This is a genomic window from Shimazuella sp. NTD247, from assembly GCF_059510415.1.
In genome coordinates, this window is the sequence record NZ_JCAJZU010000005.1 from 57,169 (window position 1) to 285,628 (window position 228,460).

253 protein-coding genes, 1 other RNA gene, 2 pseudogenes and 2 other annotated features (2 of these 258 running past the window's edge) are annotated in these 228,460 nt (G+C 39.0%); of the genes and pseudogenes, 141 read left to right on the top strand and 115 right to left on the bottom strand.

Features of this window, described 5'->3' with window-relative positions; genetic code table 11:
• The 5 genes from AC5WOC_RS13390 to AC5WOC_RS13410 form a co-directional block, all read left to right on the top strand.
• On the top strand, positions 1–1,093 hold the 3' portion of the coding sequence (locus AC5WOC_RS13390) for an MFS transporter (RefSeq protein ID WP_496055905.1). Its footprint begins 104 nt before the window's first position; only the last 1,093 of its 1,197 coding nucleotides appear in the window; its start codon lies off the left edge, out of view; the stop codon is at positions 1,091–1,093.
• A gap of 139 nt (positions 1,094–1,232) precedes the next feature.
• Positions 1,233–1,655: a cell wall hydrolase gene (locus AC5WOC_RS13395; protein ID WP_496055906.1), complete on the top strand. Its 423-nt coding sequence runs from the start codon at positions 1,233–1,235 to the stop codon at positions 1,653–1,655.
• A 25-nt stretch (positions 1,656–1,680) separates the two neighbouring features.
• Positions 1,681–1,995 (top strand): spore coat protein GerQ, encoded by a 315-nt coding sequence (locus tag AC5WOC_RS13400; protein ID WP_496055907.1) that lies wholly within the window; start codon positions 1,681–1,683, stop codon positions 1,993–1,995.
• A 168-nt stretch (positions 1,996–2,163) separates the two neighbouring features.
• Positions 2,164–3,639 (top strand): MATE family efflux transporter, encoded by a 1,476-nt coding sequence (locus AC5WOC_RS13405; RefSeq protein WP_496055908.1) that lies wholly within the window; start codon positions 2,164–2,166, stop codon positions 3,637–3,639.
• 478 nt (positions 3,640–4,117) lie between these two features.
• A complete protein-coding gene (locus tag AC5WOC_RS13410; protein ID WP_496055909.1) occupies positions 4,118–4,504 on the top strand; it encodes a hypothetical protein in 387 nt (128 codons plus the stop codon).
• Positions 4,505–4,799: 295 nt separating this feature from the next.
• Here AC5WOC_RS13410 and argF read toward each other — a convergent pair whose 3' ends face one another.
• On the bottom strand, positions 4,800–5,780 hold the full coding sequence (argF, locus tag AC5WOC_RS13415; RefSeq protein ID WP_496055910.1) for an ornithine carbamoyltransferase: 981 nt from the start codon (positions 5,778–5,780) through the stop codon (positions 4,800–4,802).
• A gap of 273 nt (positions 5,781–6,053) precedes the next feature.
• Here argF and AC5WOC_RS13420 point away from each other — a divergent pair, with 273 nt between their 5' ends.
• Together AC5WOC_RS13420 and AC5WOC_RS13425 are read left to right on the top strand one after the other, a co-directional pair.
• The gene (locus AC5WOC_RS13420) at positions 6,054–6,443 is read left to right on the top strand and encodes a hypothetical protein (protein ID WP_496055911.1); all 390 of its coding nucleotides are present in this window, start codon (positions 6,054–6,056) and stop codon (positions 6,441–6,443) included.
• Between the two features lie 98 nt (positions 6,444–6,541).
• Positions 6,542–6,961, top strand: a complete 420-nt coding sequence (locus AC5WOC_RS13425; protein ID WP_496055912.1) for an endonuclease domain-containing protein — start codon at positions 6,542–6,544, stop codon at positions 6,959–6,961.
• A 26-nt stretch (positions 6,962–6,987) separates the two neighbouring features.
• On the opposite strand, the gene AC5WOC_RS13430 is transcribed toward AC5WOC_RS13425, so the two are convergent.
• Positions 6,988–7,824, bottom strand: coding sequence for an undecaprenyl-diphosphate phosphatase (locus AC5WOC_RS13430; protein WP_496055913.1), 837 nt, complete (start codon positions 7,822–7,824; stop codon positions 6,988–6,990).
• 347 nt (positions 7,825–8,171) lie between these two features.
• Between AC5WOC_RS13430 and AC5WOC_RS13435 the strand changes: the two genes are divergently transcribed.
• The 12 genes from AC5WOC_RS13435 (at position 8,172) to AC5WOC_RS13490 (ending at position 17,937) form a co-directional block, all read left to right on the top strand.
• Entirely contained in the window at positions 8,172–9,089 is a 918-nt protein-coding gene (locus tag AC5WOC_RS13435; protein WP_496055914.1) for an EamA family transporter, read from the top strand.
• A gap of 513 nt (positions 9,090–9,602) precedes the next feature.
• The gene (locus AC5WOC_RS13440) at positions 9,603–9,935 is read left to right on the top strand and encodes a PadR family transcriptional regulator (RefSeq protein ID WP_496055915.1); all 333 of its coding nucleotides are present in this window, start codon (positions 9,603–9,605) and stop codon (positions 9,933–9,935) included.
• Positions 9,925–10,290 carry a DUF1048 domain-containing protein gene (locus AC5WOC_RS13445; protein WP_496055916.1) on the top strand — a complete coding sequence of 122 codons (366 nt, stop codon included), beginning with the start codon at positions 9,925–9,927 and terminating at the stop codon, positions 10,288–10,290. The genes AC5WOC_RS13440 and AC5WOC_RS13445 overlap by 11 nt, the downstream gene beginning before the upstream one ends.
• Positions 10,291–10,524: 234 nt before the next feature.
• Complete coding sequence (locus tag AC5WOC_RS13450; RefSeq protein ID WP_496055917.1) at positions 10,525–10,908, top strand: DUF1048 domain-containing protein; 384 nt, start codon at positions 10,525–10,527, stop codon at positions 10,906–10,908.
• Between the two features lie 507 nt (positions 10,909–11,415).
• On the top strand, positions 11,416–11,664 hold the full coding sequence (locus AC5WOC_RS13455) for a cysteine-rich KTR domain-containing protein (protein WP_496055918.1): 249 nt from the start codon (positions 11,416–11,418) through the stop codon (positions 11,662–11,664).
• A 96-nt stretch (positions 11,665–11,760) separates the two neighbouring features.
• The gene (locus tag AC5WOC_RS13460; protein ID WP_496055919.1) at positions 11,761–12,456 is read left to right on the top strand and encodes an ABC transporter ATP-binding protein; all 696 of its coding nucleotides are present in this window, start codon (positions 11,761–11,763) and stop codon (positions 12,454–12,456) included.
• A complete protein-coding gene (locus tag AC5WOC_RS13465; protein ID WP_496055920.1) occupies positions 12,456–14,693 on the top strand; it encodes an ABC transporter permease in 2,238 nt (745 codons plus the stop codon). The genes AC5WOC_RS13460 and AC5WOC_RS13465 overlap by 1 nt, the downstream gene beginning before the upstream one ends.
• A gap of 251 nt (positions 14,694–14,944) precedes the next feature.
• The gene (locus tag AC5WOC_RS13470) at positions 14,945–15,538 is read left to right on the top strand and encodes a biotin transporter BioY (protein WP_496055921.1); all 594 of its coding nucleotides are present in this window, start codon (positions 14,945–14,947) and stop codon (positions 15,536–15,538) included.
• A gap of 41 nt (positions 15,539–15,579) precedes the next feature.
• A complete protein-coding gene (locus tag AC5WOC_RS13475) occupies positions 15,580–15,840 on the top strand; it encodes a hypothetical protein (protein ID WP_496055922.1) in 261 nt (86 codons plus the stop codon).
• 648 nt (positions 15,841–16,488) lie between these two features.
• Complete coding sequence (locus tag AC5WOC_RS13480) at positions 16,489–16,716, top strand: hypothetical protein (protein ID WP_496055923.1); 228 nt, start codon at positions 16,489–16,491, stop codon at positions 16,714–16,716.
• Between the two features lie 256 nt (positions 16,717–16,972).
• Complete coding sequence (locus tag AC5WOC_RS13485; RefSeq protein WP_496055924.1) at positions 16,973–17,149, top strand: hypothetical protein; 177 nt, start codon at positions 16,973–16,975, stop codon at positions 17,147–17,149.
• A 215-nt stretch (positions 17,150–17,364) separates the two neighbouring features.
• Positions 17,365–17,937: a biotin transporter BioY gene (locus tag AC5WOC_RS13490; RefSeq protein WP_496055925.1), complete on the top strand. Its 573-nt coding sequence runs from the start codon at positions 17,365–17,367 to the stop codon at positions 17,935–17,937.
• A gap of 41 nt (positions 17,938–17,978) precedes the next feature.
• Here the strand turns inward: AC5WOC_RS13490 and leuD are convergent, their stop codons facing one another.
• Positions 17,979–18,578: a 3-isopropylmalate dehydratase small subunit gene (gene leuD, locus AC5WOC_RS13495; RefSeq protein WP_496055926.1), complete on the bottom strand. Its 600-nt coding sequence runs from the start codon at positions 18,576–18,578 to the stop codon at positions 17,979–17,981.
• Entirely contained in the window at positions 18,562–20,004 is a 1,443-nt protein-coding gene (leuC, locus tag AC5WOC_RS13500) for a 3-isopropylmalate dehydratase large subunit (RefSeq protein WP_496055927.1), read from the bottom strand. Before leuC ends, leuD begins: the two co-directional genes overlap by 17 nt.
• Before the next feature lie 146 nt (positions 20,005–20,150).
• On the opposite strand from leuC, the gene AC5WOC_RS13505 reads away from it, so the two are divergent.
• Positions 20,151–20,549 (top strand): GtrA family protein, encoded by a 399-nt coding sequence (locus tag AC5WOC_RS13505; protein ID WP_496055928.1) that lies wholly within the window; start codon positions 20,151–20,153, stop codon positions 20,547–20,549.
• 16 nt (positions 20,550–20,565) lie between these two features.
• Here the strand turns inward: AC5WOC_RS13505 and AC5WOC_RS13510 are convergent, their stop codons facing one another.
• Positions 20,566–21,426 (bottom strand): helix-turn-helix transcriptional regulator, encoded by an 861-nt coding sequence (locus tag AC5WOC_RS13510; RefSeq protein WP_496055929.1) that lies wholly within the window; start codon positions 21,424–21,426, stop codon positions 20,566–20,568.
• A 116-nt stretch (positions 21,427–21,542) separates the two neighbouring features.
• On the opposite strand from AC5WOC_RS13510, the gene AC5WOC_RS13515 reads away from it, so the two are divergent.
• From AC5WOC_RS13515 to AC5WOC_RS13525, 3 genes are all read left to right on the top strand, one after another.
• Positions 21,543–22,523, top strand: a complete 981-nt coding sequence (locus AC5WOC_RS13515) for a quinone oxidoreductase family protein (protein WP_496055930.1) — start codon at positions 21,543–21,545, stop codon at positions 22,521–22,523.
• 223 nt (positions 22,524–22,746) lie between these two features.
• A complete protein-coding gene (locus AC5WOC_RS13520; protein WP_496055931.1) occupies positions 22,747–23,139 on the top strand; it encodes a hypothetical protein in 393 nt (130 codons plus the stop codon).
• A gap of 284 nt (positions 23,140–23,423) precedes the next feature.
• A complete protein-coding gene (locus AC5WOC_RS13525; protein ID WP_496055932.1) occupies positions 23,424–23,996 on the top strand; it encodes a beta-class carbonic anhydrase in 573 nt (190 codons plus the stop codon).
• 44 nt (positions 23,997–24,040) lie between these two features.
• On the opposite strand, the gene AC5WOC_RS13530 is transcribed toward AC5WOC_RS13525, so the two are convergent.
• The 3 genes from AC5WOC_RS13530 to AC5WOC_RS13540 all read right to left on the bottom strand — a co-directional run bounded on the left by AC5WOC_RS13530 (position 24,041) and on the right by AC5WOC_RS13540 (position 27,568).
• Positions 24,041–25,006: a glycosyltransferase family 2 protein gene (locus tag AC5WOC_RS13530; RefSeq protein WP_496055933.1), complete on the bottom strand. Its 966-nt coding sequence runs from the start codon at positions 25,004–25,006 to the stop codon at positions 24,041–24,043.
• Positions 25,007–25,379: 373 nt separating this feature from the next.
• Positions 25,380–25,847: a hypothetical protein gene (locus tag AC5WOC_RS13535; RefSeq protein WP_496055934.1), complete on the bottom strand. Its 468-nt coding sequence runs from the start codon at positions 25,845–25,847 to the stop codon at positions 25,380–25,382.
• 338 nt (positions 25,848–26,185) lie between these two features.
• On the bottom strand, positions 26,186–27,568 hold the full coding sequence (locus AC5WOC_RS13540) for a helix-turn-helix domain-containing protein (RefSeq protein WP_496055935.1): 1,383 nt from the start codon (positions 27,566–27,568) through the stop codon (positions 26,186–26,188).
• Between the two features lie 308 nt (positions 27,569–27,876).
• Here AC5WOC_RS13540 and AC5WOC_RS13545 point away from each other — a divergent pair, with 308 nt between their 5' ends.
• From AC5WOC_RS13545 to AC5WOC_RS13565, 5 genes are all read left to right on the top strand, one after another.
• Positions 27,877–28,239, top strand: coding sequence for a hypothetical protein (locus AC5WOC_RS13545; RefSeq protein ID WP_496055936.1), 363 nt, complete (start codon positions 27,877–27,879; stop codon positions 28,237–28,239).
• Positions 28,236–28,400, top strand: a complete 165-nt coding sequence (locus tag AC5WOC_RS13550) for a hypothetical protein (protein WP_496055937.1) — start codon at positions 28,236–28,238, stop codon at positions 28,398–28,400. Before AC5WOC_RS13545 ends, AC5WOC_RS13550 begins: the two co-directional genes overlap by 4 nt.
• 258 nt (positions 28,401–28,658) lie before the next feature.
• On the top strand, positions 28,659–29,426 hold the full coding sequence (locus AC5WOC_RS13555) for a dimethylarginine dimethylaminohydrolase family protein (RefSeq protein ID WP_496055938.1): 768 nt from the start codon (positions 28,659–28,661) through the stop codon (positions 29,424–29,426).
• A gap of 26 nt (positions 29,427–29,452) precedes the next feature.
• On the top strand, positions 29,453–30,328 hold the full coding sequence (locus AC5WOC_RS13560) for a dimethylarginine dimethylaminohydrolase family protein (RefSeq protein ID WP_496055939.1): 876 nt from the start codon (positions 29,453–29,455) through the stop codon (positions 30,326–30,328).
• 54 nt (positions 30,329–30,382) lie between these two features.
• On the top strand, positions 30,383–31,765 hold the full coding sequence (locus AC5WOC_RS13565; protein WP_496055940.1) for an amino acid permease: 1,383 nt from the start codon (positions 30,383–30,385) through the stop codon (positions 31,763–31,765).
• A gap of 42 nt (positions 31,766–31,807) precedes the next feature.
• On the opposite strand, the gene AC5WOC_RS13570 is transcribed toward AC5WOC_RS13565, so the two are convergent.
• Positions 31,808–35,407 (bottom strand): dynamin family protein, encoded by a 3,600-nt coding sequence (locus AC5WOC_RS13570; protein ID WP_496055941.1) that lies wholly within the window; start codon positions 35,405–35,407, stop codon positions 31,808–31,810.
• A gap of 141 nt (positions 35,408–35,548) precedes the next feature.
• On the opposite strand from AC5WOC_RS13570, the gene AC5WOC_RS13575 reads away from it, so the two are divergent.
• The 5 genes from AC5WOC_RS13575 to AC5WOC_RS13595 all read left to right on the top strand — a co-directional run bounded on the left by AC5WOC_RS13575 (position 35,549) and on the right by AC5WOC_RS13595 (position 39,054).
• Positions 35,549–35,968 (top strand): CoA-binding protein, encoded by a 420-nt coding sequence (locus tag AC5WOC_RS13575; RefSeq protein WP_496055942.1) that lies wholly within the window; start codon positions 35,549–35,551, stop codon positions 35,966–35,968.
• A gap of 237 nt (positions 35,969–36,205) precedes the next feature.
• Positions 36,206–36,583 (top strand): DUF309 domain-containing protein, encoded by a 378-nt coding sequence (locus AC5WOC_RS13580; RefSeq protein ID WP_496055943.1) that lies wholly within the window; start codon positions 36,206–36,208, stop codon positions 36,581–36,583.
• A 131-nt stretch (positions 36,584–36,714) separates the two neighbouring features.
• Positions 36,715–37,269 carry a Myb-like DNA-binding domain-containing protein gene (locus tag AC5WOC_RS13585; RefSeq protein ID WP_496055944.1) on the top strand — a complete coding sequence of 185 codons (555 nt, stop codon included), beginning with the start codon at positions 36,715–36,717 and terminating at the stop codon, positions 37,267–37,269.
• A 26-nt stretch (positions 37,270–37,295) separates the two neighbouring features.
• Positions 37,296–37,520 (top strand): hypothetical protein, encoded by a 225-nt coding sequence (locus AC5WOC_RS13590; RefSeq protein ID WP_496055945.1) that lies wholly within the window; start codon positions 37,296–37,298, stop codon positions 37,518–37,520.
• 1,249 nt (positions 37,521–38,769) lie between these two features.
• Positions 38,770–39,054, top strand: a complete 285-nt coding sequence (locus AC5WOC_RS13595; RefSeq protein ID WP_496055946.1) for a hypothetical protein — start codon at positions 38,770–38,772, stop codon at positions 39,052–39,054.
• A 351-nt stretch (positions 39,055–39,405) separates the two neighbouring features.
• Here the strand turns inward: AC5WOC_RS13595 and AC5WOC_RS13600 are convergent, their stop codons facing one another.
• Positions 39,406–40,485 carry an isocitrate/isopropylmalate family dehydrogenase gene (locus AC5WOC_RS13600; RefSeq protein ID WP_496055947.1) on the bottom strand — a complete coding sequence of 360 codons (1,080 nt, stop codon included), beginning with the start codon at positions 40,483–40,485 and terminating at the stop codon, positions 39,406–39,408.
• Positions 40,486–40,605: 120 nt separating this feature from the next.
• On the opposite strand from AC5WOC_RS13600, the gene AC5WOC_RS13605 reads away from it, so the two are divergent.
• From AC5WOC_RS13605 to AC5WOC_RS13620, 4 genes are all read left to right on the top strand, one after another.
• Positions 40,606–41,019, top strand: a complete 414-nt coding sequence (locus tag AC5WOC_RS13605; RefSeq protein ID WP_496055948.1) for a DUF948 domain-containing protein — start codon at positions 40,606–40,608, stop codon at positions 41,017–41,019.
• A complete protein-coding gene (locus tag AC5WOC_RS13610) occupies positions 41,006–41,347 on the top strand; it encodes a YtxH domain-containing protein (RefSeq protein ID WP_496055949.1) in 342 nt (113 codons plus the stop codon). The genes AC5WOC_RS13605 and AC5WOC_RS13610 overlap by 14 nt, the downstream gene beginning before the upstream one ends.
• Positions 41,348–41,459: 112 nt before the next feature.
• A complete protein-coding gene (locus AC5WOC_RS13615; RefSeq protein WP_496055950.1) occupies positions 41,460–42,551 on the top strand; it encodes a bifunctional 3-deoxy-7-phosphoheptulonate synthase/chorismate mutase in 1,092 nt (363 codons plus the stop codon).
• A 142-nt stretch (positions 42,552–42,693) separates the two neighbouring features.
• Positions 42,694–43,020 carry a hypothetical protein gene (locus AC5WOC_RS13620; protein ID WP_496055951.1) on the top strand — a complete coding sequence of 109 codons (327 nt, stop codon included), beginning with the start codon at positions 42,694–42,696 and terminating at the stop codon, positions 43,018–43,020.
• A gap of 73 nt (positions 43,021–43,093) precedes the next feature.
• Here AC5WOC_RS13620 and AC5WOC_RS13625 read toward each other — a convergent pair whose 3' ends face one another.
• Complete coding sequence (locus AC5WOC_RS13625) at positions 43,094–43,411, bottom strand: type II toxin-antitoxin system PemK/MazF family toxin (RefSeq protein WP_496055952.1); 318 nt, start codon at positions 43,409–43,411, stop codon at positions 43,094–43,096.
• Between the two features lie 28 nt (positions 43,412–43,439).
• Positions 43,440–43,715: an AbrB/MazE/SpoVT family DNA-binding domain-containing protein gene (locus tag AC5WOC_RS13630; RefSeq protein WP_496055953.1), complete on the bottom strand. Its 276-nt coding sequence runs from the start codon at positions 43,713–43,715 to the stop codon at positions 43,440–43,442.
• Positions 43,716–43,911: 196 nt separating this feature from the next.
• Between AC5WOC_RS13630 and AC5WOC_RS13635 the strand changes: the two genes are divergently transcribed.
• The 5 genes from AC5WOC_RS13635 to acsA all read left to right on the top strand — a co-directional run bounded on the left by AC5WOC_RS13635 (position 43,912) and on the right by acsA (position 49,781).
• A complete protein-coding gene (locus AC5WOC_RS13635; protein ID WP_496055954.1) occupies positions 43,912–45,843 on the top strand; it encodes a hypothetical protein in 1,932 nt (643 codons plus the stop codon).
• A gap of 145 nt (positions 45,844–45,988) precedes the next feature.
• The gene (gene ccpA, locus AC5WOC_RS13640) at positions 45,989–47,032 is read left to right on the top strand and encodes a catabolite control protein A (RefSeq protein ID WP_496055955.1); all 1,044 of its coding nucleotides are present in this window, start codon (positions 45,989–45,991) and stop codon (positions 47,030–47,032) included.
• Positions 47,029–47,736, top strand: coding sequence for a 5'-methylthioadenosine/adenosylhomocysteine nucleosidase (locus AC5WOC_RS13645; protein ID WP_496055956.1), 708 nt, complete (start codon positions 47,029–47,031; stop codon positions 47,734–47,736). Before ccpA ends, AC5WOC_RS13645 begins: the two co-directional genes overlap by 4 nt.
• 84 nt (positions 47,737–47,820) lie before the next feature.
• On the top strand, positions 47,821–47,982 hold the full coding sequence (locus AC5WOC_RS13650; RefSeq protein ID WP_496055957.1) for a DUF1540 domain-containing protein: 162 nt from the start codon (positions 47,821–47,823) through the stop codon (positions 47,980–47,982).
• 80 nt (positions 47,983–48,062) lie between these two features.
• Positions 48,063–49,781, top strand: a complete 1,719-nt coding sequence (acsA, locus tag AC5WOC_RS13655; RefSeq protein ID WP_496055958.1) for an acetate--CoA ligase — start codon at positions 48,063–48,065, stop codon at positions 49,779–49,781.
• 133 nt (positions 49,782–49,914) lie between these two features.
• Here the strand turns inward: acsA and AC5WOC_RS13660 are convergent, their stop codons facing one another.
• From AC5WOC_RS13660 to AC5WOC_RS13675, 4 genes are all read right to left on the bottom strand, one after another.
• Entirely contained in the window at positions 49,915–50,601 is a 687-nt protein-coding gene (locus tag AC5WOC_RS13660) for a hypothetical protein (RefSeq protein WP_496055959.1), read from the bottom strand.
• A 167-nt stretch (positions 50,602–50,768) separates the two neighbouring features.
• On the bottom strand, positions 50,769–52,967 hold the full coding sequence (locus tag AC5WOC_RS13665) for a transglycosylase domain-containing protein (protein WP_496055960.1): 2,199 nt from the start codon (positions 52,965–52,967) through the stop codon (positions 50,769–50,771).
• Between the two features lie 144 nt (positions 52,968–53,111).
• Positions 53,112–55,445, bottom strand: a complete 2,334-nt coding sequence (locus tag AC5WOC_RS13670; protein ID WP_496055961.1) for a transglycosylase domain-containing protein — start codon at positions 55,443–55,445, stop codon at positions 53,112–53,114.
• A gap of 133 nt (positions 55,446–55,578) precedes the next feature.
• Entirely contained in the window at positions 55,579–58,017 is a 2,439-nt protein-coding gene (locus AC5WOC_RS13675) for a transglycosylase domain-containing protein (RefSeq protein ID WP_496055962.1), read from the bottom strand.
• A 48-nt stretch (positions 58,018–58,065) separates the two neighbouring features.
• Positions 58,066–58,300, top strand: a binding site (T-box leader).
• Positions 58,301–58,388: 88 nt separating this feature from the next.
• On the opposite strand from AC5WOC_RS13675, the gene AC5WOC_RS13680 reads away from it, so the two are divergent.
• Complete coding sequence (locus AC5WOC_RS13680; protein WP_496055963.1) at positions 58,389–58,538, top strand: hypothetical protein; 150 nt, start codon at positions 58,389–58,391, stop codon at positions 58,536–58,538.
• A gap of 30 nt (positions 58,539–58,568) precedes the next feature.
• Positions 58,569–59,831, top strand: coding sequence for a tyrosine--tRNA ligase (gene tyrS, locus AC5WOC_RS13685; RefSeq protein ID WP_496055964.1), 1,263 nt, complete (start codon positions 58,569–58,571; stop codon positions 59,829–59,831).
• Positions 59,832–59,971: 140 nt separating this feature from the next.
• On the opposite strand, the gene AC5WOC_RS13690 is transcribed toward tyrS, so the two are convergent.
• The 16 genes from AC5WOC_RS13690 to AC5WOC_RS13765 all read right to left on the bottom strand — a co-directional run bounded on the left by AC5WOC_RS13690 (position 59,972) and on the right by AC5WOC_RS13765 (position 71,987).
• Positions 59,972–60,469 (bottom strand): hypothetical protein, encoded by a 498-nt coding sequence (locus AC5WOC_RS13690; RefSeq protein WP_496055965.1) that lies wholly within the window; start codon positions 60,467–60,469, stop codon positions 59,972–59,974.
• A gap of 372 nt (positions 60,470–60,841) precedes the next feature.
• Complete coding sequence (locus tag AC5WOC_RS13695; RefSeq protein WP_496055966.1) at positions 60,842–61,990, bottom strand: epoxide hydrolase family protein; 1,149 nt, start codon at positions 61,988–61,990, stop codon at positions 60,842–60,844.
• 198 nt (positions 61,991–62,188) lie between these two features.
• Positions 62,189–62,593, bottom strand: a complete 405-nt coding sequence (locus AC5WOC_RS13700; RefSeq protein ID WP_496055967.1) for a hypothetical protein — start codon at positions 62,591–62,593, stop codon at positions 62,189–62,191.
• A 233-nt stretch (positions 62,594–62,826) separates the two neighbouring features.
• On the bottom strand, positions 62,827–63,228 hold the full coding sequence (locus tag AC5WOC_RS13705) for a hypothetical protein (RefSeq protein ID WP_496055968.1): 402 nt from the start codon (positions 63,226–63,228) through the stop codon (positions 62,827–62,829).
• 418 nt (positions 63,229–63,646) lie between these two features.
• On the bottom strand, positions 63,647–64,048 hold the full coding sequence (locus AC5WOC_RS13710; RefSeq protein WP_496055969.1) for a hypothetical protein: 402 nt from the start codon (positions 64,046–64,048) through the stop codon (positions 63,647–63,649).
• Positions 64,049–64,099: 51 nt separating this feature from the next.
• The gene (locus AC5WOC_RS13715) at positions 64,100–65,833 is read right to left on the bottom strand and encodes an ABC transporter ATP-binding protein (RefSeq protein WP_496056227.1); all 1,734 of its coding nucleotides are present in this window, start codon (positions 65,831–65,833) and stop codon (positions 64,100–64,102) included.
• 240 nt (positions 65,834–66,073) lie between these two features.
• Entirely contained in the window at positions 66,074–66,835 is a 762-nt protein-coding gene (locus AC5WOC_RS13720) for an HAD family hydrolase (RefSeq protein ID WP_496055970.1), read from the bottom strand.
• 180 nt (positions 66,836–67,015) lie between these two features.
• Complete coding sequence (rpsD, locus tag AC5WOC_RS13725) at positions 67,016–67,618, bottom strand: 30S ribosomal protein S4 (protein ID WP_496055971.1); 603 nt, start codon at positions 67,616–67,618, stop codon at positions 67,016–67,018.
• 569 nt (positions 67,619–68,187) lie between these two features.
• Positions 68,188–68,484: a hypothetical protein gene (locus AC5WOC_RS13730; RefSeq protein WP_496055972.1), complete on the bottom strand. Its 297-nt coding sequence runs from the start codon at positions 68,482–68,484 to the stop codon at positions 68,188–68,190.
• 215 nt (positions 68,485–68,699) lie between these two features.
• On the bottom strand, positions 68,700–69,347 hold the full coding sequence (gene trmB / locus AC5WOC_RS13735) for a tRNA (guanosine(46)-N7)-methyltransferase TrmB (protein ID WP_496055973.1): 648 nt from the start codon (positions 69,345–69,347) through the stop codon (positions 68,700–68,702).
• 164 nt (positions 69,348–69,511) lie between these two features.
• A complete protein-coding gene (locus AC5WOC_RS13740) occupies positions 69,512–69,712 on the bottom strand; it encodes a hypothetical protein (RefSeq protein ID WP_496055974.1) in 201 nt (66 codons plus the stop codon).
• Positions 69,713–70,043: 331 nt separating this feature from the next.
• Positions 70,044–70,274: a hypothetical protein gene (locus AC5WOC_RS13745; protein WP_496055975.1), complete on the bottom strand. Its 231-nt coding sequence runs from the start codon at positions 70,272–70,274 to the stop codon at positions 70,044–70,046.
• A gap of 130 nt (positions 70,275–70,404) precedes the next feature.
• On the bottom strand, positions 70,405–70,779 hold the full coding sequence (locus tag AC5WOC_RS13750) for a hypothetical protein (RefSeq protein ID WP_496055976.1): 375 nt from the start codon (positions 70,777–70,779) through the stop codon (positions 70,405–70,407).
• A gap of 375 nt (positions 70,780–71,154) precedes the next feature.
• Positions 71,155–71,358, bottom strand: coding sequence for a hypothetical protein (locus AC5WOC_RS13755; protein ID WP_496055977.1), 204 nt, complete (start codon positions 71,356–71,358; stop codon positions 71,155–71,157).
• Between the two features lie 142 nt (positions 71,359–71,500).
• Positions 71,501–71,722 carry a hypothetical protein gene (locus tag AC5WOC_RS13760; RefSeq protein WP_496055978.1) on the bottom strand — a complete coding sequence of 74 codons (222 nt, stop codon included), beginning with the start codon at positions 71,720–71,722 and terminating at the stop codon, positions 71,501–71,503.
• A 115-nt stretch (positions 71,723–71,837) separates the two neighbouring features.
• The gene (locus tag AC5WOC_RS13765; RefSeq protein ID WP_496055979.1) at positions 71,838–71,987 is read right to left on the bottom strand and encodes a hypothetical protein; all 150 of its coding nucleotides are present in this window, start codon (positions 71,985–71,987) and stop codon (positions 71,838–71,840) included.
• Between the two features lie 170 nt (positions 71,988–72,157).
• On the opposite strand from AC5WOC_RS13765, the gene AC5WOC_RS13770 reads away from it, so the two are divergent.
• Entirely contained in the window at positions 72,158–72,634 is a 477-nt protein-coding gene (locus AC5WOC_RS13770) for a PaaI family thioesterase (RefSeq protein WP_496055980.1), read from the top strand.
• A 13-nt stretch (positions 72,635–72,647) separates the two neighbouring features.
• Positions 72,648–73,097, top strand: a complete 450-nt coding sequence (locus AC5WOC_RS13775) for an NUDIX hydrolase (protein WP_496055981.1) — start codon at positions 72,648–72,650, stop codon at positions 73,095–73,097.
• A gap of 351 nt (positions 73,098–73,448) precedes the next feature.
• Here the strand turns inward: AC5WOC_RS13775 and AC5WOC_RS13780 are convergent, their stop codons facing one another.
• Both AC5WOC_RS13780 and AC5WOC_RS13785 read right to left on the bottom strand, forming a co-directional pair.
• The gene (locus AC5WOC_RS13780) at positions 73,449–74,714 is read right to left on the bottom strand and encodes a cation:dicarboxylate symporter family transporter (RefSeq protein ID WP_496055982.1); all 1,266 of its coding nucleotides are present in this window, start codon (positions 74,712–74,714) and stop codon (positions 73,449–73,451) included.
• A gap of 36 nt (positions 74,715–74,750) precedes the next feature.
• Complete coding sequence (locus AC5WOC_RS13785) at positions 74,751–75,248, bottom strand: GAF domain-containing protein (protein ID WP_496055983.1); 498 nt, start codon at positions 75,246–75,248, stop codon at positions 74,751–74,753.
• Between the two features lie 122 nt (positions 75,249–75,370).
• Here AC5WOC_RS13785 and AC5WOC_RS13790 point away from each other — a divergent pair, with 122 nt between their 5' ends.
• The 9 genes from AC5WOC_RS13790 to AC5WOC_RS13830 all read left to right on the top strand — a co-directional run bounded on the left by AC5WOC_RS13790 (position 75,371) and on the right by AC5WOC_RS13830 (position 82,697).
• Positions 75,371–76,486: an aminopeptidase gene (locus AC5WOC_RS13790; RefSeq protein WP_496055984.1), complete on the top strand. Its 1,116-nt coding sequence runs from the start codon at positions 75,371–75,373 to the stop codon at positions 76,484–76,486.
• A 136-nt stretch (positions 76,487–76,622) separates the two neighbouring features.
• Positions 76,623–77,000, top strand: coding sequence for a type II toxin-antitoxin system RelE/ParE family toxin (locus AC5WOC_RS13795; RefSeq protein ID WP_496055985.1), 378 nt, complete (start codon positions 76,623–76,625; stop codon positions 76,998–77,000).
• Positions 76,997–77,302 (top strand): helix-turn-helix domain-containing protein, encoded by a 306-nt coding sequence (locus AC5WOC_RS13800; protein WP_496055986.1) that lies wholly within the window; start codon positions 76,997–76,999, stop codon positions 77,300–77,302. Before AC5WOC_RS13795 ends, AC5WOC_RS13800 begins: the two co-directional genes overlap by 4 nt.
• Positions 77,303–77,545: 243 nt before the next feature.
• Positions 77,546–78,028, top strand: a complete 483-nt coding sequence (locus AC5WOC_RS13805; RefSeq protein ID WP_496055987.1) for a DUF2975 domain-containing protein — start codon at positions 77,546–77,548, stop codon at positions 78,026–78,028.
• Positions 78,029–78,043: 15 nt separating this feature from the next.
• Positions 78,044–78,259, top strand: a complete 216-nt coding sequence (locus tag AC5WOC_RS13810) for a helix-turn-helix domain-containing protein (RefSeq protein WP_496055988.1) — start codon at positions 78,044–78,046, stop codon at positions 78,257–78,259.
• A gap of 84 nt (positions 78,260–78,343) precedes the next feature.
• Positions 78,344–79,138, top strand: a complete 795-nt coding sequence (locus AC5WOC_RS13815) for a DUF817 domain-containing protein (protein WP_496055989.1) — start codon at positions 78,344–78,346, stop codon at positions 79,136–79,138.
• Positions 79,139–79,394: 256 nt separating this feature from the next.
• On the top strand, positions 79,395–80,021 hold the full coding sequence (locus AC5WOC_RS13820; RefSeq protein ID WP_496055990.1) for a TetR/AcrR family transcriptional regulator: 627 nt from the start codon (positions 79,395–79,397) through the stop codon (positions 80,019–80,021).
• Between the two features lie 69 nt (positions 80,022–80,090).
• The gene (locus AC5WOC_RS13825; protein ID WP_496055991.1) at positions 80,091–81,488 is read left to right on the top strand and encodes a DHA2 family efflux MFS transporter permease subunit; all 1,398 of its coding nucleotides are present in this window, start codon (positions 80,091–80,093) and stop codon (positions 81,486–81,488) included.
• Between the two features lie 27 nt (positions 81,489–81,515).
• A complete protein-coding gene (locus AC5WOC_RS13830; protein ID WP_496055992.1) occupies positions 81,516–82,697 on the top strand; it encodes a cytochrome P450 in 1,182 nt (393 codons plus the stop codon).
• A gap of 293 nt (positions 82,698–82,990) precedes the next feature.
• Here AC5WOC_RS13830 and AC5WOC_RS13835 read toward each other — a convergent pair whose 3' ends face one another.
• Positions 82,991–84,121 carry a DUF475 domain-containing protein gene (locus AC5WOC_RS13835; RefSeq protein WP_496055993.1) on the bottom strand — a complete coding sequence of 377 codons (1,131 nt, stop codon included), beginning with the start codon at positions 84,119–84,121 and terminating at the stop codon, positions 82,991–82,993.
• Between the two features lie 352 nt (positions 84,122–84,473).
• Positions 84,474–84,911: a hypothetical protein gene (locus AC5WOC_RS13840; RefSeq protein ID WP_496055994.1), complete on the bottom strand. Its 438-nt coding sequence runs from the start codon at positions 84,909–84,911 to the stop codon at positions 84,474–84,476.
• A 419-nt stretch (positions 84,912–85,330) separates the two neighbouring features.
• On the opposite strand from AC5WOC_RS13840, the gene AC5WOC_RS13845 reads away from it, so the two are divergent.
• On the top strand, positions 85,331–85,594 hold the full coding sequence (locus AC5WOC_RS13845; protein WP_496055995.1) for a CD3324 family protein: 264 nt from the start codon (positions 85,331–85,333) through the stop codon (positions 85,592–85,594).
• Positions 85,595–85,689: 95 nt separating this feature from the next.
• Here AC5WOC_RS13845 and AC5WOC_RS13850 read toward each other — a convergent pair whose 3' ends face one another.
• Entirely contained in the window at positions 85,690–86,304 is a 615-nt protein-coding gene (locus AC5WOC_RS13850) for a VC0807 family protein (protein WP_496055996.1), read from the bottom strand.
• Between the two features lie 192 nt (positions 86,305–86,496).
• Here AC5WOC_RS13850 and AC5WOC_RS13855 point away from each other — a divergent pair, with 192 nt between their 5' ends.
• Positions 86,497–87,321, top strand: coding sequence for an alpha/beta fold hydrolase (locus tag AC5WOC_RS13855; protein WP_496055997.1), 825 nt, complete (start codon positions 86,497–86,499; stop codon positions 87,319–87,321).
• Between the two features lie 67 nt (positions 87,322–87,388).
• Here AC5WOC_RS13855 and AC5WOC_RS13860 read toward each other — a convergent pair whose 3' ends face one another.
• A complete protein-coding gene (locus AC5WOC_RS13860; protein ID WP_496055998.1) occupies positions 87,389–87,730 on the bottom strand; it encodes a hypothetical protein in 342 nt (113 codons plus the stop codon).
• A gap of 6 nt (positions 87,731–87,736) precedes the next feature.
• The gene (locus AC5WOC_RS13865) at positions 87,737–88,033 is read right to left on the bottom strand and encodes a hypothetical protein (protein ID WP_496055999.1); all 297 of its coding nucleotides are present in this window, start codon (positions 88,031–88,033) and stop codon (positions 87,737–87,739) included.
• A gap of 371 nt (positions 88,034–88,404) precedes the next feature.
• On the opposite strand from AC5WOC_RS13865, the gene AC5WOC_RS13870 reads away from it, so the two are divergent.
• Positions 88,405–89,745: a hypothetical protein gene (locus AC5WOC_RS13870; protein WP_496056000.1), complete on the top strand. Its 1,341-nt coding sequence runs from the start codon at positions 88,405–88,407 to the stop codon at positions 89,743–89,745.
• Between the two features lie 110 nt (positions 89,746–89,855).
• Here AC5WOC_RS13870 and AC5WOC_RS13875 read toward each other — a convergent pair whose 3' ends face one another.
• Positions 89,856–90,461, bottom strand: a complete 606-nt coding sequence (locus AC5WOC_RS13875; protein WP_496056001.1) for a hypothetical protein — start codon at positions 90,459–90,461, stop codon at positions 89,856–89,858.
• Positions 90,462–91,028: 567 nt separating this feature from the next.
• On the opposite strand from AC5WOC_RS13875, the gene AC5WOC_RS13880 reads away from it, so the two are divergent.
• A complete protein-coding gene (locus AC5WOC_RS13880; protein WP_496056002.1) occupies positions 91,029–91,553 on the top strand; it encodes a hypothetical protein in 525 nt (174 codons plus the stop codon).
• A 789-nt stretch (positions 91,554–92,342) separates the two neighbouring features.
• Here AC5WOC_RS13880 and AC5WOC_RS13885 read toward each other — a convergent pair.
• From AC5WOC_RS13885 to AC5WOC_RS13895, 3 genes are all read right to left on the bottom strand, one after another.
• Complete coding sequence (locus AC5WOC_RS13885) at positions 92,343–93,116, bottom strand: alpha/beta hydrolase (protein ID WP_496056003.1); 774 nt, start codon at positions 93,114–93,116, stop codon at positions 92,343–92,345.
• Positions 93,117–93,488: 372 nt separating this feature from the next.
• Positions 93,489–94,235, bottom strand: coding sequence for a glucose 1-dehydrogenase (locus tag AC5WOC_RS13890; RefSeq protein WP_496056004.1), 747 nt, complete (start codon positions 94,233–94,235; stop codon positions 93,489–93,491).
• A 33-nt stretch (positions 94,236–94,268) separates the two neighbouring features.
• Entirely contained in the window at positions 94,269–95,027 is a 759-nt protein-coding gene (locus AC5WOC_RS13895; RefSeq protein WP_496056005.1) for an SDR family NAD(P)-dependent oxidoreductase, read from the bottom strand.
• A 314-nt stretch (positions 95,028–95,341) separates the two neighbouring features.
• Between AC5WOC_RS13895 and AC5WOC_RS13900 the strand changes: the two genes are divergently transcribed.
• Positions 95,342–95,941 (top strand): TetR/AcrR family transcriptional regulator, encoded by a 600-nt coding sequence (locus tag AC5WOC_RS13900; RefSeq protein WP_496056006.1) that lies wholly within the window; start codon positions 95,342–95,344, stop codon positions 95,939–95,941.
• Positions 95,942–96,043: 102 nt separating this feature from the next.
• Here AC5WOC_RS13900 and AC5WOC_RS13905 read toward each other — a convergent pair whose 3' ends face one another.
• Together AC5WOC_RS13905 and AC5WOC_RS13910 are read right to left on the bottom strand one after the other, a co-directional pair.
• Positions 96,044–96,676 (bottom strand): LysE family translocator, encoded by a 633-nt coding sequence (locus AC5WOC_RS13905; protein WP_496056007.1) that lies wholly within the window; start codon positions 96,674–96,676, stop codon positions 96,044–96,046.
• 263 nt (positions 96,677–96,939) lie between these two features.
• Positions 96,940–97,479: a DUF4309 domain-containing protein gene (locus AC5WOC_RS13910; protein ID WP_496056008.1), complete on the bottom strand. Its 540-nt coding sequence runs from the start codon at positions 97,477–97,479 to the stop codon at positions 96,940–96,942.
• A gap of 1,072 nt (positions 97,480–98,551) precedes the next feature.
• On the opposite strand from AC5WOC_RS13910, the gene AC5WOC_RS13915 reads away from it, so the two are divergent.
• Together AC5WOC_RS13915 and AC5WOC_RS13920 are read left to right on the top strand one after the other, a co-directional pair.
• A complete protein-coding gene (locus AC5WOC_RS13915) occupies positions 98,552–98,938 on the top strand; it encodes a DUF1048 domain-containing protein (RefSeq protein WP_496056009.1) in 387 nt (128 codons plus the stop codon).
• A gap of 497 nt (positions 98,939–99,435) precedes the next feature.
• Positions 99,436–100,695, top strand: a complete 1,260-nt coding sequence (locus AC5WOC_RS13920; RefSeq protein ID WP_496056010.1) for an MFS transporter — start codon at positions 99,436–99,438, stop codon at positions 100,693–100,695.
• A 318-nt stretch (positions 100,696–101,013) separates the two neighbouring features.
• Here AC5WOC_RS13920 and AC5WOC_RS13925 read toward each other — a convergent pair whose 3' ends face one another.
• The gene (locus tag AC5WOC_RS13925; RefSeq protein ID WP_496056011.1) at positions 101,014–101,379 is read right to left on the bottom strand and encodes a hypothetical protein; all 366 of its coding nucleotides are present in this window, start codon (positions 101,377–101,379) and stop codon (positions 101,014–101,016) included.
• A gap of 144 nt (positions 101,380–101,523) precedes the next feature.
• Between AC5WOC_RS13925 and AC5WOC_RS13930 the strand changes: the two genes are divergently transcribed.
• Positions 101,524–101,805, top strand: coding sequence for an Fpa/YlaN family protein (locus tag AC5WOC_RS13930; protein WP_496056012.1), 282 nt, complete (start codon positions 101,524–101,526; stop codon positions 101,803–101,805).
• On the opposite strand, the gene AC5WOC_RS13935 is transcribed toward AC5WOC_RS13930, so the two are convergent.
• Together AC5WOC_RS13935 and cax are read right to left on the bottom strand one after the other, a co-directional pair.
• Positions 101,794–102,075, bottom strand: a complete 282-nt coding sequence (locus tag AC5WOC_RS13935) for a hypothetical protein (RefSeq protein WP_496056013.1) — start codon at positions 102,073–102,075, stop codon at positions 101,794–101,796. The genes AC5WOC_RS13930 and AC5WOC_RS13935 overlap by 12 nt on opposite strands.
• Before the next feature lie 94 nt (positions 102,076–102,169).
• Positions 102,170–103,228, bottom strand: coding sequence for a calcium/proton exchanger (gene cax / locus AC5WOC_RS13940; protein WP_496056014.1), 1,059 nt, complete (start codon positions 103,226–103,228; stop codon positions 102,170–102,172).
• Between the two features lie 175 nt (positions 103,229–103,403).
• Here cax and AC5WOC_RS13945 point away from each other — a divergent pair, with 175 nt between their 5' ends.
• Together AC5WOC_RS13945 and AC5WOC_RS13950 are read left to right on the top strand one after the other, a co-directional pair.
• Entirely contained in the window at positions 103,404–104,219 is an 816-nt protein-coding gene (locus tag AC5WOC_RS13945) for an NYN domain-containing protein (protein ID WP_496056015.1), read from the top strand.
• A 143-nt stretch (positions 104,220–104,362) separates the two neighbouring features.
• Complete coding sequence (locus AC5WOC_RS13950; RefSeq protein ID WP_496056016.1) at positions 104,363–104,755, top strand: Asp23/Gls24 family envelope stress response protein; 393 nt, start codon at positions 104,363–104,365, stop codon at positions 104,753–104,755.
• A gap of 119 nt (positions 104,756–104,874) precedes the next feature.
• Here AC5WOC_RS13950 and AC5WOC_RS13955 read toward each other — a convergent pair whose 3' ends face one another.
• Positions 104,875–105,222, bottom strand: a complete 348-nt coding sequence (locus tag AC5WOC_RS13955) for a YugN family protein (RefSeq protein ID WP_496056017.1) — start codon at positions 105,220–105,222, stop codon at positions 104,875–104,877.
• Positions 105,223–105,583: 361 nt separating this feature from the next.
• On the opposite strand from AC5WOC_RS13955, the gene AC5WOC_RS13960 reads away from it, so the two are divergent.
• The 4 genes from AC5WOC_RS13960 to spoVAD all read left to right on the top strand — a co-directional run bounded on the left by AC5WOC_RS13960 (position 105,584) and on the right by spoVAD (position 109,747).
• Positions 105,584–106,786, top strand: coding sequence for a M20 metallopeptidase family protein (locus AC5WOC_RS13960; RefSeq protein WP_496056018.1), 1,203 nt, complete (start codon positions 105,584–105,586; stop codon positions 106,784–106,786).
• 62 nt (positions 106,787–106,848) lie between these two features.
• Entirely contained in the window at positions 106,849–107,289 is a 441-nt protein-coding gene (locus AC5WOC_RS13965) for a CBS domain-containing protein (protein ID WP_496056019.1), read from the top strand.
• A 975-nt stretch (positions 107,290–108,264) separates the two neighbouring features.
• The gene (spoVAC, locus tag AC5WOC_RS13970) at positions 108,265–108,735 is read left to right on the top strand and encodes a stage V sporulation protein AC (protein ID WP_496056020.1); all 471 of its coding nucleotides are present in this window, start codon (positions 108,265–108,267) and stop codon (positions 108,733–108,735) included.
• 4 nt (positions 108,736–108,739) lie between these two features.
• The gene (spoVAD, locus tag AC5WOC_RS13975) at positions 108,740–109,747 is read left to right on the top strand and encodes a stage V sporulation protein AD (RefSeq protein ID WP_496056021.1); all 1,008 of its coding nucleotides are present in this window, start codon (positions 108,740–108,742) and stop codon (positions 109,745–109,747) included.
• A 209-nt stretch (positions 109,748–109,956) separates the two neighbouring features.
• On the opposite strand, the gene AC5WOC_RS13980 is transcribed toward spoVAD, so the two are convergent.
• The 9 genes and pseudogenes from AC5WOC_RS13980 to AC5WOC_RS14020 all read right to left on the bottom strand — a co-directional run.
• Complete coding sequence (locus tag AC5WOC_RS13980; RefSeq protein ID WP_496056022.1) at positions 109,957–111,300, bottom strand: alpha/beta hydrolase; 1,344 nt, start codon at positions 111,298–111,300, stop codon at positions 109,957–109,959.
• 243 nt (positions 111,301–111,543) lie between these two features.
• Positions 111,544–112,320 carry a TraX family protein gene (locus AC5WOC_RS13985; RefSeq protein WP_496056023.1) on the bottom strand — a complete coding sequence of 259 codons (777 nt, stop codon included), beginning with the start codon at positions 112,318–112,320 and terminating at the stop codon, positions 111,544–111,546.
• Positions 112,321–112,341: 21 nt separating this feature from the next.
• Positions 112,342–113,106: an ABC transporter permease gene (locus tag AC5WOC_RS13990; RefSeq protein ID WP_496056024.1), complete on the bottom strand. Its 765-nt coding sequence runs from the start codon at positions 113,104–113,106 to the stop codon at positions 112,342–112,344.
• Between the two features lie 2 nt (positions 113,107–113,108).
• Positions 113,109–114,026, bottom strand: coding sequence for an ABC transporter ATP-binding protein (locus tag AC5WOC_RS13995; protein ID WP_496056025.1), 918 nt, complete (start codon positions 114,024–114,026; stop codon positions 113,109–113,111).
• Positions 114,027–114,119: 93 nt separating this feature from the next.
• A complete protein-coding gene (locus AC5WOC_RS14000; protein ID WP_496056026.1) occupies positions 114,120–115,037 on the bottom strand; it encodes a sensor histidine kinase in 918 nt (305 codons plus the stop codon).
• Position 115,038: 1 nt separating this feature from the next.
• On the bottom strand, positions 115,039–115,740 hold the full coding sequence (locus AC5WOC_RS14005) for a response regulator transcription factor (protein ID WP_496056027.1): 702 nt from the start codon (positions 115,738–115,740) through the stop codon (positions 115,039–115,041).
• A 195-nt stretch (positions 115,741–115,935) separates the two neighbouring features.
• On the bottom strand, positions 115,936–116,874 hold the full coding sequence (locus AC5WOC_RS14010) for an alpha/beta hydrolase (RefSeq protein WP_496056028.1): 939 nt from the start codon (positions 116,872–116,874) through the stop codon (positions 115,936–115,938).
• Positions 116,875–116,941: 67 nt separating this feature from the next.
• On the bottom strand, positions 116,942–117,355 hold the full coding sequence (locus AC5WOC_RS14015) for a TetR family transcriptional regulator C-terminal domain-containing protein (protein ID WP_496056228.1): 414 nt from the start codon (positions 117,353–117,355) through the stop codon (positions 116,942–116,944).
• Between the two features lie 3 nt (positions 117,356–117,358).
• Positions 117,359–117,514 (bottom strand): annotated as a pseudogene (locus AC5WOC_RS14020) (TetR/AcrR family transcriptional regulator); the annotation flags it as partial.
• Between the two features lie 213 nt (positions 117,515–117,727).
• Here AC5WOC_RS14020 and AC5WOC_RS14025 point away from each other — a divergent pair.
• Together AC5WOC_RS14025 and AC5WOC_RS14030 are read left to right on the top strand one after the other, a co-directional pair.
• Entirely contained in the window at positions 117,728–118,168 is a 441-nt protein-coding gene (locus tag AC5WOC_RS14025; protein ID WP_496056029.1) for a MarR family winged helix-turn-helix transcriptional regulator, read from the top strand.
• 1 nt (position 118,169) lies between these two features.
• The gene (locus AC5WOC_RS14030) at positions 118,170–119,786 is read left to right on the top strand and encodes a DHA2 family efflux MFS transporter permease subunit (protein WP_496056030.1); all 1,617 of its coding nucleotides are present in this window, start codon (positions 118,170–118,172) and stop codon (positions 119,784–119,786) included.
• A gap of 134 nt (positions 119,787–119,920) precedes the next feature.
• On the opposite strand, the gene AC5WOC_RS14035 is transcribed toward AC5WOC_RS14030, so the two are convergent.
• The 11 genes from AC5WOC_RS14035 to AC5WOC_RS14085 all read right to left on the bottom strand — a co-directional run bounded on the left by AC5WOC_RS14035 (position 119,921) and on the right by AC5WOC_RS14085 (position 129,794).
• Positions 119,921–120,382 (bottom strand): DoxX family protein, encoded by a 462-nt coding sequence (locus AC5WOC_RS14035; RefSeq protein ID WP_496056031.1) that lies wholly within the window; start codon positions 120,380–120,382, stop codon positions 119,921–119,923.
• A 110-nt stretch (positions 120,383–120,492) separates the two neighbouring features.
• Positions 120,493–120,957 (bottom strand): DUF8821 family protein, encoded by a 465-nt coding sequence (locus AC5WOC_RS14040; RefSeq protein WP_496056032.1) that lies wholly within the window; start codon positions 120,955–120,957, stop codon positions 120,493–120,495.
• A 23-nt stretch (positions 120,958–120,980) separates the two neighbouring features.
• Complete coding sequence (locus tag AC5WOC_RS14045) at positions 120,981–121,460, bottom strand: GyrI-like domain-containing protein (protein WP_496056033.1); 480 nt, start codon at positions 121,458–121,460, stop codon at positions 120,981–120,983.
• Between the two features lie 259 nt (positions 121,461–121,719).
• Positions 121,720–122,235 carry a DinB family protein gene (locus tag AC5WOC_RS14050; protein ID WP_496056034.1) on the bottom strand — a complete coding sequence of 172 codons (516 nt, stop codon included), beginning with the start codon at positions 122,233–122,235 and terminating at the stop codon, positions 121,720–121,722.
• A 270-nt stretch (positions 122,236–122,505) separates the two neighbouring features.
• The gene (locus AC5WOC_RS14055) at positions 122,506–124,257 is read right to left on the bottom strand and encodes an ABC transporter ATP-binding protein (protein ID WP_496056035.1); all 1,752 of its coding nucleotides are present in this window, start codon (positions 124,255–124,257) and stop codon (positions 122,506–122,508) included.
• A 211-nt stretch (positions 124,258–124,468) separates the two neighbouring features.
• The gene (locus tag AC5WOC_RS14060; protein WP_496056036.1) at positions 124,469–124,762 is read right to left on the bottom strand and encodes a hypothetical protein; all 294 of its coding nucleotides are present in this window, start codon (positions 124,760–124,762) and stop codon (positions 124,469–124,471) included.
• Between the two features lie 277 nt (positions 124,763–125,039).
• Positions 125,040–125,390, bottom strand: coding sequence for a hypothetical protein (locus AC5WOC_RS14065; RefSeq protein WP_496056037.1), 351 nt, complete (start codon positions 125,388–125,390; stop codon positions 125,040–125,042).
• 201 nt (positions 125,391–125,591) lie between these two features.
• The gene (locus tag AC5WOC_RS14070) at positions 125,592–126,845 is read right to left on the bottom strand and encodes a hypothetical protein (protein ID WP_496056038.1); all 1,254 of its coding nucleotides are present in this window, start codon (positions 126,843–126,845) and stop codon (positions 125,592–125,594) included.
• Positions 126,846–127,100: 255 nt separating this feature from the next.
• On the bottom strand, positions 127,101–127,961 hold the full coding sequence (locus AC5WOC_RS14075) for a hypothetical protein (protein WP_496056039.1): 861 nt from the start codon (positions 127,959–127,961) through the stop codon (positions 127,101–127,103).
• Between the two features lie 172 nt (positions 127,962–128,133).
• On the bottom strand, positions 128,134–128,706 hold the full coding sequence (locus AC5WOC_RS14080; RefSeq protein ID WP_496056040.1) for a TetR/AcrR family transcriptional regulator: 573 nt from the start codon (positions 128,704–128,706) through the stop codon (positions 128,134–128,136).
• Positions 128,707–128,798: 92 nt separating this feature from the next.
• On the bottom strand, positions 128,799–129,794 hold the full coding sequence (locus AC5WOC_RS14085) for a quinone oxidoreductase family protein (RefSeq protein ID WP_496056041.1): 996 nt from the start codon (positions 129,792–129,794) through the stop codon (positions 128,799–128,801).
• A 197-nt stretch (positions 129,795–129,991) separates the two neighbouring features.
• On the opposite strand from AC5WOC_RS14085, the gene AC5WOC_RS14090 reads away from it, so the two are divergent.
• Positions 129,992–130,309, top strand: coding sequence for a hypothetical protein (locus AC5WOC_RS14090; protein ID WP_496056042.1), 318 nt, complete (start codon positions 129,992–129,994; stop codon positions 130,307–130,309).
• Between the two features lie 278 nt (positions 130,310–130,587).
• On the opposite strand, the gene AC5WOC_RS14095 is transcribed toward AC5WOC_RS14090, so the two are convergent.
• Positions 130,588–131,289, bottom strand: a complete 702-nt coding sequence (locus tag AC5WOC_RS14095) for a hypothetical protein (protein ID WP_496056043.1) — start codon at positions 131,287–131,289, stop codon at positions 130,588–130,590.
• A 118-nt stretch (positions 131,290–131,407) separates the two neighbouring features.
• Between AC5WOC_RS14095 and AC5WOC_RS14100 the strand changes: the two genes are divergently transcribed.
• A complete protein-coding gene (locus AC5WOC_RS14100; protein WP_496056044.1) occupies positions 131,408–131,770 on the top strand; it encodes a DUF4180 domain-containing protein in 363 nt (120 codons plus the stop codon).
• 303 nt (positions 131,771–132,073) lie between these two features.
• Here AC5WOC_RS14100 and AC5WOC_RS14105 read toward each other — a convergent pair whose 3' ends face one another.
• Positions 132,074–132,346, bottom strand: a complete 273-nt coding sequence (locus AC5WOC_RS14105; protein WP_496056045.1) for a hypothetical protein — start codon at positions 132,344–132,346, stop codon at positions 132,074–132,076.
• 175 nt (positions 132,347–132,521) lie between these two features.
• Positions 132,522–133,823 (bottom strand): helix-turn-helix domain-containing protein, encoded by a 1,302-nt coding sequence (locus AC5WOC_RS14110; RefSeq protein ID WP_496056046.1) that lies wholly within the window; start codon positions 133,821–133,823, stop codon positions 132,522–132,524.
• 242 nt (positions 133,824–134,065) lie between these two features.
• On the opposite strand from AC5WOC_RS14110, the gene AC5WOC_RS14115 reads away from it, so the two are divergent.
• From AC5WOC_RS14115 to AC5WOC_RS14130, 4 genes are all read left to right on the top strand, one after another.
• A complete protein-coding gene (locus tag AC5WOC_RS14115) occupies positions 134,066–134,404 on the top strand; it encodes a hypothetical protein (RefSeq protein WP_496056047.1) in 339 nt (112 codons plus the stop codon).
• Positions 134,394–135,512, top strand: coding sequence for a radical SAM protein (locus AC5WOC_RS14120; protein ID WP_496056048.1), 1,119 nt, complete (start codon positions 134,394–134,396; stop codon positions 135,510–135,512). The genes AC5WOC_RS14115 and AC5WOC_RS14120 overlap by 11 nt, the downstream gene beginning before the upstream one ends.
• On the top strand, positions 135,485–136,015 hold the full coding sequence (locus AC5WOC_RS14125) for a class IV adenylate cyclase (protein WP_496056049.1): 531 nt from the start codon (positions 135,485–135,487) through the stop codon (positions 136,013–136,015). Before AC5WOC_RS14120 ends, AC5WOC_RS14125 begins: the two co-directional genes overlap by 28 nt.
• 162 nt (positions 136,016–136,177) lie before the next feature.
• Positions 136,178–136,483, top strand: coding sequence for a hypothetical protein (locus AC5WOC_RS14130; RefSeq protein ID WP_496056050.1), 306 nt, complete (start codon positions 136,178–136,180; stop codon positions 136,481–136,483).
• A 109-nt stretch (positions 136,484–136,592) separates the two neighbouring features.
• Here AC5WOC_RS14130 and AC5WOC_RS14135 read toward each other — a convergent pair whose 3' ends face one another.
• Positions 136,593–138,488, bottom strand: a complete 1,896-nt coding sequence (locus tag AC5WOC_RS14135; protein ID WP_496056051.1) for an ankyrin repeat domain-containing protein — start codon at positions 138,486–138,488, stop codon at positions 136,593–136,595.
• A gap of 149 nt (positions 138,489–138,637) precedes the next feature.
• Between AC5WOC_RS14135 and AC5WOC_RS14140 the strand changes: the two genes are divergently transcribed.
• The 4 genes and pseudogenes from AC5WOC_RS14140 to AC5WOC_RS14155 form a co-directional block, all read left to right on the top strand.
• Positions 138,638–138,901, top strand: coding sequence for a hypothetical protein (locus AC5WOC_RS14140; RefSeq protein WP_496056052.1), 264 nt, complete (start codon positions 138,638–138,640; stop codon positions 138,899–138,901).
• 144 nt (positions 138,902–139,045) lie between these two features.
• Positions 139,046–139,858, top strand: a complete 813-nt coding sequence (locus AC5WOC_RS14145) for a TetR/AcrR family transcriptional regulator (protein WP_496056053.1) — start codon at positions 139,046–139,048, stop codon at positions 139,856–139,858.
• Complete coding sequence (locus AC5WOC_RS14150) at positions 139,851–140,837, top strand: glycerophosphodiester phosphodiesterase family protein (protein WP_496056054.1); 987 nt, start codon at positions 139,851–139,853, stop codon at positions 140,835–140,837. Before AC5WOC_RS14145 ends, AC5WOC_RS14150 begins: the two co-directional genes overlap by 8 nt.
• A 19-nt stretch (positions 140,838–140,856) precedes the next feature.
• Positions 140,857–141,177 (top strand): annotated as a pseudogene (locus AC5WOC_RS14155) (LbetaH domain-containing protein); the annotation flags it as partial.
• Between the two features lie 115 nt (positions 141,178–141,292).
• On the opposite strand, the gene AC5WOC_RS14160 reads toward AC5WOC_RS14155, so the two are convergent.
• The 3 genes from AC5WOC_RS14160 to AC5WOC_RS14170 all read right to left on the bottom strand — a co-directional run bounded on the left by AC5WOC_RS14160 (position 141,293) and on the right by AC5WOC_RS14170 (position 144,758).
• Positions 141,293–142,690, bottom strand: a complete 1,398-nt coding sequence (locus AC5WOC_RS14160) for an MFS transporter (RefSeq protein ID WP_496056055.1) — start codon at positions 142,688–142,690, stop codon at positions 141,293–141,295.
• A gap of 165 nt (positions 142,691–142,855) precedes the next feature.
• Positions 142,856–143,173 (bottom strand): ribosomal protein L7/L12, encoded by a 318-nt coding sequence (locus tag AC5WOC_RS14165; protein WP_496056056.1) that lies wholly within the window; start codon positions 143,171–143,173, stop codon positions 142,856–142,858.
• A gap of 226 nt (positions 143,174–143,399) precedes the next feature.
• On the bottom strand, positions 143,400–144,758 hold the full coding sequence (locus AC5WOC_RS14170; protein WP_496056057.1) for a hemolysin family protein: 1,359 nt from the start codon (positions 144,756–144,758) through the stop codon (positions 143,400–143,402).
• Between the two features lie 390 nt (positions 144,759–145,148).
• Here AC5WOC_RS14170 and AC5WOC_RS14175 point away from each other — a divergent pair, with 390 nt between their 5' ends.
• From AC5WOC_RS14175 to AC5WOC_RS14195, 5 genes are all read left to right on the top strand, one after another.
• The gene (locus AC5WOC_RS14175; RefSeq protein ID WP_496056058.1) at positions 145,149–145,541 is read left to right on the top strand and encodes a YlbF/YmcA family competence regulator; all 393 of its coding nucleotides are present in this window, start codon (positions 145,149–145,151) and stop codon (positions 145,539–145,541) included.
• A gap of 315 nt (positions 145,542–145,856) precedes the next feature.
• Positions 145,857–146,291 (top strand): hypothetical protein, encoded by a 435-nt coding sequence (locus AC5WOC_RS14180; RefSeq protein ID WP_496056059.1) that lies wholly within the window; start codon positions 145,857–145,859, stop codon positions 146,289–146,291.
• 148 nt (positions 146,292–146,439) lie between these two features.
• Complete coding sequence (minD, locus tag AC5WOC_RS14185; protein WP_496056060.1) at positions 146,440–147,240, top strand: septum site-determining protein MinD; 801 nt, start codon at positions 146,440–146,442, stop codon at positions 147,238–147,240.
• 23 nt (positions 147,241–147,263) lie between these two features.
• Positions 147,264–147,530 carry a cell division topological specificity factor MinE gene (locus tag AC5WOC_RS14190; RefSeq protein WP_496056061.1) on the top strand — a complete coding sequence of 89 codons (267 nt, stop codon included), beginning with the start codon at positions 147,264–147,266 and terminating at the stop codon, positions 147,528–147,530.
• Between the two features lie 239 nt (positions 147,531–147,769).
• Positions 147,770–148,054, top strand: coding sequence for a hypothetical protein (locus AC5WOC_RS14195; RefSeq protein ID WP_496056062.1), 285 nt, complete (start codon positions 147,770–147,772; stop codon positions 148,052–148,054).
• Between the two features lie 153 nt (positions 148,055–148,207).
• Here the strand turns inward: AC5WOC_RS14195 and AC5WOC_RS14200 are convergent, their stop codons facing one another.
• The 8 genes from AC5WOC_RS14200 to AC5WOC_RS14235 form a co-directional block, all read right to left on the bottom strand.
• Positions 148,208–149,962, bottom strand: coding sequence for a type IV secretory system conjugative DNA transfer family protein (locus AC5WOC_RS14200; RefSeq protein ID WP_496056063.1), 1,755 nt, complete (start codon positions 149,960–149,962; stop codon positions 148,208–148,210).
• A gap of 42 nt (positions 149,963–150,004) precedes the next feature.
• The gene (locus AC5WOC_RS14205; RefSeq protein ID WP_496056229.1) at positions 150,005–151,951 is read right to left on the bottom strand and encodes a chitosanase; all 1,947 of its coding nucleotides are present in this window, start codon (positions 151,949–151,951) and stop codon (positions 150,005–150,007) included.
• A 34-nt stretch (positions 151,952–151,985) separates the two neighbouring features.
• The gene (locus AC5WOC_RS14210; protein ID WP_496056064.1) at positions 151,986–154,382 is read right to left on the bottom strand and encodes a VirB4 family type IV secretion system protein; all 2,397 of its coding nucleotides are present in this window, start codon (positions 154,380–154,382) and stop codon (positions 151,986–151,988) included.
• Entirely contained in the window at positions 154,330–154,680 is a 351-nt protein-coding gene (locus tag AC5WOC_RS14215) for a hypothetical protein (RefSeq protein ID WP_496056065.1), read from the bottom strand. The genes AC5WOC_RS14210 and AC5WOC_RS14215 overlap by 53 nt, the downstream gene beginning before the upstream one ends.
• Positions 154,681–154,700: 20 nt before the next feature.
• Complete coding sequence (locus tag AC5WOC_RS14220; RefSeq protein ID WP_496056066.1) at positions 154,701–155,636, bottom strand: conjugal transfer protein TrbL family protein; 936 nt, start codon at positions 155,634–155,636, stop codon at positions 154,701–154,703.
• A 35-nt stretch (positions 155,637–155,671) separates the two neighbouring features.
• Positions 155,672–155,950 carry a hypothetical protein gene (locus AC5WOC_RS14225; RefSeq protein WP_496056067.1) on the bottom strand — a complete coding sequence of 93 codons (279 nt, stop codon included), beginning with the start codon at positions 155,948–155,950 and terminating at the stop codon, positions 155,672–155,674.
• 183 nt (positions 155,951–156,133) lie between these two features.
• Positions 156,134–157,114: a hypothetical protein gene (locus AC5WOC_RS14230; RefSeq protein WP_496056068.1), complete on the bottom strand. Its 981-nt coding sequence runs from the start codon at positions 157,112–157,114 to the stop codon at positions 156,134–156,136.
• 17 nt (positions 157,115–157,131) lie between these two features.
• Positions 157,132–158,511 carry an RtcB family protein gene (locus AC5WOC_RS14235; RefSeq protein WP_496056069.1) on the bottom strand — a complete coding sequence of 460 codons (1,380 nt, stop codon included), beginning with the start codon at positions 158,509–158,511 and terminating at the stop codon, positions 157,132–157,134.
• A 138-nt stretch (positions 158,512–158,649) separates the two neighbouring features.
• On the opposite strand from AC5WOC_RS14235, the gene AC5WOC_RS14240 reads away from it, so the two are divergent.
• Together AC5WOC_RS14240 and trmB (AC5WOC_RS14245) are read left to right on the top strand one after the other, a co-directional pair.
• Positions 158,650–159,399: a hypothetical protein gene (locus AC5WOC_RS14240; protein ID WP_496056070.1), complete on the top strand. Its 750-nt coding sequence runs from the start codon at positions 158,650–158,652 to the stop codon at positions 159,397–159,399.
• Positions 159,400–159,715: 316 nt separating this feature from the next.
• The gene (trmB, locus tag AC5WOC_RS14245; protein WP_496056071.1) at positions 159,716–160,345 is read left to right on the top strand and encodes a tRNA (guanine(46)-N(7))-methyltransferase TrmB; all 630 of its coding nucleotides are present in this window, start codon (positions 159,716–159,718) and stop codon (positions 160,343–160,345) included.
• Positions 160,346–160,355: 10 nt separating this feature from the next.
• Here the strand turns inward: trmB (AC5WOC_RS14245) and AC5WOC_RS14250 are convergent, their stop codons facing one another.
• Positions 160,356–161,129 (bottom strand): hypothetical protein, encoded by a 774-nt coding sequence (locus AC5WOC_RS14250; RefSeq protein ID WP_496056072.1) that lies wholly within the window; start codon positions 161,127–161,129, stop codon positions 160,356–160,358.
• 238 nt (positions 161,130–161,367) lie between these two features.
• Here AC5WOC_RS14250 and AC5WOC_RS14255 point away from each other — a divergent pair, with 238 nt between their 5' ends.
• Complete coding sequence (locus AC5WOC_RS14255; RefSeq protein ID WP_496056073.1) at positions 161,368–161,778, top strand: hypothetical protein; 411 nt, start codon at positions 161,368–161,370, stop codon at positions 161,776–161,778.
• 7 nt (positions 161,779–161,785) lie between these two features.
• On the opposite strand, the gene AC5WOC_RS14260 is transcribed toward AC5WOC_RS14255, so the two are convergent.
• Complete coding sequence (locus AC5WOC_RS14260) at positions 161,786–161,938, bottom strand: hypothetical protein (RefSeq protein WP_496056074.1); 153 nt, start codon at positions 161,936–161,938, stop codon at positions 161,786–161,788.
• A 197-nt stretch (positions 161,939–162,135) separates the two neighbouring features.
• Here AC5WOC_RS14260 and AC5WOC_RS14265 point away from each other — a divergent pair, with 197 nt between their 5' ends.
• The 3 genes from AC5WOC_RS14265 to AC5WOC_RS14275 all read left to right on the top strand — a co-directional run bounded on the left by AC5WOC_RS14265 (position 162,136) and on the right by AC5WOC_RS14275 (position 163,429).
• Positions 162,136–162,300: a hypothetical protein gene (locus AC5WOC_RS14265; RefSeq protein ID WP_496056075.1), complete on the top strand. Its 165-nt coding sequence runs from the start codon at positions 162,136–162,138 to the stop codon at positions 162,298–162,300.
• A gap of 133 nt (positions 162,301–162,433) precedes the next feature.
• Positions 162,434–162,643, top strand: coding sequence for an alpha/beta-type small acid-soluble spore protein (locus AC5WOC_RS14270; RefSeq protein WP_496056076.1), 210 nt, complete (start codon positions 162,434–162,436; stop codon positions 162,641–162,643).
• 291 nt (positions 162,644–162,934) lie between these two features.
• Positions 162,935–163,429 (top strand): hypothetical protein, encoded by a 495-nt coding sequence (locus tag AC5WOC_RS14275; protein ID WP_496056077.1) that lies wholly within the window; start codon positions 162,935–162,937, stop codon positions 163,427–163,429.
• Positions 163,430–163,538: 109 nt separating this feature from the next.
• Here AC5WOC_RS14275 and AC5WOC_RS14280 read toward each other — a convergent pair whose 3' ends face one another.
• Positions 163,539–163,934 (bottom strand): hypothetical protein, encoded by a 396-nt coding sequence (locus AC5WOC_RS14280; protein ID WP_496056078.1) that lies wholly within the window; start codon positions 163,932–163,934, stop codon positions 163,539–163,541.
• A 76-nt stretch (positions 163,935–164,010) separates the two neighbouring features.
• Between AC5WOC_RS14280 and AC5WOC_RS14285 the strand changes: the two genes are divergently transcribed.
• Positions 164,011–165,111, top strand: a complete 1,101-nt coding sequence (locus AC5WOC_RS14285; protein WP_496056079.1) for a S8 family peptidase — start codon at positions 164,011–164,013, stop codon at positions 165,109–165,111.
• 121 nt (positions 165,112–165,232) lie between these two features.
• Here the strand turns inward: AC5WOC_RS14285 and AC5WOC_RS14290 are convergent, their stop codons facing one another.
• Complete coding sequence (locus AC5WOC_RS14290; RefSeq protein ID WP_496056080.1) at positions 165,233–165,616, bottom strand: gamma-type small acid-soluble spore protein; 384 nt, start codon at positions 165,614–165,616, stop codon at positions 165,233–165,235.
• Between the two features lie 91 nt (positions 165,617–165,707).
• Between AC5WOC_RS14290 and asd the strand changes: the two genes are divergently transcribed.
• The 6 genes from asd (at position 165,708) to greA (ending at position 172,895) form a co-directional block, all read left to right on the top strand.
• Positions 165,708–166,556, top strand: a complete 849-nt coding sequence (gene asd, locus AC5WOC_RS14295) for an archaetidylserine decarboxylase (RefSeq protein WP_496056081.1) — start codon at positions 165,708–165,710, stop codon at positions 166,554–166,556.
• A 2-nt stretch (positions 166,557–166,558) separates the two neighbouring features.
• The gene (locus AC5WOC_RS14300; protein ID WP_496056082.1) at positions 166,559–167,149 is read left to right on the top strand and encodes a rhomboid family intramembrane serine protease; all 591 of its coding nucleotides are present in this window, start codon (positions 166,559–166,561) and stop codon (positions 167,147–167,149) included.
• Between the two features lie 47 nt (positions 167,150–167,196).
• A complete protein-coding gene (locus tag AC5WOC_RS14305) occupies positions 167,197–168,402 on the top strand; it encodes an MFS transporter (protein ID WP_496056083.1) in 1,206 nt (401 codons plus the stop codon).
• A gap of 1 nt (position 168,403) precedes the next feature.
• Positions 168,404–168,727 carry a hypothetical protein gene (locus tag AC5WOC_RS14310; RefSeq protein ID WP_496056084.1) on the top strand — a complete coding sequence of 108 codons (324 nt, stop codon included), beginning with the start codon at positions 168,404–168,406 and terminating at the stop codon, positions 168,725–168,727.
• Positions 168,728–168,906: 179 nt separating this feature from the next.
• Positions 168,907–171,663, top strand: a complete 2,757-nt coding sequence (locus tag AC5WOC_RS14315) for a DUF2339 domain-containing protein (protein ID WP_496056085.1) — start codon at positions 168,907–168,909, stop codon at positions 171,661–171,663.
• Positions 171,664–172,418: 755 nt separating this feature from the next.
• Positions 172,419–172,895, top strand: coding sequence for a transcription elongation factor GreA (gene greA, locus AC5WOC_RS14320; protein WP_496056086.1), 477 nt, complete (start codon positions 172,419–172,421; stop codon positions 172,893–172,895).
• On the opposite strand, the gene AC5WOC_RS14325 is transcribed toward greA, so the two are convergent.
• On the bottom strand, positions 172,892–173,377 hold the full coding sequence (locus AC5WOC_RS14325; protein WP_496056087.1) for a hypothetical protein: 486 nt from the start codon (positions 173,375–173,377) through the stop codon (positions 172,892–172,894). The genes greA and AC5WOC_RS14325 overlap by 4 nt on opposite strands.
• Before the next feature lie 66 nt (positions 173,378–173,443).
• On the opposite strand from AC5WOC_RS14325, the gene AC5WOC_RS14330 reads away from it, so the two are divergent.
• Both AC5WOC_RS14330 and AC5WOC_RS14335 read left to right on the top strand, forming a co-directional pair.
• Positions 173,444–174,574, top strand: a complete 1,131-nt coding sequence (locus tag AC5WOC_RS14330) for a metallophosphoesterase family protein (RefSeq protein ID WP_496056088.1) — start codon at positions 173,444–173,446, stop codon at positions 174,572–174,574.
• On the top strand, positions 174,571–176,763 hold the full coding sequence (locus AC5WOC_RS14335) for an ATP-binding protein (protein ID WP_496056089.1): 2,193 nt from the start codon (positions 174,571–174,573) through the stop codon (positions 176,761–176,763). The genes AC5WOC_RS14330 and AC5WOC_RS14335 overlap by 4 nt, the downstream gene beginning before the upstream one ends.
• Here the strand turns inward: AC5WOC_RS14335 and AC5WOC_RS14340 are convergent.
• Both AC5WOC_RS14340 and AC5WOC_RS14345 read right to left on the bottom strand, forming a co-directional pair.
• A complete protein-coding gene (locus AC5WOC_RS14340) occupies positions 176,753–177,118 on the bottom strand; it encodes a group I truncated hemoglobin (protein ID WP_496056090.1) in 366 nt (121 codons plus the stop codon). The two genes, AC5WOC_RS14335 and AC5WOC_RS14340, sit on opposite strands and share 11 nt — an antisense overlap.
• A gap of 98 nt (positions 177,119–177,216) precedes the next feature.
• Positions 177,217–177,381 (bottom strand): hypothetical protein, encoded by a 165-nt coding sequence (locus AC5WOC_RS14345; RefSeq protein WP_496056091.1) that lies wholly within the window; start codon positions 177,379–177,381, stop codon positions 177,217–177,219.
• A gap of 121 nt (positions 177,382–177,502) precedes the next feature.
• On the opposite strand from AC5WOC_RS14345, the gene AC5WOC_RS14350 reads away from it, so the two are divergent.
• From AC5WOC_RS14350 to tkt, 4 genes are all read left to right on the top strand, one after another.
• Complete coding sequence (locus tag AC5WOC_RS14350; RefSeq protein WP_496056092.1) at positions 177,503–177,868, top strand: hypothetical protein; 366 nt, start codon at positions 177,503–177,505, stop codon at positions 177,866–177,868.
• 72 nt (positions 177,869–177,940) lie between these two features.
• The gene (locus AC5WOC_RS14355; protein WP_496056093.1) at positions 177,941–180,103 is read left to right on the top strand and encodes a RelA/SpoT family protein; all 2,163 of its coding nucleotides are present in this window, start codon (positions 177,941–177,943) and stop codon (positions 180,101–180,103) included.
• Positions 180,104–180,107: 4 nt separating this feature from the next.
• Complete coding sequence (dtd, locus tag AC5WOC_RS14360; protein ID WP_496056094.1) at positions 180,108–180,563, top strand: D-aminoacyl-tRNA deacylase; 456 nt, start codon at positions 180,108–180,110, stop codon at positions 180,561–180,563.
• A 29-nt stretch (positions 180,564–180,592) separates the two neighbouring features.
• Positions 180,593–182,584: a transketolase gene (tkt, locus tag AC5WOC_RS14365; protein WP_496056095.1), complete on the top strand. Its 1,992-nt coding sequence runs from the start codon at positions 180,593–180,595 to the stop codon at positions 182,582–182,584.
• A 93-nt stretch (positions 182,585–182,677) separates the two neighbouring features.
• Here tkt and AC5WOC_RS14370 read toward each other — a convergent pair whose 3' ends face one another.
• The 9 genes from AC5WOC_RS14370 to AC5WOC_RS14410 form a co-directional block, all read right to left on the bottom strand.
• Positions 182,678–182,884, bottom strand: coding sequence for a hypothetical protein (locus AC5WOC_RS14370; protein WP_496056096.1), 207 nt, complete (start codon positions 182,882–182,884; stop codon positions 182,678–182,680).
• A 202-nt stretch (positions 182,885–183,086) separates the two neighbouring features.
• The gene (locus AC5WOC_RS14375; RefSeq protein WP_496056097.1) at positions 183,087–183,389 is read right to left on the bottom strand and encodes a hypothetical protein; all 303 of its coding nucleotides are present in this window, start codon (positions 183,387–183,389) and stop codon (positions 183,087–183,089) included.
• 165 nt (positions 183,390–183,554) lie between these two features.
• On the bottom strand, positions 183,555–183,848 hold the full coding sequence (locus tag AC5WOC_RS14380; protein WP_496056098.1) for a hypothetical protein: 294 nt from the start codon (positions 183,846–183,848) through the stop codon (positions 183,555–183,557).
• Between the two features lie 91 nt (positions 183,849–183,939).
• Positions 183,940–184,206, bottom strand: a complete 267-nt coding sequence (locus AC5WOC_RS14385) for a hypothetical protein (RefSeq protein ID WP_496056099.1) — start codon at positions 184,204–184,206, stop codon at positions 183,940–183,942.
• Between the two features lie 117 nt (positions 184,207–184,323).
• Positions 184,324–184,695 carry a hypothetical protein gene (locus AC5WOC_RS14390; protein WP_496056100.1) on the bottom strand — a complete coding sequence of 124 codons (372 nt, stop codon included), beginning with the start codon at positions 184,693–184,695 and terminating at the stop codon, positions 184,324–184,326.
• A gap of 87 nt (positions 184,696–184,782) precedes the next feature.
• On the bottom strand, positions 184,783–185,181 hold the full coding sequence (locus AC5WOC_RS14395; protein ID WP_496056101.1) for a hypothetical protein: 399 nt from the start codon (positions 185,179–185,181) through the stop codon (positions 184,783–184,785).
• A gap of 175 nt (positions 185,182–185,356) precedes the next feature.
• Positions 185,357–185,695 (bottom strand): hypothetical protein, encoded by a 339-nt coding sequence (locus tag AC5WOC_RS14400; protein WP_496056102.1) that lies wholly within the window; start codon positions 185,693–185,695, stop codon positions 185,357–185,359.
• A 187-nt stretch (positions 185,696–185,882) separates the two neighbouring features.
• Positions 185,883–186,272 (bottom strand): hypothetical protein, encoded by a 390-nt coding sequence (locus AC5WOC_RS14405; protein ID WP_496056103.1) that lies wholly within the window; start codon positions 186,270–186,272, stop codon positions 185,883–185,885.
• Positions 186,273–186,348: 76 nt separating this feature from the next.
• On the bottom strand, positions 186,349–186,723 hold the full coding sequence (locus tag AC5WOC_RS14410) for a DUF423 domain-containing protein (RefSeq protein ID WP_496056104.1): 375 nt from the start codon (positions 186,721–186,723) through the stop codon (positions 186,349–186,351).
• A gap of 251 nt (positions 186,724–186,974) precedes the next feature.
• Positions 186,975–187,220 (top strand) — a binding site (T-box leader).
• A 57-nt stretch (positions 187,221–187,277) separates the two neighbouring features.
• Between AC5WOC_RS14410 and hisS the strand changes: the two genes are divergently transcribed.
• The 7 genes from hisS (at position 187,278) to AC5WOC_RS14445 (ending at position 193,035) form a co-directional block, all read left to right on the top strand.
• Complete coding sequence (gene hisS, locus AC5WOC_RS14415) at positions 187,278–188,534, top strand: histidine--tRNA ligase (RefSeq protein ID WP_496056105.1); 1,257 nt, start codon at positions 187,278–187,280, stop codon at positions 188,532–188,534.
• Between the two features lie 3 nt (positions 188,535–188,537).
• Entirely contained in the window at positions 188,538–190,307 is a 1,770-nt protein-coding gene (gene aspS, locus AC5WOC_RS14420; RefSeq protein WP_496056106.1) for an aspartate--tRNA ligase, read from the top strand.
• Positions 190,308–190,488: 181 nt separating this feature from the next.
• Positions 190,489–190,671, top strand: a non-coding RNA gene (ssrS, locus tag AC5WOC_RS14425) — 6S RNA.
• Between the two features lie 150 nt (positions 190,672–190,821).
• Positions 190,822–191,235 (top strand): hypothetical protein, encoded by a 414-nt coding sequence (locus AC5WOC_RS14430; protein ID WP_496056107.1) that lies wholly within the window; start codon positions 190,822–190,824, stop codon positions 191,233–191,235.
• Positions 191,236–191,478: 243 nt separating this feature from the next.
• Positions 191,479–192,057, top strand: a complete 579-nt coding sequence (locus tag AC5WOC_RS14435) for a 5' nucleotidase, NT5C type (RefSeq protein WP_496056108.1) — start codon at positions 191,479–191,481, stop codon at positions 192,055–192,057.
• Positions 192,058–192,119: 62 nt separating this feature from the next.
• A complete protein-coding gene (locus AC5WOC_RS14440) occupies positions 192,120–192,515 on the top strand; it encodes a hypothetical protein (RefSeq protein WP_496056109.1) in 396 nt (131 codons plus the stop codon).
• Positions 192,516–192,687: 172 nt separating this feature from the next.
• Positions 192,688–193,035, top strand: coding sequence for a hypothetical protein (locus AC5WOC_RS14445; RefSeq protein ID WP_496056110.1), 348 nt, complete (start codon positions 192,688–192,690; stop codon positions 193,033–193,035).
• 170 nt (positions 193,036–193,205) lie between these two features.
• On the opposite strand, the gene AC5WOC_RS14450 is transcribed toward AC5WOC_RS14445, so the two are convergent.
• Positions 193,206–193,742 (bottom strand): NADPH-dependent FMN reductase, encoded by a 537-nt coding sequence (locus AC5WOC_RS14450; protein ID WP_496056111.1) that lies wholly within the window; start codon positions 193,740–193,742, stop codon positions 193,206–193,208.
• Positions 193,742–195,046: a replication-associated recombination protein A gene (locus AC5WOC_RS14455; RefSeq protein ID WP_496056112.1), complete on the bottom strand. Its 1,305-nt coding sequence runs from the start codon at positions 195,044–195,046 to the stop codon at positions 193,742–193,744. The genes AC5WOC_RS14450 and AC5WOC_RS14455 overlap by 1 nt, the downstream gene beginning before the upstream one ends.
• Before the next feature lie 182 nt (positions 195,047–195,228).
• On the opposite strand from AC5WOC_RS14455, the gene cymR reads away from it, so the two are divergent.
• From cymR to AC5WOC_RS14510, 11 genes are all read left to right on the top strand, one after another.
• Complete coding sequence (gene cymR / locus AC5WOC_RS14460) at positions 195,229–195,648, top strand: cysteine metabolism transcriptional regulator CymR (protein WP_496056113.1); 420 nt, start codon at positions 195,229–195,231, stop codon at positions 195,646–195,648.
• Between the two features lie 150 nt (positions 195,649–195,798).
• Positions 195,799–196,935 carry a cysteine desulfurase family protein gene (locus AC5WOC_RS14465; RefSeq protein WP_496056114.1) on the top strand — a complete coding sequence of 379 codons (1,137 nt, stop codon included), beginning with the start codon at positions 195,799–195,801 and terminating at the stop codon, positions 196,933–196,935.
• Between the two features lie 11 nt (positions 196,936–196,946).
• Entirely contained in the window at positions 196,947–197,414 is a 468-nt protein-coding gene (locus tag AC5WOC_RS14470; protein WP_496056115.1) for a hypothetical protein, read from the top strand.
• Positions 197,407–199,611, top strand: a complete 2,205-nt coding sequence (gene recD2, locus AC5WOC_RS14475; RefSeq protein ID WP_496056116.1) for an SF1B family DNA helicase RecD2 — start codon at positions 197,407–197,409, stop codon at positions 199,609–199,611. Before AC5WOC_RS14470 ends, recD2 begins: the two co-directional genes overlap by 8 nt.
• A 72-nt stretch (positions 199,612–199,683) precedes the next feature.
• Positions 199,684–200,187, top strand: a complete 504-nt coding sequence (locus tag AC5WOC_RS14480; RefSeq protein WP_496056117.1) for a PRC-barrel domain-containing protein — start codon at positions 199,684–199,686, stop codon at positions 200,185–200,187.
• A 12-nt stretch (positions 200,188–200,199) separates the two neighbouring features.
• Positions 200,200–200,409, top strand: coding sequence for a YrzR-like zinc ribbon domain (locus tag AC5WOC_RS14485; protein ID WP_496056118.1), 210 nt, complete (start codon positions 200,200–200,202; stop codon positions 200,407–200,409).
• A gap of 13 nt (positions 200,410–200,422) precedes the next feature.
• The gene (locus tag AC5WOC_RS14490) at positions 200,423–200,593 is read left to right on the top strand and encodes a hypothetical protein (protein WP_496056119.1); all 171 of its coding nucleotides are present in this window, start codon (positions 200,423–200,425) and stop codon (positions 200,591–200,593) included.
• 114 nt (positions 200,594–200,707) lie between these two features.
• The gene (locus AC5WOC_RS14495; protein WP_496056120.1) at positions 200,708–200,980 is read left to right on the top strand and encodes a hypothetical protein; all 273 of its coding nucleotides are present in this window, start codon (positions 200,708–200,710) and stop codon (positions 200,978–200,980) included.
• A 95-nt stretch (positions 200,981–201,075) separates the two neighbouring features.
• Positions 201,076–201,807 (top strand): hypothetical protein, encoded by a 732-nt coding sequence (locus tag AC5WOC_RS14500; RefSeq protein WP_496056121.1) that lies wholly within the window; start codon positions 201,076–201,078, stop codon positions 201,805–201,807.
• A gap of 82 nt (positions 201,808–201,889) precedes the next feature.
• Positions 201,890–202,249: a hypothetical protein gene (locus AC5WOC_RS14505; protein WP_496056122.1), complete on the top strand. Its 360-nt coding sequence runs from the start codon at positions 201,890–201,892 to the stop codon at positions 202,247–202,249.
• Between the two features lie 137 nt (positions 202,250–202,386).
• Entirely contained in the window at positions 202,387–203,463 is a 1,077-nt protein-coding gene (locus tag AC5WOC_RS14510; RefSeq protein WP_496056123.1) for an AI-2E family transporter, read from the top strand.
• 34 nt (positions 203,464–203,497) lie between these two features.
• Here AC5WOC_RS14510 and AC5WOC_RS14515 read toward each other — a convergent pair whose 3' ends face one another.
• From AC5WOC_RS14515 to AC5WOC_RS14535, 5 genes are all read right to left on the bottom strand, one after another.
• Positions 203,498–203,722 carry a hypothetical protein gene (locus AC5WOC_RS14515; protein ID WP_496056124.1) on the bottom strand — a complete coding sequence of 75 codons (225 nt, stop codon included), beginning with the start codon at positions 203,720–203,722 and terminating at the stop codon, positions 203,498–203,500.
• A gap of 402 nt (positions 203,723–204,124) precedes the next feature.
• Positions 204,125–204,352 (bottom strand): hypothetical protein, encoded by a 228-nt coding sequence (locus AC5WOC_RS14520; protein ID WP_496056125.1) that lies wholly within the window; start codon positions 204,350–204,352, stop codon positions 204,125–204,127.
• Between the two features lie 117 nt (positions 204,353–204,469).
• Positions 204,470–204,697, bottom strand: coding sequence for a hypothetical protein (locus tag AC5WOC_RS14525; RefSeq protein ID WP_496056126.1), 228 nt, complete (start codon positions 204,695–204,697; stop codon positions 204,470–204,472).
• A gap of 120 nt (positions 204,698–204,817) precedes the next feature.
• Positions 204,818–205,048, bottom strand: coding sequence for a hypothetical protein (locus tag AC5WOC_RS14530; protein WP_496056127.1), 231 nt, complete (start codon positions 205,046–205,048; stop codon positions 204,818–204,820).
• A gap of 245 nt (positions 205,049–205,293) precedes the next feature.
• Positions 205,294–205,521 (bottom strand): hypothetical protein, encoded by a 228-nt coding sequence (locus AC5WOC_RS14535; protein ID WP_496056128.1) that lies wholly within the window; start codon positions 205,519–205,521, stop codon positions 205,294–205,296.
• Positions 205,522–206,046: 525 nt separating this feature from the next.
• Between AC5WOC_RS14535 and AC5WOC_RS14540 the strand changes: the two genes are divergently transcribed.
• Positions 206,047–206,544 carry a GNAT family N-acetyltransferase gene (locus AC5WOC_RS14540; protein ID WP_496056129.1) on the top strand — a complete coding sequence of 166 codons (498 nt, stop codon included), beginning with the start codon at positions 206,047–206,049 and terminating at the stop codon, positions 206,542–206,544.
• A 117-nt stretch (positions 206,545–206,661) separates the two neighbouring features.
• Here the strand turns inward: AC5WOC_RS14540 and AC5WOC_RS14545 are convergent, their stop codons facing one another.
• The 3 genes from AC5WOC_RS14545 to AC5WOC_RS14555 form a co-directional block, all read right to left on the bottom strand.
• The gene (locus tag AC5WOC_RS14545) at positions 206,662–207,030 is read right to left on the bottom strand and encodes a DUF3592 domain-containing protein (RefSeq protein ID WP_496056130.1); all 369 of its coding nucleotides are present in this window, start codon (positions 207,028–207,030) and stop codon (positions 206,662–206,664) included.
• 222 nt (positions 207,031–207,252) lie between these two features.
• On the bottom strand, positions 207,253–208,350 hold the full coding sequence (locus tag AC5WOC_RS14550) for an acyltransferase family protein (RefSeq protein WP_496056131.1): 1,098 nt from the start codon (positions 208,348–208,350) through the stop codon (positions 207,253–207,255).
• A gap of 102 nt (positions 208,351–208,452) precedes the next feature.
• Positions 208,453–209,046, bottom strand: coding sequence for a TetR/AcrR family transcriptional regulator (locus tag AC5WOC_RS14555; protein WP_496056132.1), 594 nt, complete (start codon positions 209,044–209,046; stop codon positions 208,453–208,455).
• Between the two features lie 407 nt (positions 209,047–209,453).
• Here AC5WOC_RS14555 and alaS point away from each other — a divergent pair, with 407 nt between their 5' ends.
• The 8 genes from alaS (at position 209,454) to AC5WOC_RS14595 (ending at position 216,930) form a co-directional block, all read left to right on the top strand.
• Complete coding sequence (gene alaS, locus AC5WOC_RS14560) at positions 209,454–212,087, top strand: alanine--tRNA ligase (protein WP_496056133.1); 2,634 nt, start codon at positions 209,454–209,456, stop codon at positions 212,085–212,087.
• 59 nt (positions 212,088–212,146) lie between these two features.
• Complete coding sequence (locus tag AC5WOC_RS14565) at positions 212,147–212,395, top strand: IreB family regulatory phosphoprotein (protein WP_496056134.1); 249 nt, start codon at positions 212,147–212,149, stop codon at positions 212,393–212,395.
• Positions 212,396–212,459: 64 nt separating this feature from the next.
• Positions 212,460–212,885, top strand: a complete 426-nt coding sequence (gene ruvX / locus AC5WOC_RS14570) for a Holliday junction resolvase RuvX (protein ID WP_496056135.1) — start codon at positions 212,460–212,462, stop codon at positions 212,883–212,885.
• Positions 212,885–213,166 carry a DUF1292 domain-containing protein gene (locus tag AC5WOC_RS14575; protein ID WP_496056136.1) on the top strand — a complete coding sequence of 94 codons (282 nt, stop codon included), beginning with the start codon at positions 212,885–212,887 and terminating at the stop codon, positions 213,164–213,166. Before ruvX ends, AC5WOC_RS14575 begins: the two co-directional genes overlap by 1 nt.
• Before the next feature lie 11 nt (positions 213,167–213,177).
• The gene (locus AC5WOC_RS14580) at positions 213,178–213,450 is read left to right on the top strand and encodes a DUF1292 domain-containing protein (RefSeq protein ID WP_496056137.1); all 273 of its coding nucleotides are present in this window, start codon (positions 213,178–213,180) and stop codon (positions 213,448–213,450) included.
• 125 nt (positions 213,451–213,575) lie between these two features.
• Positions 213,576–214,628, top strand: coding sequence for an endolytic transglycosylase MltG (gene mltG / locus AC5WOC_RS14585; protein WP_496056138.1), 1,053 nt, complete (start codon positions 213,576–213,578; stop codon positions 214,626–214,628).
• Between the two features lie 154 nt (positions 214,629–214,782).
• Entirely contained in the window at positions 214,783–216,561 is a 1,779-nt protein-coding gene (locus AC5WOC_RS14590) for a peptidoglycan D,D-transpeptidase FtsI family protein (protein ID WP_496056139.1), read from the top strand.
• Between the two features lie 135 nt (positions 216,562–216,696).
• On the top strand, positions 216,697–216,930 hold the full coding sequence (locus tag AC5WOC_RS14595) for a hypothetical protein (RefSeq protein WP_496056140.1): 234 nt from the start codon (positions 216,697–216,699) through the stop codon (positions 216,928–216,930).
• A gap of 148 nt (positions 216,931–217,078) precedes the next feature.
• On the opposite strand, the gene AC5WOC_RS14600 is transcribed toward AC5WOC_RS14595, so the two are convergent.
• Both AC5WOC_RS14600 and AC5WOC_RS14605 read right to left on the bottom strand, forming a co-directional pair.
• A complete protein-coding gene (locus AC5WOC_RS14600; protein WP_496056141.1) occupies positions 217,079–217,543 on the bottom strand; it encodes a VOC family protein in 465 nt (154 codons plus the stop codon).
• A 62-nt stretch (positions 217,544–217,605) separates the two neighbouring features.
• Entirely contained in the window at positions 217,606–218,871 is a 1,266-nt protein-coding gene (locus AC5WOC_RS14605; protein ID WP_496056142.1) for a BaiN/RdsA family NAD(P)/FAD-dependent oxidoreductase, read from the bottom strand.
• A gap of 207 nt (positions 218,872–219,078) precedes the next feature.
• Between AC5WOC_RS14605 and AC5WOC_RS14610 the strand changes: the two genes are divergently transcribed.
• Together AC5WOC_RS14610 and AC5WOC_RS14615 are read left to right on the top strand one after the other, a co-directional pair.
• Entirely contained in the window at positions 219,079–219,360 is a 282-nt protein-coding gene (locus tag AC5WOC_RS14610) for a hypothetical protein (protein WP_496056143.1), read from the top strand.
• Positions 219,361–219,497: 137 nt separating this feature from the next.
• Positions 219,498–219,794 (top strand): hypothetical protein, encoded by a 297-nt coding sequence (locus tag AC5WOC_RS14615; RefSeq protein WP_496056144.1) that lies wholly within the window; start codon positions 219,498–219,500, stop codon positions 219,792–219,794.
• Positions 219,795–220,044: 250 nt separating this feature from the next.
• On the opposite strand, the gene AC5WOC_RS14620 is transcribed toward AC5WOC_RS14615, so the two are convergent.
• The 3 genes from AC5WOC_RS14620 to AC5WOC_RS14630 all read right to left on the bottom strand — a co-directional run bounded on the left by AC5WOC_RS14620 (position 220,045) and on the right by AC5WOC_RS14630 (position 221,709).
• On the bottom strand, positions 220,045–220,356 hold the full coding sequence (locus tag AC5WOC_RS14620; RefSeq protein ID WP_496056145.1) for a hypothetical protein: 312 nt from the start codon (positions 220,354–220,356) through the stop codon (positions 220,045–220,047).
• Positions 220,357–220,589: 233 nt separating this feature from the next.
• Positions 220,590–220,895 (bottom strand): hypothetical protein, encoded by a 306-nt coding sequence (locus AC5WOC_RS14625; protein ID WP_496056146.1) that lies wholly within the window; start codon positions 220,893–220,895, stop codon positions 220,590–220,592.
• A 463-nt stretch (positions 220,896–221,358) separates the two neighbouring features.
• A complete protein-coding gene (locus tag AC5WOC_RS14630; RefSeq protein ID WP_496056147.1) occupies positions 221,359–221,709 on the bottom strand; it encodes a hypothetical protein in 351 nt (116 codons plus the stop codon).
• Between the two features lie 184 nt (positions 221,710–221,893).
• On the opposite strand from AC5WOC_RS14630, the gene speG reads away from it, so the two are divergent.
• From speG to AC5WOC_RS14665, 7 genes are all read left to right on the top strand, one after another.
• Positions 221,894–222,412, top strand: a complete 519-nt coding sequence (gene speG, locus AC5WOC_RS14635) for a spermidine N1-acetyltransferase (RefSeq protein WP_496056148.1) — start codon at positions 221,894–221,896, stop codon at positions 222,410–222,412.
• Between the two features lie 262 nt (positions 222,413–222,674).
• Complete coding sequence (locus tag AC5WOC_RS14640) at positions 222,675–224,063, top strand: helix-turn-helix domain-containing protein (protein ID WP_496056149.1); 1,389 nt, start codon at positions 222,675–222,677, stop codon at positions 224,061–224,063.
• Between the two features lie 451 nt (positions 224,064–224,514).
• Positions 224,515–224,643 (top strand): hypothetical protein, encoded by a 129-nt coding sequence (locus AC5WOC_RS14645; RefSeq protein WP_496056150.1) that lies wholly within the window; start codon positions 224,515–224,517, stop codon positions 224,641–224,643.
• A 59-nt stretch (positions 224,644–224,702) separates the two neighbouring features.
• The gene (locus tag AC5WOC_RS14650) at positions 224,703–225,179 is read left to right on the top strand and encodes a lasso peptide biosynthesis B2 protein (protein ID WP_496056151.1); all 477 of its coding nucleotides are present in this window, start codon (positions 224,703–224,705) and stop codon (positions 225,177–225,179) included.
• A 13-nt stretch (positions 225,180–225,192) separates the two neighbouring features.
• The gene (locus AC5WOC_RS14655) at positions 225,193–226,869 is read left to right on the top strand and encodes an asparagine synthase-related protein (protein WP_496056152.1); all 1,677 of its coding nucleotides are present in this window, start codon (positions 225,193–225,195) and stop codon (positions 226,867–226,869) included.
• Positions 226,841–227,110: a hypothetical protein gene (locus AC5WOC_RS14660; RefSeq protein ID WP_496056153.1), complete on the top strand. Its 270-nt coding sequence runs from the start codon at positions 226,841–226,843 to the stop codon at positions 227,108–227,110. Before AC5WOC_RS14655 ends, AC5WOC_RS14660 begins: the two co-directional genes overlap by 29 nt.
• Before the next feature lie 19 nt (positions 227,111–227,129).
• Positions 227,130–228,460 carry the 5' portion of an ABC transporter ATP-binding protein gene (locus AC5WOC_RS14665; protein WP_496056154.1) on the top strand. 394 nt of this gene lie beyond the right edge of the window, so the window shows 1,331 of its 1,725 coding nt (coding positions 1–1,331); it begins with the start codon at positions 227,130–227,132; its stop codon lies off the right edge, out of view.

The following is a 228,460-nucleotide window of genomic DNA, read 5'->3' on the forward strand; positions in this document are numbered from 1 at the left end:
ATCGATCTCCGATATTGGATATCTCATTTCTGCTTATGCTGCTGGGATGGTGATAGGCGGACCTTTGGTGACGATTGGATTAATGAAAGTACCACGGAAACAAGCACTCTTGTGGATTGCGATTTCTTTTTTAGTCGGGCAAATAATTGGGGCAGTGGCGGTCAGCTATGAGATGATGCTGGCAGCACGAATTATTACAGGGATCGCTTCAGCAGCAGGGTTTGCTGTTTCCCTTGCTATTTGCGTTCATTTGGTGGAACCAGATGTGCGAGGAAGAGCTTCCTCTATTGTGTTAGGCGGTTTAATGATCGCTACTGTGATTGGTTTACCAATGTCAACGTTTATTAGTCAACACTTCGGTTGGCGCATTAGTTTTTGGGTGGTTGTCGGTCTGGTGTTGATAGCAGCATTGGTTGTTCAATGGATGGTTCCCAATCTGCCAAAAGCAGAGTCAGTAAGTCTCCGCGGTGAATTCGGTGCTTTTAAATATCCTAGATTATGGGCAGCTTTTGCAACAAGCGGGCTGATTATTGCCGCAACTTTTGCAGCATTCAGCTATTTTACACCCATTTTTACGGAACTAACCGGTTTCTCCTCTGCGAGTGTTCCTATTATCACTGCTATCTATGGGGCAGCAACTGTAATAGGAAATATGATAACTGGAAGACTTGCTGACAAATATACAATGCAGACGCTATTTGTCGGACTAATTTTAATAAGTATATCTCTACTTGTCTTTTCCATTTTTGTTCAACATTCCGCTATCATCATCGTATGTGTTATCGTTCTTGGTCTAGCAGGAGTTCCGATGAATCCCGCCATGGCAACGAGGGTAATGAGGACAGCCAATAATACAGGAACACTTGTGAATGCAATTCATGGTTCGATAATCAGCCTTGGCGTGGGAGTTGGTTCTTCGATAGGTGGACTCACTATTGATGCTGGATATGGTTTGATTTCTACATTGTGGGTGGGTTTTTTTCTGGCTGTTTTAGGTTTGATCTCGCTTCTTCCATTTTTAAGAGGAATAATATTGCAAAAGAAGATGTTTGGATTAAAGAAAAAACCGGATAAAAAAGAATGTACAGTCTAACTTAAGAAATGAAGTGTATTCTCAAGAGAGAGTACGCTTTTTTTAAATAAAAATATGTTATGACTATCGCTAGCTCTGAAATCACTAAGGGATAAAAGTGTGATGGATCGCATATGTTTTGCTAAGAGGTGATGACATCGTGGCGGTTATACGGTATAAGCCAGAAGAGGTGCAGCTTTTGGCTCGATTGATGCGGGCGGAAGCGGAAGAAGATGGCAATACAGGAATGCTTTTAGTGGGAAATGTCGGAGTCAATCGTGTGAAAGTAAGATGTTTGGATTTTAAAGATATCAGCACGATTACAAAGATGGTATTCCAGTCACCAGGAGGGTTTGAGTCAACCCAAAAACCGTATTTTTATCAGCGGGCAAGAGATCGAGATGTGCGTTTGGCACAGCAGGTAATAAATGGGAGACGACTTGATCCAGCGACAAATTCCCTCTGGTTTTTCCGTCCTCCAGGAAATTGCCCGGCTAAGTGGTTTGGGCAAGCGAATAGTGGAAGGTACAAAGCACATTGTTTCTTTATTCCAACACCAGCACAGTGTCCAGATGTATATTAAATGGTGAAAAGTGGAGGTCAAGAGAATGTATTGGTATGATCCATATGGTGCATATTTGGCTAACCAGCCGCAGGAACCGAATGTAGCACAGCGAACCGCTAGGAAATATTCCGAAGATCTACTGGCCACAAACGTTGGCAAACCAGTTACCGTATATCTTACCTATGAAAAAAATACTGAACGAAATAACCGTGTGGTATATGGTGTGCTACGCCAAGTCGGGCGTGATTTTATTTTAGTAACCGACCAATCTACAGGCAGAGATAATATGTTGCTCAATATCAATATTGATTATGTTGAATTTCATGACCGCGCAAACCTCGCTAGTAAAAATTTATAAATATGTTGAAAAAATATCAAAATACCGATAAGATAGTTGAGGGAAAAGAGCCAATATGGCTCCTTTTTTAGCGAGAAAGGAAACAAAATTTTTATTTTCCGCCTGAAAAAGGCTTGCCAAATTGGCAAGTTTTCTTTTTGTGAGAACAGGAAAAAAGGGTGTGAGATAATGGCAGAAAATAAAGACACTTCTACTTCAGTTGAGGTGATAGAAGCACCTACTCCGTTAGTGGAACCAATTGCAGTAGAAACACCAAAAGATGTACAATCAAACATTCACCCTGATTTACTAGATCCGAACAAACCGATGTGGAGACCAATTATCGTGTTTTTGATTCCGATGATGCTCAGCAATATCTTGCAATCATTAGGAGGAGTAGTCAGCTCAATAATCATCGGTCGTGGATTAGGAGAGACTTCTTTGGCAGCAGCCAGCACGATTTTACCTGTCAATTTTTTTCTTATCTCTCTTGTGATCGGCCTAGGTTCAGGGAGTCTTGTCTTGATTGGACAGGCATTTGGAGCTGGCAAAACGAATGAACTTCGCAAAACAGTAGACACGACCATCAAGTTTTCCTTTTTGCTTGGAATTGCAATGGCGATTATCGGTGTTGTTTTTATAGAAGGAATTTTACAATTGATTGGTGCTCCAATGAGTATCCAACCAGAGGCAATGAAATTTGGCAAGATTATTTTTGCTAGTCTTCCACTCACTTTTGTCTATGTAAGTTATACTACGATTTTAAGAGGGACTGGGGATTCCAAAACACCATTTCTATTTTTGGTGATTAGTACAATACTAAATATTTTACTTACACCATTTTTCACTTTTGGATGGCTTGGCTTACCGAAAATGGGCGTCTCTGGTGCAGGATTGGCTTATGTAGTATCCACTTTGATCACTTTTGTGTTTCTGTTATTTTATTTGCAGTGGAAGGATCATGCCTTGCGATTAGACATGACATTTTGGAAACAGTGGAAACTCAATATTCCTATCTTAAAACTGTTAATTAAAATCGGTCTGCCATCTGGTATTCAAATGATAGCAATCTCTTTGTCTGAAGTAGCCGTAATTTTTTTAGTAAACCAACATGGGGAACAAGCTACAGCAGCATATGGCGCAGTGATTCAAGTCGTTAATTTTGTGCAAATGCCGATGCTCAGTCTTGGTATGGCAGCAGGAGTTTTTGCTTCTCAATTTATTGGCGCTGGAGCAAGAAATCGATTGGAATCGTTGCGGCGGCATTCACTCGTTCTCAACTATGTCATTGGTGTAGTGATTGTTGGGGTCGTTTATTTGTTTAGCGAAGCTATATTGCATTGGTTCCTGACTGACAATAGCACCATTCAAATGGCAAAAGATGTATTGTTCGCAGTGCTGTGGGCTTTGATTCTCTTTGGTCATGGGATGATCTTATCGAGTATTATGAGAGGATCCGGTACAGTAGTAATTCCTACGATTATTACCATTGCTTGTATTTGGGTACTAATGGTTCCAGTAGCTGCTATTTTATCTGCACCGCTCGGTTTGCTGGGAATCTGGCTCGCATATCCCATTTCAGACGGTGTTATGCTGCTTGTATTGTATTTGTACTATCAATTTGGTTGGAAGCGAAAACAACATGATAGTTTGTTTGTGTCATAAATAGGGAGTGAAATAAAAACTCAGTTATAGAGAATAACTGAGTTTTTATTTTCCGTTTTTTACCGAATGTTTTGATATAATTTTCCTTAGATTAGAGGTGATACAAAAGTGAAAAGATTAACCCTTCTATTTTGAGTTTTATTTATTTATTAATGGGCTGTGTACAGACTGGAGCGGATAAGACTGGTTCAGAATCAATGCCGCAATTTAAAACACCATTTCAAGGTAACGAGGTTTTTGTTGATCGTAGCAGGTTTACATCGTTCTAAAAGATATCGCCTGTATTCTGCGACATATACGCATCAAATTATATCGCAGAATGTAGTTTCTACGATATAATTTAGCATTGCTTTTATTTGAACTTTGACGACTTCAAGTTTATATAAATCAACACACTTTATATATTGTTCAGTGATATTTAAAGTATTACAATAGATGTAACTGACCTCAAACAACCTGAGAACACTAGGGAGCCATCATGCAGTTTTTCTTCAACCTCGACGGGGACAAGAAGTCGATCAGCTTCAAGGATCACGACGGGAAGGTAGTTCTGAAGGTCGAGCTCAATGAAATCGCCGACTTCGATCTAGGGCAGGATCCCACCAACTTCGAAGAAGAGTGGCTTTTGCTGGAGCTGGAAGCTGGGGCTACTCTCAACTTGGGTTCCTTCAGGCTTGAGGGAAAGGTCGTTCTTGAGAACGATTACCTCATTCCCGAGAACGGCTACCGTGTCCTCGTATGGGAGGTACCGGAAGGAATCAATCCCTTCTATCGAAGGATCAACGGCATCGGACAACACGAACTTGTGTTCAATTCTTGCCTTCTCGGTGTTGAGAGCAAGGTATTCGCCATGCCAATCAACTGACTTTTGAGGTCGCGGGCGCACGAAGACTCTTCGTGCGTCCGGCTGATTTTACATAAGCAATTTTAAAAAGATATGAAATTCAAAAGCCGATTTTCTTAGTATAAAAGTAAAAGGAAATCGGCTTTTTTTACGGATATTTCTTAGCGTAGGATTTTCACAAAATGTTGGCGAGCCCCCTTTTTGGGATTTATCTAGTGGACTAGAATGGAATTCTGTCACTATGCCTTATTAAAATAATGCAGGATACCTTGGCGAGAGAAATATTAGTATCACTAATAATTTAAGGAAAAGAACGCTAAAATCCTTTTGTTGTATCATCACCAAGTAATGCAGCAAGTAAAGCTTTCTGTGTATGAAGACGATTTTCTGCTTGATTAAATACGACGGACTGAGGACCTTCCAGTACTTCTGTGGATACTTCCCATTCGCGATAAGCTGGAAGGCAGTGAAGGAAGATCGCATCCGCTTTGGCTTGGTTTATCATCGTCTGATTTACTTGATAGCCGGTGAAGTCCCGCAGGCGTTTTTCTTTCTCTTCCTCTTGGCCCATGCTTGCCCAGACATCCGTATAAATCGCATCTGCATCTTGTGCTGCTTGTAATGGATCAGAATAAAAAGTAAGGCTGGCACCTGTTGTTTTGGCGATCAATTCAGCTTCTTTCCAAACTGATTTCTGCGGTTCATACCCTCGCGGAGTAGAAACAGCAAGATGTATTCCAGTAGCTGCGGCACCATGCATCAAAGAATGCAGGACATTATTTCCATCGCCGACATAGGCGACTTTTAGCCCCATCAAATAGCCTTTTTCTTCTTGTAGAGTAAGCAAATCAGCGAGTGCTTGGCAAGGATGGTAATCGTCTGTTAATCCATTGATGACAGGAATAGTTGTAGCTTCCGCTAATTTTTCCACCAAAGAATGTTCAAAAGTACGGATCAAAATTCCATCTACGTAGCGAGAAAGTACCTGTGCAGTATCTTCCACGGTTTCTCCTCTGCCTAACTGAATTTCTTGGCGATTGAGGTTTACAACAAAACCTCCTAATTGCAGCATTCCCACTTCGAAAGATACACGAGTCCGTGTAGATGGTTTATCAAAAATCATTGCTAGTGTCTTCCCTGACAAAGAATGATAGGCGTTTCCAGATTTTTTTATTTTTTTAAGTTCATGAGAAAATAAAAGCAATGCATTGATTTCCTCTGGTGAGAAATCAGGTAAAGTCAGTAAATTTCTTCCTTTACAAGCTGACAAAGCATGGGGGATGATAGATGTATTCATGAAAGCGGACCTCCAATGGTAGTTTTCCATACGGATTTATGAATTTATATGCGCCATAATGGATTATTATACATTTTATTTGTTATTTATTCAAATTGCATTTTTGTTTGTTCATTGATTTTTTTGCTTTTTTGGTGCTGTGTATAATGGAATAAAAATGAATTAAAATGCATAAATAAACATTTTGCCAGCGAGGGAGTGACGCAGACAAATAAAGAAAAATTTATATTATAATAAAATTAAATCATCCATATATCGCCTAAGGAAGAAACAATGGCAAAAACATGGGTTGCAGTCCTTCGTCAACTGGAAACAGATGTCTTTGAGCCAATTGAAAAAATTAAAACTGGTCTAAGTAACAAGGACAGAGATGTAAATCAATTGAAACGAAACCTGAGACACATGCGAAATGTACTTCAGTCCATGCCTGCTGATACTTTCCCCACCAGTACTTTTCATGCAGACCGTTATCATGAGTCGTTTCGTGAGTATCAAGAATCGTTGGTAGAGCTGAAAGCAGATTTGGTTTGGAAGGAAAGGATTTGTTTGGTGGAGTTGGCGATGCAAATGTATCGTTGTTTGTGGGTTTTTTATTCCTCAAGAGAAAGAAAAGAAAAAAGTAAAGAAGTGTTGATTATTACGATCGAAAAATATCTTTCATAGGGAATAAGGAATAATACTCTGGTGCGAAATATTCAAAAAAATCTTGCGCCAGAGTCCAAAATTATATAGATTAACATTTACAACTAGGAGTGTCGTCCTTGCCACCACTATATATCCAGTGGATTCGATTTCGAGATGATATTGGCACGATTGGCTTATTTTTTTATCAATGGCTAAAAACTTCCAAAATTCCTGATCTTCACTATATACGTACACGAAAGAGCCCGATTGAACGAAGTCTTTATGTAGCTTTAAAGCAGGCAGGATATCGAGTGAAAGCACAATATACGATGGGTGCTTATCGGTGTGATTTAGCAATACCGAAGTATAAATTGGTGATTGAGTGTGATGGAGAAGCATTTCATAGCAGCAAAAAACAGAAAGTGCGTGACCGCAAAAAGGCATATTATATTCGCAAAAAACATCACTGGAAATTGCTTAGATTCAAAGGTTCCCAAATAAATCGAGATGTCAGCAAGTGTGTGGAGAAAGTTCAAACAGTGATTCAATCAAAGTGATCCCCCTTGTATAAGGGGGATCACGATCAAAGGTATATAACAAGTGAGAAAATAATGGCAACAACAAAGCGATAATAAGCAAAAGGCGTTAATTTGACTTTCGCGATCAAATTCAAGAAAAAACGAATTGCGAAAAGGGCAAAGCCAAATGCGCTGAGTAATCCTACAATAAACAAAGGAAGATCACTCATGTTCAGAGCTCCCATATTATCCAGCAAGTCTTTTCCTGTTGCAGCTACCATCATGGGAATTGCTAAGATAAATGTATACTCTGAAGCAGCTTTGTGGTTCATTCCACCGAGCAGCCCACCGGAAATAGTGGATCCGGAGCGTGAAAATCCAGGCCAGAGAGCCAAACATTGAAACAGGCCTACAATAAATGCCTGTTTATAAGTTATTTGATCGACATGTGTAGTAACCGGTCGAGCCATCCGAAAAGCTTCTGCTATGATCATCAATACTCCACCAGCAACAAGTCCGATAATAACCGTTGTGGTAGAAAAGAGATATGTTTTAATGACATGAGACAGCGTAGCACCCAAAATAACTGCCGGAATCATACCAACGAAAATATGCAAAAGATTGAGGCGAGGTTCTCGATCCCGCTTGACTCCATGCCACTGATCTTTCATTAGTTTCCATTGTTCTGGTAAATTCAATATATTTAGGATTCGCTTTCGAAAAACAAAAATAACCGCAGTAATCGAGCCCAACTGCACTACTACTTCAAAAGTAGAAGCAATTTGTCCTTTGAAACCTAATAGTTCGCCGACCAAAATCATATGTCCAGTTGATGAAACAGGGGCAAACTCGGTTAATCCTTCTACCATACCGAGTATAAACCCGCAAAACATTTCCCACATCCGTTCGTTTCCCCCTTCTGACTTATCCAATGGTACAACAGAAAGTTAGATAAGGAAAGAAAGAAAACCAAGCCAAATATGTGAAACTTTTATGTGATTGTTTACGAATTCACAGATCGATCGTTAGCGAACTAGTGCATCAACCGATACGCTATTAGTATATATTGCAGAACAAATATAGAAAATGTGCGTGATTCTCCTATTTCTCAAAATCTACTGTCGGTTTATATGGATTCTTTGACTCTGATTTCCCTATAATAATATTCGAAATTCATGGTAAACTATCATATAGGAGTTAACTAAAGACCCATAATCTTTCAAACCCAAACATCAGGAGAGGACATAACATGACTCGCTGGCATGCAGCCCTGTATGTTCTAGTGGCCGGTGCTTGTTATGGCACCATTTCCACTATCACCAAGTTGGCTTATCGAGATGAGATCACTCCTGCTGAGATCACTCTCCAAGTGGTTGTTGGATGTATTTTGTTGTGGCTGGGCTCGTATCCCCACTGGAATCAACTCGCGAACACATCCAGAAAGACACTGGGGAAAGTGCTGCTCTCAGGGATTCCATTTGGGATCACGGAAGTGTCCTACACTCTCTGCCTCAGCAAGATCCCGGCATCCATTGCTGTTATTCTATTGTTTCAATCTGCTTGGATGACACAGATTGTCGAGATGGCAGAGACAAGGACATGGCTGAAATCTCGTCGTTGGTTTGCCTTGATGGCTATCATCGGTGGTACCTGCTTGTCCGCTGGCGTTCAGCAAAGTGACTTCACTGATCTGGATTTGACGGGTGTATTCCTAGGCCTAGCCAGCGCGGTGTCCTTTACGATTTCTCAATTGGTCAGCAAGAAGGTTGCCCCGAAGATGCAGCCTACGCTCAAGAGTGCGATCCAAGTCAGCGGTGTGGTGCTATTTGTCCTTCTGTGTATCTCGCTGTTTCTCCGTTCGGAAATTCGAATGACAGATGGAATGGATCCGAAGCTTTGGTGTTGGCTTACTTTGTTGGCGCTGGTCGGTGTCGTCTGCACTCATTTTTGCCTCAACAAGGGTGCGCCGCATATCTCCTCAGGTTGGACTGGGATGCTGACTTCGGTTGAGCTGCCCATGGTGCTGCTTTGTGCTTTCGTAGTTTTGAACGAGAAGGTTTCCTTTGTTCAGACATTTGGTGCAGTAGCGATTCTGTTTGGTATCGCCCTCTCATCCTTTGAAGAAGCAAAAAAGGCTGCGAATTCTATGCCCTTCAGTAATTCGTGATTAAACCTTCTCCTAAAAGGAAAGCGAAGAAGGTCATCAAAGTCCCCTATGCTTCCTAGCACGGGGGACCAGTATTTAAAGTGAAATTTTCATTATGTGTTATATTCGATAACAGAAAACAGCTTATAATCTAAAATGACCCTTCTCTCTCCCCAATCCTTTCTTTAACAACACCCTTTCCAGTGTTTTTTCATATGTCATTCCTCTCTAGAAGTTCCTATAAATACGGAAGTCGTAATTTCCCATGTTTTTTAACAAATAGATATTAGTTTTTCGAACAAGTAAAAGAGAAATATCCGAAGTTCAAAATTCAAAATAAAATACAAACGAAAACAATGCTGGGTTAAATGGAAAATGAATATAAGTATTTACCTTATTACCTCTCATTGATGCAAGGATGACCCTCTTCTCGACATTTCAAGAAGAGAAATAAATCGAACTATTGACACGATCATCTACTTAGTATTATTATGTAGTAGTACTAAGTCTCACGAAGTAGAAAGGGTGCTTGTTGTGGAAAATTTGACCGAGATGCTAAAGGGGGTTCTGGAAGGGTGTGTTCTGGAAATCATCAGTCGCAAAGAAACGTATGGTTATGAGATTGTCAGAAACCTGAATTTGCTCGGCTTTGAAGATGTTGTTGAAGGAACAGTATATACGATTTTACTGCGGCTAGAGAAGAAAAATTTAGTCGACATTCAGAAAAAGCCTTCGGAAATCGGACCACCCCGAAAGTTTTACACACTCAACAGTGCAGGACGGAATCAACTCCAAATCTTTTGGCGTAACTGGGATTTTATCGCATCAAAAATGGATGAATTAAAGGAGAATCAAGATGGAAAATAATATTTTTTCGACCTTAGACAGATGGAAACAAGGAAAAGCCGAATATAAAAGTTGCAAAAAACGGATGAATGCTTTACCAAGCGATTATCAGATGGTGATGAAAGAGATAGAGCGTTATCTATGGAATTTTGAGTCTGGCGATGACGGTGGCAGGGGTATGATTAAGATCTTGACGGATGTGGTAGAACTATTTGATTCAAGTGCTCAAAAGGGAAAAGATGTACTGGATGTTGTGGGGCAGGATGTCAGTGACTTTTGCGATGATCTTCTGAAAGAAGTTCAGATTGTAACATGGGAAGATCAAAAAAAGAAACAACTAAACCAAATAGTACACAAAAAACTAAGACAAGGATAATAACAATATCATATACTGCGACTCTTTTAGAAAAAATAAATCAAACTATTGACATGGCTATCTACTTTGTATTACTATATAGAAGTACTCGGTGTTACGGAGTAGATAAATTTTTGGAAAATCGGATTACGTAAATTCTACACCATGAACACTGTGGGATGAAATGATTTTAAGCCTTTTGGGGTAAATAGGATTTTATTACATCAAAAATAAATGAATGACAGGAGAATCAAGATGGAGAAAAATATTTTTTCGAATTTAATCGATTTGGCTATTGGAGCGAAATGGAAACAAGAAAAAGAGGAATATAAAAGATACAAAAAACAGATTAATGATCTGCCAAGGGATTATCAGATCGTGATAAAAGAGATGGAGAATTACCTATTGTCCTTTGCATCCGATACAGACTCTACTATGGTCATATATAAAGCACTACAAGATGTACTAGAACTATTTGAATCAAGCGCACAAGAGGGAAAGGATGTATTTGATGTAGTGGGTCAGGATGTTGGCGGTTTCTGTGATGACCTGTTACGTGAGCTTCAAGTACAGACATGGACCGAAAAAAATAAAGCACAATGGAGCGAAAACATTCGTAAAAAGCTCGAAAAAGAATAATAACGATGACATAAAATCATACTGCTATTTCGGTTCGTGAGCTAAAAAAACCCTATAAAAATGTGAAGGTGTTGGATGATGTTCATTTCCATGTGAAAAAGGGCACCACCTTCGCTCTGCTCGATGTCGTACCTTTTTAGAGTTTAGAAATCCAAAAAGTTGGTATTCGCTAAGCCATTGAGTATACAGATTATTATTTTTCAAATAATTTTGAAAAAAACCACAGTTTCAAGTCCAAAATAAAAACAGGAATGAAGACAATGTTTGGCTGAATGGAAAATGAACATAAGTATTCCTCACTTAATCTGGCTATCTGTCTAAGGAATACTCCCAAACTATGACTCGTTTTAACAAAAACAACGAGAGTAAAGTAATTATATTGTTGCTGAGGAGGTGACGCATTGAGCACTTCGGAAGTGATATTTGGATTGCACTTGCATTGTGCCTTGGTATCCCTATCGTCGCATATCTATTTACAATGAGGGTTTATAAACGCAAAGCAGCTTAATGTTGGCAGGCATTAAAGGTGATGGTGGTCAACAAAAACATCAAGTAAAGGATGATAGAGTGAGTAAATACGAATGGATATTATGTCCAGTCTGCGGCAACAAAACACGAATCAAGATACGTGATGATACGGTGCTTGAAAACTTTCCACTATATTGTCCCAAATGTAAACAGGAAACAATAATCAATGTAAAGCAATTGAATATGTCAGTTATCAAAGAGCCAGACGCTAAGACGCAGAGCCGATAACATGTGAGATTATTCACAGTTACCGGCTCTTTCTTTTATGGTGCACTGGATGCTGACATTTCACAGCGAATATAAAAAACAGAATGGGGTGTCAGGATGTTTTTATCAGTATCAAACCTTACGAAAAGCTATAACACAGGGATTATTACCCATGTACTTAAAGGTGTAGGCCTGAAAATGGAAAGAGGACAAATCGGAGTAATATTAGGCCCCTCTGGTTCGGGTAAATCTACGCTGATGAACATTATTGGCGGCGTAGACTGGGCGGACGGCGGCACGGTCGAAGTGGACGGCGAGCGTATTACGAATTTAAATGACAAACAACTGGTTGAATACCGTCGGGAGAGCGTGGGCTTTGTTTTCCAGTTCTACAATCTTGTGCCGAACCTCACAGTAGCCGAAAACATCGAGGTTGTGTCGAACATTAGTAAAAATCCGTTTCAAACAGACGAAGTGCTTTCTGCCGTCGGACTTTCCGACAAAAAGAATCGTTTCCCCCGGGAACTCTCTGGCGGCGAGCAGCAGCGCGTGTCGATCGCACGAGCCATCGTCAAAAATCCAAAGCTCCTGCTCTGCGATGAGCCCACTGGAGCGCTGGATCTCGAGACCTCGAGGGGCGTGCTGTCGTTGCTCCAAAAAGTAAACGCGCAGTTTGGCACGACCATCCTGATGATCACCCACAACATCGCCATCGCTGGTATGGCGCACGCCGTGTTCCGAATGAGAAGCGGCGAGATTGTGGAAGTTGGGCAAAATTCCGAGCTTATCCCGGCGGAAAGGATTGAATGGTAATGGCGCTGCGAAAACGTGTATGGCGTATCATAAAGGAAAACAAAGGTCGGTATATCGGAATCTTTCTTTTGATATTTTTGGGGAGCTTTTATTTTATCGGAGCTGCGGGAGTGGGCAGCAGCATGGGGAAATTGGTCAGCGACTTTACCGAAAAAAACAAGCAGGAAGACATTACGTTTAAGTCAAATAAACCACTGAAAAATATTGCGGCACTGGAAAGAGAATCCGGTGCGCTGATCGACGCTTACCGGCTATACGACGTAAAAGTGCCTAACGGAGAACTGCGTCTTCTCAGCCCTAGCACGAAGGTCAATATCCCGGCGGTAACATCAGGACATGGCCTTAAAAATCCGGGGGACATTTTGATCGACCCGAAATTTGGCCAGATGCATGGGTTGAAGATAGGTGATCAAATAAAGCTGAACGGCAAAACTTTCCATATTGTTGGCACGGTAGCTATACCCAATTACATTTATATACTAAAGAACGTTTATGACGCCTATCCTCCGAGCGGTTTTGGTATCGGTCTTATTTCCGATGAGGACTTTAAGACGTTTCCGGAGGCGACCACGGTATACTCAGCATACGTGAAGAACAGGGAGAATGTAAAAGCAAATGCTGCCAATCTGAATGGACTCTTAACCAAAAAAGGATATTCCCTTTCCGAATGGTTGAACGCTGAAACCAATGCACGCATCGCGATGGTGCAAGGGAACATTGAAGGTGCGAAGACCATGGGCGCTCCTGTGGCAGCGTCAGTTTTCCTGCTGTGCTGTCTTATTCTTGGTGTGATGATCCAACGTATGGTCAAGTCAGATGGCGTAGTCATTGGTACGCTGTACGCGCAGGGATATCGCCGGGGTGAACTGATCCAGCACTATATGGCGATCCCGGTTCTGCTTTCTATTGCAGGCGGTCTTGCGGGCACACTGCTTGCTTTGCCGGTTGTAGGACCCGTCATCGATCTGCTGACGTCTGCTTACAATGTGCCTGTAACTGGCTTATCCTTCCCGCCATTGAGCATGGCACTGGGAGTGCTGATGCCTCTGGCTCTGCTGAGTCTCTCGAGCTATTTCGTTCTACGCAGAGTGCTAAAGAAATCTGCGGCTGAGTTGATGAAAGGCGATGAACAAAAAACGAAGGTGAATTTCCTTGAACGCAGACTCCGGCTGGAGCGGTTTAAATTCACCACTAAATTCAAACTGCGTGAACAGATACGCAGCATACCACGTTTGTTGTTTTTGCTGTTGGGCGTTAGCGCCGCGTCGATGCTGCTGCTGCTTGGCTTTACTGTCCACAACTCGATGCAAGTCTTAATGGACAGCGCCGGAACCGACAGGTATTTTCCTATAGAAACTACATTCAAAGAAATACAGCATGGAGCTGTTCCAAAAGGAGCTGAGCCGTTCAACGCAATTCGCAGTTATCCCAAGGGAAACGAAAAGGCGGAGTTTTATGTTGTGGGCTTGGAACCGGATTCCATCGGAATTACGATGCGTGACTCGAACGGCAACAATTTGCCAAAGAATCAGGTAAATATCACGTATCTCTTAGCGAACAGGCTGGGGCTAAAGGTGGGCGATACCATTAACATCGTTAGCAAAGTGGACGGAAAATCGTTCAGTCTAAAGATAGAAGGGATCGTCCAAACTTACGCCGGGCAATATCTCTATATGCCCCTTGATGAGTTCAACCGCATGACCGGTAACACGCTGGGAAGTTATCTTGGGATGCTAAGCAAAAATAAGCTTGATATGGACGAAAATATGCTTACTGGAGTACATGACTTTAGTAAACTCGATGAAATGGATGATACATCATCCATGACAATGACGGCATCGGTAGCGCTTATCACCATCGTTGCAAGTCTTGCTGGGGCAATCATTATCTTTCTTGTAACATCGATGATGATTGAGGAAAGCCGCAGCACGATATCGCTCATGAAGGTATTCGGCTATCGTGGAAAAGAGGTTGCGAGGTTGATTCTCAATAGTTCCACGCCGGTAGTATTTATTGGTTTTTGGCTTGGACTGCCCTTGATGCTGGCTGTCGGGAACACCCTGTACGGTTATCTCGGGGAACAGATCAATATGGTGATGCCCATGATTGTGAACCCATGGTATGTTCTGATAAGTTTTGTAGTGATTTTCACCGTGTACGAAGTAACCAAGTGGCTGTGCGGGAGGAAGCTCGCGAAAATATCCATGAGCGAGGCACTGAAAGCGAGCACGGAATGAGTTGTTGGTCGCAACCCAATACATGCCGGCAAATCCAAAAAAGCGTTGCCGTTTAGTTGCGGATACGTTAATAGCAAGCGAATTCCGGTATATCCGGGATTCGCTTGTTTTAATGGGAACAAGCATTTTATTTTGGGGAAAAGTATTTTATCTAAACCACTTATTGTAAACTTTATAAATAAAAATAGTTGACATAATATATTCAAAAAATTATTCTAATATTGATGCTAAGAAAGAAAGGAATTATGTTTATGTCATCTTCATCTATTCTTATTCGAAATATGGTTCTAGCGGCTTTATTTGCTGCATTACTTGCAGTCAGTGGACAAATTGCGATTCCGATCGGCCCAGTTCCGATTACATTGCAAACTATGATGGTGTTGTTAGCTGGATCAATCTTAGGTTCTCGCTGGGGAACAATTAGTGTATTGGTATGGATATTGCTGGCAGCAGTCGGCGCACCTGTACTGAGTGGTGCTACTGGAGGAATAGGCGTTTTATTCGGTCCGACAGGCGGTTATATTTTTGGGTTTCTTCTAGCTGCATTTTTAGTGGGGTGGACGATTGAACTGCTGGGAAAAAATAGACCGGCAGCTTGGTGGCAGCTGCTGCTTGTTTTCTTAATAGGAGCAGTTGGAGTTATTAACGCAATTGGTTTTCCTTGGTTTTTGTTTGTTTCTCATCTTCCTTTTAGTATGGATATTTTTAATAAAGTATTTGTAGTATTTTTGCCAGGAGATATTGCTAAAGCGATTTTAGCAACGATTTTGACCTTTGCTCTCTATCGGGCAATGCCTTCTTTTGCACCACAAGAGAGGAAAAAAATCCGTCGGACGGAAAAATAATTGTATAATAAAGTAACGCATTGATTCTACAGGAGGTCTCTGTGTCGAATCCATCGATTTTCCATCCGGTACCCGGCAATCCTGCTTTCTACCTAGGTAAGACTCATTTTCACTTCGTCGATTCAGGAGGGAATGAGCAAAAGTTCGAATTTGCTGCAGCTGGACCGGCTGACGACGGCAACGGCAAGCTTTATGTGGATCGATTGGGAAACATGTACGTCGTTTTTCCAGACGGGAAGGTGAAGAAAATTCCCCGCCGCAGATGGAATGATCAATCAGAGCCCGCAGGATACTTCCTGTAGAAAAATACTTCATCATGAAGTACCCTGAGCAACTGTTTCTATGAAGCGGTTGTTCGGGCTCGATAATTAAGCTGTGTTGATATAAAGAAAACCGTATGGAAACAAATCCATACGGTTTTTGTTTAATAGGTAAATTTCAAATTTATCATCTCATTGTTTTATACCTTCTTTTTGACAACTCCATACGGCTAAAGCCGTTGGATTCTTGGGTCGATAGCCTCATGACTATTTCATTACCAAGCTAACCCCGTGTGCCCCACGGTTTATGTTTGTTGATTTCTTCTTTGCTGCGAGCAAACTTGGTTTTCTTCTGCCACAACTATACATATATTACCATGGGAATATATGTTTGTAAACTTGCTTTTTCCAAAGGTTGAACAAGTGAAGGAAAATTCCTTACCCTCGTTCAACGCTCGCTTTCATCCCACGATTTAAACCGTGGGTATTCTCGCTCGCAATGTTATAAGTCTATTAGTGTTATTTTTGCTAAAGTACATGAGAAGCTTTTTTATGAAACCATACCGGAATTAGCTAGATTTGCCCTCTCTATTGCTTAGAATCCCTTTTTGCGAATAGAGAAAACATTTCTTGTTTTTCAGGGAGGGGAATATTATAATTTAAGTTGAATTCAATCTACTGGAGGTTCCAGTGTCCATCGCGACGCTTTCCGCTCCTGTTCCTGGCAACACTGCGTTCTCGTACGAGAACCGGCAGCTCCACTTCGTGGACGCGAAGGGTGAGCACCGGGTGGCTGACATCGTCGACGCCGTCTCCGACCTGACCGGCCGCTCGTTCCACTACTGGAGCGAGTCGGGCATCGAGTACACCATCTTCCCGAACGGGAAGGTGACCGAGACCCCCGCCCAGAAGAGCTAGTCGAGCAGAGCCCGCAGGACTTCCTGTAGATGCGCTCCATATGGAACGCACCTGAACACCTGCTTCTAAGAAGCGGCTGTTCGGGCTCGATAATTAATTTATGTTGATATAAAGAAAAACGTATGGGAGACAAAGCCATACGTTTTTTGTTTTAGTATCTATTTACATATGAAAGAAAACATTTTAAGAGTCTTGTAAAAACGTGAACATTAGCAGTAACATAAAGAGGAGTTACTTACCTTACCAAGAGGTTGCTGTGTCAAATTCTGAGCTCATAAAGGGTGTTATCATCGATGGTAAGACCATCCGTTACAAGGAGAATGGTCAGTCCAAAGAATTCAAGTTTGATTTCTTTGTCGATGCACCAGGCTCCGAGGCTCTCCTTTTTTATGGGGACGATGGTGTGTTGAAGATTCACCCGAAAGAAAATTAAGATGTGAAGGCACAGGATCTTCTGCGTAATGTACCACATTGGGTACACCTGAACAACTGCGTTTCAAAAAGCAGCTGTTCAGGATCGATAATCATCTCTTGTTTATATAAAGAAAGTGCATGGATACTGTATCCATGCACTTTTGCTCTTCTCTTTATTTATTATATATTTTAAAATATCATAATATTAAATATTAATAGAAAGGAATTTTACTTTTGAGTATTCTTTTCGTTCGAAATATAGTTATTTCACTAGTATTTATTATATTTTTGAGTATTAGTTCACAGATTGTGATTCCTATTGGTGGATTACCAATTAATTTTAATGGTGTAATTGTTATGCTCGCAGCCAGCATTTTGGGTGCGCGGCGGGGAGCGGTTAGCATTTTGTTTTGGATCATACTAGGTATCAGTGGAGTGCCCGTATTCGGAAAGCTTGCGAGCAGCATAGGAGGAGAAACGTTACTCTCCAGTCCTGTAGGAGGCATTTTTATAGGCTATTTGATTTCGATTTTTGTAATTGGAAGCCTCACTAAAATCGCAGGTAGAACGCAAATCGGATGGTTACGTCTGTTTTTCTTTTATGTGATTGGGTGGGTTGTGGTGATGAATATTGTTTCGCTTTTTTGGGTGATGTATGTGCTGAAACTAGCGATTGATCCTGCGTATTATTTTCAGTATTATGACTCTTTTTTGATAATTGAATTGATCATAGCAGCATTCGCTGCCGGTATCTGTCTTTTACTTTATCGGGCCTTTCCTGCTTTTTCCCCTCATAAAAATGGATAAGATGAAAACCGTACAGACAATCTCTGTACGGTTTTTTATTTTTAGCTGGACTGCAGTTGTTTGTTTTTCTCATATGCTGTGATTTTATCTTCATGCTGGAGCGTTAGACCAATAAAATCCAATCCATTGACTAAGCAGTATTGGCGGTAAGGATCGAGCTCAAAGGAATACTGCAATCCGTAGTTATCCGAAACGACTAAATTTTCCACATCGACAGTTAATTGATAGCGTTCGTATTTTGCAGTTCGTTCAAATAACTCTTGTACTTGGTTTTCGGACAAGATCAACGGCAGCATGCCATTTTGAAAACAATTATTGTAAAAGATATCTGCAAAGGAAGGAGCAATGACTACTCGGAAACCATAATCAGATAAGGACCAAGGTGCGTGTTCCCGAGAAGAACCACAACCAAAGTTTTCTCTCGTGAGCAGGATGGAGGCACCTTTGTATTCCGGTTTATTTAGCACAAAAGAGGGATTCGGGTTTTCCTTTTCATCAAACCGCCATTCATAAAATAAAAATTGGCCAAACCCTGAACGTTCGATTCGTTTTAAAAATTGTTTTGGGATGATAGCATCAGTATCGACGTGTGCACGATCCAAAGGAACTGTAATTCCTGTATGTTTACGAAGGGACTCCATTTTTCTGCTCCTTTCGATTGAACTTCCATTTGCGAATGTCTACAAAATGTCCTTCGATGGCGGCAGCTGCTGCCATGACAGGGCTGACCAAGTGGGTTCTGCCCCCTCTTCCTTGCCTTCCTTCAAAGTTGCGATTGGAGGTGGAGGCACAGCGTTCACCAGGCTGAATAATATCTGGATTCATACCTAGACACATACTGCATCCAGCTTCTCTCCATTCAAATCCTGCATCCAAAAAGATTTGATGAAGTCCTTCTTGTTCTGCTTGCTCTTTGACCTGCTGCGAGCCAGGAACGACCATTGCTTGCACCGTGGCTGCGACTTGGTAGCCTGCAACTACTTCTGCTGCAGCACGTAAGTCTTCGATTCGAGAGTTCGTACAGGAGCCGATGAAAACACGATCAATAGCGATTTCTGACATTGGAGTTCCTGCAGTAAGCCCCATATATTGCAGGGCTAGTTCCGCAGCTTTTTTCTCTGTACTCGTTGAAAAAGAAGCTGGCTCTGGAACCGATTTGGTAATATCTGCTCCCATCCCCGGGCTTGTTCCCCATGTTACTTGAGGGGCGATTTCTGTGAGATCGATTTCAACTTTTGTGTCATACTCTGCCCCTTCATCTGTAACAAGCTGCTTCCACGCTGCAACTGCTTGTTCCCAAGCTTCTCCTTTTGGAGCATGTTTTCTTCCTCTCAAATAGGAGAAAGTAGTCTCATCAGGTGCGATCATACCAGCTCTTGCTCCTGCTTCAATCGACATATTGCAAATGGTCATGCGCTCTTCCATGGACATTTGTTGGATTGCTTCTCCCGTATATTCGATGACATGTCCAGTAGCACCAGCAGTACCAATTTTATGGATCAGGTGAAGGATAACGTCTTTGGCAGTTACACCATAGGGGAGTTTCCCTTTAAAATGCACTTCCATTGTTTTTGCTTTTGCTTGTGGAAGACATTGGGTTGCCATGACATGTTCCACTTCACTTGTACCAATTCCAAAAGCTAAAGCACCAAAAGCACCATGAGTAGAAGTATGGCTGTCACCGCAAACAATCGTTTTTCCGGGTAGAGTAAGCCCCAGTTCTGGACCGATGACATGAACAATGCCTTGATTTCTACTGTCCAAGTCATATAAAGTAATTTTATGATTTTGACAATTTTCTCTTAACGTTTCAATTTGTTGTTTCGATATAGGATCTGCGATTGGTAATGACCGATCCGTAGTTGGAATATTATGGTCTACTGTAGCGACAGTGAGATCTGGTCTGCGAATGGATCGTCCGGCTAAGCGCAAGCCTTCAAAAGCTTGAGGAGATGTTACTTCATGAATGAGATGCAAATCTATGTAGAGGAGAGATGGTTTCCCGCTTTCCTGATAAACAACATGCGAATCCCAAATTTTGTCAAACATCGTGCGTTTGGTTGTCATTTTGTCTCTCTCCCATTTCTAAATAATTGATAAAAATTATATAATTTATAAAGAAGGACTTCAAGAACAAAATAACAAAGATAGTCATCTTTCTTCGTTTTTGCGCTATAATAAGGCCTGATAATTTGTTTTGAGGAGTATCAACCATGAACTTACAAAAGTTATATCCATTGATTCGTTTTTGTATTGTCGGTGTTGTAAATACAGGTACCTACTATGCACTCTATCTCTTATTTTTACATGTATTCGGCTGGATTTATCTCGTTTCTCATGTCACTGCATTCGTACTCAGCATGATCGGTTCTTACTTTTTAAATACGTATTTTACTTATAAGACAAAACCGAGTTTAAAAAAGTTTTTTCAATTTCCTTTGACATATGTAGTAAATGTTACCATAACGACTAGCAGTGTATATTTGCTAGTAGATAAACTCGGAATGGATGAAAATATTTCTCCATTGCTTGCATCTTTGATCGCGATTCCTTTTACGTATTTGGTATCGAAAAAAATATTGGTAACCAAGCCGAGCAGATCCTCTTCCTAGGCTGTTCCCCCCAAGTTTAATTGTCACTTGGGGGATTATTCTGGGCGGTATAGTGGTATGCTGCCATATTATCTTCCGTTACAACCGGTGTATAAATACAGCAGTGTACATTTTCTTCTCCATTGATTTGGAAGAAGGATACAATCCGGTATTCGACCATATGTTTTCCATCCGCACTGCGAATCGATAATCTGACTTCTGATTTCTGTTTAACAGGGTGATCTTCCCACCAACAAGCAAATTCCGGCGATTTTTCTAACAGTTCTTCAGCAAATGAGCGAAACCAAGGATCATCTTGGTTTTGATCGTAGTATCCGCGAAATACACCCACAGTATATTGAGCAAACTCCTCCCAATTGACGATTCGCTCCCGCAATTGTTTGTTCATAAAAATCAACCATGTCATATTGCGAAGCTTGTCGTCCGTTGATGTGAAATCTACTGGAAAAATCAATGGATACCATCTATTCCATGCAACCACATCCGTATGAAACCCTACAATAAATGTTGGATAAGGAATATGATCGATAACCAATTGCAATTCCTTATTGATGACTTTTTCTATTGGTTGGGCAGGTGAATAAGATGGATATCCTGCCAATCGGAAAATATGCTGTTGTTCTTCTTGGTTTAACTGGAGCGTATTAGCAATACTTGCTAACACTTCTTTGGATACATTTACATCTCTGCCTTGTTCCAGCCATGTGTACCAAGTGTTGCTTACTCCAGATAAATAGGCTACTTCTTCTCTTCGCAGTCCAGATATTCTTCGTTTCCTGCTTCCCGTTGCGACTTGTAAACCTTCAGGCGAAATCTTTGCTCTTCTAGATTTCAAAAATTCCCCTAGTATTTTGATGTTCTTTTTTTCGTTCAACAAGGTTATCTCTCCTAAAAGGTATTACTGATACTACTAGTATAACGAAAACCTCGTAAACATTTTCAATCGAAATAGAATGGAATTATAAAGAAATCAAATAAAAGGAGAAATGAAACATGAAAGCAGTAGCGATACCCCAATTTGGAGATGCATCCGTATTATCAGAAGTCGAGGCAGCTGTACCTAAAGCTGATTTAGGAGAAGTAACGATTGATGTAGCATATGCGGGGGTAAATTATGCGGAAGTGTTGTTTCGCAAAGGAATCGTAGCAGACTTGCCATTGCCGTTTGTACCAGGTATCGAAGTTTCAGGAACAATTCGAGAGATAGGGGAAGGAGTTTCTGGATTTTCCATTGGCCAAGCCGTAGCAGCTTTGACTATTGTAAACGGAGGCGGCTATGCAGAAATAGTAAAAGTGAGTGCTGATTTGGTTATTCCGCTGAATACCTACGCCAATGAGATTGATATGAAAGTAGCGGCAGCCTATCCGTCCAATGTAACTACGGCAATGATGGTCCTAAATGATGTTGCAAACATGAAAAAAGGAGAAACAGTGCTGGTACATGCAGCAGCAGGCGGAGTTGGCAGTGCGATTGGTCAGATGGCTCGTGCTCTTGGAGCAGGAAGAGTTATCGGTGTAGTTGGTAGTACAGCAAAGGTTGAATATGCAAAAACACTCGGTTATGACGAAGTATACCTAAGAGAAGAGTATGAAGAAGCAGTGAAAGGCAGCCGGGTCGATATTATCGTTGATCAAGTAGGAGGGAAAACGAGAAATGTCAGCTTATCTTTATTGTCTCCTCTTGGCAGACTTATTGCGATGGGGAACGCGAGTGAAGCTGATGATGTTTCTATCTCTGCAAATGAGCTTTGGTTCAGCAGTAAGTCAGTGCGAGGATTTAATTTGCAGTTATTGAGTGTCTATCACCCAAAAGCAGTAGCCGAAGCTGCTGCCAAAGCACTTCCATATGTGGCAAGCGGGGAAGTAAAAGTAGATGTTACAGATGTATTATCCTTATCGGAAGCTGCCAAAGCACACGAAAGTATTGAAAATCGAACATCCAAAGGGAAAATGGTTTTGCACGTGAAAGGATAGTACTTTGTACAAAAGAAGCTGGGAAACTAGTTTCTTTTTTTATATGGATTAATTTTTTCTGAAATTTAATTTGTATAGAAAGAACACTAATTACGAAATTTCTTTATCATTTTCGATTTTATTCGAGGAAAGATGATAATCTCTACGCTCCTTAAACTTGCTGAGATTATAGAAAAGAGATATAATTTTTATAATTTACAAGTAACTGAGACTTGGAGTCCCAATGGAAACACTGAATAAGTGGCTTTGGCGCATCGGTTTTTTGATGAATATCGGACTGGGTATCCCTTTCTATGGAGGGACAGTCATCGCAGGAATCATCGATATTACCGGCTACGGCGCGATGTCGGCGCGAATTTTGCTGCTGTATATCCCCTTCCTCTGTGTGCAGTTTGGTTTGAGCGAAAAACTTCTCACCTCACGTGGGGCACTTGGAGTGAGCGCCGGTTTCACTGCTTTTTGGTGGATGACCATCTTGGTATCGGAGTGGACCGTAGAACTGCTGATCTTCTACTTTTTCTTGGTTGTCTGCTATTTTTATTTTGTGGATATCAAGAAAAAAGGCTGGAGAACAGAAGGATCTACTGCCAAGACCAACACCGTTGCTGCCAAGTGAGTGACGACATGGGACTTACGGGTCTCAGTTGATGCTGAATGATAGATGTACTTGTCATTCGGCACAACGATACTGGGTGTTTTATTATTATATATTCGTAAGATAAGAGAGACCACTGAGCAAAATGAGTTCAGTGGTTTTTATGAATAATTGGCTAATTTAAAAAGAAATGTGGAAAAATGGATGAGTGAATCTCCTATGTATCGAAACACTATTCGAATGATGGTAAACTAAGAGCAAGGTCTTTTATTAATTCAATGAAAAATATAGAGGAGGAATAATCATTGTCATTATTAAATGATATTTTAGTACATAATCATGAATTTGTAGAAAGAAAACAATACCGCCCATTCAAGACAGATAAATTTCCACAGAAGAAGCTGGTCATTGTCTCTTGTATGGATACTAGGTTAGTTGAATTACTGCCAAAAGCAATGGATATACATAATGGGGACGTAAAAATAATTAAAACAGCAGGAGCGATCGTTGCACATCCCTTTGGGAGTATCATGAGAAGTATTTTGGTTGCGATCTATGAGCTTGGCGCAGAAGAAGTGTGTATCGTTGGTCATCATGACTGTGGAATGGCGAGTTTAAATGCTGATAACATGCTTAATAAAATGAAAGATCGTGGAGTAAGTCAAGAAAATCTGGATTTGCTTACTTATGCTGGAGTCAATTTTGATGAATTTTTGCGTGGATTTGACTGTGTAGAAGACAGCGTCAAACACAGTGTGTCTATGGTGGGTAACCATCCTTTGCTTCCAAAAGACATTGCTGTACATGGACTGGTGATTGATCCAAAAACAGGAAAATTAGATGTAGTTGTCAATGGCTATGAGACAGTAAAAATGTAAAACAAAAAGACTTGCGGTTGTTTTCCGTAAGTCTTTTTGTTTGTTTATTTATTCAAGACGAGTTTATTTTCTGCCGGAGTTTCATCTGTTTGGGGATCTACTTGTTTTTCTGCAATGATATAATGCGGTCGTTTCTTTGATTCATAATAGATACGGCCGATGTATTCTCCGATGACTCCAATGGAAATCAATTGAATCCCGCCGAGGAAACCAACAGAAGAAATAATTGTAAAGTAACCAGGGACAACTACACCATTTAGTAATATTTGAATAAAAGTATAGAGAATATAAAAGATATCAGTACTCGTAACAAACATTCCCATATAAATCGCTAAACGAAGTGGTTTGTTATTAAAAGAGATGAGCCCATCAATCGCGTAGTTTAATAACTTACCAAATGTCCACTTGCTTGTGCCATAATCACGGACGACATTCTCATATTCAATGATATGTTCCTTAAAGCCGATCCAAGAGAAGAGTCCTTTGGAAAATCGATTGTACTCTTGCAAGGATAGTAAGGCATCGACAGCCCGTCTGCTGAGCAATCGAAAATCGCCTACTCCATCGGTGAGCATGACATCGATCATGCCATTCATCAAACGATAGTACAATTTGGCGAAAAGGGTACGAATCCCGCCTTCCCCTTTGCGGCTGCGTTTGGCGACTACTTGGTCATATCCATCACGATAAAATTGGACCATTTCCGGAATCAAGTGTGGAGGATGTTGCAAATCAGCATCCATAATCATCACAGCTTCACCAGATGAGAAGTTCAATCCAGCGAGCATCGCAGATTCCTTCCCAAAATTTCGGCTAAAAGATACAAAATGAGCACGAGAGTCATGCTGGCAAATTTCTTTTAAGATCTCTGATGTTCGGTCTTTGCTGCCGTCATTCACAAAGATTAGTTCATATGGCAAGTTGCTTTCTTGTAAAATAGTCGTTATTTCTTTATGAAACCGATGTAAAATCGGTTCCTCATTGTAACATGGGATAACAAACGAAAACATATCAAATGCCCTTCCTTGAGGTAGTTTTTGCAAAATTAAGTAAAATAAGTTCAATTGTTAAAATGATTACTATTAGTATAGTTATGATTCTAGAGTATTGTTTTATACAAAGCAACTAAGGAAATGGTGTTTTTGTGGTTTTTGAGGGAATTCGGCTGGAATAAAAAGGTGTTGCTGTTATTTGGTGTGGAGTAAGAGGTCGTTTTGGATTGTAGAGGAAGAGTAAGGAAAGTGAAACATTAGCAGGCTAACGATCATTGTTGATAAAAGTCAGCCCCCTCCAGTAGAATGAGTGAGGTTAGTTTAACACTATCATGCAAAAGTAATGCCCCCCTATCCGTAAGGATAGAGGGGTCACAGTGGTTCAGGCTACTTACACATCAAGACCATACCGCTTAATTACGTACCTCTTCATGTCACTCCACAGAACACTGGCTTCTGTGCCATGGGGATCAATCAACTTGCCGATCTTCTTCAGGTTTGTATTAACACCCTTAGTCCTACCGTAAGCGATTGACTTCTGTTCCTCCCTCGTCTTCAACGTTGCCAGACGAGTCTGCATGTCCTTCAGCTTCTTCGGATTAAAACCAGAGGTAGCTTCAGCTTTATATACTTCTCGCTCAAAAGTCTCATAGACCCTCTTGGCTTCCTGCCACTCGATGAATCCATGAGCATCGATGAGTGACGCCTTAATGATGTCACTAATCACCTTTTCGTCGCTCAGACCCAGAGTCTTGAACCTCTTGTCGAAATGCTTGCGGAGGTCGTTGGCGCTGGTGTGCTGCTTGCCTGCCACTGTCCGTCTCTTTTCTCTATAGATATTGCCAGCAAGTGCTGACATGGACAAATCCATTATAGCAAATATGATTAGAAAAGGGAGAAGATTCTTATTGAGGAGCAATTCTATTTTCATAGACAGGATTTTAGTAAATATTCGATTCCAGCGATGAAGAAATAGAGAGTTAAGCAGATAAAACTTTTACTATTGCTAGTTAGCCTTTTTAAAATAATCTAGGGAGCAGGATACAAAAAAGAACTACATTTGAACATGAATTATGCGACAAGAGAACCGTCCCCTTGTCGCGCGATGAAATGAAAAACGGACGAAAGCTCGTCCGTAGTATGTAAAAAATATGCAAATAATTTCTTTTTATTCTTCTGGATATCCGAAAAAGCGTTTCATCTACTTCTCTCCTTTAGCCGTTTTTTGGACTTGCTGCGAATGCGATATGCTTCCTCAATACAGGAAAGAAACTTTTCCCGTTTGCCCTGTTGATCATAAATATTGCCTAGATCAAACAGCAGATTCAATTCCAGTTCAGCGATCTTATGCTGCTGTGCTAAATGATATCCTTTTTCAAACTCTTGAATTGCTTGATCAAGGTGTTTTTCAGCAAGGTAACAATGTCCAAGAATTTGCTGTGCATGGACCTGCCCTTGTATGTCATTATGTTTCTTGCTGATGACCAAAGCTTTTTTTAGATGTTTTTTTGCAGTAGTGGAATCATTTTGCTTTAAATATAATTGTCCAAGGTGGGTGTGAACTGGAATCAATAAAACTTTGCGTTTTACCTTATGTTGGAGATGAAGAGCTTGTTGAAAATATTCTTTTGCTAATTTTGGATTATCTTTATTAGCAAAGATGATACCTATTGTCGTCCAAAGCGTCAATAGTGCATCATATTCTTGATTCAACCAAGCTATTTTTTCTCCTTTTTTTGCATATTCTAAAGCCTTTTCCGTCATTCCCATTTCGGTTAAAACATTTGCATAGGAATCATAGTATTGGATAATGACAGATAATCTTATATTTTCTAAAAGGTTACCTTCTCTTTCGAAAGTGGTGATTTTTTTTTGCAGCATTTCCAATGACTCGGTTGTTTTTTCTAGATTATTTATATTTTGATGAAAAAGTGCTCTGTTAAATAAAAGAAAGTAAAACAAATATTCTCTTTCCCCATTCGAAAGGAAGGAAGCGAGCCCTTTTTCTGCATATGTTAAAGCTTGATTAAAGTTATTTTCATAGAAATAAAGACTACCCAAACTATTGTAGCAAGCAGCTAGTAAGTTAGAGTTTTTTAGTTCTTCATTTTGGTCAATTTGTTGTTCGATTAGGCGGACTGCTTCGTGGAAAAATTTCATTGCCTGCTGCCATTTGCGTTTTTCATAATAACAGCGTCCCCATAGGTAGTTAGCAAAAGGATATAATGTTTTGTTATTTTCAAAAGTGAACGTTTCATTTAAATGGATTAGTTGATCTAGTGCTTCCTCTGGATTTGCCTTGGTGATTTCCTCGATTTTCTCTAGTTCTCTTCTGGCCCACTGTTCTTTTTGCTCTGCTTCGGATAATAGACCAAAAATATCATCTGCGACTTCCAGTACTTGTGCACAGGCCAGAATACTCTCTTCCTTCACTGTATGATTTCCAAGTTCCAAATTGCTTACTGTCGAAATGGAAACTCCAGCTTGTTCTGCTACATCCTGCTGCCGTAAGCCTCTTTCTTTCCTGCGCAGGCGAAAAATTTCTCCCATTTTTTCTTTGCTTACTTTTAGATTAATCAAAATTTCCTCCTCCTTTGCGATTTTTTTAACGATAGAATGTTTTATTCTTAAAATTAGAGACACTGGTAGAATAATCCTTCTTATTTAACAAAAGAGTGTAAGAAGAAGGAAGAAAACAATTAAAATTGACTTTATTTTATAAATATTCTAAAATTATAAAAACGGATTTTGTAACAATCGTTTATATAGTGTATTTGGAGAGAGGATGATACGTAACGATTTGAATTTCTCCGATCTGTTCTATATACAAAAAACATTATTCATCATTTGATATTCGGTCGTTTCTCTACTAACGGAGGGGGACGTTGATGGAAAAAATAATAATGATTTGCAAAAAAATCGCTTCGTTTATTGTTTATGATTGTGATGGATTGCAATATACTCATTTGATGGAATATTTTCGAGATGCTAGAACGAGAAAAGAATGCTCGTATTCTCTACGCTTATTTTTAAAATATGGACTTTCTCTGAATGGCAAAACTTTACCAGTTACGCAGCAGGAATGGAACGAGATTTGTGACTTTATTTATCAAGAAGATATGATAAAAGTGCATGAATTACATGCGAAAATGCTGGGTTTTATCAGTGAAATGGAGCTAAATAAAATACATGAGATGGATAAGATGGTCTCAAGTATTTTAGTGGAATTGGAAACGGAGGAAAATATATGAGTGAAATATCTCATATTTATTTGGAAACGGTTGATGGGAAGCGGATTTGTATTGAATTGTTAGATATTGAGTATAAGCGGTTGAATGAAAAGATGGTACAGGTCGTGGGTAATAGCTATGATGTGTTTGCTGTACCAGTGCATGTAAAACAATTTCTGTAAACGATACGTGAAAATGCAAAGAATATAATCGGAATTTTCATTATGTAACAACCAAGCTTTATTGCATTGGTTGTTTTTTTTATTCTTGTAGCAAATTCCCTGTTTTATCTAATTAAAATTATTTTATATCCATTTTATTTTTTATTGTGTATTGACATGACCTATAAATATCATTTAAATAAGGGTAAGATTTCTTTTAGAAAGCGTTTTCATAATGCGGAAACAGTAAAAATAATTGGACTAATAGGGGGATTTTGCATGTTTCGAAGAGCAATTGTGAAAAAAATAAGTAAAAGTTATGTCAATGGATTAACCACTTCCGATCTAGGAACACCAAACTATGAAAAAGCTCTTGAGCAGCATAAACAATATGTAGAAGCATTAAAACAAAGTGGATTGGAAGTCACTGTTCTCGAAGCAGATGAAACCTTCCCTGATTCGACTTTTGTAGAAGATACTGCTGTATTGACAGATGAATGTGCGATTGTAACAAATCCCGGAGCAGAAAGTCGCAATGGAGAAATAGTAGAAATAAGTGAAGTTCTAAAAAGTTTTTATGAGGAAAATAATATAGAGCGTATTCAAGCACCAGGTTTTTTAGATGGTGGGGATGTACTGCAAGTAGACAAGCACTTTTACGTAGGTTTATCAGCACGTACGAATCAAACTGGTGCAGAACAATTTGCTGAAATTCAAAAAAAATATGGTTATGAAACAACGATTGTTCCATTAGAGAAATTTTTCCATCTTAAAACAGGAATTGCTTACTTGGGCAATAACGATCTTGTTGTCGCAGGAGAATTTATTAACCATCCAGTATTTGAAGGATTTCATAAAATTGTGGTGGATGCAAACGAAGAATATTGTGCCAACTGTATCCGCATTAATGATTATGTGATCATTCCAAAAGGATATGAAAAAAGCAAACAGAAAATTGAAGATGCTGGGTATACAGTGATCGAATTAGATATGACCGAGATACAAAAGCAAGATGGCGGATTAAGCTGTTTATCACTCCGATTTTAAATCTGTAGGAAGAAAGAGGCCATTTTATGCGATATGGAAGCCAGAGTATGGTGGGAAGTCTGGAAGCTGTGATGATTAAACATCCTAAAGATGCCTTTATCAGCCAAGAACATCTACTAGAAAATTGGAAAAAATTTAACTATATTCGTTGCCCAAATTACAAAGAAGCAGTAAATGAATATGAACAATTCTTATCTATTTTAGAAAAACATGTTCCAGATCTATTTTTTCTTCCGCAATCTGATGAAGTTGGATTGGATTCCATCTACGCTCATGACCCTGTGAAAATAACGAAAAATGGAGCAATCCTTCTTAGATCAGGAAAGAAACTACGCCGACCAGAAGCCAAAGCGGTGAAAAATATATTTGCTGGATTGGAAATTCCCATTCTGGGTGAAATCACAGGTGATGGCAGAGTAGATGGAGGAGACGTGGTCTGGTTAGATGAATCTACATTAGTTGTTGGCAGAGGGTATCGAACCAATGACGAAGGCATCCGGCAATTAAGGGATATAACAAAAGATATAGTAGATCAATTTATAGTTGTACATCTTCCGCATGGCAATGGACCTGATGAATGTTTACATCTCATGTCATTTATTAGTCTGCTTGATAATGATTTAGCTGTAGTTTATTCACCGCTTATGCCTGTTGTACTGCGAGAAATGCTGATTGACCGCGGCATAAAGCTGATTGAAGTCAATGAAACCGAGTATGAGAATCTTGGTTGCAATGTGTTAGCACTAGCTCCACGAAAATGTTTAATTATGGCTGGTAATCCTAAAATAAAAGAAGCGATACAGACAGCAGGAGTGGAAGTCTTGGAGTATAAAGGAGAAGAAATATCCTTATTGGGTACAGGAGGTCCAACTTGCTTAACTGCACCTGTTTTTAGAAATTAGCAAACACGTATATATCAAATGAGCCCATGATACAGGGAGAGGAGCCAGTACTCCATGAAACAACAAGAACACACGCAATTGCAACGTTCGATGAAGAGTCGTCATCTTTATATGCTATCGCTAGGTGGAGTAATTGGGACAGGTTTGTTTCTTAACACAGGTTATATTATCAATCAGTCAGGTTATGGCGGTGCGCTTTTATCTTTTATATTTGGTGGATTACTTCTATACCTCGTCATGACATGTTTAGGTGAATTATCTGTTCATATGCCGGAAACAGGTGCTTTTCAGGCCTATGCAACAAAGTATATCGGTCCAGCTACAGGATTTACAATCGGGTGGGTTTACTGGTTGGGATCAGCGACAACGGCAGGCGTTGAGTTCACAGCAGCAGGAATTTTGATGAAACGATGGTTTCCACATGTATCTGTTTGGATATGGTGTGCTGTATTTATCGTTCTGTTATTTATTTTAAACGTTTTAACGACAAGAGGTTTTGCTGAATCGGAGTATTGGTTTGCAGGGATTAAAGTGGTAGCAGTCATACTGTTTATCATTATCGGAGTCGGCGCTATATTTGGATTGGTTCATATGGATAATCGAGCAGCTCCTTTTTTATCACATTTTACGAGTGGTAATTTGTTCCCAGCTGGTATTTCGATCGTGTTTATTACGATGATGAATGTTGTTTTTTCCTATCAAGGATCGGAATTAATCGGGATTGCAGCAGGAGAAAGTGAGAATCCAGCAAAACACATTCCTCGAGCGATAAAAAATGTACTAGTGCGAATCTTTGTATTCTACATTTCCTCTGTAGTGATTTTATCTGCTATTTTTCCAGCAAAGGAGTTAGGTGTTCTAGAGAGCCCCTTTGTATCACTATTTGATTCTGTAGGAATTCCTTTTGCAGCAGACATCATGAATTTTGTAATTTTAACGGCAGTATTATCAGTTGGTAATTCATGCTTATACGCATCTACGCGGCTCTTGTGGTCATTGTCACACTCCAATATGGCCCCAAAGGTTTTTGGCAAACTATCTTCTCGCGGTGTTCCCATTGCTGCTTTAATTTTAACAATGTCTTTCTCCCTGCTCTCCTTATTGACCAGCATATATGCGGCAGATACCGTTTACGTTGGTTTGACTGCTATCTCGGGCATTGCGGTGACAATTGCTTGGATGAGCATAGCATTATCTCAATACAATTTCCGTAAGCAATTTATACGCGATGGCGGGAAACTCAGTGATTTAAAATATGTCACACCACTATATCCCTTTCTTCCTATTTTATGTTTAATCATGTGTACTATTTTCTTGGTTTTTCCGATTTACGATGCAACACAGCGGAATAGTTTGTTTTACGGCTTAGGATTCGTCTTACTTTGTTATATCTATTATTATTTTCGATATGGAAAACAAAAAAATAGCCATCAATAGAGTAAAAAAACAAGCAGATCTATTGTCTGCTTGTTTTTTTTGTTAATAGATATCTTCTAGCAGTATTTCTAGTTTTTCTTTTGCTTCAGAAAGAGGTTTTTCTTCAATTATGCCTTGCAAACTGGCGTGCAGTCGGCTGAAATGGTCAGAGACTTGATTTTTCCAGCTCATTACGCAATTTTCAAGTGTATGCTGCCAAGTTTGTATATAGAATTCAACCATTTTCGCACATGTATTATCGATTTCCGCAGTAATCACTGGATCAATATAAGACTTCAATTGATCTTTCATGTGATCTCGTCCGTTTTGCTCAAAGAAAGCAGCATTGTTTTTGTATATGGATATAACTTTTTGGAAAACAGGATCATTTTCATTCCAAATCGGATACGACCATGTTAATTCTTCCCACTGGGTTTGTTCAACCCCAGCGAGAGATAATCCGAATAATTTGGACTCATGTTGTACATTTAGTTGTTTCGTATAAGTGGATAGTGCATGATTTAACCATTTTTCGACTCGTAAAGAAGTTGCCCGATATTCTTGAACTAAATCATTACCAAGGAAAGAAAGTAATTCTTTTGATGCCGTAATCAATTGTTTTCGTCCCATTTTGCCTGATTCTCTTATCGTTGATGGATTGATATAGACAGCAAATTCATCATAATACCGTAAACGAATTCGCTCACCAACATAATAGAGAAGTGTTTTTATCTCTTGGGCAAGACCACGCTCTTCTGTCGCGCTTGACAAATTAGAAAAGTCACGGCAGAGTTTCTCTTTTGCCTGATCCCATTTCAGCTGTTGCATATGTTTCTCTTCTTCGCTTTTCTGTAGAGCTGTGATCATTTCATTTAACCATTGAATGGATTGCTCCACTGTTGTGGTCATTTTTGCAATCGTTGTTGCTCGAGAATCTTCTTGAATAAAACTGAAAAATGCGTTCTCGAAGTTAGAGAACTGCTGATTGAGATTTCGTTTTTCTTGCTTTTCTTCTAAAGACAACAGGCTTGACACAGGAAACAAGCGAGGATGTCGGATTCCATATTGGTTTAGCTGTGATGACACATAAGAAACGACATCCTGTAATTCTTCAGAGGATGCAGCTAAATCTGCTGCATTGACAATAAAATACATTTTATCAAGGGCAAATGAATCTTGTACCCTTCCCAATTGGATCAATAGTTCACGATCTGCTCGTGAAAAAGCATGATTGTAATAGGTGACAAATAAAAGGGCATCAGCGTTTTTCATATAGCGAAAAGCAACATCAGTATGACGGGCATGTAATGAATCTGCTCCGGGTGTATCGACCAAAGTAATGCCTAATTTTGCTAATGGAGAATCAAGATATAAGGAAACTTCCTCCACAAACGCAGATTTATTTTCGTTTGCCATATAAATAAGCGCGTCAGATTGCTGCATATTGATGCACTTACCTAGAAGATCAGCATGTTCTTGATAGCCAGCAGAAATCGCACGTAAAAATGGTATTGCTAATTTCTGCCGGCTTGTTTCCAACGGCCGCTGTAGAAGGATGGGAATTTCATCGATGAAAGTCTCTAAATGGAAATCATTCGGTTTCCAATCAAACAGTTGGAAAAGTTGATTCAATTCATCTTGCAGTGTCTCTTTTGATTTAAATGCTACAACAGCTGATTGATGCAAATGTTCATCGGTTGGCGGGCAAATGCGGCAGACAGTTGCTGTAGTTGGATTTGGCGATACGGTTAACAATGCTTCACCTAATAGTGCATTAGCAAAAGATGATTTTCCAGCGCTAAAGGCTCCGAATAAAGCGACAGTGAATTGCTGCTCTTGCATCTGATTGCGTTTCTGCTGTAACTGTTCATAAAAAGGTTGCAGCGATGGAATCATACCAATTACCTTTTCTGCTTCCAAAAGTGTTTCCTGAGTTCCTTTATTATTTTCTTGCTTTGGAGCTGTTTCTGTTTCTACTGATAGAGATTTTATAGAAGTTGAAGAAACATTTTCTAATTCTAGTGTAGTTTGTTGAATCGTTTGCTCGCTATGTAACCATTTTTGAATAGACTCTTCTGGAACGATGTGGGCTTCTTCTCGCAAAAGATCCATCAAATACTTTTTCTCAGATATGATTTTGTCATGAAGTCGCAAAGATTGCTGAATTTCCTCCAGATGTGATTGCCATTGCTGTAGCTTGACTGTTCCCTCATTTATTTTCATTTGCAGATTTGCTTCTAGTTTTGTTAAGTTATTTGTTAAATATTGCCGTACTACTCCGCGATAAAGGGATTTAATTACTTCTACTAGATCGCTGGTATATGTGAGCACATAATTGCCACTGACCCCTGCACCTTTTTTGATGGTTTTTCTCAGTAAAAGTGTTGTGACTGCTGGGATGTTCTGATGAATATCATCAGCTAGCGATGCTTGATAAATCTGATGTTTTTTTGCATGTTCAATTACAAGTTCCTCTAAATGACCTGTTAGTTGGGTAGTGATCGTTTCTTGTAAGGAATGCAAAAATATATTTTCACGACGTGATCGTTCTTCTTCTGTTTTTTGTTTTGTGAAAAACATCCCAACTTTAAAATTATCTTGCATCGATTCTAGGTAATTCTTTGCTTGCTCACGCAAATTAGCGGGCATTAAATATGCATTTTTTAAAATATGATCGGTGTCTTTTTGTAGTTGTCCGCTGATCTGGTTTTTCTCGGTCTCCCATTGGTGCAACTGCATTTGGAGATCGTCATATTTGCTTTGTGTTGTTTCTCGCTCTTCTAATAGGGATGTTGATTGGGGAAGAGCATCCATTTTCGTCTGTATATATTGCTCAATCAAATAACGGACTTCATTTGCAATATTTTGTTCGATCCATTTTTCTTTTTGCGTGTATAAGCTTTGGAGCAGATGTTTTACTTGATCAAGTTCGTTGTATGGGTGTTTCTTTTGTTTCAAACTGGTATAAAAAATCCCGGATAAACTGATGTTCCATGCATGAAAAGCAGCAGAAACTCCTTGTTGAAATGATTCAAAGGGAAGTTCTGTATCTCGGTGTTTATCAATTTGATTGATGATCAAATAAACTTGTTTTCCCCGTTTGGTCAGTTCCTTTACAAATTGCAAGTTCCCTTCTGCTTGTACATGGTTGTAATCCATCATATAAAAAATAACATCAGCAATATGAAGATTTGCTTCCGTAGCCAAACGGTGTGCTTCATCGGTAGAATCAACCCCGGGAGTATCGATGATCTCGATTCCTGGAGATAATGGTATATCGCTGCGCTCAATCATAATCTCGACAGCACGATCACCATCTTTACATAAAGCTTGAAATGCTTCTTCTGTATAACTGCCTGAAACTTGTTTGATACTGCCATCCAGGTAGCGAAATTGAATGTTATCTGGTCCGTTTTTTACTTTCACTACATTAGCACTTGTAGGAATGGGACTCGTTGGCAAAAGAGACATGCCGAACAGATCATTCATCAACGAAGATTTTCCTGCTGAGAAATGACCAGTGAAAGCGATGGATAGCTCTTTTTTATTTATTTTTTGCATGAAGTCGATGCATTTGTTTTTAATTTCATGGTTATTGTCAGAAACGGCTTCGATTAGCAAAGTTAATCGGTCTAGCCATATGTTTATCGATGTCTGTATCATCCGTCTACCCCTTATTTGCACCCATAGTAATCGAAACTATCGTACCACAAAGCAGAATGTTACTCACAACCCTTTTGCAAAATTTAATAAGCTAGTGGGAGTAATCTAAATTGGATATAATGGAAAGCGTAAAAGAAAGGGATGACGAAAATGAATCCAACTGATCAAGAACGAGCAAAATTGCTCAGAGAAGCTAAAAATATTGCGGTTGTTGGTCTTTCCAATAAGCCTGAACGGACAAGCTATATGATAGCTGAAGCCTTACAACAGGCTGGTTATCGCATTTTTCCAGTTAATCCAATGTTAACTGAACCTGTTTTGGGAGAGAGACCATATGCCAGTCTGCTCGAAATTAAAGAGGACATTGATATTGTCGATGTATTTCGAAGAAGTGAGACCGTGTACCCTGTCGCTGAAGAAGCGGTTAAAATAAAAGCAAAAGCGATTTGGATGCAATTAGGTGTGGAAAATGAAGAAGCTGCAGATTTAGCGAGGGAAAATGGATTAATGGTCATCATGAACCGATGCATCAAAGTAGACCATGCTTTGTTGCTGAAATAGAAACAAAAATTTTTATAAATTTTATAGTTTATTACCAAAAAAAAGATAAATAAACAGTCACAATATCGACAAAAAAAGTTCGGTATGATACAATAACGCTTGTGAGTAAGGCTGACCTCCTTACTTACAAAAGGAAACTGCTTTTTTAGCAGTGAAAGCTACCACGCTTCTATTTTCTTTTTTTGACCCTCTTTCATGTGACCAGAAAATCTGGTCTTTTTCTTTTGGAGGAATACAATGGCATATCATCCTTTATACATTCAATTTTTTCGGCATTACCATCAAGGTGAGTATTGGGAAGCACACGAAGTTTTAGAAGAGCTTTGGCAACAAGATCGTTCCAATGATTTTTATCATGGATTGATTCAAGTAGCTGCTATTATGCATCAACTCAATCGTGGAAAAGTTCTTGGAGCACGAAAGCTGTCACAATCAGCTATTGGTTATCTAGCTCCTTATGAACCAAATAACGAAGGAGTTTCGGTAGCAGAGGTTTTAGAGTGGCTAAGATTTTGTTTGAAACAATTACCAGAAAAAGTAAAAATTTTAGAGTTAGATGAAATGCAAAAATTAGGTATTCCCATCTGCAAACTACCAGTGATTAATGAAGATTAGTCCTTATTTTTTGTGAATAGAATATAAAATATTAAACCCATGTTTCTTCTGTGAACATGGGCATTTTTTATAAAACAAAACATATTCAATTTAATAGGAGAACATATTTGTGAAACGAGGAGGATGGTGCGATGAAAGGAAGACGTTGGACTCCAGAGGAAGATCAATTATTAAGTGATTTAGTTTTACAGACTATTAGTCATGGTGGGACGCAATTAACTGCATTTTCGGAAGTTGGCAAAAAAATAGGCAGAACTGCTGGAGCATGTGGTTTTCGCTGGAATGCAGTGCTGAGAAATCAAAATCCTACATCTTATACGGAAGCAAAAAAGAAAAGAGTATTTACGCAGCTAGAGAAAAAACGTAAATCTAAAGTCGATACATTTTCTGAGGCGGTTGAATTATTAAAACAAACAGAACAGGCATGGATTAAGCAGCAGAAAGAAATTACTAGACTAACGCAATTGATCGCAAAAACAAAACAAAAAGTGAAACAGATGAAAGAGAATAACCAAAAATTTCATCAGAACAACAACTCTGTAGAATGGGTACAGAAGGAAGTGAAAATAAGATATGAAGAACTTTTACAGTTGATTGAGAAAGTAAAACAAGAAACAAATGTAGCGCAATTTACTTCTTTGCAAAACGATATAGTTGGGAAAACAGATTTGCGCCCCTCTACATAAGATAAGAGAGCAGATGAGGAAAAGAGGTGGAAGCAATTCCAAACAAACAAGAACAACTACAGAAAAGATTAACGGAAATTGAGGAGAAACTTGCTTTTTGTGAGCAAGAGTTAGATTTGTATAAAAATGAGCAAATAAAACTAAAAAAAGAAATGCGTTTTTTTGAATCGATGTTATTGGAAGAGTATCATTTGCTTTTACAAATATTAGAAAAAGACAAAACAGGAATTCGTCTGCATCATCTCCCATAGTGTCAAACCCCTTCATTTATGGAGGGGTTTTATAATTTTTGCGAGGGAAAAACCACAGATTAAATCGTGGGATTCTATGGAATAAGCTTTAATGACCCAAAAAACTACTGTCCTAAAAATTTTACGTTTAGTCAGATAAGAGATATCAAATTGCAGATAAAAAACAGCCTAGCGACTGCTAGACTGTTTTAGCATCTATTTAGAAGCATCCAGCAAAGACAAAGATGGTAGCGATAACAAGTAAGAAGATTAGCAAACGGTGCCATCCAAAGAAACCTCCAGAAAAACCGCCCATTTTTTGCACCTCCTTTTTGATCTACTAGGCGAGGTGAACTAACATCCTCTGAAGCCAACTCCACCAGCAAAGACAAAGATAGTAGCGATAACGAGTAAGAATATTAGCAAACGGTGCCAACCGAAGAAACCACCAAATCCACTCATATTGACACCTCCTTACCTCTGAAAATGTAATTTATTAGCAACATCCACCGCTAAATCCAATACCGCCGGCAAAAACAAAGATGGTAGCGATAACAAGTAAGAAGATTAGCAAACGGTGCCAACCGAAGAAACCACCAAATCCACTCATATTGACACCTCCTTACCTTTGAAAATGTAATTTATTAGCAACATCCACCGCCAAATCCAATACCACCAGCAAAAACGAAGATAGTGGCGATAACGAGTAAGAAGATTAGCAAACGGTGCCAACCGAAGAATCCTCCAGCAAAACCACCCATTTTAACACCTCCTTTCAAAAGAAGACTAATGATTACAAGATAGTTTTTATTATCAATCCTGACTTCTTCTGAGAGCTAGCAGACTCTTCCGAAACCAAAACCTCCAGCGAAGACGAAGATAGTGGCAATTACCATTAAAAAGATTAAGAGACGATGCCAGCCAAAGAAACCTCCTCCAAATCGACTCATAGGAAAAACCTCCTTGGTTGTTCGTTAGCTCCGAAGTGTATCGGCTGCTGGTTTACCTTATGCTGAAATATCCCGTTTTGTACAGGTATTTGCCCTATAATAAAAATTTAGGTAATTGTTCGGGAGACTTAACTAGACTTCAGGTAGGATACAAGATTGAATTTAGAATAAAGTTTATTATTTGATTAACTTCACTGTATTCTGTTTTTTTTCACTCTGATCAAACGCATACCTATGTTGCTGTAGATTTAGGCAAAAAACCGTACCCACTTTTTCGGTATGGGCATAAGATAGCCAAGAGATCAGATGGAGGTGTAAGTATGGCTAATGAACCAGATTTGAAGCAATTGACGCAAATGATCAATAGTGTCATGGGGCAAAGGGTTTTGAGTGAACAACAATTAGCGCAGATAATGAGTGGAGCAAAACGTGCATTTGATAAAGGCGGAATGCCATTTGTTATTGAATACTTGATGAAGGTAACTCAAGCAGATGTGGATAAAGAAGAAGTTACACAGTTTGCTGAGACGATTCGCTCAAATCCCCAATTGGGAAGAGATATTTTAGAGGGAAAAAAAAGCATCAAGCAGGGGAAGAAAAAATAAATAGAAAAACAGCTTTTGTGAAGATACAAAGGCTGTTTTTTTTATCCAAATTTTGAATTGAGGGACGAATTTGTTTAAAAATGTATTCGAAATGTTTGCACGGAATACTTTCAATTGTTATAATAAGCATTAAACATGCTAATACATCTTGTAAGGACGTACTCTATAATTACAATAGAGCTACTTTCCAACCAAGCAAAAAATTAGCTGAAGGCTGGTTGATATGTTGCAATCTTTATCAGATTGGTTTTATATCTGACAAGCAAATTTTATGTAATCAGATAAGAATCAATGGATATCTTTAATGAAAAAGCAAATGAGAAAGCGACGGAATATACCCGTCGCTTTTGTTTAAAATCCTTGCAATGTATTCCATACTTCTAGTTTGGTTTGGATTTTGGCAATGATTTCATTTGTGAATTCAGTAGTTGTTGCACTACCAGATAGGTCAGCAGTCCGAATACCTTCCCGCACAGTCTCAATGGTTGATTCATAAATAGCACGGGAAGCAGTGAGTGCTTTTGGATCATCCATATAAGTCAGTAGAGACGCACCAGCCAATATCATAGCCATGGGGTTTGCTATATTTTTCCCAAATAAGGAAGGAGCAGTCCCATGGGGAGCTTCAGCCATGACGGTTTTAGGTTCAAAATTATCATCGAAACTGAGGAGGATCGATTCTGCACCTGCTAAAGAACCAAATAATTGCAATACCATGTCACTTAAACAATCTCCATCACGGTTCAATGCAGGAATAACCAAGGGATCACCTGAATGGTTGAGAAGCAATGCATACGTAGCATCAATAAGTTGTGGTTCATAACGAACTTCAGGGAAACGAAGGCTTGTTGCATCCATCTCTTCTTTCAACATTCCTTCGTATATTGGACTTACTGTGTATTTTGGACCGCCAAACACTTTTGCCTTCATTTTTTTAGCATGGCGAAAAGAATACTCGGCAACTGCACGGCAGGTTTTGCGATCAATGGTTTCTGTGCGGTAAGCTATTTCATCGATTCCATCACCTTCGCGCCATTCTTTGGCTCCATAAGCATCGCCTACAGCCATGCGAATGACAGAAATTGGAGCATATGTACCACCGATTGGTCGAACACCAGGAATACGTCTTCCAGTACGAATAATTACTTTACCATCGATTTCTTTACGCAAAATAGCATTTGGGCTGCCAATATCTCCTTTTTCTTCAGGAGTAATAGTCGCAGCTTTTAACCCAAAACCGGCACGTTTCATTGCTTTGGCTGCATCATGCACCACTTGATTTTTGGTAGCACGTCTATTTTCTAAACTAAGATCGTATGTCTCAAATTGTAAATCAAATTGAATGACACTTGGATCTAAGATTCGAAGCGCTTCATCTAATAATTCTTGACCAGTTTGGTCGCCTTTCATTACAACGATTTTATGTTCCATGTGTTTTGTCACCTCATGTTAATATATTGTGCTCACTTACTATAATACATGTGTGAGACTAGAAATGAAAAGTAATCCAAATTTATGCAGTATTGCAAATGAGATAAAGGAGAGTTTTAGTTGATTATCGAAGTAAGTGTAGGAGTTATTGCTGTAGCTGTAGTGTTCTTAGTGATTTACTTGATCAGCACTTTGCGAAAGCTGCAAAAAACGCTGACACAAGTAAATCAAACTGCTTCTATTTTGGAAAAAGATGCACATGATTTGCTTACCAATACCAATGGCTTGATTACGGAAACGAGAACAGTCGTAGAAACAGTAAAAAGTAAAGCGGATAATACACAGACATTATTTCAAGCAATAGACAAGATGGGAAAGCAAATTAATGAAGTCTCAACCTTTGTTTCTAAAGCAGCTGCTGATAATAAGGAGAAGTTAGGAGGAGTTCTCGCGATTGTAGGTGCTGCGATGAATCTCGTCCAAGAGTGGCGACAAAATAATGAGAAGAGGAGAATGCAAGATGGCAAACAATGATTCCCAAATTAATTTAAAAGATTTTATGATCGGTGCAGCAGTAGGTGTCGCTTTAGGAGCAACACTAGCATATTTAACTGCTCCAAAAGCGGGTAAAGAGGTAAGAAAAGATATTAATAAAAGCATCGACTTTGTAAGAGATAAAGGCCAAAAAATAGTACTCGATGTGAAAACACAGAGTACAGATATGATTGGAAAAATGGCAGAAGTAAAAGATAAAGTGCAAAATAAAATTAGTTCGATCAAAGATAATTTTGGTGAAAGTGTTGCCGAAATTAAGTTGGACGAAGATGCGGAAAAAGAAGAAGATATATATACATTGAAGTAACAAAAAAAGGCAACTATATTAGTTGCCTTTTTTTCTGAATGTGGATGACATAATGCCATATTTCAGTTAAAATGAATGGATATTTTAGTAGAGTTGAGAGGAGCGAGTAAGTTTGAGTGATTCAAATGTGAAACAATTACGCGAGGAGTTAGATTCTATTAATTTGGAACTACTCTCCCTTTTAAGCAAGAGAGCGAGTATTGTTCAAGAAATTGCTGATATAAAGACAAAACAAGGTATAACAAAGTTTGATCCTGAACGGGAGAAAGAAATGCTCGACCGTTTGGTTGAACATAATGAAGGGCCTTTTGAAAATGAAGCAGTAAGGCATCTTTTTAAGCAAATCTTTAAGGCGTCACTGCAACTGCAAAAAGATGATTCCAAAAAGCATTTGCTTGTCAGCCGTAAAAAACAAGCAGAAGATACAGTAGTTACTCTTGGTTCTACAAAAGTAGGAAATGGACGCCCTACCATCGTTGCAGGTCCATGCTCAGTAGAATCCGAAGAGCAAGTGAGAGAAGTTGCAAAGGCCCTGAAGAAAAACGGTGTTACCTTGATGCGTGGAGGTGCATTTAAACCACGTACGTCTCCTTATGACTTCCAAGGACTTGGGGTAGAAGGATTGGAAATTCTCCGCCGTGTTGCGGATGAATTTGATCTCCAAGTGATTAGTGAAATCGTAAATCCAAGCGATATTGAACTTGCTACCAAATACGTAGATGTTATTCAAATCGGCGCGCGGAACATGCAGAACTTTGAACTGTTAAAAGCCGCAGGAAATGTGAATACTCCTGTTCTTTTGAAACGCGGTCTATCTGCTACCATGGAAGAGTTTCTACATGCAGCAGAATACATTGTCCATCGTGGAAATAAAAATGTGATTCTCTGTGAACGAGGAATTCGTACGTATGAAAAATGGACTCGCAATACACTCGATATTTCCGCTGTGCCATTACTGAAAAATGAAAGCCACCTGCCAGTTGTTGTCGATGTGACACACTCTGCAGGTCGTCGAGATATTTTGGTGCCACTTGCGAAAGCAGCACTTGCAGCAGGTGCTGATGCAGTGATGGTCGAAGTCCACCCAAACCCAGCAGTAGCGCTATCTGATGCACAACAGCAAATTGATATTCCTACTTTTGATCAATTTATGCGTGATTTGCATGAATCGAAGTTGTTACCATCATTAGTAGAAGCAAAGTAATATAGGAATTTGAGGTAAACATGACTCAGACCAAAATGGTCTGGGTTTTTTTATTTATGAAATACTAATACAACGATAGAACTAATTAATATATAATGATATAAATTGGAGCACCATTTGAATCGTTCAAACAGGAGGAACGATGGCTGTTTACAAGGATTATCTGGGACAGGGCGGTCGTATCACCTTCACCCGAAACAGGGTCAAGGGTGACTACTTCCCCCATTCGGCGCACACTGAGGAGACCACGAGCTCCGCTTCCGAGCGTGAGCCGGTCGGTTCAACGGATTCCGTCGACGCGAGCCGATTCGCTGAGCCCGACTCTGTCGCGGCAAGCACGAATCCCTGCGCGCCGGAGCCGTCAAGCCAGTCGCCGATCAAGGTGGCCGGCATCAGCGCCGCTCTGATCGGTGAGGTGACCATCCACGACGGACCTGTCACGTTCGAGGGTGGCTTCCACACCAACTGACAGCACACATGTTGCTGTCGCTGGGGCTCGCTCATGCTACAACGAGTGAGCCCCGCTGATTTTAAGATGAAAATTATAAAAGTAATTCATCGGGGTCGATAACAACAAGTAATTTAGACAATACCTCTGTCAATGTAGCAGTTGGGCATTCATCAATAAAAACAGCCTCTCTCGCTCCCCAGTCAACACTTTTTGCTTGATCTGCTAACACCACTCCCGTAATTTTTACATTTTCCGGAAGTAAAACTTCAAAGGGATAATCTTTCACTTTACTTGTAATTGGACAAACTTGGGCTAAACCCAGAAACCCATTATATTCCCGAGAAGATAAAACAAGTGCAGGTCGTCTTCCTGCTTGTTCATGGCCGGATTGTGGATTAAAATTAACCAAATATCATCGCCTTGTTGCGGAATGTACTTCACCAAGTTTCTCTCCCCATTGGCTTACCCCAGTCAAATTTATTCATATTTTCTTTCGTTACCTTAGACATAAGTTCTTCGAATTTATATTTCCTTGTTTTTGTTGCAGGCTCTGCTTCTTCGATGACAATGTTTCCGTTTTTATCTTCATACATATAAAACAAATCACCTGGTTTTGAATCTTTCGCTAGTTCGGGAGGAATATTAAACGCCATGCTGTTGCCGTTTTTTGTTAGTCGTCGTGGATATTTTTTTGGATTTTCTTGACCCGTCATTATCACCTCTTAATGTCAATATATCAGACATACATACATGCTCATAGTATTTATTTGTAAAATATTTACTTCGAAAATTTATGACATAATTTTTTCTAATACCAAGTTTTCTTTCATACTATCGTTTGGCTACCTCACAACCTTTTGGTATGATTAATCTACTATACTAGGAAAGATAGATGGGAGAAGATTGTTCGTGAGTGCGAGAGAATACCTGGAAAAAGCAAATCGTTATCAGGTAAAGCCGGAGGAATTGTTTCAATATTTTGCTCAGAACGTATTGCAGCTGACTGTTTTATATCAAAAATCACCAATGGGTAAAAAGCCATTGTTAGCAAGAAGTAATCGGCCGGGTGCGAAATATGTGGTTGCTTTTACTGATCAAGAAGCAGCGAAGGCCGTTCGAGTAAAACAACCAGAGCATTTGGTCGTAACCGTTGAACCAGCTCTTCCTTTTTTATTAAAAGCATACCGATCCAATGCCGAAGGTTTGATGTTTAATCCTGGAATGGATTCTAAATTTTTTGTTGTTCAACATCAATTATTGGAATGGATTCGTTATTATTGTATTCATATGTTCTCCAAACAATCGACGGTTTGGGTAATACGTGCTGGCTCATCTGTATTAAAAGGAGCTTATCAGCCCGGTTTTTCAACCATTGCTATTTATACTAGTGAAGAAGATGCAGGAAAAAGTGCAGAAAAAAGTGGTGGTGTTGCTACACCAGTAAGCTGGGAAAAAATATTTCAATATTTGGATCGACTTGGTTCGAAAACGTTATATGTCAACTTTGGTTTACCAGAAGCATTTTTGCTCAATCCAAGTCAAGTAGAGGAAATTAAAAATGGTTCCAAAACGGGGTTTGTAGAGCAAACAACCAACTCGTATTCCTTTATTCCTGATGCACCTGATATCCCGATTCCAAGTGAAGAAGGTTCGAAATTACCAGAGTTAATGAATAATGATCAAGATACAGATCAAGAAGAAAAGGTTGCACATGTGGAGGAACCCTCCGATGAAGAAGATTGGGAAGCTGCTTTTGCTGGAGAGGAACCTTTGACTTTTGGACATGATCGAAAGACGGATGATACATATATACCAATGGCAGAAAAAATACAGCAACAAGCAGGCAATACTAGTCAAACAGCTACAAACGAAAAAATAATAGATGAACCTAATATTCTTAAAGCCAATGAAATAGTGAAATCAAATGAAGAAGAGTCTGCAACATCAGAATTAATGGAAGAACAAACACCAGTTATAGATGAAGTTCCAGCGGTTGAACACAAGCTAATAAAACCTGAAACGGCAGTTGAACAAAAACCGTTAGAAAAACTGGAATCTACTGAAGAAAAAGCCATTACACCAAAGGAAGAACAAAACCAGAAACCAGTACAAAAAGAAGAGAAACAAGAAGAAAAAACAGTTACGCAAAATACATTTTCCGCTTTTGATAATCCTTGGGATGACGATGACGATGGATTTGCAGAACAAATTCCTCAAGCAAGTTTATTTTTCCAATCGGAGAATAAAGCAGATTCTGCGAATAATCAGCAAAATAGTAAAGAAGATCAAAAAGAAGAAGTTTTAGATAATGAATCTGAGAAAATTGTTACCAATCATTCACAACAAGCCGTTATAAAAGAAGAAGCACCAGTCAAAGAAGTAATTGAATCTGAAAAGGTGGAGCCGCCTTTGCCAGAAAAAAGCTCTACTTTCATACCAGAAGATGTCGAATATGGGTTACGTGTCTTGGAAACAGCTACGAATGAAGGCCAGGGGATGGCAAACGGTTGGGAAGTATGTAGAGCATTGGCTGATCTAAGACGTATATGGGTCATTGTTGATATGGAAGGAAAAATGGTAATTTTGGCAAGCCAAGATGAAAATCAAATTGCCGATTTCTTTACATCTGAAGCATATGCTCAAACATTGATTGATGAGGCACACCGACGTAATGAAAATTTACCGAAAATGGTTCCAAGACTCATTTCTACTAAAAAATTGTTTAAAGCATTAGCACCGACACAATGTGTTATTTGGATAAATCGCGGATCTCCAGATGCATGGACCAGCATTATGGGGGATACACTTCCATATGTCCTGCAGTTAATGGCACAAAAATAAAAAAACAGACCATATGTGGCTATTTTTTGAATTTGGCAATGATTGTTATTACAAAAATCCATTCAAAAAATAGCTGCATTAGGTCTTTTTTTTCTGCAATTTGTTATACTACATATGATACTTCTATAGTAAAGAGGTCAGGAACATGGAGAAAAAGAAAGAGACTATTACAATTTATGATGTTGCCCGTGTTGCAGGTGTTTCCATGGCAACGGTTTCGCGAGTTGTAAATGGAAACTCCAATGTAAAACCGGCAACACGTAAAAAAGTTCTTAATGTGATTGAAGAATTAGGATATCGTCCAAATGCTGTGGCACGTGGACTAGCTAGTAAAAAGACAAAAACAGTCGGTGTCGTCATTCCTGATATTTCCAATGCTTTTTACTCGGAAGTTACACGCGGAATAGAAGATATTGCAACGATGTATCGTTATAACATCATACTGTGTAACTCTGATCTACAACAAGAGAGAGAAACACAACTGATTGAAACATTGTTAGAAAAACAAGTAGATGGACTGCTTTTTCTTGGTGGAAATGTAAGCGAAGAACATCGCCGGATTTATGATCATACGAACGTTCCAGTCGTTTTAGTAGCTACAAAAGTGGAAGATAATTCATTACCTGCTGTTGGAATCGACCAACAGGAAGCAGCTTATGATGCAACTGTTCACTTTATCCAAAGTGGACATAAAAATATTGCTTTAATCGGTGGGCCACTAACGGATATGGTAAAAGGTTATCCTAGATATCTGGGTTATCGACAAGCATTAGAAGAGCATAAAATTGATTTTGATGAACGTTTAATTCGAATTGGGGATTACCGTTATGATTCCGGATATCAAGCAATGTCTACTTTACTTGGGTTATCGGATATTCCAACTTCTGTTGTTGTCCTAAGTGATGAAATGGCGGTAGGAGCCTTACATGCTATTTTGGATAATGGCAAAAAAGTACCAGAAGATATTGAAGTCATTGGTTATAATAACATCCCGGTCGCTTCCCAAGTTCGTCCTCTGTTAAGTACAGTGGATGTTCCTATGTATGATTTGGGAGCTGTAGCAATGCGTTTATTAACAAAATATATGCATGGGGAAGAGATACAAACAGGGCAAGTGACTTTACCGCATTCATTGAAGTTACGAAGCTCTACTAAGCCGCTTGTAACAACTGAAGGAGCTTCCCTATGATCGGTATTATGGGGGCAATGGATGTTGAAATCGAACAGTTGTTATTAAAAATGGATAATACAAAATCCAAAGAGATATATGGTAATTCTTTCATTTCCGGAAAACTAGCTAATGTCCCTGTTGTCATCACAAAATCAGGTGTAGGGAAAGTAAATGCATCGATTTCCTGTCAAACACTGATCCGTGATTTTCAGGTTACATCGATTATATTTATTGGTGTTGCAGGGGCACTTCATCCTGATTTAAATATTGGAGATATGATTATTTCCACTTCTTGTCAGGAACATGATTTGGATGCTAGTACACTTGGATTCCCTCGTGGAACTGTTCCTTTTCAATCAATATCAGAATATCCAGCAGACTCCAAACTTGTCGAAATTGCCTTAACTGCAGCAACAGAATTAGATTCGATTTCGGTTCGTACTGGAAAAGTACTTTCTGGTGATCAATTCATATCTGATGCTGCCATTGTAAAATACTTACATGAAGAGCTTACAGGAGAATGTGTAGAGATGGAAGGTGCGGCTGTAGCTCATGTATGTCACTTCACCAATACACCTTATGTTGTTATCCGATCTATGTCTGACCGTGCAGATCATGAGGCGCCCGTTGATTTTGTAAAATTTACGGAGCTGGCAGCAGTCCGTTCCTGCCAATTGGTAACATCTATGTTACATCAAATCCACCAAATCGGGGAAGCTTAATGATTACGAGCCAGTCTCGTTTAGCATAGATTTTGCATCAACAAGCAAGAAAGCCACTCAATAATCGATGAGGAGGTGTCGTTGATGCCGGATAACGTGATGTGTGAAGTAAACAGTTGTACTTACTGGGGTAAAGGTAACTTATGTGAAGCTGATAAAATCTATGTAGTGAGCCATGCAGAAGAAGAGAGGGCTCGCAACACAGAGGAAACAGACTGTCATACCTTTGAACCAAAACATCACTAATCAAAAAAGCCAGCTTCTAATTCTTACATCTGGATAGAAGCTGGTTTTTCATTTATCATAGGTGTAAGGAGGCGATTTTTTTGAAACAACTTACATCAATTAAACCATTAACAACAAACAATAATCTTGAGGATTATGAAGCAACTAAAAAATCCTTTCAATGGGCCGATGTAGATAAAGAATTTTCATGGCATCATACAGGAAAGGTAAATGTCGCCTACGAATGTGTGGATCGACATGTGGATGAAGGAAAAGCAAATAAAATCGCACTTGCCTATAGTGATCCTGATCGAAAAGAAAATATTACGTATCAATCTTTAAAACAAAATTCAAATCGCTTTGCTAATTTTTTAAACCGCTTACATATTGCAAAAGGGGACCGTGTTTTTGTTTTTTTACCACGTACACCAGAGTTTTATTTTAGTTTCTTTGGAATATTAAAAATTGGTGCAGTAGTAGGACCTCTTTTTGAGGCCTTTATGACCGCCGCTGTACAAGATCGTCTGGATAATAGTGAAGCGGTGGCACTAGTTACTACACCTCAGCTGTTGAAACGGGTACCAGTGGATAAACTGCCTCATTTGAAAAAAATTATTTTAGTAGGTGGCGAAGATAATTCTGCATTGGGTCATTACTCATTTGAAAAGGCTATGACCAGTGAATCATCCGATTTCTCTATAGAATGGGTAGATTTAGAAGACCCAATGATTATTCATTATACTTCTGGCTCTACAGGGAAACCAAAAGGTGTACTGCACGTCCATCATGCAATGGTTCAACATTACCAAACAGGGAAATGGGTACTTGATCTGCAAAAAGATGATATATACTGGTGTACTGCTGATCCAGGATGGGTAACTGGAACTTCTTATGGAATTTTTGCACCTTGGCTTCATGGAGTGACGAATGTCATTCGAGGTGGACGTTTTAGCCCGGATGATTGGTATCAGACGCTAGAGAGCAATCAAGTGACAGTTTGGTATAGTGCTCCCACTGCTTTTCGTATGTTGATGGCCGCTGGCGATGATGTTGTGAAAAAATACGACCTCAGTAAAGTTCGTCACATAATGAGTGTTGGAGAACCACTGAATCCAGAAGTAATTCGTTGGGGAATGCAAGTATATAATAAGAGAATTCACGATACATGGTGGATGACCGAAACTGGAGCTATTACGATTGCAAACTATCCTCAAATGGAAATTCGTCCCGGATCCATGGGGAGACCAATACCTGGAGTCCACGCAGCAATTATTGATGATAATGGAGTTGAGCTTCCCCAAAATACAATGGGAAATTTGGCTGTAAAAACTCCATGGCCATCGATGATGCGCTCGATCTGGAAAAATCCTGACAAATATAATGAATACTTCCGGATTCCTGGATGGTATTTGTCAGGGGATACTGCTTATCAAGATGAAGATGGATATTTTTGGTTTCAGGGGCGCGACGATGATGTTATCAATACATCTGGAGAGCGTGTTGGCCCATTTGAAGTAGAGAGTAAATTAGTAGAACATCCAGCGGTAGCAGAAGCTGGTGTTATTGGAAAACCAGATGAACTTAGAGGACAGATTATTAAGGCGTTTATCGCATTGCGTGATGGTTTTACTCCTTCAGAAGAATTAAAACAGGAGATTGCAGTATTTGTAAAGAGTGGTTTAGCCGCTCATGCTGCACCACGTGAAATTGAATTTAGAGATAAATTGCCAAAGACACGTAGTGGGAAAATCATGAGGCGGGTATTAAAAGCTTGGGAATTGGGACTGCCAACAGGTGATTTATCTACATTGGAAGACTAGCAAAATGAAATTGAATAGAGAAATTTCATTAGGGAAAGATCAACCGAGCATCGCGATGACCCTTATGTAAAGGAAAAAAGCCATTTGCTCATATGCAGTGGCTTTTTTATGATTTGAATGGCTTATAAAGTTCTTATCGTCTGCGTGTATGTCTTTTTCCATTAAGTTTTTTCTGTATTCCGCGGCTTTTTCTTGGTAACTGGCGCAATCTTCTTCTTTTTCTTCTTCTAGGTATATGATTCTCGATATTATCAGCTTTTTCATTTTGAGGAACAGTGTTAACTTGATCATCGTCATCATCGTCGTCATCATCATCGTCATCATCGTCATCATCGTCATCATCATCGTCATCGTCATCATCGTCATCGTCATCATCGTCATCATCATCGTCATCATCGTCATCATCGTCATCATCGTCATCATCGTCATCATCGTCATCATCATCATCATCGTCATCATCATCGTCGTCATCATCGTCATCATCGTCATCATCGTCATCGTCATCATCATCGTCATCATCGTCATCGTCATCATCGTCATCGTCGTCATCATCATCGTCATCATCGTCGTCATCATCATCATCGTCGTCATCATCAGAAATCCGGCCAGCATATTTTTTATCTTCATCAAGCATTGCCAATGTTAATTCTTTTTCTCCATCACTATCTTTTAATTTAACGGTGATAGGAAGGTTTTTTGATGATAATTTATTTGCTAATTCAATGGATACATATAATTTATCAATGTGCTTTATCTTTTTGGGGATAGGCTTTTTTTTGTAAAATGGTTTTCTTAAATGAGCCTTGATTCTTCTGCTCATAATTACCCACATCCTTTATAGAAAGTAACTGTTTATTTTTGATATATTATGGGAATGTGGAAGATTTGGAATGGTTATTTCATCTAGTTTTTACACCTATTTATTAGAAATAAAAGAAAAACTCACTGCTCTAAAAGCAAAGTGAGTTTCATTTAATGGAAAAGTATTTAATTTTGATTACTATTGGTTTCATCGTCAGACTTACCTGGCAGTAACTGATTTAAATCCGGTAAGTTAAAGGGATTTGTATTTTGCTGTTGATTATTGTTGTTTTGATTTTCATTATTATTCTGTTGTTTCGAGCATTCAAAGCACTCATCTTCCGTTGAACCCCCGGGATCTTGAAAATCTGTTCCTTTGGGAATTAGTGATGGATTGGTTTTGGCTGCTGCTTTAAACATTTTCATCCAAGCTGTTTTGGCGAGGTCATGATCACCTTTTTTATTATAATCATAGCCAGACCAGACACCCATTGTGACTTCCGGTGTATAGCCAACAAACCATAAATCATACTGACTGGAAGTTGTGCCCGTTTTTCCTGCAATATTATAACCGCCAATTCGCCCGATAAAACTCTCTGCTGTACCGCCTCTAACCACTTGCTTTAGCATTCCAGTCAATTGATAAGCAGTCTCGGGAGTGAATACTTGTTTTTCTTGATTTTCTTTTGCATAATCATAGATTACATTTCCTTGCAAATCTGTAATTTTGGAGATTAAATGAGGTTTGTTGTATTTCCCACCATTAGCAATGGTAGCATAACCTCCAGTCATTTGTGCAACAGTGAAACCATAGGTGGCTCCACCAAGAACTAGCGCTTCTCCATCTTTTTCATCTGGTTCTAAGCCCATTTCTCGAATGTAATCAAATACTTTTTGTTTCCCGCCAAGCTTGTCAGATGTTGCACGAAAGACTTTTATCGCTGGTATATTATAAGAAAACTGCAGAGCTTTCGTTGCTGTTACAGCTCCATGATAGTTCCCGCCATCATTTCGATAATAAACAGAACTATATTCTTTTTTGATTGGTTCATCGATAATGATGGAGTTTGGGGAAATTACTCCTTCATTTATACCTGGACCATAAGATAAAAGAGGTTTCATTGCAGATCCTGGTTGATTTTTAGCATCAAAGGCATGATCCTTTTGGTTCTCATCAAAGTCAGTTCCAGCAAAAAAGGAGAGGATAGCACCAGATTTGTTTTCCACCATTACTCCCCCGATTTGTTCACGAACCATTCTTCCATTGATTTTTTTCTTTGGGAAATATATTCCTTCAACGGATTTATTCATACTATCATAGAGCGATTGATCGACTGTAGAATATATTTTTAGCCCTCCACTGCGGACTTTATCTGTATAATATTTTGTTGATCTTTCTTTTGCTTCCGTAGGATTATGTTTTTTATCCATTTCTTGCAAGACTTTAATGGCTTCACTTTCAATCGCGGAGACAACAAATGGATAAGTTGTATATGCATTATTGAAATCAGAAGGTTTAGCAAAGGATTTTGTTATATCGTATTTTAACGCTTCATCCCTCTGCTTAGCTGAAATCTTTTTGTTTACTACCATATTGTTTAATACAAGTTTCATTCGTTTTTTACCGCGTTCGATGTTTGTTTTTTTGTTTTCAGAGAAAGGGTTGTAGGAGATAGGCAGTTGAACCATTCCAGCAATGTATGCAGCTTCTGGTAATGTCAGGTCTTTGACATCTTTATTGAATAAGCCACGAGCTGCTGCCATTACACCATACATGTGTTTCCCATTAGCACCTTTATAAAAATAAACACTGTTGAGATAAGCGATTAATATTTGATCTTTGGAATAATATCTTTCTAAACGAAGTGCGTTTGCGATTTCATTTGCTTTTCGATCCAAAGTTTGATGTCTGTTACCGAGTACTTCATTTTTTACTAGTTGCTGCGTAATTGTACTTCCGCCAGTTGTTACTTCGCTTCCAGTTACTTGCTGAAGCGCAGCCCGCATAATAGCAGTGGGTACAATCCCGTTATGGGTATAAAACTGTCTATCTTCCGTAGATAACAACGCATTTATTAAATATGGGCTGACATCGGATAGTTTGCGTACCAAAATACGATCTTTCTCCGAATGCATCGCTCCGATTAATTTTGGGTTACCAGTACTGGCATCTTGGAAATAAGCATAACTCGTTTCTGACCATCCATTTAACAGTTCATCGTAATCTTTCTTTGTCCGTATTTTTTCATTTTTGGTATAAGCAGACATGACTCCTGCACCGACACCAATTACAGCAACGGCTACCACTAGAATAAGTGTGATAAGAATAGAAAGGGTAACAAATACAATCTTCCATATTTTTTTCTTTGGTTTTTCTGCCCGCATACTCCTACTGTCCTCCTGTCATATGGATTATAACATAAGAAACAAAACGGAATTCTACATAAATGAAATGATAGTGCTTTCTTTTTTGAGGGAAATATTGGGGATGAAATAAACCCTCACTTCTTTAGAAGTGAGGGTTTCGAATTAGGATGTTTCGGTTTTTTTGGTGTTTTCAGCAGATTCATTTTCTTTTTTTTTGTCCCAAGTGCTGGGAAATAATTGTCCATCATTTTGTTTTGGTTCGTTATTATTTGTATCTTTTTTTTCTTTTTCCTGTTTGTCAGCTGTTTCATTTTTCTGCGGTACAATACCGGTATTTTGTTGGTTTTGTTGCTGTTGATCATTTGATCCATTATTTTCTGGCTGTGCAGGTGCCTGTCGGTTACATTCAAAGCATTTGTCGTCTGATGATCCGCCTGGGTCTTGAAAATCTGTTCCTTTTGGAATGAGTTGTGGATTCGTTGCAGCTGCTGCTTTAAATAGTTTTACCCAAGCAGTTTTCGCTAAATCATGATCACCTTTTTTGTTGTAGTCATATCCAGACCATACACCCATTGAAACTTCTGGGGTGTATCCAACAAACCAGAGGTCATACTGACTGGAGGTGGTTCCAGTTTTACCTGCGATGTTATATCCGCCGATTTGTCCGATAAAGCCTTCTGCTGTACCACTTCTTACTACTTGTTTTAACATTCCAGTCAATTTGTAAGCAGTTTCGGGAGTGAAAATTTCTTTTTCTTGATTTTCTTTTGCATAGTCATAGAGAACATGTCCCTGTGAATCAGTAATTTTGGAAATCAAGTGTGGCTTATTAAACTTTCCGTGGTTTGCAATCATAGCATAAGCACCAGTCATTTGCTCAACGGTATAACCATATGTTGCACCACCTAGTACCAAGGCTTCTCCATCTTTTTTATCTGGTGGCATACCCATAGCACGTATGTAATCAAATACTTTTTGTTTTCCACCAAGCTTGTCAGCTGTTGCACGAAAGACTTTTATTGCTGGTATATTATAAGAGAATTGTAGTGCTTTTGTTGCAGTTACAGCTCCATGATAGTTTCCGCCATCATTTTTATAATAAACAGAGCTGTACTCTTTTTTGATTGCTTCATCGACAATGATTGAATTTGGTGAGATGACACCTTCATTAATGCCAGGTCCATACGAGAGGAGCGGCTTCATCGAAGAACCAGGCTGGTTTTGTGCATCGAAAGCATGGTCTTTTTGATTTTCACTAAAGTCCGTTCCTGCGAAGAAAGAAAGAACAGATCCAGTTTTATTTTCCACCATTACAGCACCGATTTGTTCTCGAACCATTCTGCCATTGATTTTGCGGCGCGGGAAGTCGATGCCTTCTACTGATTTATTCATGTTATCATACAATGCTTGATCGACAGTGGAGTAAATTTTTAATCCGCCGACTCGTACTTTGTCACTGTAATATTTATAAGGTCTTTCTTTTGCATCTTCTGGATGATACTTTTTATCCATTGCTTGCAGGGTTTTAATTGCTTCGCTTTCAATTGCAGAGATAACGAATGGGTAAGTAGTATATGCGTTTTTGAAATCACTTGGTTTAGCAAAAGATTTCGTGATGTCGTATTTCGCGGCCTCATCACGCTGTTCTGCTGTGATTTTACCATTGATAACCATGTTATCTAAAACAAGTTTCATCCGCTTTTGACCTAATTTAATATTTTCTTTTTGTTTTTTTGGATCATTGGTGGAGAAAGGATTGTATGCATTTGGGCGCTGCGCCATTCCGCCAATATAGGCAGCTTCTGAAAGTGTTAAATCTTTCGCATCTTTGTTGAATAGCCCTCTTGCAGCTGCCATCACACCATACATGTGTTTACCATTTGCACCTTTCCCAAAATAAACACTGTTAAGATAACTTACAAAAATTTCTTCTTTCGAATAATAATGTTCCAATCGAAGTGCGTTTACTATTTCTAGGGCTTTACGTTCAAATGACTTGTGTTGATCTCCTAAGATTTCATTTTTAACCAACTGTTGGGTAAGGGTACTACCACCTGTAGTCACTTCACTTCCAGTAACTTGCTGCAAAGCTGCTCGCAAAATAGACGAAGGTACGATTCCGTTATGAGAATAAAATTCTCTGTCTTCTGTAGATACCAATGCATCTAGTAATTTTTGATTAACATCAGATAATTTACGAACTAAAACACGGTCTTTCTCGTTGTGCATCGCTCCAATTAATTTTGGCTTGCCTGTAGTTGCATCACGGAAGTATGCATAACTGGTTTCAGACCAGCCATTTAGTGATTCATCAAAATCTTTCTTGGTACGTATTTTCTCGTCTTTCGTATAGGCTGACACCATTCCAGCCCCAACACCTAGTACACCTACTGCTGCAACTAAGGCGAGGGTTATTATGACATAAAGTGTGACCAAGAGTATCTGTAATTTGCTTCGTTTCTTGGCTTGCACTGGTATATTGTTTTGTTCTTGCATTTGACCGATTTCCCCTCCTCATATGTACGAATTATAACACAGGTAGTTATAATTAAGCTTATAGATTTCTTGTGACAATGTTGACTTTTCGAAGGAATATTTTTCTAAAAAAAGAAAAAGCCCCTAGAGGCTTTTATGCATTTAAATCAGGGGAAGTCTTACCGCCATCAGTTGGTGCACCATTGCTTCCGTTCGTGGTATTTCCTCCATTATTGGAACCATTGCCACCGGTCCCTCCATTGGAAGTTTCATTTCCTCCAGAACCAGTTCCGCCATTGTTATTCCCATCGTTCCCGCCATCTCCACTGCCACTGCCATTGCCATTATTGTTTGAAGGTGGTTTATCTCCATCTTCATCTTTATTGGGTGGTGGGGTTGATGGCTCAGTAGATGGTTTGTTGCCCAATGAATGTTTTTTGCCTTGTTTCTTTTCTTTTTTCTCTTTGTTTTTTGTTGCTTGTTCATAACTTCTTTTTTTACCGCATTCAAAACCGCATTTTTCGGGTCCAATATCTCCTGGATTATCAAAGTCTGTTCCTTTCGGGATGATGTCTGGACTTTGTTCCACTGCTGCTTTAAAAATATTTATCCAAGCTTTTTTTGAAAATTTATCGTCACCTTCCATTGGGAAGTTGTAATCATAACCACTCCAAACTCCAATGGTGACTTCAGGTGTGTAACCGATAAACCATAAGTCCTTTTCATCAGAGGTAGTTCCGGTTTTTCCAGCAACTTCGTAACCAGAAGGCAAGCGTGAACCAATATAAGATGCTGTACCATCCAAGACTGTTTTTAACATACCAGTTACTTGATAAGCAGTCTGTGGGGAAAATACTCGCCGTGTATTGTTTTTGCGTTCAAATAATACTTTTCCATCTGCGTCGGTTACTTTGGAGATCATATATGGTTTGTTATACAGCCCTTGATTTGCAAAAGTTGCAAAGGCGGCTGTCATTTTTTCAACTGTATATCCGTTGGTGGCTCCTCCAATAGCTGCTGCTTCTCCATCTTTTGGTGATGGCGGGAGATTTAGTTCTTTTAAATAGTTGAATCCTTTTTGATGACCCAAAGCATTAAATGTTTTAATTGCCGGGATATTGTATGACCATTTCAAAGCTTCTTGAACCGTTACAAATCCTTTGTAATTTCCATTGCTGTTTTTGTAATAACCAGATCCATCACTCTTCATGATTGGTTCATCTAATATTTGTGAATGAGGTGAAACGATACCTTCCTCAATCGCTGGACCATATACAAGTAAAGGTTTGATCGACGAGCCAGGTTGCCTGGGTACTTGAAGTGCATGATCCTTTTGGTTGTCTTCAAATGACTCTGTCCCTGACACAAAAGCCAACACTGCGCCAGTTTTATTGTTGATAATTGTTGCACCTAATTGTTCATGCGACGTTTTTCCGCCATATGTACGGTCGGTGTATTCCAATCCTTCTGTAGCAGCTTTATTAACAGCGTTGTACAATCCTTCATCGATTGTAGTATAAAACCGATAACCGCCTGTAACAGCTTTTTTCTTGTATTCTTCAAGGGTAGAACGATATTTTCCTTCTTTGCTCAGCTGCTCTACATTGAGATTGTCCATCTCCATTAATGTTTCAGCAGCTTCATCTTCCATTGCGAACATGATAAATGGATATTTTTCATAACCGTTATTAAAATCACTTGGTTTTGCTAACGATTTTTTGATGTCAAAGTGCAGAGCTTCGTTGTATTGTTTTTGTGTTATTTTTTTATTTTGAAGCATTTCGGTTAATACTAATTTTAAACGTTTCATTCCACGTTTATAGTTTTTAGGATCTTCATCCAGTGGGTTTAATGCGTTTGGCCGTTGAACCATGCCAGCTATGTATGCTGCTTGTGCAAGATTTAATTCTTTTGGCGTTTTATTGAATAATCCTTTGGCTGCGGCTTGAACTCCATACATTTTTCGACCATTTGCACCTTTTCCAAAGAAGACGCTGTTCATATAATAGACCAATATTTCATCTTTGGAATACATTTGTTCCATACGCAGTGCCAAGACAATTTCGTTTGCTTTTCGTTCGATGTCCTTTGTCCGGTTTTTGAGGACAATATTTTTTACTAACTGCTGAGTTAAGGTGCTGCCGCCTGTGGTAACTTCGCTGCCGATAGCTTGTTGGAAAGCTGCTCTCAAAATGGAACGAGGCACTACGCCCTTGTGCGTATAGAAGTCACGATCTTCTACTGAAATAAATGCATTTACAAGGTAAGGACTCACGTCTTTTACGGTTTTTATCATTCCGCGATCGTTATCAAATCGTAGTGCTCCGATTGCAACGGGTTTTCCATTTGTATCTTTGTTTTGAAAGTAAGCATAACTGGTTTGAAATAAATTGTTTAACTCTTTATCGAAATCTTGTTTCGTTCTGACTTTTTCATCTTTTACTACTGCGGAAACAATACCTGCACCAGCACCAAGCACAACAGCTGAAATGGTCAGAGCAGCAATAATAAGACCAGCAAAAATACGTATGGTCCAACGCAGCATTTTTCGGCTGTTGATTTGAGGTTTTTTTAGCCAATTTGGTAGATTCACCTTGATACCTCCCTGACGATAGGGTAATATTGTTACATAATTTGATAAACAAAAGCGTTGAACTAAGCGAGTAGTCCTATGTTTGTATCGTTCAGAGAGCTGGTGGTACAAAACTTTAAGATTGTTTTGTTTGGTGTGAACCAGTCGAACACATAGGTTGAAATTACACTTAGGAAGCTTTTGCGTTTTTAGACGCACGGTTGAACCGTTATATCTTATTCGAGTGGAGAACTTTTTTTGTTTTCAACAAGGGTGGTACCGCGGGCATAGCTCCGTCCCTTTTTAGGGACGGAGTTTTTCTATTTGTGCCCTGATCAGCACTAACATAATTATTTTTACAAAAGAAGGCCTCCTAAAAAGGAGCAGTCAACATGACACGAGAAAAAAAAGTAACACTTGCAGATGCATTGTCCAAATTGATGCTCACCAAAAAATATCAACGTGGTGAAGCAATTCCTATTACAGAGTTGTTTATAAAAAAGCAAGCCATTTCACAAAATCCCTCTCTAAACAGGAAATAAAACTTTATAAAGCAAAAGGAGTGCCAATACATGCGTTTACTAGAAGATCTAGCTTATCGTGGACTTATCTATCAAAGTACAGATCAACAAAAGCTCGAACAACGATTGGAACAAGGACCAATTGTCCTCTACTGTGGTTTTGATCCCACCGCAGATAGTTTGCATATTGGACATTTGCTCCCAATATTGATGTTGCGTAGATTTCAACAGTATGGTCATCAGCCCATTGCATTGGTTGGAGGAGGAACAGGGCTCATCGGCGATCCCAGCGGAAAAGCAGCTGAGAGAACCTTAAACACCGAAGAGGTAGTAGAAGGTTATTCCAACCAAATTCGTTCCCAGCTTTCACGTTTTCTTGATTTTGATAAGAGTGACAATCCTGCGCTCATTGCTAATAACTATGAATGGTTAGGAGAGTTAGATCTCATCTCTTTTTTACGAGATATAGGAAAGCATTTCTCTCTTAATTACATGTTAGCAAAAGAATCGGTAAATTCACGACTGGAAAAAGGAATTTCTTTTACAGAGTTTAGTTACATGATTCTCCAATCGTATGATTACTTGGAACTGCACCGTCGATTTGGCTGCGAACTACAAGTCGGCGGCAGTGATCAATGGGGTAATATCACTGCTGGAACGGAATTAATCCGTAGAACAGGAAGTAAGTCTGACGAGCTATTTGGATTAACCATTCCATTGGTAACCAAAAGTGATGGAACCAAGTTTGGAAAAACCGAAGGTGGTGCAGTTTGGTTAGATAGAGAGAAGACCTCTCCATATTTATTCTATCAGTTTTGGTTAAATACCGATGATGCAGATGTTATCAAATATCTCAAATATTTTACCTTTCTGCCCAAGGAACGAATTGAAACATTAGCGCAAGCTGTCAGAACCGCACCAGAACAACGTCAAGCACAGCGTGCACTAGCAGAAGAAATGACAAAATTAGTGCATGGAGAAGAGGCACTCGTCAGCGCACAAAATATCACCGCTGCCCTTTTCCAAGGAAAAGTGAGTTCGCTTACTTCTTCTGAGATTGCAGAAGGATTTCAGGATGTACCATCTGCATCTATTGAAAGTAGCGAATTGCCGCTTATCGATGTATTGATTCAAGTAGGAGCAGCAAAGTCCAAACGGGAAGCCCGTGAATTTATGCAAAACGGCGCTATTACTGTTAACGATGAAAGAGTAACAGACACGAGCGTTTTAGTAAATACGCTGCAAGCGATCGATGAAAAATATTTTGTCATTCGCCGAGGGAAGAAAAAGTATTTTCTAGCAGAGTTATCTTAGATCTAAAGCAAGAACCCATATCAATTCTAGTTGATATGGGTTCTTTTTGCATCTATGAAATAAAATTTATTTTTCTTCGGTCTCCTGTCCTGCGATCTAGCAGGACAGGAGAAAACCTACCATACCTTCCGAGGTGATTGTCAATCAGCAGAGACAGGATGGTTTGGACGATAGGCCCAGTGCCCATTCTCATCGCGAGAGACAATCCAGCAACTGTAAGGTCGCTGCTCGATACGTTCGCCGTTGAGGTAGAAGACTCCCGATTCACCCAGAGCGAAACAAATCTTATCCCTCATCGGGTAGAAAGACAGGTTGGTACCAGGTGAATTTACCCAGAAGTTCGGGTGGACAAACTCCGTAACTCCCAGGAAGTGCACGTAGCCGGTCAGTTCCGGGTCATCGGTCTTATCGTTGATTCGCGCGCCGTTCTGGATGGACGACTTTCCATTGGCAGATGCATTGCCGCGAACCAGTGCCACGACGCCGAACTCTTCGATCCCAACCAGCATTTCCTCGCCAGTCGGAGGGACATACTTGGGAGCGGTGAATCCGACGGACTTGTCGGACTTGTTGCTGGTGAGCTTCTCCTCGAATCCGAAAACATCGTAACCGGCGACAGTCTCTTCCATAACAGCCATTGCTGTTCCTTTCAAAGGAAGGTATGCAGTTACGATTATTATAACATTGCGAGCGAGAAAACCAACGGTTTAAATCGTGGGATGAAAGCGAGCGTTGAACAAGAGTAAAAAATTTTCCTTCACTAGTTCAACCTTTGGAAAAAGCAAGTTTATGAACATATATTCCCGTGGTAATATATGTATAGCTGTGACAGATGAAAACCAAGTTTGCTCGCGGCAAAGAAGAAATCAACAAACATAAACCGTGGGGCGCACGGGGTTAGCTTGGTCATGAAATAGTTATGAGGCTATCGTCCCAAGAATCCAACGGCTTTAGCCGTATGGAGTTGTCAAATGATGAAAAAGAGCGATAGTTTTCGCTCTTTTTGACTATTATTGGGATCGAAGATCCTGGAAGAAGGCAGCTACATCTTTTCTCCATATTTCCGGTATTTCCAGTACTGCATAATGTCCGCCTTGATCATAGTCTGTCCAACGAACAATGTTATGTGCTTGTTCACCAAATCTGCGTATTGCCACATCTTCTTTAAATGCTGCCACAGCAGTTGGGACATTTGATTTTTCTTTTGGTGTCCATGCATTTGGATCATGTGCGTTTTCATAATAAAGGCGGATTGATGATGATGCAGTACCAGTAAACCAGTAGATCAAAAAGTTAGTTAAAAACGAATCGCGATCAACTGCGTCCGGGGTATCTCCAAAACTAGTGAAAAGTTCACTGATCCAAGTCAATAATCCAACTGGTGAATCTGATATTCCATATGCTAAGGTTTGAGGGCGATGGGAATGAATAAAATTAAATCCAAATTGTTCTGACATAAACCGTTGCAATCGTTGCAATCTTGTCTTTTCAAGTTCAGTGAGAGTTTCCAATTCACTTGGTTCCACAGGTCCCATTGGAATAAAACCCATTGTCGCAGCATTGACATGCAGACCAATTACTTTCCCGGGTGCGATACGAGTAATTTCAGGTCCGATTATTGCTCCCGCATCTCCACCTTGGACACCAAACTTTTCATATCCCAAACGATCCATCAATTCGATCAAAGCTTTTGCAATACGTTCATTGTTCCAGCCTTTTTCTTTTGTTGGTCCTGAAAATCCAAACCCAGGAAGAGAAGGAATAACCAGATCAAATGCATCTTCTGGAGTTCCGCCATGTGCAACAGGGTTAGTCAATGGATCGATTACTTTTAGAAATTCAACAAAAGAACCTGGCCATCCATGGATAAGCAATAGAGGCGTTGCCTTTTTTTCAATCGATTTGACATGCAAAAAGTGGATGTTTTGTCCATCAATTTCTGTTGTGAATTGGTCATAGCGATTGATGTTTGCTTCTTGTTTGTTCCAATCGTAGTCTGTCTGCAAATAATGTACTAAGTCTTTTACATATTTTAAAGTAGGGCCATATCCCCAGTTGGAATCTTCCAGTTCACTTGGCCATACGGTTTTGTTGATTCGTTCTTGCAGATCGCTCCATTGGGCAGCTTTGATTTGAATTTGAAAAGGTTTGATTTGCATTTTTATCATGTCTCCTCTGGTGTTTGCTTGTTTTGTTAGTATTATTTTAACTTGTCTCTACTGACATCTGCTGTCAGTAGAAATAAAAAAACCTGCCGACTAAATTGACAAGTTTTTTGGATCTATGGAAAGTATTATTTTCGACTCCCACCCTACTTTATTGTAAGTTGGGAGAGGATCAGAGAGACTACTCTTATCCTAGTCATTCACATAGCGCTGTGCACGCCATTTCCCCTTGATCTTCTTGATCACCCATGAAGGGTAGTACTCTTCCATTTCCACCTGCTTTCCGCCGACAGTGAACACGTCCGTGTCACCGATGGAAACGAAGTATTCGTCCGTTTCAGGGCAGTAGGTGACGATGGCAGCATTGCATACATGAAACACTTCATTCTTGAATTCCTTGACGGAAACCAGATGCAAGGAACCATTACGTTCCTCGAAGAATCGTCCACTGTAAGCTTCTGCTTTCAGCTTCCTAGGACCAGTGACCAGAATGTGTTTGCTAGTACCGAGTGCCCTTACAATGGTTCCACCACCGAAGTGGTCTTCGATTTCCTTGAAGTTCCGTACCTTGTAGTCGCCAAAGTTTTTTTCCGACATGGGTAACTCTTTCTGGGAGGGGTTGTGATGTACGTTTATTATAACACTGCGAACGAGAAAAACCATTGAATTCATAGTGCTTTAACCACATGAAAAGTCAAAAAAAGCTTACTTCGAAAAGTAAACTTTTTTTATTTATTGAAATGAAGTAGTTATCTTTCCCCTACCATCAAATAACTAGACGATAGGAGGGATCCAAAGCTGTTGATAAATCGCTTTGAATCAGAGTAAATTCACTTAATTTTCTCAGCTACCCACTTTTCATTGCTCTTGTCGAACCGAATGAACCAGCGGGAAAAGGGAAGTGCATCTTTCCTGTGTACATTTTCTACGTAAAATCCCCCGATTTCACCAAGGAAGACATCAAACTTTTCATTCATTGGATCATAGGTGATGACTGTGGCACCGTACACGTCACTGAGCACAGGATGATCGAAAGACTCTACATCAACCAAGTGGAGGATGCCATCATCATTGATCTGGGCGTTGAAGGAAGACGCTTCTACAAAGTGTCCCTTGATTTGGAGAAATTCTCCAACTACCGCACGATAAACGGTACCTTCCGTTTCGAACTTTTTCGTGAAGTTTGAAACAGTGTAGCCGGCCTTCTCTTCACGGCGAACCTCGATCGACATGAAGTTCCTTTCTCACAGAGAATCAGTTGCACTTTCATTATAATTATAACATTGCGAGCGAGAAAACCAACGGTTTAAATCGTGGGATGAAAGCGAGCGTTGAACGAGGGTAAGGAATTTTCCTTCACTAGTTCAATCTTTGGAAAAAAGCAAGTTTACAAACAAACATTCCTATGGTGATATATGTATAGTCGTGACAGACGAAAACCAAGTTTGCTCGCGGCAAAGAAGAAATCAACAAACATAAACCGTGGGGCGCACGGGGTTAGCTTGGTAATGAAATAGTCATGAGGCTATCGTCCCAAGAATCCAACGGCTTTAGCCGTATGGAGTTGTCAATATTGTTTCTTTTCACTAGATACCTATAAATTTATTTTGATCCCTAATCTTACAGGAAGACTAGGGATCTTTCTAAAAACTAAATAGTCCTTTCCCACACCCACCGATTATCTACCTGGTAGACAATCCATTTTGTTTTCCGTGGTGCTTCCACTTTTATCCCGTTCACAGAAAAGTTTTTCTTCTCCCCTAGATGAATTTCATATTCTTTTCGTTCTGGGAAGTATTTGACAGACTCTGCTCGGTTAATATTTCCAATCACTCCATGCTGCAGAAGGCTTACTTTTTTCAGTCCATAATAACCTGTTTCCCCAACAATATGAGCTAGAAAGCAAGTGGCATGCAAGCCATCTGGTCCTTGGATGTCTACCAACTTTCCCAAGGAAAGGGCTCGAAACACAACTCCTGTCTGGTTTTTCTCCGCTAGATTGATCTTTTGATGAAAATTGCGAAGTGTAAACTCACCAAAAGTGGTGTCCATTGTGTACTCCTCAAGGAGTAGGAAAGGATTGTATAAATAATTTTATTCTACTTATCCTGCTAATTCTACCTTAAACTGTTGTTGTACCAATTGTTGATAGAGCACATTGCTTTGAAGCAATTCTTCATGTGTCCCTGTTCCGGTCAATACTCCTTTTTCTAAAACTACTATCTGATCGGCATCAACAACTGTTGAAAGACGATGGGCGATGACTAGCGTTGTCCGGTCTTTCATCAAGTTTTGGAGTGCTTCTTGGACGACTTGTTCCGATGCTGAATCCAGGTTTGATGTAGCTTCATCGAGCATAAGAATTTTAGGATCATGCAAGATTGCTCGAGCAATGGCAATTCTTTGCCGTTGTCCTCCGGAGAGCTTGATTCCGCGTTCTCCGACTTCTGTCTCAAAACCTTCTGGCAGTTCCAGAATAAATTCATCTGCATAAGCCAGTTTTGCAGCACGAAGCAGTTCTTCTTCGGTAACTTCTCTGTCCATTGCATAACATATGTTATCGCGAATGGTTCCAGCTAAAAGCGGGCTTTCTTGGGATACATAGCTGATCGTTTTTCGCCAATCTCTTAATGAAAATTCATGGATGGAATTTTCTCCTAGACGGATCACGCCGCTAGTAGGAGCATAGAAACGTTCTACTAATGAAAAGAAAGTTGTTTTCCCACTTCCGCTCGGTCCAACCAATGCGGTCACTTTGCCTGACTGGATCGTAAAGTTTAGGTTGTGCAGAATAGTATCTTTCCCTTCATAAGCAAAGGAGACATTTTCAACATATATTGGTTGGTTTGGTTCAACAGAAACCACTTGATCAGACGTTACTTGTGCCTCAGTTTCATAATCTAATATTTCCGAAATTCGTTCGGTTGCACCCATCGCTTTTTGTAACCCGACAAAAAATTGGGTCATCATGGTAACAGGCATGAGGATTTGAAAGAGGTAGAGGATGAAGGCTACCAATTCTCCTGCCGTTAGTTCTCCAGAAGCAACACGCATCCCGCCATATCCAATAATCAACACGAGAATGGACATCATGATGAGTCCGGATAACGGTTGTAAAATCGAGGTCAGGCGTGATTCTTTTAATCCATATTGAAATAAGTTATCGATTTCTTTTTCTCCTTGCTTTTGTTCCACAGGTTCTGCTACATATGCTTTGACAAGGCGGATTTCCGAAATTACTTGTGTCAATAGACTAGTGAAAGTTGCCGTTTTTTCTTGAATTCCTTTGGATATTCCTCTCATTTTCATGCCGATTGGTCGCATCACAAAAACCATAATTGGTACGGCAATCAGCATAACAAGTGTCATCGACCAATCGAGGTAAAACAAAATACAAAGGGAACCTACAAGGGAGATCACCCCGCTAAACATCGATACCAGCTGAGTGGAGATGAGGTCACGAATGATCGTTGTGTCATTATTGATACGACTCACCGTTTCACCAGATTGGTTTTTATCAAAGTATGGGATGGGTAAAGATAATGTTTTTGCCCATATTTTTTTTCGTAAATTGGCTACTACCATTCCTCCGAGGTATGCTAAGTTGTAGGTTGCAAAACTGGATAGTACCGCTTGTATCAAGATTGCACCGATGAGCAGCGAGATGGTAGTAATAGTTAAATGGCTAGTCGTCATTACATTTACTGCATCTTTGGTGAACCAAGGAACGACCAAACCTGCTATCGTGGAAAATAAAGATAAACCGAATACAAGTGCTATTAACGATTTCGGTAGTTTTTGAAATTGAATCAAATCCAAAAATTTTTTCCATTGCATTTTGGATTTTGGCGGTCTTTCTTTTTGTGTCACACTGTTCCCTCCAACGAGTTGATTCTTTTATTTTAATTTAGTTTTATGAACGGAAAATGAACAGCGAAAAGAGGGTTGTGTGGAAAATTTGGTTTTCAAGGAATGTATTTTAGTCATAAGTGAAACAAAGGGGCGTTAGAGGAGATATTTTGGAGCCTTCCTTTGAAAAATTGTCAAAGGAAGGCTCTTTTTTCGCTTAATTTCTATTTAAGAATGCCAAGCCAGTGTTACCAGTGGCAGCAGTTGCAGCCATGGTTTATAGGAACTAACTACAATCTCAGCTCCAGCTTCATACAGCAATGCACCTTTATCTGGTGTCCGGGTGAAGCCAAGAAAGCGAACATTAGCACTTCTAGCTGCAAAGAAGTCAGTAACAGAATCCCCGATCATCAGGGTATTTTCTGGAGATACTTGAAGCAGATCCATTGCTTTCACAATCAAATATGGACTTGGCTTGAGATGTCCAGGGTAAGGTTCGTCTCGTCCGAAAATATCTCCATGGAAGAAATGAGCCAACCCTGCATTTTTCAAGTAAATTGCCACGGCTAGGGGTGAGTTGTTCGTCACAATTGCTTGCTGAACACCCTTTTTGTCTAGTGCAGCAATCACTTCGTTTGCGTCTGGAGTAGCCGTGGATACCCGTGCTGCTTCACATTCTTTTTCTGTCAGCAGTTTTTCGAGATCAAAATAAGTATCCCGGTGATCTTTATAAAACTTTTTTCCTCTTCGATAAATCGCATGAGGATCATTGTCTGTACGATCTTCAGCCTGATCTAGTCCTCGTTCCCATAGGTAGTCTCTTAGAAACTGGGCAACCGAAGGCGCAGGCAGACCAGCAAACATGTGGGCAATAGGGATATCAAAATCCCAAAGCACGCATTCGAGGTCTTTTGTAAGTTCCATGAATGCCACTACTTCTGGATATCTCCAGTTTTTATATTGCTCTTTGGTTAGACATAGAATTGTCATGATGCTCCAATCACTATATGGATATGATTATATACTAACAAACACTATTTAATGGGTCTAGTCAAACTTTCATAAAGGAGGTTTTATCCTGAATATTATGAAATATATACCCGCAATAAGTTCAAAGTGATAATAAAATAAAAAAACTCCCCAGTAATGGGAAGTTTTTTTAGAAGCTAATTAACGAGAGTAGAACTCAACGATAAGGGTTTCGTTAATTTCAGATGGTAACTCAGAACGATCAGGAAGACGGTTAAAAGTACCTTCCAATTTGTTCGCATCAAAAGAAACATATTCAGGTGTAAAAGAACGATCTTCCAAAGCTTCTTTCACAATGGTGAGGTTACGGCTTTTTTCACGAAGACTGATAATGTCACCAAGTGCTACATGGTAAGCTGGACGGTCCACTTTTTTCCCATTTACTGTGATGTGGCCGTGAACAACCAATTGACGAGCTTGCGCGCGAGTACGAGCAAGACCAAGACGATATACGAGGTTGTCCAAACGGGATTCGAGCAGCTTCATAAAGTTTTCCCCGTGAATCCCTTTCATTTTGCCAGAACGAACAAACAAGTTACGGAATTGTTTTTCGTTCATGCCATACATCAAACGTAGTTTTTGTTTCTCTTGAAGCTGAATACCATACTCACTCAATTTTTTGCGTTGGTTTGGACCGTGTTGTCCTGGTGCATAAGGGCGACGAGCAAGCTCTTTCCCTGTACCGGATAAAGAAATACCAAGACGACGGCTCAATTTCCAAGTTGGGCCAGTATAACGTGCCATATTGTAAAACTCCTTTTCATTTGCGTTTTTCTGCAAATGACAGGGGCTGATCCGCTTGATGCTTACCATACTCATCCGGATAGCGGCGGTAAGAGCAGGTACCTATCATAGAATAGGGCGAACCAGTGAGGGTGATCCCTTCACCTATCCTTTGCGTGCTATCCTCATATTCCCATCGGAGGGAGAATGCTAGAGCCATACAAAAAAGTATTATACATGGTATAAGTGCGAAAAACAAGAGGATTCCTTTATTTGCTGATGTCCCTTCTTGTTTAATAGCATTATTCAGATTAAAAATTCGATCCAGTTTTAGGTGAAATGCGAAAGAAATAAATATATATGCGAAAGTAAAAAAACAGATCATCCTATAAATGAAGGCTAGTCTGTTTTTTACTCTATTGTGATATAAACCCTTATTTTGCTGAAGTTATTGCATTTATGGAGAAATGAAGGGTTAAAAATAAGAGGAAAAGTATATGTAAAAGAAACAAAATTTTTATTAGATGGATGATGATTTGGGTATTCCGGGATAACTCCAAGCTATCCCGAAATACTTGGTGATTACTATGTTACTTCAAACGCTTGACTGTAGCAAACTGAATTCCATCGAGTTTGAGAGTTCCCGTCTGGCCTACCTTCAGCACACGGAAGTCGGAACTGTCTGAAGGCCCAGACCCAGGAATAAATCCTACCATCTTCTTTGGAATCTCGCCATGGTAATTTTCCATATAGACAGACACCATATTAGTGTCCACACCCATTCGATAAGTCTTCCCCTTGACGGAGAAGTAGATGGACTGGAGGTACTCGTTCGGAGGATTCACTTTGGTAATCTTGTCACCAATATCTGTAATGATCTCCCACATCTCAGCGGAATCCGGATAGAGCTGGTCAGCAAGATTCAGCTTCTTACCCATGATAATTTCTTTCTGTAGGGTTTGAGTGATCTTAACAAACTACAGTATATACAATTATTCTGATTTATTCAATAATAGATTCACATGTATGTAAAATAAAGTTGGAAGAAATTTGTAATAAATAAAAGAAAACTAGCCGACATAGGAAGGCTAGTTCCATTCAATCAATTATTGTGATTCGGGACTGCGCGCAGATAATAAATCGGCATGCCAAGTCCTGCAAATTTCTCTTCATACTCCGTTGTAATATTTGCTTCTGCCCACTCACTATGATGTAAATCAGTGCTTTGTTCGAGAATTGTCCAGCCGGCAATTTCAAGTTCTTCTATAGAGAATGCGAATAAGCTGTCGCTGTCTGTTTTTAAAATTAAATCTCCTGATTTAGATAACAGCTTTTTATAAGAATTTAAAAAATCACGGTAAGCTAGTCGACGTTTGTAATGTCTAGCTTTTGGCCATGGATCGCTAAAATGAAGATAAAACCGGTCTACTTCGCCAGGAGCAAAAGCTTCTTCCAGTTTGGTAATATCCATCCAAAGGTATCGGATATTGGTATTCCCAGTCTCTTCTCCTTTGCGGGCCGCAAGCAGGAGAGGTTCTTGGATTTTTTCTACACCAATCCAGTTGATTTCTGGATATAGGCTGGAAGCTTTGGCTAAAAACTGCCCTTTTCCTGTGCCGAGTTCAACATAAATCGGATGGGAATTTGCAAAAAGATTTTCCCAATTTCCTCTTTGTTCGGTGTATTCGTTAACACTTAGGGCATGTGTGGTCAGTAATTTAATCGCATTGGGGTTTCTTCGTAAACGCATATTATGTCTTCGCTCCGTTTGTAAAATAAGCTTTATTATAACAAAATCGTATGTGATTCGTATAGAATTAGAAAAAACCCAAGGATATTGCCAAGGGTTTATAATTATTTGTATTTGGCCTTGGACAGGATAATTCTACCTGTCCAAGACGGCTTCAATAAAAGTTAGGGCATCGAAACCTTGATCTTGTTTGCAGTCGATGCAATTTCTAGGAAATCATCCGCATTAATCTTGGAAATAGTATGAGAAATATTTGCCTTTCCATTGCGAGTGATTTTCACCGAATCGCCCTGTACGACAACTGTGTAGTTCTTGCCAAGTTTCTTCTTGAGCTGATCGCCGTAGCGTTCCGCAATCGTAGCCACTTTTTCTCCTCTTTTTATCGGGCTATTAGCTACATAATTATAGCATTTCGAGTGAGAAAACACACGGTTTTAATCGTGGGATGAAAGTAAGTTCGCAAACATATATTCCCGTGGTGATATATGTATAATCGTGACAGACGAAAACCAAGTTTGCTTGAGGTAGAAGAAATCAACAAACATAAACTGTAGGACGCACGGATTAGCTTGGTAATGAAATAGTCATACGGCTATAGTCTCAAAAATCCAACGACTTTAGCCGTATGGAGTTGTCAAAAAAGTAGTGTCCCCAACAGCATGTTTAGCCATTGGGGACAAATCTCAACTATATTTCTTATGAGCTGTTACGGTCGCACATCTTGATATGTTCTACACACTTGGGAATCGGGGAGAAGGGCGGGGGGAAAGTGATCTGCATGCCGCGGTTTACTTCTCCAACCCAAGCACCGACGTACAGAGGTTCACCATGTTCGTCATTGGTAATGACTACTCGGTCCTTGAATTCCGCACCAAGTGCTTTCTCCAGTGCATCAGCAAACTGCTGAAATTCTTTGAGAGAGGCCACTTTTATCTCCTAATTGTAGTGGACTTTCACTTACACACTTAAATATATCAGAAAATTCCATTATCAGCTAACATATTTTTTTGGGTCTCAGGCGAATACAATTGGTTCGCCTGAGGATGGTACCATTTCATTAACGAGATTGAAGGTGTTCCCGAATCATATCGACTACTGCACTTGGATTACTGAAATCGTGTTTTACCCATTTATCATTTTTAGGGGGATTAACAGCGACCTCTAGACCAATTGCAATTTTATCCTTTTTTCCTCCACCAGCGAGGTTTTGGTATTCGATACGTACTTTGATCTTCATGCCAAACTGCTGCTTGAGACCAACTTCCAGTTCTTTGCGCCATACTTTCATGCGATGGGGGGGAACGTAGCTGCCCATGGCAACTCCTCTCAAAATCCAAGCTGGATATGACATGATAATCGTATCAGATTGATGAAGTTGAAACAATGAAAGTGTATATTTAAATACATATCCCCTCCATGACATTTTCGTCATGGAGGGGATGTATTTCCTTACTTCGAGAGCAGTAGCTTGGATGTTATCTCATCCAGAATTTGTTCGTAGGACAACTTGGCAAGCTGTTTATCACTCCAAGATAGATTCGGCTTATGTGAATCTTTATTATGACTAACTGACAGTGTGTTCATAGGCAGAACACGGACCGTCACAACTCCCTTCAGTGCAAGGGAAGAGCGAAGCTTATCTGCGTACTCCTCAACCAGAGACATCAGGGTAACTCCCTAGTAATTCGGAAACATGATTAATAATTATATTAGAAAATGAAATATAAATCATCGATTTTTTATAATTATTTTTATCAAATAAAATAATTTGTCCCCAATAACATTTGCTATTGGGGACTGTCCAACCCTAGGCTATTATTTCCAACCATATTGTATCATGCACATTTTTATAGGTTGTTTTATCAAGATCATCTGGGGTCCAAGATACACGCTTCTTAGGCTTCTTCTTATGATCTACCGCAAGATGTCCATTAATAACATAAACATTTATGACACCCTGGAAGTCGGGATCAATACGAAGAGGGGTGGCGAATTCTTCTGCCTTTGACATCATTTCTCCCAGTGTTGGTTGAGTTTCCTTTATTATTATATGTGAATTTAAAATAAATTTCATTATTTTTAAAAGGATTTCCTGAGCGAATTGAAAAATAAAATACTGTGCCCCCAACAGCATGTGCTGTTGGGGGCTGTGTTCACTTGGGAGTAGAAAGGAACCGCTTCTTCGCTTCGTCTAGAATCTGTTCATAGCTAAGACCAGCGAGCTGATCCCTGTTAAAGGACAATGGTTTTATCGAACGATAATTGGTTTTATGTCCAATTACAAGCGTGTGCCCCTCAAGAACTTTTACAGTCACAAGACCTTTCAGCTTACGTTCCTTTTTAAGCAGGTCAGCATAATCCTGTGCCTTCGACATGTTTTCTCCAGTGTCGGTGAACAGTACAATAGTATTATATGTGAATTTAAAATTATTTTCATTATATATTCTGTTCCTCAGGCAAGGTATCTTGCCTGAGGAACAACAAGCTGCCTTACTGCTTGACAGACAGCTTGCCCTGAATCAGCTCGAAAGCTGCAACAGGACTCATACCAGTTACATCGGTGGGTGCAGGGTCAGTAGAAACCGTAACTCGTCCATCGCAGAGAGTAACTCGCAGGTTGATGCGGTTCTCCCGAAGCATGTTCTGGAGCGAATCCACCAGAGTACCAGCGTTAGCCATCACATTCTCCTTTTTCTTGAGTGACGGTAATTTTATTATATTTAAAATTGCACAACTTCGCTAGTGATGGGGTGTAGAGATCACGGAAAAAAACTATAATAAAGACGAGACAATGATGAAGGACGATGTTCATGACACTAGAAAAACTAAAAAACGAAATTCAAGACTTATCAGAGGTAGAAATTAATACGATCCACAAATTAGTCCAAGCGTTAAAACGCACACGAGTCAGTCCCCTTGCTTATATTGAAGAGATGATGAATTTTCAATTCATCCAATACGATGAGCAGAATGATTGCTACATCCATCGCATGTGTGTGACCGATGAATTGAAAAATCGGTATAAAATTTTACATGGCGGCATTACTGCCACGTTTATTGATACTGCGATGGGTGCTACTGCTGTTCAAGCATTGGGACTGGAGACGAGTGCTGTTACCATTGATTTACAAGTTCATTTTCTCTCGCCAGGTAAAGATGGCTGGCTATATGCATATACCAAGTTTGTGAAGAAAGGAAAAACCATTATTACGATGGAAAGCAAGGTAAAAGATGAGCAAGGAAAAATAATAGCCACTGCAACTTCTACCTTCTTCCGTCTGAAGTAAGGGTGGTGAAAAAGTGAAAAGACCGATGAAAATTGCTCCGAAAGCGATAATATTTGACCAAGATAAAGTACTTATTCTCACACGTTCGAAAAAAGAAAGAAAAGATCGGCACTCACACGGATGGGATTTCCCTGGTGGCGGCTTAGAATCTGGGGAATTAATCATGGATGCTTTGGCTCGTGAAGTAAAAGAAGAGACAGGGCTTAGTGTAAAAGTGATCGCACCTGCATATATTTATGATGAACTGATGGATGAAAAACATTTGATTATCATGAAGTTTGCCTGTTGTAATCCAGTGGGAGAAATACAACTCAGCGCAGAACATGAAGATTATCGCTGGGTGGAGATGAAACAGCTGTCGAATGAACCATTTCCTGAGTGGATGAAAGATGAAATGCGAAGAGCATATAAGATGTATCAGGTATTTCGTGGAGCAGACAATAATATATTAGTAGAAAGATAAAAGCATGGCATTTTTGCCATGCTTTTGTTGTATAGTAAATAAACATATTTGCAAAATTGGTGTGTGATCTGTTCCGTATGGAAAAGATCACACAAAGGTTAGGATCTACTTTCCTCTCAAATCCTCGTATCCGTGGATGCCGATACCACAGTGCTCACACGGTCTTTTTGGATTGTCTACCGGAGCAGTGCATTGGCATTTGCGACAAGGACAAGTGTCCTGGGTTGTTTTCCTCCGAAAAGGAACAACATTGTTATCAGAACTATGCTCGCTCAAGATTCCTACTCGATTGATCCTACCTATTTATCTTCATTATACTTCTGAATACAGAAATAATAAAATTTTATTATATTACCCTGTGCTTCTTAGTGATTGTAAATATTCTTTGCCTTTCTCTTGATCATATTGATTTTCCCATTTGGAAATGACTACGGTTGCAAGCGAGTTTCCAACAACATTTACAACGGTACGCGCCATGTCGAGAATTCGGTCAATACCAGCGATAAAGGCAAGCCCTTCCATTGGTATGCCTACGGAACCAAGTGTAGCTAATAAGACGACAAAAGAAACTCCGGGTACACCAGCAATTCCTTTGGAGGTGAGCATCAAGACAAGTACCAGCATGATCTGTTTGCTGATAGGCATATGGATGCCATACATCTGCGCAATAAATAGGGCAGCAAGTGCTTGATAAAGGGTCGAACCATCTAAATTAAACGAATAACCAGTCGGTACCACAAAGGAAGTAACCGTTTTAGAACACCCGAACTTCTCCATTTTTTCCATGATTTTTGGCAGAACCGTTTCCGAACTGGATGTGGAATAAGCCAAAATCAGTTCATCTTTTAATATACGAATGATATGAAATATATTCACTCCAACGATTTTAGCGACAAGACCGAGGATGACGATGATAAAGAAGATCATTGCACCGTATACACTAATCGCTAATTTGCCAAGCGGAATCAATGATGCCAGTCCAAATTTCGAGATAGTGATACCAATTAAGGCAAACACGCCAAACGGAGCAAATTTCATCACTTGGTTGGTTACCCAAAACATTGCTTCGGATATACCTTGGAAAATTTGCAGGACAGGTTTACCTTTTTCCCCAATAGCAGCAATCCCGAGTCCAAGCATAATAGAAAAAAAGATAATAGCGAGCATATCGCCTTTTACTAGGGATTCTACAATATTTGTAGGGACAATATTGACAAGTGTTTCAGCGAAACCGTGATGTCCTTCTGTTTTGGCTGTAGCAACATAGGAACCGATATCGCTCTTTTGCAAATGCTGCATATTGACTCCATGCCCTGGCTGGAACAAGTTAGCGATCAAGAGACCAATAATGATAGCGACCGTAGTAATAATCTCAAAATATAAAATGGTCTTTCCGCCCAATTTCCCTAATTTCTTAAAGCTTCCTGTTCCAGCTACCCCAACTACTAAAGTAGAAACAACGATCGGAATCACGATCATTTTAATCAAATGCAAGAAAATATCACCGATGGGCTGCAAATAAGTGGCAACTTTTGGATTGCCATAAAAAACTGCTCCTACAATAACTCCTAACACCAAACCTATTAAAATTTGATAAGCTAGACTAATTTTTTTCATATATTTCTCCTTCCCAAATCCATCTGTAATGTCAAATTATCGGATGCTCTCCCAATCGGTTGCCTGAATGAGAATAGAAACAATCTGCTCAAGGTGCTCTTGGTCAACCGTTTCAAAGCGATTCGTGATTGGACTATCGATATCCAGAACGCCAACAATTTGGCCGTCGACCTCCAGTGGGATGACAATTTCTGAGCGTGAATCAGCATCACAAGCGATATGCCCAGGAAATTGATGAACATCAGGTACTACTTGTGTGCGGTTTTCGGCTACTGCTGTCCCGCAAACACCTTTACCAACGGCAATTCTTACGCATGCTGGTTTTCCCATAAAAGGTCCTAAAACAAGTTCATTTTGTTTCATCAAATAAAAACCAACCCAATTTACCTCATGCAGGGAATGTGCTAAAAAGCTGGCAGTATTGGATAAATTGGCTATACCGTCTCGTTCATCTTCGAGAAGGGATATTAGTTGTTTTTTCATCGATGTATATTGTGCCTCTTTTGATCCGGTTGGTTTCTGAATGTGAAACATTTAAAGATCCTCCTAATTTTTTATTTTTCTTTTTCCATAAAACAGTTTCTGTTAAAATGGAAGGTATTGTTACTTCATCTATTTTACCTTTCAAATCTAAATTGTAAAAGGGGTAGTGAATTATGGTAAATGAGCGTGTTTCTACCTTAGCTCATATTTTGGTTAATCATTCCTGTCAGGTTCAACCCGGAGAGAAAGTGATGATTGATCTGTTTGGTAATGATAAAGAACTCGCTATTGCACTTGTACAGGAAGTGTACAAAGCGAAAGCGTATCCATTTGTGCAATTGACAGATAATCAGGTGCATCGAAGCCTATTGATGGGAACGAATGAATCTCATCTTGACGTCTGGACGCAAATTGGATTGGAACAGATGAAAAAGATGGATTGTTATATTGGGATTCGCGGAGCAGAAAATATCAGCGAATTAAGCGATGTTCCAGATGAGCAGATGAGCCTGTATAATCGTACCTATTCCCATGCAGTACATACCGTGGAACGAGTGAACAATACCAAATGGGTTGTGCTTCGTTATCCTTCTCCATCGATGGCACAACAAGCCAATATGAGTACAGAAGCATTTACAAAGTATTATTTTGATGTATGCAACGTCGATTACGTCAAAATGGAAAAAGCGATGCGTCCATTGGTAAAAAGAATGGAACAAACGGATCATGTACATATCAAAGGACCGGGAACCGATTTGCAGTTCTCAATCAAAGGTATTCCCGTCATCAGTTGTGCTGGGGAACGCAATATTCCAGATGGAGAAGTCTTCACAGCTCCAGTGAAAAACTCTGTCAATGGAACCGTGCAGTACAATTCCCCAACCATCTACAATGGCTTCCTATTCGACAATGTAAAACTGGAATTCAAAGATGGCAAAATCATCAATGCAACTGCAAACAACACGGAGAGAATCAATCAAATCTTTGATACAGATGCAGGAGCTAGATATATTGGGGAGTTCAGCCTTGGGGTTAACCCAAATATCAACCATCCGATGAGAGATATTTTGTTTGATGAAAAAATCAACGGCAGTTTCCACTTTACCCCAGGTCAAGCATACGAAGATGCAGACAACACCAACCGTTCTGCAATCCATTGGGACTTGGTCTGCATTCAAAGAAAAGAGTACGGCGGCGGAGAAATATATTTTGATGGAGAATTGATTCGCAAAGATGGATTATTTGTCGTTGATGATCTAAAGGCGCTCAATCCGGAGAATTTAAAGTAAGTATATGTATCGATCGTTTCCCAAATTTATTGAGAGACGGTCGTTTTTAATGACTGCATATGTTGGTAAGTAACCTTTTATGCAAATTTGAATATAATATCACATACTTGTAATATTATATTTTTTAGTGCATAATATGGATATGAAATGGGAAACGATAGATTATAAGACTGCCTCAGGCAAAAGTCCTGTAAAAGAATATTTATTAAGTTTAGATATAGAGCAACAGGCAAAAATTGCAGCAGTTATTGATACAATAGAGGAAATAGGTTTTCATGAGGCACTGAGGAATACGAAGCATATCACTTACTTAGAGGATAAGATTTATGAAATTCGTGTTGAATGGAAAAGTAATATTTTCCGTGTATTTACTTTTACTCTGGTAGGTAGAAAAATTGTTCTCACTAATGGATTTACGAAAAAATCGCAAAAGACCCCACGCCGTGAAATTGAAAAGGCGAAGCGGTACCGAAAAGATTTTCTCAGTCGATTGGAGGGAGTGAAACAATTATGAGTTTTATTAAAACATTTATCAGTGAACAGATAGCTTCTAATCCTGAATTTGAGGAGTTATACAAGAAAGCGAAATTAGAAGAAAAGATCGCTCTTGATCTTATTAAGTTAAGAAAGGAAGCAAAACTATCTCAATCGGAATTGGCTAAAAAATTGAATACAAGACAAAGTGCCATTTCTAGAGTGGAAAATGCAGAAACTAGTCTTACACTTTCTTCACTTATCAAACATGCTGATGCCTTAGGTGTTGAAGTGGAAGTTATTTTCAAAAAGAAAAATGGACATGATTTATTGCCCACATAACAAAATTAATTTTGGCGGAGAATTTATTCGCAAAAATGGATTGTGTGTGGTGGATGATCTAAATATTTTTAAAATGGCGATTGCTACCTTGTGCAAAGGCAGGCAGTCGCCATTTTTTGTTCTTCGAGCAGAAAAATCACTTCTATAACAGCAATAATATATCCCAAAGGAATATTTTTTTATTGTAAAACGATAAATGAAATGGTAAAGTCAAATTAATAATAAATAGATGAGGTGCTTTTTATGAAACGAGGTTCGACACTCTTTTTACGGATAGCTGTTATTCTTATTGGTATCCCAATCCTTGCTCTGTGCATATTTGTGGTGCCAAAGATAGCGGATTATGCAGCAGGATTATATCCAGATATGACTTCTATTAAATACCTTGTTTTCATCAATTTGTATGCAACAGCGATACCTTTTTACATTGCGCTGTATCAAACGTTTAAGCTTTTAAACTACATTGATACCAATAAAGCCTTCTCGGAATTATCTGTAAAATCATTAAAGATTATAAAATATTGTGCAATTACAATCAGTATCTTGTATTTCCTAGGTATGCCGATCTTTTATCTTATGGCTGAGATGGATGATGCTCCTGGGATCATCGCCATCGGATTGGTCTTCATATTCGCTTCCATCGTTGTCGCCGTTTTCGTTGCCGTGCTCCAAAGGCTTTTACAAGATGCAATCAATATTAAAGCGGAAAATGATTTAGTAGTTTGATAAGGAGTGAATAATATGGCAATTATCATCAATATAGATGTGATGCTCGCAAAACGTAAAATGAGTGTCACGGAACTTTCCGAGCGAGTGGGAATAACAATGGCTAACCTTTCTATATTAAAAAATGGAAAGGCAAAAGCGATTCGATTAACGACTTTAGAGGCGATATGCAAGGCTTTGGAATGTCAGCCTGGAGATATTTTGGAATACAAACAACAGGAAGAAAAGTAGATTTCAATATTTAACATAAGGTTTTCTTGATTAGAAAGCGAGTTGCTCATGAAGGTAACTACTCACAAATGGAGGCATCAATTCATGAGAGCAGGAAAACAGTTCATTCGTTTTGGGATAGAGCAGGCGTTATCTTGTTTGTTTCCTGTCGTTATTTTTGCTTCTTTGGCTTTTACAAAAATGATTCCTCTTCCTTTTTTAGCCCGGTATGACTGGCTGCTCATCATTTGCCTTCTGATGCAGGGCGGGATGGTACGTTTTGGTCTGGAAACACGAGATGAATTAAAAGTTATCACTTTGTTTCACCTGATCGGGCTGGGTCTGGAAATTTTCAAAGTACATATGGGTTCTTGGGCTTATCCAGAGGAAGGCTATTTTAAAATCTTTGGTGTGCCTTTGTACAGCGGATTTATGTATGCGAGTGTAGCCAGCTATCTTTGCCAAGCGTGGAGGAGATTCAATGTTGAATTGGTCAAGTGGCCGCCGTTTTTCGTTGTTGTTCTTCTGTCAACGGCGATATATGTGAACTTTTTCACCCATCATTTTTGGATTGACCTTCGTTGGGGCTTATTTGGAATGGTGATTATTATCTTTTGGCGATCATGGGTGACATATGAGGTGAATAAAACCCGCTACCGCATGCCGTTAGCACTTTCTTTTGTCTTGATTGGTTTTTTTATCTGGATAGCGGAAAATATCGCCACATTTTTTGGTGCATGGCAATATCCAAACCAAATTCATACATGGAGTCTTGTCCATGCAGGGAAGATAAGTTCTTGGCTCTTATTAGTAATAGTAAGTTTTCTTATCGTAGCGATATTAAAGCAGGTAAAGGAGAAGTCTGTTTCGCTGGAAAAGGGTGCATTGGAAGAGGTGTAGATAATAGGGATTGAAGGAGCAATCGGACAGTAAGCTGGTATAAGCGTTTACTTGACTACCTATGGGAGATTCTATTGCCGAGTCTGATTAGCCAACAGCTGACGCGATAACCACTAGCGATATTTTACTGTATTGTATGTTACCTTGTAGTTTCTCTCCCTTACTATTTATCAGTTTCATAATAGTGGTTGACATAATTCAGAATACATATATAATCATATTAAACGTTTAATGAATGAAATGAGGTGTGACTACGATGAGTGTAAAAAGCAAAACGAATCGAGATTTGCATGCAATGGAAAGAAGGCAACAAATCTTAGACGCTGCAAGGGAATTATTTGCGTCAAAAGGGTACCATGGTACAACCATGCGTTCGATTAATCAAAAAGTAGGTGTGACAGAAGGTTTAACCTATCACTATTTCCCAAATGGAAAATTAGAAATTTTTCAGACCATTATTAAAGAAGAACAGAGCAAGCGATTAGATAAATATGGAAAAATGCTAAATATGGTTCAAGAAGATATGCCAATTCGTGATGTATTGTTGTTGTTCAGTCGTCAAATGATGGATTTTTCTATTCCAGAGAAAGAATTGATTCAAATTTTATTTCGAGATAAGGACTTGTTAGAAGAAGAACAATTAAAATCTTTTATCACAAGTCAAGAGCCAATAAATCCGAAGTTTCAAATCCTCTTGAAGAAATGGGCAGAACGTGGGGAAATACGTGAGATGGATTTCGAATTAGCCGAGATACAATTCAAGTCTATTTTTCTATTAATGACATCACGAGAAATCCTATTGGGATTTAATATGCTGGATGAACAGAATTCCGAGTCTTTTCGAGAAAAAATGGTCGATTTTACATTAACTTTGTGGAAATAGGATGTTATCTCTTTTTTTTGGATTTAAATTCATTAATTGTTTAATGAATAAAATAGGAGGAATACAATCATGACAACTTCAAATCAAAAAAGAAATCCGATTTTTATCACTGCTATCTTACTCATTGGGGCGGTAGTGGGGCTTTTGAATCAGACATTGCTAAATACAGCTCTACTCAGAATCGTTCAGGAATTTCATCTTACAACCAATACAGCGCAATGGCTGACTACTGGATTTATGCTAGCTAATGGTATCACGATACCGATAACTGCTGTTTTAATTTCACGCTTCACTACGAGAAAGTTATTTTTCTCTTCCATGGGGATGTTTTTGATTGGAACCATTATTGCTGCAAGTGCACCAGGATTTTACGTTTTATTAACTGGAAGGATTGTTCAGGCAATAGGTGCTGCCATTATATTCGTGTTGGGACAAACGGTTATTTTAAATCTATTTCCAATTGAAAAACGAGGAACCGTTATGGGGATAGTCGGCATTGCTGCGGGACTAGGTCCGGGACTAGGCCCAGTACTTTCTGGTTGGATTGTACAAAGTTACTCATGGAGACTTTTATTCATTGGGTTAATTCCTATTATTGTATTGGACATTCTTGTTGCTATTTTCGTCTTACCCAATATAGGGGAAACCAAGAAATCTAATGTTGATGCGTGGTCTCTCCTTTTATCTTCGATTGGATTTGGCGGATTACTCTACGGTTTTAGTAGTGCAGGAAATCATGGTTGGAGCAGTGAGGATGTATTAGCAAGTCTTATCATTGGAGCGATAGCACTGGTACTGTTTATCAGCAGACAATTCAAACTAAAAAATCCAGTCTTAGAATTTCGCGTATTTCGAAGTGGAACTTTTGCATTCACTACATTGATCAGCATGGTTGTTATGGTATCGATGCTTGGGGCTGAATTGCTCTTACCAATTTACATGCAGGATATGCGTGGATTTACTCCGCTTATGTCCGGACTTGCACTGCTGCCTGGAGCTTTTGTTACAGCTATCATGTCTCCTATTGCAGGTAAATTATTTGATAAGTTTGGAGCACGTTGGCTTACCATTATTGGCTTATCTATTCTGATCATTACCACATGTATGTTTATGAATCTCTCTACTTCTACTTCCTTTGTCTGGATAACAGTTGTTTATGCCATAAGAATGTTAGTCATGTCTCTTGTACTAATGCCCGTTTTTGTGACTGGATTGAATCATCTGCCGCAAAAGTTAATTGCCCATGGAACCGTCATGAATAACACCATGCGTCAAATTGCAGCTGCGATTGGTACTGCGATTCTAGTAACAGTAATGACTTATTTTGGAGGATCATCTGTGCAGCACGAAAACGTCATGGAAGCTATTCAAGGCGTTAATACAGCCTTTCTGATTGTGGCAGCTTCCGCATGTTTTGCATTGTTGTTAGCTTTCTTTATTAAACCGGCTTCATCCAAACAAGCGTAAAAAATTGAATGCTAAAGGAGAATAAAAATGAATAAAAAAAATGTAATTCTAAATGAAATTAGTGGATTAAAAACAAACGAAGAAATGTATAATCCTTTTTCATGGTACAAAAAAATGAGAGAAACGAACCCTGTTTTTTTCGATACGAACCAAGGTGTATGGAATCTATTTCGGTATGAAGATGTAAAAAGAGCACTAGAAGATACAGAATATTTTTCAAGTAAAAGAGAGAAACCTTTTAAAGACGCCTTGATTTCAACAGATCCACCAAAGCATACGGAACTTCGTATGTTAGTGAATAAAGCTTTTACTCCTGCTTTTTTATCCAATTGGGAAGCGCGGATTCAATTTATTACAACGAAGTTATTTGATCACGTTCAGCATAAATCTACCATTGAAATTGTCCAAGACTTGGCTGTTCCTTTGCCTGTAACCATTATTGCTGAATTATTAGGAATTCCAACAGAAGATCAAAAAAAATTCAAGGAATGGTCAGATGGGATTGTACTTGGCCCAGAAAATTCGTCGCCTGAAGAAATAAAGAGAGCAGCGAAACGGAAACAACAATCTTCGGAGGAATTAGAAGCATATTTTACTCAAATCATTCAGCAAAAACAAAATGACCCACAAAATGATATTATTTCTACCTTAACACAAGCAATGGAAAACGACAGAAAATTAACAGGAGAAGAAATGGTTAGTTTTTGTAATCTGCTTCTAATCGCAGGAAATGAAACAACCACTCATTTGATTACGAATGCTGTTTACCTTCTAATTGAACAACAATTATTTCAGCATTTAAAAGAGGATATAAATCTTATTCCTAAATTTATAGAGGAAGTGTTGCGATATCGATCTCCTGCACAAGCTATTCCACGCAAAGTGAAAAAAGAAATCTGGATGAACGATCAAGTTTTAAAACCGGGTGATCATGTTATGGCTTGGATTGGTTCTGCAAATCGAGATGAGAATCAATTTACTCAAGCAGATCAATTTCAACTTTCACGTCGCCCTAATCGGCATCTTGCTTTTGGTAAAGGAATCCACTTCTGCCTTGGAGCACCACTAGCGCGAATGGAAGCAAAAATTGCTATCTCTGAACTCATACACCGATATAGTAGTCTAGCTTTCCATAAGAAATACAGACTAGATACGATCAATTTGGGATCAGCAAATGGATTAAAAAGCTTATCTGTTGATGTTAATTAGGAAAAGCGATTTTCTACTATTAACCGCTCCTGTATAGAATGAGCAGAGCTGTATTATTCTTTTTTACATCATATTAAGTTAAATAGGGCAATCTTCTATTCCTATACACGAAAAAAACAGTGATTTGATACAATATGGTTCTTTTTATTGCCAGTAACGCTTAATTCCGGTTTTTTGTTCGACTGTTCCCTAAAACCTCAATACCTTAGTCCTATCAAATGAAACATTGGATAAAGTGCTGCCCCCCACGAACCAGACAGGAACGCGGGGGGCGGGATGGGAATATTCGGTTGTTATGACAGAGTCTTAGCCTCAGCCTCATTGGCTCCAGCTGCCGTCAGTGCACGGTTGCGACGAACGGAAGAGCCGAACGACCAGGCGATGAGGATGACCCCGACGAGACCAGTGATGACCTCGTTGATCTCATACTGGATGGTGGCCATGAGGATCACTGCCAGCGCACCGATGGCGTAGTGAGCGCCGTGCTCCAAGTAGACGTAGTCATCGAGTGTGCCCTGGCGAACCAGATACACCGTCAGAGAACGCACGTACATGGCACCGATGCCCAGACCCACTGCCATCATCACGATGTTGTTCGTGATGGCGAAGGCACCGATCACACCATCGAAGGAGAAGGATGCATCCAGAACCTCAAGATAGAGGAACATGAAGAATGCAGCCTTACCCGCCAGCTTGACCGCAGTGCGCGGCTTGCCGGTACGGGCAGCCTCCTCTTCCTCATCCTGCTCGCGCTTCTCCTCTTCCTCCAGCTTGTCCTCGAAGTAGCCGGAAAGGCCGCCGACGATCATGTACGTGATCAGACCAGCGATGCCGGCGATCAGAACCGTCTGCGACTTGTCGACGTGTGCACCACCGTGCAGGTGGGCATGCGTCGCGAAGGTGAAGGAAGTGATGAGCAGCACGATCAGCGAAATGCAGACCGACAGCATGTCGACCTTGCCGAGCTTGGCAAGAGGCCGCTCCAGCCACTGGAGCCACTGGATGTCCCGGTCCTCGAAGATGAAGTCGAGGAAGATCATCAGGAGGAACATGCCGCCGAACGCAGCGATCGCCGGATGCGCATCCATGACGAGCTGCTGGTATTGGACCTTGTCGTTCCATGCCAGATCGACTGCGCTCCATGGACTGATCTTGGCGCTGATCGACACGATGATGATCGGGAATGCCAGTCGCATCCCGAACACTGCAATGATCACACCGACACTGAGGAAGATCTTCTGCCAGAAGTCGTTCATCTTCTTCAGGATGCCGGCGTTGATCACTGCGTTATCGAACGACAGTGAGAACTCCAGAACCGAAAGGATGAGCACGACCCAGAAGAACGTCCATCCCGCGAAGAAGAGTCCTGCACCTAAGCCGATTGCGGTGACCGCAAACGACCAACCGAATGTCTTGAGAAGCACAATGGCTCCCATCTATGTAGGACGAATGGGGGAATCCCATCTGACTTAAACTGATTATACTATGTTTATCAGAGAATTTGCATTTCTAATAGAAAAATAATTGATAACAATAGATAGGAATGCTTGATTTGAAGTAGAGTGGGATGTATTTGCAGTTTGATGTATTAGGCAAGTAAGGAGATTTCTGTTCAAATCCGCAGATTTTTTTCAATTGGAGGCTCTGCTTCGTCGTTGGTGCATGGCATCGATATAACCTAGATGTAGTGACAGAAGATAACTTGTTATAGGGAATAAGGGTGGGACAACTTTGCTTCTAGGAGTAAAGTTGTCCTATTGTACAGAACATCACAAATCAGGATCGAATGGATTTTGCCTGCCCCTGGAACTTGTCAGCCTCAATCATCAATCGCTTTCGTTCTGGAGAAGTAGCAAGCTCTTTCCAGATGACTGCTGCCAGTTTCGCCTCGTCGATGTTCTGGCTGCCTTCCTCTCGGCACCGGCGATCCAGTGTATCTGAGAGGATCTTGTCAGCACGGAAGTGACTGAGGACGGACTTCAGCATCAGTTGAATCGCCCTCTCATTGCCGTTGTTCATGATCTGGAGCAGCAACTGAATGCGTGCGTAGAACTTGTCTTCGTCGTACAGATTATTCTTTTTCCCGACTGGGATGATGTTTGCGATTTCTGTCTTCGCCATCTCATCATCGGAAATGACAGGCGCAAAGGAATCCAGTTCACTCGTGACATTATAGTAGTTTGCCACGTTGGTGAGCGTACCGCCATTGTACATGTTAGCCCATGAGAAAGGGCGACTAGGGGTGAGCATGTGAGTCTCCATACAGTCGATTGTTTGTTTGCATCCCAATTATAGCATACGATATGGTTTTCATTGTGGAGGATAAGCATCTTATGTTTGCGATAGAAGAAGATGTGTCTATATTGTCTTTGATATAATAAAACTAAGACTTTCATTCTCGTATTTCAGAAAATTATGCTTGATAATGAATTTTATTTTTAAAGGAGGTGGTTCTAGTGAAATTTAGATTTTCTCTATTACAGCTAGATTCCGCAACGTCTCATGCAAAGACTATTATCGGGAATGGCGATACTTTGCATGAGGAGGAGATACTCTAAATCGCCAAAGGTAACCTCTTCGATAATAGCTTTGCCCCTTATTTCAAATCATAGGAAAATAAGGAGCTGGCATAAATGGCAAGCAGAAACGCTACTGCTGTTCTACCGGAGAGACTGCTGACAGAGATTCAAAAGTATGTACAGGGAGAAACATTGTATATCCCAAAAACAAAGTCATCCTACAAGAAGTGGGGTACATGTACAGGCTCCCGAAAATTAATAAGTGAACGAAACCAATTGATCAAACAATCGTTTCAACAAGGGAAAACAATCGCTCAGTTATCCGATGAGCATTTTCTATCCATAGAGAGCATTAAAAAAATCGTTTATTCTCGTTAATGATAAAAGAAGCACTGATTCGAAAAAATCGGTGCTTTTTTTAGTATGTCAAATTTATTTCCTAATTGTTATCAGCATTGTCCAACTTTTGGGCTTCACATTCCATGTGTCATTTTGCTTTGTTTCTTCATCTGATTTACATATCGAACATTCCAAAAGATCATAATTCCCATAATACTATATTGCACGATTTGTGATGCAATCAGAAAAGCTGGAATGGATATCGTGTAAACAAGAACAACCTGTATGATTGTTATCAAAACCATCCCAGATCCCCAAACGAGAGACATCAATCGAAATGATTTTCGAAAACCTTCGTTTTCTTCCCAACGTTTTGCAATTATATCTTTGTTTCCACTAAAACGCATTGCAAAATGGTAAATAATCGGCTTTGAAGAAATCAACGAAACTAAAAAGACACCTCCCAAGATGGCAGTAATATAAGACTCACGTAACAAGATAAATCGTTCATCACCACCGATTACAGCTGCAATGATTCCGAGTACAATCCCCAAAAAGATAAAGGCTGAAAACGCATCTACCTTTTTATTTGTTATCAAGCTGTATACGGAATCTAGCATGGGAACACAAGCTGCAATAATAAGTGCAGAGACACTTGTCATATGCGGTTTTAACAGAATGTAAATGAGATACGGTAAAAAAATATTAACTAAGATTGTAATGAAAATTCCTATTTTTCCTTTTTTCACAATAAAATCCTCCATAGAAAATATTAATTCTATTTAGTATAAAATGCATGAAAGGAAAAAGGAATAGAAAGAAACATTTCTGTGAGTAATTTTTTGTATGTCAAATTTAATTCCTACTTGTTCTCTGCATTTTTTCTCACTCGCTCAAAAGGTACTCTTAAAAAGAAGATAAAAAGACAGGGGAAATGAAAAATGAAGAAGATAGAAAAAGGAACATTGGCGGTTTCAGGATCCACCCTCTACTATGAGAAACGAGGATCAGGTCCGCTGCTCCTTCTTATCCATGGTGGAAATGGAGATGCTGATTCATTTCCGATCGCAGATGATCTTTCTGATCGATATACCGTTGTCACTTATGACCGCAGGGGGCACCGCCGAAGCAAGCTTTCCGATGAAAATGAAGTTTACCAAATAAGAACACACAGCGAAGACGCAAGTCTTTTACTGGCTCATCTCACAAATAAGCCTGCATATGTATTGGGATGCAGCTCTGGAGCGGTGATCGCCTTGGATTTAGCTGCTCATCATCCCGATCAAATTAAAGTTCTCGTTGCATTTGAGCCGCCAATGCCGGAACTATTAACGGGATCGGAACGGAGACAAGCAGCAAAAACTTTATATAATCTAAATAAAAATTTCCAAACTGATGGCATTACAGCAATGGCAGAGTTCGCGGATAAAATGGGAATAAAAACTGTTCATAAGCCGGAACGACCTATGAACATCACGGAACAAAAATTAAAAGATATTCATTTTTTCATCTCGCATGAAGTTCCTGCCTTGAAAGACTTTGTATTAGATATTCCTAAACTGAAATCTGCATTGAGTCAGTCATCCATGAAAATCATCGCTGCTGCCGGTTCAGAATCAAGAGGTTATTTCCCTTATCGATATACAGAAGCACTAGCAGAACATCTCGAATTACCGATAACTGAATTTCCTGGTAATCATGTGGGATTGGTAGTATATCCTCAGGAATTTGCTAAGAAATTAGATCTAACCTTTCACAATAGTTGAGATTTAGAAGATAAATCCCTCCTATGTTGGAGGGTTCTTAAGTAGTAATGAGATGAAATTGCTATTGTTAATTATCACAGATTTCCATTCCTTTTCCAGCAGCAAAGATATCATAGCTTTTCCCATGCACATAAGTCATATTACCCATGTCCACTACTTGGGCATCGAGTAGAACGATTTCGATCTGTTCTCCATTTACACATGTGAGCAAAAGTTTATTTACCTTTTTTGTAGCAAGAGAAGGTTTTGTATAAGGTTTTTCATCTAGTAAATAATCTATTCGCAGTTCACTTCCTCCAATGGAAGTCAAAAAGCGATTATAAAACCGCCACTCCGTCATCGATCTTAAAGCCTCATCGAATGCTTTCACTTTTTCCGGACAACCTTCTACTTGTAATTGTAAAGCCATTTTTATTCACCTTTTTTCGATAGAATTACAAATTTGCTGCAATCTTAGTATTTCCATGCGAATGACTGCGTGAACCCATTGTTCATTGTCATCTCTTCCATTGGGAAATAAATACCTTGCAATATATCCTCTTCCGATGTGATAGAGCTCATCTATTACTTGTGACTTATGGTGATGCATCTGATCAGCGGAATACTGATATTTATCTGCTATCTCTTGCAGAGAGGTTGTTACTTCCAGCGGGATCGTTCTATTTTCGATCATCCAATCGAGAGTCAATCTGTTGTGAGGAGAAGAGTTCATAGCAGCTCATTTATTAAGATACCTCCTTATTATTTTTTAAATATTCAATAAATAAAAATTTGAAATATCTCTAGTAGTTTGCTTTTTGGTAGTAAAGATCCTATTTCCATTTACTTACACGAATTTGTATCTGTCTAAATTATAGCGAGAAGCATGAATTTCCATCAATAGCCAATTTTTCAGTGCATTTTGCCGAGATGACTGAATATATCCAACGATCAGAAACACACCAAGTCTGAAAACAGCATCCTTCCGCCAACTATTTCATCGATTTTCACAATTCCCAATGAAAAATGAATATTTGCTAATAAGTGTCGAATCTATCATAATATGGCTTAAATTTATGAATGCAATGTGAGCGGGGGGAATAAATGGACTTTCAAAACGATCTGCCCTTTCTTGCTTATCTCGCCAGAAAGATCAGAATGGATCAAGGGCTTACACTGGAAAACTTAAAAGACGACAATATTTCCGTTGGCACTATCTCTAATATTGAAAATATGGAAGGCAACCCTTCGGAGAGTAAGGTCTACTACTTATTTCAGGCTCTTGGATATGATAGAGAGGGAGTGGAGGAGTTAAAGAGGCGGGAATTGTTGGCGATAGAGATATTGAGGAGAAAGTTGGAATGTGTGGAGAGTATGTTGGATGATCAAGATTTAGCTCAAGCAAAGAGGCTACTGAGCAGATACATGCCTAGTGAATACCATGCTTTATTCCCCTATGCTAATTACTTAAAAGGATTACAAGCATTTGCTCATAATGACGTAGAAAGAGCCAAAAAACTTTGGAATAAGTCATTGGAGATTTGTAAGAAACAGATACTACACGTTAAAGAACATTTAATAGCAAAATGTTATAACGATTTAAGCGCTTGTTGTTATCAGCAAAATGAACTGCAAAAAGCGATTTATTATGTAGAAAAAGGACTGGAGCAGGTTGAAGGGGAAGAGCAAAACGAAATCAAATACGTGTTAATATGCAATCACATCTTTTATCTGTACAAATTTGGTCGCACAAAAGAAGCATACACACAAATAAATCAAATTTGGTCGTCTATCCATCATATTCAAAGCATGCGAGTAAAACTGCTTTTGTATAAATCACATTGTTTTCTTTTGATGAGAAGTAATATGTTAGAAGAAGCTGAACAATGTTGCAAAGATAGTATAGAAATTGCTCAACGGAATTTATCTCAAAAGAGTCTATTACTTGATTTTTTAAACATTCTAGGCAGCATCTATTTAAAACAAAAAAACTATGAACTAGCATTGGATTATTTTCACCTTATACTAGAGTTAGATTCTGAACAGAAATCCCCACGGAGGCATGCAGATGCCTATACTTGTTTGATTAATTTATATACAATCCATAGTGATTGGGTAAAAGCAAAAGAGTGCATGGAACAGGCTCTATTAATCGGTAGAGAGGTTCAAGATGAAGTTCGATTGGTAAAAATGCTTATTGTCTCTGGGATTTGTATGAAAAAACAAGAGCAACATGAGAAGGCAATAGCCTACTTTAAAGAAGCTATTTCACTTTGTGATAAACATGAATATTTAGACCGCAAATATACTGCTGTGTATGAATTAACTGGTTGTTTTGATAAAATTAATGATAGAAAAGAATTTTCTCAGTGGGCAGAGGAGTTATATTATCTGCAAAGGAAAATTGGCTGGACGTTAGAGGAGGATTTGTATGATATTCTGTAATCGATCGGTATCCTTTATGGGTGATGATGATGAAACTGCACGATAATAAATAGGATAAAAAAGACACCAGTTCTCCAAGGATTGGTGTCTGTTAGATTAGAGATGGTTTATCAATGTTTTTTAACTGGCATAAAGATATGATTGGAAACTATTTGTAATGGGGTTGTTTGATAATTCGTTAATACGATTGTAGAAAAACATCGATTTTCCGTTTCTCTGTTAAAAAGTCGGATATTTTGTATTTGACTAAGAAAATTAGCAGTACCATAACTACCCATCGCATGAATTCCAGCTATTAGAATAAAAGTATCTTCTCTTTCACGGTGAAAACGAAGTCTGCCTAAGTATGCTATATCTTTTTGTTCTGGCTGCTCTTTGTCCATCGGAGATATTAATTCATTATGACTTGATAGATCAACAAATTTCCATTGACTACTTGCATCTTCACGGAATTGATAATAGGGGTCTATTTCAAGGAGTTTTTTTATCGTTGGAGACGTTTTTGGTCCACATATAACAATATCTCCCGTAGTAAAATTCATATCTATATCATTAGGTAGATAGGATAGGCTGGGGTGAGCTCCATGTTTTCGAACAAACTCAGCTAATGTATTTGCTGCTAAAAAATCTTCGGAGGCGATAACAGGCAGTTCTCTACCGAGGTCGCGTGAAGGGAAGAAAATGTTTACTTTTTGAGCTCCAAAAAATTTTTCCACACTTTTCTTTTTTTCCATTTAAATTACCGAAGATTAAAAGTCCCAATAATAGGATTTCTTTTTTATCAGGAACATTTTATACAAATGTGGGAGGCAGATTATTGAATAATGTTGGTGCGTGGATGATCAATAATCACTCCCGTTTCCCGTGCATGCGAGAGAATGTGGTGTAGAAGTTGCAATGGATCAAGAACAAAAAATCAACAAAGTTTCTGTATTGATAGTAGGTGGAAGTATACAACATCCATTGTTAAGAAGATGCTGTTTAATGCTTGTTGCCATTTATAAAAACCGGAATTTATTAACAAAATATTTAAATTTATCTTGAAGAATCCACCACAAATTCTATGTACATATTTAAGCAGAGCGATACACTCTTATTAGAAGACTATGTGGTAGAAGTCACCATCAGAAAAGCGGAAGAATTCCTTCGACAGAAAAAATACTTAACCGGAAAATATGGGATTTTTGTGAAAAATATATAATATTACATATATTGTATTTACATTTCATCCCTATTTGTTAAAATATTAGTAGATTTAAATACTAATTAAAGGTGGTATGAATTTGAAAAAATATTTTTCTTTGCTAGTCGCTTTTGCCATTTGTTTTTCGCTATTATTCACAACTCCAATATCGGGTAATGCCCAAGTAGAACCAGCAAAGTTCGACACTAGCAAAGACTATTACATCGTTCCCTCTTTCAATAAAACACGTGCTTTAACTTATCAGCAGGCTATGAGTAATTGGGATTATGTCCGCCTCTCATCTCAAAACGGGTCAAGTGAAACATATCCAGAAGGCACACCTATTCGACTTGTCGAAGATGGTAATGGTAGATATGCTATCCAAATGAAACAAACCACCCATAGCGGATATGATACTTTTTCTATTAACCAAAGTAGCTATAGCATGTGGAATAATTATATCTACCTAGATAAAATGTCAGTTGGTTATAGATTTACTTTTAAACCATATCAGGATGGTTATATTATTGAACATGAAAACAACGGTTGGTACTTAAATTTTGCTGACCAATGGTTAGACGTTTCAAAGACCCCTCAGAAGTTCTTTTTAGTACCTGCTGAGTAATCTTTTAGCCCTACAACTATAAATTCTTTTGCTATGTTTAAATTCATAAAAAATCCCGACACTTTCTGATTCGGGATTTTTTAGCATAGAGTCATATGTCTGAATTATTGTCTAAACAGTGGAACCATTTCGAATGATTTAATAAGGTTTCTGGACGGTGAAAAGTTAAGATCTCTCTTGCTCTTGGCTTTAGATCGCGATAATCAGTAAAACGGTCCGTACACCATTGCTTTTGAAAACAAAAGGAAGAGGATCATTATTTAAATATTTCCATTTGCTAGTAGCGTAATTAGATAATTGTTCTACAAAAATTAACTTGTGATCATCTTTTTTTTTGCTTCAATCACACCTACTGGTTTACGATCAACAAAGAGGATATAATCAACGGTACCTACATCTGTTTGGTATTTGATATTTATTGTTGTCCTAATCAATAAATAAAGTTGATTTTTAGGGTTAAAAGAAAATAAATCATTTAATAATGTTGCATTGGGTAAAGAAGAAGAGGAATAAGATAAAAAGAGGACAACTCGATTTAGAGTTGTCCTCTTTCTCGTATTATGGCTTTAACAGTGATTGCAAGTGTGCGAAGCTTCCCTAATGAAAACATAGATGTTCAGGCTATATTGTGAGAAAGAAAGCAGAAAAAGCGCCATCATTCCTTTTTAATCCTAAAGAAAGAATATCATGTTTTTTTCTCTCTTCGTTTTAAAAAAAGATATTAAAAATCTATATTTACATACCATTATTCTCGCTCGGCGGCTGTCCCAATGGAAAGCCGCCTTGATCTCAGTTGATGATCATTCCTCGGATCACTTTCCTGAGCTCCATCCATGCCTCTCGCTCAGGAAAACCATGGGTTCCATCGATTGTGATGATGGAGACATCATTCCCGAATTTGCTTTGCAGAACTTGAAGGCTGTTGGGTCGAAAGACACCGTCGTTTGCCGACTGGATAAAGATCAGGTCCTTGACACCCAAGTTCCCCAACTCGGATTCCAGTAGACACCTGACCAGCTCCATGATTTCTACTACCGCTGAGATTGGAAACAGCTTGAACGCCAGTCCTTGCTTGAGGTACTGGCGATGATGCCGTTCGCTGATCCTTGGAACATTCGGGACGAATACCCATTCCAAGACCCACCGCGGGACATGCTTACCAATCTGCCTGATAAGCTGAGTGGACACTCCCTTGATGTTGACGGGAGGGTTGATCAAACGTACCTTGACTCGGTCGAGCTTGATTTTTTTTTCACGCAGCTCGATGAGTGCCTTTAGAGCAATCGCAGCCCCTGAAGAGTCAGCGACGAGGTAGATATTCTCTACTTTTTTGTCCTGAAGAAGCGGCTCCAAGACCTTTTTGATCTTGTCGACCCACTCACTCGCTGTACTCTTGGCAAGAGCACGGTAGTTGGAGTCATGTCCAGGGAGTGTGGGAATGTTTGTATAGATACCACACTCCAGAAAGACACCTGCAATTCCGCCTGCCTTGTCTGGTGACATTTCAAGCCGAGCCGGTCCAGAAGCAACGGGATAAACCAGCACAGCTACACTTCTACCCATGACTTTCCTTTCTTTGTTCGGATAGGTTGGGATCTAATCTATCTTACATATTATCAGAAAAGGGCGGAAAGAAAAAAAGACACCCTAAAGATGGAAATTTCTTACACTACATAAAAGGCGCGCAAGATTACTTCTCGTTTTCATTTCACTTCACTGATTGGTATGGGGTGGGGAACTAATCCTAAATCCTGTATTAATTATGTAGCTAATAACAGATTGGTTCCTTACAGTGCTCTTGCTGCATTTTGACCAAATGATTTCAACCATAAGAGGACAACGAGAATGAAACAGACACCCGTTCTTTAAAGAACGGGTGTCTGTTTTATTCAATTTTTAGCATATATAATGCGCCTTTGCCCTTAAATTGCCAAATTAAAGAGCAGTCCAGCCGCCATCCATGACTAATTCCGATCCTGTCATAAAGCGCGATTCATCTGATGCGAGAAATAGTGCACCATAGGCAATATCTTCGGGTTCACCGAAGTATGGGAGCTGCGTAAATGTTTTGTAGTAAGGGAGTGCATCTTTCATCGTTGGTTCAGTCATTGGTGTGATGATGATGCCTGGATGGATAGAATTGACACGGATTTTATCTTTTCCATATTCCACTGCCGCTGATTTGGATAAAACACGAAGTGCTCCTTTTGCCGCAGTATATGGGCTTGTACCTGCCATTCCGACAATACCGCCGATGGAAGAAATATTGATGATGGAACCGCTGCCAGTTTTCTTCATTTCAGGTATGACATATTTCATACCGATTACACAGCCGTTTAGGTCAATGTCCAAAATTTTATTCCATTCATCCATTTCCATGTTGGCAATGGTTTTTGGTGAGGAAACACCGGCATTATTCACAAGGATATCGACTTTTCCATAACGGTTTACTGCTTCATTGATAACCAATTTCCATTGCTCTTCCGATGTAACATCATGTTTCATTGCTACCGCTTCTCCGCCGTTTGCTTTTATTTCCTCTATCACTTGATTCAAAGGTTCTACTTGAACATCTGTCGCGATGACTTTTGCTCCTTCTGCTGCAAATAGTTTTGCTTCGGAAGCACCCATTCCCATCGCTGCTCCTGTAATGATTGCCACTTTTCCGCTTAAACGACTCATAGCTATACGCCCTTTCTTTTTGAAATGATAAATTTATAAAGTTAAGCCTCCGTCGACAACAACTATGGAACCATTCATATAACTCGCTTTGTCGGAAGCTAAGTAAGCAACCATTTCAGCGAGTTCTTCCGGATCAGCATAACGACCTATTCTCATATTTGGGATTTCTTCAGGGACATAGCCGCCTTTTTCGAACTGTTCTGTAACACTTGCTGTTAATGCGGTTTGCACCCCTCCTGGACAGAGTGCATTAATGCGAATGCCTTTTTTGGCATATTCTAATGCAGCGCCCTTTGTCAAACCTACTACTGCATGTTTGCTGGCAGAGTATACGGCAACGCTGTGTTCTGCGCGGATACCGGCGGTTGAAGCAGTGTTTATAATCGAGCCAGATCCTTGTTCGTCCATTACTTTTAATACATATTTCAATCCAAGGAATATCCCTTTTGCATTGACAGCCATGATCCGGTCAAATTCGGTTTCTTCAACCGATGTGAAAGGGGCAAACTTTTGAATAATACCTGCATTGTTGAAAAATATATCGATGCGTCCATATGTTTCAACTGTTTTGTTTACATAGTTTTGCACCTGTTCACTTTTTGACACATCTGCTTGGACAAAAATACCTTCTCCGCCTTGTTCTTTAATGAGTTTTAATGTTTCTTCTCCCGTTTCATTATTGAAATCAACTAAGACGACTTTTGCGCCGTTCGATGCTAATTTTCTGCTGCTGGCTCGTCCAATTCCACTTCCAGCTCCAGTTATTACAGCGACTTTGTTTGCCAGTTCCATGTTTCATTCCTCCATATTCAGCGTACAATCCCCTTGATGCAGATAAGGAATGGCTGCTCTTGTATCACATTTATGTTATCTATGGATTTTTTCAGGTTGATCTACCTTTGCAGTAATGTGTAAGAAAATATCCGGATTATCACGGTACCGTGAACACATTAACAATTAGTTGTTTTATCAACATAGTGTTGATAAGATAATTATAACAGTCAGCCATAAAAGCGCAATCAACACAGCTTCAAGATCAGTTGCTTAATCGACAGCTCGGAGAGTTGTGTTGTGAAAGGTGAAAAAGTAATACAAGGAGAGGCAAAATGTCAAAAAAGTTGGATCCACGAGTGGTAAGAACGCGTCAAATGTTAAGGGACGCATTGGTTGAGTTAATTCACGAGCGAGGATATGAGAAGATAACGGTACAAGATATTACAAGTCGTGCCACTGTAAATCGAGCCACCTTTTACCTGCATTATCGTGATAAACTTGATCTTCTTTATCAGAGTTCAAGAGAAATTGTAAAGGACTTAACCGAGTGTATTGACTCATCTTTTGAAGAAGACAAGGAGTTTGACTTTTTAAGTGGTAAACCGCATGTCGTTTTTATCCGGCTTTTCGAGCATGTTTCGCAAAATAGTAACCTATATAAGGTGTTTTTGACGGAAAAAAACATGCCTCATTTTACTTCCTATATAAAGGATGTTCTCGCTGAGTTTATTTCAAAGGGAATAACTCATGTACAACCGGATGATGAGCAGCTTACTGTTCCACGGGAAATCGCTGTGAGGTACTTTGCAGCGGCTTTTTTGGAGGTGATTGTATGGTGGCTGGAAAAGGATATGCCATATACACCAAAATATATGGCAGCATTGTTAATGAGGATTGCGATCAAGGGTCCATATGTGAACAATCCTTTTTAGAACAAGTTTAATCAGAAGTAAGGAGTTCGATTGCACAAAAAAATGAACCACTAAGTTTTCTTAGTGGTTCGTTTTTTTTAGGAGATATTTGTGTGTGATTCATTATTTTTGTTGTTCAAAAGCAAGACGAACAGCAAGTCCTGTCAATACAGTTGCCATCAGCCATTTTTGAATTTTTATCCATGATGGACGACTGCTAAACCATTTCGCTATCTTGCTTGCCATTAGTACAATCGATAAGTTGATTAACATACTGATTATGATTTGCGTACAGCCTAAAATAGTGATTTGTTTGAGTAAAGAACCATGCGTTGGATCAGTAAATTGAGGTAACAAAGACACATATAAAACTGCGATTTTTGGGTTTAATAAATTCGTCATGAACCCCATGAAAAATAGTTTTTTGGGTGTTTCATGTTGAAGATTTGCAGTTTCAAAAATGGCGGAGGATCCGGGTTTTATTGATTTCCAAGCAAGCCAGAGTAAGTAAGCAGCTCCCAGCCATTTAATCGCTTGGTAAAGAAACGGAACAGCTAAAAAGAGAACTGTAAATCCCAACATGGTCGCGATTAGATAAATGATAAAACCTAAAATAACTCCCAGTAGTGAATATATTCCGGCTTTCCTGCCTTGCGAAATGGAGCGGGATAGCAAATAAATCATATTTGGACCAGGTGAGCATACCATACCTAGGGAAACGAGTGCAAAAGTGAATAAAGTTTGATAACTAACCAATAAAAATCCCACCTTTTCTCAATCAGTTATAAAAATATTACTAAATTTAAATATATCATATCTTTATAAAATGACATGAAAAGAATAGGGGATATGGTGAGGATTGCAGTGTATTTGGAGTTTGCCTCTAATCCCAGACACGTATATTTTAAAAGCATCTGTTTGCGACAAGAGAACCGTCCCTTTTTCGCAAAAGGAAATAAAACGAAAAAGCCGTATCTCTATTAGATACGGCTCAAATCTCATTTTCACTTGTTTATTTCTTACCAGACAACCAGATCTACTAATTCCAATCCATCTTTCTTCTCTGTTACATTGGTCCAATGAATATCGATGTAATGTTTGCCTGCTTTATATGTCTCATAAACTTGACCTGCGCCTTGATCGTGTTTGATCGGTTTACCCCATGCTTTCTTAACTTCATCATGTGTTAAAGCAAGAATACGTTTGTCCGTGGTTAATATACTTGTTACTTTACCTTTGTAAATTCCAAAGCTAATTGCGCGTTTTTTATATTCGATTTGTTCAGATTTATCTCCAGTTGGTTCAGTAGATTGTGGTTTGCCCCATTTGCGTAAAATGTCTTTTTTCTTGGTGCCTAGTCCAAAATGCTCACTGTTGATTACTTTTCCTTGAGCAGCCAATTTTCGCGTTTGGTCAAGTGTTTGTTTATGTTGTTTTTGTACGGATACTTTACTAGGATGTAGAGAAGCAGCATTCGCATTTGGAATGGATGCCGTGATTGGGAGAATTGCTCCAGCCAAAAGGGTAGTAGCAAGTAATGTTTTTGCTAGTTTTTTCACAGTATCGCCAGCCTTTTCTGAAATGGAGTGTGAAAGTTCTATTCAATTCTATCCTACTATATTTGAATGTTTTCTGTCTGTGAGATTTTACGGAATATAGATAACATTCATTTTATATGTATTTTCATTTTTTATAAAATAGTATTTATACATCTATAAAAACTGACAAAAGCTTATAGTCTTGCGAGCGAGAAAACCCACGGTTAAAATCGTGGGATGAAAGCGAGCATGTAACGAGGGTAAGATTTTTTCTTCACTCGTACCTTTGTAAAAAGCAGGTTTACAAACATATATTCGCATGATACTATATGTATAGTCACGACAGACGAAAACCAAGTTTGCTCGCGGCAAAGAAAAAATGAAACAACATAAACCGTGGTTTGCACGGGGTTAGCTTGGTAATGAAATAGCCATAAGGCTACAGTCCCAAGAATCCAACAGCTTTAGCCGTATGGAGTTGTCAAGGAAAGTTGTTTACAATACGGTGAATTTCATATGGATCTGAATCAACGACTTTGATCTATAATGAATTCCTCAAATGAAAAGAACCGATTCGTAAGCATGGATCGGTTTTTTTTCCGTTATATGGTTACATTGCCCCTCAGTCGTCAGTTGCTGGTTCTAGGCCTAAGGGGCTGCTGCTCTGGAGGGAGGTTATTTTCTAGATATTCTGTATTTTTAGATCCAAAATAAAAAACCTTCCCTGATCAGGAAGGCTATTTAATATTAGATGTGATTTTCTCCTACTATCCCCGGATGTAGTAGGACAGGATGTCAGTGGTTTTTGCGATGATCTTCTAAAAGATGTCCGTACAGAAACATGGGAGGAGCAAAGAAAAGAACAACTGAACTGAATCATACACAAAAAGCTTAGAATAGGAAATTAATGAACCATTTCAGAAAAAAATAAATCGGGCTATTGACACGACTACCTACTTGGTATTACTATATAGAAGTACTTGGTGATACAAAGTAGAAAAGGTGTTTTCTTGGAAATTCGAAATACCACGGGAACTTCGTGATGAAATCAGCTTAAAGACATCAAAAATAAATGAATGACAGGAGAATCAAGATGGAAAAAAATATTTTTACGAATTTAATCGATTTGGCTATTGGAGCGAAATGGAAACAAGAAAAAGAGGAATATAAAAGATACAAAAAACAGATTAATGAATTGCCAAGGGATTATCAAATCGTAATAAAAGAGATGGAAAATTACTTATTGTCTTTTGCATCTGACACGGACTCTGCCCTGGCAATATATAAAGCGCTGGAAGATGTATTAGAACTATTTGAATCAAGTGCGCAAGAGGGTAAGAAGGTGCTGGATGTAGTGGGAGAGGATGTTGGCGGTTTTTGCGATGACCTGTTACATCAGCTGCAAGTGCAGACTTGGACCGAAAAAAATAAAGCACAATGGAGCGAAAATATTCGTAAAAAGCTTGGTAAAGAAGAATAATGATGTCAGAAAATGTTTTTATGGTGAGTATTCATTCTCTTTGAGTAAAACAGACAGCCTCCATATAGATTCAATTACTCTTGGTAAGATCAGAGCACTTCGCTCGTTTGCTGACTGCACTTATAAGTTTTTTGTATCTCCGTAGTCGTACTGTCATTGCGTTGTTCGGTATACAGATGATATTTATCGAATACCTCATAACTTAAAGTTTAAGCTTAAAGTCGTGTAACAACATGAAATGAAATGAAATCAGTAAAATCAAGCGGTTTGTGCTTATAAACTGAAAGATTGCATAAATGTAGTACGATTTTAATGTGGTCTTCAAGAGGTGAGTCGATAAAGGTAAAAAGTTTAGAAGCAGGACAGATTAAAAGATCATGAAAAATGTGTCCTTGAAGTACTTTTAGACTAACTAGATAGTTCCCTTAAAAAGTCACTCCTCTGTATTTAGATAGTAGAGACAGAGACAAGAATGAACTAAAAAGGAGTGGATAAATTTGAATTCAGTGCAGGAAACGGTAAAGAAACCCAGTCTGATCGGCAATACATTCGTTCAGACAATATTATTATCAAACATACTTTTGCAGATTGGCATATGGGTAAGGAACTTTGCTATATTGCTGTATGTAGCAGATAAAACACACAATGATCCATATGCAATATCGCTCATCAGTATAGCTGAATTTTCGCCTATTTTTGTATTTTCCTTTATTGGAGGAACATTTGCAGATCGTTGGATGCCAAAGAAAACCATGATTTGGTGTGATTTGCTTTCTGCTGTCTCTGTATTTTTGGTTCTCTTTTCCATACACTTGGGTACATGGCAGTTGGTATACTTTGTAACGTTTATCTCAGCTATCTTGTCACAGTTCTCCCAACCGTCAGGATTGCGTCTTATTAAAGAGCATGTTTCCGAGCATCAGTTACAGCAGATGATGGCGTTATTTCAATCCTTAATGGCCATTTTTTCGATTATCGGTCCTATGCTGGGAACGTTTTGTTACAGCAATTTCGGACTGGAAATATCTATAATGGTAATGGGATTTGTATTTTTGTTTTCAGCTCTGGTACTGATACGATTGCCTAAGGATAAGATCAAAGCCGCATCTAAAATGGAAAAGCACCAGTTTCGAAGAGAATTTATGGAAGGTTTTCGCTATGTATGGAATAGCCCAACGCTCAGGATACTTGGAGTTACATTCGCTTTGGCGGGTTTGGCTGTTGGCCTTGTTCAAGCGCTCAATTTGTTCATTGTTACGGAGAGATTGGGCAAGTCGAAAGAATTTTTGCAGTACATGTTGATGGTAAGCGGAGGAGCCATGCTGATAGGGGGCGGGATTGTTGCTGTTATCGCCAAACGGATTAAACCACAATATTTGCTGGCATTTGGAATGATGATGAGTGCACTTTGTACAATTATCATTGGATTTTCAACCAGTGTGCTGTTAACGCTGATCATCCAATTTATAAACGGGCTCGTACTACCATGTATTCATATTGGGATTAGTACCATGATCTTAAAATGGTCTGATGCCTCAATTGTTGGTCGAGTGAATGGATTGCTCAGTCCGATGTTCGTGGGGATGATGGTGTTATCGATGTCCTTTGCCGGCGCTTTGAAAAGCACCTATTCGCTCGTATCGATTTATACAGGTGCAGGTATGCTCTTTTTATTCGGAGCATTGGTGATAATTCCGATTATGAAATACAAATCTTCCGATTCATTAGAAACAAATCAAACAATGCCAGAACATTAAAAAATGACGATCGTTTCCTGTAATTCGGACAGTAACGATCGTGTTTTTTTGTTTCAAATTCGCTAATTAATGCTTATACTGTTTCCAAGCTTGAAAAGTGAGAGATAGGGAAACAATAGGATTTGACAACTCCATACGGCTAAAGCCGTTGGATTCTTGGCGGACCATAGCCTCATGACTATTTCATTACCAAGCTAACCCCGTGCGCCCCACGTGTTCCTGTTGTAGTGATACTCGCTAACATCCCACGATTCAAACCGTGGGTTTTCTCACTCGCAAGACTATAATAATCCCCTTTAATGGGGATTGAGTAATAGGTCAAACTAATTCTATTTCTTTAATATCGCTTATCGGTTTTGCTTTATTTGAACCATCTGCTAAGTACAGCAGTGCAGGACCGCCTTCTCTGACAGGTTTATTGTTGATGGCAAAACATACCAAACTGGATAAAAGGTCAGCGAAGCGCAGTTCGACTGTTTCCCCGTTTCTTAAATGCAAAATAGCTTTTGATGTATTTTCCAGTGGTTTTGCGTTATGTATAAACGGCTCGATTTCCATCGCCAGACCTTCGGCTCCTTCGATGCGTTCTTCAAGTGGAAAGCGTCGGTCATCAAAGATCCAAATGGTAGGGTCTAAGGTGATTTTATATTGTACATTGCCTGTTATTAAAATGATATCATGCATTCTATAAATTCCCTTCTCTATTGTCTTTTGCAAAAATGAAGTTATTCATGATACACTGATTGTAGCATAGGTTAGGCAGGTCTATTATATAATGAATTACATTAAAGGGATAACCGTTGCTACGGTAGATAGGGGGTTTCATTCTTGGCAATTCCGATTGAGACCAATGTACAACAAAGAGCATTGATTCTATTAAGAGAAGATGCAAAAAAAATAGAGCAGTTGATCGCAGTGCAACTTGCCAACTTAACTCTACCTAAATGTCCACTATACGAAGAAGTTTTGGATACGCAAATGTTTGGTTTATCTCGAGAGATAGATTTTGCAGTGCGTATTGGCTTGATTAATCGGGAAGATGGACAACAAATCCTTCATGAATTGGAGCAAAAATTAGCAGATTTATATACAATTATTTTAGAAGGATAGTGTATCCCCGCTGTTTGCAGGGGATATTTTTGTATCTGATTCTTTCGTTTCTTGTTCTAGTTTGCGTTCTGCTAATATCAGTTCACGGGTGAGTAGACGGATTTTACTGCTAATGCGAAGTTGTTCCCGGCGGTCTTGTCTCGCCTGTGTTTCATCTCCTCGTTTCGTAGCCCGTTGAAAATCGTCTTGTTTTTCATTCATCAATTTTTCCAAACGTGCAATTTCTATCCTTATATTTTCTACTTCTCTTTCATACCGCCAAATAGACATAGTAATACCTCCCATCTCTCTTATTTCGTTTTTTCCTTTTCAATTCCCTACTTAAACAAAAAATGGAAAATAAAAAAGCCCGCCACTGGCGGACTTAAACGACAAAAAATACAGTTCCAAGTATGATGTAGACAATGAGCAGCAGTGTTCCTTCATACCAGTTCGTAGAACCATCCCGCGAAATATATGAAGCAATAATTGCCGAAACTCCGATCGCAGTCAATTCATAAGCATTGAAGATAAGGGTCATTTGTTGATTGAACAAAAGACTGATAAAGACAAGTGCAGGAGCAACAAACAAGGCGATCTGCAAACTGCTGCCAATGGCGATTTCAACGGATGCCCCAATCCGATTTTTTAAAGCTAAGAAGATAGCCGCGCTATGTTCTGCTGCATTTCCGATGATCGCAATGAGAAATGCACCGACAAATACTTCTGACCAGCCAAGTGCTTTCGCGACATGCTCTACTGTATGTACTAACCATTCACTTTGAATTGCGACAAATACCGTTGCTACTACTAAGAGTAAGATTGATATTCCCATCGAAAATTCAGGTTCTTCATGCTTATCATTGGCTGGAGTGCCATTTTCTTCTCCTAATTCTTTTTTATGAGTGATGAGTGAGAAGTATAGCCAGAGAAGATAACCAATTATAAGTACTGATGCAATAATCAGGCTTACTCCGTTTACTTTTACAGCAGGTAAATCTTTGAGGAAGACAGCAGGTACAACAAGGGCGATGACCGATAACATCATCAAAGATGCATTGTGACCAGCTAGTAAAGAGTTGAAATTTTGCGTTTTAAATTTTATTCCGCCGACAAAAACGCTCAAACCTAGGACTAACAATAAATTTCCAATAATAGAACCAGTAATGCTGGCTTTTACCATGTCGAATAATCCTTCTTTGACAAGAAAGATGGCGATTATCAATTCCGCAGCGTTTCCGAAGGTTGCGTTTAATAATCCGCCAAGTCGTTCACCAGCATAATGTGCTACATTTTCTGTAGCTTTTCCTAGCAAGGCGGCCCAAAATAATAAGGATAGACAAGCGAGTGCGAACTGGAGAGACTCATTCCCGCCAAGGAATTTTGCTGCTCCACTCGCTAAGGTGGAAACGATGAGAACTGGATAAAACCATTTTTGATTCATATGCATTTACTCCTTTGGGTTAGTTTTTGTCAATCAATGATTTCCATACAAAAAACTCGGATTTTGTCAATATGTTTCCTTGAAAAGTCGAATGTTTATCACCAGAAAAAAGCAGGAAAACGATAATATTCAGAGAATATTCCCAACATGCTTAAATATGGAAGGAGGGGCTGCAGTGGATTATCGGAAGGATACAGCTATTTTCATTGACTTAGAAAATGTTTACTACGGGCTAAAAAAGTACCATATGGACCCCGACCATCCCGATGACTCCCATAATTTGTTTGTACGATTGACGGAATACTATGGCAAAGATTCTATCCGAATGATGGAAGCATATGCTGATTTTGAACAAGTCGACTTATCCATGATGAGTTTACAAAAAAAACGAGTTCATGTAAATCAAGTATACAGCAATGGTAGAGAAGGTAAAGATCGCAAAAACGCCGCGGATATTCAACTTTGTTTGGACACGATGGAAGTGCTGTTCCAAATTCCAGAAATTCATACCTTTGTTATTGTGAGTGCGGATCAAGATATGATTCCTCTTTTGGATCGATTATGGTCGAAGGGAAAAAGGGTTGAATTATTTTGTTTATGGGATGAGAGTTTGTCCAAATCGGCGCAGCTGCATGAGTTTTGCGACCAAGCACACAATTTGCTTGAATTTCTAAATGTCGAAAAATTAAGTACTCTCTCGCAAGTTGATCGCTTGATTCACAATACAGTTGTTCAAATTTATGAATGGTATCGAGATCCAAACAATATAGGGAAAAGTTATGGTAGCACCTGGATTAAAAATGATATTTCCAGGAAGTTTCATTTAGATGAACTAGAATCCAATCATCTATTTAATCGTTTAATAAAAGGAAAGTATTTGCTTCCGTACGAGATAGAGATACAAGATAAAATATTTTATGGTTATAAAGTTAATTTAACGCATCCACAAGTACAAATGATGGTGAAGATCGCTGGTTACAAAGTGAGTTAAACAGTTTGAAATAGTAGGGGAAGTTGTATACAATGTACTTGTATCCATACTTTTGAATTTTCCGACATAGATATCCTCATCCATTTTTTATGAAGAGGAAGGGGGAGGACATGGTTGCTCCTTCTTAAGAGCAGCAGATGCATATGGAAGAACAAAATTTGATTCAAATATCTAATGATGTGGTAGCAGTAATAGCAGGTTTGACAGCAGGTAAATCAACAGGAATAGCAAGTATGTCGGGTGGTATTACCGAAGGCTGGGCAAGACGTGTAGGCGGCAAAAATATGAGCAAAGGTGTCTCTGTTGAAATCGGTGAAGTGGAGACAGCGATCAATCTACGGGTAATTGTAGAATTTGGTGTCCCAATTCATGATGTTTGCCGCAAACTCCAAGAAGATGTGAAACGAGCCGTTGAAAATATGACAGGGCTACAAGTCATAGAAGTAAATGTAAAAGTAGATGGCGTAGAAGTGAACGAAAAAGAAAAAATTCACCACTTCGATGTAGATGATTTTTTGGAAGATGGCATTGGATAAGCATTCAGCTGCAAATAAAAGGTAAAAAGAAAGCTGCCAAATGGGTAGTTTTCTTTTTCCATTTTCCTTACATATAAGCAAAAAAGAGGGGAAGGAAGTCCTTCAACCTCTTCTCTTTTCTACTTGGCTGATAAATTTTTTTCCAATTCGCTAATTTTTTCGTTAACCTCTGCTTGAATTTTTTCCGGAACTGCTGCATCATTATCTAAACCATGAGGGAAGAAATGTCTAGCAAATACTGGGATGTTGGTTTCTACAACAGCTTTTGGATTTTCCAATTGTTTTTCATTTACGACCCGACATGGGAGGCGAAGGTAATAATCGACACCATCGACCGTATATTTGTAATCATATGTAACTTTTTTGTAGTCCCAAGCCCACCGAGTATATCCAAGCTTCTTCATTAACTTCTCAATTTCTTTAAATTCTTTTTGAAATCCTTTTGTTTTTGCATCTGGAAAGAACATAATTTTGTGACCCCCTTAAGTATGTGATGCGCTCTACTTAAATCATGATAGTATGTTACCCCAATGGAAAGCAAGGTAACAAAAAAAGATTTTGATAAGGAGGTGTATATGATTTTTATTGAATGTTCCACAATCGGGCAACCAAACAAACAAAATCGGAAGAAAGGCAGGTGTTCGCTGCTACGAAATAGATATATGTCCAATATGGATGCTGAAAATGGGTTGCGATGGGGAGAGTGATTTTTTCTAATGGCATGAAAGTTGCCTCTTTTTTTCTTTTTTTTTAAAACAACTAAATGCTAATGGAAAAACATCGAACAATTTTCACATGGACAAAAGGTCTATGTGTAGCAGTAAGCTTATGAAACAGAGGATCGAGGAATTGTTTCCGCAAATCGTAGCTTGGAGAAGAACATTTCATCAATATCCAGAGGTTTCATTTCAGGAAAAAGAGACTTCCAAGCGTGTGGCAGCACACTTGGAAAGTTTAGGATTGGAAGTCAGGACAGGAGTAGGAGGCGGTGGAGTGACGGGTCTCCTTCGCGGAAAATATGCTGGTCCTACCATTGCATTACGTGCTGACATGGATGCACTGCCAATCCAAGATGAAAAAAACTGTGTATATCGTTCTCGTGTTCCGGGAGTCATGCATGCTTGTGGTCACGATGGTCACATGGCAATGCTAATGGGTGCAGCATCTATTCTTACGACAATGAAAGAGCAATTATACGGGAATATCTTATTTATTTTTCAACATGCGGAAGAAATGCTGCCTGGCGGTGCAAAATCAATGATCGAAGCAGGTGTACTCGATGGAGTGGATGCCATTTATGGTGTTCATTTGTGGTCACCGCTTCCTACTGGTTATATCGCTTACCGTTCTGGGCATATGCTCGCATCCAGCGATGTCTTTACTGTCAATATTATCGGAAAAGGCGGTCACGGCGGATTGCCGCATACCACTACAGATGCGATTGCCGTTGCATCTCATGCGATCGTAAATATTCAGTCGATCATCAGTCGCCAAATCGACCCGGTACGCTCAGCAGTTATCTCTATCGGAAGTATTCATGGCGGGGAAGCTTCCAATGTTATTTCTGATACTTGTGAATTCAAAGGTACAGTACGTGCTTTTGCGCCAGATATCCGAGAGTTTTTGCTTCGCAGAATAAAAGAAGTTGTACATGATACTTGTCATATGTATGGTGCTTCATATGAAATTGAAATACGCAAAGGTTATCCGCCGTTAATTACCGATTATGTGGAAACCGATCGGATGCGTCGTGTAGCCGAGAGCATTGTTGGCAGGGAAAAAGTCGAATTGATGGATCCATTGATGGGTGGAGAAGATTTTGCTTATTATTTGTATGAAATACCAGGTACATTTTGTTTTATAGGCGCAGGAAATGAATTACGGGGAATTACTGCACCACATCACCACCCTCGGTTTGATGTTGATGAAGAAGCGATGAAAGTAGGGTTAGAAGTATTAATAAAAGGTGCTCTTCGATATTTACAAGAAGAAACAAAAACGACAGGTAATCCAATTTTGCTTACTTCCTGAATGTAACACGCATGGGACATTGGCTTTGCGGTTAGGCTAGGGAGAGAAGGAGGTATGCAAAAATGCATCAATTAAGAGATATCATGACTACTGACGTCTCCCATCTCTCTCCAGATGATAATATCTTTGAAGCAGCTACTATCATGCGAAAAGAAAATGTAGGGATGGTGCCTGTGTGTCAAGATGGGCATTTGATGGGGATTATTACCGATAGGGATATCGTGACAAGAGGAATAGCTCAGAAAAAGCCAAACTCATGTGAAATCAAAGATATCATGTCGAGTAAATTGGTTTACGGGTCTCCTGATATGACAATAGACGAAGCCGCACAAAAAATGGCTGAAGCACAGATCAGACGTTTGCCGATTGTAGAGCAAAACAATCTGGTTGGAGTTGTTTCTTTAGGAGACCTCGCAGTCCGTTCTCCTTATCAAAATGAGGCTAGTGATGCGTTAAACCAAATTTCTGAAACACATAGTGATCATGTTTCAAACAATTTATAAAATTTCTTAAACTAGTTGATTTCAAATCGACTAGTTTTTTGTCATATTACTAAAATCAAAATAAATTTATATTATTATCGCACAATTCCACAACATCATGATATACTATCCATAAGTTGAACCCGGCTAGGGGGGGCTACATCGTATTTTCGTGACTGCGCATTTCGTGCGTCGCATGCTACTTTGTGGGTGTGTATTGCCGATAACGGCGTAAACTGTGGAGGAATATCCTTTGCTTTCTCAATTAAATTGGGGTTAATCATTGCAATTTCAGGACGAAAGTCTTGGAAGCGTAGTGTGTTAACACCATTTTAGAGGAAGCCCACGGCTTTACGTTACTATTGGTAATATGCATGACCATGAGGAGTATGCGCCGTACGGGTGGCAGCACGGACGTGCGTTGTAGTTCTCTCGGAACCGGTGTAGACGGCGGAAAAACCCTTTCCTGGGCTCGGCCCAATCTGACAGGGCTATGGCCCTGTTAGAAGGCAGTGCCTCCGAAGCCCCGTTGGGGCTTCGGGCTCCGGCTTACCCGCTACGGCGGGTAAACGGGACAGGATTCCAGCAAATAACCGGATACGCGGGGATCCATCCCGCGTATCCGGTCGGTGGACCGAACCCCACCGAAGTACCTTTGAGGTACAGAAGTGGGGTTTGGTTCACCAAACCTTTAACAGCCCTCAACAGCCAGTTGAGGGCCACCAATTTATCGAATTTTTTTGCTCTATGTTGATTCTTCACCTTGGAGGCTCTTCCAGGAGTCTTGGATGGAGGATCTATAGGGTAAAATTATTTTGGATAGAAAATTATTTCATCCAAAAAGTCTGCACACATGCCATGTCGTGCAGGCCCTGATATGTCTGGAAACAATAACCTGCGAATTTGGTTCGTGGGTTTTTTGCTGTGTAAATCTGGATACATAATTTTCTCCCAAAAGCAGAAAATAAATCTGTGAAAGTTGGGAGGTTATCGATTATGGGACTTGCAGCACAACAAACTCCGCAAGAACAAGCATATGATCAGCTCGCGCAAAAACATCGACCAAATACGAATGTCTTTGCAAATTGTTTAAAGGCATTTCTTGTTGGAGGTTTTGTTTGTATTATCGGTGAAGCATTAAACTTGCTCTATAAAAGCTTTGGTTATAGCAAAGACATTGCAAGCAGTATGACGGTAGCAACCCTTGTTATCATCACTTGTTTGCTAACCGGATTTGGTGTTTACGATAAAATTGGACAATGGGCAGGAGCTGGTACTGCTGTACCAGTAACAGGTTTTGCGAACTCGATTGCTTCTGCTGCGCTAGAACATAAATCGGAAGGATATGTTTTAGGTGTAGGTGGAAACATGTTTAAGTTAGCGGGCTCTGTCATTGTTTGGGGAGTATTTTCTGCATTTGCTGTCAGTTTAATTCGCACACTCATCTTAATGGCAATAGGGAGCTGAAAAGATGAAACGTACATGGGAGTTTCAAGCCGATACAAGAGTTCTGGCTTCTGCTGCTGTAGGTGGTCCGATGGAACATGAAGGGATTATCGGGAAACATCTGGATCATTTTTTTGATGATTTGTATGCTGGTGAAGACACATGGGAAAAAGCAGAAAGAAAGATGCTCTCTACAGCCGTAGACACAGCTATTCAAAAATCAGGAAAACAGTCGACAGAAATCGGAGTTTATCTTGCCGGTGATTTATTAAACCAAAATATCACTGCTTCTTTTTCAGCACAAAAACTTGGCATTCCGTTTATGGGTATTTACGGAGCCTGCTCTTCTTCTATGTTGTCGATGACTTTGGGTGCTTCTTTAGTAAGCAGCGGCTTTGCTCAATATGCTGTGGTTGGTGTGTCCAGCCATAACTGTACAGCAGAAAAGCAATATCGTTACCCAACGGAATATGGCGGACAAAAACCAAATACAGCGCAATGGACAGTCACAGGCGCAGGCGCTGCTGTAGTTGGTAAGGCAGACAGAGGACCGCATGTACGTTATGCGACTATTGGAAAAGTGATGGAACGCGGAGTGAAAAATCCATTTGATATGGGTTCTGCGATGGCTCCAGCAGCTGCAGATACAATCATTGCTCATTTTCAAGATACAGGCAGGTCTCCCAGTGACTATGATTTAATTGTGACCGGTGACTTAGCAACAGTTGGACATCCGATAGCCCGTGAGCTTTTATCGCAAGCAGGTTATGATATGGGCGGGGTGTTTTCCGATTGCGGCATGATGATCTATCGCCCTGATCAAGAGACATTTGCCGGTGGAAGTGGTTGTGCCAGCAGTGCAGTAGTGACCTACGGTAAATTGATGGATGAAGTGGCGGAAGGGAAAATAAAACGCTTACTTGTTATTGCTACAGGGGCATTACTAAGCCCTGTATCATATCAACAAGGAGAAAACATTCCTTGTATAGCACATGCAGTAGCATTTGAATCTGAGCACTCCAGTACAATGTAGTTGTACTGGAGTGCTTTTTTTAAAATGGCGGAAGAGGATTGTCGGAGTAGATTTTTCAAAGTTCATCAAGATCAATAGCATTCATACTGCCTTCGGTACTGTAATTGGATTACTAGATAAGGTATAAATTTTTTGAGTTCAGGGGCAGGATAATATCGTAATATTTCTAATGATCCCATAACCAGCACTATAGATTCTGGATTATCGTTTTATTTCAGTTCAATTTTTTTCAATAGTGAATCTCTTTTAATCAATAAATTCAGCGAGTTTGTAGTCTTATTTTTTAAGTGTTCGTCAAAAAATGCCAAAGTTACAGATTTTGTAATTTCAAGACATTTTACCGGATCTGTTTTTCCGCTTATACCTATTAGATTACGAAAATATTTATCCCCTATGAATAACCCAATATCTGTTAATTTCATATGATCGCTGCCTTCAATTGTATATAAGTTTCCAGATGCTTTTAAAACGTTGGTAAGTCCTATCACATTTTGTTGCGCTTTATTGTAGGCCTCTATATATGCCTTTTTGCTTCCATGCATGGAAATCATCATCTTTTGTTTATCAGGCGGCAAATTTTCGAACTTTTCAATAAGCCCTTGTCGCTTCTCGATCGATTGGACATGGAATTTATCGTTAGCAATCATAAGGTATGGCGCCATGCCTTTGAAGTTCTTTTTAGGAGTAATATAAACTCTGCCGTCCAAATTAATTGCTGCTTTTATCCTGCTGTTATTGATAGCTAAATCATACGCTACGGCGCCGCCAATAGAGTGACCTATTGCACCAATTTTCTTAAGGTTTAATTTTTCTTTGAACAAAGGACTAATTTTGCCTCCATTTAATTCTTCCAATTTTTTTATAACGAACGCACAATCATCAGCCATGATCTGTGTAATAACCTCAGCAGGTTCAGGTATATTAAAATTCGTTGTTGCTTCTTTATCTGTAACAGCTCTATTAGGAAAAATAGTTGCCGCTGAAACATAGGTATGGTCGATGTCCACCACAATATACCCATGACTTGCTAAATCTTCACTCTGGGATGTTTGGACTTCCATTGTCGTACCCGCTCCATGGGAAAATAAGATGACAGGGTAATTTTGTTGTTTATCTGATACAAGGAGATTTTCTTTTGCATTCGTTTTTACTAAACTTAGATGATTTAAAAAGAAAGATGGCATACGATTAGCTTTTGAGAACAGTTGTAAAAGCTCGGTTGAATTGTGAAAATAAGGAGTAAACGGCTTTGTGTCATCCTTCTTTGCAGGGTAATATATTTTAACCATCAGCTCTCTTTTTTGTGTCGATTTGGCCAAGAACGGTTCTTTACGCTGGTTATCAACAAAATGGAAGTACTTCACGCCCACATCATAGTTACCTGTCGGCTTTGGAAGTGTAAATACAGGTAAAGCATATGATAAATAGGATGAACATAATAGAAAGATTATGGATAGCGTTATTACGGTGACCTTTATTCCTTTTGGGAGTTTGGCTTCAAAATATTTTTTATTTGTTGTTTTTACGAGGGTATAAGCTACAATTAAAATCACAAAAATGTAGGAAAAAACCATCTGATAGCGAAAGCCTTCGATTAAACCGTGGAGGACAAATACAGATAGGTTTACACTTGCAATCCATAACCGGGCTATCTTTGATTTTATTTTAAAACTAAGAAATAGGGATGAAAAATTTACTAAAATTATAATTATTTCGAATATTCTCATTTTATTCCTCCGGTATTCCTATTTGCATTTATTTTTCATCTGTAGTGGAAACTTTACCTCACGAGAAGCCTACTTTTTGATTTGTGCTATGTTTGCAATTACGAATAGAATCCAAATATGCAAGGGATAAAACGCATAAAAGAAATATTTCAGACCTTTCCCTCTTCCGCCATTGTAAGAGAGCATCAATGGAAGAGCTATAATCATCATCCACTGGTAATTCCCATAAAACAAATTTTGAACTGTAAAACCGGTAAAGCATGCGTTTATGAACATGAAGAGACAAAACAGGATATACATAATGGTAAACTTTACACGATCATTTCGGAATGCAAATATTAGAATACCAAGTAATACAAAGAGAACAGACCCTTGAGCCGTTACTATATTCGGGAGGAAGCCACTTACTACATACGCATATGAATCCGATATTATACGAATTTTCGCTATCAACAGATAGCTGATAACCTGGATTATTATGAGAAAAATTCCTAATGCAACTTTTTTATTCCTTGTAAGCCGGCTTGTTGCTAACGTAATCAGAACTCCCAGTAAAAAAAAGGTGGCAAAAATATTATCTGCTATCTGAAACTTCGCATCGGGAAAGAATGCTTGTAAGATACAGCTTCCGACAGCCATAATAACTGATCCAATAAAAATTCGGATCAAATACTTCTTCCTGCTGCGTGTATGAATGAGTCCCTGAACGATGCAGAACATGAAAATGGGAATGGAGATTCTGCCGATCCATCCGAAAGCAACAGGAAAAGTATCAGGAAAAGATCCTTCTAGATGGTCCATCAGCATAGCTACAAGGGCAATGATTTTCAAAATAAAAATAGTCATCTCATTTATCCTCTCTTCTTCTTAAGATCCACTGTGTACATCCGCCTTGTTGTAATAAATAATGCAAAAGATTAGAGAGGCGATGAAGGTAAATATAAGAATCGTTACCGCAGGTATCACATAAGGATTTGGGCCGGGTTGAGCTATACCTTGGGCTAGATCACGGACAGGCCAATAAGGAGTCAACCAAGGAAAAAGAATACTGCGCATACTATGTCCTGCTTCACTGATCCCTGCGAAGATGGAGACAATCGATCCCAAAATGGCATTTGGCATAATGCTTTTGCCTGCCATGCTTATGGCTGCTGCCACAGGAATTGTACCAAACGAGAGTATACAGATCATGATGTTCATTTTCATGCCTAGCCATAGTACAGAAACATCTAGATGATGTTTGACTATTAGTGTAGAAACAATTGAAAACACAAACGGCAGCCAAATAGTTAACACAATCAGAGAAAACACTACCAACAGTTTTGCTAGAAAGAATATGATTCGCGAAGCTGGATAGGTAAACAGTTGATTAATCGTGCGTTCTTGATACTCGCGGGCAACAATATATCCTATCATCAGAGCAAACAAAGCAGGCCCAAGTATGGTTACTACCATCCCTTGACTGTAAAACATATCCTGCATATCAAAAGCTAGTGGAGTACCTGCAGGAGATACTTTCGGGAATAATGCCTTTGATCCCATAAGGCATGCAGGCAGTACTCCTAATAGAACCAACCAATAAATCTTTGTATTCTTGAGTTTCATTATTTCGGCATAAAAAACACGAAGCAAGTTTATTCACCTCCGGTGATTTTGAGAAAATAGTCTTCTAGATTATCCCCTGACAACACAATCTCTTTTACACCAACACCGTTATTAGTCAATGTAAGGTTAATCTTCTCTGGTTGATCAAGTTGTTCGTAAACACGCAAGATACCTGGTTCTGTTACAAGATAATCAATCACTCCAAGTTTTTGCTCCAAAATATAAGCCGCTTTCTGCTCATCATCAACCTTAATTTCAAGGTAATGTCTCGTCTTTTTCTGTAGAGTCTCGTAGTCTATTTCCTCTAAAAGCCTTCCTTGATGAATGATCCCGATTCTATCAGCCACCTGTTCGATCTCGCTTAACAAATGACTGGAGATGATAAAGGTGATGCCGCGTTGTTTGGCCAGATCTAAGAAGAGTTGCCGGATTTCCTTGATACCTCCGGGATCCAAACCATTGGTAGGCTCATCCAAGATCAAAAGTTCTGGACGATGAAGCAAAGCCCTTGCGATTCCTAATCTCTGCTTCATTCCTAAGGAATATTTTTTTACTTTTTGATGTTTCGCATCGAATAGACCGACAGTAGTCAAAACCTCATCAATGCACTCCTTATTACCCATCCCCATCAGACTGCGATGAATCTCTAAGTTATCAACTGCATTCAGATTAAGATAAAATCCTGGGTACTCGATAATGGATCCAATGCGCTCCAGCAAATTACTTTTATTGTCATTCAACTTTCTACCAAATAATTCAACTTCTCCTTCTGATGGTTGGATCAATCCCATCAGCATCCGCAGCGTAGTGGTTTTGCCAGCACCGTTTTGTCCCAAAAATCCATAGATGTCTCCTTTTTTTATATTCATGTTAACATCATGAACTACTGTTTTATCTTTATAGCGTCTTGTTAAATGATAAGTTCGTAACACATAATCCAAAGCCATCAACTCCCTTCGAATCCTACTATATCGGAGAGTTGTAACAACCCATATAAAAATTCCTTACAAAGTTCTTAAATTTATGATTCTACAAAAATCTCAGCCTTTGGGTAGGGAAAAAGAAAAAACTGTCATCTCATTTGGTGTACTATTTACGATAATCCTACCACCCTGTTTTTCGACCAGATTCTTTGTAATGGTTAGTCCTAGTCCATTACCCTGAAGAGAAGAATTTCTCGAAGCTTCTCCCGTGTATAATCGATCGAAAATATGAGGTATATCTTGAGCTGAAATGCCTTTGCCTCTATCCCAAACGTCTATCCAGACAAGGTTTTCTTCCTCTCGGAGAGCAATACCTATCTCCTTGCCATCTGTACCATAACGCAAGGAGTTGGACAGAAGATTGTTTAATATACGTAGCAAACAATCTTCATCAACTTGGATATAAAGAGGAGTTTCCGGGAGTCTGATTGTGGGTGTAATCTCAGATGTTACAAAATCAGGATAAAAACTAAGAATGATTTCAGGAAGGATTTTTACTAGGTTGATACTTTCAAGCTTCAGTTCAAAATCATCTGCTTCCAATTTTGCCAGTTCAAAAAAGTTTTGTAAGAGTACCAGCAAGGCATTTCCTTTTTCGGATGTTATGCGAAGAAAATCTTCTCTCTCTTTGGCTGTTAAAGTAGTATCATGTTTCAACGCCTCCATATATCCTAATAGTGAGGTCAACGGGGTACGTAAATCATGCGAGATATTGGCAATCATCCGTTTACGTTCTTCCTCGAGAACATTGATCCGTTCAAAACCGTTCTGGAAGTAGTCCACAAGTCGGTTTAACTCTCCACCTAAAACTTCCATGTCTTTTTGCGAAGTACATAATCGGTAACGCAAATTAAGATTTCCAGCTTGAATTTCCCGTGTAATCCGGCTGGTTTTTTTTATTTCTCGAATGACCTGAAAGTGTCGAAACAAGAGAACTAGGATAACACATAGGAGTACAAGAGTTATGATCAACATACTAACACCCCTCGCCCAGTTTATAGCCAAAACCCCACACGGTTTGAATATACACAGGATTTGATATATCTGGTTCTATTTTTGTTCTGAGTCTATTGATATGAACCATAACTGTATTGTCATCAGTCATACTTTCTTCTTGCCAAACAGCTTGGAATATTTGGGATTTACTAAAAACACGGGTGGGATTTGTTAGAAACAATTTTAAGATGGCGAATTCCTTAGCAGTCAACAGTTTTTTCTGCCCGCCCACTGCAACTTCATAATTACCTGTGTGAAGTTCCAGATCTCCATGCTTAAAAGTTTTTGATTCGACTTTATCGGAGTCTGAGTTGAAATCCATATACCGGCGGAGTTGAGCTTTGACTCTGGCGATTAGTTCTCCGATTGTAAACGGCTTAGTCAGATAGTCATCGGCACCTAGTTCTAATCCCAGTATTTTATCCAATTCCCGATCTCTGGCGGATATAATGATCACTGGAACTGTCTTTTCTTTACGAATTTTTCGCAAGATGTCCTGTCCATCAACTTTTGGCAACATCAAGTCTAAAATGATGAGCTGAAATTCATGGTTAGAAAGATACGACAGTGCCTCTTTTCCGTTATAGACAGAATGTGTATGGAAGCCTTCTTTATTTAAGTATTTAGCCACCAATTGGTTTATTTCTACATCATCTTCAATAATCAAAATTTGAATATTCATCCATCCGCCTCCATTGACGATTTAACAAAAAATATATATTTCATGCGATTTGGTCCTTAAAAAGAGAAGTTTAAATAATAAAGTAAAATAAATTATAGCAGATACTCTTTTTTTTAGATGTTAGAAGAAAGGAATTCTTATGTTTTATGAAAAGGTTTAACCCAGTATAGAAATATACTGGGTTTTGTTTTCATACTAAACTTGAGCAGATAACCAGTTAAATAAATACATCCATAAATCAAATCTTGTAGTAGCGATATTATGATGATGAGCCGCTCCAAGTTGTTTGTAAACAGTCGGATCTGTATGGGAATAATATTGTGATTCTTTTTCAGGATACAATACAATATCTGATTCACCAAAAACAATCAAAGTTGGAACTTCAATCTTTTCGGCTAATCTAGGTAGTTTTTCTGGATCAGACATAAGAAACATACCAATTGGGCTGGAAACAGCAAATTTTTTATAAGCATTTCGGACACTTGGTGGTACATCTTCTAAACAGAAAACAGGTAATAGGCAATCTTGATTAAGAGAAATAAATCCATTAATAATCTCGAATGATGGTTTTTCTGCAAGATTGAGATTTATAACTTCTCCACAGGCAGCACCAAGATTAACAAATAGATCAAAACTTTGGTAGAGTGCTTGTTGAGCCAGACATAAACCTGCACCAGCTGAATGACCAAGACCAGCAATGATTACTTTTTCTAAGGGTTGCATACTCTTTAATAAGATGCCATTTTTCAGATGCTCACGCATTTGCAATACGACTTGATGATTTACTTCCGCCAATACCTCCAGTGTAAGCTTTTTACCGCTATCTCCCCATATACTTTCACCACTACCAAGAATATCGATTGTAACTACACCAATCCCTTGATTTGCAAAATATGCAGCAAAGTTATATTCATTTGTTTCATATCCATCAATTGTAAGATCGTAATAATGGTGTGTCTCTCCTGCACCAGGTAGAGCAAAGATCCATAAGTGGTTTTCAAAGGTAGATATCTTTGGAGGATAACACCATCCAGCAATACAATGTTCGCCTGATATAGAAGAGAGGTCCTTTATTAAAAAGTCGATACGAACAGGGTCTATTGTTTTATTTAAGTCGTTTTTGCTTTTATTCATTTTGTTATCTCCTAAGCAGTTAATAATAATCGAATGATCGTTTATTTTGATACAAAAAGAAGAGCGATCATTTTTGAATCGCGTCCCATCCGGATTGAATAATTACTTCCAAATTATCTGGAGTAAACTCAAAATTGCCATTGAAGTGATCTTTAGCCAATTGAATGATTGGAATAAAAGCAAAAGTAATTAATAAACTGGTGTCAACTTGTTTGAATAGTTGTTGCTCTTTTCCCAGTTCCATTAAATCATACATTGGCTTCATAAATGATACAGTTTCATCAGAGCTCAGTTTTTGCAAATAGGGTGAATTTGAAAATTGTTCCATAAAGAGAAATTCGTTTTTATTATGTAAAATATAATTTACATAATTTTTTACAATCGTTTCAAACCCTTCTTTTAAAGAGATTTCTTCAAGACTAAAAGAGAATACGATTTTCGTCATTTGCTTTTTCGCATGTAAATATATTTTTTTAATCATGTCCTCCTTATTTTCAAAATAGACGTAAATCGTAGAGGGGGAGAGATTTGCTCTTTTTGCGATTTTTGACATGGAAGTCTCAGTAAATCCAACTTCATTGAGAAGTTGGATAGTTGCCTGAAAAATAGCTTCAATTTTGTTATCATCTTTCACTCTCATAAGGCCAATATTAAACGATCATTCGATTATATTCAAGTGGAGTTTTTCTTTTGTCGTTCTCATCTAAAAATTTTTGTTCAAACTTTCTTCGTTGACAAGAAATAGGAAGTGAGATATATTATTCATTAGTTAATATTTAATGTGTTGAAATATTAATCAGTTAATAAATTAACCCGATAAAATATTTTTGTTACCGTGAAAGGAAGGGTGAAGATGAATGAAAACGAAGAACTATTTGAAATGACGACGATGTTTCGAGGTTTTCTCAATGAAATAGCAAAAGATTGGAACAAACACGGGTATTCCCTCAATCTTACCCAAGTTAAAATCTTATATCAGCTAGAAGTAAAGGGTTCTTTGAAAGTATCGGAAATAGCTCATGAACTAAGCCTCACTTCTTCTGCGGTGACAGGTATTACTGATCAGTTGCTAAGTGAGCAGTATGTGAAGAAGGAGCGAGCAGAGAATGATCGGAGAGTTGTATATATTTCGCTGACTCCAAAAGGACAGTCAGTGATGGGTGATATCAAAACAAATCAAAAAGAAATGTTGCATCAATACTTTGATGTTTTGGATGATGCGGATATTGGCCATCTAAAACGCATTTTTACAAAGCTGATAAAACATGTAAAGAAAAAGGAGAGAGGAAAGTAATATGGAGCATTTATCATCAAAGAAAAAAGTGACCATCATGATTGCCATTATGGCTGCGATGTTTTTTGCGGCAATCAATCAAACAATTACAAGCACAGCAATGCCGCGTATAATCGCTATATTAGATGGAATGGACTACTACACATGGACGATTAATATTTACTTATTAACTTCCACGATTGCAACAGTGCTTGTAGGGAAATTGTCCGATATGTATGGGCGTAAGCCGTTTCTACTGGCAGGTATTTTGTTATTTATGATTGGGGCATTTTTAACCGGAACCTCTTCTGGTGTCTTTCAATTTATTTCGTATCGTGGTATTCAAGGGATTGGAGCAGGGATTATTCAATCCACAGCGATGACAGCAGTTGGGGATTTGTTTCCACCGCGTGAACGGGGCAAATGGACGGGTATTATGATGTCGATTTTTGGTTTTTCCAGTGTGATTGGTCCATTACTCGGCGGTTATTTGATCGATCACTTAGATTGGCATTGGTTATTCTGGATCTTCTTACCGATTGGTTTGATTGCCTTTGCATTGATTTGGTCAATGTTTCCCAAAGTAACCAATAGCAAACGGCAAAGTGTTGATTACTTAGGTTCTTTATTTATGACAACAACCATTGTTCCGTTATTGCTCGCCTTTTCATGGGCAGGAACACAGTATGCTTGGACTTCACCTCAAATTCTTGGTTTGCTTGCTGTGACAATAGTTTCTGCTGGTATATTCGTTTTGGTGGAGAGAAAAGCGGAGAACCCGATTTTTCCCATTCACTTATTAAAAAATAATGTGGTAACGATTTCCAACATCATCGGTTTTATTATGAACTTTGGAATGATGGGTGCAATGATTTATATTTCATTCTTTGTTCAAGGAGTAATTGGTATCTCTCCAACTTATGCTGGATATGTCACGATGCCAATGTCGATCGTGATGGTTATCGCTAGTACGTTGACAGGACAATGGATGGCGAAGACTGGAAAATACAAACGGTATGCTTTGATTGGTATTCCTATCATGATCATCGGTATGGCTTTGATGGTGTTCATGAACAATGTGCAAATGGCAGTAACAGCAATGATAGTCTTTGGTTTTGGACTTGGATTAGGTATGCCTGTATTCTCTTTGGCAACACAAAATGCAGTACCTCACAAAGAACTTGGAGCAGTTACTGCTTCAACACAGTTATTCCGTAACCTTGGTGGGACGATCGGGATTGCAGTCATGGGGACAGTAATGTCCAATAACTTAACGGCCAATCTAAAAGAATCATTGCAATCTTCTGCGCCAGAACTAGCCAAAGTCGATCCAAAAACAGCGGAGCAGATGTTAGCTTTTGCAAATCCACAAACGTTGATGAACACACCATTGTTAGAAAAAACACAAGACAGCTTACCTGCTGCTGCACAACAAGTTTTTATGCATATGATCGATAATATAAGAGAGGCACTGAGCACTACGCTATCTACAGTGTTTCTTACAGCAACATTGGTTATGGTAGTATCGTTTATTCTTGTATTCTTCCTAAAGGAAATCCCACTCCGTACTTCGAATCAAGAAGCAGAGAAAAAAGAAGATAACACTGGTAACGATACGTTGGTAGCGGAAATATCTTAAAACAAATAAACTCCTAGTATTTGAAAAGTACTAGGAGTTTATTTTATAACTTCATTGGAATTTTTGAGTGAATGATTAATGAAGGATAATATTTATCATGCAGAGTAGTCACATCGCTGCCACCTAATCATGTCTTACTTTGAACTTGGGGTTACCACATCATTGATTACGAGACTTTGTTTTTGTACATTTTCTTCTTTCTTTCGAAACAAACTTCCTAAGATACGGCTTTGTGGTCTGAGCATCCATGAAGCGGTATTAAGCGCTACATAAAACAGAGGAAGCATAACGTTGAATCCGTAAGGACCATAATCATGAGCAAGCACATGTGAGAAAGACGCACCAGTCATTAAAAAGAAAATGCCAGCGTGAGCCCATTCTTTCAGCCGTGGGAAACCTGGATAGAGGATAGCAATAATACCGAGTATTTTCCAAGTTCCAAGAAGATTCATGATGTATAATGGGTAACCAATATGTTTTACTAACTCGATATTTCCACCTAATTTCAACAATTGACCAAGCCCGCTTAACAAAATAGATACTGCGAGTAATGTTGTAACTGTCCAATATGCAATCGTTTTTCCTTTTGTTGTCATTTCTGATCCCGTCCTTTAGTTGTTTAGTATATTGATCCAAAAAATATAAATTTACATACTATTCAGATATAATTGATAGCAGGTTTCCATCGTTTGTGTTTTTGTCGCCTTTAATATTCTCCTTTAATTACAAAGAATGATCCGCGAATTGTTCCTGCTAGTTTAGACTTCTGTCTGGCAAATTTAAACTTTCCTTCTAACTCCTTTGGTACTTCCATCCCGTCAGAAAGCTTAAAACCAACAGCTCTTTTCTTAGGATTATCAACTGTATACATGATGTTGATCCCAAGACCATCGTCATAAAAGATATAGGTAAATTTGATATTTTCTACTTGAAAACACGATGTTTCCAGAGGTTTAGCTGCAAACTCAATGTCACGTTCTTCTTTCAAAATTCGATTTCCATAATCAAGGGTTTTTTGACTTTCGCTAGCTGATTTAACCATAAATTCATGCTTGTATTTGTTCATAAAGTATCGTGCTTCATTCGCACGTAGCCCAGCAAGCGCTTCTGCTACAGGAGAGGACTCTAACCCAATGATAGATACATTTTTAAAGTCAACAATATAGGACATTTCCTATCACTCCTTTTATCTTTTTATTTCTTAACAACAGGAATCCATATTTCGCCATAAATTAAATCATTTTGCTGCCCCATCGTTACGGTTGCATTTGGCCCGCCGACATAGGCAAAATCTTCTGCCGTTGGCAATACTTGGCCAAAAGCAATTCCTGCAAGTTTGTTAATCAATTCATTAGCCGTTTTGTCTTCACTTTTCACAACAAGGTATTCTCCCTTAGGAAATTGGATAGCTCTGGCTTCTTCTGGTATCGATGCCTCTGTCTTGACGCCAGCATAATACATCATCTTGTTATTTACCGCTTCATTCACAGCAAAAACGCAGTCATCTGTTGCTATTGCTTTTAATGTGTCAAGTCTTCCGTCTTGGTTTACAGCCTGCCAAAACTCTGACTTTTCTTTGTATTGACCAGCAAAATCTGTATAGTCGCTTTTAAGCTCTGTTCCAAAACATACAACCGTAAAGCTGGCTTTTTCTTCTAAGATATAATCTGCCATATTCAAAACCTTCCTCTTTTAAATTTGTTTTCTTAACTTCTTTTGATAGGTTTATAATAATCTCTAATCATGTCAAAAAATGATACTGTTTAGACATCCTGATGAAAAAAGTTGGATGATTGGAATGAGGGCACTGTATATAGCCATAAAGCTGAGAAAAATGGAGCTTTGATAGTTAGATAGGCATTTTAGACGCAAAAAAACCGACTCTCTGTACAATAAAGAAATCGGTTTTGCGCTATGAAGTGAATGTTAAAAACTAATCTGTCGTGCTGACTTCGTAAAGATAGAAAATATAATCATTGGATACACTTGCGTAACCATGTTGATGTAACATTGCAGTAAGATTTCCACGGTGATATGTTCCATGGTTCACAACATGCTGTACCAATTCAAAAAAATGAGTATCCAATCGGCCATATTGAGGATGTACTGGGGAAATCTCTTTATCCAAATTAACATGGTGGAGGAGCTTTTTATATTGTTCTGACAGATCTTGGAAAAACTTTTCCATTTCCTCCAGACTCTTATCCTTTATCTTTTCTTGCGCATGAGTTCTAGAAGCATAAATCTCTTCCATACTATTCTCTTGCATCACACCGAGCCATACTGTATCTATCATATAAATATGATCAAGTGTCTTCGCAATAGAAGGGAAAACACTTTGGACTTCCAGATTATAAATATCCCTCGGTAGCTCTTTCAGCCGCTCAAAAAACTTGTTGTTCGCCCAGACATGATAATCATACAGCTGTATAGCATGATGTTTTCTCATAAACAATTCCCCTTTGTGTTTGTTGATTTCTCTACCTTAAATACTTCTGTTAACAAGATAAAAAGTCCCTTAATCACCATCTGGTTTTTGCTTAATAATATTGCATCGATCTGTTATCTTTGAACGAGAGGTTATTGATCTTGTCAAATAGAATAAATTCGATAAACATATTGAAATACATTTGCACCCTTGTTAGATGATGTCCAACAAGGGTGATTTTTTATGATTGATCAGAGTAATCTGCTAACCAATCCATATCTATCTAATTAATTAGTGGGAACACGTACATGTTTCAGCAGTGTTCATTTTCCTTTCTTCTCTAGAGAGGGAATAGAACAACCCATCTTTTTGCTCCTGAAGTTCTTTGAGAGTACCCACTTGTACAATTTCGCCCTCTTCGAATACAACCACACGGTCTACATTTTCGATTGCAGTGTACCGATGGGCAATTTTAATTTGTGTTTTTCCGATCAGGCGGGAGTCGATTCTATTCAATACCTTATTTTGCGTAATATTATCGAGAGCGGAAGTCGATTCATCAAACACGAATACATCTGGTTCTTGAAGCAGCGTTCTTGCGATAGAAAGACGCTGTTTCTGTCCGCCTGAACCGGCGATATCTTGGTCGAGGTAATTTGGTTCCAAATCCTCTAGACCAGCACAATGAAGTGCTTCATAGAGCTGTTCGTCGGTAGCTTCCGGTGCTCCGATTCGCAGATTTTCCGCAACTGTTCGGTTGAGAAATCCGGTTTCCTGGAGGCAGAATCCAATTTTTGCCCAAAGGGACTCCAAATCGTATTCTTCAATCGGAATTTCATTGATGAGCACTTCTCCGAAATCGTAATCGATCAACCTACACAGCAAGTAAGTAAGGGTAGTTTTTCCGCTGCCTGATTTACCTACCAGTGCAATCTTTTCCCCTTCCTCAATCGTCATGGAGACATTGCGAAGGGCAAATTTCTTTTTCCCCGGGTAGCGGGCAAACACATTTCGCAGTTCGATTTTCTTCACTTCTTCCAGCTGCCTTGCATTAGGGATAGTGGAGATTTGCTTCAAACGGAAAATATCGTCACACTGATCCGATTCTGGAATTACTTCAATAACTGAAGTGTACCGACGGTAAAACCACTGTACAGCTATCTGGAATGTACTGACATAACTCATGAACTGGAGAGCTTGACCAGGACTAAGAAGTTCTAGATACGCTACTCCCATGAGGAGAACAGCACCTGTGACAAATGCATCTGTTCCGGATGAGAAGAGATCAATTCCAAAAATCTTTGTCCAGAGTGCTTTTTGTCTTGTTGTTTGATATTCTTTTCGAAGTCGATCAAATGCTTTGTTCTCTCGTTCACTTGCTCCTGACAGCTGGATCAATTCAAACTCTCGAACATACTCCGTTGTATGTCCCATCAGTTTTTTTCGAAGTTCAAACAATTGCTCGTTGAGCTGGCTGTATTTATTTAGAGCGCGTTTGGCAAATGCCAGTCCTGCAACTCCTGCAATACAGACAGCAGTCATAAGCGGATTGATAAACAACATAAAACCAATAGCCAAAAACAATTTAAAGATGCTTTCCAGCAGTTCTGGAATCACAGAGGAACTAGAGTACGAGACTCCATTTGTCCATTCTGTCAGACCGCTTGAAAGCACGTTCGGCTTCTGACTTTGAAAGAGAATCTTTGGTGAAACGTTTTTTATTTTTTTCCGCAGAAAACCTTGGAGCCCTGTATCAATTTCTGCATTCAGCTCTTTTTCCAGACTCATATTCAATCCTGCAAGCAGCTGATAGATCACAGGATAGAACATGAATACAAGACTAGAAAGGATGAGTACTTTTTTGTTTCCTTTACCAACACCAATATCGACAAACTGCTGCATGGCAAACGGCTGCACCATCGTAAGCAGAGAGCCTGTAAGAACACAAGCTACTAGCCCTACTGTAATCCATTTTTGTTCACGCATAAGCTCAAATGCCAGTCGCATGGTTTTGCTGTGAAAAATTTTTCTCAGCCGTTTCATCGAATCTCCCAGTTTGAGAAGAGTCAGGGATATATCTATCATACTATTTCTATAATGGGATTCGAATTATTTCTGTCATTTTTTTAAATATAGAGAAGAGCACAGCCTAACGAATATTTTGAAAATCTTCGTTAGGCTGTATTATAAAAAAATTGATCAGAAAAAATCATGAAGTTGCTTGTTGACTAATCGAAAGCAACTTCACCAATCTCTAACTTCTGTTGTTTAGGATAACGGCAAAGTACCGTGCTGCCATGCATTCGATGTCATTGTCTGGTTCTTTCTCTGGAGATGGGTTATCTTTCATTCGCCATGCGCTTTCCAGAACTGATACAATCAATGGATTCATGCCCTTTTTATTCCGAAGAAACTGATTGATTTGCAGGCTTTGCTGCCAGTCGGGCATATCCACTAGATCAAGCAATGCACGAAGATTTTCGGCGTTTTTTGAGTTGTTCTCCATTTCTGAGTTAATTTCTTCCCTCAAATCTTCTCGTCGATACATGTTATCCTTCCAAAAGGGTTAGGATTTTAAATTGAAATATCATCTCTATTTTATTGGTGGCTAAATTATATTTCCATATAGGAAACAAACATAATCAAAATATTCCGTGTTTAAATCTATTTGTACAAACATACCAAAGAAAATGACTTGAATCCTTTAGAAGTTCAAGTCATTTTCCTATTTATATTTTTATATGAAATGAATATCAATCAAATGGGTGGCGGAGCCGCTTTAGGTTAAATACCAAAAGCGGCTCCACTGATCCCTGACACTCGTTCTACTCCCAAGGGAAGAACTTCTGGAAGTACATCGCTGCTGCATGAACGATCATCAAGACTTCCCGCATGAAGGGCTTATTCTTCGCGAGAAGCTGCGCATTCTCGAAGACGAGCACAATCAAGGGATTCATTCCCTCCTTGCTCTGGAGGAACTGCTCGACCAGCTTGCTGTGCTCTTCTTCGGGCTGCTCGACGAGTTCGAGCAGCTGACGAAGGTTTTCAAAATCGTTTTTCCGCTGGATTACGTTGTCGTGCTCCTCGCCAAAGTACTCTGCTGCCTCTGTGATCTTGAGGTCATCCATGGTGCTGAGGATCATTTCCTTAAGCATGCTTGGGGTCACAGCAGTCACGTTGTCCTCCAATGGTGTCAGGGAGTTGATTCGATAAAAATAGTATATCATATCTTGTGTTTATCTTCTGAATGTGCGATGTATCAAGAAAATAGTTCTATAGTAGTATCAAATTAATCATAGGAGGGGTTTTTTATCAGCATATAAATGTACATCCCATTCTAAATCAACGTTTAACGCTGGATTAGAATGGGATGAGAATCAACCTTGCTTTTGCTGATAAGGATACAAATAGGTGAAAATTAGGGATACGCTACAGAGTAAAGCGGCTAGTAGCATAGCTGGTGATAAACCCAGCCATTGTCCCAGACCAAACCCAAGAAATGCAGAGATCAGTTGGGCACACGTATCTTGAGAGATTTTTGTTGCTGCATAAAGAGATGTATTGGATGTTAGCTGCCTTGCTTTCCGGTCAATCCAAGTTGTTGATGTACGACCAAACATGATGAAAGGGATGGCTGCCATTAGAAATACACCTTGCGAGGTATACAGTCCCCATGCGGTCATCCCATAGCCGAGGATAGCAGTAGCATGGCTCCAAAAGAGCCATTTATGCACGGACTGCCACCAACTGGGTGTGGGTTTTGTTGTTTTGAGTTCCGTCTTTTGAAGCAAGTGAATACTGATGAGTGGTGTGCAAACAGGTACAATGGACAACAAGATCAAGGAAGCCCAGTCGTCAAGCGCTGAAAGGACTAGAACAGAAACAAAGATCATGGAGGAAATGGGAGCTCCCATTCCAAGGAAAATGAGCTGCACTGCTTTATCTGTACGCCATGTTGTGTTCTGTTTTTCTTCTTGTTTTTTCTCTTTATTTTCCTTTTTCTTTAGATTAATCTCCTGCATTTGTTTGATGGGAATAAGCAGTAGTCCCGTGATGACGGTAGGGATAGCCACCCACAGCCAGATTTGATGGTGTCGTACTAAGACGAAACCTATTGTTGTAACAGTTCCTGCCGCAAGTCCGCGGAACAGATTTGACAAGTTATCAATCTGAAGACCATCATCTCCTTGATGACCTTGCTGTGTCCTAAGTTCCAGCCAACAAGTTCGAATGGCTACTATCGCCCATGTGGTAGGAAAGGTAGTTAGCCAATGTGGATAAAAGCCCCAAATCCAGTCATTTGACACGAGAATACCAGTGAGTGGATAAGAGAACATCCACACACTGACTCCCCACACAATTACTTTTTTCGGATCAAAACGATTGATGATCCAATTCGCACTTGTAGATGCCGCCAACTGAAGACCCAATTGATAGATGGGCATTGCGACAACATGCCGACCATGTCCTTGAGCTATCAGGATTGCCGGCAGTACCTGGAAAATGATCTGTGCCGTTGGTGACAGGAAGAAAATAAGTGCCAGCAATGCCCTAGGCGTAGGTGTCCAATACCAGCTCTGTTTTAATTTCTGAGAGCCCTGCTTGATCTTCTTATGCAGTTTCTTGATCATCGTCTCCCTTTCCATGAGACTCGAACGTTTCTCCAGCATTTGCGAAAATTTGATTTATCCTTATCCTCAAAGCTTGATTATGAGGATGTTCTATCTTTAGATAGCCACATTCACAAAAGTCAGTCAATAGAGAAGCTGAAAAACTAATAGCGTTATATCTATATGAACATCCGTTATTTCCTGTCCGGACAATGTATATTACACAATGTCCGGTTTCCTCTATCATCTAATGGATGAAGAGGAATTTGTGAAAAATCACTTCCCGAATAGGAGTGACCGAACTACAGCAGCAACCTCGCTGAAGTTCTCACGGTTCATCTCTCGACCGCGAGGTGAACCTGCGATCCCTGCGTGTCCGCCAGCTTCCGGTCCCCAGAGGCTCTGGACGATTTTGCAAGCGGAAAAATGCTTTCCGCCGTCTGCAAACGACAGCGTGATACCACCTGTCTCCGGCTTCCACATGATGATCGAAGGGATCATCTTCTGGAGGATCGGGCTGTAGTACGCCATGTTGCAGAACGGATCGTCAGAGATGAACAAGCGAAGGATGTCGTCTTCCTCCAGCAAACATCGTTCGATGTCAGCCTCGTGATCGTCCCAAATCTTCAGCAGGCTCACAATGAAGGCTTTATCGTTCTTCACAAGGATCCGTTCCAAAGCGTGGATGTACTCGTTCACTTCCTGCGTGACATCGACGATTTCCTCCTCAGGGGTGTACAGGTGATTCAGCCAGAATCCCATACACGCCTTCACCTGACGGAGAATGTTCTTTTCTTTGACCTTGTGGAGGTGATGAGCGCCCTTCTCATCAAGCATGCCGATGGTCTGCCAGAAGGAAGGATTGTTCGGCTTGACACCCATCAGAGCCGCCACCCCACCAATGGTGTCGGGATCGATGTGGCTGATGAGGATGGTGCTGCCTTCCGGAAGCACTGGCACGTTCGTGCGCGCTGACGGCGGGAGTTCCTGCTGGAACTTCCCTCCATGGTGAGCGAGGGTCACCATAGTGCCCTCGATAACTGTCTTTCCGTATTCCGCCTCAACAGTAGCTGCAACGCTGTTGTTGGCAGCATACTCGGAGGCGGCTTTAGCACTGCGGGCGAGGATAACACGCATGGTAACTCCTATCAGGAAAAGTACATGATTCTGTGATTTTATTATACCAAGAATAGGGAGTTTTTTTCGGACTAGTATTTTTGTTTATAGATTCGCGAGCGAGAAAACCATGGTTTGAATAGCAGGAGGAGTGCGAATGGCAGTAAAAAAGAGCAAAATTTCGCTATATTTCTTATTCCTTAAATGCTGAGTGAATCAACTGAGTTGCGATCGTTTTTAATTGCATTGCTGCGGGTTTTGCACCAATGAGCGGTACAGACACCAATGCGCCATTGATAATGATTGTCAGTTGGTTTGCTAAGGTGTTGTCTGGTATTCCTGCTAGTTTGGTTAAGCGGGATATGCGTTCTTGTAGCGATTGTTCATATGTTAAAACATACTGATGTACCGGATGTGCTTCATCAGAGAATTCTGCCAGCGCATTTAACAATGCGCATCCACGGTATCCCGGAGCCATCATCGTTTCCATTGTTGCATGAATTAATGCAAGCAACTGTGCCTTGGGTGATCCTTCGTGTTTGGCAGTAGCTTCATCAAACAATTTCGCATGAGATTCATCATGTTTGGCTAAATAGGCGATGATTAAATCGTTTTTTGTAGCAAAATGCCGGTAAAGGGAAGATTTCCCGACTCCTGATTTTTCCACAATGGTATCCACACAAACGGCACGAATGCCTTCATGATAAAACAAGTCGGTTGCTGTATCGAGAACGCGTTGACGCACAGGGGTATGAGATGTTTTCATATTATTTCACCCTCCCTAATAATAAAATAACCGTACAATACTGTTTTGTTCCGATCATAGCAAAAAGCATTCTTTCTTAACAACGGAAGTGTTTATTGATCAAAAGTAATAAATCTTTTCCCGTTTTCTGAGTGATGGAGACTTTTATATATAGCTGTTTTAAAGTCTTCGATCGGATGCATGCCCCCGGTAGATACTTGGAAATCAGCTCTTTTGGTGGCATCGATAATTTCTTGGATTACGGGCATATCTGCTTTTGTTGGCGGAGTAAAAAAATATTGATAAAGATATGGATTAATACCGATATACTTTAATAAAATGTCGGAGTTATGGACTTCAAATTTTTCCGGACTATAATTGCCATAAATAACAACTTGTCCTCCAAGTCCTACGCTTTGAATTAAATTTCCAAGAAGAGATCCGCCAACACAATCGATAACTCCGTGCAGCCCTTTGTTTTGCGTGATTTGCATGATTCGGTCATCGATCTTCTCATCCAGCAGAGACAGATCGATGATGTGTTCTGCTCCGAGTGCATGTAAGTCTATATTTTCGCGTGTTTTTCTCACGATGGAGATGACATTTATATTGCGGCGCTTTGCCAATTGCAGAACCATCATCGCCACATTGGAGTTGCCGGCTGTCAACGCAAGCCACCCTCCAGATTGGACTTTTGATTGTTCTAGTAAATCCCATGCGGTGATCAAGTTAAAAAACTGTGCGGCTTTTTCAATGGGGTAATCTGCTGGTAAAGGCATGATCCATTCCTCAGGTATTGCTGCATATTCAGCCCAGCTGTTGAGATAGCCAAAGGTAACAAAAGTTCCAGGTTGGTAAGATACATTTTTCCCAACTTCTTTAATAATTCCTGCGCCATAAACCCCGCCAATTTGCTGAGGGAAGACTGGTTTTTTTGGTTCTGGATATAAATTTTGAATAAAGAGGAAATCACCTGGGTTGATGGATGCAGCCGTCATTTTTATTAAAACTTCGTTGTCTTTGATTGTTGGTATAGGAACTTCGCCAACTTGCAGTGCGGCAAAATCATCTTGGGGTGATGCTAATTCATTGAAATAGATAGCTTTCATCGATGTACACCTCATTATAGAAGCAGATTATTCTAAAGATAGAACGAAACAGTCCTGTTCTCTAATTAAATGATACAGGACTGTTTCGTTCTATGTCAAGAGACAAACGCTGGATATCCTTAATTGATTTCTATAGATGCAGTTGATAAGCTTTGTTTAGAAGTAACAATCACCCGCAACTCTCGGGAGTAAAAACAATGCTGAAGTACGTGTTCCAGTTGACTCAGGACTCCTCGAACAACGTCAAGTTCGTTGTCGTCGACCCCACCGGGGAGAACAAGTACTGGGAGTGGGAGCTGTTTGCCTTCGTGGGCAGCGGCGACCAGATCGAGAAGTTCGAGTTCCCGGACGTGGAGAAGATTGGCCTTCGCTGTTCCGGCGGATGCATCTTCGTTACCACCAAGTTCGGGGATATCAACACGCACGCGAAGACCTGTGACGGCAATCCGTTGGAGGTTCTCGACCCGAACCGGTACGAGTTCGATGCGGACGGCAACCTGCGTGAGAAGAACTGAGTCTCCTCTACTGTTGAGCCGCTCATAGCGACTCTACTTCTGAGACATGTGGGACCCCCTGTGCTATGTGCAGGGGGTCTGCTATTTTAGCAACAAGTCTGATATGTAAAATGATAATTCCTAAGCTATCGTATTACTGGATCAAAAAAAGAGCGATATGATCCTATCACTTGTTTTTCTCAATCTGTATTTAATTTTGTAGGATTTTATCATTGGTTCATTTTAAATTTGGTGCCAGGCACCCGAGCAAGGCTCAGGTGCCTAGCGACCGGTCTTGGTCAGGCGATGCCCTCAGGCAGCATCTTCCAATACTCCTCTGATTGAGCGCGAAGACCACCGAATTTCGTATGCTTACGGAACGAAGCAAACGCAGCGTAACCCGCGATCCAGTGCAGCTCATGCAAGGAGAACCGGCTTCCCTGCTGGGCGTTTGTCATACTTGCCACGAGCAGGGCATAAGGGGTAACGGTCTGCTCAAGCATGGTGTTGTAGCCCACAACATCGTCGAAATACAGGTTCCACTCGTCAATCTTGCTGAGCCACGGTTCCACTGTCTTGACTGCAGCCAGAAAGATCTTGATCTTCTTCGGGTCTCCTGCGACTTCTTCGAACTCAAGGGGAGGATTCTTCCACCCTGATGGGGCGCGAAGATCACTGAACTTCTTATCGTTACGGAACGCAGCATACACAGCGTAGCGCGCGATCCAGTACAGATCATCCAAGGAGAACTGGCTTCCCTGCTGTGTGTTTGTCATACTTGCCACGAGCCGGGCAAAAGGCAAAACCAGCTCATTAAGCATGGTGTTGTTGCCTGCAACATCGTCGAAACACAACTTTCGCGGGTCAATCTTGCTTGGGCTTGGTTCGATTGCCTTGACCACAGCTAGAAAGATCTTATTCTTCTTCGGATCCCTCACGACCTCCTCAAACGGGAGAGACGGCTGACCAGCAGGCGGTGTGTAAGGCTTGAAGTCGTGCATCAAAACTCCTCTGTAGTGCGCCTATTTACCAAAACCGGAATTATTCTATTATAACAAATGATGCGACAAAGGGATGGTCCTTCTGTCGCATCAATACAGCAAGTATTGGAGGTTTATTATGCATATAGAGAAACTAGAAAGCGAAAATGTTGCCATTATAAGAAGTGATGAGATACTAATCAAGGATATTCAATCCGCTTTGGATTTGATGGCAACGGTTCGATATGAAACGGACTGTGATCGAATCATTATCAACAAATCTTCTGTTGTGGAAAGCTGTTTCGATTTGAAAACGCGGCTTTTAGGAGAAATCCTCCAGAAGTTTATCAACTATCAGGTGAAAGTTGCATTTGTTGGAGATTTTGCCAGTTACTCCAGCCAGAGCTTAAAAGATTTTATTTATGAATGTAACAGGGGAAAAGATTTCTTTTTCCTGCCTACCAAACAAGAAGCGATTGAAAAGTTTAGCATGTTAAAGTAAATGTAACAAGGGGCTGGTTTGCTGATCGGAAATTCAACATTCGAAACAAATATTTGTTTTCCTTCAGCTCAGGTCACATGATTAGAAAATAGATTAAAATGAAATGAAGCCTTTCATTTCCAATACATGATCTCCTTGCTAAAAAAGAGCAAGTCGAAGCCCGTTTTAGTCATCTATATATGAAATCATTCATTTGCGCTGGCGGACTACTGATCACATGTTGCATAAAGTGATTGGTAGTCCACCTTTGATCTGCTCTATACGCGGATCTGCGGAGGGAGATCAGCCGCAGATGAAGAAATGCTAGCGGAGATTGTTTCGAAGCACCACGCTGATCAAGGCAGATGTGTTGCCTTCGACGATCCGGGATGCATTGAAATTGAGCTTCTCAGCCGCTGCAAGGTACAGCTTCTTCACCTCTTCGAAGATCTCCCCGCCGGAGACCATCGATTTGACGGAAAGGGAGCCGTTCCGAGCCGCTTTCTTGATGATTTCCTGAGTTTCAGGCAGAACCATGTTCACGATTCGGGTCAGGAACCAGATGAGCTCGTCAGCGGGAAGATTTTCGTCGTACATCTCGACCTCCAGTAAGTTTGTATACTTGCTTATATATTATCAAAATTAGTCATTAAAATGTATAAGCGACTTTCTTTTGTCGCATAAGGAAAAGCAACCAACTCGAAGGAAGGTTGCTTTTTCTCGATTTTAAAAAAGGTGCATTAAAATTATTCTCCGCCTGGAACACCTGATATCATAATGACTCCTCCTTGATTTTTTTATACAGTAATTGTTGATAATGGTTCGCTTTTGATTCATTTTCAATTTCCTTATAAAATTCACATAAGTCTAAGTAGATGTCAATGGAAACTTTATTACATGGAAGCAATTTTTCCAATTTGATATAAGTGGTTGTTGCATCTTCTCGTCTGTTTTGCTTCCTTTGAATTTTTCCTAATAATTGGTAAATTTGCAATTCGAATTTATCTGCTTTTTTTGTTGCTTTTAAATGTTTTATCGCCTGATTTAATTTTGTTTCTGATTCATCTATGTCTTCGATTTTTGCAAGCGTTTGTGCATAACGAAAGTACATTTCACAAATCAAATGAGACATATTGGTAACATGATGAATCAAATCAAGTGATTGTTGATAACTTATTTTAGCTTCCTCATAATCACGTATGGAGACATAAATATCACCAATCGTAATCCACAAAGAAAATAAAAGTAAGAAGTGTTTATTTTGCAGAGCTATTTCTAATCCGATTTTTGCATATTCCAAAGCTTTTAATGGTAATCCAAGTCTTGTTAAGACTGCTGCATATCTCTCATATGCTTGGATCGTAATAAAAGGGTTTGTAATATAAACATCTTTTTCAGCTAGTAGTTTTTCTGCAAATTGATAAGCTTCTTCAATTCGATTGAGATGCTCCAGATAGATGATTTGATTAAGAAGCAGATATCCTTTAAAATGCGTCCGCTCACCATCTGGTACATACACTTTAATTGCTTGGTTTGTCAGTTGATAACTCAATTCATAATCTTGCTGATCATAAAAAGCAATTCTTGCAAGTTCACTATAACAAATACATTGCATATTGGTTTTTTCCAGATTGGGGCACTCGTCCAACTTTTTAAGTGTCTGCTCATAGCTTTTTTTGGATTTGGCGTACTCATTTTGCAAGTAATAAATTTTACCTTTTATAAACTCTGCAAAAGTAGTGGCATCGGAATAGTGATGAATGTCTGAGATTGCATTTAATCGTTCCAATGCTGCTTTTTGATTACCGATGGAGATAATTTCAATATGTTTTAGTTCCTGCATAATCCCCTTTTCTCGTTTAACCATCTGATTTTCAATGCCGAATACCGACTCTGCGATGCCAAGACATTTGGCATATTCGATATATTTGTCATCTCCAACACTGATAAATCCCCGTTCTATGCTGCTGATGGTGGAAATGCTGCATTCTAATAAGGTGGCAACGTCTCGTAATGTTTTCCCTTGTTTCTTCCGTTCATCGAGTAAAAAAGAACCAATTATATCTTTGCGCATTGCCTACTCCTTTTTTCTGAACAGTCTGCGTGTTTGTTCTTGAAATCTTGTTTGTTTAGCATAATATACCAGAAAACTGTGCCAATTGCAGAAAAAAATTAGAAAATTATTAATGTTGTAAAATTATACAATTCAGATTAAAATAACGCTTAGAAAAGCAAGTGGTGGAGCAATAACTGTTCTTTTCCCTTGTTATATATTTTATTGATACATATTATTTTAACGGAAGAGGTGATGAATACATGTCTTTGCGTCTTATTGTGGAAGGTTGTGCGGTAAAAGTAACTGAATTTTTGGATCATTTGCGCGCAGTTGCTCCCAGATACCGCTTTTACGATCAATCCAATTGGACAACCTCCTCAACGGAGTCACGCGTGGAATATTACTTTGATGAAAATCCGTGCGCAAAACCGCGTGTTTCTGAGCGAGTTTCCAAACTAGAGATCACCACCAAAGACAATACAACAATAGAGATGATTTTACTCGACCCGGTCATCGTCGACATGGGCAATGGAAACACCTATATTCATGGGAAAAACTACGATATTTTTGCAGCAGGAGAGAAGGAGAATGGTTTGTAGCAAGATACCGCGTTTTGTGGAGCGCGATCAAACACTTCGCATCAAAATAATCGATTCATGCGGCATGACTTGTACCTTTTGTCATAACGAGGGTACGCCTGTAACGGCAGACAACCGAAAGCAAGCAGCAGGTAATTGGATAACCCATGGTGCATCTGGCAGAACATCGATTTATGCCAAAACAAATGGCGTCAACTTTCGTTCGGCAATCATTATGCCGGATGACGAATTTCGTGTTACCTTGGATAAATTGCAGAAACGCTTTGATTTAAAAGAAGTACATTTGACTGGTGGAGAGCCGACGTTGCATCCTCAATTAGCGCAATTAGTGGAGTTGATTTCTGCTCAAGGTTTGTCAGTAGGAATGACTTCCAATGGTGAAAATGGAGCAAAGGTCATCCCAGATGCAGCGAAAGCAGGTCTAAAAAAAATAAACTTTTCCGTCTTCGGTACAACGGGAGAAGAGTTGATGCAAGTACAAAATGCATCTTGTAAAACTCCGCAATGGGGTGAGCATAAAATAAAAGCATTACGAGATTCGATGCGTTGTGCAATTGAGCATCAAATCAAAGTAGCGGTGAACATGGTCATCGTAGATTCTTCCCATATTGAGCGTATTCGACGGTTGTTAGATGATTTTCCACCTGAAATCAGTATTCGGATCATGCGTTCCTTGGAAACAAGAGAAGAAGCCACAAAAGCCATTCGATCATTGGGAAAGGAACATGGAGCAAGTCTAGTATCTTATCGGGTGACAGCAGGTGTTTCCGATGAGCGATTTGAGTACTGGCTTAAGGACAATAAAAAGATTTGGTATAGAAAACTACGAAATGTACGGCTGCCCAGTATGTGTAAAACTTGTTCATTTAACAACGACAAAGATTGTCATGAAGGATTTTATGGCATTCGTCTCTACAAAGATCATTTCGGGTGTTATCAAGTTGGCGTCTGCATTCAACGGATGGATTTATGCCAGCCGGTAGATGCATTTTTAGAGAGTGAGACAGCCCGTGAAATCGAGAAGTTTCAAAGAAAAGAATACAATCGGCTAAAACAAGAAATCCAAAGGAGTGATATTACATGTCCATTGAATTTGAAGCAAAAGTAATCGATATCGACAAAGCAGAGTTGGAGGACAAAATCATGCAATTAGGAGGGACGAAACTTGGAAAAGCATTGATGAAACGTTATGTTTACGATATTAACCCTGAGCAGAGAGGGCACTGGATACGACTGCGAGATGACGGAAAACAGATTACATTGACGGTGAAAAAAATATATCATGACGGGATCAGCGGTACAGAAGAAGAGGAAGTGATCGTCGATGATTTTGTGAAAACCAATGCTTTGCTGCAATTAATGGGTTTTACTCCTTCTGCTTATCAAGAAAACGAACGGACTAGTTTTTTACTCCATAACAGCAGAGTGGAACTCGATCATTGGCCGATGATCCCGCCATACATCGAAATCGAAGCTGATTCCAAAGAGAAAGTGATCGAAACGGCAATACAGCTGGGGTTTGAAGAAGAGCAGTTAACTGGCGAAAACACGGTAAAAATTTATGCAAAGTATGGAATTGATCTGGATAAGATTGCTGATTTGCGGTTTTAACAAAGAAAGGAAGGTTACAGTCGATGAAATGGTCATCTAACTTTTGTCCCAAAAATCCAACGGCTTTAACCGTATGGAGTTGTCAACGTTAACGTATAGAATTATCCGGAAAAACATTGTATAGTACAAATAAGATAATCGTCTGCTCTCAGGAGAAAAGACATGCTTAATGGTCCGTCTGCTACTCCACAGGCTGTTGCTGCAGAGATGGGGAGAATCGGTCGAAGGCTGCGCGATAGAACCTACAACATTCAGCCGAATGACAACGCACTGGAAAGGTTTCTGAAGTATCTTACTTCGGGGTATGAGGCAAATACGTACAGGATGGAAGCTGAAAAGATCGCCAGGCGAATTCGCATGGGCGATTATGAATCTGCGTATCTTGCCCTCCAGTGGTATTGTGAGGTGGAAAACGATCTGGATCTGAAGCAGATACTAGAGTGGGTTGAAGCCCGTAAGCAGAACTGAAAAAGGCAGCAGTGTCTTTGGGGATCCAGAGACACTGCTGCAACAGTAGATTAGCCTATATCGTAAAATTTTAATAAAACAAAAGGATATCATTTATTGGTATCCTTTTTTATCTTAATGCTTTATGAATTTCTTCCACTGCTGATATATAAAAGCTTTGTGCTTCTTCCAGCCGCGACTTATCTTCATCCGAAAGTTTATTTTGGTTCCAGTTATAGAGATATACGCCTGGTTGGTAACGATTGATTAAATCTTTATCTGTTTTTTCGTCAGGATTTTCATACCACTGTTGGAAGAGTGCTTGAATCTCTTTTTCGTATTTTTTCTCACAGCAGACATGCAAATGGTAGATGGTACTGTAATTAAAATCATCATACCAATTAATTAATAATATATAACAGCGAGCATCGGTTGGATGAAAAAGGATTTGGTAATCAGACAGCGGCGGCTTGTAACTTTCATCCCATTCTTCGTAGTATTCTTCCTCTTCGTCTGCTGTGCTTTGAATCATAAAAGGAACTGCCTCTGTACGATAACCTAACTTCTCTTTTAATGTATACAATCGTTTGAAGTGATTATCCGGGTTTATTCCATATAAACTAAGCAGCATCAGATCACTGTGATCTTTTTTTATTGTATCATTTACCTCATCCACCATAGGTGCAGGCTGAATATCAGGAAGAGGCAGTGTTGCTTTTTGCATGCGTTTTGCCAATAGATCGATGATTTTTTGGTCCAATAAATGGAAAGCCAGTTCATAAGGAGTAAATCCGGAGTCTGGATCTGTCGTATTTAGATCAGCACCATGATCCAAAAATAGATTTATTAATTCGATGTTTCTATAGTGAATGGCTCGTATCAGTGGAGTGCCAAAATAGTTAATCGGCGCATTTACATCCAAACCAGCTTCCAATAATACTTTACAAAGCGGAATCGTTTGATCGTGGCGATTGGAACCTCGGATTGCTTCATTCCATAGTCCTGCACTACGAACAGGAGCACCGATTTTAATAAACTTTTTCACGATTTCGGTGTCACCTCTGCCAATCGGCCAGATCAAAAAATCTTTCATCATTTCTGGTTCAGTTTTCGCTCCATAATGAATAAGGATATCGATTGCCTCTGTAGACTCCGCATCTCGAAGTGGTGGATGGTAAAAATAATGTCCGCCAACTTGTACTTCTGGATCAGCACCGTATTGCAGCAAAAGCTCTAGTATTTCAAGTAAATTGCGTCTCGTCGCAAGATGAAGCAAGGAAGGCATATTACCCATAGGATGATTGGGATCAGCTCCATAGCGCAACAAAAGCTCTACCATCTCGGTATTTTCTTGCTTGATGGCATTCTCCAGAGGGACATGTACATAATGATTTGGATAATCCGGTTTTGCTCCATTTTTGAGCAGAAGTTCTGTCAGCTCTATGTTTTTTGTATCCACGGCGATATGGATCGGCAGTCGGAATTCTACTTGATAGTCTCGTTCATTGAGAAGATTGGGATGTACACCCAATGTGAGTAAAGTTTTTACTTCTTCGATATCTTCCGATTCAACTGCTTCATACAGTGATTTTTTTGGCAGTGTCGGTGGTAATTTTTTAGGAAGTACTTTCTGCATTATTTCTCCTGTTCGTGCAGCTTGCCAAGGAAGAAGGCCATAGTCATTGGCAGTATCCACACTAGCATCAAGAGACAAAAGCGTTTCTACTGCTTCTTTACAACCAGTTAATGCAGCAAAATGCAAAGGTGTATTTCCATCGATATCCTGTGTATTGATATCAATTCCTTGCCCAACAAAGAAGTGGATCGCTTCTATGTTGTTACCAGCTGCTGCGATATGTAACAAAGATACCTTCGTAGTCTCTTCAATACAGGAGTCATTTTCCTTAAACTCCTGTTGAAAGACTGCAAAGCCTTTATTTAAAAGAATAGTACTCAAATGGTTAAAACGTTCATTGTAATAATGAAGATCGTACATAAGTCCTACTAGTGGTGGTAAACTTCTCATATTATGCACGCCTTTTCGCAGATGTTTGTTTGATTTAATTTATCATAGATGAGTGACGCTGGATAATGGAGGAAATAGAGGTAGAAAAATTATGTCCCCCGAAGTTCAGTTATCCTTGCAGATAGTGAACCTCGGGGGAGATGACCCTTATGAAATTAGGAGGACTTCAACTAGCGAACTCTACCTCTGATGGGAGGGAATCACTTCTTCTCGTTGTTATCCTGAATCTTGCCGAGGCAAGTCGGACAGGGAAGCAGCATCTTGCCACTTTCCTTATCCTTAATGGGAAAAGTTCCTGCCCGATTCGTGCAACCCTTGTAACCACACTTGATTTTGGCGCGATGGGACGCTTTGGTCATGATGGACCTTTCTTCGTAAGGGTCAACCTTTATTTAAAGTATACTATTTTATAATCAGGTAAGAAAATAAAATATTAGCTTTATAAATATATTGATAAATACTAGCAGAAACGAAAACAAACTCTGTATAAAAGAGTTTGTTTTCAATATTGGATATATAAATCCTTTGGAATTTTATACGTATATTCCTAACAGCAAATGGTCGTAATCACAACAGCTCCATTGCCTGTAACGATTTCAGCAGTATTGACTTGGTTTGTTCCACTATTGAACGATCCTGCCTCACCACCGCCGCTATTATTAACACTACCGTTTCCACCAAATCCTCCAGCTTGGATCGCTTTTGCAGAAAAATTCTTGCATCATGAGACAATTAACGGTAAAATGACCACAGTCAAAAATGACCATGGTCATTTTTTTGGTGGTGGAAAAGTGCGAAGAGAGATAAAGAAAAAACAGACAAAAGAATCCATTATTCAGCATGCGATGATGCTGTTTAAACAAAAGGGGTATGAAAACGTAAAAGTAGAAGAGATCACAGAAGCATGTGGAATTGCTAAAGGAACGTTTTTTAATTATTTCCCGAAGAAGGAACATATTTTGTTATACATAACGGATACCTATATGGAACGGTTGGAAGAAATAATGTTACAAAGTCATCAAGAGGGGTCTCTGATTGAGGGAATCAAAGGTTTTTTTGTGAAATTACTCTTGATCTATCAAAAGCATGAAGATATATTAGGGCTTATTTTACAAGAGACGATAAGAAGTGAAATTCAACAAGAGTTAGAGACATCCAATATAAAAAATTTTCAAGCGATAGTAACACAGTTGATTGAACATGCAAAAGCAAAGAAACAAATTGTGTCCAAATGGGAAAGTTCGCAAATCGCCTCCAGTTTGGTTGCTGCATTTCTTTATGTGCTGATAACGGTTGGCAGAAAAGAAGAAAGTATATCAATTTTACAACAACAACTGGATACCATCTGGGAGGGCATCGTTCGTGAATAGACTGAAAAAAATAGCAAAAAGCAAATTTTTTCTTACTTTTGTGGTGCTAGTTGCTTTTATATACATAAATAATACTTCATTGTTTTCCAAGCCGCTTCATCCTACCCCAAAATTACTCGCACATCGTGGGTTGGCCCAGACGTTTTCGATGGTAAATATTCAAAATGACACATGTACAGCGGAACGTATCTATCAACCGGAGTACCCTTTTTTAGAAAACACCATTGCTTCCATGGAGGCTGCCTTTCAAAAAGGGGCAGATCTAGTGGAATTAGATGTACATGAGACAAAGGACAAGCAATTTGCCATCTTTCATGATTGGACGATGGACTGCCGTACAAATGTAAAAGGTGTAACAAAAGATTACACCATGGCACAGCTAAAGAAAGTCGATATTGGGTATGGTTATACTGCTGATAATGGAAAGACGTATCCGTTTCGAGGCAAAGGTATTGGATTGATGCCTTCCCTGACAGAAGTGCTGGATCATTTCCCAAATAAACAGTTATTGATCGATGTGAAGAGCAGCGATCCATTAGAAGGTGAGTTGCTTGCTTCCTATTTGGGCAAATTATCAGCAAAACACCGCAGTTTATTGACTGTTTACGGTGGAGATGAGCCGATTGCAGCTTTGAAAGCGAAGTTGCCAGATATGCGTGTGATGTCCAAAGCGACCATGAAAAGTTGTCTAATTCCTTATATCGCAATAGGTTGGACTGGTTATATCCCGCAAACTTGCGAGCATACTGAGCTTCATATACCCGAAAAAATAGGGCCATGGTTATGGGGATGGCCTGTCAAGTTTTTAGACCGAATGGAGAAGGCTGGTACGCAAGTAGTCATTGTTGGTGGGGATGGCAGTGAGTTTTCGAGCGGCTTTGATACACCAGCAGATATCAAACGTCTTCCGAAAGGTTTCTCTGGATGGATCTGGACCAATCGCATTGATCGTATTGCGCCATTGTATAAAAAGGAATAGGAATGGAAATCAAATATGTGAAAATGATGTATGGATTGGGAAAGATGTAACGATAATGCCAGATGTGACGATCGGAGATGGCTCTATCATTGCTTCTCATTCCGTTGTGACTAAGGACGTAGATCCATATACGATAATAGGTGGGAATCCAGCAAAACGAATCAAACTGCGTTTCTGCGGAAAAATAGCAGAGGAGTGGCTGGTTATACAATGGTGGGACTGGCACATCGAAACGATATCCAATCATATTGATAGTATTGTCAGTGGAGATATGGAGGCATTAAAAAAAGCAGCAAGAGAAAGTCGAAACCAAAAAATAATACATGAAGATAAAGCCTAGTATTACTTGCGATACTGGGCTTTATTGAATCATCTGCATCGTTTTGTCTCCTTAAATCCATCGATCTGTAATAAGATACATCCATATAATTGATGTATCGATTGCTAATCCATTTCTACTCGGCTAAATTCATTGTAGTACTGTGATTATCTAGACATGGATTGGAACGTATCTTTGGTTTATTTGCCCATGTTAAGTAGATGCTTGCCAAAACAGGGACGAGTATGGAAAGGGATAAGAAATATAGTATCGTCACTTCTTTTGAGAAGAGACTTAATAAAATAGATACAGTCATCACGCTCAAAATACTCCCCATTTGTCTTACTAGATTGACTAAGGAAGATATCTCGTTGTGATATGTTTCTTTTGTTGCAGAAAAAGCAGCATTCATTAATACCGGTGCAATGGCTCCTGATGATCCTAAGAGAATGAAACTGAGTATGATGAGAGATGGTAAAGCCGCTATTGTAAAGTATGCAAATAAGAGTATGCTTCCGCCCACAATCGCAAATAAACATAGTTGCTGTGTGAATGTTTTTCCAAGTTTATTTACTAATATTGGGGATAGAAAAGAGGAGACCAACATACCTGATAATGTGATAGGCAAAAATTTAATCCCTGTTTCAAAAGACGATAAATGAATGTCTTCTTGAAAATAAATAGAGAGGAAATACATAATCCCGTAAATCGAAAAATTATAGGTGGAGCCGTTAATCAAGCTGGAAATATTTAATCGCGAAAACATTTGTCGGGATAAGACATGTGTCTTTCCTTGCTTAAACTGCAAGATGTATCTCCAGCCTAAAAGGAGTAGAAGAAGGGAACCTATCGTGAATAAAATTGGCAATTGATCCATCAATTTATACTCATGAGTTATATACACCAACGATACAATAAGGAGTACTACAATCGTTTGCTCCTTAAAAAAGATCGGTATACTTTCCCTCTTCACATCCTGAATGGCAATACTTGCAGTCAAAATAACGATTAACGTGAACGGAATATTAATTAAGAAAATACTTTGCCATCCCCAGACATCATTTAAAAGTCCCCCAACCAATGGAGAGAAGGCAAATCCTATGCCCGAGGTGCCTGACCAGATACCAAAGGCAATTGCTCGTTTTCGAGGTTCTGTGACAGTAGAAGAGAGTAATTTTGTTGCAACAGGTGCAAATAAAGCAGCACCAATCCCTTGTATAATTCGTGAGATTAGTAAGTCAATATAGTTTGTTGACAACGCACAAAATAGAGAACCTGCCATAAAGACGGTAATGCCAGTAATAAAAGCATTTTTCGCTCCCGTTCTTTTACTGATCCTAGCAAAGAGTAATATCAATGAAGCAAATGCCAACACATAACTGTTTACTATCCATGAAGTTTGTGAAAGGTTTAGTTGAAGTTGTCTTCGTAGCTCTGGGATTATAATGTTTACAATATTGGAATCTAAAATAATTAGGAAACTACCTACACAAATGCTTATTAGACTAATTATTTCTTGTCGTTTAAAAGCCATAACGGCACCTCATTTCAAATACATTTGAACTAACATCTATTATTTCAAATGTATTTGAAATGTCAAGAGGAAACTTCAATTTATGACAGATGTGTGCTTTAAAAAATCTCAAGCTGTGCTGTGTATAAATAACAAAACCCAGTATGAAAAACTGGGTTTGTTGTATCAATGGTGTATCTTCCAATCCAATTGATCTACATATTCTTTTGCTTCCTTTAGACCATATCCATATATCTCACGTGTTCGTTTGATTGCTTCGATTTTCTTCCCTTGATGGATGAGCTGAATGATGTCATTGTCTTTGGGTGAAACAGTATCTAATTCGACTCCTACTTTTTCCCCTACTTGATGCAAGAGATCTTCAATATGATGAATGCGTTGTTCCATGCGAAAAATTCTTTTCTTTTCGTTATTTGAGCTAAGCAGAATAACAAAACAGAGTATAAAAAAAAGAATAGGGGTGAAGATCATCCATAAATCCATGTATAAATCTCCTCCAAATCTTATTATTTTTCAATATTGTCAACACACTTTTACGATATAGAAAAATAAATGTTATGTCTATGGTTAAAATATTTTATTGGTTATTATTATTTTTGATATTTCAGATAGAAATACTTTTATTTTTTTTAAGATGAATGAACATTGAAAAAGACCTTTGTTATTCAAAATAAAAGAAAAGCCGTTCTGAATGATTCAGAACGGCTTTTTAATGATTTACTTCTAACTCATTTTCAGTGGGTACCTGCGTTTCATCAGGAATAATTTTTCTCACCACAGACAAACGCGTGACGCTATTGTGATCCATTTCTTGTACGGTGAAGACTAAACCGTCGTACTCAATGATTTTCCCGACTTTTGGAACCTCTTGCAGTCGGGAGAAAACCCATCCCCCAATGGTATCGTTATCGTCATCTTCGATATCTGTGTGAAAGTAATCATTTACTTCTTCGATCAATAACCTTGCATCGATTGATGTTTCTACCCCTTTTTGTTGGAAAAAGGGCTGTTCGTCGTCAAATTCATCTTGGATTTCTCCAACAATTTCTTCAATAATATCTTCTAGTGTCAAAAGGCCGGATGTACCGCCATATTCATCGACGACAATAGCCATTTCGGTCTTATTTTTTTGTAACGTCTGCAAAATATCTTTGATTTCCATTGTTTCAGGTACCAATATTGCTGGTCGAACCATTTGAGATAACTGCACATCTTCTTGTTGGATAATACGTTCGTATACATCACGAATGTGTATGATCCCGATAATATCGTCTTTATCTTTACCGCATAGAGGAAAGCGGGTAAATTGACTTTCTTTTATTATTTCTATGTTCGAAGCTAAATCGTCATCCACATAAATACAAACTATGTTTACTCGTGGCACCATCACTTCCCGTCCCACGCGATCTGTGAACTCAAAAATATTATCAAATAGCGACAACTCTGTTTGATCAATCATGCCGCTCTTATGACTTTGTTCTACTAACATGCGTATTTCTTCTTCTGTATGAGCCTGTTGATGATCTGGTTCAAGAGGAACACCTAGTAGTTTTAAGATTAAGTTTGCGGATTGATTCAGCAGCCAAATTGCTGGTCGAAAGATAACAAAAAAGATTTGCATTGGTCTTGCAACAATCAAGGTTGTACCTTCTGCTTTCCGAATGGCCAAGGACTTCGGCGCCATTTCCCCCAATACAATATGGAGAAATGTAATCAACACAAAAGCAATAACGCTAGAGATGATATGCAAAGCACTGTTTGAAAGATGAAAGGTATTCAGAATAGGTTTTAAAAGCTCAGCAATTACACTTTCTCCTACCCAACCCAGTCCTAAGGATGCAATAGTAATACCTAACTGTGTTGCGGACAAATAAGCATCTAGGTTGAGCAGTACTCTTTGCGCTATTTTCGCACGGAAATTTCCTTCTTCGGTTAGTTGCGCTATTCGAGTAGAGCGGACTCGTACCATTGCAAATTCGGATGCTACAAAGAAACCGTTTAATAATACAAGGAAAATTACGATTGCGATTTGTATGATGAGACTAACCAGGTCATGGTCACTATCCAATGATGGACAACCTCCTAAAAGTAAGTATCAAAAGCAATTATAACACAGGTTAAAGATGAACTTTTGATCTTTTGACAATTTCCTTAGTCTTCTCCGAAAAAAGTTTTTGGAATACCAATCCATACATTATTACTAGAAATATTAATCATCAGATGTGAAAATACCAATACGAAGTTTTTCTTTATTATGTGCGGTTTGTTAAGCGATCAAACAAAAGGATGGAAGGATCACCTAATAACATTTCAATAATACAAGGGATATTTTAGAGTCTAACAACATAAATAGTAGGGGAAGCAATTTTTATAGCTTCCCCCTTCCTTGCATATGGCCCTCCAAAGCGTTACAGGAGGGCACTTTGTGTTACAATAAAAGCAATGGAGGGACATATGTATGAATACGCTTGATATAAATGAATTGGTGGAAGCAGCCCAACAATTAGGGCATCAAATAAATGATTCTGAAGAAGTAAAAAATTATTTGGAGCTTAAGAAACAACTCTATAATAACGCTGAAGCACAAATGCTAATGAAATCTTTTGAGAAAGTAAAAGAAGATTTCGAGGAGACAAAACGGTTTGGTATTTTTCATCCAAATTATCATGAAGCCAAAGATAAGATGGCTGAATATCAAGGGAAAATGAGCGAACATCCGGTCATTGGGAAATACATGGAAGCAGAAGAGAAAGTGGAACATTTGTTATATCAAGTGTCGCATATGCTTGCAAGGTCTGTATCCAAAGAAGTAAAAGTACCAAATGAGTTAATGAGAAAGAAACGGAAATAAACTGTATAAAGATTTTTTAACACAAACTCTTGTCTTCTGGTGCGAGAAAGAGGATCTCAAAACACATCTCTCACTTATTTATTCACAAATCTACAATCCATATGGTTCCTCGCACCATTTTCTTCCCTTTACGTATTAAAAACATGCAATAGACATTGATTTGATTTTCCATAAAAATGTTTCCCGGTAAAAATGAAGATATAGAAAATGATGGTAGGGGGTGCCTCTGCCTATTTTGCAACGTTACAAATGCTTGACATTTTATTAGAATCCCTTTTTATATATAGGATATGAGCAGAAAATGGAGGATTACCCATGAATTTATTTGAGGATTTAAGAAATAAAATTGGAAAAAGCGTTGCAGAAACAGGTCAAGCTTCGAAACGAATGATCGAGCTAAGCAAACTCAACTACAAACGAAAAGAAAAGAAGCGGGAAGCAGACCGTATTGCGGAAGAAATCGGATGGATTGTTTTCACACAATGGGAAAAAGACCAAAATATCCCAATTGGTAAAGATTTGAAAATTGCGTTAGAACGATTACAATATATGCAGAATGAGATAAAATTATTAGATGTGGAAATCGAAAAAGTAAAAACCGACAAACAACTATATGGTGATGCATTTTTTCCATCCCAATCAGCCACAGCAGAAGTTTCTTCCCTGCTGGTGTATTTATGTCCTTACTGCGCCCATCAAGTAGGAGAAGATGACAGACAGTGTGGAAATTGTCAGAAAAGATATTACTAATTTCATCATTTTTTGAAGGAAACAAACAATATTTGTCGAAATGAGAAAAAATGGAAATTACACCTTCTGGACGAATATTGTGTCGGTTTTAATCCAATTTGATATAAAACGAAAAAAATAACTGACTTCTCCAGAAAGGAGTATGTAGATGAGCCAGAGATCAGTAGCCATTACCATTACAAGTGGGAAAGGGGGAGTAGGGAAGTCTACTACAGTAGCATCTGTTGGACTGGGTTTAGCACAGTTAGGACACCGTGTTTGTTTGGTGGATACCGATATTGGTCTGCGAAAATTAGATCTCATGCTTGGTTTAGAGAATCGAATCGTATACGATATTGTTGATGTGATTGAAGGAGTTAGTAAGTTAAGACAATCGCTTGTCCGTCATAAGGAGTATCCAGACTTAGCTTTGCTTCCAGCAGCTCAAACCCGATATAAAGAAGAAGTTTCACCCGCACAGGTAAAACAAGTAGTAAATGAGTTACGTAAGGAATTCGACTTTATCATTATCGATTCTCCGGCTGGTATAGAAGGTGGATTTCGTAACGCGATTGCCGCGGCTGATCGAGCTATTTTGGTCGTAAACCCTGAGATTCCATCTGTTAGGGATTCTGATCGTGTAATTGGTTTGTTAGAATCAGCAAATCTAGATCAGATCGATCTGGTTGTAAACCGAGTGCAGCCCGATATGGTAAAAGATGGAGATATGCTCAGCGTAGATCGTGTAAAAAATCATTTAGCAATAAACTTACTTGGTGTTGTTCCAGAAGATAAAAGAATTATTCGGTCATCTAACACAGGCGAACCGGTCATCTTAGACGGAAAATCGTATGCAGGTAAAGCATTTTCCAACATTGCTCGCAGGCTCTCTGGTGAAGATGTGCCTTTTCTCGAACTAGAAGAAGGTACTCTGATTTCACGGATAAAACGATTGTTTCACATCGCGTGAAATGAAAACGAGGTGAAACAGCTTTGACGTTGTTCAATATGTTCAATAAGGAGAGAGAAGAACCAACAGCAGTGACAGCAGATGATCGTCTATCTCTTGTCCTTAGCTATCAAAGATCGGACATTGATGAAAAAAAATTAAAATTGTTTCAGTCCAGATTGATCGAGCTTTGTGATGATTTTGGCTATGATGTGGTGGGACAAGTCACTGTTGTCCCACAATCAAAAGAACGCACCACCATTATAAATGCGAGTATTCCTGTTCGACCGAAAAATACTGCTAAAGAATGAGATGCTGTTAAGTTATCATACATTAATTTGATTATGTTTCATCAGATACATAATGAATATACACTTAATTGCATTGGAAAAAACGCTGGTTCCCATTAGTATGTTTGCTGTGGAATCAGCGTTTTTATATGTCCTAGTAATGAGCAAATTAATAAAAAATATTCACTTAACGATAATTTGAAAAATAGATATAATTATTTATAGAACGAACTGTCCGAACAATCTCTTAGGAGTGGGACATGATCTCGGCTCTGTCCAAGTTCGCGGTGGAAGTGCGTGAAAATCTCGTCTACAGGTGGGTGTTCTTCACTGCGTTGAGCGCTGTTTTCTGGTCTCTCGTTTTGTTCTCCCATTTCAATGTGCTCGCTCTGGGTACTCTCGGCATTCTCCTCCTCTTGTGGTTGATGGAGATTCGTTGGGACTTTGACGGGTATCTGAAGGAATGGTGGGAGGTTACAGGAAGGGTGGAACTGCTCATCATTTCCAGCACTTTCCTGATCACGGTGATTTTCCGCACCGTCTGACAGCAAAGTTCGATTGATCAAATTTCGGACAGATTGGCCTTCTATTACTTGGTGATAGAAGGCTGACTGTAAATAATGTTGATATCATAGATCTACAACACAAATGTATTTATGAAAGAAATAAAAAAACCTATCCATTTGGGATAGATTTTTTTATTTAGATGCAGCTTGAACTTGGGTCACATCAATCAACAGATCAGGAATTTTACGAATAACAACTGCTTGTCCACGACCGAGTGTTTTTAGTGTATTTGGGTGAATGACATACACTTCTTCATCGGATACATTGCCGACTCCTGTCGGTCGTTTTCCGATGATTGTTTCTTCTGTATTCAGTGATTTTCGATAAACAATATGTGTCCCAACTACTCCAGCCATGTATTCGGCAGAGTCTGGCACATCCTGTCGATGGACGATTTTGACGTTTGTATTGCCGACCACTTGATCTACTAGTTCTTCACCGCCAGCAATTGCGAGATCCGCGAGCTCCTGTGTTGCAATCAAACAGCAAAAGCCTGCTGACCTGCTTTTGTTGATCATATTGACAACTTGCTCTCCAGCAAAAAGATTAAACTCGTCCAAAACAACATAAATATGATCTTCTCTGCCCCTTTCGGTTATAGCAGCTGCGACAGATTTTAAATCTTCTACGATCATTGCACCCAGCGCCGGCGTAAAAGAAGAATAACTCAAACCAGATAAAGACATAATGACCACTCGTTTATCAAGAACGGCTTCTAATAAATCAAGTGCATTTCCATCGTCTTTAAACAATGGACCAACAGCACTTTCTGTCATAAGCGCCAGCCTGTCTTTCAGTCCATCAATCGCACTTTTGTGTCCTGCATCCAGTCCATTGATATAGTCTTTGATTTCTTCTTGAACTTCTTTGTCTAATTTTGTTTTTTTAACCCATTTTAACAATGTTTTGGTTTCCAATAACTTTTGTACATTTACCAGATCCGGCGGAACATTACGCAATTTTATGATACGAAATACTAGTTGGAGATATCGTTCTGCTGCTCGTTTGTAGTATGCTTCTGTCCATTCTTCTGCCGCGATTAGTTTGTCCTTTAGTTCGGTTTCATTGCCGTGTTTTAATGGATTGTAATGCAGATCTCCGCTATACGAAAAAGCTTGGAAAGGACGTTCGTATTGCAAAGCCAAATTTTTAAGATCTGCAATCAGTCCTGGATCGCCTTTTCCATCGACGAAAATAACTGGTTTTCCTCTTCGAATAGCACTTTCCAATATAACCATCAATGTATTGGTCTTTCCAGCGCCGGTTGCTCCAAGTACAAGTGCATGCATGTTTAATTCTTCGTCTTTCACAATGACAGGTTTGCCTTTTTTGTCAATTCCGAGCGCAACTCCATAATCAAGAGTAGGTAATCGAACTCCTTTTGGGAATGTTACCTTTTGTTCTTTCTGCCCCTTTTTAATATTAATAGGAAGACGTATCAATTCTGGACGATGAACAACAAGCCACAAACCGATTCCGCCCAATAACGTTCCTATTCCAAGCGATGCCGGAATTGCTATCATCGTAGCGATGGGAATGTATCCCCAAATAACTTCAAGCGCCTTGGACCAATCAAAATCCAACTGAGGAAGGGATAAAGTGAAGTTAGTAAAGATGGTTTTGCTCATTTGCCAATACGTTTGCACAACATCCATATACTGTGTTAAGTATCCGAAAAAACCCATCATACAAGTGAAAACTATGCCTGCGACCACCAGCCACCAAGATTTCCATTCATATTTTTTTCCGATAATAATTAAAGTGATGCCAAGGATACAAGGGATCAAAAAAACGATGACAAAGGCAGCTTGCAAAAGAAACCAGAATAGAGTAATCATTAAAGAATCATTGGATGCTGATGCAGATCCTCCGCTGCTATTCTCCATTTTCCCCCTCCTCGCTGTTAAACCAGTTAAAAAATCATATTATTAAGAAATATGGTAAGATCCGCCTTCCCACTGAATAGTAAATGGACCTTTTAGATCCCAATTTTCGATTTGGATCAGTTGTTGGAATGTATCAACACGACCGACTGATTCAGACCACTCTTCTCGCGTTTCTGTATTGTAAGAATGAGCTAAGTCAGCTCTTCTGACTTGGAGAAACGCAGTAATCCATTGCTTCTCATCTGCTCCAGTCTTTGGCAATTTTCCGCCCATTTTTTGTGTCGTCCGTTCGATTAATGCAGGTAAACCATCTTGGTCATTTCCTTCTCCATGTTGTATGATCGTGTCATAAAAAATGGCTTTCCCAAGTGCTGTAGTAATTCCTATATCCTGCGCTTGTTTCATTGCTGGAATGTAATAGGTTTTGTTCACTACACTATTTTGTGCTTCACGAAAATTTTGATTGGAACCAAGTGACTGCCATGATTCGGCATAATTAGACAGATTGGATGTATCGTCACTACCTTCCTTATTTAAGCGTTTTAGTTCAGTTATATATTTGCTGAGTGCGTTATTCGGAACTTTTTGGGTGTAGGTTTGAATTACATCCAAAGCATCGCCGTCACGAGTAGTGAAACCTGCACGTCCACACGTGAATCCTCTGCCATCTCCTAAATCTTCACAGGTTCCAAATTGTAGTTCTGTTGTACCATTTTCAAAAAGACTAGTTAACTGTTCCGTTCGATTTTTTTGATCAGTATGAAGGTAACTATCTCCTGATGTTTCGATCGGGGTTGACTTGTTGGGAGGTGGAGTAATAATGGGTTGAAGACCTTGTTGCAGATAAGGTAATGGGTCAACAGGTGTGTTGTGGGATCGAACTTCAAAATGTAAACCTTTTGAACTGATAATGCCGACTTGTTGTCCTGCTTGTACGATATCATTTGTATGCACATTTATGCTTTGCAGATTTGCATAAATGAGTGTAATTCCATAGCCGCTATCGATGACTACTACTTGGTTGTAACCTTTTTTTGCTCCAGCAAATAATACTTTCCCATTTGCGGAGGAGACAGTAGGTTGACCGTGTAAAGAAGGAGTTGTAAAGTCGATGCCGGGATTGTAAACTCCATTTTGATATCCATATGCTTTGTTAATATCCCGAGAAGTTGAAGGCCATTGCAATGGACCGTTGGTTGCAGAAAAACCTTCGGGCGTATCAGATAAAGAAGAAGGAAAATTATTGTCTGGTTTTAATTCATCTTGTAAGCTGGGGTCTGCGAGTAGTTGATGATAATAAGTCATTACTTGTTGAACGAATGCATCATCGGCTTGAAAAGCTTTTACTGCTTGGATGAGTTCTTCATCAGACGCATCTTTTTTTGCGCCTTTGCTCTGGAGAAAATATGCTAAACTGACAATCGCATCATCTGCATCTTTTGGGTTGGCTTTTTCATCTTTATCAATATCTTTTCCCCAGCCATTTCCTTCTTCTATTTTTTTAACATTTTGCAAATCAAAATTATATTCTGTGATGCGGCCGTATTTATCATGGTCCCATTTTTCGCCTGCCCAGAAAGTTTGTTTGAAATTGAATTGCCCCATAGGATTGGGATCTTGCGTCGTAGAACCTGTTTCAGAATAAGTTACATCGTCTTCAGCCATGTTTCTTCCACAATCGGTTGTTGCTTTGTGTATGGCTGCGATAAGCATCCAAGGGACATTTGTTTGCGTTTCAGCTATCCGATAGATTGCTACATAAGGGATGGGAAGGTTTAATACAGTCATTCCAGGAGCATTGATGATTTGTTCTTCAATATCGTCTGGGACACTTGGTATATCTGGAATGATTCCAAAAAATCGTAAAATGGCTCCGATTACTGAACCTACAATTCCAGCGATGATGAGTACAAATAATAGGGGAATAAACAGGATGAGTACAATATTTCCGCCTACTAGTGCACTCAATGCTTTCATAATTTTGGACATGACCTGCACAGGCACTCACCTGCTCTTTTTCGGTTTAAGTAGGAGACATTCCTAATTTTTGTTCGATGAGTTGCCGTTTGCTGACTTTTTTGGTTTCTTCTAATCCTAAAATCTTCCGTTCATCAGGAGAAGATTTCACTTTCATTTCTATTCGTTTACCAGCAGCTACATGGATACAATGTCCTTGTTCTTTTTTCTTTCCGAGTATTTTCAGTTCTTTTTCAGAAAAAGTCATAAATCGTGATAATTCTTCAATGTCTTTTTCAGACATTTTCATAAATGTTTTGATAAAAGCATTATTAAAAATAGCTGTACCATATTTTCCAATAGTGAGAAAATCATCTACATTTTGTGTGGCAGTAGTAAGAAATCCTCCATATTTCCGAACCCGTTTAGCGATTTCGCGTAAAAATTTCATTGTTTGTTGGTTATCTTCGTCTGCTAACAGCCATGCTTCATCGACATAAACTCCTTTTTTCTCTTCCCGGCTTATTTTAATTTCTTCCCATATATCCTTTAGAAGTAAATCCATCAATGGTCTTTTTACTTCGTCACTCAACTCATGAATATCGAGAATCGTTACTTTCTTTTTCATATCCCAATTGGTTTGACCATTAAACATACTGGAGTATGGACCAAACACATATGGTTTTAATGCTGCTATCATGTTCTGGGTCTCTTCGTTTTCTTCTAAAATTTGCACCAGATCTTCTAGTGTAGGAAAAATAGAGGGAAGACGAGTAATGTTTGTCCCCAAAATCAAACCTTTCTGTTCATACGCTTTTTGGATGGCTTCCGATAAATATCCTTTTTCAATCGCAGAAAGGTTGGGGCATATCCAAGCAAAAAAACTCATCATTTCGGCAATCTTCCGCCGCAAATATTGTTCCATATCTTGACTGCCGTCATCATTGCTATCGGAGTCAACAACAGTAGAGCGAATATGAAACGGATTGGTTGTAAACTCTGAACCAAGACGGAAAATAATGCGATTTGCATCAGGTAAAAAGTACTCTCTTTCTGGGTCAATTACAAAAATTCGGTTGCTTGTGCCCGTAGTTACTTGTCTGAGCATGTCTAATCGCAAGTAATAACTTTTTCCAGAACCAGACTCACCAAACACTACTTCGTTTGGATTGTTAAAGTAAGTGTTATTATATCGATTATAAATAACAGGTCCTTCTGTCCTGCCATTCATCCCTTTTAAAACTCCTTCACTATAGTTGAGATCGGAGGAATTAAAAGGGAGAATAGAGGATACAAGTGTAGACTGCATCGGCCAGCTGATTTGTTTCTCTAAATCTTCATTGGTGTGGCAAATCGGTAAGAGATACCAAATCATCCGATTTCCTTGGAATAAAATTTTCTTTGAGCGAAACCGACTAGATGCAATCGCTGTTTGTAATCTCTTTTCGGCCGACTTTAAATCATCCAATGTATCTTCTTTTAAACACATTATAAAAGAAACATCAAACAGATTCTCGGTATCTGATTGGATTTCTTCCATCAATTTTTCTAAACTCTTTTTTTGTTTTTCATATTTTTGCTGGTACATCGGAGGAAGTTTTCCGACTAGTTTGCTTTCTAGTTCGATGAGTTTGCGGTTTGTAGATTTTACAAATTGGGATTTTTCGGCTGGACGCAAGAGTATGCTGATATCCACGTTGGCTTTGACATCAATAACACGTTTTAGCCATGCGGGTCCGACTTCTTCAGGGAAATGAGAGAATGTATAGAAACTATGGTACACATCGTCCATTTCAATGTATTTGCCTGCATGATCTTCCATCGCTGGTGGAAGGAGGCTTGATAAATTACTATTTTCCGTATACGGTTCATTAATGGAGCTTTTTGGATTCAATTTTTCATAACAAACTTTTTTAATTTCTTCTTCATCAGCAGGAATCATTCCCATTCCGCCAGTTTCCAGATATTCGATTAATGCTAATGCAGTGTCGTATAATTCATCACAAGCATCTTCTGGATTTTTGGTATTTGTAGAGAGGATAAGATAGAAGTTATGTACATTGCGGGCATTTTGAGCATGATTTTTTAGAAAATCGCGTTTACCTTCGATACGTTGCATTAAAAATGTATTATCATCTGCTGAAGCAAGTTCTGCCTTCTCGTCCAAGTAATTAAAGTATTGTTCAATATCAATTTGCTCAGAGGAAATAAGAATTTGCATCGATTGATGAAGGCTTAGCGCATTTAAGCAAGATTGAATCGCTTCTACTGCTTTGATGACCTCATCATCGGAGAGTAGTTCAGAATTGATGGTATCGGTTATTTTTAGAACCATTTTGAAATGTCCATTTGTGGTTTGTAAAAAAAATTTTTGAATATCGAAAATGGGAAATTGTTTTGCCAGTTCATTTTCATTCTCGTTTTTGGAGGTTAACCCGAACCAAGAGCGAATCGATTTTGTCATGAGATGCCTCCCCCCAGTATAAGTGGACTTTTTGTGATCGATACCATGAAAAAATATCGAGAAGAAATCCAAGATTCATTGTTCCCGTTTTTTCATCTACCGTGAACAAAAAATAAAAAATACCTGTCAAAGCTGCACCAAGAACAATACCTCCAATAATACTGGCAGTAATTTTGAAAACTGCCCACCCCAAGAGAATACAGATGGGAAGAGATACTGCCATCCATATCCAACCGACTAGTTCTAAACCCATAAAACTTTGACCTTTTTTTACATTTCGAGGGATGGTAAATCGCATTGCATCACCTATTTTAAAATTTATTTGCTTGAAGCTCCTTTACCCATGCTGCGATACATCATCATTTTTCCAGCTTTGCTTGCTAAGCTGCTGATCCCAGCGCCGCGAATATATTGTCGTAAAATTTGTGGTCCACGGATACCCACAATTACTACAGCAGTCATGAGAACGACATGTGTGATGCCATTTCCAGATAAGACATCTCCTGTCGGCAAAAGTGCAATAGCTAGTTTTAGGAGGAAGAATTGTAAGCTTTGCGTGAAAATGACAGCAAAACACTCTGTCCAATAGGTAGGGTATAAATTACTGCGGTTGATATAACTAGTAGCGAAGAAGGGGCCTAAAAAGTAGAGTAAGATTAGCTCTACGTATCGTAAAGCTCCAGCAAAGGTGAGTAGAATAAAAACGACAAACAAAATTATTTCCAGTATGATTTGAACCCATACATTTATATCACCGGAGAAGTGTACGACATCTGTAAATTTATCTTTATTTATGATCCCAATATCTGTAGTTCCGATACTCGTACTGCTGATCAAGTTAATAATTCCTGTATTCGCAGGTATTAAGAAGTTATCGATAATATAAGGGGTGGCAAAAAGAAGCGCACAACTGACGACGAATGAACCGATTAATTCAGGATAGTTAGGTTCATCTTCATCTGTGAGATTATCACGTAAGCTTTTTAATATTCGTATCATAAATAAAACCATCAACAATCCGAATGCAGTATATTGGAAACTTTTGAATAGTGCCGACATATCCAATCCAAGTGGTTTCATTGGACTAGATGGGTTTACAATGAACTCGTTTACCAAAGGCAGAACCATTCCGTGCCATAGCGAATTTAATATGCCTTCTACAATACTTTTTACTACTTCTCCAATAAGATCCGAAACGAACTTTACAGGATTGGTGAAAATATCGAAAAAGTTAATTAAATAGATAGGCGACATATTTTCCTCCTATGGAAAACAGGGGGAAAGTGATATTAACCACCTGTATTAATATTAAATAATTGAACTACCCATTGACCAACCCACGTAGCGGTTCCGGCAATGGCAGCACCGATAATCGCTCTTGCCATTCGATCTTTTACAGCTTTGGTCTCGGTTCCGTCTTCAGCTTTTGCTAATGCAATTCCGCCAATTACAAAAGTGATAACAATGACAGCGGGAACTAAAATCAACATCCAATTTGCTAATTGTGTCAAAGCAGTTTGTAATCCTGTAATAAAACCGGGAGTTCCCAAATGGATTCCACCTTTCAACAAGGAATATCCTTTTACACAATTTATCCAAAATTTTGTCGATAAAAATACATTTATTCTTATTTAGAATATCTAAACTTTGCTAATTTGTCCATAAAATATAATAATTTAGAGTAATATTTTTTAATGGAAAAATAAATTTTTTTTAAAAATACAAATTGATCGCTTTTCTGTCTTCTTCTGCTATTTCACTCGATAAAAATTTAAATTATCAAAGTCAGCCCACTGTCCACTTTTTGCAACGGAGTATAGAAAAACAATTGCTGAGCCGCCTTTCACAACGATGTTGGTGACTTGAAACTGTTTCCATTTATTCGGATCAGACTCGGTATTGAGCAACACATATTTTTCTTCATTGGCGATTGTATTATCAAAATCTTTTACCCCGAGTTTTAAATCTGCTTGTCCTTTACTACTCCGGACCATACCTTTTAATACATAGATTCCATCGGGAATATTGTAAATATTTTGATAGGTTAATTGTTTATAACTCCGGTCTGCCCAATGAACTAAGTCTGCTTTCCCGCTTGCGGGATAATCTTTGGCGATTGCATGAACGACTCCTTGTCCCTCTGGAGACCAGCTGTCCCAATAATCTAACCCGCTTTCAAAGCCGCTGTTTTTAATCACATTTTTTGCACTTATCGTGGAAGGTTTCGTTTTTTGCGTCGGGCTAGGTGAAGCTGGTTGTTTTTTCGGTGTATTTGTTGGATTAGTCTGAGTCTTTTTGTTTTGGGATGGGGAAGAAGGACGATCTTTATAAACATAGATTGTTTTCACTTCAGGTTTGTTTTCGATAGGCACTATCGGTTTATTTTCAGAGGGATTTGTTTTTTTATTTTTTGCTTCATTTGTGTTGTAAGTTTGCTCCTTTTTTGCTTCTTTTGCTGGATAATCGAGACGAATTTTCTTTGAAAATGCAAGAGATTGTTGTTGTTTTACTACAGCAACGCTCCTTTTTTGCTTCGGTGCTTGCTTGTTTGGTGATTGTGTTGCAGTATGATTGTTTTCTGTCCACTTTGTAGCGAAAGTAATGCCAGTAAAAAGGATGAGTAAGCCAGCAATGATCCAAATACTTTTCGGGATTTTCCATTCCATTTTTGCTTTTCTAGGTCTTTTCCACTGCATATCCCATTTGGAGGGGTTTTTTTCTCGTTTTTTCATTGCTTCACCTCCTTTTCTCACTTTGCTTTTATGGATATCATTGGCATGCATTTAGCCACGACAGAAGCGAGTTTTGCTCCAACAATGCTGTCAATCACTTGATCGACTGCTTTATAAGTATCTGGTGCTTCTTCTTCGATTCTTTTGGCAGTCCATCGATTCATAAGGACATAATGATTGTTATCGATCTTTATTTGATTACCTATCCTTTTTTTTGTGGATCTTCCCGGCTTTTTCGTGAAAATACGCCCGGCTCCATGGCAAATAGAGTAAAAGTTTTTCTCGCCTTCCTTTTCTCCGATCATGATATAAGAAGGTGACCCCATAGAACCAGGTATGAGTGCTGGATGTCCACTGTGCTGATAAGGAGAAGGGTTGTTTTTATGACCGGCGGGAAGAGCTCTTGTTGTACCTTTACGATGAATGAGATACTTTTCTTCTTGATGTTCTTCAACAACGGCATAATTATGCATCAGATCATAAAGTAGTACACTTTTCATATCTTGTCCAAACACCTTTTTTAGGGCATTTTCCATCGCAAATGCGATTAGATGTCGATTTACGATCGCATAATTCATCGCACTAGACATGAGATGAAAATAATTTTCTCCTTCTGGCGAATGAACAGGAAGATAAAGCAGAGATGAGTTTGAATGATTATTTTTCTTCATAGCTAGTCGGAAATTTTTTGTATACAAAGGGACAAGTGATTTCCCCCAAGCTCTAGACCCCGAATGAATAAGAAAAATTACTTGTCCTTCAAATAACCCCCATTCGGCTGCTAGTTCTTTGTATTGTTCTGGAATGGACACCGATTGTAATTCGATAAAATGATTTCCATTTCCTAAAGATCCAAGTTGTTCTTTTGCTTTTTTCCAAGTCAGTGAGGATATCAGCGATAAGTGCTTTTCTTGCACTTCAAAAGATGGAGATTCCAAGTGAGTAAAACTACGATTTGTTATATATTTTTCAGGCAGTCCATGTAGTCCATATTGAACAATGCGATCGATATCTCCGGAACGAAAAGGAGAAAGTACTTGATCAGATAAGGGGATGTATTTCTCGATGTGGTGGATGATTTTTTGACGTATTCGGATATCCTCTAATTCTTTTTTGTGTAAAGAAGTGATATGCACACGGATTCCGCATCCAATATCTGCACCTACGATAGAAGGGCTAATATACCCATTGTGATATTTCCAGACTGCGGTAGTCCCTATACATGTATCACCGTTGACATGTACGTCTGGTGTGAGAGAAAAAAATATTTGATTTGGTATCTGCAATTGGTTATTTGCTAATTTGTATACTTTGGGAGAAATCTTGGATCTTATCGCATGATTTCCATATAGTTGGACAATTCCACTTTTCAGATTTAATTGTCTCAGGAAAGACAAAGTATCATATCCTTTCTATTCATTCACAAGGATAGGTATACAATATAAGCATTATATTATTATTATAACTGAATCATTTATAATTATCATAATTTAATTTATATATTGAATATTAATTAACAGAATGATATATTTGATATGTACCTTCGAAAGATTTCAACTACTCACCTATCACTTCAAAAACTCAAATCCAATCAACAAACCAACAACATGTCTGCCAGCCAATCTGTCAATGTTGACATTGAACTGGGAAACACCTCTCAAAACCCTATTGAAACTCCAATTGCCACTGTTGCTGACCTTCATGCGCAGTTGAACACTTTGATCGAGCAGTCCAAGAAGCTCGACAGTATGCCAACCAATGAGCTTGTCTCCAGCATGCTTCTGACTCAGGTTACTCCTCTTTTGGAGCAAACGGAGAAGATTGAGCAAACACTGGAAGAGTTCAAAAAGTCGGTGTCTGACCTGCTCAACAAGTGTGAGAGCAACATGCAGCTTGAGGAAGTCCAAGCACTCGCTCTGACGATGCTGGATAAGTTCAAGCAGTTCCTGTCTGGAGCGGATTCATCGGACTCTCTGGCTAGTATGAAGACATACGCTGAGATCTCCAAGTTCCTTATGGAGATTCGAAAAGCCAATATGGACATTCAGAAAGCTGAATTGGAGATCGAGAAAACCAAGGTCGATATCGATAAGTCCAAAATCGATATCCAGAAGACTGAGGTTGATATTCGCAAGACGGAAGTCGAGATTCGGGAGAAAGAAGCGAACATCGCCAAGATGAAGGATGAGAAGTATCGAGGATGGGTTACCATTGTCGTTGCTATTCTCGCAGTCCTATTTGCTTTTTTTGGGAGTGCTGGTTTTGCTCGGTTCGTCAAGGAATAATGGACTGATGCAAAGCATTTTCTTTTCTCTTGTTAACAAAAAATAAAAAAACGCAAAAAAAAAAAAGCATCTGTTTTCGACAGGTGTTCCGTAATCTACGTGGGTAGATACGGGTCAAGTGAATCGTAAGATTCAGGCATTATCCATCGGATTTTGTCAGGGAGCCCTTCGTCCCTCTTGGCAAACAAATAGAAGCAAGGAAACTTGCTTTTGAAATAAAAAGGCATGATTGGTAACAAAGTGTAGAAAACTTCATGGAAATAAGAAAAAGGCTCCTATAGATAGGGGCTTTTTTTCGTAAAGGAGTATTGTGGAATTGGATAGAAAAAGTTCTTTTCATGTAAAGCCAATGATTATAACACATAAAGAAATGTTGGAAATAAATGGTGATAGCAAGATACATCATTTATTTACCAATCCAAAATTCCCGCTTCATGTTGATCTTGGGATGGGGAGCGGGAAATTTATCAAACAAGCAGCTAAAAATTACAAGAAGACAAATTGGATTGGAGTGGAGAGTAATGCGTTAAAAATAATGAACGCGAAAAAAGGAAATTTCAATCAAAAAAACCTCGTATTCATATGGATGTTTGCAGAACAATTAAAACAAATTTTTGAAAAACACCAAGTTGATCGATTTTATCTTCAATTTTGTACGCCCATAAGTGATAAAAATCAACAACAAAGGCAACTTACGTTTCATCGTTTTTTATCCATTTATCGTGAATTATTATCTCCTGAGGGAGATCTTATTTTTAAAACAGATCATCGTTCATTGTATTTATTTACATTAAAACAAATAGAAAAGGCCGGATGGGAAATATTAGATGAAATTGCGGATTATGCCTCATGTAAACATTATGATAAACATTGTACTACGGAATGGGAACAGTATATGGTTCAATTACAAGTGCCAATTTATTATTTACGGATTTGTCCAAGATAATAATAAGTAGCTAATTGCTAATTTTTCCATTTAAACATGCTGCCAAAAAGTCTGCTATCATACTTGGAAACGCTTTATTTTCGGTCAATGTTAACAGTGCAATAGATACACGAGTGCAACCATATTGGCGCATCAAAAGTGCCATTTTTTCTTTGGCTTCTCCTGTTAGTTTTCCATATTTTGATTCAAATGCTTGATAAATCATTGTTTCCTCTGTTTGAGAGGGGCTTTCATGATTTGAATTTGACCAGATTGGAGATAAATTTGGCTCTGGAATGGTTTCGGTACGATCCAAGTTTCGAATAATAGGACGATTTGTCTGCCAGTCTGGCAATTTCCGTTTTTTTCTAGGTCTTTCTGCAGGAAGATGTTCAAATTTTTCTGGCTGCTTTCTACGCAAAGTATAAATTCGCTGGTAAATAGCTCCTTGTGTGCGAGATAGTTTTTCTTCTAAGACCGAAATAGCAGCAGATAGTGATTTGCCTTCATTTAGATGTGTATTAACTGTATCGATAACTATTTCTTCCTCTGTTTCGGTCCAGCTATTTAATCGTGCAGCATTATCTTTATAAAGGTGATCAACCTTTTCAAAACGATCAGGTAGTTCGGTACGTAGTTTCCTTACATGTGACATAATACCTGCATATCCTCTGTTTAATGTGTTTGCTATGACTTTGATTGTATCTCTTTCTCTCGTTCCATTTTTAAGCCCGTCATTCACTAGTTGGATAATTTTTTCATTTTCTTCATCGGAATATTTCCCCTTTTTTGGGTCGAGCAACATATAAAGAAACTCCTTTCAATGTTCACATTTTTATTACTTAACAATATAACAGAAATCACGGAAACTTTTCCACTATTAAGATAGCAAATAATACTAAATACAATTTTCAATGGTTATTCTATCGTTTTATTGCAGTACAAGTCAGAAGAAGTAGGATGATGAAAATATTTTGTAGGTAGTATGAAATTGAAAATATTGGACAATGGATAGAGGTATAAGAAATAAAAAGGAGTGCTGTATGTTGTTATCATTAAATCAAATCCGCTCCACATTGACATCCCGAATTGACGAACCAATACATAAACAGTGGCCAGAACAGGCTCAAGCAGCGATTGTAATATTATGGGGTATGCTAATTTATCCACAGTTGGATATCGACATTAAGAAGAAATGGAATTGGGAAGGATATGTTGAGTTTGCTCAGTTTATGAATATATTTGAACCCTACAGTAATGGTTATTCTTCTGAGAAGTTAATGGAACTGTTAGAGGAACATGACTATATTCGCGTGGATGACAACAAACGTATTCGCTCTGGGACTCAACTTTTTACAGCTGTACACGGTCTGCGAATGTATCGTTATTTTCGTTCATCTGTACTATCTAGACTATTGTTTAAAGCATTACAAAAAACCAGCTCCTCTTCCTGAGAGCTGGTTAATTTTTTTGTTCAAGAAGGTTTTCGATTTCCTTTTTTAAAAGTTCCAATTGATCTTTACTTAGTTTAGGTAAATCTTGTAATAAAAGTTCAAACTTCATAGAACGAAACTGTTTTAAAAATGATGGAATATGTGGAGTGTTAGCAGACATGAAACTTTTCCCACCTTTATTACCTTTAAAAAAGAATTTGTTACTATTCTATCAAAAAAAGCTTTTTATTCATACTAAATAAAAACTTTTTTCTATTTGTAAATTCAGGTTTATCTATTTTACAGAAAGGGTATATACCTGTGAGTCAAGTTAATTCTTTATATAATATCTAGATGAATAGAGGTGCTGAGTAAGACATGATGGAAGAGCTGAGAGCACTGGAAAAGCAGATAGATTTATTAAGGAAGGAATACTTACTGGCAAAAGAACGGCATGAGTTTCTCGAACAATATGATTTACATCAAGAGATGAAAAGACTTCGACGTCAACATAAAGAAATGAAACAAAATTTAATAAGTTAAAAAAAGCGTACACCAAGGTGTGCGCTTTTTTTCTTTCCAACAAATTACATCTTTTTTTGTATTTTTGTATGAATGATTCCTTCGAAAAAGAAGCATTATAACAGTACACCCAGCGGAGAGGAGGTGAAACAAAATGGCACAAAATCGTGATCGTAACAGCAATCAATTGTTAGTTCAAGGTGCTGCTCAAGCTCTTGATCAAATGAAGTACGAAATCGCTCAAGAATTTGGAGTACAACTTGGTCCTGATACAACTTCTCGTGCTAACGGTTCTGTTGGAGGAGAAATCACCAAACGTCTTGTATCTTTGGCTGAACAACAACTTGGTGGTGGAGCTTACTAATAATCCCTCATATCAAAGTTGAATATTTGGTGATGATGAGCAGTGACATTTGTCACTGCTCATTTACTTGCTTTGCCTAATAGTCATCTGTATAATCACGTTGATACATTCAATATTGAAAAGGTTGACACTCTATACGGCTAAAGCCATTGGATTCTTGGGAATTTGTGGCCACTTTATTACCAAGCAAACCCCGGGGACCCCATAGATGAACAGATTATTACAACATGGAATGGACCGACCGCTTGGTTTTCTCACTCGCAAATATATATAGTGGAAAGAGTGATAGTGATGGAAGTATTCTCACATGGCAGCAATGTTAATTTTCAAACTTCGACTCGGGAAATGTTTTTTTCAGATTTGGAAGAGCTGATACGACAAAAAAAGAAAAAAAGTGATGCGTTTGTAATGGGTATGATAAAACCTGCGCAAGAGCAGATCGCTGTTTTTGGGCAATTAAAAGATGCTACTCTACAAAGTGAAATACATACATTTGACCTGATAGAAGAAGATTCGGTTACTTTTGAACAAAGCGCTTTTTTTATTAGCCAAGAAGCTGTTTTTACCATTGATGATGAACGGACAGGTACGTTGAACTTTGAAGTGCTTTACCTTACATATGAAGATAACGATGAAGAAACAATATTGTTTTTCATGGATGAAAATGCAGTAACTCATCCTCTAGCATGTGTTGTACAGTTTTATGAGCAAGTAAAAGAAGTTGGAAGAGATGTTGATTTTTCTCTCATTGGATGTACAGCAAATCAATGGAAGCCAAATAACTAACAACAACGCCAAAAGGCGTTTTTTTTTTTTATGGCAATAAATCGGGCACATCAGTTAGGTGATTACATATACCCTTGTGATTTTTTCTCCATATCTTAAGTTAACAAGCTCATTTATTTTTTTTCTGGTTGTAGTGTTCTTTGATAATTGCCATCATTGCTGGTGAATTGAATAGTTCATACATGAAATCTTTCTGTCCCGACTCAGATGTTTTAGGATCAGATGTTTTAGGATCAGATGTTTTAGGATTAGATGTTTTAGGATCAGTTTTTTTAGAGTCAGGCTTTTTGGGAGTAGATGTGGCTTGGGACGGAGTAGTTGATGGAGCATTTGGCTTTGGATTGTTGAACTTCGCCATATGATTGATAAGTTTCATCATTTTGTCCCGATCACCGATAGAAAGATTGATATTGTATAAAGCTTGCATCATTTCATCAAGTTGACTGGTTCTTTTGGAAAGATCACTTGCTAATTTTGCTAGTTCTTCAAAATAATCATTACTCATTTTTTCACCATCCTTTGGAGAAAGAGGTTTTTTATAGTCTATTCTCCATTCAGCTTAGGAGTGAGGGGGAAAGGAAATGGAATCAGATAATGAGAACCCTCAGAATATTAGGAATAGAAGGATTTTTTATTTAAAAGAAGGCACAGATTATGCAAGGTGTTCAAAGGAATTAAAAAATCGTGGTATTTTGCCAATTGAATATCTTCCTCATTTGGGAATGGTGATTGGAGAATCCTCTACTTATCAACGACTGTCTGTCGATAATCACCCTTATGTAGAGCATGCTGAACCAGATATTCGAGTGAACATCACTGAACCTTCTTTCCATGGATCAGCTTATGCCGTTAAGCCAACATTTCCATGGGGCGTGGAGCGGATCGGTGCACCAATGGTATGGACGAAGGTAAAAGGACAAGGAATTCGAATTGCTGTTATTGATACGGGAATTGATCCAAGTCATCCAGCTATTTATCGTAACTACAAGGGTGGGATCAATATTTTAGCCAGAAGATTCCCTCCAATGGATTACAATGGACATGGTACACATGTAGCAGGTATTATTGCTGGAAGATCAAGAAATGCAGGTCTAATTGGAGTTGCACCATGGGCAAGTGTGTATGCCGTTAAGGCATTTAATAAAAATGGCAGTGCAAATCTGTCAGACTTACTGAGTGCAATCAATTGGTGTATCGAAAAGAAGATGCACATTATTAACATGAGTTTTGGTATGGAAATGGTAAGTGAATCATTAAAGAAAGCGGTTATGATGGCTCATCGAAAAAAGATAGTTATGGTAGCAGCTACAGGTAATCAAGGATTAAAAAACTCAATAGATTTTCCAGCTCGTTTTCCAGAAACGATAGCAGTGACATCTGTTGGACCAAATAACAGGTTATCTGTTTTTGGGAATCGTGGCAAAGGAGTAGATATTGCAGCCCCGGGAGAAAAAATACCATCCGCATGGCTTGGACAGACAACAAAAGAAATGAGCGGTACTTCTATGGCTGTCCCTCATGTATCGGGAACGATCGCGCTTATGCTTCAAGTCAATCCGTATCTCAATCCAGAACAAATTCGCTACTTACTTCTCTATACCGGTAGAAAGATCGATCGTGAGTTTATTCGATCTGTAAATACAAACCAAGCTATTCGTTATTTGATGAGAAATAGAAAGTAACTTAAAAATATTCCTTCTTCTCTTTTTTACAGTGATCGATTATTTTATGGTACACTGTAACTTGGAAAAGTAGAAAATCCCAACTTAAATAAAATTGGGATTTTCTAGCTACTTATATAGCTTATTTTTGATGCTTTTTATGTTGAGATTGAGCATTTTGCTGTCTTACTTGCTGTGTGTTGGTAGCAGATTCAGAAGCGAATTCTGTTTTGTAACCAGCAGCACTGTTGGTTGCAGCACCAGCTTGTTGAGATTGAGCATTTTGCTGTCTCACTTGCTGTGCGTTGGTAGCAGATTCAGAAGCGAATTCTGCTTGATAACCAGCAGCACTGTTGGTTGCAGCAGCACCAGCACCAGCTTGTTGAGACTGAGCATTTTGCTGTCTCACTTGTTGTACGTTAGTAGCAGATTCAGAAGCGAATTCTGCTTGATAACCAGCAGCACCTTTTGCTTGTGCATTTAACTTACGTACATGAGCAGGATCGGTTTTGTATTTGTTGTTCATTCGATCACCTCCTAGAAAGTATTGTGCCCAAGAAGCCTTTTTTCTTCCCATCCGTTTTTTTCCTTTTAATTGCTAAGAGTGGAGGCATCTAATGAAAGACCGAGTTTCTCGTTTTCTGTGGAAGATAACACCAAAAAATCTTGTATCCAGATTTACTGGAACAATAGCAAGACAACGTTTTAGCCGTCATTTTATTCCTTTTTATATCAAAAAGTTTCAAATCGATCTTCACCCTGTAAAAAAAGAGATGGATCAATTTGATAATTTGCTTGATTTTTTTGTCAGAGAACTGCACGAAAGTGCTAGACCAATTGATCCGAATCCAGCTTATATTACTAGTCCTGTAGATGGAGTAATAACACAGATGGGAGCAATTGATGAGGGTACCATTATACAAGCAAAAGGTTTGTCGTATTCAGTAAGAGAGTTGTTAGCTGATGAAGAAGACGCAAAAATGTTTTTAGATGGACAATTTGTTACAATATACTTAAGTCCACGCGATTACCACCGCATACATAGTCCAGTTGAAGGTGAAATTACTTCCCTTACTTATATTCCAGGTACCTTATTTCCTGTAAATGAATTGGGAGTCCGTTTATTTCCGGGATTATTTGCAAAAAATGAGCGTGTTGTTTCCTATTTGCAGAGTGAAATTGGACAAGTTGCTCTTGTAAAAGTAGGGGCTACTAATGTGGGAAGTATCAAAGTTTCTTTTGATGAGAAAATTTCTACAAACGCGAGAAAAAAGAAACAAAACAAAAAATATTATGATTCGATTCATATCAAAAAAGGTACTGAGATGGGTCGATTTGAATTTGGCTCTACAGTAATTTTGCTTTTTCAAGAACAAAAGATAGAGTGGTTATCCTCGATAGAGAAAGGTACGTCATTAAAAATGGGACAACCGATAGCCGAGGAAATCCCAAGAAAGAAGGATTAACATTGTTTGGACACACACATATCCCTCTCAAGCAATTCCCACGTTTTTTTCCTGTAATTACAAGTTTAATGATAATACATACTATTTGCTACCTAATGCTGTTGTTTCACAGTGGGTCCTTGTCAGGAGGGGAACTGGTTGTCCAATACGGTGCAGTAGAAGGGTGGAGAATACAAGCAGGAGAATGGTGGAGGGTTTTAACTGCGAATTTTTTACATACTAGTGTTTTTTCTTATTTGTTGGGGTGTTTTTTCTTATACATACTAGGCCCGCAGTTAGAATGGCTACTAGGTCGATTATTTTTCTTCTTAACTTATATTTTATCAGGAGTATTAACATATGCGACCATATATATAACTGGTATGGATGGAATATATTATGGTTCATTGGGAGCAATTTATGGCATCTTTGGAGTTTATTTATATTTATTTGTAAGGAAAGCAATCCATCCACAATTTGGTATGGCCATTCTTGTTCTAACTATCCTTAATCTGATTTTTGAATATCCGCTTACAGGAGTTTATTTTATCTCTGTACTAGTAGGATTTTTGCTAGCATTGGTGTTTTTACAATTCCGAAGACCAGACTCATAAATCATAAAAGTGTCTTGTTTGGGTAGACTAACTCTTGGTGAGGCACAATGAACTTTTTACAAAAATTAAATCGTGAGGCATGGGTCTTACTGGCAGTCAGTGGATTACATGCTTTTTCTTTTTCTTTATCGAATGCATTTGTAAATGTGTTTTTGTGGAAAATCGATCATGATTTATTTCAAATTGGAATATATAATTTGACGAATTATGTGGGGATTGGATTTACCTTTATTTTAGCTGGATGGATTACGAAAAAAGTGGACAGAGTGATATCCATTCGCATTGGTGTTGCATTACAAGCTTTGTTTTACTTGACCGTTTTGCTCTTAGATACACAAGCTGTTCATTATGTTGTTTGGCTCGGTTTTTTTCTTGGTCTCGGAAGCGGATTTTTTTGGATGTCTTATAATGTTTTGTATTTTGAGATCTCTGAACGTGATAATCGTGATGCCATGAATGGAATAAGCGGCTTTATTACTTCCTTAAGCGGAATGATAGCTCCTTTGATTTCAGGTTTTATCATCACAAAAGTGGATCATTTTTTAGGATATCGCATTATTTTTGGTATCTCGCTTGGGATATTTGTGTTATCTGTTATTGTAAGCTTTTGGCTTCATCTTCGCAAAGCAGAGGGTACTTTTCAATTAAAAACTGTTATGAAGACTTCACTGAACCCTAAGACACATTGGTTCTGGGTGCAAGTAGCGTCTTTTTTTCAAGGATTGCGTGAAGGGGTATTTTTGTTTTTTACCGGTCTGCTAGTTTACCTGATCTCAAAAAGTGAATTGACGCTTGGCAGTTTTTATACGATGGCCTCCATCGTTTCCCTGTTCTCTTATTTTTTACTTGGAAGATATCTTCGTCCTTCATGGCGTTTACATGCATTATTGATATCAACAGTAATGATGGGGATTCTTATCATTCCATTTTTGTATTACTGGAATGAATGGAGTGTTCTGCTTTATGGGATAGGGCTTTATCTTTTTTACCCGTTTTATTATGCTCCGCTTACTTCTATTTCCTATGATGTGATCGGTGAACATCGAGAAGCAGTGGAACTTCGTGTAGAGTATGTTGTTGCAAAAGAGTTGATATTAAATTTTGGGAGACTGATCAGTCTCATGGTCTTTTTAATTCTCATTTCAAACATGACAAGTATCACTTCTTTGAAACCGATGTTACTTTTTCTTGGTTTTGCACAGGTGGGTACGTGGTTTGCAGCGAGAAAAATTCCTCCTGTAATTGAGAAATAAAATGATTTGTTTAGAGTATTATAATTATATTATTGAAAAAAAGCTGAAAAACATATATGATTCCATCATAAAGGGCAATTGTCAGTCAACCGAAGGGACCTTCATGACGACGCTTATAGACCCCGAAAAACTTCTTGAGGAAGCAAACAATGCTTTGGAAAAAGCGCGGAAAAACGGGAAAGAACAAGAAAACCTTTTGAAAGAGGCCTGTCGATTTGCTAACGAGGCCAGGCAGCTCTTTGAGCGGAGTAAGAATGCATCTGGTGTTAAAAGGTGTGATAAATTTATCATTCATGTAGGGACGCTTCAGAGGCTGCTTAAATAGAAGTAAACAGCACTTTATTCTTTAATTGCTCTTACTTCCCCCCCTTTTTTACAGAAGGGGGGATCGTCTTTTTTTGAACTTATATTTCCTGTAGATTACAGTTGTTTCACAATTTATTTCTCCGAAACCATTCAGCAAACACTCGTAGTACAATGCTACAAGGAGGTGTTTGTATTTTTATGTTGGACTTTATTGCATTTGTTTTAATTTTTATGATTTTATATCATTTTTTTAAAAGTAATCAAGATTTAAAACAGAAAATAGAAATATTAGAACAACAGTTATTTGATCTGAAAAACCAACTTATTGATTTCACACAGCAGACGAATGCTACATCGATACATTCTGATCAAGAAGCGGAAGAAGAAGTAGCAGAAAATAAGGAAGAGCTAGTGAAAGGACTTGAAGAGTTGAAAGAGGGGGTGGAGGAAAAAGAAGAAGAGAAAGACTTAGATCCTATTGCTGCTCCCGAATTTGTAGAACAAAAGCCAAAACAAAAATCACGAACCCGAACCGAATGGGAATTATTGATTGGTGGGAAGTGGTTAAATTGGATTGGAGCAGTCGCGTTATTTCTTGGAGCAGCATTTTTTATGAAGTATGCTTTTGATAACAATTGGATAAATGAACAAGTAAGAGTCTTAATCGGAGCTGTTTTTGGTGTGATTTTATTATTGGTTGGAAGAAGATTTTCCAAACGAGGCTTATTGATTTTTAGTCAGGGTCTCATTGGAGCAGGTATAGCAGTACTATATACAGCAGTATTTGCTACTTATAACTTTTATTCCTTAGTACCCCAAACAGTAGCGGTTATACTGATGCTAGTCGTCACGATTCTTTGTTTCCAGCAAGCTCTTTCATATCAATCATTGGCAATAGCTTTACTTGGCTGGATCGGAGCATTTGCTACCCCGTTTCTTCTGTCTGGTGAAGGAAGTATCACAGGGTTAATGAGTTACTTATGTCTCATTGTTATTGGTATGTTAGCTTTGGTCTGGATGAAAAAAGATTGGGTTATCCTTTATTACTTAACTTTTTTTACTACTTATTTGATCTTTTATGGTACTCGCTTGATGGCGATAGACAAAGATATAGAGATTGCATTGGCATTTTTGTTAGCTTACTGGTTTTTCTTCTATTTGTTTGATTTGAAATTTGTATTTCATCAGAAAGCAAAGACAATGGAAAAGATCGTTGGTATTGCCAATACAGTTTCTCTTATATACGGGCTAATTCTACACCTTTCTTATTTAGATGCAGGAAAAGCGACATACAGTATTTGTATGCTTATTGTTGGAGTATTATATCTCATCCCCATTATCTTTTTTTATTATCGTAAACAACTATCAGTATCCAATCGTTGGCAGCTTGCAAGACAAACCATTACCTTTGTTTTGTTGATTATTTTTTCAACCTACCTATACTTTGATTGGCTGCCGTTTTTATTTGTTGTATGTATGGAGGTAGTTGTTGTTTTATGGTGGGGATTACGTTTTCACAACATCAGATATTTAGAGAGATTTGGATTATGGTTACTGAGTATCATCAGCCTTATCATTTTTATTTCCACCATTATAGGAACTCAGGAAGCAAAACCGATTATCAATTGGTTTTTTGCGGATAATTTGGTTTGTGTATTGGTGTTATTTTTTGGAGCACATTTGTTTAAACAAAAAGGCTTCTCTAAAATTCAAGAAGGTCTGCACATTGCTTGGTCTTTCTTATTATTTGCCGGTATTTATTTAGAAGTTCATATGGTTTCAGTTCAGTTGTTCCCACGAGCAGCTGGGAATACGGTTACTGCTTGGACAAATCCAGCTCATGCTGACTATATAACTCAATTGGCCTCATTGGTCATTTTAATAATTTATACGGTTTTGGTATTATTGTTTGGAATAAAACGAAACATTCATAAACTCGTTCTTGCTAACAGTATATTGGTAGGCTGTACTTTGTTTGTTTTTGTTGTACTTGGCAAAACATATCCTTTCTTACAATACTATTACCCAGTATGGAATGTTAGAGCAATCGCTTTTCTTATCGTCATTCTCGCTCTGTTCGGTGCTTACCAGCAATCAAAAAAAATAGACTTAGGTCATCGATTTGAATGGTTTCGTTTAACGATTACGATAGTAATGGTTTTCCTTTTATTAGAAGTAGTAACAGTGGAGATCATTGATGGTTTTGCTAAGCAAATCTACCAGCAAGCTGCGGTTCATGTACCGACTACTACAGTAGAGAATCGACAATTTTACTTTGTTGTTTTATTTTGGATTGTCTTTAGTATGTTGCTGTATCAAATAGGAGTAAGATTGCGTTATCGACTAATCATTTTTATTGGACTTTCTGTGTTTGGTGTGGGAATGATTCCTATACTTTTTCATAGCTTTGCTTATTATACTCATCAAGACTTTGTTCCTGTAGTGAACTTGCGATTTTTTTCTTTTCTTTGTTTAGTTGGGGTTATGTATTTTTGGTACCATCATATGAAAAAAGATCATCTATTCTCAATTTGGCCGTCTTGGAACTATGTTCGACATACGATTTTTTTCTTAGGAGTTTTTGTAGTATTTCTCTGTGTTACTCAGGAGATTTATGATATTTTTCAATCCATCATGATTCCACTGGGAATGAAAAAAGCGGAAATGAGAGAATGGGCGAATCTACAGCAATTGAGTATTTCACTGGCATGGTTATTGCTTTCCAGTTTGTTTCTATGGCTGGGGATATGGAAGAAAAAACAGTCTGTTCGTATTGTATCCATCTGCATATTTGGATTATCAATCCTAAAAATATTCTTCTTCGATCTACAATTTCTCACAACTTTATATCGTATTTTCTCGTTTATGGGTCTGGGTGTTATTTTATTATCGGTATCGTTTGTTTATCAAAAGTATAAGCATTGGTTCTTTGATAATGAGACAAAATCCCTCTGATTAGGGGGATTTTGAAAGTAATTACAGTGGAAAATAACAATTTGACAACTCCATACGGCTAAAGCCGTTGGATTCTTGGGACGATAGCCTCATGACTATTTCATTACCAAGCTAACACCGTGCGCCCCACGGTTTATGTTTGTTGATTTCTTCTTTGCCGCGAGCAAACTTGGTTTTCGTCTGTCACGACTATACATATATTACCATGAGAACGTTTGTTTGTAAACTAGCTTTTTTCCAAAGGTTGAATTAGTGAAGGAAAATTCCTTACCCTCGTTCAACGCTCGCTTTCATCCCACGATTTAAACTGTGGGTTTTCTCGCTCGCAATGTTATAAGTAGATGCAATACATTTCAAAATAACATGTTTTTGCAGGGATTTTCATTTATTTGTCGAATTAATAATTATATGTTAATACGTCTGCTTTTGTATAGAGTAAATTTTTGATACGAAAAAGAAAGTTATTTATTATCATTTAAATAGCTTTTCTTTTATTTCCATTTGTGGTTGATAATGGGGTGGTGGAGAAAAAAGAATCTAGAAAAATAATTTCTAAAATACTTGGTTCATTAACATAAATATGCTAAGATAACTAGCAGTCCCTTTTTTGTAATCGGTTTCTTAATTTGATAAGTAAGGAAGAAATAGGCATAATGAATTAAGTCGTGACATATCATGTAGCACGGTTGTCCCAGAAAATAATGTAAACAAATAGAAAGTTTTGGTTTGTGTCTTTTAAGGAGGAATCGGTAATAATGTCTAATCAAAAAGAAGTATTACTTACGGAAGAGGGATTACAAAACCTAAAAGATGAATTAGAAAATGCTAAGACAGTAAAACGCCATGAAGTAGCAGAGCGGTTAAAAGAAGCTATTTCGCAAGGTGATCTTAGTGAAAATTCTGAATACGATGCAGCAAAAGAAGAGCAAGGTCTGATAGAAGCAAGAATTTTGACGCTTGAAAATATGATACGAAACGCTAAGATTATTAAGCCAGGTGAAACCGATAAAAATGTTGTTTCTGTAGGGGCAAAAGTGACCATTCAGGAAATTCCGGATGGTGATACAGAAACCTATTATATAGTGGGAAGTGCGGAAACAAACCCTGAATTGGGCAAAATATCTAATGAATCACCGATTGGCAAAGAATTAATTGGTAAAAAAGTTGGCGAAATAGTAAATGTTCCTGTTCCTTCCGGAACGATTCAGTTAAAAATTGTTGAAATCGATTAATAACTAATACAAATAGCTCCTTCATCTATTTTGGATGAAGGAGCTATTTGTTGTAAAAAGATAGATAATGATCGTTCCGTATGATACTCTACCCAGCTTCCTTGTGAATTCAGAATGAGTAGATGGGGAATTTGTGCATGATTTCTAGGAATTGTTACAATCACAGATTGAAATGGATGTTTGATGGGCGAAAATACGGAAAGAACAATAGGATGATGGAACTGAATAAAAATATATTTACTTGGCAGTTGAACAGAAGATAGTCCAGCGAGGTGATCTACTTTATTTAGCAGACGCTGCATTTCGAATTTCGCTGCTGGATTATCTTTCAAAAGTTGTTTCTTTCCTGCATGGACATACCACATCTGAAAATCACTTATTTGAGGCGGGTCATTCGCTTGCCCAAAAGCAGATTGTGAACTAACGAATATTAGCAGGAATGGGATAATCAGGAGGAGAATTTTTTTAAAAGGTCGATTCATGTCCTATCACATCCTTTTTTCTTATCGTTTGTCAGAATTAAAGAAATCATACATTGTGGAGGAGTTATGCGAGTCATTTCATTTGTTCATATAGCTGATTTGCACTTAGGTGAGCCGATAAAAGGCTGGAAGTGGAGTAAAGATGATATCTGGATCAGACAGGAGGAGTATTTGGAAACATTTCAAAAAATTATTACATTAGTAAAGGAAAGAGATGTTCCTTTTTTATTTATTGCAGGTGATTTTCTCGAACATGGATTTGTGACGACTAACTTATTTCAGTATGTTTCAGAACAATTGCAAAGCATTGCGGATACCCGGGTTTTTATCAGCCCTGGAAACCATGATCCAAATCGGGAAGATTCTATTTATCAACGGGAAATATGGCCAGCTAATGTATATATCTTTCCAGAAAAGTGGGAGACACTTTATTTTCCAGAGTTTCATTTGCATTTATCAGGCAGGGGTTTCGCTGATTTTACTGATCGCGAGTGTTCCTTACCTATCCCTGTTGATGATGCACAGTACCATATTTATCTTCTGCACGGTGATTTTCAAGTAGCTGACTCTATTTATTTTCCAATCTTGGAACAACAATTAGTGAAACATAAAGTTGATTATGTCGCACTCGGTCATATTCATAAACGACAAACTTTTCGTTTATCAAATGAGAAACAAACCATTGTTCATTATCCTGGTTCCCCTGAGGCTAGAAATTGGAAAGAAACGGGCGATAGATATGTAACCTTTGGAAAGTTGGATGAAAAAGGAGTCATGCTAGAAGCTATACCAATTCATACTAGAAGATATGAGCAGCTGCTGATCGACGTGACGCATTGTGTAACTTGTTCTCAGGTGCTAGAGCATACGAAGTGTATGTTGACAAAACATGTTATGGAAGATTATTTTTCAATACAATTTGTCGGCAGATCAAGCATCCCAGCAGAGGAAAACAATTGGATAAAGAAAATATACACGAGTCTTCAGGCACACTATAAATGGATTTTTCTCGAGGATAAGACAGTACCTGATTATAATCTAGCCGTGTTAAGAGAAGAAAAAAATTTAGTTGGTACTTTTATAACCATTATGGAAAAACGGATTGCGGAGGAGAAGAATGTAAGGAAAAAGAGAATTTTACAAGCAGCTTTATATCGAGGATTAGATGCGATGGAAAAGGAGGCGATTAGTTCGTGATTATTGAACGTGTCCATTTCCGTGGGTTTGGTCGCTTTAAAGAAGCAACAATTAAATTTCAGCAAGGTCTAAATATTGTACAAGCTCCAAATGAAGCAGGAAAATCAACACTGCTTAAAGGGATATTTGCATTATTATATGGTGCAGCGCAAGAAGGAAAACGGGTGAGAAGAGAAGCCGAATGGTATACCGCTTGTCGTCCATGGATTTTCGAACAGTATGGAGGGGAAATAGACTATACATACAATGATATTTCTTATCGGTTAGTGCGCAATTTACAAAAAGGAATGGAACAGGAGCAATTGTGGAATCGGGAAACTGGAGAAGAATTACAGGAAAACTATGCCTATGATCTGAGAAGAGAACGAAAAATTATCGAAACCCAATTAGGCTTATCCGGAGAACTATTTCGAAGAACAGCATTTGTGACGTCATATTCTCACCGTTCATTGTCAGATAAGCAAGAGAAAAAGTGGCAGATTCAGTTGGCAGAAAAATTAAATAGTTTAGTTGATCAAGGAGATGAAATAGCGTTATCTTCTATTTTAAAACATTTGGACGACCAATTGAATGATATTGGAAAGACAGAAAACGCAAAACAAAAACCATATGGATTGCTGATTGAACAAAAGCAAAAGTTGGAACAGGATTTACAGAACGAGCAAGATATTCAAACGGAATACATACAGGTCCAAATGGATTTACAGAAATTATTTGCGGAGAAGGAGGAACTTGAACAGGAATATCAACAATTATCCGAGCAGCATCAACGATTATCTATTGCATTACAGTGTAAAGCAGATTGGTATCGCTTGGATAAGCTGTATACTGCCTTAGGGGAATGGAACGAAGCCAATAAGAAACAAATACAATCTTTAAAACAAATAAAACATCATGAAGAGAAAAAGAATGAATTGGAACCGCCATTTCGTATGCAAGTGGAAGATTTAGAGGAAATCAATGGGCTGCATTATCAATACCAGACATTTGAAAAGCGCATTTCTCAATTAGAAATGCAAATTCAATTGGAATCAGAAAAGAAAGATCGTATTTTCCTTTGGTGGAAGCCGATATATCCACTGTGGACAACTGTTTTATGCTTGGTAACACTTTGTAGCCTATTTATTTCTTCTTCAGTAGGAATCTTTTTTGGATGTATGATGATAATGTCTTTGGCCATTCCCCATATTTTATCCCGTAAAAATGTAAAGCAACTGCAACAAAAAAGACACTGGAATATACAGACAAACAAAAAAATGCTGCAAGAATATCAACAAGAATATATTGCCTGCAAAGATCGGTTGGATTGGTGGAAACAGAGGGTTGGCACCAACGATACAGATGTTATTCGGAAATGGTGGAAGATGACCCAGGAAGTCGAAAAAGTGGAATGGGAATTGGATCAATTAGCGAGACAGCAAGCACCTGTAAAAAAAGGAGAAGGTAAGTATCTACAACAGAAATGGACAGATGGAAAAAACGAGATAGTTATCAAATACCAAGGATCCTACTGTTACATAGCTGATAAACATATTGATAATGAAAGCCTTATGTTAGCAAGAGAAACAGTTCATAAGTCGATGCAATTAAACAGTTTGCAGTTAGGGGAAAAGCAAAAAAGTTTGCAACAACTAGAAAAAAGACTTGGAGAAATGGAACAATTGCATTTAGAATGGGAGCAAGTCAACGAAAAACTAGAAAAACTAAAAGAAGAAAAAGAAGCATTGAGTGTCGCACAGGATGTCCTGCAAGAAGCATACAAAAGCAGACAAGGAAACATTGCCCCCATTCTTCAAAAATTATCATCATCTTGGATTTCAACGGTAACAAATCAAAAATATGACTGCATTTATCCAGATTTTTCAGGAAATGGACTGAGTGTACGAATACCTGAAACAGGTAGAAGAGAACATGTAGATCAATTGAGTACAGGCACATTGATGCAAATGGTTTTTGCTTTAAAAATAGCGATAGTTCAGTACATCTCTTCTGAGTCAAAGCAAAATCTACCTATTTTGTTAGATGATTGTTTTGTTTACTATGATCAGAATCGATTAACTAGAATCCTTCCATTAATCGCTGATCTGTCGAAACGACACCAAATAATATTATGTACTTGTCACACAAGAGAAATCAGACAATTGGAGAAATTGGGATTTCCCTATCATAAGATATCGCTTATTTCATAATAATGTGGGGCTTTACACCACGGAGTAAGGCCTCTACTTTTGCCATTTGTGGAATAGGAGTATTGTATTTTTTCATTGCACTCTTAAAGTGATCTACTGCAAGTTCATATTCTTCTGAGGTGATATGCAAACCTTTGTGAATTTTCCTCATATTTTTCCCGTGGTATTTGTTTGGACCTCCAAATAAAAAGCTGACGAGCAGCGTTATTTGGCTGAGTCGCAAATGATTCAAATCCACATGATAAAAGTGGTGTTGCAATCTTTCATCTGTAACGAGTAGATGATAAAATTCATGTACAATTGCAGCAATTGTCTGTTCCCCGCCAAAGTTATCATAGACATTTTCTCTGTTCATCTTAGTTGATATCCCTCATCCCTCAATTGGTACATTATGGTGCTTTTTCAATACCAAAAGAAAAGTCCCGAAGCAAGGGACTATTTCTTTTAAAATTATTATTCTTTTTCTATATCATAATTTCCTGCTTGGCTGTACATCTCAAAAAGTGCGCTTTGTACCTTTTGTACAGCATGATCCTCCCCAGTCAGTTCAGTGGAGAATTCTTCGTTGGTTTTATGGTCTTCTATTTTTTGTGTCTTGTCATTTTCATTTTCATTCATCGATGATCACCTCCATTATGTCGTTAACATGTCACAGCAAAGAAAAACTATTCACCTTGCAAAAGAATAATGCTAGGAACATAATGGAGTAGTAAAAACGTGATGTTAGGAGAGTATCCAAGTGCAATGGTTATCTGATTTTATATCTGCATTCATAGGTGGTTTTGCCCGGATTTTTATAGCTTCTTTTATACTTTGGATGATTGGAGTAGTTGTTCTCCTGTTTGTGGAGCTTTTCAATAATGAGGAGTTTCAATTCCGAGCATATCTTCAAAAAATATGGAAGGTTTTATTACTTTCCTTTCAAATAGCAGCTTACAGTAGTATTGTTGTCGGGCCTATTCTCATGTTTATGAATAAAGAATACCTGACATACTCAATGGTAACAATTGATGGAATTTTTCTTTCTATTTTATATTTCAACCTTCGTCGACGGATCGGAAATATATCTTCATCAAATGACAAAGGCAAGCAAGGAAACGGTTAACAATTGATTTACATTTCGTTAGGATTGTAGGATAATATTTTTTAAAACATTTTTCGGTAAGGGCTGAAAGTGATGATACTAGTTCAAGAGCTGTTTCAAAAGGCTGCTACTTATCTGCCACCAGAAGATATAAGTAAGCTTGAAAAAGCTTATCAATACGCAGAAAAAGCACATGATGGACAATTGCGCAAATCCGGAGAACCTTATATTTTGCACCCGATTGCTGTGACGGAAATTTTGATGGATTTGCATATGGATACAGCAACATTAATAGCTGGTTTATTGCACGATGTAGTGGAGGATACAGGGGTTACCCTTGCACAGATAAAGGAAGAATTTGGCGAAACAGTAGCATCTATGGTCGATGGATTAACAAAGTTAAAGAAAGAATTTAAATTTCGATCCAATGCAGAGCATCAAGCAGAAAATTATCGGAAGATGTTTATTGCAATGGCTAAGGATGTGCGGGTCGTTCTCTGCAAACTAGCTGATCGTCTTCATAATCTTCGGACATTACAACATTTACCGGAAGAAAAACAACGGAAAAAGGCGGAAGAGACGCTAGAGATTTTTGCTCCACTTGCGCATCGATTAGGGATATCTAAGATAAAGTGGGAGTTAGAAGATCGTTCCCTGCGTTATTTAAATCCACAACAATATTATAAAATCGTTTCCATGATGAAGAAGAAACGGACGGAACGGGAAGCATTTTTGAGTGAGATTATTCAAATGCTCTATATTAAATTCGAAGAAATGGATTTGAAAGTCGAAGATATCTCTGGTCGTCCAAAGCATATTTATAGCATATATCGAAAAATGAAGACACAGCATAAGCAATTTCATGAAATTTATGATCTGATGGCGGTTCGCGTTATTGTAAGTTCGGTGAGGGATTGTTACGCAGTTCTAGGAATGATTCATACCATGTGGAAACCGATGCCAGGACGCTTTAAAGATTATATCGCAATGCCAAAAACCAATATGTACCAATCATTGCATACGACCGTCCTCGGGCCGAAAGGCGAACCGATTGAAGTGCAGATTCGTACGATGGAAATGCATCGCATTGCAGAATATGGGATTGCTGCACACTGGGCTTACAAAGAAGGAGCAAATGCGGGAAAACAACAGTCATTCTCGGACAAGCTGAAATGGTTCCGGGAAATGATGGAGTTGCAATCGGAGTCCCGTGATGCGGAAGAATTTGTGGAAAGTCTAAAAATGGACTGGTTTACAGATACAGTTTTTGTTTTCACACCCAAAACAGACGTCATTGAGTTACCAGCAGGTGCAGTCCCGCTCGATTTTGCTTATCGCATTCATACAGAAGTAGGGAATAAATGTGTAGGCGCGAAAGTGAATGGCAATATAGTTCCTCTTGATTATAAACTTCAAACAGGGGACAAAGTCCAAGTTTTAACATCAAAACATAGCTACGGTCCAAGCCAAGACTGGTTGAAACTTGTAAAAACTTCCCATGCACGTAACAAAATCAGAAGCTGGTTTAAAACACAACGCAGAGAGGAGAGTATTACCAAAGGGAGAGAAATGGTCGAGGCGCTTCTGAAAAAACATGATTTTGATATCAATGAAGCGATGAAGTCAGAAAAAATGGCAGAGGTTTGCAAACGATTTAACTTCCCGAATGCTGAAGAGATGCTGGCTGCTGTTGGATACGGTGGGATCTCCACTGCCCAAGTGGTGCATCGGCTCACTACAGGCATGAAGGAGGAGCTTCCACTTACTGTTCCAGAAATGAAACCGACTACTCCCCGACGTAGACGATTGGATGTAGGTGTTCGTGTGATTGGAGTTGAAAATGTACTTGTTCGCCTGTCGCGTTGTTGCCATCCTGTTCCAGGAGAAGAAATCGGAGGATTTGTCACAAGAGGCAGAGGCGTTTCTGTTCATCGAGCAGACTGCCCAAATTTGCAGAGTGTAGAGTTGGATCGTCGTGTAGATGTAGAGTGGGAAGGACAGCCTGCTGCTTCTTATCAGGTGGATATAGAAGTTTCTGGTTATGACCGATTGGGATTACTTAATGATGTCCTGCAAGCAGTCAATGATACGAAAGCAAACTATAGTGCAGTGAATGCAAAAGTACATCCAAAAGGTTTTGCTAATATCCAGTTGACCGTAGCAATTCGTAATATTCATCATTTGCGTTCGGTTGTGGAACGGGTAAAAGGTGTACGAGATATATATAGTGTTCAGAGAACGATTGGACAAGGGTGATTTGATGCGTGTATTGTTACAGCGTGTGAAGAAGGCAAGTGTGACAGTAGATAGCAATACAGTAGGAGCCATTGATCATGGGCTCCTTTTGTTTGTTGGTTTTACGGATGGTGATGGAAAAAAAGAAATCGAATATTTAGCAGAAAAGATAATTCATTTGCGTATTTTTGAAGATGAGCAGGGAAAAATGAATCGATCGCTGCTTGATGTTGGAGGGAGTTTACTTTCCGTTTCTCAATTTACTTTGTATGGGGATTGCCGTAAGGGAAGAAGGCCAAACTTTATGGCAGCAGCTTCAGGGGAGAACGCGGCTGCGTTGTACGATCAATGGAATGAGGTGCTTCGCAGGAAAGGAATAACAGTTGAAACAGGAGTATTTGGGGCGATGATGGAAGTAAAACTAGTAAACGATGGTCCAGTTACACTGTTTTTGGATAGTTTATCCTTCTCCGTGCTATAATGAACAATGACAAAAGGGGGCAATTTTTTATGACAATCGATCAACTCTCGATCAATACTATTCGAATGTTGTCCATTGACCAAGTTGAAAAAGCGAATTCAGGACATCCTGGTTTACCAATGGGTGCAGCACCAATGGCGTATACGCTGTGGGCAAAGCATTTAAAACATAATCCAGCCAACCCGGATTGGTATAATCGCGATCGTTTTGTTTTATCTGCTGGTCATGGTTCAGCATTGTTATATAGTTTACTTCATCTTTTCCAATATGGTTTGACCATCGAAGACTTAAAAGATTTCCGCCAATGGGGAAGTTTAACTCCAGGACATCCGGAAGTAAAACATACGGTTGGCGTAGAAGCTACCACTGGTCCTCTGGGACAGGGAATTGCTAATGCAGTAGGCATGGCAATGGCTGAGCGTCATTTAGCTGCAACCTATAATCGGGAAGGCTATGACGTGATTGATCACTTTACATATGCACTTTGTGGCGATGGCGACTTGATGGAAGGTATTGCTCAAGAGGCAGCGTCGCTAGCAGGTCATCTGCAACTTGGAAAACTCATCGTTTTATATGATTCCAATAACATTTCGCTAGATGGTGATCTTTCCAAATCTTTCTCGGAACAAACAGGAAAAAGATTTGAAGCAAACGGCTGGCAAGTGTTATTTGTGGAAGATGGAAATGATATTGATGCAATTAGTAACGCCATTGAACAAGCAAAACAAGAAACCAATAAACCAACAATTATTCAAGTGCGTACGGTTATTGGTTATGGAAGTCCAGGTCGTGCAGGTACTTCTGAGGCGCATGGGAAACCGTTAGGTGAAGAAGAAATTACAGGTGTTCGCAGTGCTTATAACTGGAAAGAACAAACTCCTTTCTATGTACCTGATGAAGTGAAAGAGAATTTCGCTGCAATTGTAAGTGAATTATCTAAGGCAGAAGTTGAATGGAATGAAATGTTTGCAAGATATGCGAAAGACTTCCCAATCGAAACGAATCAGTTGAAGCAGGCATTTGCTGATGAACTTCTGACTGACTGGGCAAAACATCTTCCTTCTTTTGAAGCAGACGAAAAAGGTATGGCAACCCGTGCTGCTTCGGGTAAAGTACTGCAAGTGCTGGCGAAAGAAGTTCCTACTTTGTTTGGTGGCTCTGCTGATTTAGCATCTTCCAACAATACGGAAATGAAAGATTATGCCGCGTTTGAAGCTGATGATTATGCTGGACGAAATATTTGGTTCGGTGTTCGTGAACATGGAATGGGCGGTGCACTGAATGGAATGGCACTCCATGGCGGATTACACGTATTTGGAGCTACTTTCTTGGTGTTCTCAGACTATTTACGTCCCTCTATTCGTTTAGCTGCATTGTCACAGCTTCCAGTCACGTATATATTCACTCATGATAGTGTAGCTGTAGGGGAAGACGGCCCAACACATGAACCTGTAGAACAAATTCCATCTTTGCGTTTGATTCCCGGATTAAAAGTAGTTCGTCCAGCCGACGCGAATGAAACCGTCGCAGCTTGGGAATATGCTCTAAAGTCCCTTGATCACCCAACAGCACTTATTCTCAGCAGACAAAATCTCCCTGTGCTAGCAGGTACAGTCGGTAAAAAAGCAGACATTATAAAACAGGGTGCCTATGTTGTTTCCTCAGCTTCCGGTGAGGAGAAAGGCGTACTCCTTGCCACTGGATCAGAGGTAAGTCTTGCAGTAAAAGCTCAGAAAGCATTAGCTGAAAAAGGGATTGGTGTACGAGTTGTAAGTATGCCGTGCCGGGAAAACTTCGATCATCTCCCAGAAGCAGAAAAAGAAGCGATTATTCCTTCGCATCTAACTGCACGTGTTGCGATTGAAGCTGCACATCCAACAGGGTGGGAAAAATATGTTGGAGAAAATGGCATAATAATTGGTATTAACCATTTTGGGGCATCTGCACCTGGCGATTTACTGTTAGAGAAGTTTGGTTTGAATGTGGAAAATGTCGTAGCACAAGTTGAAAAATTGCTTTAGTACTAGTAAGAAGGCAGGGGTTTGTACCTGCCTTCTTTTTCGTTTCTTAAAATGACTGTCCCCTCACGGCGAATAGCCGTGAGGGGACTTTGTTCAGCTGGAAACCATGATAACCATCATGACCAGAACCGGAAAGAGGATCTCCTGGCACTTTTTCACATCAGGAGAATTGGGGTTCTGCTCATATGCCTGATAAATCCGATTCGACCAAGTCTTCAGATCTGTTTCGCTGGCAGTTGACTTGGCACCAGCCCGAATTGCTGTGGCGAGCTTTTCTGCAGTCTCAACGAGATCACTCATTTTCGGGGTCCTTTTCTCTTGTATGGGACCGAATCAGTTTACATGGAAATTATATCTTATTCCAGCATCTTTGAAAATGCGTAGTAGAAATGAGTAGCGCCTAGTTGGTTAAAGTACCAACTAGGCGCTTATTCCCTCGTCTGTTTCTTTTTTATGGAAGGAATTATTAGTTTTTTACAATATTAAATGTTTTTTTACCTTTTTAGGAAGGGAGCTTTATATGCTTGATTCGGTTATAAGCTTTTTCGAGATTCGGATCAAGCTTCTTCTTCTTATCATTCTTTTGTTCGGTGTATGTGTTTACGATCTTATCATACCAAATCTTATGTTCCATTCCCTTAGGTATTCGGTGACGCCTTCTATCACTGCTTTCATTAGTGGTATGACGGCAGTTATCGAATCCCATCTGATAGCAGGCGAGCAGCCTGTTTGCAATCTCTTCATAACTCACCCCATTGGTGAGCTGTCGAGCGTATTCTTCTTCATCTCTAGCCTGCTTACCCATAAAAAGTAATCCTTTTCTCATAGGGAAACTTACAAAAAACATTATAACCGAAATGAACGGGAATTTGAAATTGTTTTTGATAATTTTTTAAAAAAATACAACTTTATTTTCCGGAAATGCAGACTGCCCCGCTAAAACAAGTTGTTTAGCAGGGCAGTTGTCTACTCAGACCTTTGTCCACTCATGAAAAATGTCTTCTGGCTGAATGTAAGCAATCGGCACCGGTCGTGATACGTGAGATGCGCCTCGATCACAAGTGAAAATCACTTCACTGCCATCCACTTTCGCAACCCATCGTTTGTCTCCTGCGATCTCAAATCGATTCCCCTTATCTGTATAGGTAAGATGAGAGATATCGCCATTTCGAGCGATCACGCTTGCCGTTTCAGGAGTAACATCGACATGGATTTCATGCTTTTTGAGCCAGTGGTTCAGAGCAGTCAGCAGATCTTTTGTCATTTTTGCCTTCTCTCTATCCGACAGCAATGATTTCTAAGTATATCATCCAAAAATGGGTAGCGCCAAGTCATAATTGACTTGGCACTAACTGTTACCCCCAGTTCATCCCGTGTTTGCGAAAAAGTTTTGGATTTTTATCAAATACCCTTTTCACTCCTCGGATATCAGCACTTGGATTTTTTGGATTTATCTGGTCTTTATATGCATCGTTAATCTCTTGTTTATACCGTTCCAGTGTTTCAGAGGGCAACGTAATTTTTTCTTGAAAATGAAGCTCAATCGCTCTCGCTTTTCCTCCAAGAGTAGAAGGATCATTGACAAAGTTCTTTCCTGCCTGCCATATTTCCTTTAAGCTCATGATACGCTCCAATCGAAATAGAGGCATTTCTAAATTCTATTATACTAATTGTGAAGTAAAATAAAAATATGTACGCCCTGTTCCAAATAGGAACAGGGCGTATGTGTGCCGAACGGTCTACCAGCCATAACCGAGGTCAGAGAGTTTGATATCTTTTTGTTTCTGCACCTTGGAAGCTACTCGATAAGGTTTTTCATCAGAGATCGTCAATTCACAGAAAATGTGAATGGTGTCCTTTTCCTTTTTCACTGTCCATTTCTTTGTGACAGTTGGATGATCTGAGATGAAGTTTGAGGAAACTGCCTTGATTTCCAGCTGATTGTTTGTTGTAGTGAGCGAAAATCGATCCACTACTTCTGAGCCATATGCGAGGTTGCGAGCAAATACTTTCATATGCTTCTCCGTGACAACAAAGGAGAATCCATGAGAGTTAAACCAGTCTCGAACTGCCTTTGTCTCAACTCGGAGAAAGTATGCAAAATTGTTCATGATGATCTCTTTCTGTGAGGTGAGCTCGGAAACGAGCAGTGCTCGGCTATGTCTATTATGACACAACCGAGCACTTAAGGACTAGCGTTACTTAGCCCACTTGTAAGCTTCTCGAATCAGCTTGATCGGGAACTTATCATATCGTCCCTCGAAATCTGCAGGAGGGTTCTGCTTCTTCTTGTAAAAGTCGTTTGTCCGGGTAGTGAGCGTAATCTGTCCATTGGAACACTTCAGCTCCCAAGCCCGCTTTACGAAAGTGGTATCTCCAATCTTATACTCAGCTGCCACTTCAAAAGTGGTGTCGTTTACGCGAGTAAAAGCCGGAGTAAGAAGCTCGATCTCTCGACCGTTATATGTGTAAGAAATTTTGGCATTAAACGCCTTGAGATCCTTTTCTGTCAGCTTTCCCTTCAGTCCAGTGATTTCGATGTTGTTGTCAACAAAGAACTTCTGGAGCTTATCGGCGTCGCTAGCAGTAGCCACCATTATCCCTTTCTCTATGTGGATGGTTTTCGGTGCTATCGGCATTATATCATGAGTTTTTGTAATTTTTATGTAAAGGGATTATTAAGATTATAATTCCAATCGGATTAGTTTTTTATATTTCTGTAAAGAAATTTTCGCCCCATGCTTCAAGAGAAGCATGGGGCAGGGAGAAAAATCACCAAAGAATGTCATTCAATGTGCGGATTGTTTTTTTCTCTTTGATCGGCTTTTTTTCTGGACAACGCAAGAAAAGGGAGTTGTTAATCGTGTTCCCCTTCACGGTTAGCGTCCATTTTTTGTTTACTTTCTTATTGTTTCGCCAACCATTTGCATGAATATAAAGCGCACCTGAGTTTTTCGGATCCAAAGAAATCTCAAATACATTTAGTGGTATACCATCATAGGCAAGATTTTTTGTAAAAACGCCAGCATTAACTCGAAATGCTACCCCTTGCATTTCGAGAAACTTGTTGACAGCAGTATGGACTACCGCTAGAAATTCATGCTGTTTCACCGTTATTCCTTTCTCTTTATTAACGGTGTTTGCGTTAGTATAGTTGATAATGATAAATTTTTGTGTTAAAGGAATGTAAAATTTTGAAATTATAAACGGGAAATGTTATAGGAAAGTTAAATGGGGATTACTATTGAAAATAGGCAGTGCCTCGTTTGCATTTTCAAAGCAAACAAGGCACCTTGTTTTACCAACTCCAAATGGCAGCAAACTTCTCGTATTTAAACTTCACGATCGGATATTTTGCAACACGAGGCAGCAGCAAACGCTGACCATTTGTCGTATTGGTTTCGGATGTAATTTTAACTGTACTCCGATTTACGGAAAGAACCCACCTCTTCATAACTGGGACATCCATGCTGTTTCCAAGCAGCTCAACTTCTAGTGTCGTCTTTTCCTTATTTGGAGCAAGCTTTGCAAGATTGAGAAGGAAAGTCTGCTCGTTTCGAGGATAGGAAACCTTTCCCATACAATGAGTCAGTTGCTCCAGTGTAAGAAAGAAGCGAATTTCGTTTACATCGAGCCACTCGTTGAAAGTACCCAGGTACATGTCAAGGGTGATGTTCTGTACAGCCATGATGATTCTCTTTCTTTTTCATCGGATGGATATGCATGGATAATTATAATTTCCCATGCATATTTAATCAATATCTTTACGGTATTAATTTTGCTATTGCTGCTGCATAGCAGATCCATCCCGCAATGAAGGCAATTCCTCCGATAGGTGTAATTGCACCAAGTACTTTTACATTTGTTAAGACCATTATGTATAAACTTCCAGAAAAAAAGATAATTCCCACCAAGATTAGCCAAGCTGCAGCAGTGAGTAATCCATTACTGCCAAATTTGGCCATGGTCAAACCGATGATGATAATTGCTAGGGCATGAACAATATGATAATGGGCTCCTGTCTGCCAATTCGCCAGCATCTTTTCTGTTACTTTTCCTGTTAAACCATGTGCACCGAATGCTCCAATTGCTACAGCTAAAGCCATTAGAATACTACCTAACATCAAAAAAAGTTTCATTTCCCTTAGTCCTTTCCTATTCCACTTATCGCACATATTGTAGCACAAAGTTGTTTCATGCAAAAAATGTTCTCGCTTTCACAAATAAATTCATATAGACACAAAATAGACAAATCTAAGAGCGTTTACATTGTAAAATATTGATGTCTATTCGCTTGACACCGCCACATAATCTTCATATAATCTTAAACAAACAAAAGTTTATACTTTGTTTCACATACTTCATTGCACTAATACACTCAACTACATATTTACCACCAATGATGGGAATAGTAATCGAACAACGAACAAAAGAGAGGAGAACTCTAGGCTGCAAAGTTCTCTAGTCACGATTCGATGAAAGACACCCAGAGGTTCTAGTGCGAAACCATATGGAAGTAGAGCTAGACGCACCTCCAGCGATAATGGATAAATAAGTGGAAAACTTTTTATCTGTTTTCAATTAGGGTGGTACCACGGGTTTTACAAGATTTGTTTACCAATCTCTCGTCCCTGACAACAAGGTCAGTGGCGGGAGATTTTTTATTTTTATTTTGGTTAAAAGGAGGTTCAGCATGGGTATTCCACGCGGTACATATGATATTTTGCCAAACGAGGTGGCGACTTGGCATTACCTAGAAAAGATAGCCAAGGAATTATGTGAGAAATATGCATATGAAGAAATTCGCACGCCAATTTTCGAAGAGACTGCACTATACGAACGGGGCGTTGGGGAAACGACAGATATTGTCGAGAAAGAAATGTATACTTTTTTGGATCGGAAAAAGCGCTCTTTGACCTTACGACCAGAAGGAACCGCTGGTGTCGTGCGTTCATTTGTAGAAAATAAAATGTATGCTGAAATGCAGCCGACCAAATGGTATTATTTTGGTCCGATGTTTCGCTATGAAAGACCACAAGCAGGGAGATACCGTCAGTTTCATCAGTTTGGTGTAGAGGCATTTGGCAGTGATGATCCAGCCTTGGATGCAGAAGTGATCTCACTGGGAATGAATTTTTACCAAAGCCTTGGTATCGAAGGGGTTCGTGTTGGGATAAACAATGTTGGGAATCCAGAAATACGAGCTACTTATTTTGAAAAATTGATTGCGTATTTTACGCCATATGAAAATGAATTGGATGCAGATGCGAGGTCGCGGTTACATCGCAATCCGATGCGGATATTGGATAGTAAGCACCAACGTACTCAAGAAATAGCCAGCGAAGCTCCTTCTATTTTGGATTTTTTGGATAAAGCGAGTAGGGAAAACTTTGAGCAGGTCAAATCTTATTTGACTGAACTGCAAGTACCTTTTGAAGTGAATGATCGTTTGGTTCGTGGACTCGATTATTATACACAGACTGCTTTTGAATTTATGGTAGATGACTTAGGAGCGCAGGCGAATACGATTGGCGGAGGCGGACGGTACAACGGACTGGTGAAAGAGCTCGGTGGCCCTGAAGTTTCTGGAATTGGCTTTGGAATTGGTTTAGAACGTGTGTTACTAGCATTGCGGCAGCAACAAGTAAACCTTCCTGTAAAAAAACCATTGGATTGTTATCTTGTGTCGCTTGGAGAAAAAGCCAAACATGCTACCGTAGGAATACTGGGAACATTACGCAAAGCAGGATTAAAAGCAGAACGTGATTATTTGGATCGGAAAATGAAAGCCCAATTAAAAGCAGCCAATCGCCTTGATGCTCGTTTCGTAGCAATTTTAGGAGAAGAGGAATTGGCTAATAATCAAATTCAATTAAAAGAAATGGAAACAGGGGAGCAAAAATCCATTCCACTGGATCAATTGGTTTCTCTTTTACTGGAGGGAAAGTAGGAAATGTTTCGCACGCATTTTATCGAGTCTTGTCTTGAAGCTTTAGAACAACAAGTTACCATTAATGGCTGGGTGCAATCTCGAAGAGATTTGGGTGGCGTTATTTTCTTGGATATTCGAGATCGTTCGGGAACAATGCAAGTGGTCTTCAATCCGGATATTTCGGCAGAAGCGATTGCTATCGCAGATCAAGTGAGAAGTGAATATGTTGTTTCTATTACCGGAACGGTAGTGAAACGTTCTGCAGATACGATCAATCCGAATATTGCTACTGGAGAAATCGAAATAAAAGGAGAACAAATCCATCTGTTTAACGCAGCGAAAACTCCTCCTTTTCCGATTCAAGATCGTGTGGATGTCGATGAAAGTGTCCGCTTAAAATATCGTTATTTAGATTTAAGACGTTCCAAAATGCAAAATATATTACTTGTTCGTCATCGGGCGATGCAAGTTGTTCGTAAATTTTTGGACAGTAAAGGGTTTATGGAATTAGAAACTCCTATTCTGACCAAAAGTACACCAGAAGGTGCTCGTGATTATTTGGTTCCTAGCCGTATCCATAAAGGAGAATTTTATGCTCTTCCTCAATCACCGCAATTGTTTAAACAATTGTTTATGGTTGCAGGGATGGAGCGTTATTTCCAAATTGCACGCTGTTTCCGCGATGAAGACCTTCGTGCTGACCGTCAACCGGAATTTACTCAGATTGACTTGGAGATGTCTTTTCTACCCTTGGAAGATCTGTTTGAAATGATGGAAGAAATGTTTGTCACTCTTTGGAAAGAGATTTTAGATGTGGATATCCCACGTCCTTTCCCTCGTATTCCTTATCGAGAAGCGATGGATCGGTTTGGTTCTGATAAGCCAGATTTGCGTTTTGAAATGGAACTCGTAGATTTGACTTCAACCTTAGCAAATAACTCTTTCCAAGTTTTCCAAAATGCGATTGCTTCTGGTGGTGTTCTCAAAGCTGTCGTAGTTTCTGGTAAAGCCGATTGGAGCAGAAAAGAAGTAGAAACATGGATAGGCGAAGCACAAGAACTGGGAGCAAAAGGTTTGGCTTGGCTGGCTTTAAAGCAAGATGGTGTAAAGGGTTCTGTTGCCAAGTTTGTTTCAGAAGAAGAAATCGCTCAGATCCAACAAGTAACTGGCGCAAAAACTGGAGACATCATCTATATTATGGCGGATAAGGCGAATGTAGCAGCAAATGTTATGGGTGAATTACGTTTGCGTCTTGCTCGTACCCTTGATCTAATTGACGAAAGTAAATTTAACTTTGCTTGGATCACCGAGTTTCCTTTATTTGAGTATGACGAAGAAACTGGGCACCATGTTCCAGCACACCATCCTTTTACGATGCCAGTTGAAGAAGATATACATCTTTTGGAAGGGAATTTAGGTGCTGTTCGTTCGCAGGCACATGATCTGGTACTCAATGGCTATGAACTATCCAGCGGGAGTCAACGGATTTATAATCGTGAATTGCAAATGAAAATGTTTGATTTACTCGGCATTGATCCAGAAGAAGCAAAGGCGAAGTTTGGATTTTTGTTAGATGCGTTTGAGTATGGAGCACCTCCACACGGTGGAATGGCATTTGGTTTTGACCGGATAATTATGTTGCTTACAGGCAGCAAAAACTTACGGGAATGTATTGCTTTTCCTAAGACAGCAAGTGCGAGCGATTTGATGACAGAGGCTCCTTCGGAAGTGGAAAATAAGCAGCTGACAGACTTGCATATCAAAATCGCAAACAGACAAGTAGTTCGATAAAGTTATATTTTAAAATTATTATTATAAAAAGCCGAGACGACAGATCTTGGCTTTTTTCGATATATTTAGCGATTGACACATTAATTATTTGAAAAGTATGATAACGATACAAAAAATAAAACGCTTTCATATTCGTTTTTGTTGCCTTTGTACTATCTTTATGCTACTATAAATATAAGAAAAGACCCTGCGATGTGCGAGGGCCACCGAAGTTTTGAGCCAACACTTTTTCTGCGGGAGCTTGGGTCGTCTATTGGACTGGGAGCCTCTTTAAGGGGGATCTATGAAGATAGATGCAAAGCACCCACCTGCTTTGAATACGAGCAGGTTCAAAACTTAGGAGCCACGGCATAATGGGGCTTTTTTTTATGTCTGTAGTATTAGATATCAAAATTATTACAATGTATCATTAATAAAGAGGGAAAAACGTTGATTGATATATTTCGATTGAGCATTCATACTTTTGATCATATAATATTTATAGATGGATGGCTGTCGGGGAATGGATGAGGATATGATCCCGCGTAATGAGAATGAGCATCACCCTCTCTGTAATAAAGTTACTGCCTTTCGAAAAGTTCAGTACGGATGGAGGGTCATACGAGGGCACTTTTTGTGCCGTGAATTTGATTCTTCAACTTCATGTATCATTGAAGTTGAGCTGAATCAGGCTAACTTCGGTGACATGGCTATGCGCATCATTGGGTACCATGAAGCCGATACCTGTCCTGGGGATGATTGTCCAGCAATGCAGGAGAACATTCTCAAGGATCTCGTACGAAAAGATGGAGTGATCACATTGCGCGGTGAAACAGCTCGCGTCCCCGTAGAGCGTCATCTCTGGTGGAACGGAGAATGTCTCTTCTGCCAGCATGGTGAACTGCTCCAGCTCTCTTGGCAAGAAGATAAGCTTCCTCCATGTAAATGAGGAGGTACTCCTCTACTTTTAGAGGACCGGCGAAGGTGATTGTATGACATTTGCAAGCTGTCTCTTCGTCGGGTCGATTATGATGAATTGTAACATAGATGATGTGGAATATTTTAGTATTCGATTTGTTGAATACTTTGCAAATTAGTGCATTATTTTAAGCCTGTTTCGAAAGTCACGGCATAACGGGGCTTTTTTTGTTTAATACTAGTATTTAGATTAATGTAAAGGGGAAACACATAGATGCGGTTTGGAATCGATATTGATGGAACCATTAAAGACACACACAAGGCAGCAGTAGAAATTTATAACAAGGAATTTGGAAAACAAATACATATTGATGATGTCCCTGATTTTTATTTAGATAAACCTTTTGGATTAACACCTCAAGAAGGAAGAAAGACATGGCGGAGGCTGGAAGAAAAAATTTATACCCTCGGTTTACCATTGCCGCACGCATCCGAAGTGCTCAATCAGTTGGTTAAAGATGGACACGAAGTATTTTTTATTACAGCAAGACCTGGTTTAGAAAAAATTCGCCGGGTGACAAAGCTCTGGCTGAAAAGACATAACTTCCCTTATAATGGCAGGAACTTGCATATGAACTCTATAAATAAAGCAAAGGTAGCAAAAAAACTTGGGATTGATTTGTTTTTTGAAGACGCTGAAGAACATTTGAATAAATTAGTCTCTGGAAATGTGCCTACAATTATTGTAGATGCTTGTTATAATCGCGATTTGCATCCAAATCTAATTCGTATAACCGATTGGCGAGAAGTTTATGACATTGTGGACAAGCTGCAAGAACTAAAAAAAAGCTAGTACTTATTGATTCTTTTTTTTATGATATAGGTACAGTATTGGACGAAAGCAAAGGATAAATGATGCCTGATAACAGCGAACACAAATACTGCAACGGGCTTTTTCCACTACAAAATGAACAGTATCCGACATGGATCAAAACGGTTGGACACTACAAGTGTGCCGATGAACCTGCTGAATTGGAATGCTGTACCATTTTTAGTATCCGTCCAACATGCAGTCGCAAGGATAATAATTATGACCTTGTTTGCAGGGAGTCACATGCCAAATGCAGAATGAAAAACTGTGTCTGTCTGGCAAAGAATATCCGGAAGGTTATCAAACGTGACAAACAAGGAGAAGTGACTGTATTTGGCTCGCGCAGATGGTTAAACAGAGGGATCAAAAAATCAATTCCAAAAGTGAATCATCTTTGGTATGAGGGAATCTGTCATTTTTGTGGAGAATCCAAGTCTTAATCCAATGGTGCCTATTAGTTTAGGTGCTACTTGCATTGGCATTTTGTCGATGCAAGTAAATAGGATGAATAAACGTAATATTAATATATAACATGTCTTTTTCTATCTTTACGCTAAGTATTCTATATTTTAAAATAAAATTGACTGCTTCGAACTAGTTATTGGAGAAAGAATGAGAAAAAACAGTCATCTCCACTGTGATAAGGCTACTTATTTTTCCGAGCACAGTGCTTGGCAAATTGTCCGAGGACACATGAAATGTCCAAAGTCAGAACAAAGTACAAACTGCCATACTCTTGTCACTATTCATGAAACTGGACCCATTCGCGGGATCAGTACTCATTCGCTTCACTCTGCAGATTGTTCAACAAAGAAGTGTCCTTGTGCTGTACAAAACTTGAACATCAAGGTGAAAGGGAGAACCCTTTCTGTAAGAGGGAAGGATGGCTGGAAAATTCCGGATGATGTGCAAAAACTCTATTGGGGAGGTACGTGCCTTCTGACTGGAGAGCGAGAGTAAATTCCTCTTGCACAAAACTCGGTTTAAGTTATTAAAACTTAAACCGAGGCAGGAAACAATGATATAGGGTATAAATGAAATTGTATCAGTGGTAAGAAATGTTGTGTAAAAATGCCCTCACTTTTGGTGTGGGTTTTTATCTTATTGTTTCGGTGGAAGCGACATTCTTTTTAAGTAATCGATAGAAAGTGAGAAACAAACTTTTCGATATCCTGTTTAAATGTTTGATCAGTAATTTCTCCGTTTTCGTTCATTTTTAGACTCACCTTTGGAATACTCCAAGTGGCTCCGTCCGGAATATTGGCATTGATCATCCCCAGAGTCAACAAAATGGATCGCATTGCTTCTTGTCCACCTGTAGGCATTGGGGAGACACTGATTACAGCTGTTGGTTTGTCAATAAATTCACCAGAGGATACAATCCAGTCTAAAGCATTTTTTAAAACACCAGGTACTCCTTTGGCGTATTCCGGTGTACATATAATCACCTTATCCGCTTGTTTTATTTGATTTCGAAATGCTTCTACCTCTGCAAATGCTTGCTCATTGTCTATATCCGGGTTAAAATGTGGGAGCTTGTCTAATTTATCCGTTATCATGAATTCTATATTATTTGGAATGAGTTTATTTACCAATTTTACTATATTTGTACTATATGATTTTGCTCGCAAACTTCCCGAAACGGCTAATATTTTCTTTGTTGTCATTACTTTACACTCCGTTTGTTTTTTATCCACTGCAAATGTTCCATTACTTTTCCTTCGTATCCAAGTGTACCAGGTCGGTAAAAGCTTTTCCCTGCGTGTTCATTTGGGAGATATTGCTGCTCAACATAATGGTTTTCATAGTCATGTGGATATTTGTATTTCTCTTGTTTATGATTTTGCAAAGATGCAGGTACTTCTGCGTTATATTCTTTTTTTACTGTTGTCATTGCTTCGTTGATCCCCATATATGCTGCGTTGCTTTTTGGTGCAGTAGCTAAGTAAAGGGCTGCTTCTGCAAGGGGAATGCGGGCTTCTGGCATTCCAACATATTCTACTGCGTGTGCAGCAGCAGAGGCAACCATTAAAGCGCGGGGATCTGCAAGACCCACATCTTCAGCAGCTTGAATCAAAATTCTTCGAGCAATGAACTTTGGGTCTTCTCCTGCCAGCAACATTTTTGCTAAATAATACAATGTTGCATCTGGGTCAGAACCACGCATACTTTTAATAAAAGCAGAGATAGAATCATAGTGTCCGTCTCCCTTTTTATCATAGCGGATTTGTTTTTGTTGAATGGATTCTTCTGCTATTGCTAGTGTAATGTGGCGAATTCCGTCCATATCAGGTTTTGTTGTTACTACAGCTAATTCCAATGCATTAAGGGCATGCCTTGTATCGCCACCTGCTTTTTGTGCTAAGTGACGAAGAGCTTCTTCATCTATTCTGCATGTATATTTACCAAGTCCGCGTTCTTTATCAACAATCGCACGTTGTAGGATGGTAATGACTTCTTCTGTCGATAAAGCTTTTAATTCAAAAACGAGGGATCGAGATAACAGAGCAGTGTTCACTTCGTAGCTCGGATTTTCAGTAGTTGCCCCAATGAGAATAATGCCGCCATCTTCCACATCTGGCAGCAGTACATCTTGTTGTGCTCGATTCAATCGATGTATTTCATCTATAAATAAGATAGTGCGTATGTCTTCCATTGCTAGACGCTGTCCTGCTTCTTTGGCTATTTGTTTGATTTCATTTGCTCCCGTGCCGACAGCATGTGCCTTGATGAATGCGGCTTTTGTCTGATTGGCTATAATTTCAGCGAGAGTAGTTTTGCCTGTGCCCGGCGGACCGTGTAAAATAAGAGAAGTTAATTGATCAGCTTCTATTGCTCTTCTCAACAGTTTTCCTTCTCCGATAAGGTGATTTTGACCTACAAATTCATCTAATGTATGTGGACGCATACGAGATGCAAGTGGTCCTCTTTTACGTTTTGCTTCGTCTTCTAAATGGGAAAATAGATTCATCTATAGATCATCCCTTTCTATTAAACCTAAATTTTCCAAATAAAATTAACAAATCATTAATAAAAAACAAAGACAGCCCAGCCATTATTTCGTATAGTAGAGGGGAGCTAGTCCAACGGAAGAGGAAAAACTGTTGATTTCTTTAATCATTTCGTTATGATAAAAATGAATGAGGTGTTAATTTGAAGATATCTACCAAAGGACGATATGGTTTAACCATTATGATGGACTTAGCAACAAGATTTGGACAAGGTCCGATTCCTTTAAAGCGTGTAGCAGAAAGACATGATTTATCTGAACATTATTTAGAGCAATTGATCGCACCGCTAAGAAACGCAGGTCTTGTTCGAAGTATTCGTGGTGCCTATGGTGGCTACAAACTAGCAAAGTCACCAGAAGAGATCACTGCTGGTGATATTATTCGTGTTTTAGAGGGACCAATCAGTCCTGTAGAGTTTACAGAAGAAGACAATGCAGCTCGCAGAGATTTATGGAAACGAATCCGAGATGCCATCGCAACTGAACTCGATTCTACCACATTAGCTATGCTTATCCAATTTAATTCAGATGGTAATAATGAAAACTATATGTTTTATATCTAACATGTTAATATAGTTTACAAATATTTTAGGGGTACTTGTGATTCTTTTGTTTTAAAAGAGGAAGAACGCACGTTTCTGTCGAAAACAATGGTTGAATAAGGTATCTCCGATAGATAAATCGTGAAAAATTTATATGGATCGTGATGAATAATGTTAATTTATTTGGATCACGCAGCGACCACCCCTTTGGACGGAGCAGTAAAAGATGCGATTATGCCATATTTAGAAGGGGCATATGGCAATCCTTCTAGTATACATGCTTTTGGTCGACAAACGAGAGCTGCGGTCGATAAAGCAAGAATGCAGGTTGCACATGCTATCGGTGCCGATGTCAATGAGATCGTTTTTACTAGTGGTGGAACAGAAGCGGATAATTTAGCTCTGATCGGGATCATGCATGCACAACAAAAAAATAAAAAACACCTGATTACTTCACAAATGGAGCACCATGCTATTTTGGATACGTGTAAATACCTGGAACGGTTTGGGTACGATGTTACTTATGTGCCTGTAAATAACAAAGGCTTGGTGCAAATAGAAGATATAAGAGCAGCGATTCGTCCAGAAACAGCTCTTATATCTATTTTGCATGGTAACAATGAAGTAGGTACTATCCAACCAATCAAAGAAATTGGTATGCTTGCTCATGATCATAATGTTTTATTTCATGTTGATGCCGTTCAATCATTCGGTACAGAGACACTGGATGTATCTGCTATACCAGTTGATTTGATGACACTTTCAAGTCATAAAATATATGGTCCAAAAGGAGTAGGTGCGCTTTATATTCGCAGTAGTGTGAAATTACTACCGCGTGCTCTCGGTGGTTCACAAGAGCGCCGAAAACGAGCTGGTACGGAAAATATTTTGGGGATAGTTGGTTTTGGTAAAGCTGCGGAGTTAGTAGAAAAGCATACAATTGCCAGAAGAGACCATCTTGTGCAGTTAAAACAAGCATTTATTGAAAATTTACAAGCACATTCGTTAGATATGACAGTAAATGGGGATGAAGAAAACAGTCTGCCTCATATTGTAAATATTAGTTTTCCAGGTATAGATACCGAAACTTTGTTAATTCAATTGGACATGGAAGGGATTGCTGCAGCTAGTGGTTCCGCATGTACTTCAGGTACTTTATCCATTTCGCATGTGTTAAAAGCGATGAAATTGCCAAAAGAAGTGACAGAATCTGCGATTCGCTTTAGCTTTGGCAAAGATAATACATTACAAGAAATTCAGGCAGCTACTGAGAAAATAGCACGAGTAGTTCGTCGATTACACAGATAGGAGCTGGGATTGTGGAAGATTGGGAGCAAGAGGTAGATAATATCAATTGGAAGACAATGCTTGCCGAAATCGATCAAGCATTGTTGGATAATTTAGCTGCCGAAATAGGCTTTCGTTCTTATGAACATCTAGAGAACGCATCAGGTCTAGTTGCTGAAGATTATCATATATGTCATCTTTCTGATAACCGTTGGGCTTATTGGAATCCACATACATATACCAGAGAAGATCCATTGTTTTTTGAAAACAAAGATACAGTGATTGATCATATTGCGAATATGTTTGGTTTAGAAGAGGAAAAAATAGAGCAGCTGCGAGTTGGAATGGAGCAAGTGTACCAATCCCATCATTGTTTATATTGCAACTATGAATTTTTGCCTATTACGACAGCAGAATGGGATACCAATAAATATTGTTCTGCGGAGTGTGCAATGGAATCTGTATTGCATGAAATGAAGGAAGCCTTTGTAGATGAGTAATTTTATCAAAGGAATGATAATGCAAGAAGTTTTTTTTGGTGAAGAGACAGGATATGGTGTCTATCGTCTAGAAGTGCAAGAGTCATCTTACCCTTCTATTTCTGACGAAATAACGATTGTCGGCAATTTTTTGCGTCCTGTTGCAGGAGAAACATATGCCTGTGAAGGGGAATGGAAAGATCATCCGCGTTTTGGAACACAATATGTCGTAAACAATATAAAAAAGGAATTACCTAAGACGGAACAAGCGATTATCAAATATTTGTCGAGTGGTTTATTTCATGGCATTGGGAAAAGAACTGCCGAAAAGATTGTTTCGGGTCTTGGGTCAGATGCTTTAACAATGATAGCGTCTAACCCAGAAGCTCTTTCCAAAGTACCTGGAGTTACACAAACACAAGCCAATACGATTATAAACAGTTTAGGGGAGCATCAAGCTTTGGAGGAAGCGATGGTCCTCTTATATGAATATGGGCTAGGAGCAGCACTTGCACTCAGAGTAATCCAACGATTTAAACAAGAGACGGTTAAGATTATCCGTGAAAATCCTTATTTATTAATTGAAGAAGTGGAAGGAATTGGCTTTTTTAAAGCGGATGAAATTGCAAAAGCACAAGGATTTTCCCCTCATGCTCCCGAAAGGTATCAAGCGGCTATTTTATATTCCCTGCAAGATGCTTCCAACGAAGGACATGTTTATTTAACAGAAGAAGAATTGCTTGTAAAAGCAAAAAGCTTATTGGGAGAAGTACAAGAAAACACATTAGAAGATGCATTAGGAAACTTGCTTGAAGACACAAAAATCATGAGGGAAGACGAACGAATTTACCTTGTGAGCTTGTTTTATGCAGAATTTAATATGGCTTTAAAATGTAAACATATGATGCAAGTTTCATTAGAAAAGACATTTCCCACAACTGATTTATACCAGGCCATTGGTGAATTAGAAGAGGAATTTGATGTACATTATGCGGACAGCCAGCGAGAAGCGATGATTACTGCTTTAACTTCCCCATTGATGATTTTAACCGGTGGTCCAGGCACTGGGAAAACGACAGTCATTCGTGGATTATGTCATTTATTTGCAAGGCTGCATGAACTCAATCTTGAGGTAGATGAAAAGAAAGGGGAAACACTTCCGATTCGGTTAGTGGCACCAACGGGCAGAGCAGCGAAACGAATGACTGAAACAACAGGGATACCAGCGATGACCATCCATCGTTTACTAGGATATCGCGGTGGCTTTTTTGAACATAATGCAGACAATCCAATTACTGGTTCTTTGTTAGTCGTTGATGAAACATCTATGTTGGATATTTGGTTAGCCAACCAGCTTTTTCGCGCCATCCCGCCGACGATGCAGGTTGTATTAGTAGGAGATGCGGATCAACTTCCATCGGTAGGTCCGGGGTTGGTACTTGAACATCTTCTAGAAGTCCCGCAAATCCCAAGAGTACAATTGACGGATATTTTTCGACAAGCAGAGGATTCATCCATTATTCAACTTGCACATGCTATTCGAAAAGGGGAATTGCCAGATAACTTATTGACACGTTTACCAGATCGTCGATTTTTTGTCTGTGATTCCGAGCAAGCGATTTCGGTAATTGAACAAACATATGAGAATGCCTTTCGAAAAGGCTATACTCTTTTTGATATACAGGTTTTAGCACCGATGTATAAAGGACAAGTTGGTGTGAACCGTATTAATGAAAAGATTCAATCGATTATCAATCCAAAACGTACCGGAATCAAGCAAATCGAATGGGGAGACACGATTTTTCGATTTGGAGACAAAGTATTACAGTTATCCAATCACCAAGACCATCCTGTTTATAATGGAGATATGGGTCTGATTTCAGCAATCAATGAAAATGCGAAACAAGATGATCCGATTTTATGGGTGCAGTTTGATCGCCAAGAAGTTCCATATAAACGAAACCAATTGGGACAATTATCTTTGGGTTATGCCTGTTCGGTACATAAAGCACAAGGTTCAGAATTTCCGATTGTCATTTTTCCATTTTTGCCCTCATACCATCGTATGCTCGCGAGAAATCTTATTTATACAGGGATTACCCGCAGTAAATCTTATTTAATTCTTTGCGGTGAAGTACGATCTTTGCGAAAAGGGGTCGAAACAACCGGTGAGGCACGCAATACTGTTCTAAAGGATTTAATTCTCGACGAATGGTAATGGAAAGACTTCCTTCGTATGGTTATATAGTTCTGGAGAAGACTAAGGATTAGCGGGAGGAGGTTGGACACCTTGCGCAAATCCCAGGAAGTGATAGGACTTACTGTTACCGCTAAGGAGTCAGGAAAACAGTTGGGTGCAGTAGTTGATCTCTTATTTAACGCAGATCAGCAATTTGTTGGGTGCATGCTAGAGCATTGTGGTTGGTGGCGGCATAGGCAGTTTCTCCCTGCCGAAAATATGCTCCAAACAGGAAAAGATGCAATAATGGTTGATAATGAAGCATCACTTGCACCATTTACTAAAAATGAGGAAGCGTATACATGCTTTCTCACAGGGGAGAAAAGTTTAAAAGGCAGACCTGTCATGCTCCCGAATGGTACTTTTCTCGGTCTCGTGCAAAATGTCTATTTTTCGGTCGAAATGGGAACATTGGTAGGGTATGAATTAACGAACGGACTTCTCACGGATATAAAAGAAGGCCGCAAATTATTTCAAGTAGAATGTCCAGTGGATTGGAATAAAGATATGCTCATTCCAAACACGGAATATGTGCTGAAAGAGGCACATCGATAAAGGGGAATACTCATGTTATTACGCTGCCCCAATTGCCATTCTCACGACCTGGGAAGGGTAGGCACAAACCAACTATATTGCTGGCACTGTTATATAGAGATGACCACAGACGGCAGGGAAATCCAAAATATTTACCAAGTCGAAGAAGATGGAAGTCTGACTTCCTTAAACGACTTATTTTTGGATCAACCGAGCAGTACTCCGGAAATTACAGCTTTGTAAGGGAGGACTCAGCATGAAAAGTCTATATCTACTCACTTTCATCGGTGCGATTATTACAGGTATTGCCTATTTCCGTATGGATGCACAAAGCATGCGAAAAATAAAGCGCAATTTGTTTGTAGGCAGCACCTTTTCACGCTTATTGGCAAAGCAGTTTTTACGTAAAATCGGTTTTGCACGATAGTAAGATAAAAAAGCCCCTAGTTAATGCTAGGGGCTTTTTTATAGCGAAAAACGGTTGTTTTTTGTATGATAGAAGAGTACTGAGAGCCAGTACTTTCTTCCGGTTGGAGCAATGATGGACTTTCCTTATCGCGGTACTGTGATCAAAAATCTTCCTGATAATGCTTTTGAACAGTTGGGTATCCATTGGGAAGAAGGTGGAGATTATTATCTCATTGAGTTTTATGAAGATGACTCAATCTTCCTTTGTTTTCGTTTTAAGGAACCCCCTGTTAAAACTCGTTCAGGGAAAGGTGTTTGCAGCGTAAGTATCTTTAAGAAAAACGGTGAGAAGAATTCTGGTACTCATCCTATTCCAGGCTCCAAGGTAAAGGTCTATATTCCATAAGGAAGTCTGGCTGCAGGAAGTTTCTTGCAGCCAGATATGGTTTTAAAGTGCAATTCATTTAACCGAATTTTATAATTATAAGAGGAGAATACATATTGAAATTACATATCCCTCAATTTGTGTTTGCAGGAACAACAGATGCGAAAGAAAAAGATGAAACCGTTAAATTTGGAGGATTGCCAGTTGGGATTCCAGCAGAGCTGTGGCCCGTTTGTGCCGAATGCGAAGCTCCCATGACGTTTTTATTTCAAATGAAACACCATCCCGAGCGTTTGCCTTTGGGTAAAGAAGGAAGAATTTTATATCTCTTTCAATGTGAAGGGGAAGAAGGCTGCAGTTCATGGGATGCCGAGTCCGGTTGCAACAAAGTATTGATTTTAGAGCCGGAACAATACAGCGGAACTCCAATAGCTGAAGTCCCTGATGAGGACACGATGTTGCTGCCAGACATCGCAGTTTCAAATTGGTTGAGTAGAGAACAGGAACAAGAAGAAAAAGCGTGGACGCACTTTGGCGGGTCTCCTATTTGGATTCAATCAGAGGAAGATTTGGGAGAACAATATGGTTTTGCAGTGCAAATTGATCAGGGTTTTCAAGTAAAAACAACAAATTTGTCCATACTGCCAATCGGAGAAACATCCGAATATGAAGGCAAAAAATCGTATCAACTCAAAGTAGGGGAAGATGATTTCGTCTGGATCTCTGAAACGGGAGCAAAGGAGTACTTTTGTCCATTTGCTAACTTTGGTGACAGTGGTGCGGGATATGTATTTGTGAATCCAGATGAGAAACAGCCATCAGGTAAATTTATTTGGCAATGTTATTAAGTATATTGTGGCTATTTATAAAATAAATTATATCCGATATACTGAAACAGTCAAAACTTGGTTTCTCACTCTGGAGGACAAAATGCAGGTGGATGTCTGTATTATGCCCGACGAATGCAATAAGTTTGCTATTGTTTTTGGATCAAGCAGTTCCATTTACTATATCAGCGGTGTAGATTTTGATCCAATCAAATTGCAGTTTACTCGAAAGCAGGGTCAAACCATCAAGATGTGGGCATCATGGACAACATCTCGAATTGGTCTTGAATTTGTTGAAACTGCTCACACTATTTCTATTCTGTCAAAGGGAAGCATGAAATGTTCCATTTTTCAGAAGGCAATTCCGCCGATTGCCATGTGTGATGCAGATGAGCTGGTGTTCGATAGCAAAAAAGTAGCAGCAGAGTCCTTCACCCGTGATCGAATGGACATGAGGTATTGAGGCGAGAAACTAAGACTGGTGGGAAGTACCAAGAGTTGCTTCCCGCCACCAATATCATAATTTTATAAACCAAAACCGACTTTTGGACATAATCTGGGCTCGTTTATCGTATCCTAACACCAACGGGGTGAACGGATATGGAGAAACTTTTGCAGTCTCGATTCTTTCAATTGTCGGTTTTTTTATTTGTTTTACTGGGGTGTGTTTATTTACTTATCCAATTGGGGTCGATTTTCCATCACATCGGTTTCTTTTTAAAGGCAGTTTGTGTGCCTTTTTTTCTCGCAGTGTTCATTGCTTATTTGTTAAATCCGATCGTCAATGTATTAGCTCGTCGAAAAGTCCCTCGTTTTATGGCAATTTTACTGATCTATGCTATTTTCATTGCGTCTGTGGTGGTGTTGTTTATGAATTTATTTCCTATTTTAGAAAAACAAGTATATCAGCTGATGTACAATTTGCCAAAATGGAATAACCAATTCAATACATTATGGATTCATTATCATGATCATAGTGAAGATGTATTGCCGCATAACTTACATATCAAATTAGAGCAGATGGTTGCAGGAATAGAAAGGAAATTCAGTGATTGGATTGCAGGCTTGATGGGGAGTTTAGGCAGTCTCTTGAATCAGCTATTTTTGTTGTTGATTATTCCGTTTTTGTCTTTTTATATGTTAAAAGACATTGACCGCATCGAAAGCTTTTTTTTGACGATGCTGCCAAAAAATCGCCGTGGGGAAATCGCCAGGCTTTTTCGGAGCATCGATATGGTCTTGGGAAATTATTTGCGTGGACAAGTGATTGTTTGTTTTATTATTGGTATTCTCGCGTTTATTGGATATAAAATAATCGGTTTGCCATATGCGTTTTTATTTGCTTTTTTTGTGGCGATATTTAACGTTATCCCATATGTAGGGCCATTTTTTGGAGCGATTCCTGCGATACTTATCGCCTGTACGATTTCATTTAAGCTGGTAATTGGTACAGTCATTGTAAATATGGTTGTACAATTGTTAGAAGGAAATGTGATTTCACCGCAAATCGTGGGGAGATCGTTGCATCTCCATCCATTGTCGATCATTTTTGCGCTGTTGGTAGGGGAAGAAATAGCAGGGGTTTGGGGATTATTACTTGCTGTTCCAACACTTGCAGTGGGAAAAGTCGTGTTTGAATTTGTGGTTACTTCTTATTTGGATCATCGGACGGATTAAATACTGGCGGCGGGGAACCAGTCCCCGCCGTTTCTCACTTGGTGATCTTTCCCATCTCTTTCAGGGCATCGTGAATGGTGTACACGATATCACTGTTTGCGAAGACTACCGCGACCTTTGTTTTCGGCGTGTCCCAGAGTTCTTCAACTTGTTTTTTCAGTTCTTCATTGTCCTTGAATGGAGACTTCCGAAGCAAGTCGTCTCGCTCGGATTCCGAGAGCTGGGTAAAGACGTCAAGAGTCATATCCACGAGAGTCATAAGATTACTCCTAGTGAGAAGAAGACATTACATTTATTATAACATTGCGAGCGAGAAAACCCACGGTTTCAATCGTGGGATGAAAGCGAGCGTTGAACGAGGGTAAGGAATTTTCCTTCACTAGTTCAACCTTTGGAAAAAAGCAAGGTTACAAACAAACATTCCCATGGTAATATATGTATAGTCGTGACAGACGAAAACCAAGTTTGCTCGCGGCAAGAAGAAATCAACAAACATAAACCGTGGGGGCACGGGGTTAGCTTGGTAATGAAATAGTCATGAGGCTATAGTCCCAAGAATCCAACGGCTTTAGCCGTATGGAGTTGTCAAAATACTACATCTCTATAAAGAGTTTGTATTTTTTGGTGGATGGACGCAGTATAACACGTCCATCCATGTTTTCTAATTGATCCCCAAAGCCTTTTCAATCGCCATGAGGAGTGCAATTTTTCCAGCCTGTGGCATCGCTTCATACATCAGATGAAGCAGGTTAAGAGCCTCGGTCTTATCTTTCTGTCCCTCTTGCCAAATGGTATGCAGGTGATCATTGCTAGGAAACGCTTTTTTTACCTGCTTCTCTGACAGTGAGAAAAACCTTGGGAAGAGGATGAGTTCTTTTGGCTCAGACATGTTTCCTCCAATTTTCTCTATTAGGAAGGATAGCTATCATAGTTATTTTATAGCAAATAGTCTGATTTGTCTTTTATTAAATTTGTGGGCGGATTCGTCCTAAGCTCATTGAATCTTCTATTGTCCCATCTGGTGAATTTTCTGTTTAATGATTTTTAAGACTTTGGGATCTGCCTCAAGTCCCCACTTGAATAGTTTTTCGAGCATTATATCCCTCATACTTGAAGCAGTGTGATAAGTAACCCAAATTGCTACCAGTTCATTGGAGCCAAGTTGGTAAACTTCTTCTTCGTTGAGACAAAAGAACCGAACTGCATCTTTGACTGCGAATCCTCTGAACGCCATTTCATCTCCAAATGTTTCTAGTGAGAAGGATCTACTGTTTTTATTTTATAGGAAATAATCTGATATGTCTTTAATCGAAATTTCGGGCGGATGCATATTGCATCCGCCCTTGTACAAACCTTACACAATGAGTGTATTGAGGCTTGTTTTCATCAGCGAGATGATCAACTCAGGCATATCCTTAGCCCAGTTGTTCAACTGCTGCTGGGCAGATTTCCTCTGCCTAGGATTCTGCCCGTCAGTCCAGATTTGGATGAGTTGAGGATAGTCCCCTACAATGATACTAGGAAAGTCTGCTTCCCTCATGCCGAAGAACTTATCCGCTTCCTTCTGGGTAAACTGAATACTCATTTTTCCTCCATTTTTTATCTAAGGAAGGAGTGATTGCACTTTTAGTATAGTTGAAAGAGGAAGATTATAATAGATCATAATATTATAAAATTTCCTAAAGGGCTTTATTTTTCCATCACTTATCTTGATTTTTGTGTATGGAAGAAATGGTAAAATTCATTATATGAAAAGTAGTATGACTTTCCGCTGTCCATTACATTGGTGGACGGATGCATTGCACCCGCCCTAGTGTCTCTAATCTATTTCTAGTGCCCCATCTGATGAATTTTCTGTCGAATGATTTCTAGGACGCTGGGATCTGCATTACGTCCCCACTGGTACAGATCATAGATTACATTAAGCCTCTGAGCTGTAGCAGCAAGATAATCAACCCAAAATAGTGTCAGTTCATGATAACCAAGTTGGCGGACTTCATCTTCGGTGAGAGAAAAGAACCGATTTATATCTTCGGATGTAAATCCTTTGGCGGCCACTTCTTCTCCAATCGTCTCTATTAAGAAGGGAATCTAACAAACTTATTTTATAGCAAATAGTCTGATATGTGTTTTGTTTTGAACATAAAATGTGGGCGGATACATATATCCGCCTTTTCATGTCGATACAGATAAGGAAATAGTTTGACAACTCCATACGGCTAAAGCCGTTGGATTCTTGGGACGATAGCCTCATGACTAATTCATTACCAAGCTAACCCCGTGCGCCCCACGGTTTATGTTTGTTGATTTCTTCTTTGCCGCGAGCAAACTTGGTTTTCGTCTGTCACGACTATACAAATATTACCATGGGAATATTTGTTTGTAAACTTGCTTTTTTCCAAAGGTTGAACTAGTGAAGGAAAATTCCTTACCTTCGTTCAACGCTCGCTTTCATCCCACGATTTAAACCGTGGGTTTTCTCGCTCGCAATGTTATAACAATTAACAATAGATGCTCTTATGAAATCAAGTGAATAAAACAGTTATAATAAATGATAATAGTCTACAGAAAAGGTGTGAAAATATGTCCGCTTTTATAAAAAGAGATGCCACTATCGAAGATTTGCCAAAAATTGTTGAAATCTATAACAGCACAATTGCAGGGAGGATGGTAACCGCTGATTTGGAACCCGTCACTGTAGAAAGCAGATTGAATTGGTTTCACCAGCATCATCCCAAATCTCGTCCATTATGGGTGTTTACCAAAAATGATGATATCGCTGGATGGTTAAGTTTTGAAAATTTCCATTCGCGGATTGCCTATCAGAAGACAGCAGAGCTGAGTATTTATCTCGATGAGAACTTTCGCGGTCAAGGATTGGGAAAATACATATTAGAGGAAGCAATAAAAGCTGCACCGCAAATTGGTGTGGAAACGCTCGTAGGACGAATTTTTGGACATAATATCCCAAGTTTGAAGCTTTTCAATAAGTTTGCTTTTGAAAAGTGGGGACATTTGCCCCAAGTTGCAGAGTTAGATGGGGTAAAACGAGATTTGATTATTATGGGAAGGCATATATAGCAATCAATCTCATCAAGTAAGCATTCTCTATAATATATATCGCTGTCACAATGTGGAAATGGTGACATTATTCTGATTAGGGTTTTCATTGACTAACAAGGTGTAATACAAAGACTCTTAAAAATAAATGAATATAGAAGCAGCTAATAATATTATAGCTATAATAACAAGCAACCATAGGATTCCAGACACATACCCTAATCGATCCGCTGCGGATTGCAACCGGAAATTTTTTGGATTATTGGGATGGTAGTAGACAATAAGTTGTTGATTTGGTGTATCCAGAGTGGGCTGCTTACCATAGTAGGAACAGCGATGTTTTTCTCCATTTAAGGTTGTGAACTCAATGAGTTTTGGTGTAACAGTATGATCAATAAGCGTACCTTTTGTAAACTGAGCTAATTTGTAAAATTCTTGTTCTTTCTTATATTGTTTTTTTCCAACAAGGATCATTATTATAGTAAATAATAAGACAATTATCAACATTCAATCGAACATCCTTTTTTATTTTAATTATAGCAAATATTCTAGAATAGTTATTTTGTTGGTTTATGTTTTTTTTTGAACACTGCTTTCCATTGTTTTCAATGTGCTAATTTAGGTAGTAAGTAAAATGAAAAGACGAAGAATTTATGATTATCGAAATAAAACAATATCTAGAAATAGATGTGGAGAACAGATGAGGGAAAACTTAATATGTTTTCCCTTTTAGAGTAATCGTCTGGCATAAGGGATCTTGACGATCAATATTGCAAATAGAAAGGAAATAATGGTACCTGCTGTCCCTACAAATAAAAATTTAAGAAATGGTGTAATTGGCACATTGATAAGGAGTAATGTGATTGATACTAAAATAACTGGATGAATAATATAAACGGTAAATGCACTTTTTGTCAGCTTACGCCATAAAGTATTTGTGTCGTTTGCATATTTTTTGAACAATCCGAGTATCCCCAAACATATCCCAAAAGCAATAACAGACTCCCATAGCGCATAGATACATGCAGAGAGATTGAATCCCCCGGTTATGTTCCCATGCAAAAAGAGCATAGTTAACGGGAATAGGGGGGCAACAACGACAAAGGTCCAGACCCATCTCCTTGTTGTTGTTCGAGGTATTGATGCTAACCAGCTTTTCCTCCCGGCAACAATTCCGATGAGAAAGAAAAAGAGATAGGATGGCAAATAAGCAACTTGCAAGCCAAAGAACCAAAAACCAACCGGAAAAACAAGTCTGACGAGAAATGTGACAACTCCAAGTAATAATGCAGTTAATAAGAGCTTGCTAAAAGCAGGGAAAGGCTTTTCTATCTGGGAAGGGCGTTTTTTTACGATTAATCGATAGACAACAAATAGAAGAGTAAATAATAGCAATACTTCTGCAAACCAAAGCGGCCCAGTTTCTATGCTGTTTCCTGTCATTATTTCTGTTTTATAAAAAGCCCAGAAGCTGTGATTGGTTTGAGAAGCGATATATTGCACAATAGGACTGAGGATAAATAAATAGAATAAAAATGGTACTCCCAAACGCAAAAATCTGTCCAATAGAAACTGCCCAGGTGTCTTGCGATCAAAAGAGATGGGAGTAAAATAACCAGATAAAAAGAAGAAAAAACCCATAAAGAAAGCTTGATTTATGGAGACAAAAATTTCGAGTAAGTTGGAAGTGACAGTTGGTTTGCTTCCTGTATCATATACATACCAGACGCCGTCGATGTGCGTATAAGGCAAAGCAGAATGATGAAACAGGACTAAAATAGTAAGAAAAACACGAATGTGATCCAAATAATAAACACGATTTTTCATAAGCCGACTCTACTCCTTTTAAAATAACTGTTCTTTTTATTTATCACATATGTGATAAATAAAGTCAAGAAAAAAGCACGATCAAGTGTGGTTTCAAAAAAATCATTTACAAAGCGATTGTAGGTGTACATAGAGTGTTTCTTTGATGAGTTTTTTTGACTGCTTCGAAGCATCGATACTCCAATAAGTAGATAAACCGATTACCAATGCATGCAAGCGTGTTATTTCTATTGCCATATTAATCTGATCTTTTAAATAGCCCCCTTGTTTTAGAAGTTCTAAATAAGTTTTTTGCATGTACTGCATATATTTGAAGATAGCCACAGAAATATCTTTGAGATTGGGATGCTTTCTGGTGTATTCAATAATGGAATACCAGACAACCATATCTCTATCCCCTGTTTCTTCTAACGGAAGTATCTCAGAAACTAACTGATGAAGGATTTTGTCGCAGGGGAGGGATAGATCAATATGAGATAAAATGTGGTGATGCACATTTTCACCAGCAGAACGAATGCAATATCGTAACAGTTCTTCCTGGGTAGGGAAATAGTGCCGAATAGACCCAGTTGTTATATTCATCTCTTCTGCTACTTTTCGAAAAGAGACTTCTTCTATTCCTTTCTTGGTTATGAGATCCCAAACTGCATGTTTGATATCTTTTTTTCGTTGTTCGTGATTTACTATCTTTGGCAAAACAATCACCTTTTCTTCTCAAAGCTCATTATCTTTATTGTAGGTGTATCCAGTAGACAAAACAAATTATTTTGCTTTGTTTGTCAGAGAGTTGAGTTTTTTTGCAGTTATTGTGTATAATAAGTGAATGAAATTTATATTGTGATACGTACAGAACCAAGCTCTATAAACTGCTGAAAGAGAGGAAGACCCATGGCTGAAAGGTTTTCTGAGTAATAGGTATAGAGGTAGCCAGTTCTATCATGTAGCAGCTAATCCCTGCCGGCGCAGCCGTTATCGATACAAGAAGTGACTACGAAAGTAGTAATTAGGGTGGTACCACGGGCTTGCTCGTCCCTTGTTTTAGGGATGAGTGGGCTTTTTTTGTTGATAAAGGTTAGCTGGCAAGCAAAATGGAGGGGTAAAAAGTGAAAGCAAATGAAATACGCCGCAAGTTTTTGGATTTCTTTGTAGAAAAAGGACATCAGATTGAACCGAGTGCTTCCCTTGTTCCTGTTGATGATCCAAGTCTATTATGGATTAACTCTGGTGTTGCAACATTAAAAAAGTATTTTGACGGTCGATTGGTTCCTGAAAATCCGAGGATTGTAAATGCACAAAAATCCATTCGTACGAATGATATTGAGAACGTAGGTTATACTGCTAGACACCATACATTTTTTGAAATGCTTGGAAATTTTTCCATCGGGGAGTATTTTAAAAAAGAAGCGATTGCTTGGGCATGGGAGTTTTTGACTGATTCAAAGTGGATGGGAATGGATCCGGAAAAACTTTATGTGACTATTCACCCAGAAGATGAGGAAGCATATCAAATTTGGCATGAAGATATTGGTCTGTCTGGTGATCGCATTGTAAAACTAAAAGAAAACTTTTGGGATATTGGTGAAGGTCCGAGTGGTCCTAACTCTGAAATCTTTTATGATCGCGGAGATGCATATGGTGATTTACGGGACCCTGAATGTTATCCTGGAGGAGAAAATGCACGGTATCTAGAAATTTGGAACTTGGTATTTTCACAATATAACCATAACCCTGATGGTTCGTATACACCTCTTCCTAATAAAAATATAGATACAGGCATGGGTTTGGAACGTATGGCATCTGTCATGCAGGATGTGCCTACCAATTATGATACGGAATTATTTCAACCAACCATTCAAGCAGTCTGCAAACAAGCAGGTGTTACTTATGGCCAGTCTGAAGAAGTAGACATTGCGCTGAAAGTAATTGCGGAACATGCCCGCACAGTCGTTTTTGCGATCGCAGACGGAGTGCTGCCATCGAATGAGGGTCGTGGATATGTCCTTCGGCGGCTGTTGCGTCGTGCTGTTCGTTATGGTCGCAAATTGGGTTTAAAGCGTCCTTTTCTTAACGATTTAACCAGTGTGGTCGCAGAAATTATGAAAGACTTTTATCCAGAGCCATATGAACAACAAGCATTTATTCAAAAAGTAATTCGCAATGAAGAAGAACGATTTTTGGAGACATTATCAGACGGTCTTCGTATATTAGAAGAAATCGTTGTTCAAGCGAAAAAAGAAAATCGTGAGACATTAACTGGTACAGAGTCATTTAAACTATACGATACATATGGTTTCCCCATCGATCTAACGGAAGATTTTGCACGAGAGCAGGGGCTCCATGTAGATCGTGAAGCATTTGAAGAACAAATGCAAGTGCAAAGAGATCGTGCACGTGCCGCAAGATCAGATGAAAATAGTATGCAAGTTCAGGGTGGAGCAATAGCTGATCTAGAAGTTGATACTGTCTTCGTAGGGTATGAACATCCATCTAAGTTCACTTCTGTTGTTGCTATCATCAAAGACGGAGAAGAAGTAGACAGTTTGACTGAAAGTGATCAGGCAATTGTCGTCTTGCAAGAAAATCCTTTTTATGCCGAAAGTGGCGGACAAGTAGCAGACAAAGGATTTATTACTTCTGAAAATGCAAAAGTAGAGGTAGTGGATGTACAAAAGGGCCCGCATGAAGAGCATCTTTTATCTGTGAAAGTACAAAAAGGAATTTTGCGAGCAGGTGAGGCAGTAAATGCTGAAATTGCAGTCGATCTGCGTCAAGCGACCGTAAAAAATCATACAGCAACTCATTTGCTGCACAAAGCATTAAAAGAAGTGCTTGGCAATCATGTAAATCAAGCAGGATCATTGGTCGCACCTGATCGGTTACGTTTTGATTTCTCCCATATCGCAGCAATGACACAAGAAGAAATTTGGCAAGTAGAACAAAAAGTGAATGAGCAAATTTGGCTGCACATCCCTGTCATTACGACTGTCCGTCCTTTGGAAGAAGCAAAGGCGATGGGTGCAATGGCTCTTTTTGGGGAAAAATACAAAGCGGATGTCCGTGTTGTTCAAGTTGGAGATTACAGCTTGGAATTATGCGGTGGAACCCATGTGGAAAATACAAGTGAAATTGGGTTGTTCAAAATTTTAAGTGAGAGTGGAATCGGCTCAGGTGTGAGGCGGATTGAGGCAGCGACAAGTAAGCGGGCATATGAATTTTTGGAGCAGCAGTTTCTGTTGTTAAAAGAAAGCGCAAGCCTCTTAAAATCAAAACCAAATGATGTTCCAACTAGAATTGAGCATTTGCAAGAAAATGTCAAAGAATTGACGAAAGCCAATGAGTCCTTGTTGGCAAAACAGAATCAATCTGCTGCAAATGAATTACAAAATCAGTGGATGGAAGTAGATGGAGTACCAGTTTTAGCTGCGAAAGTAGAAGCTCCTGATGTTGACAGTTTACGTAAATTAATGGATGATTTAAAAGCGAATAAAGATGGTATTATTGTACTTGGAGCCGTCCAAGATCAGAAAGTAAATTTCATTGCATCTATTTCAGCAAATTATGTTCAAAAAGGCTTCCATGCGGGTAAATTAATAAAAGAGGTTGCTGCTGTGACTGGTGGAGGTGGCGGAGGACGTCCCAATATGGCACAAGCTGGTGGAAAGCAACCGGAAAAATTGCAAGAGGCATTAGAACAAGTAAAAGTTTGGGTCACAGAAAAAAAGGACATTCTAGCTTAAGAACGAAAAGGTAAGTAACTGCTGATTCATACACAAAAAAGAAGGAGCTGAGATGATCCGTGGATGAAACGAGAAAGTTTCAGTTTCAACTGGGAAATAAGTCAAGTGTAAAGCAGATATTGACACTTGTTTATCATTCTCTCGAGGAGAAAGGGTACAATCCTATCAACCAAATAGTCGGTTATTTGATATCTGGAGATCCTGCATATATTCCCAGACATAATCAGGCTAGAGCATTAATTAAAAGCGTAGATAGAGATGATATCATTGAAGAGTTGGTAAAATCATATCTGAATCCAGATGAGTAAGTGACTTTCTTAGTTACAACAAGTGTGTTATCCTATTTCGATAGCTTGGTAGAGAGGAACCATTGTGACAGATCGAATTTTAGCGTTAGATATGGGTGACAGGCGTATAGGGATTGCTGTCAGTGATCTGCTTGGATTTACAGCGCAAGGGTTAGAAGTGATAGACAAGAAACAAACTCCTAATTGGCTGGATCGGCTTGACACCCTTATCCAACAATATGAAGTGAAAAAAATAGTTATCGGTTTTCCGCGTAATATGGATGGTTCGATTGGTCCAAAAGGCGAAGCGAGTAAAAAAGTTGCAGAATTACTTACGGAGCGGTACGCTCTTCCTGTATCTTTGTGGGATGAGCGACTCTCTACTGCAGCAGCACAGCGCTCGTTAATCAAAGCCGATATGAGCAGAAAGAAAAGAAAACAAGTAGTGGATCAAGTAGCCGCATCATGGATATTACAGGGCTATTTAGATGCAAATAGGAGGTCAACATAATGGCAGATCAAGAACAAGAAGTAGAAATCATTACGATATCACAAGAAGACGGAGCAGAAGAAGACTTCGAAGTAGTGACCTATTTTGAGCATCCTGAGACTGGTGTTAAATATGTATTTCTCGTGTCTGTTTTAGAAGCAGAAGAAGAAGAGCAAGATATTTATCCATTTCGCTATGCTGAAAATGGAGACGATTTAGTACTTGCCCCTGTAGAAGATGATGAAGAATGGGAAATGCTAGAAGAAGTACTACATTCCTTAATGGAATCAGAACAAATTTAAGGAGAAGACTGATGAGAGAAGTGACTCATTTACGAGATAAGTTAGAAGATGGTGTGTCTTATTCACATGCTACCTCCACGGGAGAGGAGATCTTGCGTGTTCTTCATGAACTAGAAGTAAATGGTAATCACTACGCTCTCATGCAAGGGATGCAGCACGGGATCGGCGAAGCATACCTTTATGAAGTGTTAAAAGATGGGCAGATCGGGGAAATTGACTCGATGGATGAATGGGAAAGTGTGATCGATGCTGTTCATTTCCATCTGAATACTTACTATGATTGACAAATAACGAGGAATATTCCTCGTTATTTTTATTTTTAAGTATGTTAACATAGTAACTGGCACTTTATTCAACTCCATCCTGGGTACACAACATGTGTGTAAGGTTGCATGAGAGGAAGTTCTTGATGAAGTGGTTTCTTCGGATAATTTTAACGATTGTTTTGCTGGTTGGTTGGGGAATAGCTGGATACTATTTTATTGATTGGACACTCCAGTCCCCTGCTCGCTCCAAATCAGTACAAATTGATATTGAACCAGATTCTTCTTTAAAACAGATAGGTAGCATTTTAAAAAGCAAAAATCTAATTGTGGAGGATTGGTTCTTTCGATATTATGCTGTTTATCGGCAAAGAACGAATCTGTTGGCTGGCTCGTATGAAATTAAGCCAAATGAAAATTTAGATTCCATACTAAATAAAATCGCAATTGGCAAGCAAGATCTTGTGAAGGTAACGATTCCAGAAGGTAAGACCGTAAATGAAATCGCAAATATTATTGCTGCAAAAGGATTCTCGAAAGAAGAATTTTTAAAAGCGGTTAATCGTGCCAATAATAAAGATTCCTGGACTTTTGAACAAGAAATACCGAAAGTTGCTGCACGGAAATACAAACTGGAAGGCTACCTTTTCCCCAGTACATATGAGTTTCATAAAGGTTCAAGCGGTGATGAAATCGTCAGCGAAATGGTTCGTCAATTTGCAAAACGCTTGAATGATTTAGATGCGAGAAACAAGCTTGACAAGACTAATTTCAATGTTGATCAATGGGTGACAATTGCCTCTCTGATTGAAAGAGAAGGACGAGTCCGATCAGAATTACCGATTATTTCAGGTGTCATTTATAACCGTCTGCATGATGGGATGAAACTTCAAGTAGATGCATCCATCATATATGCATATAGTTTACAAGGGATTGTAAAAAAGAAACTCAATCATAATGATGTTTTATTAAAAAGTCCCTATAATACTTATCTAATCAAAGGTTTGCCGCCAGGTCCTATATCCAACCCTGGGGAAGAAGCTTTAGCAGCAGCTCTAGAGCCAAGCAAACATTCTTATCTGTTTTATGTAACGAAGCAAGATGGTACAAACACTCACTTTTTTAGCACAACATATGAAGAACAATTAAAGAAAATTGCACAAAGTAATAAAAATGAAGCAGCAAACAAAAGCAAATAGAACAGGTGATATGATCATCTGTTCTGTTCCTGTTTTCCCAACTAGTTCAGGAAGTCGGAAATGACCAAATTAACTATCTATTTTGCCCTTTGTATTTGCCGTTTATCCCTTCTCGATATTGCCTAAGCTGGTAATGTTGAGAGGGGCAAAGGTGATGAAAACATGGCGTACTTGGATAGTGCTTTTTGTTTTGGTAGGCTTATTTTCAGGCGTACTTTATCGACTTTACCAAATACAAGTTAGTTCTACACATTCCTTTTCCGTTGCTCAAAAAGATTTGGTTGCACTAGCTGAAAAGGTACAATCCCGTGAAGTGATTTTAAATAGCAGACGCGGGGAAATCCTGGATCGAAATGGTGTTCCATTGGTAGGTAAACTACAAAAGAGATTATTTGTGTTCCCTTCTACAGAAGAGCAGCTGGAGCTTAGACACGAGCAGTTTACAAAGCTCAGTTCCTTGCTGCATATTTCTTATCTTACGTTAAAGCAAAAATTGCTGTCACTTGAAAGACCATCCGTACTTTCATCCTATGTTTTAAATCAAGTGCAAGCAGATCAAATTACAGCATTACATATCCCAGGTATAGTTATTGTAGAGTCTGATAATCGCATGACCGAAGGTGAAATAGCAAAGCAAGTGATTGGCAGACTTATCCGCAATGCTTATGTATTAAAAGATAGATATGCAAAAGAAGTAGAATCTGGAGAGTTTTCTCTGCAATCTCGTTTTGGTATGACTGGTTTAGAATATGCTTTTGAACGTTATCTTCATGGCGAGGGAGAAAATCTCATTCGTTTTGTGACAGATGGCAGAGGAAGAGCATTGAGCGGTGTGCAAGTAAAAGTTACTGCATCCAAATCTGAAGCGAGTCATTCTCCTTCGAATATAAAGACAACATTGGACGCGAAAATTCAAATGAAAGTCGAAGACTTATTGAAAAAAGAAAAAGTAAAAGAAGGAGCAGTAGTAGTCCAAGAGATTGCAACTGGTGATATACTAGCAATGGCAGGTGTATCTGCATCCAAAGATACCTCCGAATCTCCGTGGGTTAATGAAGCCCTTGTAGAGACAACCCCGGGATCGATTTTTAAAACAGTTGTTACCATTGCTGCATTAGAAGAAGGAATTGCTACTCCTAATACTACTTATGTATGTAAAGGCACTCTGCTCAATGGTAAATACCATTTGCGAGATGCAAATGGAGAAGTGCATGGAAAACAAACATTGTCTCGTGCATATGCAAATTCATGTAATATTGTGTTAGGGTCAATAGCAGAAAAATTGGGTGGTGCAAAGTTGCAAGCATATGCCAAACGATTGGGATTTGCTAGGCAAATCGGATGGCATGGAAAAATTGCTGGCGATAATAGCTTTAGCCAATTACCAGATGAGAGTACTGGTTTGATTTATGCAAAAGAAACATCTTTACTAGATAAGGGAGCCGCTGTCCAAACTGGAATTGGTCAGCGGGATGTCAAAGTTACCCCGCTGCAAGCGACGAATATGATTACAGCTCTGTTTCATCGCGGAATGCCTATTCAACCAAGGATAGTAACGGAAATATTAGGTGCAGATGGAAAACGAAAAGTCGCATTTACCAATAAGTATATGGAAGGTGCAAAACCACTAAAAGCAAGCACGATCGAAGCAGTAAAGCAAATGATGCGAATGGTAGTAACCAAAGGTACAGCAAGGTCGCTATCTGGTGATAACTGGAAACTTTCTGGTAAAACTGGCACGGCACAAGTAGGTGTGGATAAATCACTCTACAATAAGTGGATGATTGGATTTGCACCCTATTCCAAACCACAGTATGCAGTGTCTGTTGTAATAAAAAATGTAAAAGATGCAAACGACAAGCGAGCAAAAGAGATGTATCAACAAATTATGGAAGTATTGCGTAGCCTCTCACCAACGACGAAAACACCTTAGAATGCTATGTGTGCGCTTTCTCATTTGTGTTAAGATGAGTTAGGAAGTAAATGAAGGAGGTGTAGGCTGTACCTACAGCCACATTGGTATTTTTGCGAGATTCCCCTTTGGCAAACGGGTAACAGCATGGGTTAGATGAAGATTACAGTCCATCTCAGTAAGGCAGAATTAGATCTGATTGAAGAAGCGTTATTACAATACCAAAATTTATTGATAAAGTCTGCAAATAACGATCCATTGATTCAACAAGAAATCGGTCTATGCAGACGGGTCTTAGAAGAATTTGGAGTGGAAGAACTAGATATAGATCAGCAAGATGACATGGCACCCTCTCCCAAACAATATCCGTTTAACTCCAATCCACGATAAACAAACCTCCCTGCAAGGGGAGGTTTTTATGTTAATTGTATACTCTATAGAAATCAGCATCTTTACTTAGATGCCTTTTCATCCCTATCCAAGATGAGAAATCACCCCGCGTATTGATAGCAGAGTGGTTCGTGTAAAATAAAGTCTTTTAAGCTTGTTTTTTATGTTTATACCATGCATCTAATTCCATTAACTCAAATTTTTCTTCTACATCGATTCTGAGTGGTGAAATAAATTCTAAAAGATTTCCATCTGGGTCTTTGAAATAAATCGCTGCATGAGCTTGTGGATTATTGGGAAGTACTAGTGGCTGTTGTTCAGGTGAAAAATGAAAAAAGTCAACTACTTCCAAATTTCGCTCTTTTAGCCAAATTTTCGCTTTTTCTATATCTTCCAAATCTACATGAAAAGCTACATGCCGGATAGATACATGATATGGGATTTTAACTTGCTCAGCTTCCCATAAACCTAACCAGCTTTTCTCTTTTTCGATCCAGAAAAAAGCAAATGTATTATCTCTAGAAGCCAGTTCAAGCCCTAATCCTTCGTAAAATTCAATGGATTGATTGAGATCACTGACAGGCAAGTGAGCTTCATATAGTCCTTTAATCATGTTATACTCTCCTGTTTTTTGAAAATATCACCTTTTCTATACTTATTCTACTTGTCTTTTTATTATTTGTCTCTACGTTTATCTGCTGCGCTCTTTCCAGCGACGTATCCTGTACATAATGCAGCAGTGATATTATATCCCCCAGTATAACCATGGATATCTAACACTTCGCCGCAAAAATAAAGGCCATGCATCAATTTTGAACCCATTGTTTTGGGATTGACTTCTTTGATATGTACTCCGCCGCCTGTAACAAATGCTTTTTCCAATGGAAGGGTACCGTTTACTAGCATCGTAAATTGCTTGCAGATACTAGCAATCTTTGTGAGTTGCTCATTGGAAATACTCGCAGCAAGGCTATCTATATTTATTTGCGCTTTTTGCAAAACAACAGGGATAAGCCGTTCGGGAATAAGTCCTTTTAAGAGATTTATAACCGACCGCTTGGGATGATTTTGGCGCAGCTTTTGTAGTTCTTGTTCTAGTATATGGATTGGCTGATCAGGAAAGAGGTCTATCTGTACATTCACTTCAGCTGCACCTGTCTTTTTCTGCTGCTTGATCACGAATTGACTACAACGAAGGGCGATGGGGCCAGACAGCCCAAAATGCGTAAAAATCATATCCCCGCGATGGGTGATGACGGCTTTTCCTTTTGGATTTAACACAGAAAGTGAAACATCCCGCAAAGATAATCCTTGCAACACTTTGCTTTCAATAATAGTTTCATTGGAGGTGATGGGGACTTCCGTTGGAAACAGCTCTGTGATCGTATGCCCGGCAGCCTCTGCCCAAGCATAGCCGTCACCTGTGGAGCCGGTATGCGGCACAGATTTGCCGCCTGTAGCAATCACGACACTTTTGCATTTCCAGTATTGTCCGTCTATGCTGTTTACGCCAACGACCTTTCCATTTGCATAGTCAACTGCTTTTACAGCTGTATTGGTAACGATTTCTACATTTACCGAACGAACTTTGGTGAGCAATGCTTGTACCACGTCTTTTGCCCGATTGGACACGGGGAACATTCTCCCATTGTCTTCTTCCTTTAATTTAATTCCTAAATTCTCAAAAAAACGAATAATATCTTGGTTGTTAAATGTAGCAAAAACACTATATAAAAATCTTCCGTTTCCAGGAATAAACTTGATTAATTCATCCAAATCTTTATTATTAGTTACATTACAACGTCCTCCGCCAGAGATGGCTAATTTTCGTCCCAATTGATTGCCTTTATCGATCAGCAATACTTTGGCCCCATGCATTCCAGCGGAAACACTCGCCATTAATCCTGATGGACCGCCGCCGATTACGATTACATCAAACATATATCTTGTCTCCCTTTCTTCGTTCATCCTTATTATTACCAAATTGCTTGAGGAGTGCTAGCAAAAAAAAATAAAAAGCATAGCAGAAAACTGAAATATTACAATTAAAAGGAAATAATGATTGGAAGTTGAGTTTTCTTGTGTTTACACATAGAATAAGGGAAGAGCTGTATTGTTCGGAGAATTGGTAAAAGGAGCACTCCTATTATGTCCAAAGTAATGGAAATCAGATCAACGTTGATGAGAATGAAAGTAGGCGAAGCAGTTCGTTTTCCAACAGGCAAACCCGACCAATTTGTTGAGATAGACCGTGTGTTTACGGGAAAAAATCAGAGCTGGGTCGTTTATGTAAATGGTGAACGCAATGTATTACGGAAAATAGATGATGTGGTAGAAATAATTCAAAAAAACTGGAATCCTAGTCTGAAGAAGATTATGGATGAGCGTTTTTCCGAGTTAGATGAAATTATTGATCTTGGTGAGTTTTAGCATGAAACAAAAACAGTCGAATTCCGTTTTGGATATCTGGCTGTTTTTATTTCGTTCTATGTTCTTACATTGAGTTGCTTAGCTATATGTCAATAAAGTATTATGGACTTGTATCCTACACCTTTTTGGAGGTTATTGTGGCAGTTTCGAAGCAGCAACTTATTACTGAGATCGATAAGGTTCAACGCAGGATGGATAGTGATTTCCATCGAATTTATCTTCCTGACAAGAAGGCTAATGAAGGACGTCGGGCGGATAATGCTTACTTTAACGAGCTTAAGAGGCTGGTAAACGAAGCCGCTCCTGGCAAGAAGCTGTCCTCGAAAAATCCAATCGCCCAGAAGTTTCTGGATGAGGTTTATGCAGGAAAGGTCTACAGTGAAATTGATGATCCCTGGAATGACATCGCTGAGTATCTGAGGGCGAACAAGTAGGACAATAGGTGTAATGCTAGCTGATTTCATCAGTGGCATTACACCGCTGATTTTAAAATGTGATAGTCGATTTGAAAATGAAAAATGTGTCAGATATAATATTTTATATAATAAAAAAAGCGAGATCCTTTAACAGGGTCTCGCTTTTTATCATTGTACTATTGAATGAAATGAAAACTGTTAGTTATGAACAATAAATGATTGCGCCCGGCGACCTGAATAGATCGCCGTTCCTTAAGGGTCATCTTGATCAACTCAGGAATTTCCATTCGTAAAAAGTTTCCTCGATTTTCTGGAACACACCTGAATTCTCGTTCTCCAATAGACTTTTCATTTTATCTGCGTCCAAAGGAGAAGAGACTGTTCCTTCAATTCCTTGTACGTCGTAATACTCATCCAATTTAAAACTATTGGTATCCATGTGGAGGGAGTACATGACCTTGCCGTCATTAATCTTGGCGACGACTCTAATCTGGTAGAAGGGTCTGTGAGTGACGCGGAACGTGAATGTTCCGTGCTTCTCCTTTTCCAGATACAAGAAGGACTGCGGGATCATATTCATGAGTTTCTCCTTAAGGTTACAGTGAGATGATCACCTGCCTTATTAAGCATAGAGGAGATAAGAAACGAAGTAAATGCTTTTTGAATATTTGTATTAATTACGTATAGGACAATTTATCAAAACACCATAACTTTGATTTATCAACAACATTTGTATTCGTTTTTACATGTGATCTGGGTGTTTCGGGATAACTTCAAGCTGTCCCGAAACACTAGTAATGCATATCTTTTTATTTACTTTTTACGCTTAATTTTAGCGATTTTAACCTTGCCGACATAAAGATCTTTCTCGTTGTTTACACCGATTGCTTGATAAAATTCATTTGGGTTACTGATGGTATACCCTGCTGTCTTGCCAATACTACGGCAAGAGGCAATCACCTTATCAAGATGGACTTCCAGAATATACTCCATTCCATTGGCGATGAGGTAGAAGGTTTCGAGGGTATCATTAGGAGAATTTCTATGAGCAAGCCCAATATATGGTGTAATCTCCCAATGTTCTTCCCACGGCTTACTGAGTTCAAGCTTTTTACTCATTGGTATGGTCACTTTCTGTCTTTTGGGAGCGACATTACGTATTTATTATAGCATTTGCGAGCGAGAAAACTCACGGTTTAAATCGTGGGATGAAAGCGAGCGTGTAACGAGGTAAGATTTTTTCTTCACTCGTATCTTTGGAAAAAAGCAAGTTTGCAAACAAACATTCCCATGGTAATAGATGTATAGTCTTGACAGACGAAAACCAAGTTTGCTCGCGGCAAAGAAAAAATGAAACAACATAAACCGTGGGGCACACGGGGTTAGCTTGGTAATGAAATAGTCATGAGGCTATGGCCCCAAGAATCCAACGGCTTTAGCCGTATGGAGTTGTCAAACAATAAGTTGCATTGAAAAAATCATATGCCACGGCATATGATTCCTATAACCATCTATATGAAATTATCTTCTCAGTCCGGCGATCAACCTACTCTCCAGTTGTCGCCGTGTCCATCGAATGGAATCAACGCTTGGATTCCTGATAGATGGATTCTTCGATCAGCCGCTCGTACACTCCGGACAGCGGGTTTTCCAGCAGCTCCTGAAGGGGCACTCGATCAACAGTCGGAGTACTCCCTTCGTATTCGATCGAAACGCTCTCCCGCGTTTTTCGTCCACAGTACCCAGAGACACAGTACACGGCAATCGCTCCACTGGTGTATCGACTATTGCGAAAACGGTATTCCAGACAGCCCTCGTATACACCTACAAAGAGCCTGAAGTGGGTGTACCGTTCGTTGGTGACTTCGAATTCGAAGTCACCATTTTCATGGGCATGGACAAAGTTCAGGAAGTGTACCGAATCCGAAGCCATGGACTCTCCTTCGTCGAGGGGGTTGTGCGGAATGCACAGAACATCTCCCTATTCATCATAGAAGAAAGATATGGTATTGTAAAATATATTTTCAGATCATTTTAAATCAAATTTTGATTGGAATGACTTCCTGTTTTATGAGTAATAATGGGAGGAAGAGGGATATATGTGGAGGTCTCAAAGAATGAGAAAAGAACTTAGGTTGCGTCCCTTGGAAAGAGAAGATCTAAAATTTGTCCATGAGATCAATAATAATGCGACTGTTATGTCCTATTGGTTTGAAGAGCCTTATGAAGCTTTTGTTGAGTTGCAAGATTTATATGATAAACATATCCATGATCAAAGTGAACGGCGTTTTATTATTACCAAAGAGGATGAAATGATCGGTCTCGTAGAGTTGGTAGAAATCGATTATATTCACCGCCGCGCCGAATTCCAAATCATAATTGATCCAACCTATCAAGGGTATGGCTATGCCGCTACCGCAACTCGGTTAGCAATGGATTACGGCTTTCTTGTGCTCAATATGCACAAACTCTATTTGGTTGTTGATCAAAGAAATGAAAAAGCAATTCATATTTATAAAAAAGTTGGTTTTACCGTAGAAGGTGTACTCAAAGATGAATTTTTTGTTGATGGAAGTTATCACAATGCGGTTCGAATGTGCATTTTTCAGGAAGAGTACTTGCAAATGAAGGGATAATATATACTCGAGGAGCCTTTCTAATGAGACAGGCTTTTTTTATTTGGAGTTATCAAGCAATTATTGTCACCTCTGTACGACCCATGTATAATACGGAATACATTAAATACCGAATAGTAATATATAATGAAATATTCACTCTTCATAGTAAATATTTGTTCCTTTTATGGTATTTGGTATGTATTTTAGTGGAATTTCACCTGTGCATTTCGCATTGACAACGAGAGCCAACACCAAGGGAAAAATTTTCTGGAGGATCGCAATGGAAGAGTGGGATCGGAAACAACTGGGGGCATTATGCAGAAAACGGCGGGAAGATTTAGGTTTTAAGCAGCATACTCTGGCGGATGAGCGGATTTCGGTGGCGAGTATCAGTAATCTTGAAAATGGAACAAAACGCTTGAGTAATGAACTGCTGGCATATTATATTCAACAAAAACTAGAGTGGATGATCGAAGATATCCCAAAATTACTGCAAGCACAAGCAGAAAGAGAGAAAGAAGAACGATTTACGATTGGTCTGCGTTTGCGTGCAGTCGAAAACGACTTAGACTGTGTGAGTATTAAAGAAGGGTTAAAAATGATCCGCCAAATGGAACAAGAATTAAAAGGTAATCGTGCCTATTTTGCTGTACTGGAATACTTGCGAGGTAAGTGTTATTACCATAGTGACAAGCTTGGGAAAGCTATCGCTCATTTTCAGCAAGCAATTCGCATTTTTGATGAGTATCCATCGATCCATTATACAAATATGAAAACATTTTGTTTATACCAATTGAGTCGAATCTCTCATGTAATGAATAAGTTAGACTTAGCTGTAACCTATGCTCAAGATGGTCTTATGGCTTTTGCTCCAGAAGGTGAAAGAAGATATATACAATATTCTTTGTACATAAGCAAGGTAATTTACTACGAAAAACTTGAACAAAATAGTGAAGCGATGGAAGTTATTGAATGGCTAGAGGAACGTTTTGCTGAGCTAGATACAGATATAAAATTGAATGTGTACCAATTAAAAGCTACATTGTACAATAAAGAGAGACGGTATAAAAAAGCAATTCAATGTGCGGAACAAGGGATTGAACTTGCCAGACGGGAGAAGAAATTTGACCGTTGCTTTGAGCTATGGACAACTGCTGGAACGATTTATAAAAATAGTAGAATGTGGGAGGCTGCCGAGCTGTGTTTTCAAACAGCAGCCAAATTTGAAGATAAAGTAGTGGAAAGGCAATTCGTTGCCCAAAACAGCAAGGAATTAGGGCTATTATATTTAGTGCAAGAAAATGTTGATTTGGCTGTAATGAAACTTAAACAAGCACTGAAGATTAGTAAAAAGTCAAAAGATAGCCTGTGTTATTGTGAAGTACTTCAAGCACTTGGAGAGTGTTATCTACAACAAGACAAAAGAGAAGATGCTATTCAATATTTACAAAAAGCCCAAGAAGTAGCGCAGAATCATACTTTTTATCCACAAGAAAGAGATATTGTCATGTTGTTAGCAAAATGTTACGAAAAATCAAATATGATAAAGTATAATCACTATTCAAGTAGATTATTTCATATTTTATTAAAATTAAAAGAGGAGGTGACTGAACCCATGCGATTACACGAATTAAAAACAAGAGCAGCAGGAAGTCCCCCTGACGTTTAAAAATTACCTTTTTCAAGGAGTGATCAGATGTCGTTTTCTGAGTTAAAACAAAGGTTAGCTGGTGATCCTCCTGATATTTAAATTTAATAGATATATAATTCCAGCGAAGACATGCATATCAAGCGATCTTCGAAAACAGATGTCAGCAAATCTGCTAGAGTAAAATATTAGATTAAAAACTGTTTCCTACTAAGGGAAACAGTTTTTTTAAAAATAATTTTTTTCTTATTTTTTGATTTAATGGCGATAAAAAATGAAAAGTTAACCGTGGGAGGTAAAAAAAGCCTCAAAGGATTACTTCATTTCAAGAAACGCCTCAAATTTCACAGGAAAAGACAGAAATGAAGTGAAAACTTGACTATTTGTCAGAAAAATTAGAATGAATTATGCTATGGCTACCACTGAGAGACATACTTCAGTGAGAAGTGAAACTCGGAAAGGAGGAAACAAAATGGAACAGCGTGAAGAATGGGTGGAGCCGAAACTCATCTACCTAGGAAGTGTAGAAGAGTTAACAGGGCAGGGTGGCAGCAACAACGACGATGGCTGGTATAATTCCCGATTAGCAAAAGATGAGTAACCAAAATAAATAGGAGACTTAGTATCAAGTCTCCTATTTCAACGAAAGGAGAAATATCAATGAATGATTTGTATACATTTCTGATAACGGCAGAGCATAAACCAATCAAAAAAAGACTGCCTGTTCGATTTTTATTGCTTAGCCCTTTTCTTATTTTTTGGCTGATTCGGCGATATAAAAGAATGGATGGTTGCGGGAAACTGCGGTTGCTTCAAACTGTGTCCAAGCGGTTTGAGCTATCCATCGCAAATGAGACAGATATGTATTGGCAGGCTCGAAAAATAGCAGGTTTTACGATACTGTGGATTAATTTATTTCGACGAGGAGAGGCCCTTTGTCTGGAAAGAGCAATTATCATCTGTTATCTGTTACGATCTTTTGATTTACCAGCAAAAGTCATTATCGGCAAAAAATTATCTTTTTCTATGATTGAACAGTTTCCATTTCATGCATGGGTTGAACTCTGTGGAAAAGCTATGGATGAACATCGAGCTGTCAGACAGCAATACAAACTTTTGGATACGCTTCCATCATAAAAGGAGGGGGAATATGCTGTTTCGCGAAGAAATATTAGGTTGCAGTACCGACTGTGGGACAAGTTTACAAATCAATGGATGGATCACTTCTGCAAAGTCAAATGATGCCATACGTTTTTTACATTTGTTGCAAACAGATCGTCAAGCAGCTGTTTTGGCATGGGGTGAAGTGTTAATCCAGTCCCCTCAACCATTATTGTGTGTAATCGAAGGTCGTTTTGTTTTGTCATACTGGAGTGCAGAACAACAGCGTGGTGTTTTATTTAAAAGTTTGCTGTGCAAACAATCACTCTACTATACCAATGAAAATGATGTTTCGTGGTCTACTGATCCATTGCAGCTTATTACCCAAAATTATATTGATGCAGTAAATAATAAGTTTTTATTAGTCGCATGTTTGGAAGATAGTATTCCTTCGACCGAATCCTATTATCGCGGGTTAAAACGACTTCCAGCAGGTAATCTGGCAGTTATCGATCGAAGGGAAATAAAAAGAGAAACGATCGATACGATTATTCCTATCCCACTAAAAAGAAATCAAAGCATCCAAATGTACGCAAGGGAAAGTCGAGAACTATTAGAAGGACATGCAAAAAAGTGTTTATCTGGGTATTCCAAAGCAGGCGTTATATTAAGTGGCGGCCTTGATTCGAGTATCGCAGTCACATGCTTGCGAAGGCTTGGGTTGGAGGTAGTAGGAATCCATTGGTCTTTTGCCGGTATCCCTCAAGCAGATGAAACAAGCGATGCCGAGCTGATTGCGTCACATCTTCAAATTCCTTTAATTAAGATCAATGCAATAGATTTGGTGCATGAAGCTGGTTTTTTTAACGAGCATTGGGATTTTACTTCTCCCTATCCACATCCCTTTTACTGTTTGTTTGAACAGACCTTGGAAATATGTGCGGCTTTGGGGATATCCATTTGTTCAAGTGGATACTTTGGTGATGTGATTTTCGGACCAAATGACCCATGGAAAGTGACAATTGCTAATGTTTTTAAAGATATTCCCTTTTTTGAAGGTATGCAGTGGCTTTCGGAGTACTGGCAAATTCCCAAATACAAGTCAAGAAAAGTCCCGCATAGCCGGTATTCGCAATACAAATACTATCTATCAGAAGATAGTATAGAGCGAATAAAAACAGGAGAAATCAAGTCATATCAAATCGAGCAGAAAAGCTTTTTACAACAAATCGCTCATTCCTTTGATAACGAAACAGATCATGTATTAGAAACGCATTTGTATGAGCGAAAAGGAATCATCCCTTTTCATTTATTTGTGTCACGTGAATTGATGGAATTTTCCATTAATATTCCGATGCCCTACCGCATGATGCCAAGCGGAGGGCAAGAATATATCAAACCAATCATGAGATTGATTTATCCAAATCTGCCTCCTGCACTTTTGAGCCGAAACCATCGGCAAATTATGAATGCATATAACGAATCCTATGTCATTCATAACAAAGAACAGATTTTAACTTTGTTAGGGCAAAATTCTTTTCTGGCTCATTGTAATGTGATTGATCCGCACAAACTGAATTACATAGCAGTGGATGTGCGAAAATGGGCAGCTTCTGCGTCAGGACTAGTCCGCTGCTGCATGGTAGAACTTTGGATGCAGAGTTTAAAGCGCAAATGGGAGAAACGAGGGAAGAAAAATGTCATACCAATTACATCCAGATGTTAGATGGAATGAAGTGTTAGGGGATCATTCATTGTTAGATAAGCGAACAGGGGAATATTTTCATTTAAATACCACAGGAGCAATTGTTTTTTCTAGTTTATTAACGTCGATGAGTGATCAAGAAGCAATTTTCAAAGTAAAACAGGCGTTACATCCATCAATTGATAATGTAGAAGTATCTTTTTCTTCGTTCCGAGACGAACTTCTAGCAAGAGAAATTTTAGTAGTACATTCTGAAGAATAATAGAAAAGGAGGAGCTTTTTTGCAAAAGAAACAGCAAATAGCAATAACACGATTGCTATTATTCGAATATAAAAGAATCTTATTCGGTTTGCTTCTCATGCTGCTTGTAGCAGGTATTCAGATCATATCACCGTGGCTGATGAAACTGATTATCGATCAAGCGATACCACAAAAGAAATACCAATTACTTGCTGTGCTTATTATTATGCTGGCGATTCTCCCTGTGGTAATCACGATAGTAAATGCTGTTCGCAATCTCGTAACTCATCAGATCGGCGGCTATGTGACGGATACTTTACGCAATCTCTTATATGATAAGCTTTTGACGCTGTCTCCCAAAACGTATCTTCATTTTCAATCAGGAGATATAGCAGCCCGCATATATAGCTGTGGAGAAATTGGCGATGCTTATATCTCACAAGTACTCGTTCCTGCTATTTTTGACATGGTACTGTTTATAGGTTTAACTGGAGTAATGCTTTATCTGAACGTAAACTTAACCCTATTGATATTGGTATTTGTACCTATTTCCTATGCTCTATCTCGAAAATTTGCTAAGAATACTCGTCCGAAGATCGATAACATTATTCAATTACAGCAAGAGATGAGTAGTTACACAACCGAATTTGTGACAGGTCTAAAGACAATACAAAAGTTCCATCAGCAAGAAACAGAGAGAAAACAGCAGAAAAAGTGGATTTATGACTATCGCAAGCTTCGCAATCAAGTGGCATTTTTTGATGACTTATCTGTTTTGACCGTCGACTTTGGACGATCATTGGGTTTTGGTTTGGTATTTGCTTTTGCTGCTGTACAAATCATGCAAGGGAAGATGACGATTGGTACGTTAATCGCTTTTTCCGTTTATTTTCCACAGCTTTTCTCATCGGTGCAACATATCCAAATGGCGTATATTCAAACAGAATCTATGAAACCAAAATTAGATTTAGTTTATCAAATATTGCTGTTAGAAGATGAAATACCGGATAAACCAATCGAGCATTTGCAGCTAAAAGGAAATGTTTGGTTTCAAGATGTTTCTTTTTTCTATGAAAAAGGAAGAGGACAGCTCTCTCATGTGCAGTTTTCGATTGAAGCAGGCGAATTTATTGGGATTGTAGGCTCAACAGGCAGTGGAAAATCGACGATTCTCGATTTGCTCATGCGGTTTTATGAGCCGGAATCCGGGCAGATTTTGCTCGATGGAAGAAACATATTAGATTATGCATATGCGGATTTGCGATCGCAAATTGGACTCGTATCGCAAGATGTTTTTCTATGGAATAAATCGATCAAAGATAATTTGCAGTATGCCGAACCGGCTGCTGACATACAGGAAATAATAAAAGC

What these genes read in the sequence shown, in the direction of transcription:
- AC5WOC_RS13400 (WP_496055907.1), top strand. Translation starts at nt 1,681, where the DNA reads ATGTATTGGTATGATCCATATGGTGCATATTTGGCTAACCAGCCGCAG.
- AC5WOC_RS13405 (WP_496055908.1), top strand. Translation starts at nt 2,164, where the DNA reads ATGGCAGAAAATAAAGACACTTCTACTTCAGTTGAGGTGATAGAAGCA.
- AC5WOC_RS13410 (WP_496055909.1), top strand. Translation starts at nt 4,118, where the DNA reads ATGCAGTTTTTCTTCAACCTCGACGGGGACAAGAAGTCGATCAGCTTC.
- argF (WP_496055910.1), bottom strand. Translation starts at nt 5,780, where the DNA reads ATGAATACATCTATCATCCCCCATGCTTTGTCAGCTTGTAAAGGAAGA.
- AC5WOC_RS13420 (WP_496055911.1), top strand. Translation starts at nt 6,054, where the DNA reads ATGGCAAAAACATGGGTTGCAGTCCTTCGTCAACTGGAAACAGATGTC.
- AC5WOC_RS13430 (WP_496055913.1), bottom strand. Translation starts at nt 7,824, where the DNA reads ATGTGGGAAATGTTTTGCGGGTTTATACTCGGTATGGTAGAAGGATTA.
- AC5WOC_RS13435 (WP_496055914.1), top strand. Translation starts at nt 8,172, where the DNA reads ATGACTCGCTGGCATGCAGCCCTGTATGTTCTAGTGGCCGGTGCTTGT.
- AC5WOC_RS13445 (WP_496055916.1), top strand. Translation starts at nt 9,925, where the DNA reads ATGGAAAATAATATTTTTTCGACCTTAGACAGATGGAAACAAGGAAAA.
- AC5WOC_RS13450 (WP_496055917.1), top strand. Translation starts at nt 10,525, where the DNA reads ATGGAGAAAAATATTTTTTCGAATTTAATCGATTTGGCTATTGGAGCG.
- AC5WOC_RS13455 (WP_496055918.1), top strand. Translation starts at nt 11,416, where the DNA reads ATGTTGGCAGGCATTAAAGGTGATGGTGGTCAACAAAAACATCAAGTA.
- AC5WOC_RS13460 (WP_496055919.1), top strand. Translation starts at nt 11,761, where the DNA reads ATGTTTTTATCAGTATCAAACCTTACGAAAAGCTATAACACAGGGATT.
- AC5WOC_RS13465 (WP_496055920.1), top strand. Translation starts at nt 12,456, where the DNA reads ATGGCGCTGCGAAAACGTGTATGGCGTATCATAAAGGAAAACAAAGGT.
- AC5WOC_RS13470 (WP_496055921.1), top strand. Translation starts at nt 14,945, where the DNA reads ATGTCATCTTCATCTATTCTTATTCGAAATATGGTTCTAGCGGCTTTA.
- leuD (WP_496055926.1), bottom strand. Translation starts at nt 18,578, where the DNA reads ATGGAGTCCCTTCGTAAACATACAGGAATTACAGTTCCTTTGGATCGT.
- leuC (WP_496055927.1), bottom strand. Translation starts at nt 20,004, where the DNA reads ATGACAACCAAACGCACGATGTTTGACAAAATTTGGGATTCGCATGTT.
- AC5WOC_RS13505 (WP_496055928.1), top strand. Translation starts at nt 20,151, where the DNA reads ATGAACTTACAAAAGTTATATCCATTGATTCGTTTTTGTATTGTCGGT.
- AC5WOC_RS13515 (WP_496055930.1), top strand. Translation starts at nt 21,543, where the DNA reads ATGAAAGCAGTAGCGATACCCCAATTTGGAGATGCATCCGTATTATCA.
- AC5WOC_RS13520 (WP_496055931.1), top strand. Translation starts at nt 22,747, where the DNA reads ATGGAAACACTGAATAAGTGGCTTTGGCGCATCGGTTTTTTGATGAAT.
- AC5WOC_RS13530 (WP_496055933.1), bottom strand. Translation starts at nt 25,006, where the DNA reads ATGTTTTCGTTTGTTATCCCATGTTACAATGAGGAACCGATTTTACAT.
- AC5WOC_RS13535 (WP_496055934.1), bottom strand. Translation starts at nt 25,847, where the DNA reads ATGTCAGCACTTGCTGGCAATATCTATAGAGAAAAGAGACGGACAGTG.
- AC5WOC_RS13545 (WP_496055936.1), top strand. Translation starts at nt 27,877, where the DNA reads ATGGAAAAAATAATAATGATTTGCAAAAAAATCGCTTCGTTTATTGTT.
- AC5WOC_RS13550 (WP_496055937.1), top strand. Translation starts at nt 28,236, where the DNA reads ATGAGTGAAATATCTCATATTTATTTGGAAACGGTTGATGGGAAGCGG.
- AC5WOC_RS13555 (WP_496055938.1), top strand. Translation starts at nt 28,659, where the DNA reads ATGTTTCGAAGAGCAATTGTGAAAAAAATAAGTAAAAGTTATGTCAAT.
- AC5WOC_RS13560 (WP_496055939.1), top strand. Translation starts at nt 29,453, where the DNA reads ATGCGATATGGAAGCCAGAGTATGGTGGGAAGTCTGGAAGCTGTGATG.
- AC5WOC_RS13565 (WP_496055940.1), top strand. Translation starts at nt 30,383, where the DNA reads ATGAAACAACAAGAACACACGCAATTGCAACGTTCGATGAAGAGTCGT.
- AC5WOC_RS13570 (WP_496055941.1), bottom strand. Translation starts at nt 35,407, where the DNA reads ATGATACAGACATCGATAAACATATGGCTAGACCGATTAACTTTGCTA.
- AC5WOC_RS13575 (WP_496055942.1), top strand. Translation starts at nt 35,549, where the DNA reads ATGACGAAAATGAATCCAACTGATCAAGAACGAGCAAAATTGCTCAGA.
- AC5WOC_RS13580 (WP_496055943.1), top strand. Translation starts at nt 36,206, where the DNA reads ATGGCATATCATCCTTTATACATTCAATTTTTTCGGCATTACCATCAA.
- AC5WOC_RS13585 (WP_496055944.1), top strand. Translation starts at nt 36,715, where the DNA reads ATGAAAGGAAGACGTTGGACTCCAGAGGAAGATCAATTATTAAGTGAT.
- AC5WOC_RS13595 (WP_496055946.1), top strand. Translation starts at nt 38,770, where the DNA reads ATGGCTAATGAACCAGATTTGAAGCAATTGACGCAAATGATCAATAGT.
- AC5WOC_RS13600 (WP_496055947.1), bottom strand. Translation starts at nt 40,485, where the DNA reads ATGGAACATAAAATCGTTGTAATGAAAGGCGACCAAACTGGTCAAGAA.
- AC5WOC_RS13610 (WP_496055949.1), top strand. Translation starts at nt 41,006, where the DNA reads ATGGCAAACAATGATTCCCAAATTAATTTAAAAGATTTTATGATCGGT.
- AC5WOC_RS13620 (WP_496055951.1), top strand. Translation starts at nt 42,694, where the DNA reads ATGGCTGTTTACAAGGATTATCTGGGACAGGGCGGTCGTATCACCTTC.
- AC5WOC_RS13630 (WP_496055953.1), bottom strand. Translation starts at nt 43,715, where the DNA reads ATGACGGGTCAAGAAAATCCAAAAAAATATCCACGACGACTAACAAAA.
- ccpA (WP_496055955.1), top strand. Translation starts at nt 45,989, where the DNA reads ATGGAGAAAAAGAAAGAGACTATTACAATTTATGATGTTGCCCGTGTT.
- AC5WOC_RS13645 (WP_496055956.1), top strand. Translation starts at nt 47,029, where the DNA reads ATGATCGGTATTATGGGGGCAATGGATGTTGAAATCGAACAGTTGTTA.
- AC5WOC_RS13650 (WP_496055957.1), top strand. Translation starts at nt 47,821, where the DNA reads ATGCCGGATAACGTGATGTGTGAAGTAAACAGTTGTACTTACTGGGGT.
- AC5WOC_RS13660 (WP_496055959.1), bottom strand. Translation starts at nt 50,601, where the DNA reads ATGAGCAGAAGAATCAAGGCTCATTTAAGAAAACCATTTTACAAAAAA.
- AC5WOC_RS13665 (WP_496055960.1), bottom strand. Translation starts at nt 52,967, where the DNA reads ATGCGGGCAGAAAAACCAAAGAAAAAAATATGGAAGATTGTATTTGTT.
- AC5WOC_RS13670 (WP_496055961.1), bottom strand. Translation starts at nt 55,445, where the DNA reads ATGCAAGAACAAAACAATATACCAGTGCAAGCCAAGAAACGAAGCAAA.
- AC5WOC_RS13680 (WP_496055963.1), top strand. Translation starts at nt 58,389, where the DNA reads ATGACACGAGAAAAAAAAGTAACACTTGCAGATGCATTGTCCAAATTG.
- tyrS (WP_496055964.1), top strand. Translation starts at nt 58,569, where the DNA reads ATGCGTTTACTAGAAGATCTAGCTTATCGTGGACTTATCTATCAAAGT.
- AC5WOC_RS13690 (WP_496055965.1), bottom strand. Translation starts at nt 60,469, where the DNA reads ATGGCTGTTATGGAAGAGACTGTCGCCGGTTACGATGTTTTCGGATTC.
- AC5WOC_RS13695 (WP_496055966.1), bottom strand. Translation starts at nt 61,990, where the DNA reads ATGCAAATCAAACCTTTTCAAATTCAAATCAAAGCTGCCCAATGGAGC.
- AC5WOC_RS13700 (WP_496055967.1), bottom strand. Translation starts at nt 62,593, where the DNA reads ATGTCGGAAAAAAACTTTGGCGACTACAAGGTACGGAACTTCAAGGAA.
- AC5WOC_RS13705 (WP_496055968.1), bottom strand. Translation starts at nt 63,228, where the DNA reads ATGTCGATCGAGGTTCGCCGTGAAGAGAAGGCCGGCTACACTGTTTCA.
- AC5WOC_RS13710 (WP_496055969.1), bottom strand. Translation starts at nt 64,048, where the DNA reads ATGGACACCACTTTTGGTGAGTTTACACTTCGCAATTTTCATCAAAAG.
- AC5WOC_RS13715 (WP_496056227.1), bottom strand. Translation starts at nt 65,833, where the DNA reads ATGCAATGGAAAAAATTTTTGGATTTGATTCAATTTCAAAAACTACCG.
- AC5WOC_RS13720 (WP_496055970.1), bottom strand. Translation starts at nt 66,835, where the DNA reads ATGACAATTCTATGTCTAACCAAAGAGCAATATAAAAACTGGAGATAT.
- rpsD (WP_496055971.1), bottom strand. Translation starts at nt 67,618, where the DNA reads ATGGCACGTTATACTGGCCCAACTTGGAAATTGAGCCGTCGTCTTGGT.
- AC5WOC_RS13730 (WP_496055972.1), bottom strand. Translation starts at nt 68,484, where the DNA reads ATGTGGGAGATCATTACAGATATTGGTGACAAGATTACCAAAGTGAAT.
- trmB (WP_496055973.1), bottom strand. Translation starts at nt 69,347, where the DNA reads ATGCGTTTACGAAGAAACCCCAATGCGATTAAATTACTGACCACACAT.
- AC5WOC_RS13750 (WP_496055976.1), bottom strand. Translation starts at nt 70,779, where the DNA reads ATGACGAAAATGTCATGGAGGGGATATGTATTTAAATATACACTTTCA.
- AC5WOC_RS13755 (WP_496055977.1), bottom strand. Translation starts at nt 71,358, where the DNA reads ATGTCAAAGGCAGAAGAATTCGCCACCCCTCTTCGTATTGATCCCGAC.
- AC5WOC_RS13760 (WP_496055978.1), bottom strand. Translation starts at nt 71,722, where the DNA reads ATGTCGAAGGCACAGGATTATGCTGACCTGCTTAAAAAGGAACGTAAG.
- AC5WOC_RS13765 (WP_496055979.1), bottom strand. Translation starts at nt 71,987, where the DNA reads ATGCTTCGGGAGAACCGCATCAACCTGCGAGTTACTCTCTGCGATGGA.
- AC5WOC_RS13770 (WP_496055980.1), top strand. Translation starts at nt 72,158, where the DNA reads ATGACACTAGAAAAACTAAAAAACGAAATTCAAGACTTATCAGAGGTA.
- AC5WOC_RS13780 (WP_496055982.1), bottom strand. Translation starts at nt 74,714, where the DNA reads ATGAAAAAAATTAGTCTAGCTTATCAAATTTTAATAGGTTTGGTGTTA.
- AC5WOC_RS13785 (WP_496055983.1), bottom strand. Translation starts at nt 75,248, where the DNA reads ATGTTTCACATTCAGAAACCAACCGGATCAAAAGAGGCACAATATACA.
- AC5WOC_RS13790 (WP_496055984.1), top strand. Translation starts at nt 75,371, where the DNA reads ATGGTAAATGAGCGTGTTTCTACCTTAGCTCATATTTTGGTTAATCAT.
- AC5WOC_RS13795 (WP_496055985.1), top strand. Translation starts at nt 76,623, where the DNA reads ATGGATATGAAATGGGAAACGATAGATTATAAGACTGCCTCAGGCAAA.
- AC5WOC_RS13800 (WP_496055986.1), top strand. Translation starts at nt 76,997, where the DNA reads ATGAGTTTTATTAAAACATTTATCAGTGAACAGATAGCTTCTAATCCT.
- AC5WOC_RS13805 (WP_496055987.1), top strand. Translation starts at nt 77,546, where the DNA reads ATGAAACGAGGTTCGACACTCTTTTTACGGATAGCTGTTATTCTTATT.
- AC5WOC_RS13810 (WP_496055988.1), top strand. Translation starts at nt 78,044, where the DNA reads ATGGCAATTATCATCAATATAGATGTGATGCTCGCAAAACGTAAAATG.
- AC5WOC_RS13815 (WP_496055989.1), top strand. Translation starts at nt 78,344, where the DNA reads ATGAGAGCAGGAAAACAGTTCATTCGTTTTGGGATAGAGCAGGCGTTA.
- AC5WOC_RS13820 (WP_496055990.1), top strand. Translation starts at nt 79,395, where the DNA reads ATGAGTGTAAAAAGCAAAACGAATCGAGATTTGCATGCAATGGAAAGA.
- AC5WOC_RS13825 (WP_496055991.1), top strand. Translation starts at nt 80,091, where the DNA reads ATGACAACTTCAAATCAAAAAAGAAATCCGATTTTTATCACTGCTATC.
- AC5WOC_RS13830 (WP_496055992.1), top strand. Translation starts at nt 81,516, where the DNA reads ATGAATAAAAAAAATGTAATTCTAAATGAAATTAGTGGATTAAAAACA.
- AC5WOC_RS13840 (WP_496055994.1), bottom strand. Translation starts at nt 84,911, where the DNA reads ATGTACAATGGCGGTACGCTCACCAACGTGGCAAACTACTATAATGTC.
- AC5WOC_RS13845 (WP_496055995.1), top strand. Translation starts at nt 85,331, where the DNA reads ATGGCAAGCAGAAACGCTACTGCTGTTCTACCGGAGAGACTGCTGACA.
- AC5WOC_RS13855 (WP_496055997.1), top strand. Translation starts at nt 86,497, where the DNA reads ATGAAGAAGATAGAAAAAGGAACATTGGCGGTTTCAGGATCCACCCTC.
- AC5WOC_RS13860 (WP_496055998.1), bottom strand. Translation starts at nt 87,730, where the DNA reads ATGGCTTTACAATTACAAGTAGAAGGTTGTCCGGAAAAAGTGAAAGCA.
- AC5WOC_RS13865 (WP_496055999.1), bottom strand. Translation starts at nt 88,033, where the DNA reads ATGAACTCTTCTCCTCACAACAGATTGACTCTCGATTGGATGATCGAA.
- AC5WOC_RS13870 (WP_496056000.1), top strand. Translation starts at nt 88,405, where the DNA reads ATGGACTTTCAAAACGATCTGCCCTTTCTTGCTTATCTCGCCAGAAAG.
- AC5WOC_RS13885 (WP_496056003.1), bottom strand. Translation starts at nt 93,116, where the DNA reads ATGGGTAGAAGTGTAGCTGTGCTGGTTTATCCCGTTGCTTCTGGACCG.
- AC5WOC_RS13890 (WP_496056004.1), bottom strand. Translation starts at nt 94,235, where the DNA reads ATGAGTCGTTTAAGCGGAAAAGTGGCAATCATTACAGGAGCAGCGATG.
- AC5WOC_RS13895 (WP_496056005.1), bottom strand. Translation starts at nt 95,027, where the DNA reads ATGGAACTGGCAAACAAAGTCGCTGTAATAACTGGAGCTGGAAGTGGA.
- AC5WOC_RS13900 (WP_496056006.1), top strand. Translation starts at nt 95,342, where the DNA reads ATGTCAAAAAAGTTGGATCCACGAGTGGTAAGAACGCGTCAAATGTTA.
- AC5WOC_RS13915 (WP_496056009.1), top strand. Translation starts at nt 98,552, where the DNA reads ATGGAAAAAAATATTTTTACGAATTTAATCGATTTGGCTATTGGAGCG.
- AC5WOC_RS13925 (WP_496056011.1), bottom strand. Translation starts at nt 101,379, where the DNA reads ATGCATGATATCATTTTAATAACAGGCAATGTACAATATAAAATCACC.
- AC5WOC_RS13935 (WP_496056013.1), bottom strand. Translation starts at nt 102,075, where the DNA reads ATGTCTATTTGGCGGTATGAAAGAGAAGTAGAAAATATAAGGATAGAA.
- cax (WP_496056014.1), bottom strand. Translation starts at nt 103,228, where the DNA reads ATGAATCAAAAATGGTTTTATCCAGTTCTCATCGTTTCCACCTTAGCG.
- AC5WOC_RS13950 (WP_496056016.1), top strand. Translation starts at nt 104,363, where the DNA reads ATGGAAGAACAAAATTTGATTCAAATATCTAATGATGTGGTAGCAGTA.
- AC5WOC_RS13955 (WP_496056017.1), bottom strand. Translation starts at nt 105,222, where the DNA reads ATGTTCTTTCCAGATGCAAAAACAAAAGGATTTCAAAAAGAATTTAAA.
- AC5WOC_RS13960 (WP_496056018.1), top strand. Translation starts at nt 105,584, where the DNA reads ATGAAACAGAGGATCGAGGAATTGTTTCCGCAAATCGTAGCTTGGAGA.
- AC5WOC_RS13965 (WP_496056019.1), top strand. Translation starts at nt 106,849, where the DNA reads ATGCATCAATTAAGAGATATCATGACTACTGACGTCTCCCATCTCTCT.
- spoVAC (WP_496056020.1), top strand. Translation starts at nt 108,265, where the DNA reads ATGGGACTTGCAGCACAACAAACTCCGCAAGAACAAGCATATGATCAG.
- spoVAD (WP_496056021.1), top strand. Translation starts at nt 108,740, where the DNA reads ATGAAACGTACATGGGAGTTTCAAGCCGATACAAGAGTTCTGGCTTCT.
- AC5WOC_RS13985 (WP_496056023.1), bottom strand. Translation starts at nt 112,320, where the DNA reads ATGACTATTTTTATTTTGAAAATCATTGCCCTTGTAGCTATGCTGATG.
- AC5WOC_RS13995 (WP_496056025.1), bottom strand. Translation starts at nt 114,026, where the DNA reads ATGGCTTTGGATTATGTGTTACGAACTTATCATTTAACAAGACGCTAT.
- AC5WOC_RS14000 (WP_496056026.1), bottom strand. Translation starts at nt 115,037, where the DNA reads ATGTTGATCATAACTCTTGTACTCCTATGTGTTATCCTAGTTCTCTTG.
- AC5WOC_RS14005 (WP_496056027.1), bottom strand. Translation starts at nt 115,740, where the DNA reads ATGAATATTCAAATTTTGATTATTGAAGATGATGTAGAAATAAACCAA.
- AC5WOC_RS14010 (WP_496056028.1), bottom strand. Translation starts at nt 116,874, where the DNA reads ATGAATAAAAGCAAAAACGACTTAAATAAAACAATAGACCCTGTTCGT.
- AC5WOC_RS14015 (WP_496056228.1), bottom strand. Translation starts at nt 117,355, where the DNA reads ATGATTAAAAAAATATATTTACATGCGAAAAAGCAAATGACGAAAATC.
- AC5WOC_RS14025 (WP_496056029.1), top strand. Translation starts at nt 117,728, where the DNA reads ATGAATGAAAACGAAGAACTATTTGAAATGACGACGATGTTTCGAGGT.
- AC5WOC_RS14030 (WP_496056030.1), top strand. Translation starts at nt 118,170, where the DNA reads ATGGAGCATTTATCATCAAAGAAAAAAGTGACCATCATGATTGCCATT.
- AC5WOC_RS14035 (WP_496056031.1), bottom strand. Translation starts at nt 120,382, where the DNA reads ATGACAACAAAAGGAAAAACGATTGCATATTGGACAGTTACAACATTA.
- AC5WOC_RS14040 (WP_496056032.1), bottom strand. Translation starts at nt 120,957, where the DNA reads ATGTCCTATATTGTTGACTTTAAAAATGTATCTATCATTGGGTTAGAG.
- AC5WOC_RS14045 (WP_496056033.1), bottom strand. Translation starts at nt 121,460, where the DNA reads ATGGCAGATTATATCTTAGAAGAAAAAGCCAGCTTTACGGTTGTATGT.
- AC5WOC_RS14050 (WP_496056034.1), bottom strand. Translation starts at nt 122,235, where the DNA reads ATGAGAAAACATCATGCTATACAGCTGTATGATTATCATGTCTGGGCG.
- AC5WOC_RS14055 (WP_496056035.1), bottom strand. Translation starts at nt 124,257, where the DNA reads ATGAAACGGCTGAGAAAAATTTTTCACAGCAAAACCATGCGACTGGCA.
- AC5WOC_RS14060 (WP_496056036.1), bottom strand. Translation starts at nt 124,762, where the DNA reads ATGTATCGACGAGAAGATTTGAGGGAAGAAATTAACTCAGAAATGGAG.
- AC5WOC_RS14070 (WP_496056038.1), bottom strand. Translation starts at nt 126,845, where the DNA reads ATGATCAAGAAACTGCATAAGAAGATCAAGCAGGGCTCTCAGAAATTA.
- AC5WOC_RS14075 (WP_496056039.1), bottom strand. Translation starts at nt 127,961, where the DNA reads ATGCGTGTTATCCTCGCCCGCAGTGCTAAAGCCGCCTCCGAGTATGCT.
- AC5WOC_RS14080 (WP_496056040.1), bottom strand. Translation starts at nt 128,706, where the DNA reads ATGAAAACATCTCATACCCCTGTGCGTCAACGCGTTCTCGATACAGCA.
- AC5WOC_RS14085 (WP_496056041.1), bottom strand. Translation starts at nt 129,794, where the DNA reads ATGAAAGCTATCTATTTCAATGAATTAGCATCACCCCAAGATGATTTT.
- AC5WOC_RS14090 (WP_496056042.1), top strand. Translation starts at nt 129,992, where the DNA reads ATGCTGAAGTACGTGTTCCAGTTGACTCAGGACTCCTCGAACAACGTC.
- AC5WOC_RS14095 (WP_496056043.1), bottom strand. Translation starts at nt 131,289, where the DNA reads ATGCACGACTTCAAGCCTTACACACCGCCTGCTGGTCAGCCGTCTCTC.
- AC5WOC_RS14100 (WP_496056044.1), top strand. Translation starts at nt 131,408, where the DNA reads ATGCATATAGAGAAACTAGAAAGCGAAAATGTTGCCATTATAAGAAGT.
- AC5WOC_RS14105 (WP_496056045.1), bottom strand. Translation starts at nt 132,346, where the DNA reads ATGTACGACGAAAATCTTCCCGCTGACGAGCTCATCTGGTTCCTGACC.
- AC5WOC_RS14110 (WP_496056046.1), bottom strand. Translation starts at nt 133,823, where the DNA reads ATGCGCAAAGATATAATTGGTTCTTTTTTACTCGATGAACGGAAGAAA.
- AC5WOC_RS14115 (WP_496056047.1), top strand. Translation starts at nt 134,066, where the DNA reads ATGTCTTTGCGTCTTATTGTGGAAGGTTGTGCGGTAAAAGTAACTGAA.
- AC5WOC_RS14120 (WP_496056048.1), top strand. Translation starts at nt 134,394, where the DNA reads ATGGTTTGTAGCAAGATACCGCGTTTTGTGGAGCGCGATCAAACACTT.
- AC5WOC_RS14125 (WP_496056049.1), top strand. Translation starts at nt 135,485, where the DNA reads ATGTCCATTGAATTTGAAGCAAAAGTAATCGATATCGACAAAGCAGAG.
- AC5WOC_RS14130 (WP_496056050.1), top strand. Translation starts at nt 136,178, where the DNA reads ATGCTTAATGGTCCGTCTGCTACTCCACAGGCTGTTGCTGCAGAGATG.
- AC5WOC_RS14135 (WP_496056051.1), bottom strand. Translation starts at nt 138,488, where the DNA reads ATGAGAAGTTTACCACCACTAGTAGGACTTATGTACGATCTTCATTAT.
- AC5WOC_RS14140 (WP_496056052.1), top strand. Translation starts at nt 138,638, where the DNA reads ATGAAATTAGGAGGACTTCAACTAGCGAACTCTACCTCTGATGGGAGG.
- AC5WOC_RS14145 (WP_496056053.1), top strand. Translation starts at nt 139,046, where the DNA reads ATGGTCGTAATCACAACAGCTCCATTGCCTGTAACGATTTCAGCAGTA.
- AC5WOC_RS14160 (WP_496056055.1), bottom strand. Translation starts at nt 142,690, where the DNA reads ATGGCTTTTAAACGACAAGAAATAATTAGTCTAATAAGCATTTGTGTA.
- AC5WOC_RS14165 (WP_496056056.1), bottom strand. Translation starts at nt 143,173, where the DNA reads ATGGATTTATGGATGATCTTCACCCCTATTCTTTTTTTTATACTCTGT.
- AC5WOC_RS14175 (WP_496056058.1), top strand. Translation starts at nt 145,149, where the DNA reads ATGAATACGCTTGATATAAATGAATTGGTGGAAGCAGCCCAACAATTA.
- AC5WOC_RS14180 (WP_496056059.1), top strand. Translation starts at nt 145,857, where the DNA reads ATGAATTTATTTGAGGATTTAAGAAATAAAATTGGAAAAAGCGTTGCA.
- minD (WP_496056060.1), top strand. Translation starts at nt 146,440, where the DNA reads ATGAGCCAGAGATCAGTAGCCATTACCATTACAAGTGGGAAAGGGGGA.
- AC5WOC_RS14195 (WP_496056062.1), top strand. Translation starts at nt 147,770, where the DNA reads ATGATCTCGGCTCTGTCCAAGTTCGCGGTGGAAGTGCGTGAAAATCTC.
- AC5WOC_RS14200 (WP_496056063.1), bottom strand. Translation starts at nt 149,962, where the DNA reads ATGGAGAATAGCAGCGGAGGATCTGCATCAGCATCCAATGATTCTTTA.
- AC5WOC_RS14205 (WP_496056229.1), bottom strand. Translation starts at nt 151,951, where the DNA reads ATGTCCAAAATTATGAAAGCATTGAGTGCACTAGTAGGCGGAAATATT.
- AC5WOC_RS14210 (WP_496056064.1), bottom strand. Translation starts at nt 154,382, where the DNA reads ATGACAAAATCGATTCGCTCTTGGTTCGGGTTAACCTCCAAAAACGAG.
- AC5WOC_RS14215 (WP_496056065.1), bottom strand. Translation starts at nt 154,680, where the DNA reads ATGCGATTTACCATCCCTCGAAATGTAAAAAAAGGTCAAAGTTTTATG.
- AC5WOC_RS14220 (WP_496056066.1), bottom strand. Translation starts at nt 155,636, where the DNA reads ATGTCGCCTATCTATTTAATTAACTTTTTCGATATTTTCACCAATCCT.
- AC5WOC_RS14230 (WP_496056068.1), bottom strand. Translation starts at nt 157,114, where the DNA reads ATGAAAAAACGAGAAAAAAACCCCTCCAAATGGGATATGCAGTGGAAA.
- AC5WOC_RS14240 (WP_496056070.1), top strand. Translation starts at nt 158,650, where the DNA reads ATGTACCTTCGAAAGATTTCAACTACTCACCTATCACTTCAAAAACTC.
- AC5WOC_RS14250 (WP_496056072.1), bottom strand. Translation starts at nt 161,129, where the DNA reads ATGTTGCTCGACCCAAAAAAGGGGAAATATTCCGATGAAGAAAATGAA.
- AC5WOC_RS14255 (WP_496056073.1), top strand. Translation starts at nt 161,368, where the DNA reads ATGTTGTTATCATTAAATCAAATCCGCTCCACATTGACATCCCGAATT.
- AC5WOC_RS14260 (WP_496056074.1), bottom strand. Translation starts at nt 161,938, where the DNA reads ATGTCTGCTAACACTCCACATATTCCATCATTTTTAAAACAGTTTCGT.
- AC5WOC_RS14265 (WP_496056075.1), top strand. Translation starts at nt 162,136, where the DNA reads ATGATGGAAGAGCTGAGAGCACTGGAAAAGCAGATAGATTTATTAAGG.
- AC5WOC_RS14270 (WP_496056076.1), top strand. Translation starts at nt 162,434, where the DNA reads ATGGCACAAAATCGTGATCGTAACAGCAATCAATTGTTAGTTCAAGGT.
- AC5WOC_RS14275 (WP_496056077.1), top strand. Translation starts at nt 162,935, where the DNA reads ATGGAAGTATTCTCACATGGCAGCAATGTTAATTTTCAAACTTCGACT.
- AC5WOC_RS14280 (WP_496056078.1), bottom strand. Translation starts at nt 163,934, where the DNA reads ATGAGTAATGATTATTTTGAAGAACTAGCAAAATTAGCAAGTGATCTT.
- AC5WOC_RS14285 (WP_496056079.1), top strand. Translation starts at nt 164,011, where the DNA reads ATGGAATCAGATAATGAGAACCCTCAGAATATTAGGAATAGAAGGATT.
- AC5WOC_RS14290 (WP_496056080.1), bottom strand. Translation starts at nt 165,616, where the DNA reads ATGAACAACAAATACAAAACCGATCCTGCTCATGTACGTAAGTTAAAT.
- asd (WP_496056081.1), top strand. Translation starts at nt 165,708, where the DNA reads ATGAAAGACCGAGTTTCTCGTTTTCTGTGGAAGATAACACCAAAAAAT.
- AC5WOC_RS14305 (WP_496056083.1), top strand. Translation starts at nt 167,197, where the DNA reads ATGAACTTTTTACAAAAATTAAATCGTGAGGCATGGGTCTTACTGGCA.
- AC5WOC_RS14310 (WP_496056084.1), top strand. Translation starts at nt 168,404, where the DNA reads ATGATTTGTTTAGAGTATTATAATTATATTATTGAAAAAAAGCTGAAA.
- AC5WOC_RS14315 (WP_496056085.1), top strand. Translation starts at nt 168,907, where the DNA reads ATGTTGGACTTTATTGCATTTGTTTTAATTTTTATGATTTTATATCAT.
- greA (WP_496056086.1), top strand. Translation starts at nt 172,419, where the DNA reads ATGTCTAATCAAAAAGAAGTATTACTTACGGAAGAGGGATTACAAAAC.
- AC5WOC_RS14325 (WP_496056087.1), bottom strand. Translation starts at nt 173,377, where the DNA reads ATGAATCGACCTTTTAAAAAAATTCTCCTCCTGATTATCCCATTCCTG.
- AC5WOC_RS14330 (WP_496056088.1), top strand. Translation starts at nt 173,444, where the DNA reads ATGCGAGTCATTTCATTTGTTCATATAGCTGATTTGCACTTAGGTGAG.
- AC5WOC_RS14340 (WP_496056090.1), bottom strand. Translation starts at nt 177,118, where the DNA reads ATGAACAGAGAAAATGTCTATGATAACTTTGGCGGGGAACAGACAATT.
- AC5WOC_RS14345 (WP_496056091.1), bottom strand. Translation starts at nt 177,381, where the DNA reads ATGAATGAAAATGAAAATGACAAGACACAAAAAATAGAAGACCATAAA.
- AC5WOC_RS14355 (WP_496056093.1), top strand. Translation starts at nt 177,941, where the DNA reads ATGATACTAGTTCAAGAGCTGTTTCAAAAGGCTGCTACTTATCTGCCA.
- dtd (WP_496056094.1), top strand. Translation starts at nt 180,108, where the DNA reads ATGCGTGTATTGTTACAGCGTGTGAAGAAGGCAAGTGTGACAGTAGAT.
- tkt (WP_496056095.1), top strand. Translation starts at nt 180,593, where the DNA reads ATGACAATCGATCAACTCTCGATCAATACTATTCGAATGTTGTCCATT.
- AC5WOC_RS14370 (WP_496056096.1), bottom strand. Translation starts at nt 182,884, where the DNA reads ATGAGTGATCTCGTTGAGACTGCAGAAAAGCTCGCCACAGCAATTCGG.
- AC5WOC_RS14375 (WP_496056097.1), bottom strand. Translation starts at nt 183,389, where the DNA reads ATGGGTAAGCAGGCTAGAGATGAAGAAGAATACGCTCGACAGCTCACC.
- AC5WOC_RS14380 (WP_496056098.1), bottom strand. Translation starts at nt 183,848, where the DNA reads ATGACAAAAGATCTGCTGACTGCTCTGAACCACTGGCTCAAAAAGCAT.
- AC5WOC_RS14385 (WP_496056099.1), bottom strand. Translation starts at nt 184,206, where the DNA reads ATGAGCTTAAAGGAAATATGGCAGGCAGGAAAGAACTTTGTCAATGAT.
- AC5WOC_RS14390 (WP_496056100.1), bottom strand. Translation starts at nt 184,695, where the DNA reads ATGAACAATTTTGCATACTTTCTCCGAGTTGAGACAAAGGCAGTTCGA.
- AC5WOC_RS14395 (WP_496056101.1), bottom strand. Translation starts at nt 185,181, where the DNA reads ATGGTGGCTACTGCTAGCGACGCCGATAAGCTCCAGAAGTTCTTTGTT.
- AC5WOC_RS14405 (WP_496056103.1), bottom strand. Translation starts at nt 186,272, where the DNA reads ATGGCTGTACAGAACATCACCCTTGACATGTACCTGGGTACTTTCAAC.
- AC5WOC_RS14410 (WP_496056104.1), bottom strand. Translation starts at nt 186,723, where the DNA reads ATGAAACTTTTTTTGATGTTAGGTAGTATTCTAATGGCTTTAGCTGTA.
- hisS (WP_496056105.1), top strand. Translation starts at nt 187,278, where the DNA reads ATGGGTATTCCACGCGGTACATATGATATTTTGCCAAACGAGGTGGCG.
- aspS (WP_496056106.1), top strand. Translation starts at nt 188,538, where the DNA reads ATGTTTCGCACGCATTTTATCGAGTCTTGTCTTGAAGCTTTAGAACAA.
- AC5WOC_RS14430 (WP_496056107.1), top strand. Translation starts at nt 190,822, where the DNA reads ATGATCCCGCGTAATGAGAATGAGCATCACCCTCTCTGTAATAAAGTT.
- AC5WOC_RS14435 (WP_496056108.1), top strand. Translation starts at nt 191,479, where the DNA reads ATGCGGTTTGGAATCGATATTGATGGAACCATTAAAGACACACACAAG.
- AC5WOC_RS14440 (WP_496056109.1), top strand. Translation starts at nt 192,120, where the DNA reads ATGCCTGATAACAGCGAACACAAATACTGCAACGGGCTTTTTCCACTA.
- AC5WOC_RS14445 (WP_496056110.1), top strand. Translation starts at nt 192,688, where the DNA reads ATGAGAAAAAACAGTCATCTCCACTGTGATAAGGCTACTTATTTTTCC.
- AC5WOC_RS14450 (WP_496056111.1), bottom strand. Translation starts at nt 193,742, where the DNA reads ATGACAACAAAGAAAATATTAGCCGTTTCGGGAAGTTTGCGAGCAAAA.
- AC5WOC_RS14455 (WP_496056112.1), bottom strand. Translation starts at nt 195,046, where the DNA reads ATGAATCTATTTTCCCATTTAGAAGACGAAGCAAAACGTAAAAGAGGA.
- AC5WOC_RS14465 (WP_496056114.1), top strand. Translation starts at nt 195,799, where the DNA reads ATGTTAATTTATTTGGATCACGCAGCGACCACCCCTTTGGACGGAGCA.
- recD2 (WP_496056116.1), top strand. Translation starts at nt 197,407, where the DNA reads ATGAGTAATTTTATCAAAGGAATGATAATGCAAGAAGTTTTTTTTGGT.
- AC5WOC_RS14485 (WP_496056118.1), top strand. Translation starts at nt 200,200, where the DNA reads ATGTTATTACGCTGCCCCAATTGCCATTCTCACGACCTGGGAAGGGTA.
- AC5WOC_RS14490 (WP_496056119.1), top strand. Translation starts at nt 200,423, where the DNA reads ATGAAAAGTCTATATCTACTCACTTTCATCGGTGCGATTATTACAGGT.
- AC5WOC_RS14495 (WP_496056120.1), top strand. Translation starts at nt 200,708, where the DNA reads ATGGACTTTCCTTATCGCGGTACTGTGATCAAAAATCTTCCTGATAAT.
- AC5WOC_RS14505 (WP_496056122.1), top strand. Translation starts at nt 201,890, where the DNA reads ATGCAGGTGGATGTCTGTATTATGCCCGACGAATGCAATAAGTTTGCT.
- AC5WOC_RS14510 (WP_496056123.1), top strand. Translation starts at nt 202,387, where the DNA reads ATGGAGAAACTTTTGCAGTCTCGATTCTTTCAATTGTCGGTTTTTTTA.
- AC5WOC_RS14515 (WP_496056124.1), bottom strand. Translation starts at nt 203,722, where the DNA reads ATGACTCTCGTGGATATGACTCTTGACGTCTTTACCCAGCTCTCGGAA.
- AC5WOC_RS14520 (WP_496056125.1), bottom strand. Translation starts at nt 204,352, where the DNA reads ATGTCTGAGCCAAAAGAACTCATCCTCTTCCCAAGGTTTTTCTCACTG.
- AC5WOC_RS14525 (WP_496056126.1), bottom strand. Translation starts at nt 204,697, where the DNA reads ATGGCGTTCAGAGGATTCGCAGTCAAAGATGCAGTTCGGTTCTTTTGT.
- AC5WOC_RS14530 (WP_496056127.1), bottom strand. Translation starts at nt 205,048, where the DNA reads ATGAGTATTCAGTTTACCCAGAAGGAAGCGGATAAGTTCTTCGGCATG.
- AC5WOC_RS14540 (WP_496056129.1), top strand. Translation starts at nt 206,047, where the DNA reads ATGTCCGCTTTTATAAAAAGAGATGCCACTATCGAAGATTTGCCAAAA.
- AC5WOC_RS14545 (WP_496056130.1), bottom strand. Translation starts at nt 207,030, where the DNA reads ATGTTGATAATTGTCTTATTATTTACTATAATAATGATCCTTGTTGGA.
- AC5WOC_RS14550 (WP_496056131.1), bottom strand. Translation starts at nt 208,350, where the DNA reads ATGAAAAATCGTGTTTATTATTTGGATCACATTCGTGTTTTTCTTACT.
- AC5WOC_RS14575 (WP_496056136.1), top strand. Translation starts at nt 212,885, where the DNA reads ATGGCAGATCAAGAACAAGAAGTAGAAATCATTACGATATCACAAGAA.
- AC5WOC_RS14580 (WP_496056137.1), top strand. Translation starts at nt 213,178, where the DNA reads ATGAGAGAAGTGACTCATTTACGAGATAAGTTAGAAGATGGTGTGTCT.
- mltG (WP_496056138.1), top strand. Translation starts at nt 213,576, where the DNA reads ATGAAGTGGTTTCTTCGGATAATTTTAACGATTGTTTTGCTGGTTGGT.
- AC5WOC_RS14590 (WP_496056139.1), top strand. Translation starts at nt 214,783, where the DNA reads ATGAAAACATGGCGTACTTGGATAGTGCTTTTTGTTTTGGTAGGCTTA.
- AC5WOC_RS14595 (WP_496056140.1), top strand. Translation starts at nt 216,697, where the DNA reads ATGAAGATTACAGTCCATCTCAGTAAGGCAGAATTAGATCTGATTGAA.
- AC5WOC_RS14600 (WP_496056141.1), bottom strand. Translation starts at nt 217,543, where the DNA reads ATGATTAAAGGACTATATGAAGCTCACTTGCCTGTCAGTGATCTCAAT.
- AC5WOC_RS14605 (WP_496056142.1), bottom strand. Translation starts at nt 218,871, where the DNA reads ATGTTTGATGTAATCGTAATCGGCGGCGGTCCATCAGGATTAATGGCG.
- AC5WOC_RS14610 (WP_496056143.1), top strand. Translation starts at nt 219,079, where the DNA reads ATGTCCAAAGTAATGGAAATCAGATCAACGTTGATGAGAATGAAAGTA.
- AC5WOC_RS14620 (WP_496056145.1), bottom strand. Translation starts at nt 220,356, where the DNA reads ATGAATATGATCCCGCAGTCCTTCTTGTATCTGGAAAAGGAGAAGCAC.
- AC5WOC_RS14625 (WP_496056146.1), bottom strand. Translation starts at nt 220,895, where the DNA reads ATGAGTAAAAAGCTTGAACTCAGTAAGCCGTGGGAAGAACATTGGGAG.
- AC5WOC_RS14630 (WP_496056147.1), bottom strand. Translation starts at nt 221,709, where the DNA reads ATGGCTTCGGATTCGGTACACTTCCTGAACTTTGTCCATGCCCATGAA.
- speG (WP_496056148.1), top strand. Translation starts at nt 221,894, where the DNA reads ATGAGAAAAGAACTTAGGTTGCGTCCCTTGGAAAGAGAAGATCTAAAA.
- AC5WOC_RS14640 (WP_496056149.1), top strand. Translation starts at nt 222,675, where the DNA reads ATGGAAGAGTGGGATCGGAAACAACTGGGGGCATTATGCAGAAAACGG.
- AC5WOC_RS14645 (WP_496056150.1), top strand. Translation starts at nt 224,515, where the DNA reads ATGGAACAGCGTGAAGAATGGGTGGAGCCGAAACTCATCTACCTAGGA.
- AC5WOC_RS14650 (WP_496056151.1), top strand. Translation starts at nt 224,703, where the DNA reads ATGAATGATTTGTATACATTTCTGATAACGGCAGAGCATAAACCAATC.
- AC5WOC_RS14655 (WP_496056152.1), top strand. Translation starts at nt 225,193, where the DNA reads ATGCTGTTTCGCGAAGAAATATTAGGTTGCAGTACCGACTGTGGGACA.
- AC5WOC_RS14660 (WP_496056153.1), top strand. Translation starts at nt 226,841, where the DNA reads ATGTCATACCAATTACATCCAGATGTTAGATGGAATGAAGTGTTAGGG.